Annotated in this window: 211 protein-coding genes and 1 pseudogene (1 of these 212 cut by a window edge); 81 read left to right on the top strand and 131 right to left on the bottom strand. The window is 49.2% G+C overall.

Annotated elements, in window-relative coordinates; genetic code table 11:
- Both BMW93_RS20185 and BMW93_RS20180 read right to left on the bottom strand, forming a co-directional pair.
- Window positions 1-508: the 5' portion of a LytTR family DNA-binding domain-containing protein gene (locus BMW93_RS20185; RefSeq protein ID WP_090380452.1), read on the bottom strand. The gene continues 218 nt to the left of window position 1, outside the view; only the first 508 of its 726 coding nucleotides appear in the window; the start codon lies at window positions 506-508; its stop codon lies beyond the left edge, outside the window.
- A complete protein-coding gene (locus BMW93_RS20180) occupies window positions 508-1,605 on the bottom strand; it encodes a sensor histidine kinase (protein WP_090380448.1) in 1,098 nt (365 codons plus the stop codon). The genes BMW93_RS20185 and BMW93_RS20180 overlap by 1 nt, the downstream gene beginning before the upstream one ends.
- Before the next feature lie 301 nt (window positions 1,606-1,906).
- Here BMW93_RS20180 and ahcY point away from each other — a divergent pair, with 301 nt between their 5' ends.
- Window positions 1,907-3,223 (top strand): adenosylhomocysteinase, encoded by a 1,317-nt coding sequence (gene ahcY, locus BMW93_RS20175; protein ID WP_090380446.1) that lies wholly within the window; start codon window positions 1,907-1,909, stop codon window positions 3,221-3,223.
- Between the two features lie 73 nt (window positions 3,224-3,296).
- On the opposite strand, the gene BMW93_RS20170 is transcribed toward ahcY, so the two are convergent.
- Window positions 3,297-4,172 (bottom strand): mechanosensitive ion channel family protein, encoded by an 876-nt coding sequence (locus BMW93_RS20170; protein WP_090380443.1) that lies wholly within the window; start codon window positions 4,170-4,172, stop codon window positions 3,297-3,299.
- A 149-nt stretch (window positions 4,173-4,321) separates the two neighbouring features.
- Entirely contained in the window at window positions 4,322-5,065 is a 744-nt protein-coding gene (locus BMW93_RS20165) for an SHOCT domain-containing protein (protein WP_090380440.1), read from the bottom strand.
- A 164-nt stretch (window positions 5,066-5,229) separates the two neighbouring features.
- Here BMW93_RS20165 and BMW93_RS20160 point away from each other — a divergent pair, with 164 nt between their 5' ends.
- The 3 genes from BMW93_RS20160 (at window position 5,230) to BMW93_RS20150 (ending at window position 8,333) form a co-directional block, all read left to right on the top strand.
- On the top strand, window positions 5,230-6,069 hold the full coding sequence (locus tag BMW93_RS20160) for a hypothetical protein (RefSeq protein WP_090380437.1): 840 nt from the start codon (window positions 5,230-5,232) through the stop codon (window positions 6,067-6,069).
- A 135-nt stretch (window positions 6,070-6,204) separates the two neighbouring features.
- A complete protein-coding gene (locus tag BMW93_RS20155) occupies window positions 6,205-7,083 on the top strand; it encodes a hypothetical protein (RefSeq protein WP_143061680.1) in 879 nt (292 codons plus the stop codon).
- A 386-nt stretch (window positions 7,084-7,469) separates the two neighbouring features.
- Window positions 7,470-8,333, top strand: a complete 864-nt coding sequence (locus tag BMW93_RS20150; protein ID WP_143061679.1) for a hypothetical protein — start codon at window positions 7,470-7,472, stop codon at window positions 8,331-8,333.
- A gap of 121 nt (window positions 8,334-8,454) precedes the next feature.
- On the opposite strand, the gene BMW93_RS20145 is transcribed toward BMW93_RS20150, so the two are convergent.
- On the bottom strand, window positions 8,455-9,540 hold the full coding sequence (locus tag BMW93_RS20145; RefSeq protein WP_090380429.1) for a M48 family metallopeptidase: 1,086 nt from the start codon (window positions 9,538-9,540) through the stop codon (window positions 8,455-8,457).
- Window positions 9,541-9,557: 17 nt separating this feature from the next.
- A complete protein-coding gene (locus tag BMW93_RS20140) occupies window positions 9,558-10,511 on the bottom strand; it encodes a YjgN family protein (RefSeq protein ID WP_090380426.1) in 954 nt (317 codons plus the stop codon).
- Window positions 10,512-10,670: 159 nt separating this feature from the next.
- Here BMW93_RS20140 and BMW93_RS20135 point away from each other — a divergent pair, with 159 nt between their 5' ends.
- Together BMW93_RS20135 and BMW93_RS20130 are read left to right on the top strand one after the other, a co-directional pair.
- Window positions 10,671-10,931 (top strand): filamentous hemagglutinin, encoded by a 261-nt coding sequence (locus BMW93_RS20135; protein WP_090380423.1) that lies wholly within the window; start codon window positions 10,671-10,673, stop codon window positions 10,929-10,931.
- Window positions 10,932-11,075: 144 nt separating this feature from the next.
- A complete protein-coding gene (locus tag BMW93_RS20130) occupies window positions 11,076-15,248 on the top strand; it encodes a carbohydrate-binding protein (protein ID WP_090380421.1) in 4,173 nt (1,390 codons plus the stop codon).
- A gap of 54 nt (window positions 15,249-15,302) precedes the next feature.
- Here the strand turns inward: BMW93_RS20130 and BMW93_RS20125 are convergent, their stop codons facing one another.
- A complete protein-coding gene (locus tag BMW93_RS20125; RefSeq protein ID WP_090380415.1) occupies window positions 15,303-16,322 on the bottom strand; it encodes a GlxA family transcriptional regulator in 1,020 nt (339 codons plus the stop codon).
- 220 nt (window positions 16,323-16,542) lie between these two features.
- Here BMW93_RS20125 and BMW93_RS20120 point away from each other — a divergent pair, with 220 nt between their 5' ends.
- Window positions 16,543-17,040 (top strand): DUF1579 domain-containing protein, encoded by a 498-nt coding sequence (locus tag BMW93_RS20120; protein ID WP_090380412.1) that lies wholly within the window; start codon window positions 16,543-16,545, stop codon window positions 17,038-17,040.
- Here the strand turns inward: BMW93_RS20120 and BMW93_RS20115 are convergent.
- Window positions 17,037-18,149, bottom strand: coding sequence for a YhcG family protein (locus BMW93_RS20115; RefSeq protein ID WP_090380409.1), 1,113 nt, complete (start codon window positions 18,147-18,149; stop codon window positions 17,037-17,039). The genes BMW93_RS20120 and BMW93_RS20115 overlap by 4 nt on opposite strands.
- Before the next feature lie 116 nt (window positions 18,150-18,265).
- Between BMW93_RS20115 and BMW93_RS20110 the strand changes: the two genes are divergently transcribed.
- Entirely contained in the window at window positions 18,266-19,444 is a 1,179-nt protein-coding gene (locus BMW93_RS20110; RefSeq protein ID WP_090380405.1) for a M23 family metallopeptidase, read from the top strand.
- A 60-nt stretch (window positions 19,445-19,504) separates the two neighbouring features.
- Here the strand turns inward: BMW93_RS20110 and BMW93_RS20105 are convergent, their stop codons facing one another.
- The 4 genes from BMW93_RS20105 to BMW93_RS20090 all read right to left on the bottom strand — a co-directional run bounded on the left by BMW93_RS20105 (window position 19,505) and on the right by BMW93_RS20090 (window position 22,627).
- A complete protein-coding gene (locus tag BMW93_RS20105; RefSeq protein WP_090380402.1) occupies window positions 19,505-20,587 on the bottom strand; it encodes a sterol desaturase family protein in 1,083 nt (360 codons plus the stop codon).
- 33 nt (window positions 20,588-20,620) lie between these two features.
- Window positions 20,621-20,743: a hypothetical protein gene (locus BMW93_RS36070; protein ID WP_255372352.1), complete on the bottom strand. Its 123-nt coding sequence runs from the start codon at window positions 20,741-20,743 to the stop codon at window positions 20,621-20,623.
- Between the two features lie 507 nt (window positions 20,744-21,250).
- Window positions 21,251-22,156 carry a hypothetical protein gene (locus BMW93_RS20095; RefSeq protein WP_090380396.1) on the bottom strand — a complete coding sequence of 302 codons (906 nt, stop codon included), beginning with the start codon at window positions 22,154-22,156 and terminating at the stop codon, window positions 21,251-21,253.
- 45 nt (window positions 22,157-22,201) lie between these two features.
- Window positions 22,202-22,627 carry a hypothetical protein gene (locus BMW93_RS20090; protein WP_090380393.1) on the bottom strand — a complete coding sequence of 142 codons (426 nt, stop codon included), beginning with the start codon at window positions 22,625-22,627 and terminating at the stop codon, window positions 22,202-22,204.
- Window positions 22,628-22,830: 203 nt separating this feature from the next.
- On the opposite strand from BMW93_RS20090, the gene BMW93_RS20085 reads away from it, so the two are divergent.
- Together BMW93_RS20085 and BMW93_RS20080 are read left to right on the top strand one after the other, a co-directional pair.
- The gene (locus BMW93_RS20085; RefSeq protein ID WP_090380390.1) at window positions 22,831-24,762 is read left to right on the top strand and encodes a sensor histidine kinase; all 1,932 of its coding nucleotides are present in this window, start codon (window positions 22,831-22,833) and stop codon (window positions 24,760-24,762) included.
- A gap of 50 nt (window positions 24,763-24,812) precedes the next feature.
- Complete coding sequence (locus tag BMW93_RS20080) at window positions 24,813-25,430, top strand: response regulator transcription factor (protein ID WP_090380388.1); 618 nt, start codon at window positions 24,813-24,815, stop codon at window positions 25,428-25,430.
- A 7-nt stretch (window positions 25,431-25,437) separates the two neighbouring features.
- On the opposite strand, the gene BMW93_RS20075 is transcribed toward BMW93_RS20080, so the two are convergent.
- From BMW93_RS20075 to BMW93_RS20035, 9 genes are all read right to left on the bottom strand, one after another.
- Entirely contained in the window at window positions 25,438-25,701 is a 264-nt protein-coding gene (locus BMW93_RS20075) for a Txe/YoeB family addiction module toxin (protein WP_090380386.1), read from the bottom strand.
- Window positions 25,692-25,901, bottom strand: coding sequence for a hypothetical protein (locus BMW93_RS20070; RefSeq protein WP_090380383.1), 210 nt, complete (start codon window positions 25,899-25,901; stop codon window positions 25,692-25,694). Before BMW93_RS20070 ends, BMW93_RS20075 begins: the two co-directional genes overlap by 10 nt.
- Window positions 25,902-26,000: 99 nt before the next feature.
- Complete coding sequence (locus BMW93_RS20065; RefSeq protein ID WP_090380380.1) at window positions 26,001-27,446, bottom strand: arylsulfatase; 1,446 nt, start codon at window positions 27,444-27,446, stop codon at window positions 26,001-26,003.
- A gap of 394 nt (window positions 27,447-27,840) precedes the next feature.
- Entirely contained in the window at window positions 27,841-28,161 is a 321-nt protein-coding gene (locus BMW93_RS20060; protein WP_229240609.1) for a HigA family addiction module antitoxin, read from the bottom strand.
- Window positions 28,145-28,426: a type II toxin-antitoxin system RelE/ParE family toxin gene (locus BMW93_RS20055; RefSeq protein ID WP_090380378.1), complete on the bottom strand. Its 282-nt coding sequence runs from the start codon at window positions 28,424-28,426 to the stop codon at window positions 28,145-28,147. The genes BMW93_RS20060 and BMW93_RS20055 overlap by 17 nt, the downstream gene beginning before the upstream one ends.
- Before the next feature lie 76 nt (window positions 28,427-28,502).
- On the bottom strand, window positions 28,503-29,942 hold the full coding sequence (locus BMW93_RS20050) for a sulfatase (protein ID WP_409013108.1): 1,440 nt from the start codon (window positions 29,940-29,942) through the stop codon (window positions 28,503-28,505).
- A 148-nt stretch (window positions 29,943-30,090) separates the two neighbouring features.
- Window positions 30,091-31,686 (bottom strand): RagB/SusD family nutrient uptake outer membrane protein, encoded by a 1,596-nt coding sequence (locus BMW93_RS20045; RefSeq protein WP_090380375.1) that lies wholly within the window; start codon window positions 31,684-31,686, stop codon window positions 30,091-30,093.
- 13 nt (window positions 31,687-31,699) lie between these two features.
- Window positions 31,700-34,795, bottom strand: a complete 3,096-nt coding sequence (locus BMW93_RS20040) for a TonB-dependent receptor (RefSeq protein ID WP_090380372.1) — start codon at window positions 34,793-34,795, stop codon at window positions 31,700-31,702.
- A 344-nt stretch (window positions 34,796-35,139) separates the two neighbouring features.
- Window positions 35,140-36,348 (bottom strand): sterol desaturase family protein, encoded by a 1,209-nt coding sequence (locus BMW93_RS20035; RefSeq protein ID WP_090380369.1) that lies wholly within the window; start codon window positions 36,346-36,348, stop codon window positions 35,140-35,142.
- A gap of 185 nt (window positions 36,349-36,533) precedes the next feature.
- On the opposite strand from BMW93_RS20035, the gene BMW93_RS20030 reads away from it, so the two are divergent.
- From BMW93_RS20030 to BMW93_RS19985, 10 genes are all read left to right on the top strand, one after another.
- Window positions 36,534-37,592 (top strand): LacI family DNA-binding transcriptional regulator, encoded by a 1,059-nt coding sequence (locus BMW93_RS20030; protein WP_090380366.1) that lies wholly within the window; start codon window positions 36,534-36,536, stop codon window positions 37,590-37,592.
- Window positions 37,593-38,107: 515 nt separating this feature from the next.
- Window positions 38,108-39,112 (top strand): Gfo/Idh/MocA family protein, encoded by a 1,005-nt coding sequence (locus BMW93_RS20025; protein WP_090380792.1) that lies wholly within the window; start codon window positions 38,108-38,110, stop codon window positions 39,110-39,112.
- A 32-nt stretch (window positions 39,113-39,144) separates the two neighbouring features.
- On the top strand, window positions 39,145-40,536 hold the full coding sequence (locus BMW93_RS20020) for a DegT/DnrJ/EryC1/StrS aminotransferase family protein (RefSeq protein ID WP_090380364.1): 1,392 nt from the start codon (window positions 39,145-39,147) through the stop codon (window positions 40,534-40,536).
- On the top strand, window positions 40,533-41,900 hold the full coding sequence (locus BMW93_RS20015; RefSeq protein WP_090380361.1) for a neutral/alkaline non-lysosomal ceramidase N-terminal domain-containing protein: 1,368 nt from the start codon (window positions 40,533-40,535) through the stop codon (window positions 41,898-41,900). The genes BMW93_RS20020 and BMW93_RS20015 overlap by 4 nt, the downstream gene beginning before the upstream one ends.
- 23 nt (window positions 41,901-41,923) lie before the next feature.
- The gene (locus BMW93_RS20010) at window positions 41,924-43,240 is read left to right on the top strand and encodes a hypothetical protein (protein WP_090380358.1); all 1,317 of its coding nucleotides are present in this window, start codon (window positions 41,924-41,926) and stop codon (window positions 43,238-43,240) included.
- A gap of 29 nt (window positions 43,241-43,269) precedes the next feature.
- A complete protein-coding gene (locus tag BMW93_RS20005; protein WP_090380354.1) occupies window positions 43,270-44,655 on the top strand; it encodes a Gfo/Idh/MocA family oxidoreductase in 1,386 nt (461 codons plus the stop codon).
- Window positions 44,656-44,819: 164 nt separating this feature from the next.
- Complete coding sequence (locus BMW93_RS20000; RefSeq protein ID WP_090380351.1) at window positions 44,820-46,142, top strand: sugar MFS transporter; 1,323 nt, start codon at window positions 44,820-44,822, stop codon at window positions 46,140-46,142.
- Window positions 46,143-46,437: 295 nt separating this feature from the next.
- Window positions 46,438-47,637, top strand: a complete 1,200-nt coding sequence (nagA, locus tag BMW93_RS19995) for an N-acetylglucosamine-6-phosphate deacetylase (RefSeq protein ID WP_090380348.1) — start codon at window positions 46,438-46,440, stop codon at window positions 47,635-47,637.
- A 1-nt stretch (window position 47,638) separates the two neighbouring features.
- Window positions 47,639-48,415 (top strand): glucosamine-6-phosphate deaminase, encoded by a 777-nt coding sequence (locus BMW93_RS19990; protein ID WP_090380345.1) that lies wholly within the window; start codon window positions 47,639-47,641, stop codon window positions 48,413-48,415.
- Window positions 48,416-48,460: 45 nt separating this feature from the next.
- On the top strand, window positions 48,461-49,846 hold the full coding sequence (locus tag BMW93_RS19985; protein ID WP_090380342.1) for a putative oxidoreductase C-terminal domain-containing protein: 1,386 nt from the start codon (window positions 48,461-48,463) through the stop codon (window positions 49,844-49,846).
- Between the two features lie 129 nt (window positions 49,847-49,975).
- Here BMW93_RS19985 and BMW93_RS19980 read toward each other — a convergent pair whose 3' ends face one another.
- Window positions 49,976-50,434 carry a hypothetical protein gene (locus BMW93_RS19980; protein WP_090380339.1) on the bottom strand — a complete coding sequence of 153 codons (459 nt, stop codon included), beginning with the start codon at window positions 50,432-50,434 and terminating at the stop codon, window positions 49,976-49,978.
- Between the two features lie 13 nt (window positions 50,435-50,447).
- Window positions 50,448-51,023 (bottom strand): 2'-5' RNA ligase family protein, encoded by a 576-nt coding sequence (locus tag BMW93_RS19975; protein ID WP_090380336.1) that lies wholly within the window; start codon window positions 51,021-51,023, stop codon window positions 50,448-50,450.
- A 231-nt stretch (window positions 51,024-51,254) separates the two neighbouring features.
- On the opposite strand from BMW93_RS19975, the gene BMW93_RS19970 reads away from it, so the two are divergent.
- Window positions 51,255-51,590 carry a HigA family addiction module antitoxin gene (locus BMW93_RS19970; protein WP_090380333.1) on the top strand — a complete coding sequence of 112 codons (336 nt, stop codon included), beginning with the start codon at window positions 51,255-51,257 and terminating at the stop codon, window positions 51,588-51,590.
- Window positions 51,591-51,602: 12 nt separating this feature from the next.
- Entirely contained in the window at window positions 51,603-51,755 is a 153-nt protein-coding gene (locus BMW93_RS35510; RefSeq protein ID WP_177194137.1) for a hypothetical protein, read from the top strand.
- Here the strand turns inward: BMW93_RS35510 and BMW93_RS19965 are convergent.
- Complete coding sequence (locus BMW93_RS19965) at window positions 51,742-52,005, bottom strand: hypothetical protein (protein WP_090380330.1); 264 nt, start codon at window positions 52,003-52,005, stop codon at window positions 51,742-51,744. The genes BMW93_RS35510 and BMW93_RS19965 overlap by 14 nt on opposite strands.
- Before the next feature lie 178 nt (window positions 52,006-52,183).
- On the opposite strand from BMW93_RS19965, the gene BMW93_RS19960 reads away from it, so the two are divergent.
- From BMW93_RS19960 to BMW93_RS19950, 3 genes are all read left to right on the top strand, one after another.
- Complete coding sequence (locus tag BMW93_RS19960) at window positions 52,184-52,606, top strand: helix-turn-helix domain-containing protein (protein WP_090380790.1); 423 nt, start codon at window positions 52,184-52,186, stop codon at window positions 52,604-52,606.
- A gap of 77 nt (window positions 52,607-52,683) precedes the next feature.
- Window positions 52,684-53,826 carry an AAA family ATPase gene (locus tag BMW93_RS19955; protein WP_090380327.1) on the top strand — a complete coding sequence of 381 codons (1,143 nt, stop codon included), beginning with the start codon at window positions 52,684-52,686 and terminating at the stop codon, window positions 53,824-53,826.
- The gene (locus tag BMW93_RS19950; RefSeq protein WP_090380324.1) at window positions 53,826-54,431 is read left to right on the top strand and encodes a DUF4276 family protein; all 606 of its coding nucleotides are present in this window, start codon (window positions 53,826-53,828) and stop codon (window positions 54,429-54,431) included. The genes BMW93_RS19955 and BMW93_RS19950 overlap by 1 nt, the downstream gene beginning before the upstream one ends.
- Before the next feature lie 190 nt (window positions 54,432-54,621).
- Here the strand turns inward: BMW93_RS19950 and BMW93_RS19945 are convergent.
- From BMW93_RS19945 to BMW93_RS19865, 17 genes and pseudogenes are all read right to left on the bottom strand, one after another.
- Window positions 54,622-55,687: pseudogene (locus BMW93_RS19945) on the bottom strand (IS481 family transposase); the annotation flags it as partial.
- A 157-nt stretch (window positions 55,688-55,844) separates the two neighbouring features.
- Window positions 55,845-56,951, bottom strand: coding sequence for a hypothetical protein (locus tag BMW93_RS19940; RefSeq protein ID WP_090380321.1), 1,107 nt, complete (start codon window positions 56,949-56,951; stop codon window positions 55,845-55,847).
- Between the two features lie 273 nt (window positions 56,952-57,224).
- Entirely contained in the window at window positions 57,225-57,272 is a 48-nt protein-coding gene (locus BMW93_RS35865; protein WP_229240625.1) for a hypothetical protein, read from the bottom strand.
- Window positions 57,273-57,975: 703 nt separating this feature from the next.
- Window positions 57,976-59,685 carry an FAD-dependent oxidoreductase gene (locus tag BMW93_RS19930; RefSeq protein WP_090380315.1) on the bottom strand — a complete coding sequence of 570 codons (1,710 nt, stop codon included), beginning with the start codon at window positions 59,683-59,685 and terminating at the stop codon, window positions 57,976-57,978.
- 209 nt (window positions 59,686-59,894) lie between these two features.
- Window positions 59,895-60,791, bottom strand: coding sequence for an anti-sigma factor domain-containing protein (locus BMW93_RS19925; RefSeq protein WP_090380312.1), 897 nt, complete (start codon window positions 60,789-60,791; stop codon window positions 59,895-59,897).
- Window positions 60,788-61,333, bottom strand: coding sequence for an RNA polymerase sigma factor (locus BMW93_RS19920; RefSeq protein ID WP_229240608.1), 546 nt, complete (start codon window positions 61,331-61,333; stop codon window positions 60,788-60,790). Before BMW93_RS19920 ends, BMW93_RS19925 begins: the two co-directional genes overlap by 4 nt.
- A gap of 241 nt (window positions 61,334-61,574) precedes the next feature.
- A complete protein-coding gene (gene gldF, locus BMW93_RS19915) occupies window positions 61,575-62,303 on the bottom strand; it encodes a gliding motility-associated ABC transporter permease subunit GldF (protein ID WP_090380309.1) in 729 nt (242 codons plus the stop codon).
- Between the two features lie 32 nt (window positions 62,304-62,335).
- On the bottom strand, window positions 62,336-62,851 hold the full coding sequence (locus tag BMW93_RS19910; protein WP_090380307.1) for a DUF4199 domain-containing protein: 516 nt from the start codon (window positions 62,849-62,851) through the stop codon (window positions 62,336-62,338).
- A 6-nt stretch (window positions 62,852-62,857) separates the two neighbouring features.
- A complete protein-coding gene (locus BMW93_RS19905) occupies window positions 62,858-63,421 on the bottom strand; it encodes a DUF4199 domain-containing protein (protein ID WP_090380304.1) in 564 nt (187 codons plus the stop codon).
- Complete coding sequence (locus BMW93_RS19900; RefSeq protein ID WP_090380301.1) at window positions 63,418-64,701, bottom strand: dihydroorotase family protein; 1,284 nt, start codon at window positions 64,699-64,701, stop codon at window positions 63,418-63,420. Before BMW93_RS19900 ends, BMW93_RS19905 begins: the two co-directional genes overlap by 4 nt.
- 81 nt (window positions 64,702-64,782) lie before the next feature.
- A complete protein-coding gene (gene gcvH / locus BMW93_RS19895; protein WP_090380784.1) occupies window positions 64,783-65,163 on the bottom strand; it encodes a glycine cleavage system protein GcvH in 381 nt (126 codons plus the stop codon).
- Window positions 65,164-65,240: 77 nt separating this feature from the next.
- A complete protein-coding gene (gene sprA, locus BMW93_RS19890) occupies window positions 65,241-72,479 on the bottom strand; it encodes a cell surface protein SprA (protein ID WP_090380298.1) in 7,239 nt (2,412 codons plus the stop codon).
- Window positions 72,480-72,578: 99 nt separating this feature from the next.
- Window positions 72,579-73,169, bottom strand: coding sequence for a Holliday junction branch migration protein RuvA (gene ruvA, locus BMW93_RS19885; RefSeq protein WP_090380295.1), 591 nt, complete (start codon window positions 73,167-73,169; stop codon window positions 72,579-72,581).
- A gap of 33 nt (window positions 73,170-73,202) precedes the next feature.
- Complete coding sequence (locus BMW93_RS19880; RefSeq protein WP_229240607.1) at window positions 73,203-74,774, bottom strand: lytic transglycosylase domain-containing protein; 1,572 nt, start codon at window positions 74,772-74,774, stop codon at window positions 73,203-73,205.
- Window positions 74,775-75,066: 292 nt separating this feature from the next.
- The gene (gene gatA / locus BMW93_RS19875; RefSeq protein ID WP_090380292.1) at window positions 75,067-76,515 is read right to left on the bottom strand and encodes an Asp-tRNA(Asn)/Glu-tRNA(Gln) amidotransferase subunit GatA; all 1,449 of its coding nucleotides are present in this window, start codon (window positions 76,513-76,515) and stop codon (window positions 75,067-75,069) included.
- A gap of 92 nt (window positions 76,516-76,607) precedes the next feature.
- Window positions 76,608-76,808, bottom strand: coding sequence for a twin-arginine translocase TatA/TatE family subunit (locus BMW93_RS19870; protein WP_015813903.1), 201 nt, complete (start codon window positions 76,806-76,808; stop codon window positions 76,608-76,610).
- A 70-nt stretch (window positions 76,809-76,878) separates the two neighbouring features.
- On the bottom strand, window positions 76,879-77,295 hold the full coding sequence (locus BMW93_RS19865) for a YkvA family protein (RefSeq protein ID WP_090380777.1): 417 nt from the start codon (window positions 77,293-77,295) through the stop codon (window positions 76,879-76,881).
- 220 nt (window positions 77,296-77,515) lie between these two features.
- Between BMW93_RS19865 and mdh the strand changes: the two genes are divergently transcribed.
- Window positions 77,516-78,442 carry a malate dehydrogenase gene (gene mdh / locus BMW93_RS19860; protein ID WP_090380289.1) on the top strand — a complete coding sequence of 309 codons (927 nt, stop codon included), beginning with the start codon at window positions 77,516-77,518 and terminating at the stop codon, window positions 78,440-78,442.
- A 57-nt stretch (window positions 78,443-78,499) separates the two neighbouring features.
- Here the strand turns inward: mdh and BMW93_RS19855 are convergent, their stop codons facing one another.
- On the bottom strand, window positions 78,500-79,876 hold the full coding sequence (locus tag BMW93_RS19855) for a hypothetical protein (protein WP_090380286.1): 1,377 nt from the start codon (window positions 79,874-79,876) through the stop codon (window positions 78,500-78,502).
- Window positions 79,877-80,059: 183 nt separating this feature from the next.
- Here BMW93_RS19855 and BMW93_RS19850 point away from each other — a divergent pair, with 183 nt between their 5' ends.
- The 8 genes from BMW93_RS19850 (at window position 80,060) to BMW93_RS19815 (ending at window position 94,300) form a co-directional block, all read left to right on the top strand.
- The gene (locus BMW93_RS19850) at window positions 80,060-82,861 is read left to right on the top strand and encodes a triple tyrosine motif-containing protein (RefSeq protein WP_229240603.1); all 2,802 of its coding nucleotides are present in this window, start codon (window positions 80,060-80,062) and stop codon (window positions 82,859-82,861) included.
- A 167-nt stretch (window positions 82,862-83,028) separates the two neighbouring features.
- Window positions 83,029-86,061: a TonB-dependent receptor gene (locus tag BMW93_RS19845; RefSeq protein ID WP_090380278.1), complete on the top strand. Its 3,033-nt coding sequence runs from the start codon at window positions 83,029-83,031 to the stop codon at window positions 86,059-86,061.
- A gap of 13 nt (window positions 86,062-86,074) precedes the next feature.
- A complete protein-coding gene (locus BMW93_RS19840) occupies window positions 86,075-87,568 on the top strand; it encodes a RagB/SusD family nutrient uptake outer membrane protein (RefSeq protein ID WP_090380275.1) in 1,494 nt (497 codons plus the stop codon).
- A gap of 20 nt (window positions 87,569-87,588) precedes the next feature.
- Entirely contained in the window at window positions 87,589-88,431 is an 843-nt protein-coding gene (locus BMW93_RS19835) for a LamG domain-containing protein (RefSeq protein WP_090380272.1), read from the top strand.
- Entirely contained in the window at window positions 88,431-90,101 is a 1,671-nt protein-coding gene (locus BMW93_RS19830) for a glucoamylase family protein (protein ID WP_090380269.1), read from the top strand. The genes BMW93_RS19835 and BMW93_RS19830 overlap by 1 nt, the downstream gene beginning before the upstream one ends.
- A 34-nt stretch (window positions 90,102-90,135) precedes the next feature.
- Window positions 90,136-91,515: a glucoamylase family protein gene (locus tag BMW93_RS19825; protein ID WP_090380266.1), complete on the top strand. Its 1,380-nt coding sequence runs from the start codon at window positions 90,136-90,138 to the stop codon at window positions 91,513-91,515.
- Window positions 91,516-91,648: 133 nt separating this feature from the next.
- Window positions 91,649-92,629 carry a kelch repeat-containing protein gene (locus BMW93_RS19820; protein ID WP_090380263.1) on the top strand — a complete coding sequence of 327 codons (981 nt, stop codon included), beginning with the start codon at window positions 91,649-91,651 and terminating at the stop codon, window positions 92,627-92,629.
- 27 nt (window positions 92,630-92,656) lie between these two features.
- Window positions 92,657-94,300 carry a M1 family metallopeptidase gene (locus BMW93_RS19815; RefSeq protein ID WP_090380260.1) on the top strand — a complete coding sequence of 548 codons (1,644 nt, stop codon included), beginning with the start codon at window positions 92,657-92,659 and terminating at the stop codon, window positions 94,298-94,300.
- On the opposite strand, the gene BMW93_RS19810 is transcribed toward BMW93_RS19815, so the two are convergent.
- Window positions 94,295-94,960: a thiamine diphosphokinase gene (locus BMW93_RS19810; RefSeq protein ID WP_090380257.1), complete on the bottom strand. Its 666-nt coding sequence runs from the start codon at window positions 94,958-94,960 to the stop codon at window positions 94,295-94,297. The two genes, BMW93_RS19815 and BMW93_RS19810, sit on opposite strands and share 6 nt — an antisense overlap.
- A 48-nt stretch (window positions 94,961-95,008) precedes the next feature.
- Between BMW93_RS19810 and BMW93_RS35505 the strand changes: the two genes are divergently transcribed.
- A complete protein-coding gene (locus BMW93_RS35505; RefSeq protein ID WP_177194136.1) occupies window positions 95,009-95,323 on the top strand; it encodes a hypothetical protein in 315 nt (104 codons plus the stop codon).
- Window positions 95,324-95,512: 189 nt separating this feature from the next.
- Here the strand turns inward: BMW93_RS35505 and mazG are convergent, their stop codons facing one another.
- The gene (gene mazG, locus BMW93_RS19800; RefSeq protein WP_090380251.1) at window positions 95,513-96,346 is read right to left on the bottom strand and encodes a nucleoside triphosphate pyrophosphohydrolase; all 834 of its coding nucleotides are present in this window, start codon (window positions 96,344-96,346) and stop codon (window positions 95,513-95,515) included.
- A 24-nt stretch (window positions 96,347-96,370) separates the two neighbouring features.
- Window positions 96,371-96,853 (bottom strand): PaaI family thioesterase, encoded by a 483-nt coding sequence (locus BMW93_RS19795; protein ID WP_090380249.1) that lies wholly within the window; start codon window positions 96,851-96,853, stop codon window positions 96,371-96,373.
- A 164-nt stretch (window positions 96,854-97,017) separates the two neighbouring features.
- Here BMW93_RS19795 and BMW93_RS19790 point away from each other — a divergent pair, with 164 nt between their 5' ends.
- Window positions 97,018-97,812 (top strand): phosphosulfolactate synthase, encoded by a 795-nt coding sequence (locus BMW93_RS19790; RefSeq protein ID WP_090152220.1) that lies wholly within the window; start codon window positions 97,018-97,020, stop codon window positions 97,810-97,812.
- A 41-nt stretch (window positions 97,813-97,853) separates the two neighbouring features.
- The gene (locus BMW93_RS19785) at window positions 97,854-98,510 is read left to right on the top strand and encodes a DedA family protein (protein ID WP_090380246.1); all 657 of its coding nucleotides are present in this window, start codon (window positions 97,854-97,856) and stop codon (window positions 98,508-98,510) included.
- A 171-nt stretch (window positions 98,511-98,681) separates the two neighbouring features.
- Here the strand turns inward: BMW93_RS19785 and guaB are convergent, their stop codons facing one another.
- The 6 genes from guaB to mutY all read right to left on the bottom strand — a co-directional run bounded on the left by guaB (window position 98,682) and on the right by mutY (window position 105,554).
- Window positions 98,682-100,154 (bottom strand): IMP dehydrogenase, encoded by a 1,473-nt coding sequence (gene guaB, locus BMW93_RS19780; RefSeq protein WP_090380243.1) that lies wholly within the window; start codon window positions 100,152-100,154, stop codon window positions 98,682-98,684.
- Window positions 100,155-100,230: 76 nt separating this feature from the next.
- Window positions 100,231-101,547 (bottom strand): transporter associated domain-containing protein, encoded by a 1,317-nt coding sequence (locus BMW93_RS19775; RefSeq protein WP_090380240.1) that lies wholly within the window; start codon window positions 101,545-101,547, stop codon window positions 100,231-100,233.
- A gap of 126 nt (window positions 101,548-101,673) precedes the next feature.
- Window positions 101,674-102,180 (bottom strand): single-stranded DNA-binding protein, encoded by a 507-nt coding sequence (locus BMW93_RS19770; protein WP_090380237.1) that lies wholly within the window; start codon window positions 102,178-102,180, stop codon window positions 101,674-101,676.
- A gap of 66 nt (window positions 102,181-102,246) precedes the next feature.
- Window positions 102,247-103,452, bottom strand: a complete 1,206-nt coding sequence (locus BMW93_RS19765; RefSeq protein ID WP_090380234.1) for a Gfo/Idh/MocA family protein — start codon at window positions 103,450-103,452, stop codon at window positions 102,247-102,249.
- 53 nt (window positions 103,453-103,505) lie between these two features.
- Window positions 103,506-104,363: a phytanoyl-CoA dioxygenase family protein gene (locus tag BMW93_RS19760; RefSeq protein ID WP_090380231.1), complete on the bottom strand. Its 858-nt coding sequence runs from the start codon at window positions 104,361-104,363 to the stop codon at window positions 103,506-103,508.
- 108 nt (window positions 104,364-104,471) lie between these two features.
- Entirely contained in the window at window positions 104,472-105,554 is a 1,083-nt protein-coding gene (gene mutY / locus BMW93_RS19755) for an A/G-specific adenine glycosylase (RefSeq protein WP_177194135.1), read from the bottom strand.
- A gap of 159 nt (window positions 105,555-105,713) precedes the next feature.
- Here mutY and BMW93_RS19750 point away from each other — a divergent pair, with 159 nt between their 5' ends.
- The 3 genes from BMW93_RS19750 to BMW93_RS19740 all read left to right on the top strand — a co-directional run bounded on the left by BMW93_RS19750 (window position 105,714) and on the right by BMW93_RS19740 (window position 108,731).
- A complete protein-coding gene (locus tag BMW93_RS19750; protein WP_015813879.1) occupies window positions 105,714-106,019 on the top strand; it encodes an HU family DNA-binding protein in 306 nt (101 codons plus the stop codon).
- Between the two features lie 30 nt (window positions 106,020-106,049).
- Complete coding sequence (locus BMW93_RS19745) at window positions 106,050-106,901, top strand: tetratricopeptide repeat protein (RefSeq protein ID WP_090380225.1); 852 nt, start codon at window positions 106,050-106,052, stop codon at window positions 106,899-106,901.
- Between the two features lie 267 nt (window positions 106,902-107,168).
- Entirely contained in the window at window positions 107,169-108,731 is a 1,563-nt protein-coding gene (locus BMW93_RS19740; RefSeq protein ID WP_177194134.1) for an Rne/Rng family ribonuclease, read from the top strand.
- 76 nt (window positions 108,732-108,807) lie between these two features.
- Here the strand turns inward: BMW93_RS19740 and BMW93_RS19735 are convergent, their stop codons facing one another.
- The 5 genes from BMW93_RS19735 to aat all read right to left on the bottom strand — a co-directional run bounded on the left by BMW93_RS19735 (window position 108,808) and on the right by aat (window position 113,767).
- The gene (locus BMW93_RS19735) at window positions 108,808-109,635 is read right to left on the bottom strand and encodes an enoyl-CoA hydratase/isomerase family protein (protein ID WP_090380217.1); all 828 of its coding nucleotides are present in this window, start codon (window positions 109,633-109,635) and stop codon (window positions 108,808-108,810) included.
- Between the two features lie 39 nt (window positions 109,636-109,674).
- A complete protein-coding gene (locus tag BMW93_RS19730; protein WP_090380214.1) occupies window positions 109,675-110,757 on the bottom strand; it encodes a M20 family metallo-hydrolase in 1,083 nt (360 codons plus the stop codon).
- Window positions 110,751-112,001 carry a glutamate-5-semialdehyde dehydrogenase gene (locus tag BMW93_RS19725; protein WP_090380211.1) on the bottom strand — a complete coding sequence of 417 codons (1,251 nt, stop codon included), beginning with the start codon at window positions 111,999-112,001 and terminating at the stop codon, window positions 110,751-110,753. Before BMW93_RS19725 ends, BMW93_RS19730 begins: the two co-directional genes overlap by 7 nt.
- Complete coding sequence (gene proB / locus BMW93_RS19720) at window positions 112,001-113,032, bottom strand: glutamate 5-kinase (protein ID WP_090380774.1); 1,032 nt, start codon at window positions 113,030-113,032, stop codon at window positions 112,001-112,003. The genes BMW93_RS19725 and proB overlap by 1 nt, the downstream gene beginning before the upstream one ends.
- Window positions 113,033-113,158: 126 nt before the next feature.
- Window positions 113,159-113,767, bottom strand: coding sequence for a leucyl/phenylalanyl-tRNA--protein transferase (gene aat / locus BMW93_RS19715; RefSeq protein ID WP_090380207.1), 609 nt, complete (start codon window positions 113,765-113,767; stop codon window positions 113,159-113,161).
- Window positions 113,768-114,152: 385 nt separating this feature from the next.
- Here aat and BMW93_RS19710 point away from each other — a divergent pair, with 385 nt between their 5' ends.
- From BMW93_RS19710 to hemH, 10 genes are all read left to right on the top strand, one after another.
- Entirely contained in the window at window positions 114,153-114,884 is a 732-nt protein-coding gene (locus BMW93_RS19710) for a GNAT family N-acetyltransferase (protein ID WP_090380204.1), read from the top strand.
- Window positions 114,885-115,051: 167 nt separating this feature from the next.
- On the top strand, window positions 115,052-115,348 hold the full coding sequence (locus BMW93_RS19705) for a type II toxin-antitoxin system HigB family toxin (RefSeq protein ID WP_090380201.1): 297 nt from the start codon (window positions 115,052-115,054) through the stop codon (window positions 115,346-115,348).
- A 13-nt stretch (window positions 115,349-115,361) separates the two neighbouring features.
- Window positions 115,362-115,766, top strand: coding sequence for a type II toxin-antitoxin system HigA family antitoxin (locus BMW93_RS19700; protein WP_090380198.1), 405 nt, complete (start codon window positions 115,362-115,364; stop codon window positions 115,764-115,766).
- 53 nt (window positions 115,767-115,819) lie between these two features.
- A complete protein-coding gene (locus BMW93_RS19695) occupies window positions 115,820-117,022 on the top strand; it encodes an argininosuccinate synthase (RefSeq protein WP_090380195.1) in 1,203 nt (400 codons plus the stop codon).
- An 8-nt stretch (window positions 117,023-117,030) separates the two neighbouring features.
- Window positions 117,031-117,264 (top strand): DUF2281 domain-containing protein, encoded by a 234-nt coding sequence (locus BMW93_RS19690; protein WP_090380192.1) that lies wholly within the window; start codon window positions 117,031-117,033, stop codon window positions 117,262-117,264.
- Window positions 117,261-117,668 carry a type II toxin-antitoxin system VapC family toxin gene (locus tag BMW93_RS19685; RefSeq protein ID WP_090380189.1) on the top strand — a complete coding sequence of 136 codons (408 nt, stop codon included), beginning with the start codon at window positions 117,261-117,263 and terminating at the stop codon, window positions 117,666-117,668. Before BMW93_RS19690 ends, BMW93_RS19685 begins: the two co-directional genes overlap by 4 nt.
- Complete coding sequence (gene argC / locus BMW93_RS19680) at window positions 117,661-118,644, top strand: N-acetyl-gamma-glutamyl-phosphate reductase (protein WP_090380186.1); 984 nt, start codon at window positions 117,661-117,663, stop codon at window positions 118,642-118,644. The genes BMW93_RS19685 and argC overlap by 8 nt, the downstream gene beginning before the upstream one ends.
- A 32-nt stretch (window positions 118,645-118,676) precedes the next feature.
- A complete protein-coding gene (locus tag BMW93_RS19675) occupies window positions 118,677-119,813 on the top strand; it encodes an aspartate aminotransferase family protein (protein ID WP_090380183.1) in 1,137 nt (378 codons plus the stop codon).
- A 70-nt stretch (window positions 119,814-119,883) separates the two neighbouring features.
- Window positions 119,884-120,831: an N-acetylornithine carbamoyltransferase gene (locus BMW93_RS19670; RefSeq protein ID WP_090380180.1), complete on the top strand. Its 948-nt coding sequence runs from the start codon at window positions 119,884-119,886 to the stop codon at window positions 120,829-120,831.
- Window positions 120,832-120,909: 78 nt separating this feature from the next.
- Window positions 120,910-121,983: a ferrochelatase gene (gene hemH / locus BMW93_RS19665; protein ID WP_090380177.1), complete on the top strand. Its 1,074-nt coding sequence runs from the start codon at window positions 120,910-120,912 to the stop codon at window positions 121,981-121,983.
- A 39-nt stretch (window positions 121,984-122,022) separates the two neighbouring features.
- Here hemH and BMW93_RS19660 read toward each other — a convergent pair whose 3' ends face one another.
- The 4 genes from BMW93_RS19660 to BMW93_RS19645 form a co-directional block, all read right to left on the bottom strand.
- Window positions 122,023-123,171: a cysteine desulfurase family protein gene (locus BMW93_RS19660; RefSeq protein ID WP_090380174.1), complete on the bottom strand. Its 1,149-nt coding sequence runs from the start codon at window positions 123,169-123,171 to the stop codon at window positions 122,023-122,025.
- 77 nt (window positions 123,172-123,248) lie between these two features.
- Window positions 123,249-124,652: a phosphoglucosamine mutase gene (glmM, locus tag BMW93_RS19655; protein WP_090380171.1), complete on the bottom strand. Its 1,404-nt coding sequence runs from the start codon at window positions 124,650-124,652 to the stop codon at window positions 123,249-123,251.
- Between the two features lie 181 nt (window positions 124,653-124,833).
- Window positions 124,834-125,574, bottom strand: a complete 741-nt coding sequence (locus BMW93_RS19650; protein WP_090380168.1) for a peptidase — start codon at window positions 125,572-125,574, stop codon at window positions 124,834-124,836.
- Between the two features lie 48 nt (window positions 125,575-125,622).
- The gene (locus tag BMW93_RS19645) at window positions 125,623-126,627 is read right to left on the bottom strand and encodes an alpha-E domain-containing protein (protein ID WP_090380161.1); all 1,005 of its coding nucleotides are present in this window, start codon (window positions 126,625-126,627) and stop codon (window positions 125,623-125,625) included.
- A 219-nt stretch (window positions 126,628-126,846) separates the two neighbouring features.
- Here BMW93_RS19645 and BMW93_RS19640 point away from each other — a divergent pair, with 219 nt between their 5' ends.
- On the top strand, window positions 126,847-128,412 hold the full coding sequence (locus BMW93_RS19640) for a helicase HerA-like domain-containing protein (RefSeq protein WP_090380159.1): 1,566 nt from the start codon (window positions 126,847-126,849) through the stop codon (window positions 128,410-128,412).
- Window positions 128,413-128,573: 161 nt separating this feature from the next.
- On the opposite strand, the gene BMW93_RS19635 is transcribed toward BMW93_RS19640, so the two are convergent.
- From BMW93_RS19635 to BMW93_RS19620, 4 genes are all read right to left on the bottom strand, one after another.
- Window positions 128,574-129,131, bottom strand: coding sequence for an acyl-CoA thioesterase (locus BMW93_RS19635; protein WP_090380771.1), 558 nt, complete (start codon window positions 129,129-129,131; stop codon window positions 128,574-128,576).
- Window positions 129,132-129,139: 8 nt separating this feature from the next.
- The gene (locus BMW93_RS19630) at window positions 129,140-130,225 is read right to left on the bottom strand and encodes a Gfo/Idh/MocA family protein (RefSeq protein WP_090380156.1); all 1,086 of its coding nucleotides are present in this window, start codon (window positions 130,223-130,225) and stop codon (window positions 129,140-129,142) included.
- A 13-nt stretch (window positions 130,226-130,238) separates the two neighbouring features.
- Window positions 130,239-131,621 carry a neutral/alkaline non-lysosomal ceramidase N-terminal domain-containing protein gene (locus BMW93_RS19625; protein WP_090380153.1) on the bottom strand — a complete coding sequence of 461 codons (1,383 nt, stop codon included), beginning with the start codon at window positions 131,619-131,621 and terminating at the stop codon, window positions 130,239-130,241.
- A 129-nt stretch (window positions 131,622-131,750) separates the two neighbouring features.
- On the bottom strand, window positions 131,751-132,284 hold the full coding sequence (locus BMW93_RS19620; protein WP_090380150.1) for a YceI family protein: 534 nt from the start codon (window positions 132,282-132,284) through the stop codon (window positions 131,751-131,753).
- A 184-nt stretch (window positions 132,285-132,468) separates the two neighbouring features.
- Here BMW93_RS19620 and BMW93_RS19615 point away from each other — a divergent pair, with 184 nt between their 5' ends.
- A complete protein-coding gene (locus BMW93_RS19615; protein WP_090380147.1) occupies window positions 132,469-133,269 on the top strand; it encodes a transglutaminase family protein in 801 nt (266 codons plus the stop codon).
- A gap of 36 nt (window positions 133,270-133,305) precedes the next feature.
- Here the strand turns inward: BMW93_RS19615 and kbl are convergent, their stop codons facing one another.
- A complete protein-coding gene (gene kbl / locus BMW93_RS19610) occupies window positions 133,306-134,493 on the bottom strand; it encodes a glycine C-acetyltransferase (RefSeq protein ID WP_090380144.1) in 1,188 nt (395 codons plus the stop codon).
- A 237-nt stretch (window positions 134,494-134,730) separates the two neighbouring features.
- Window positions 134,731-135,684 carry an NAD-dependent epimerase/dehydratase family protein gene (locus tag BMW93_RS19605; RefSeq protein ID WP_090380141.1) on the bottom strand — a complete coding sequence of 318 codons (954 nt, stop codon included), beginning with the start codon at window positions 135,682-135,684 and terminating at the stop codon, window positions 134,731-134,733.
- 172 nt (window positions 135,685-135,856) lie between these two features.
- Here BMW93_RS19605 and BMW93_RS19600 point away from each other — a divergent pair, with 172 nt between their 5' ends.
- Window positions 135,857-136,318 (top strand): Lrp/AsnC family transcriptional regulator, encoded by a 462-nt coding sequence (locus tag BMW93_RS19600; RefSeq protein ID WP_019941792.1) that lies wholly within the window; start codon window positions 135,857-135,859, stop codon window positions 136,316-136,318.
- Here the strand turns inward: BMW93_RS19600 and BMW93_RS19595 are convergent.
- The 5 genes from BMW93_RS19595 to BMW93_RS19575 are packed head-to-tail and all read right to left on the bottom strand — an operon-like array spanning window position 136,315 to window position 144,561.
- Complete coding sequence (locus BMW93_RS19595; protein ID WP_090380768.1) at window positions 136,315-138,717, bottom strand: hypothetical protein; 2,403 nt, start codon at window positions 138,715-138,717, stop codon at window positions 136,315-136,317. The two genes, BMW93_RS19600 and BMW93_RS19595, sit on opposite strands and share 4 nt — an antisense overlap.
- Window positions 138,718-138,743: 26 nt before the next feature.
- Window positions 138,744-139,928, bottom strand: coding sequence for a DUF4249 domain-containing protein (locus tag BMW93_RS19590; RefSeq protein ID WP_229240598.1), 1,185 nt, complete (start codon window positions 139,926-139,928; stop codon window positions 138,744-138,746).
- Window positions 139,928-141,058 (bottom strand): DUF4249 domain-containing protein, encoded by a 1,131-nt coding sequence (locus BMW93_RS19585; RefSeq protein WP_090380137.1) that lies wholly within the window; start codon window positions 141,056-141,058, stop codon window positions 139,928-139,930. The genes BMW93_RS19590 and BMW93_RS19585 overlap by 1 nt, the downstream gene beginning before the upstream one ends.
- A gap of 6 nt (window positions 141,059-141,064) precedes the next feature.
- Window positions 141,065-143,836, bottom strand: coding sequence for a TonB-dependent receptor (locus BMW93_RS19580; protein ID WP_090380134.1), 2,772 nt, complete (start codon window positions 143,834-143,836; stop codon window positions 141,065-141,067).
- Window positions 143,833-144,561 carry a hypothetical protein gene (locus tag BMW93_RS19575; RefSeq protein WP_090380131.1) on the bottom strand — a complete coding sequence of 243 codons (729 nt, stop codon included), beginning with the start codon at window positions 144,559-144,561 and terminating at the stop codon, window positions 143,833-143,835. The genes BMW93_RS19580 and BMW93_RS19575 overlap by 4 nt, the downstream gene beginning before the upstream one ends.
- 240 nt (window positions 144,562-144,801) lie before the next feature.
- Here BMW93_RS19575 and BMW93_RS19570 point away from each other — a divergent pair, with 240 nt between their 5' ends.
- Together BMW93_RS19570 and BMW93_RS19565 are read left to right on the top strand one after the other, a co-directional pair.
- Window positions 144,802-145,863: an NAD-dependent epimerase/dehydratase family protein gene (locus tag BMW93_RS19570; RefSeq protein ID WP_090380128.1), complete on the top strand. Its 1,062-nt coding sequence runs from the start codon at window positions 144,802-144,804 to the stop codon at window positions 145,861-145,863.
- A 272-nt stretch (window positions 145,864-146,135) separates the two neighbouring features.
- A complete protein-coding gene (locus BMW93_RS19565) occupies window positions 146,136-146,981 on the top strand; it encodes a hydroxymethylglutaryl-CoA lyase (protein WP_090380126.1) in 846 nt (281 codons plus the stop codon).
- A 55-nt stretch (window positions 146,982-147,036) separates the two neighbouring features.
- Here BMW93_RS19565 and BMW93_RS19560 read toward each other — a convergent pair whose 3' ends face one another.
- Window positions 147,037-148,164: a hypothetical protein gene (locus BMW93_RS19560; protein ID WP_090380123.1), complete on the bottom strand. Its 1,128-nt coding sequence runs from the start codon at window positions 148,162-148,164 to the stop codon at window positions 147,037-147,039.
- Window positions 148,165-148,267: 103 nt separating this feature from the next.
- On the opposite strand from BMW93_RS19560, the gene BMW93_RS19555 reads away from it, so the two are divergent.
- Both BMW93_RS19555 and BMW93_RS19550 read left to right on the top strand, forming a co-directional pair.
- Window positions 148,268-148,873 carry a thymidine kinase gene (locus BMW93_RS19555; protein ID WP_090380120.1) on the top strand — a complete coding sequence of 202 codons (606 nt, stop codon included), beginning with the start codon at window positions 148,268-148,270 and terminating at the stop codon, window positions 148,871-148,873.
- Window positions 148,870-149,511, top strand: a complete 642-nt coding sequence (locus tag BMW93_RS19550; RefSeq protein WP_090380117.1) for a GDSL-type esterase/lipase family protein — start codon at window positions 148,870-148,872, stop codon at window positions 149,509-149,511. The genes BMW93_RS19555 and BMW93_RS19550 overlap by 4 nt, the downstream gene beginning before the upstream one ends.
- A 65-nt stretch (window positions 149,512-149,576) precedes the next feature.
- On the opposite strand, the gene BMW93_RS19545 is transcribed toward BMW93_RS19550, so the two are convergent.
- The gene (locus BMW93_RS19545; protein ID WP_090380113.1) at window positions 149,577-150,671 is read right to left on the bottom strand and encodes a chorismate mutase; all 1,095 of its coding nucleotides are present in this window, start codon (window positions 150,669-150,671) and stop codon (window positions 149,577-149,579) included.
- 188 nt (window positions 150,672-150,859) lie between these two features.
- Between BMW93_RS19545 and BMW93_RS19540 the strand changes: the two genes are divergently transcribed.
- On the top strand, window positions 150,860-152,062 hold the full coding sequence (locus tag BMW93_RS19540; protein ID WP_090380109.1) for a proline dehydrogenase family protein: 1,203 nt from the start codon (window positions 150,860-150,862) through the stop codon (window positions 152,060-152,062).
- A gap of 51 nt (window positions 152,063-152,113) precedes the next feature.
- On the top strand, window positions 152,114-152,887 hold the full coding sequence (locus BMW93_RS19535; RefSeq protein WP_090380106.1) for a lipoprotein signal peptidase: 774 nt from the start codon (window positions 152,114-152,116) through the stop codon (window positions 152,885-152,887).
- 31 nt (window positions 152,888-152,918) lie between these two features.
- On the opposite strand, the gene BMW93_RS19530 is transcribed toward BMW93_RS19535, so the two are convergent.
- The 10 genes from BMW93_RS19530 to BMW93_RS19485 form a co-directional block, all read right to left on the bottom strand.
- A complete protein-coding gene (locus BMW93_RS19530; RefSeq protein WP_090380103.1) occupies window positions 152,919-154,520 on the bottom strand; it encodes a hypothetical protein in 1,602 nt (533 codons plus the stop codon).
- 279 nt (window positions 154,521-154,799) lie between these two features.
- The gene (locus BMW93_RS19525) at window positions 154,800-155,444 is read right to left on the bottom strand and encodes an OmpH family outer membrane protein (protein WP_090380100.1); all 645 of its coding nucleotides are present in this window, start codon (window positions 155,442-155,444) and stop codon (window positions 154,800-154,802) included.
- Between the two features lie 11 nt (window positions 155,445-155,455).
- On the bottom strand, window positions 155,456-156,109 hold the full coding sequence (locus BMW93_RS19520; RefSeq protein ID WP_090380097.1) for an OmpH family outer membrane protein: 654 nt from the start codon (window positions 156,107-156,109) through the stop codon (window positions 155,456-155,458).
- A 54-nt stretch (window positions 156,110-156,163) separates the two neighbouring features.
- Entirely contained in the window at window positions 156,164-158,761 is a 2,598-nt protein-coding gene (bamA, locus tag BMW93_RS19515) for an outer membrane protein assembly factor BamA (protein ID WP_090380094.1), read from the bottom strand.
- Between the two features lie 6 nt (window positions 158,762-158,767).
- Entirely contained in the window at window positions 158,768-159,520 is a 753-nt protein-coding gene (locus BMW93_RS19510) for an isoprenyl transferase (protein WP_090380091.1), read from the bottom strand.
- A gap of 317 nt (window positions 159,521-159,837) precedes the next feature.
- The gene (locus tag BMW93_RS19505) at window positions 159,838-160,620 is read right to left on the bottom strand and encodes a LytTR family DNA-binding domain-containing protein (RefSeq protein ID WP_090380089.1); all 783 of its coding nucleotides are present in this window, start codon (window positions 160,618-160,620) and stop codon (window positions 159,838-159,840) included.
- Window positions 160,604-162,052: a histidine kinase gene (locus tag BMW93_RS19500; protein WP_090380086.1), complete on the bottom strand. Its 1,449-nt coding sequence runs from the start codon at window positions 162,050-162,052 to the stop codon at window positions 160,604-160,606. Before BMW93_RS19500 ends, BMW93_RS19505 begins: the two co-directional genes overlap by 17 nt.
- Before the next feature lie 25 nt (window positions 162,053-162,077).
- Window positions 162,078-162,734 (bottom strand): hypothetical protein, encoded by a 657-nt coding sequence (locus BMW93_RS19495; RefSeq protein WP_090380083.1) that lies wholly within the window; start codon window positions 162,732-162,734, stop codon window positions 162,078-162,080.
- Window positions 162,735-162,771: 37 nt separating this feature from the next.
- Window positions 162,772-164,931: a TonB-dependent receptor gene (locus BMW93_RS19490; RefSeq protein WP_090380080.1), complete on the bottom strand. Its 2,160-nt coding sequence runs from the start codon at window positions 164,929-164,931 to the stop codon at window positions 162,772-162,774.
- A gap of 130 nt (window positions 164,932-165,061) precedes the next feature.
- Entirely contained in the window at window positions 165,062-165,697 is a 636-nt protein-coding gene (locus BMW93_RS19485; protein ID WP_090380077.1) for a DUF1080 domain-containing protein, read from the bottom strand.
- A gap of 95 nt (window positions 165,698-165,792) precedes the next feature.
- Here BMW93_RS19485 and BMW93_RS19480 point away from each other — a divergent pair, with 95 nt between their 5' ends.
- Entirely contained in the window at window positions 165,793-166,308 is a 516-nt protein-coding gene (locus tag BMW93_RS19480; RefSeq protein ID WP_090380762.1) for a fasciclin domain-containing protein, read from the top strand.
- A gap of 73 nt (window positions 166,309-166,381) precedes the next feature.
- Here the strand turns inward: BMW93_RS19480 and BMW93_RS19475 are convergent, their stop codons facing one another.
- Complete coding sequence (locus BMW93_RS19475) at window positions 166,382-166,801, bottom strand: nucleoside-diphosphate kinase (protein ID WP_090380073.1); 420 nt, start codon at window positions 166,799-166,801, stop codon at window positions 166,382-166,384.
- Between the two features lie 204 nt (window positions 166,802-167,005).
- On the opposite strand from BMW93_RS19475, the gene BMW93_RS19470 reads away from it, so the two are divergent.
- The 4 genes from BMW93_RS19470 (at window position 167,006) to BMW93_RS19455 (ending at window position 170,637) form a co-directional block, all read left to right on the top strand.
- Complete coding sequence (locus BMW93_RS19470; protein ID WP_090380071.1) at window positions 167,006-168,040, top strand: bifunctional oligoribonuclease/PAP phosphatase NrnA; 1,035 nt, start codon at window positions 167,006-167,008, stop codon at window positions 168,038-168,040.
- Between the two features lie 47 nt (window positions 168,041-168,087).
- Complete coding sequence (locus tag BMW93_RS19465) at window positions 168,088-168,999, top strand: FKBP-type peptidyl-prolyl cis-trans isomerase (RefSeq protein ID WP_090380068.1); 912 nt, start codon at window positions 168,088-168,090, stop codon at window positions 168,997-168,999.
- Window positions 169,000-169,139: 140 nt separating this feature from the next.
- The gene (gene rdgB / locus BMW93_RS19460; RefSeq protein WP_090380065.1) at window positions 169,140-169,715 is read left to right on the top strand and encodes an RdgB/HAM1 family non-canonical purine NTP pyrophosphatase; all 576 of its coding nucleotides are present in this window, start codon (window positions 169,140-169,142) and stop codon (window positions 169,713-169,715) included.
- A 28-nt stretch (window positions 169,716-169,743) separates the two neighbouring features.
- Window positions 169,744-170,637, top strand: a complete 894-nt coding sequence (locus tag BMW93_RS19455; RefSeq protein WP_090380064.1) for a polyphosphate kinase 2 family protein — start codon at window positions 169,744-169,746, stop codon at window positions 170,635-170,637.
- A 63-nt stretch (window positions 170,638-170,700) separates the two neighbouring features.
- Here BMW93_RS19455 and BMW93_RS19450 read toward each other — a convergent pair whose 3' ends face one another.
- The 5 genes from BMW93_RS19450 to eno all read right to left on the bottom strand — a co-directional run bounded on the left by BMW93_RS19450 (window position 170,701) and on the right by eno (window position 175,869).
- Window positions 170,701-171,654: a hypothetical protein gene (locus tag BMW93_RS19450; RefSeq protein ID WP_090380062.1), complete on the bottom strand. Its 954-nt coding sequence runs from the start codon at window positions 171,652-171,654 to the stop codon at window positions 170,701-170,703.
- Window positions 171,655-171,981: 327 nt separating this feature from the next.
- The gene (locus BMW93_RS19445; RefSeq protein WP_090380059.1) at window positions 171,982-172,557 is read right to left on the bottom strand and encodes a hypothetical protein; all 576 of its coding nucleotides are present in this window, start codon (window positions 172,555-172,557) and stop codon (window positions 171,982-171,984) included.
- Window positions 172,558-172,633: 76 nt separating this feature from the next.
- Window positions 172,634-174,166, bottom strand: coding sequence for a 2,3-bisphosphoglycerate-independent phosphoglycerate mutase (gene gpmI / locus BMW93_RS19440; protein WP_090380056.1), 1,533 nt, complete (start codon window positions 174,164-174,166; stop codon window positions 172,634-172,636).
- A 39-nt stretch (window positions 174,167-174,205) separates the two neighbouring features.
- Window positions 174,206-174,538: a septum formation initiator family protein gene (locus BMW93_RS19435; RefSeq protein ID WP_090380053.1), complete on the bottom strand. Its 333-nt coding sequence runs from the start codon at window positions 174,536-174,538 to the stop codon at window positions 174,206-174,208.
- Window positions 174,539-174,597: 59 nt separating this feature from the next.
- Window positions 174,598-175,869 carry a phosphopyruvate hydratase gene (gene eno, locus BMW93_RS19430; protein WP_090380050.1) on the bottom strand — a complete coding sequence of 424 codons (1,272 nt, stop codon included), beginning with the start codon at window positions 175,867-175,869 and terminating at the stop codon, window positions 174,598-174,600.
- A gap of 128 nt (window positions 175,870-175,997) precedes the next feature.
- Between eno and BMW93_RS19425 the strand changes: the two genes are divergently transcribed.
- A complete protein-coding gene (locus tag BMW93_RS19425) occupies window positions 175,998-176,699 on the top strand; it encodes a rhodanese-like domain-containing protein (RefSeq protein WP_177194133.1) in 702 nt (233 codons plus the stop codon).
- A gap of 65 nt (window positions 176,700-176,764) precedes the next feature.
- Here BMW93_RS19425 and carA read toward each other — a convergent pair whose 3' ends face one another.
- The 34 genes from carA to rpsL form a co-directional block, all read right to left on the bottom strand.
- A complete protein-coding gene (gene carA / locus BMW93_RS19420) occupies window positions 176,765-177,874 on the bottom strand; it encodes a glutamine-hydrolyzing carbamoyl-phosphate synthase small subunit (protein ID WP_090380044.1) in 1,110 nt (369 codons plus the stop codon).
- A 150-nt stretch (window positions 177,875-178,024) separates the two neighbouring features.
- Entirely contained in the window at window positions 178,025-178,576 is a 552-nt protein-coding gene (rplQ, locus tag BMW93_RS19415; RefSeq protein WP_090380042.1) for a 50S ribosomal protein L17, read from the bottom strand.
- Between the two features lie 72 nt (window positions 178,577-178,648).
- Window positions 178,649-179,638, bottom strand: coding sequence for a DNA-directed RNA polymerase subunit alpha (locus BMW93_RS19410; protein WP_019941751.1), 990 nt, complete (start codon window positions 179,636-179,638; stop codon window positions 178,649-178,651).
- 134 nt (window positions 179,639-179,772) lie between these two features.
- A complete protein-coding gene (rpsD, locus tag BMW93_RS19405) occupies window positions 179,773-180,378 on the bottom strand; it encodes a 30S ribosomal protein S4 (RefSeq protein WP_090380039.1) in 606 nt (201 codons plus the stop codon).
- An 86-nt stretch (window positions 180,379-180,464) separates the two neighbouring features.
- Entirely contained in the window at window positions 180,465-180,860 is a 396-nt protein-coding gene (gene rpsK, locus BMW93_RS19400; RefSeq protein WP_015813813.1) for a 30S ribosomal protein S11, read from the bottom strand.
- 42 nt (window positions 180,861-180,902) lie between these two features.
- On the bottom strand, window positions 180,903-181,280 hold the full coding sequence (rpsM, locus tag BMW93_RS19395) for a 30S ribosomal protein S13 (RefSeq protein ID WP_090152054.1): 378 nt from the start codon (window positions 181,278-181,280) through the stop codon (window positions 180,903-180,905).
- Window positions 181,281-181,285: 5 nt separating this feature from the next.
- Window positions 181,286-181,402 carry a type B 50S ribosomal protein L36 gene (gene ykgO / locus BMW93_RS19390; protein ID WP_015813811.1) on the bottom strand — a complete coding sequence of 39 codons (117 nt, stop codon included), beginning with the start codon at window positions 181,400-181,402 and terminating at the stop codon, window positions 181,286-181,288.
- Window positions 181,403-181,441: 39 nt separating this feature from the next.
- Window positions 181,442-181,660 carry a translation initiation factor IF-1 gene (gene infA / locus BMW93_RS19385; RefSeq protein ID WP_015813810.1) on the bottom strand — a complete coding sequence of 73 codons (219 nt, stop codon included), beginning with the start codon at window positions 181,658-181,660 and terminating at the stop codon, window positions 181,442-181,444.
- A gap of 12 nt (window positions 181,661-181,672) precedes the next feature.
- Window positions 181,673-182,470 (bottom strand): type I methionyl aminopeptidase, encoded by a 798-nt coding sequence (gene map, locus BMW93_RS19380; protein ID WP_090380037.1) that lies wholly within the window; start codon window positions 182,468-182,470, stop codon window positions 181,673-181,675.
- Between the two features lies 1 nt (window position 182,471).
- Window positions 182,472-183,785, bottom strand: coding sequence for a preprotein translocase subunit SecY (secY, locus tag BMW93_RS19375; protein ID WP_090380035.1), 1,314 nt, complete (start codon window positions 183,783-183,785; stop codon window positions 182,472-182,474).
- Window positions 183,786-183,845: 60 nt separating this feature from the next.
- The gene (gene rplO, locus BMW93_RS19370; protein ID WP_090380032.1) at window positions 183,846-184,292 is read right to left on the bottom strand and encodes a 50S ribosomal protein L15; all 447 of its coding nucleotides are present in this window, start codon (window positions 184,290-184,292) and stop codon (window positions 183,846-183,848) included.
- Window positions 184,293-184,304: 12 nt separating this feature from the next.
- Window positions 184,305-184,484 (bottom strand): 50S ribosomal protein L30, encoded by a 180-nt coding sequence (gene rpmD, locus BMW93_RS19365; RefSeq protein ID WP_015813806.1) that lies wholly within the window; start codon window positions 184,482-184,484, stop codon window positions 184,305-184,307.
- Between the two features lie 33 nt (window positions 184,485-184,517).
- Window positions 184,518-185,033: a 30S ribosomal protein S5 gene (rpsE, locus tag BMW93_RS19360; protein WP_015813805.1), complete on the bottom strand. Its 516-nt coding sequence runs from the start codon at window positions 185,031-185,033 to the stop codon at window positions 184,518-184,520.
- A 14-nt stretch (window positions 185,034-185,047) separates the two neighbouring features.
- A complete protein-coding gene (gene rplR / locus BMW93_RS19355) occupies window positions 185,048-185,401 on the bottom strand; it encodes a 50S ribosomal protein L18 (protein WP_090380029.1) in 354 nt (117 codons plus the stop codon).
- A 47-nt stretch (window positions 185,402-185,448) separates the two neighbouring features.
- On the bottom strand, window positions 185,449-186,006 hold the full coding sequence (rplF, locus tag BMW93_RS19350) for a 50S ribosomal protein L6 (protein WP_090380026.1): 558 nt from the start codon (window positions 186,004-186,006) through the stop codon (window positions 185,449-185,451).
- Between the two features lie 21 nt (window positions 186,007-186,027).
- Window positions 186,028-186,426 (bottom strand): 30S ribosomal protein S8, encoded by a 399-nt coding sequence (gene rpsH, locus BMW93_RS19345; RefSeq protein ID WP_026350532.1) that lies wholly within the window; start codon window positions 186,424-186,426, stop codon window positions 186,028-186,030.
- A 77-nt stretch (window positions 186,427-186,503) separates the two neighbouring features.
- Entirely contained in the window at window positions 186,504-186,773 is a 270-nt protein-coding gene (rpsN, locus tag BMW93_RS19340) for a 30S ribosomal protein S14 (protein ID WP_015813801.1), read from the bottom strand.
- A gap of 29 nt (window positions 186,774-186,802) precedes the next feature.
- Complete coding sequence (gene rplE, locus BMW93_RS19335) at window positions 186,803-187,357, bottom strand: 50S ribosomal protein L5 (RefSeq protein WP_090380023.1); 555 nt, start codon at window positions 187,355-187,357, stop codon at window positions 186,803-186,805.
- 74 nt (window positions 187,358-187,431) lie between these two features.
- Complete coding sequence (gene rplX / locus BMW93_RS19330) at window positions 187,432-187,773, bottom strand: 50S ribosomal protein L24 (RefSeq protein WP_090380020.1); 342 nt, start codon at window positions 187,771-187,773, stop codon at window positions 187,432-187,434.
- Window positions 187,774-187,820: 47 nt separating this feature from the next.
- Window positions 187,821-188,189 carry a 50S ribosomal protein L14 gene (gene rplN / locus BMW93_RS19325; RefSeq protein WP_015813798.1) on the bottom strand — a complete coding sequence of 123 codons (369 nt, stop codon included), beginning with the start codon at window positions 188,187-188,189 and terminating at the stop codon, window positions 187,821-187,823.
- Window positions 188,190-188,191: 2 nt separating this feature from the next.
- Window positions 188,192-188,455 (bottom strand): 30S ribosomal protein S17, encoded by a 264-nt coding sequence (gene rpsQ, locus BMW93_RS19320; protein ID WP_090380017.1) that lies wholly within the window; start codon window positions 188,453-188,455, stop codon window positions 188,192-188,194.
- Between the two features lie 14 nt (window positions 188,456-188,469).
- A complete protein-coding gene (gene rpmC / locus BMW93_RS19315) occupies window positions 188,470-188,664 on the bottom strand; it encodes a 50S ribosomal protein L29 (protein WP_019941741.1) in 195 nt (64 codons plus the stop codon).
- A gap of 38 nt (window positions 188,665-188,702) precedes the next feature.
- The gene (gene rplP, locus BMW93_RS19310) at window positions 188,703-189,131 is read right to left on the bottom strand and encodes a 50S ribosomal protein L16 (RefSeq protein ID WP_090380014.1); all 429 of its coding nucleotides are present in this window, start codon (window positions 189,129-189,131) and stop codon (window positions 188,703-188,705) included.
- A 44-nt stretch (window positions 189,132-189,175) separates the two neighbouring features.
- Window positions 189,176-190,003, bottom strand: a complete 828-nt coding sequence (gene rpsC / locus BMW93_RS19305) for a 30S ribosomal protein S3 (RefSeq protein ID WP_090380012.1) — start codon at window positions 190,001-190,003, stop codon at window positions 189,176-189,178.
- Between the two features lie 19 nt (window positions 190,004-190,022).
- On the bottom strand, window positions 190,023-190,397 hold the full coding sequence (gene rplV, locus BMW93_RS19300; protein WP_090380009.1) for a 50S ribosomal protein L22: 375 nt from the start codon (window positions 190,395-190,397) through the stop codon (window positions 190,023-190,025).
- Between the two features lie 50 nt (window positions 190,398-190,447).
- A complete protein-coding gene (gene rpsS, locus BMW93_RS19295) occupies window positions 190,448-190,726 on the bottom strand; it encodes a 30S ribosomal protein S19 (RefSeq protein WP_015813792.1) in 279 nt (92 codons plus the stop codon).
- A gap of 7 nt (window positions 190,727-190,733) precedes the next feature.
- A complete protein-coding gene (rplB, locus tag BMW93_RS19290; protein WP_019941737.1) occupies window positions 190,734-191,561 on the bottom strand; it encodes a 50S ribosomal protein L2 in 828 nt (275 codons plus the stop codon).
- 37 nt (window positions 191,562-191,598) lie between these two features.
- Window positions 191,599-191,886 (bottom strand): 50S ribosomal protein L23, encoded by a 288-nt coding sequence (rplW, locus tag BMW93_RS19285; protein WP_015813790.1) that lies wholly within the window; start codon window positions 191,884-191,886, stop codon window positions 191,599-191,601.
- A 2-nt stretch (window positions 191,887-191,888) separates the two neighbouring features.
- Window positions 191,889-192,518: a 50S ribosomal protein L4 gene (rplD, locus tag BMW93_RS19280; RefSeq protein WP_090380007.1), complete on the bottom strand. Its 630-nt coding sequence runs from the start codon at window positions 192,516-192,518 to the stop codon at window positions 191,889-191,891.
- A gap of 4 nt (window positions 192,519-192,522) precedes the next feature.
- Window positions 192,523-193,143, bottom strand: coding sequence for a 50S ribosomal protein L3 (gene rplC / locus BMW93_RS19275; RefSeq protein ID WP_090380004.1), 621 nt, complete (start codon window positions 193,141-193,143; stop codon window positions 192,523-192,525).
- Between the two features lie 283 nt (window positions 193,144-193,426).
- Window positions 193,427-193,732 carry a 30S ribosomal protein S10 gene (rpsJ, locus tag BMW93_RS19270; RefSeq protein WP_015813787.1) on the bottom strand — a complete coding sequence of 102 codons (306 nt, stop codon included), beginning with the start codon at window positions 193,730-193,732 and terminating at the stop codon, window positions 193,427-193,429.
- Between the two features lie 134 nt (window positions 193,733-193,866).
- The gene (gene fusA / locus BMW93_RS19265; protein WP_090380002.1) at window positions 193,867-195,987 is read right to left on the bottom strand and encodes an elongation factor G; all 2,121 of its coding nucleotides are present in this window, start codon (window positions 195,985-195,987) and stop codon (window positions 193,867-193,869) included.
- A 225-nt stretch (window positions 195,988-196,212) separates the two neighbouring features.
- Window positions 196,213-196,680: a 30S ribosomal protein S7 gene (gene rpsG / locus BMW93_RS19260; RefSeq protein WP_019941733.1), complete on the bottom strand. Its 468-nt coding sequence runs from the start codon at window positions 196,678-196,680 to the stop codon at window positions 196,213-196,215.
- 120 nt (window positions 196,681-196,800) lie between these two features.
- Window positions 196,801-197,214 carry a 30S ribosomal protein S12 gene (rpsL, locus tag BMW93_RS19255; protein WP_026350530.1) on the bottom strand — a complete coding sequence of 138 codons (414 nt, stop codon included), beginning with the start codon at window positions 197,212-197,214 and terminating at the stop codon, window positions 196,801-196,803.
- Window positions 197,215-197,690: 476 nt separating this feature from the next.
- Between rpsL and BMW93_RS19250 the strand changes: the two genes are divergently transcribed.
- The 8 genes from BMW93_RS19250 to BMW93_RS19215 all read left to right on the top strand — a co-directional run bounded on the left by BMW93_RS19250 (window position 197,691) and on the right by BMW93_RS19215 (window position 207,755).
- A complete protein-coding gene (locus BMW93_RS19250; protein ID WP_090379999.1) occupies window positions 197,691-199,637 on the top strand; it encodes an OmpA family protein in 1,947 nt (648 codons plus the stop codon).
- A gap of 109 nt (window positions 199,638-199,746) precedes the next feature.
- Entirely contained in the window at window positions 199,747-200,937 is a 1,191-nt protein-coding gene (locus tag BMW93_RS19245) for a deoxyribodipyrimidine photo-lyase (protein WP_090379997.1), read from the top strand.
- 147 nt (window positions 200,938-201,084) lie between these two features.
- Window positions 201,085-201,666, top strand: a complete 582-nt coding sequence (locus tag BMW93_RS19240) for a LemA family protein (RefSeq protein ID WP_090379993.1) — start codon at window positions 201,085-201,087, stop codon at window positions 201,664-201,666.
- 69 nt (window positions 201,667-201,735) lie between these two features.
- Window positions 201,736-202,179, top strand: coding sequence for a TPM domain-containing protein (locus BMW93_RS19235; protein ID WP_090379990.1), 444 nt, complete (start codon window positions 201,736-201,738; stop codon window positions 202,177-202,179).
- Window positions 202,180-202,183: 4 nt separating this feature from the next.
- Entirely contained in the window at window positions 202,184-202,969 is a 786-nt protein-coding gene (locus BMW93_RS19230; RefSeq protein WP_090380759.1) for a YgcG family protein, read from the top strand.
- A 149-nt stretch (window positions 202,970-203,118) separates the two neighbouring features.
- Entirely contained in the window at window positions 203,119-204,027 is a 909-nt protein-coding gene (locus BMW93_RS19225; RefSeq protein WP_090379988.1) for a hypothetical protein, read from the top strand.
- A gap of 157 nt (window positions 204,028-204,184) precedes the next feature.
- Window positions 204,185-205,678, top strand: a complete 1,494-nt coding sequence (locus BMW93_RS19220) for a peptide MFS transporter (protein ID WP_090379985.1) — start codon at window positions 204,185-204,187, stop codon at window positions 205,676-205,678.
- Between the two features lie 37 nt (window positions 205,679-205,715).
- Window positions 205,716-207,755, top strand: coding sequence for a M13 family metallopeptidase (locus tag BMW93_RS19215; protein ID WP_090379982.1), 2,040 nt, complete (start codon window positions 205,716-205,718; stop codon window positions 207,753-207,755).
- A 49-nt stretch (window positions 207,756-207,804) separates the two neighbouring features.
- Here the strand turns inward: BMW93_RS19215 and BMW93_RS19210 are convergent, their stop codons facing one another.
- The 4 genes from BMW93_RS19210 to BMW93_RS19195 are packed head-to-tail and all read right to left on the bottom strand — an operon-like array spanning window position 207,805 to window position 213,768.
- Window positions 207,805-208,965: a DNA-binding transcriptional regulator gene (locus BMW93_RS19210; RefSeq protein WP_090379979.1), complete on the bottom strand. Its 1,161-nt coding sequence runs from the start codon at window positions 208,963-208,965 to the stop codon at window positions 207,805-207,807.
- 12 nt (window positions 208,966-208,977) lie between these two features.
- Complete coding sequence (locus BMW93_RS19205; protein ID WP_090379976.1) at window positions 208,978-210,234, bottom strand: MFS transporter; 1,257 nt, start codon at window positions 210,232-210,234, stop codon at window positions 208,978-208,980.
- A gap of 50 nt (window positions 210,235-210,284) precedes the next feature.
- The gene (locus tag BMW93_RS19200; protein ID WP_090379974.1) at window positions 210,285-211,115 is read right to left on the bottom strand and encodes an ROK family protein; all 831 of its coding nucleotides are present in this window, start codon (window positions 211,113-211,115) and stop codon (window positions 210,285-210,287) included.
- Window positions 211,116-211,161: 46 nt separating this feature from the next.
- A complete protein-coding gene (locus BMW93_RS19195) occupies window positions 211,162-213,768 on the bottom strand; it encodes a family 20 glycosylhydrolase (protein WP_090379971.1) in 2,607 nt (868 codons plus the stop codon).
- A gap of 156 nt (window positions 213,769-213,924) precedes the next feature.
- Between BMW93_RS19195 and BMW93_RS19190 the strand changes: the two genes are divergently transcribed.
- Genes BMW93_RS19190 through BMW93_RS19180 form a run of 3 tightly spaced genes read left to right on the top strand, consistent with a single transcriptional unit; the run spans window position 213,925 to window position 218,297 of the window.
- Entirely contained in the window at window positions 213,925-215,040 is a 1,116-nt protein-coding gene (locus tag BMW93_RS19190) for an acyltransferase family protein (protein WP_090379968.1), read from the top strand.
- 3 nt (window positions 215,041-215,043) lie between these two features.
- Window positions 215,044-217,455, top strand: coding sequence for a glycoside hydrolase family 20 zincin-like fold domain-containing protein (locus BMW93_RS19185; RefSeq protein ID WP_090379966.1), 2,412 nt, complete (start codon window positions 215,044-215,046; stop codon window positions 217,453-217,455).
- A 14-nt stretch (window positions 217,456-217,469) separates the two neighbouring features.
- Window positions 217,470-218,297 carry an HpcH/HpaI aldolase/citrate lyase family protein gene (locus BMW93_RS19180; protein WP_090379963.1) on the top strand — a complete coding sequence of 276 codons (828 nt, stop codon included), beginning with the start codon at window positions 217,470-217,472 and terminating at the stop codon, window positions 218,295-218,297.
- 5 nt (window positions 218,298-218,302) lie between these two features.
- Here BMW93_RS19180 and BMW93_RS19175 read toward each other — a convergent pair whose 3' ends face one another.
- Both BMW93_RS19175 and BMW93_RS19170 read right to left on the bottom strand, forming a co-directional pair.
- Window positions 218,303-219,277 carry a nucleoside hydrolase gene (locus tag BMW93_RS19175; protein ID WP_090380757.1) on the bottom strand — a complete coding sequence of 325 codons (975 nt, stop codon included), beginning with the start codon at window positions 219,275-219,277 and terminating at the stop codon, window positions 218,303-218,305.
- Between the two features lie 103 nt (window positions 219,278-219,380).
- Window positions 219,381-224,771, bottom strand: coding sequence for a S8 family serine peptidase (locus BMW93_RS19170; protein ID WP_090379960.1), 5,391 nt, complete (start codon window positions 224,769-224,771; stop codon window positions 219,381-219,383).
- 256 nt (window positions 224,772-225,027) lie between these two features.
- Between BMW93_RS19170 and BMW93_RS19165 the strand changes: the two genes are divergently transcribed.
- A complete protein-coding gene (locus BMW93_RS19165; RefSeq protein ID WP_090379957.1) occupies window positions 225,028-225,801 on the top strand; it encodes a shikimate dehydrogenase in 774 nt (257 codons plus the stop codon).
- Here BMW93_RS19165 and ribD read toward each other — a convergent pair.
- On the bottom strand, window positions 225,798-226,862 hold the full coding sequence (ribD, locus tag BMW93_RS19160) for a bifunctional diaminohydroxyphosphoribosylaminopyrimidine deaminase/5-amino-6-(5-phosphoribosylamino)uracil reductase RibD (protein ID WP_090379952.1): 1,065 nt from the start codon (window positions 226,860-226,862) through the stop codon (window positions 225,798-225,800). The genes BMW93_RS19165 and ribD overlap by 4 nt on opposite strands.
- Before the next feature lie 90 nt (window positions 226,863-226,952).
- Here ribD and prmC point away from each other — a divergent pair, with 90 nt between their 5' ends.
- Together prmC and BMW93_RS19150 are read left to right on the top strand one after the other, a co-directional pair.
- The gene (gene prmC / locus BMW93_RS19155; RefSeq protein ID WP_090379949.1) at window positions 226,953-227,813 is read left to right on the top strand and encodes a peptide chain release factor N(5)-glutamine methyltransferase; all 861 of its coding nucleotides are present in this window, start codon (window positions 226,953-226,955) and stop codon (window positions 227,811-227,813) included.
- A gap of 21 nt (window positions 227,814-227,834) precedes the next feature.
- Complete coding sequence (locus tag BMW93_RS19150; RefSeq protein WP_090379947.1) at window positions 227,835-228,788, top strand: MoxR family ATPase; 954 nt, start codon at window positions 227,835-227,837, stop codon at window positions 228,786-228,788.
- Between the two features lies 1 nt (window position 228,789).
- Here the strand turns inward: BMW93_RS19150 and yidD are convergent, their stop codons facing one another.
- Window positions 228,790-228,999, bottom strand: coding sequence for a membrane protein insertion efficiency factor YidD (gene yidD, locus BMW93_RS19145; protein WP_090379944.1), 210 nt, complete (start codon window positions 228,997-228,999; stop codon window positions 228,790-228,792).
- A 50-nt stretch (window positions 229,000-229,049) separates the two neighbouring features.
- On the opposite strand from yidD, the gene lgt reads away from it, so the two are divergent.
- Window positions 229,050-229,883, top strand: coding sequence for a prolipoprotein diacylglyceryl transferase (gene lgt, locus BMW93_RS19140; RefSeq protein WP_090379941.1), 834 nt, complete (start codon window positions 229,050-229,052; stop codon window positions 229,881-229,883).
- An 84-nt stretch (window positions 229,884-229,967) separates the two neighbouring features.
- Entirely contained in the window at window positions 229,968-230,582 is a 615-nt protein-coding gene (locus tag BMW93_RS19135) for a hypothetical protein (protein WP_090379938.1), read from the top strand.
- Window positions 230,583-230,686: the final 104 nt, after the last annotated feature.

Raw genomic sequence — 230,686 nt, 5'->3', positions numbered from 1 at the left:
CCACTTTGATATAATCCCGCAAGCTCTCGATCCAGTAAATGTCGTTGACGTTCACCTTCACCATTTTACGGTCTACTTTTAAATACAGAAAAACATCCTGGCTGGCCGGCGCAACCTTTTGCGCCACTGATACGGATTGATTGGTAATGTTCAAACCCGTAAAAACCTTGTCCATCGCCCGCAGGAAACGTTCGAAAGGAATTGGTTTCAACAGGTAATCTACCGCATTGAGGTCGAAACCTTCGACGGCGTAGTCCTGGTAAGCGGTGGTAAAAACTACTTTCGGTGGATTTTTAAGGCTTCGGAGCAGGTCGGTACCTTTGAGGCCGGGCATTTTCACGTCGAGGAACATCAGGTCGATCTTTTGCTGCTGCAATACCTGAAATGCCTGGATCGCGTCCTGGCAGCGCGCGGCGACCTCTATTTCCGCAAAATTGGCAAGATAGTTGTCCAGTACTTCGATCGCGTGGGGCTCATCGTCCACCAGAATGGCTTTCAGCTTCATCATCAGATTTCCAAACGTTTATCAAGGTCAATTTCCAGGATCACGGCAAAAACATCTTCCTCGTCCATGATTTTGAGGTTATGGGCCGAAGGATAGAGAATTTCGAGCCGCTTGCGCACATTCGCGAGGCCTATGCTCACGTGATGCGGGCGATCGTCGGGCACGGCGGTTTCGGGTTTACTGTTCGAGATTTTGAATTTCAATGCATTGTTCTTCACCCGCAAATCCATGTTGATCCACGCCTGCCCGATCTGCTCGCTCGCGCCGTGCTTGAACGCATTCTCCACGAGTGGCAATATCAGCAGTGGCGCAATGCGATATTGAGGCAATAAGCCGTTGATACTGAAATTAATATCCAGCCGCTCCTCGTACCGTATTTTTTCAAGTTCAATATAACTTTTGAGAATACTAATATCCCGTTCCAGCTGCACAATCTCCGTATTGGCCTCATAAAGCATGTACCGCAATATCTCCGCGAGGCCCATCACCACACCCGGCGACTGCGGGGATTGTTTCAGCGTCAATGCATACAGGTTATTCAGGGTATTGAACAAAAAATGCGGGTGCAGCTGGCCTTTCAGGAAATTGAGCTCCGCCTCCATCGCCGCCTGCCGCCTGTCGAACCACATTTTGAAAAACTTCACCGACAATGCGATCCAGACGAAAATATTGGTCTGCTCGAATGCGCTGATCAGGTAGGTCGGCTTTGCGAGCTGCTGTTTGAATGTCCCTTCCAGCTTACGCCAGACGAACGTCGGGTCGTTCTTTTTAACCGCATTATAAATAATCGGGTCGGCTACGAGTATTTCCATCAATCGGAATGCCAGCGTGGAACCGATCACGATCAGCAGAAATAACACTATGAACTGCACATATTTCTTGCGATCGAAAAACCGCGGGATGATCACGTAGGCGATCAGATAGAAATAACCGATGTGGATCGGCATAAACAGCGCCACGATGCCGATCGTGAGCCAATAGCCCGGCATGCCTGCGCCGTAAATGATCGTCAGGATCGTCAGAACCGCGAGCCAGAACAGAACGTGCAGGAAAATTCTTTGGTGTTTAACGTTATTCAGGACCGGGAAAACAGGGCGCATAGGAACAAAGATAACGATTTCGGAGGCCAATACCGGCTTTGAAAAGCATTGTCGACCGACGTCATACTATTGTCGACGAACGGCACTTGTCCGGGCAATCATTTGAAGTACAGACAAAATATCTTCGCTAACCGGTGAATCACAGGGGCCTCACCTCATAATGCAGCGATATCCAGCCTTTGAAAGATAAAATATCCAAATTTAATCCTCAAATCAGAATTTGTATCTGCAAATATTCCCTACGGTGGTTTTTCTACTTAGTTTTGTTGTAAAATCAAGATATTAACTAAACTGTAAAATAATGGCAACGTCAACCGAAACGTACATTCCGTACAAGGTAAAAGACATCTCGCTGGCCGAATGGGGCCGTAAAGAAATCACATTGGCAGAAGCTGAAATGCCTGGTTTGATGGCGATCCGTGCCGAATACGGTCCGTCACAGCCTTTGGCAGGTGCGCGTGTTGCGGGTTGCTTGCACATGACGATCCAGACTGCGGTTCTGATCGAAACCCTTACAGCTTTGGGTGCAGAAGTTACCTGGTCTTCGTGTAACATCTTCTCTACCCAGGACCACGCAGCAGCGGCTATCGCGGCAGCGGGTATCCCCGTTTACGCATGGAAAGGAATGAACGAAGAGGAATTCAACTGGTGTATCGAGCAGACTTTGTTCTTCGGCGAAGAGCGTAAGCCCCTCAACATGATCCTCGACGACGGCGGTGACCTTACCAACATGGTATTCGACGACTATCCTGAGCTGATCGACGGTATCAAAGGTCTTTCGGAAGAAACTACAACCGGTGTTCACCGCTTGTACGAGCGCTACAAAAACGGAACGCTCCACCTGCCTTCCATCAATGTAAACGACTCAGTTACAAAGTCTAAATTCGACAACAAATACGGCTGCCGCGAGTCACTGGTTGACTCTATCCGCCGCGCAACCGACCTGATGCTGGCTGGTAAAGTAGCGGTAGTAGCTGGTTACGGTGATGTAGGTAAAGGTTCTGCGGAATCACTCCGTGGCGCAGGCTGCCGCGTGCTCGTTACGGAAATCGACCCGATCTGCGCATTGCAGGCTGCTATGGATGGTTTCGAAGTGGTAACGATGGACGAAGCTGCCGACCGTGCGAACATTTTCGTTACTGCAACTGGTAACTACAAAATTATCACCGACCGTCACTTCCTTAAAATGCGTGATAAGGCGGTAGTTTGTAACATCGGCCACTTCGACAACGAAATCGACATGGCTTGGTTGAACACCACTTACGGCCACACCAAATCGCAAATCAAACCACAGGTTGATATCTATTCTGTTGAAGGAAAAGACATCATCGTGCTGGCAGAAGGCCGTCTGGTGAACCTTGGCTGCGCGATGGGCCACCCGTCGTTTGTAATGTCATGCTCATTCTCGAACCAGACTCTGGCTCAGATCGAACTTTGGACTAACACGGCTGCTTACGAGAAGAAAGTATACGTTCTTCCAAAAGCACTCGATGAGAAAGTAGCTGCGTTGCACCTCGCACACGTAGGTGCGAACCTCGACAAACTGTCGGACGAGCAAGCTGCTTACATCGGCGTATCCGTAGAAGGTCCTTTCAAAGCGGAGACTTACCGTTATTAATAACAGGATTGATATTGAAAGACCCCGCTTCACATTTCGTGGCGGGGTCTTTTTTATGCTGCTATATTCAGGATTATGCTTCTGATTTTCCCGGTGCTGGCGGTGTAAGGTCTACTGGCCTTGCGGGCGTCGGGAAAGAAATATTGTTTTCATCAAAAACCCGCTTCACGACCTTCATAGCGGCGCTCTTTGCCGGCCCGGGGCCAGTTTTGTCCTGCCTGATCCAGAAAAGTATTTCAAAATCGATGCTTTTCTCGGTGAACCGGGTGAAGTTGAACTCGATCACTTTCAACGGGTCGATAAAATCCAGTTTCCTTATGACGTTCAACGCGAGGCCTTCCACCAATGCGAGGTCGTCTTTGTAGCCAATGCTACCTTCCATGCGTACACGCCGCTCGCCTGAATGCGTGAAATTCACAATCGGCTTCTGGAAAATATCCTTACTTGGCAATTCCACCTGCTGCCCTTCAAAATTATCCAGCTTCACCGACCGCAGCCCGATCGACAGCACCTTGCCCGTGTAGCCGTTCGTTTCGATGATGTCACCCACCTGAATCGGCCGCTGAATGGCGATGAATGCACCGGAAATGAAGTTGGTCGTGAGATCCTGGAATGCAAAACCGAGCGCCAGGGCGAGCACGCCCGCGCCTGCGAGCAGCGACGTAACCGTTTTATCCAGTCCCAGAACACCCAATGCGAAGAAGAAGCCGGTGGTGATGATCGAAAGGCGGGTAATGGTCGAAATCAGCCCCACCAGCGCCACATTTTGCGACGCATGACCCAATATGCGCTCGATAAACTTCCCTCCGAGCCTCGACAATATCCTGAAAACTACCAGGATAACGATGGCGATAAGCAGGTTTGGCAAGAGTCGGTAAGCTTCCACCGACCAGCGGTCGACCTTAATGGCGATGGGATCTACTATTTTGGAAATTTGTGCGAATATCATATTTCAATTAAATCTGCGCGGTATCGGACTGTTAAAACCGGCGCACTTTAAACAGGCTGCAACCTTAAAATGTTGTGTGGAGCACAAAAATAATGAGCGGGGCCCGGATTCGATCCCGGCCCCGCCCGCTTTTTACTTTTTGCAAGATATCAGAGACGGTCAAGCAGCTCCTTTTTCTTTGCCCTAAACTCTTCCTCGGAGATCTGCCCTTTTTCAAAAAGGATGTTCAGTTTCTCAATGGTACCCATAATAATATCCTGCGGACTTTTGTCTTCCGATCTCAGGTCGGCATTCGATGTGACGTCGTAAGCAATCTCCGGCGTCGGCTGCCGCGGCGAATCCGGGTCGGATACGATCTGCAATGCCGACAAATCCACTTGTCCTTCCTGACTGGTAAACCGGTAGGAACTTGTGGAACCCTGCTGCTGCGAGACGCCCGTGATATGGTAATGCTTCGTGTCGTAGATCGTGCGTTTACCGCCGTCCTCGATCACGAGCCGGCGTACCGGCGCGAAATAAGCGTACCGGAAGTTATTCTGAGAACCGCTGGACGTAGGATTTCCAAAAATAGTCGGCCAGGAACCAGATGTTTCCCTGCGCTCCGGCTCTTCGCTATCCTCGAACAATACGCTGGTACTCACCAGTCCGGCAAGCTCATTGCAAAGCTGGTCCACCCTCGTTTTCAACGCGCTGTTGAACATATCGCCCACCATCGTCATACCCCCTTTCATCCACTGCCCTGCCCCACCAAGCTCCCGCACGTTGAATTGCGCCATGGTGCCATTGCCCCTGACGATCGCTTTCAAAAGCGCTTCGACGGTTTCGGATTGTAAACTATATCGGTCAGCAATTGCATTCACTTTTTGCTGCCCGTCTGTGCTTAATGCTTTCATGATTTTGATTTTTAAACAACAGCCACAAAAACAATGCCATAGCGCCTGAAATACCGCAGACTTATCGATCCCGGCCGCTCACGCATCGGATTCCCGGCGACTTCTACATTGCGCCTATGTTTGACCTGACACTAGTCAAATTGTTCAATTAATCACAAAACGTTATGAAACAACTTACCGTAACAGGAACCCTGCTGAAAGGGCTGGTACTGGCTTCGCTGCTGACCGGATGCCAGAATGACGACGTTGTAACACAAAATTCGCAGTCCGGTGTTATGACCAATGACCGAAATGCCAAGACTATCTTCACGCCGCAGCTTATAAAAGAAGGCGCGAACGAACTGGAATATTTCGGAGATTATGATTTGAATAGGGGAAAGTTAAAGAAGCTGACCAATCTCCCCGACGGCACTTACACGGAATACCAATACAACGGCCAAACGATAGTAGCACAACGAAGAAAAATCTCGACAAATGCGCTTGTCTATCAGGTAACCTATCAGCTGGACGCGTCGGGCCGATGTGTCGAAAGCCTGAGTACCGAAACCAATAAACCATTGAAATACGAGTATGGTCAACTCGGCAGGCTGGTAAAGGTTTATAATAAGAATAATTCCAACGAGCGAATGGAATTCCAGTATGCACAGAATAATGCGCCATTATTAAATCAAATAAATTTCTTTGACCAGGCAAATACCCCAACAAAGGAAATTACTTACAACTATTCTGTTCAGGCCGGCGGCCAGCTGGAAAATAAATACCCGACGAATCCGGATGCACTGGGCACTACAAGTAAATACCTGCCCCTGTTCGGAGTTTTTCATTCAAACCTACCGACACTGGAAGGGATAAAATCGCTCCCCTGGAACGGCGCACCATTTCCGGGAAATGCTTTGACATATAGCGTCAATTCCGGCGGATATGTCAAAACAATTATTGCGATCTCCACAATGACCAATTCGACGATTTTTACAAGCCGCACTTACACCACGTCGAAATTATAACCCCGGTTTAATAGCCTCTCTAAAACCGAAGGCTTATTCAGCCAGTCCGCACACCCATCGGATTACTGGGATAATAAACACTACCTCTATGTTTGAACCGATAATTTTCAATCACACATTTAATCATTAATGATTATGAAAAGACTTCACATCGCAGGGAAATTGTTGAAATGTCTATTGTTGGCAGGATTGCTGACGGGATGTCAAAATGAAGATGTTCTGGCACCGGCCGACACAGTGGCGAACGTTTCAAACGATCAAAATGCCAAAATTACGGCGGAGATCAGGCTTGTAAAAGAAGGTGAAAAAATAATTCAATATCATAAGTCCGGTCGATTTGCAGGCTATGTGTCAAAAGTAAGTGAAGAGTACTATTACACCACTTATTCTTACGTCGATGGTGCTGTGCCAGGTGCTTACTCGATTACAAGTAAGCAATATGCAAAAGGAAACGACGCGCTAGTTAAAGAAGTGAATTATGTCATAAATGAAGATGGAGTATGTACTAAAAGGCATGATCTAACAAGCAACAAGATCTCCAACTTCACTTATAAAAACAGAACCCGGTTAGAGAAAATCACCTTGCAGGGGAGCTCAGAAAAAGCCGAATTTATTTACATTGTTGCGTCGGACACGGGTAAAGATCGTCTTTATAAAATTATTCACTCCAATAATAACGGAGCTTACAAGGAAATAGAATTTTTCTATAATATGGGTGTCGGAACCCAAACCAAGCCCGATAAGTATGCCCTAAACAACGAGCATACCTGTCTGGATAAATATCTTCCAATTTTTGGAGCATTTAGTGATGTTATAGTTCAACGTGCTCAAATCACTCCGCTACCATACACAAATCAATCCAAGCCATACTACGAATACTTTTATCTCCTGAACAATGATGGCTATCCCATATCACTTGATAGGCGGATGTATCCAATAGGAAAGGGATTCAATGCCGGCAAACAAACCAGTGTGAGTCTTTTCAAGTTTTCAACCCAGTGGGCGGGAATATAGGAAACTTATTCCAAAAATAGTCCGTCATCTTGGCGGACTATTTTCTGGCATTAATTGTATACCACACTCGACTACGATTTGAAACACTATTCTACTTGGCGACACTTATAGTACTAGTAACAAATAAGAGAATAGTTTATTTAAAAGTTAGAATCCAAGACAGTCAAAGACTAACAAGAGCTGTAATTAAAATATTCAATAAATATAAAAGCAGGCAATCAGATTGATTGCCTGCTTTTATATTATATCTCTTGCAACTAATACAAAAAACAACAATACAATCATCAACAAAAGCCGTTAATTAAATATTTTTTAAATGAAATCATTTCTTAGATACATTTAAATCGAGCGTTTTATTATAATCATCATTTAAACATCTAAGCATTATGGAGCATTCAAAAATTTCCGGAAAACTATTAAGAAGTATGCTATTGGCAGGACTGCTGAGCGCTTGCCAAAACGATGAATCAATTGCACCATCACAATCCTCATCCGTCGAATTAACTGACCAAAATGCGAAACTCATCGCCAATCCTAATCTGGTAAAAGATGGAGATAAGACGTTGGAATATGTCAACTGGGGCAGATATGCAGGTAAACTTTCCAAAGTGTCCGATACCAAGTATTTTACAGAATACTCTTATAATGACAATAACGGCTCCACCGATTTATGGATTACCAGCAGGCGTTACGATAAAGCCAGCAACGCTTTAATAAACGAGCACAAATTCCAGATCTCGAATGGAAAATGCATCGCAAGCGATGACGTGACCAACCAGATCAATTATTCATACATATACAACGCCGCAAATCGGCTGACCGAAATAAAGGCAATACCGCAGAACGCGCCGGTCTACAAAATTGTGTTTGATCATGCCTATTACAGTGCCACGAAAGAATACCGGCTGCGAACAATCACCTTTCACGAAAGCACAGGCCTAGTGAGCGAAATAACAATTGGCTATACCCTGCCGGGCGGCGCACTGATCACGGATAAATACCCGTTGAATCCAGATATCGGGTTGGATAGATATCTACATATCTATGGGAATTTCAGCAACTATCTGGCTCAACAAATATCGGTAGCGCAGCTCAATGCTTCAAATCAGCCGATAACATTTACCAAACTCACTTATTCGACCAATTCCGATGGCTACGTAACGACGAGAGTTACCGAATATCATCCACTCGGGTTTGGCAACAATAATGGTGTAAAAACTACTATTGATTTGCTCAAATATTCGAATTAAATAACAATAAAAATAGGTGACCGTAGATGTCACCTATTTTTATCCCAAGTATCCCGAATTAATTTTTCTAAAATGGCCAACGACTTGATTCGGACCGGGCCGTTCCTCAAATGTCCCGGTTTTATTTCAGGGCTTGTTCAATCGCCTCCCACTTTCGTTCCAAACCGATATCCTCCTTCACAGGCTTTTGGTTCTCCGCCATTTTCTCCGCTTCCTGCAACCGATCCTCCGTCAGTGGATGGGTACTCAGCAGTTTCAAACTCCCAATATCCCCATGTTCGTTTTTAAGCATGGTAAACAAATCCACAAAACCCTTCAAATTCAGCCCGTCGGCCTGAAAAATGGCCATGGCTTTGCTATCCGCTTCGGTTTCGAGCTCGCGGGAGTAAGTGAGGTTGGCGAGCATGTTGGAGTTGTCGGCCAGGACGGTTACAATGCCGTTGATGTCGTTCAGGAGCAGGGAGAGGAATAAATAGCCTCCCAGACTTCGGAAAATGTTACGCAACGAGTGGCGGTAATGCACGTGAGAGACTTCGTGCGCCAGTAACGCGGCAAGTTCTTCCTTGGTTTTCATCTTACGGAGGATACCGTCGAATACCACAATGCGACCGCCCGGTAACGCAAATGCATTTGCGTCCGCATTCTTTACGACCGTCACGCGGATCGGATAATGGGTTTTGAAGTTGATGGACTTTACAAAATCGTTTGTAGCTGCCGTGAGGTGCTCGTCGACATCGTAAGCCTGGATCATGTTATCGTACATCGTGTCGCCCATTTGCACTTCGGTGCTCACGGGGAAACGCGCGGCGACCGCGCCGGCCAGCCAGGGAAGGCCATACCAGTAGCCCAGGCCCATCAATATCACGACGGCGAATGCCACGGCTGTGATGGTGGCATTATTCAACTTGAAAATATTCGTGATCCGCTTTTTGAAGAACACTTTTTCCGGATAGCGTTTTTTGAGCGTTTCGGGCAGGCTTTCTTCCTTGCATTCGATAGTTTGCTGCGGGAATTCTCCGTACCTGAAAATGAACAACGTACTGAAATTGTCGTCCGTCACGATGCCGGGCAATGCCCATCGCACCGAGGTGAGCTCGCCCGAGGGATCACGGTAATGAATGAGCCAATGATCGGGCATGAGGGTGAGGGTCGCGTCGTGCGCGATGGACAGTCGGCCGTCGTGGTAACGGACACTAAAATTGTACATGAAGCCAGCGGGGTCGGTTAAACAAGCCCAATATCGATCATATCCGCAAGATCTTCACCGGTTGCGTCGGTATAATCAGCTTCGGTTTGAACGATCGCGTTGACATCCAGCGGTCCGTCGATATGGATATTGTCAAATACGAATTGCATTGTGCGCACGATCGCCCAGGGAGTCCCTAAACCAAGGCTCAGTACGATGATCAGCAAATTGATCACAATCAATTTGAAGTACGCGCCCGCAGTGGCTGTCGAACGGAAGTTCAGCCGTGTTTCGCCCTGGTACATGCGGATATTGTTGACATAATAGGCAAAAAGGTCTTTTGCCCACCAGAAAGAGTAAATTCCCAAAGTGATCAGCGTCAGAAAATAGCCTTTTACATTCAGCCAGAAAAAAGCCCCGCCCTCGCCTTCGTACGAGAATGTAATATTTCCGAAACGCAGGTTCTTGAAAATATACTTCCGGATTTCAATGACCAGCCATGCACCGTAAATGCCGAAAGTAACGAGCGTAATGATAGCCCCGACGATAAACATATTCAGAAACTCCTTCCTGTCGCCCCGGTACCCGAAATGGATTCCCCGCCACGACGACCGAGACGTTCTGTAACGAAGTGCGCCGTGAATGGCAATAGGTATCAACAGCAGGAACCCTATGTAAAAGACAGCGACGCCGATCATCGTAATGGTGGCGTTTTTGGTGAAAATTGCACCGAGCAGAATGCAATAAAGCCCCAGGAAAATACCTATCGCTTTGATAAAACCGATAAACATTTCCTTACCAGTCCCATGAAATGTAAAACGGCTTCCTTCGAATTCGGATTCCTCATACATGTATTTCAACAACGCGGCCCTTGCCCAGGGATAGTAGAGCCCGAAAGTCACAATGGTCAGAAGAATATTGACAATGTAGATACCGAAGAGTTTGGCCCCTTCCCCATGAAAGGTAAGCTGGCGGGTTTCGTGCTGTTCCATTTAGTTAGATTTGAATTTGAAGAAGTCCAAATATAAAAATTTCAATTTGCTAATAAATTAAGTAACCATTACCAGGCACAAAAAATCAAGAGTTAATTATTCTCCGGCATAGTTATTTTAGTCATCTACACATTCATTTCATCAAAACAACCGGAAACCATGGATATCTATCAATTAGCCAACGAATACCTGGACACTACCGACGGTGGCGGCGATCCCAGCGATCCGCGCGAAACGCCGCCGTTCGATCCACGCCCCGAAGTACCGTCGCCGGACATGCCCGAGGAAACCCCGCCGTTCGAAAGGGAACCCGAGACACCGCCCGTAGATCCGGAGCCTGAACTTCCGCCGGTTGAACCGATCGTACCGGAAGTAGAGCCGCTGCCGGGCGAGGAGCCTGGTATTCCCGCATTTAGGTAACCGAACTTTACAAAATGTACTATTTTGAAGTTTTTCATTACTAAGCAACTATATTTTCTAATTCTGTCACAAAAACTACTACAAAATTTGTAGTCGAAATTAAATTCGCCGTATCTTCACTAAATTTCTTTGTAGACCCGACGAATGGCTAAAATTTTTACCCTCTGTTTTTTACTTGTCTCCTTCTCTATTCAGGCTCAGTCATATAAGCCGCTTCCCGGAAAGATCGAAGCAGAAGATTATACTACAATGAACGTCGTTGGTACCGAAAACACTTCGGATGCGGACGGCGGTCTTAATGTGGGCTGGATTCAGGATGGCAGCTGGATGGATTATGCCGTTCAGGCACCGTCGGCGGGCTACTACACGTTCAGGTTTCGTATTGCGAACGGGTACAGCCCCGAAGCCACTCTGGTCTTACAGTCGGCAAGCGGCGTTACGCTGGGCAGGGTAGTTCTTCCTCAAACGGGTGGAATGCAGGGATGGCAGACGGTTTCGTTCGTCGCTCTACTTCCGCAAGGCAATCAGACAATCCGCGTTTTCGCCGAAAAAGGAGGTTGGAACTTCAACTGGTTCGAGGTAACCGGATCACGCACGCTTGCCGCCGGAAAAGTGGAAGCAGAAAGCTTCGATGCCATGCATGAAGTGCGCCTCGAAAATACAAGCGACGAAGGCGGCGGCCAGAATGTGGGTTACATCGACGATAACGACTGGATGGACTACAACCTGAGCCTCGCAAATGCGCGGGATTATGAAATCCAGTTCCGGGTGGCGAATGCTTACGGGAACGGCATTATCGAAATCCAGAATGCAGCCGGGGCCGTGCTCGGGCAAGTGAACATACCCCAAACGGGCGGTTGGCAAAACTGGGTGACGGTCAGCACTACCGTCCCTCTGCCCGCGGGCAGCCAGGTGATACGCCTGTTTGCGCGAAGCGGCGCCTTCAACTTCAACTGGTTTTCGTTTGTGTCAGCGGGCGCCCGCATTACGGGTACGATCCTGCCTGCGAAAGTCGAAGCGGAAAATTTTGACGATTCATACAGCGTACAACTCCAAAATACGGAAGATACCGACGGCGGCCAGAATGTGGAATGGATCCAGGACAACAGTTGGATGGATTATGACGTACACGTTCCGGTCGCGGGCGTTTTCACATTCAACTACCGAATTGCCAACGGGTACAGTCCGGAGGCGACCCTGGCCCTCAAAAACAGCGACGGTGCAGAACTGGGCAGCATTCTGTTGCCGCAAACAGGTGGTATGCAGGGCTGGAAGACCGTGAGCATGCTCGCTTCCCTCCCGGCCGGTAACCAGCGTTTAAGGGTTTTTGCCACGAAAGGCGGCTGGAATTTTAACTGGTTTGAGGCCAAAGAATCCCGTGCATTGACGAGCAGAATAGAGGCCGAAACTTTCGATGTGGCGTCGGATGTACGCACGGAGGTTACAGGCGATGTGGACGGGGATATCAATGTGAATTACATCGATGATAACGACTGGATGGATTACAATGTGAATGTACCAACGGCTGGTACTTACACGATCAACTTCCGTGTTGCCAACCAATGGGGTAACGGGAATATCCAGTTCAAAAATACAAATGGTACGGTGCTCGGAAGCGTGGATGTACCGCAAACCGGCGGCTGGCAGAACTACACCACCGTTCGCACCACTGTTCAGCTGGAAGCGGGAAGCCAGGTATTCCGCATTTTCGCCAATCGCGGTGCATTCAATTTAAACTGGTTCGAAGTAATCCCCGGCTCCGTTCAGGGACAATCGGTGATCACTTTTGAATCCATTTCGGACAAGAACCTGACCGATGGCTCATTCAACCTGACCGCCAGCAGTACGAATCCGGAAACGCCCGTTCAATTTACTTCTTCCAATCCTTCTATCGTTTCGGTTTCGAATGCGACCGGTATCTGGAAAGCATCCATTCATTCAGCCGGACAAGTGACCATCACCGCTTCACAGGCCGGCAATAACAATTATCTGACGGCCGAAAACATCGCCCGGACATTTACGGTTTCGGATAACTCGAACCCCAACAACCCGGCGCTCGGCACCAAAATCCCGATCGACCCGAAACGCTGGTACCAGCTTACCAATGCAGCCAGCGGCCTCGACGCGCTGTTCGACGGCAACACGCAGGAAAACGTGAATACCGGTTGGGGAAAGGTGATCAACAACTACGAAGCCTATTATCCGTTGAAAGAAGGTGAGCAAATTACGCTCAATGGTATAAAATTCTTTGACTTTACGGGCACCGCGCAGGATTTCCCGCTGACGCTTTCGGTGATTACCGATCAATGGGAGCGCATACCGGTCGCCACTTTTACGGGCGAGATCTACAACGGCTGGGTAGGCCCCTACCCCGACCGACAGCTGTCCGGCGACGCGCAGTTCAGGCTCGACCAGCCAATGAGCAATATCCGGTACCTGGTAATGACGATGTCCAACACATTACCGACCGAAATCGAGTTTTATGGAAGTTACACACCGGGCAACGAAACCGTCAAACCGGCGCGTGCCCAGCATATCAAACTCAACGATATGCTGGGTGTAAATGGTTATGAATGGTATTTCCAGGACGGCGCGCATACGGAATCGCTCGTGGAATCGAAAGTGCAGGCAGCCAAGAGCTTCACCGGCCTGCGGCATTATATGGATTGGGAAAAGCTGGAATCGACGGAAGGCGTTTATTCCTACAACCCGACATTGAGCGGCAGCTGGAATTATGATTTGATCTACGAGCGCTGTAAACAGGAGGGCATCGAAGTACTGGCTTGCCTGAAAACCCAGCCCAACTGGATGATGCAAACTTATCCGGAAGACCAGCGTGATCCTGAAAATGTGCCGGTACGTTACGGAAAGAACTTCACCGAGCCGATTTCATACATCGAGCAAGCCAAAGTGGCATTCCAATATGCGGCGCGTTACGGGAGTAATGTCAATGTCGATCCGACGCTTTTGAGCGTTTCCACCACGCCAAGATGGACAAACGACCCGGTTAATACTGTAAAAATCGGTTTGAACCTGATCAAATACATGGAATGCGATAACGAGCGCGATAAATGGTGGAAAGGCCGTAAAGGTTATCAGACCGCCCGGGAATATGCTGCAAACATGTCGGCATTTTACGATGGCCACAAAAACACGATGGGTGCCGGTGTCGGTGTCAAAAATGCAGATCCGAATATGAAAGTGGTGATCGCCGGGTTGGTTACCGGCCCCGATTTCGTGAAAGGAATGGTGGATTGGTGCAAAGAATTCCGTGGATACAATGCCGATGGCTCCGTGAACCTCTGCTGGGATATCGTGAACTTCCATTTATATACGGACGATGCGTCATCGAACCAGAGCGGGACATCTACACGCGGTGCCGCACCGGAGGTTACCAATGCCAATGTGCTGCTCGACAATTTTGTAAAAGTCGCGCGCGAATTATCGAACGATCAGCCTGTGTGGCTCACCGAAGCTGGCTACGACCTGAGCCCGGAGAGCCCGTTAAAAGCGATTTCGATCGGCAATAAGTCCGTACAACAAACCCAGGCCGATTGGATTCTGCGTACGTCGCTCTTTTCTGCACGTCACGGGGTCGAGAAGGTGTTCTTTTACCAGATGTACGACAATGGCGGCTGGGGTATGTTCTCAACCTCCGGTTTCGTAAATGACGACCAAACCCGCAGGCCGTCCGCGGATTACTTCCTGCAAACACAAAAACTGTTCGGCCAATATGAATATAAGGAAACGCTTCACAACGACCCGATCGTAGACCGTTATGAACTGAACGGCCAATCGCTCTTCATTCTGACGGTACCCGATGAGGTTGGCAGAACCGCTGAATACACCGTAAACCTCAACCAGTCGGGCATTGCGCGGATTTATACGCCGACTGCCGGCGCGGATAATATGGCTATGACGGAGTTACCGATCGTGGATGGCAAAGTAACCGTTACAGCGGGGGAAACGCCGATTTTCGTCCTCGCTGCCGAAGGCCAGAATGCAAGACAGGCAGCTATGGAAATGGCGGCACCAGCAGTTAAGGAAGAATTCTCGCTCCACGCCGAGGCCAATGTATATCCCAATCCTGCTTCCGATTTCGTCAGCATCGATCTTGCGAATGACAAAACCGGACAAATAGAAATCCGCATTTTTGACGCCAAATCGGGAACGCTTTATAAGAATATGCGGGTAAATAAAACCGCTAACCGTTTCTCGCATCAGCTGAATATTATGCAGCTTCCCGCAAGCGTGTACATCGTCGAAATCAAACAAGGCAATGAGCGTGCATTCCGTAAGATTGCCAAGGTCAACTAATAGAACTTGATCATTGCAAAAAGCCCGGACTTTTGAGATCCGGGCTTTTTGCTTCTAGTCGAGGTAGGAGGCGCCGCTCATGCGCCGGTTCCATCGTCCGCCGGTTTCCAGTCGGGCGATATTGAATTTGTCGCGATATTCTTTCGGCGTTACGCCGGTACTTTTCTTAAACAGTTGCCGGAAGGATTTCAAATCGTTGTAACCCGAATTCAGCATTACTTCGAGCACACTCTGGTCTGTTTGTGCCAGCAATTTCTTGGCGGCTTCAATGCGCGTCCGCTGCAAATATTCGATCGGCGTCACGCCGATCGCCTGCTTAAACCGCCTTACCACATTTCTCCGGCTCGCCGGTATGTCCTGAATGAGTACTTCAATGGTACTGCCTTCCTGATATTCCTTTTCGATCTTCTGCTGTGCCATATTCACCAGCCCGTCGCCATGATTTTGCGGCGGCGCGAAAGTACCGAAATAGGTCTGCTGCTCGCGGTCCATATCGATCGCGAACATTTTGGCTGTCCGCAGCGTAAGGTCCTTTCCGCAAAACCGCTGGATCAGGTACAGCATGAGATGGAAGCTGCTGGTAGCGCCGCCACTTGTGAAAATGCCCTTATCTTCTGTGACCACGGCATCGCTTTTCATGATAATATCCGGAAAATTCGAAGCCAGCGCCTCGGCCGCGTCGATGTGCGTCGTGGCGTGCTTGCCATTCAGCAGGCCCGCGGCTGCTAGCAGGAACGCGCCCGTGCAGAAGCTGGCCAGTTCGGCGCCGTTTTTGTATTGCTCCCAAAGCCAGGGAATACAACATTGGTTGCTCATAGTCGAAAGCTGAACGTCCCCCGCACCGAACGCCGGTACGAGTATGAGGTCCTGCTTGGTAAACTCATGAATCGATTGCATCGGGTAAGCGCCGTAAAACTTCCCTGGCTCGGCGTCCGGCGAGAATAATGTAATATTAAAGAAATGGGGCTGGTTGGCACGCTCGTAGAAGCTGTTCACGGACTCGAAGACGTCGAGGATCGCCGCTACGCTCAATAATCGGTGCCGATGGGTAATTAATAATCCTAATTGTAACATGTTGTTGATGTGTTTAAACTTTGACATTCAGATCAAAGCGGGCACCAATATAGAAATTTTGTCTCAAATACCCCTCCCGATTGGCGTTTTAAGCAATTGCTTCGCATCTCATTTTTGTTAAATTTTGGATTTCTATATTAATATTTTATTACCACTAAAACATTTATCCAAAAGAAGCCTGATTACTTATACATTCGCCATCATCTAGATCTGAATCCTTATGAGCAAAAGTAAATTTGAAATATCGCTGGAATCCGGGGCACATCATCAACTCCAAGCCTTAACCGGCAGCTGGCAAGGCACCACCAAAACCTGGTTCGAGCCCAATGTCCTCGCCGATGAATCCGACATGACCGGCACGATCAAATCCATCCTCGGCGGCAGCTTCCTGATGCACGAATACCAGGGTAGCATCGACGGCAAACCATTTCAGGGCATTGCCATTTACGGTTTCGATATCCCTAACAGCAACGCGCAGGCATTCTGGATAGACAGCTTTCACATGGGTACCGGCATGATGCTCTCCAACGGCACCCCTACCGAAAACGGATTTTCGGTTTTAGGTCAATACAGTGTACCCGAATACCCCGCGCCCTGGAACTGGCGTACCACCGCTGAGTTGACCGATCCGGACACTTTGGTCATCACTGCCTACAACATCTCTCCGGAAGGCCAGGAAGACAAAGCGACCGAAACGGTTTACAAAAGGATTAGCTAAGGCCGCATTTGCGCCAGCTCGTTTTGGATGAAGGTTTGCAACTGTTCCTTGCTTGGAAGATTGACGACATACTTACTTACAAACAGCTGCATATCGCTATCCGCAACCGCGTATTCCACCAGCGCCCGGTTCTGGTCCGTCACCAGCAGTAAGCCCACTGGCGGATTATCGTCCCGGGCCATTATTTCTTTCTTGTAGTAATTGATGTAGGTTTTAAGCTGACCAATGTGCTCATGCCTCACTTCATTGGTTTTCAGCTCGATCAACACATGGCATTTGAGAATCCGATGGTAAAACACGAGATCGACGAAAAAGTACTCGTCTCCCATAGTGATCCGCTTCTGCTTCGCCTCGAAGCAGAAGCCATGACCTAACTCAATCAGAAAAGCTTCCAGGTTATCGACCAGCGCCTGTTCCAGTTCGTTTTCGTAAACTACATCTTTGGCTTTCAAACCAAGGAATTCAAAGGTAAAAGGGGATTTGATAATGTCGGCAATACTCGGACGTTGCGCATGCTCCTCCACGCTCCGGGCCAGTGCGTCGGGGTCAATACTCATTCCGGAGCGTTCGTAGTAGAGGGTGTTAATTTGTCGTTTGAGTTCTGAGACGCTCCAATTACCCATTACGCACTGCCGCTCATAGAAGGCCCTTTTTTCGGGTTCTTTTAGCGGAAGTAATAAGGCGAGATGTGAAAATGAGAGCCGGGAAAGCAATACTTCTGCGTCGATCGAAAGCTTGCTGTTTGGGTCGTTTACAACCGCATTAACCTTATCCAGCTTTGCGGGAAGGTCATTCAACCTAATCGAAGGCATACTTTTGAATTGGGCAGAGAGCGTCTGCCCAATTTGGGGATAGGTAAAATAGAATTGCCTGAACAGTTTCAGGCTTCGTACACTTAGCCCGGCCGTGTCCAGGGCTTTGGCCAATTCTTCAACCAGCCGCTGCCCATACCGCGCCCGGTCTTCACCATTCTGTTCAAATTCCACAATGTGAAAGCCGATCAGCCAATTGCGGATAGTCATGTAGCGATTAATGGCTTTCGAAGCACTTTGTTGAAGGGTGGAGTTGGTGTCCTGAATGGCCGATACCAAAGCGTTAAAATTTGTCATGATTGATGAAGTTTTGATGAGAAAGCCAAAAGATCTGATGCTCTTTGTTACTTCGCCAAATCCAATGCTCCAATGGCACGACTTTGTTACCATCCGGCAAATCAAGTCATCAGCAAATGAAAATATTGAACAAAATACGGCTATTGACCGTGCTTGCGGCGGTAATCGCTGCCTGTAAGCCGGTACCCGTCTCGCATTGGTTCCCTGTGACGCCGCAGGAACACTACGAACGCGAGTTGCTGAAAGCTAAAATGGAAAAGACCGTCGCAGGCAGTGCCTGGTTCCGGATGAGCGCAGAGGTACTTTCGGATTCACTTTTTACGATAGTACCTTATCAGGAGCGCGTTTTTCTGGGAGATTCGCTGCCCGCACAGGCTTTCAGGCTCACAGTGCCGGAAGGCCGCAGGCTGGTGATCACGCCCAATCGGACGGACGCGGATTCGGCCGCATTACTCTTTATGGAGCTTTACAAAATCAGGTGGAACGGAAAACCGCAACGTTTGAAATACCTCGAAACCAACGGCGAGAACATTACTTATTCGAGTGGCGAACAGGACACATTGCTGTTGAAACTGCAAACGGGCCTGTCACAAAAACTCGCCGTTACAGTATCGCTCTCGACCGAGCCAACGCTCGGATTCCCCGTAGCCGGCCACAATATGTCAAGCGTAATCAGCGTCTGGCGCGCGGAACGCGATGCGGGCGCTCGCTCGCACGAGGGGATAGACATCCGTGCAAGGCGCGGGACGCCGGCTATCGCAGCGCGGAGCGGCTTTGTGTCTCAGGTGGGAATGAATAATCTGGGTGGCAAAGTGGTTTTCCTATCGGTGCCGGACAGCCCCTATTCGCTGTATTATGCGCATCTGGACAGTCAGCTTGTTTCGACGGGCCAGCTCGTTACGGTGGGTGATACGCTTGGCCTGATAGGCAACACGGGCAATGCTATCACAACTTCCCCACATTTGCATTTCGGGATTTATGCAAGAGGTAGCGGCGCGGTAAATCCGCTGCCGTTCATCGAGGACCGGCGGGAGAAAGTCCCCAGGTTGCCGGAGGTTTCCAAGTGGCTTGGTGATACGGTAATAATCAAAAAGAAGACGATTTTATATAACAACCCACAACTTGATCAGAGCGCCGCTATACGGCCACTGCCGATGAATACGGTTATTCGCATTGTGGGTGAAATGGGCAAAGGATACCGGGTACAATTGCCCGATGGCTCGAAAGGGTACATTCCAACACTCCCGATCGAGCGGTATCAGCGTAAATCAATAGGTCTCAGCAAAGCCGATTAACATGTATGTTTTTGAGGTAAAAAGATGACCATCGGTCGGGCCAATGGTCGTCTCGGAATTTTAAGCGACTGCGACAGTAGTGTTTGTAGTGTCAGCTTTAAGCGAAATGGGTTCTGGTACATCCGCTACCGCATCGCCTACAACCGGACCGTTGTGAGATAGCTCGCTACCTTCTTTTTTGGATTTAAAAATGGGCCACATAAACTGCGCATACCATTCTTCCTCCTGGTAATGCTTGATGCCGTAGCTCGACGGATATTTACGGGTAATGATGCCGGTCCCGAAAATGATGTCCCAGAGGAAAAACATATTGCCAAAGTTGCCTTTGTAATACCCTATCCCATCGTCGGTCGTATCGGCGTGGTGTGCATGGTGTGTGGCGGGGGTGGAAATCAGCCTTTCCAATACCCAGCCGATGGGTTTCAGCCATTTGATTTCATAAAAAGGCTTATCCCAGGGAATGCTCGAATGCGCGCCGGTAGTGATGAACGATTTGATCACCTTCACAAATAAGGCCGCATAACCCAGCCCCAGATAAGTCAGCGCGACCGTCAGGTAAGTTTGAGAGAAAAACAGCGAGTAAATCACATTCTGCCTGCTGGCCATCGCCATGCCCATATACGTGGCGGAATGGTGTGTCCGGTGAAAGCGCCAAAGCCAGGGTACCTGGTGATGCAGACGGTGATACCAGTATTGCGTAAGGTCGTCGGCCACGGCGATGATCAGGAATGCCCACCAGAATGGCACCCATCCGAATGCATCCTTCGCGTCGGGGAGCACCAATGGCAAAAATTTCAGTCCAAAATAGGCAACGAACGGTCGGATAATCAGCTTGGGAACCACAAAGCAGACGATGTCCAGGATTCGCTCGTTTTTCGTCCATTTGTTTTCATACAAACCCGCCGCGAATTCGATCACGCCCAACACGAGCACGATCACCGGTAATCCCCAGCTGCTCAGATTCTTGAAAACCGCCTCGACGAACGCAGGCGCCTTGAAAGGAAACTCGTTGCTTCCTTCCCACGGCCGGTAGCCGAAAACCTGGAAACTGGCAAACATCAAAACAATGGGCGCAATGTACAGCACCACGCTGAGGAGGCCATCTCGGGTGATCTTCCGGGCCAGTGCATTATCCAATTTCATGCGTGATTTGATTTTTTATGGTGAAATGAGCGATCAGATAAATAGTTTCCACGCCAGCCAAATGCCTCCGGCGATCAGTACAAAAGGGATTAATGTGAGCAGAATGCCGACGGCGATCTTCCTCGCGAGCAGCACCACGTCTGAGAATGTGAACATATTGTAGCTTGTATAGTAGTACCGGTTTACTATAAACGCAGTAGTTAATATGGGTACGGAAATACCCCGGGACAGCACAGCCGGCAACTGAAATCGCCAACCACCGAAAATTTCAGATGATCAGCCATGACTGTCAGGCGGGATATTTCCGAGAAATGTCAGAGATGATTCGCCGTTTCAACAACAGCTACGGGAATAGATCCGTGAAAAACAAAGCGTGAAGGTATGCCCTACCACTTCCCTCCATGGGGCCTTACAAAGTAAATTAACCGCGCTCATATTCAAGTGCCTGGATTATTACTCAGCTCAGGGTGGTTCAGGAGCTTTGTTTTTTAATAGTATACTTATTTGATAGACAAAGTAAGTTTAATGTTTTTAAAAATGCAATAGCTAACCTCAATTTTCTTGAAAATAAAAAATCCGTGACGACAGTAACGCGCTGTCGGCCACGGATCAGACAGAAAAGGAGCCAGCGGCCCCTTTCTGTACATCCTTATATAAACCAATTTATTTCAACTCGGCGAGCCATTGCTGCGCGAATGCGCGGGCAGTATTGGTGGGCGTCGCGCCCATGCGGTAACAGAACTTCCACACATCGCTTTTAGCCTCATAAGCCCCATTTACAAATTTCTTACGACCATTCACCTCTTTCGTCTGCGCCGCGAAATCCACGCCTTTGCTCTGGTTGAGGAAGTCGGTGAGGCGGGCCGTGAGTACCTTTTTCGGGTCTTTCAGTTTCTCGTATTCATCGGCATTGCTCTTCGCATTCCGGGTCAGCGTCTCCTCCGACTGCCTGATCTCGTCGTTCGCCAGGTATTCGGCATATTGCTTTTTGAATTCTTCCATATTGGTTTTCAAAAGCGGTTTGATCTTTTTGAAGAATGCCGCATTGCGCTTGCCGTCGTCGATCTGCTTCTTGAAATCAGCCCGCTGTTCTGCCGGAATGCTGCTGAGCATACTTTCCATGCCTACAAATGTCTCGGCGGATTGGATCTGAATGTCCACAACCGGCTCCATATCTTTCGCCTGCAATCCCTGCACGCCTTTCAGGCGGCCCGCCCGGATTTCCGCTTTGCGTTGCTCGCTCACGGTCGTTTCCAGTTTCGGATACTTTTTTGCGATTGACTCGGTATAACGTTTCTGGAAGTCTTCGGAATTGAAATAGGTCTTCACAAAAGCACCTGCTTTTTTAATTGCGGTCGCCTGGGTTTCCGGCGCCAGCGAGCGGCACGCAGATTTTACGGAGCTCCCGAAGTAAGGCACATTTACCGAAGGAGCTTGTAAACCATTCCAAAGGCGGTTCTGAATATCTTTCTGGCTGATTCCATATTCTTCAAACTCGTCGCTGAAAGTAAAATTCAGGAATGCAATGCAAAACGCATAGAGGAAAAAGGGGACTATTTTAGTTTTCATGGCTGTAATTGTAATCAAGGGTAATGGCTAATGTTAGGAGAGCGGTTATTGCTTCGTGGCGGTCATTTCCAGCTCTGCACCCTCGTATATCACGAAAATATTGAGTTTACCGTCCTTCACATTGCCTACTTTATCAGTGCCTTCGTAAAGATCGATGCCTGTGCTACCGGCGTTTTTCAGGGTAAGTGTACCTACCTCTTCATCGGGTTGGCGGTCGCCGTCGAGTGTCAGTTTCATTTTGGCACTAACCACTTCTGAGGAGAATTTGTCGAGCTGAACGATAACTACTGCTTTGGCCAATTCAAGCGGGTACTCTTCCCCGTCCTGCGTCATACGCGTCACTTTATAGCTTCCTTCCACTTTCGAGCTTAGTTCCGGGGATACGTCCTTGTCCTTTTCTTCACAAGCGAACATCAATGTAGAGAGCAACAACAGAGCAAAAATGTTTTTCAAAAATGTAATCTTTTTCATGGCTGTACTGGATTTGAAATGAATAATGGATGAGATAATTTTTTGCCTTTCGACATGACAAAGGTAGCTTGTCCAGGTAGCCGGGATCAATCCTATAAAAGCATGATTTTTAGAAAATCATATGTTTATAGGATATTATTAAAAGGTTTTATTTCAGACTTTTGCCACTGTAATTTTCCAATCCATTCTACTCTCCGGATCCGATGAAGTTATATTTAAGAGCACTTTTACTGACCTTTTTTTACACTGCGGCTTTTGCACAAAACCCAGATCCCGCAGCCATTCAGAAGCGCATTCAGGCCAGTAAGCAAGACACGAACCGCGTTCTCGCTTACATCGAGTATGGACAATATCTCGAAAACCACAACCTCGACAGCGCTGCCAAATATTATCTCAAAGCAGATGCGTTGAGCGAGCAGCTGAACTACGACATCGGCCGGTTCAAGTTCCGTTCCAATTACACTTACATCCTCAACTTGCAGGGGAAATTTGAGGATGGACTGAAACTGAACCGCGAAAGCCTTGAAATTGCCAAACGGATGAACCACCAGGTCAACATCGGCAAGAGCCTGAACAACATCGCGGCCAGTTACACGTACATGGGTAATTTCACGGAGGCGATCAAGTATTACCAACAGTCGGCAAGCCAGTTCGACAAGCTGGGGATGAAGGAGTTTTTGCCCCGGCTTTACATCAGTATCGGGACGGCGTTCGAGCATGCCAATCTTTTCAACAAGTCGGTGGTTTACAAGCAAAAGGCTTTGCAACTCGCCCGCCCGATGAAAGACAGCCTTCAACTGGCAGACATTCTGACCAACATCGCAGGCAATTATTTTAACCTGAAAAAGTACCCGGAAAGCCTCGCCCATTTCAAGGAAGGGTTGCTGGTGGCTGAGAAGATCCATTCGGAAGTCTTCATTACACAAGCCTATGCAGGCCTCTGCCGCACCAATCGCTTGTTGAAAAACCTCGATGAGGCATGGATATACGGCCAGAAAGGGCTCGACCTGGCCAGAAAAAACAACAATGTATTTCTCGAACTCGACTGCCTGAGAGCATTGATGTTCCTGGCGGAAGATGCAAAAAAAGTGGACTTATCGGCCAAATACACCAAAGAAGCGCTCGACATAGCCGAAGCCAACAATATGACCGACCATTTGGTGGAGCTTTATGAAGATTACGCGACCGACCTGGCCCGCCAGAACAACTACAAAGCCGCCTATGATTACCTGATGAAATATTCGATCCTGAACGACTCCATTCAGGGGATCGATATTCAAAAACAATTACAGGAACTCGATACCAAATACCTGACGGCACAAAAAGAAAACAAGATCGTAACACTCGAAAAAGAGAAACAGACGCGTACCACGTTGATTTACGGTCTCATTGCCGGGCTCGTCGGGTTGCTGATCATTGCCGTGCTGGTTTACCGCAACATCGCATTCCGGAGGCGCGTGGCCGAGCAGGAAGTGCTGCAATTGCAGCAGGAAAAACAACTGGTAGCCACCAATTCCATTTTGAAAGGACAAGAAGAAGAACGCACCCGCGTGGCCCGCGACCTGCACGACGGTCTGGGAGGACTATTATCAGGCATCAAACTAACTCTGAACTCAGTGAAAGGAAATGTAATCCTGCCCGAAGAAAGCGCCATGACGTTTACCAGGGCCCTAACCCAATTGGATGGCGCGATCAGCGAAATGCGTCGCGTGGCCCACAGCATGATGCCCGAATCGCTTGTGCGGTTCGGATTAATCGACGCGCTAAGCGACTTTTGCGAAGGCATCAGCGCTTCCGGCCGGTTGAAAGTACACATGCAGGCATTCGGTTTCGACGACAAACGGCTCGATTCGCAGGTAGAAGTCGTACTTTACCGCATTATCCAGGAACTGCTCAACAACGTGCTCAAATATGCCGACGCCAGCGAAGCGCAGGTACAGCTTACCTGGGTCGAAAACAATGTGAGCGTCACGGTCGAAGACAATGGCAAAGGATTCGACGTCAAAAACCTCGAACAAAACAAAGGGGCCGGCCTCCGCAACGTCCAGGCCCGCGTTGACTACCTGAACGGCACACTCGATATCCAGTCGAAACCAGGCGATGGTACCTCGGTACTTGTCGAAGTGATGCTTTAATCATTGATACCAATGCCGGATATGGCTTTAACCTTTATAAAAAAGAAATTATGAGTGTCAGAATTCTCATCGTAGACGATCACCCGCTGGTACTGGAAGGATTGAAATCGCTGCTCGCCGACGTGGAAGAAGTGAAGGTTGTGGGAACGGCCACCAACGCCATCGATGCAATCGCATTCCTGAAAAGTAACGAAGTCGACATCGCATTTCTCGACATCAACCTCCCCGACATCAGCGGTATCGACCTTTGTAAAAAGGTAAAAGACCAGTTCCCGGAGGTTAAAACACTCGCGTTGAGCACATTCAACGAGCGCGCCTACGTATCACGCATGATCCAGAACGGGGCTTCGGGGTATCTGATCAAAAGCTCGGGCAAGGAAGATATCCTCGAAGCCATTACCCAGGTGCAAGCCGGCGGCTATTTCATGAATGTCCAGTTTGATCAGGTAACCCCCGCGACCGCGCCTAAAACGGTCCCATTTCTCACAAGGCGGGAAAAAGAAGTGCTGGTACTCATTGCCGAAGGGCTTACCAATCCCCAGATCGCCGAGCAGCTGTTCATTAGCGTCACCACCGTAAACAGCCACCGCCAGAATCTTTTGATCAAATTTGAAGTATCGAATACAGCTTCGCTGATCAAGCTGGCTGCGGGGTTGGGGTTGATTTAGAAAAATGCTATTTTGAATAATGGAAGCGACATTGAACGACGATAATCCTACCCTCCTTGATTTCATATACCAGTCGATGTTCGTCGTTGATACGTCGCGACCAAAAACCCGATAGCTGATGTTTCAGCGGTTCCTGCTTGCCAATTCCTGAAAAAGGTGATTGCGTAATAGATTCCAACAGGACACGAATCTTTCGTAGAATGACTTCATTCCCTGTTTGCTTCCAATAGTCGAGTTGAGATAATGCCTTGGGGGTGAACTCTATTTCCATATATCGTCGAGGCCAATTTTTCGGGTATTATTGTCCCGGGCCTCTTTGATAGAGTCTAAGAGTTCAGTTTTATTAGAAGAATTGCTGAGTAGATATTCGGTAGCATCCTGCTCCGTCCGGAAATTAATCCCGACTGATTTCAGAAAAGCTTTTACAGTTGCAATCTGATCGTTATCACCTTCGATGATCAATGTTGCCATATCGCATTCAATTGAAAATCAAATATAGTACTTTAAATTCAATCAAAACCGGTATAACAATGCCTGACCATCACTCCTTGCTCAGGCATTGTCATAAACTCAATTCGTCGCCAAACTCCCAAATGGAAAAATAGCGGATGAAACGTGTGCCCGGTTCATGATCTGGCCTAGTTCTTTGGCCTTTTCGGGGAATTGCGGGGTGAGATTGCTCTTTTCCTGCGGGTCTTTGGATAGATCGTAGAGTTCTACCAATGCGTCGGGATTACCCGCTGCTTTCAGACGGACGGCCTTCCAGTTGCCTTGGCGCACAGCCTGCCTTCCACCTTGTTCGTGAAATTCCCAATAGAGGTAATCGTGCTTTTTCTGCGTCGGTTTGCCTTTTAACGCTTCTGTAAATGAAATACCGTCGATATTGCGGGGTGACGAAGCATTCGCCAGCTCCGCGAACGTGGGTAATATATCCCAGAATGCGCCGATATAGTCGCTTTTCGAACCGGGCTTGATCACAGCCGGCCAGCGTGCAGCGAAGGGTTCGCGGATACCGCCTTCGTACAAATCACGCTTTACACCCCGGAAACCTGCATTGCTGTTGAAGAAATTCGGATCGGCACCACCTTCGATGTGCGGGCCATTGTCGCTCGTGAATATGATCAGTGTGTTTTTATCGAGGCCTTTTTCCTTCAATTTGTTCACTACCTGTCCTACATACAAATCCAGGCGTGCTACCATCGCAGCGAATGTCGCGTGCGGGAATTCCTGCGATGCATAACCGCCATCCGTAGCGCCAGGGCCGTAATCAGCTCCTTTGTAAGGCTTTTCCTCAAATTTACCTTTATAATATCTGACAAGACTGTCGTCCGGCACCACCAGTTCGGCGTGGGGAAGAATGTATGGTAAAAACAAAAAGAAAGGCTGCTTGCCATCCTGCGCATCGACAAAGCTGAGCGCCTTCTTCTGGATCAGATCGGGAGCGTATTCTTTATTATGGATCAACCCCTTGTTTCCTTCCAGCAATATTTTCTTACTGTTGTCCCAAATATGCTCCGGGTAATAACGGTGCGCGAGGCTTTGGCAGTTGTAACCATAAAAACGGTCGAAACCCTGCTTGTTAGGATCACCTTCGGAGGCCACGGGCCCCAGCCCCCATTTCCCGAATGCCGCCGTAACGTACCCCGACTTTTTGAGCACTTCCGCAATCGTAACAACCGAGTCGGCAATAGGCTGCTGGCCTTCGGGCTCGACGCTTTTGTTCCCGCGGATATACGTATGCCCCGTATGCTGGCCCGTCAGCAGCGACGACCGCGAAGGCGCACACACGGAAGTACCTGCATAGAACTGGTTAAAAATCATCCCTTCCTTTGCGAGACGATCAATATTAGGCGTCTTAATAAGCTTTTGTCCATTAAAACCTACATCGCCGTAACCGAGGTCGTCGGCCAGGATAAAAACGATATTCGGACGTGCCGGTTTGGGCGTTTGGGCTTGTGGTTGATGACAGAAGAACGATGTGGCAAGAAGGGAAACCAGAAAACAATACTTTTTCATTGTGGAGTAGATTAATACACTTCAGAAAGACATTGCAACCCTTGGATTACTTGAATTTAACGCATTGGCCGCCTTTAAAATTGGGAGAAAGTGCCTGTTTCGGCAATGGTAATGCCAGATTTGTAAAATCCGGAAACCGGGGAAGTAAAAAGCAAATTGCGATGTATCTTTGTTCCCGATACCCTACGACAGCCCGGACGACTGGCATGAATTGACAACCACCGAAAATTCCGGCAAGTCGCGCCTGGACTGTCTCTTAGGGTATCGGAAATCAGATACGTTCTGAATATCGCGAATCGAAGGATCGATATAATCTACTTGTTTGATAGACAAAGTAAGGATAAATCGATTAAAGAAACAAGTGCGGGAGGAATTCTTGTAAAAAATTATTTGACTAAATACTCACGGCCGAGGTAATCGGATGAATGCCCTGAACCCGGCCGCTCGTTCTCACTTTCCAGATATCATATTTCTTCTGCATGTCGAGCCAGAACTCCGCGCTGACGCCAAAACCGCTTTCCAGTCTGACAGCCATTTCGGCAGAAACCGCAGCCGCTTCATTGACAACCTCGGAAAGCTGCTTCCGGCTCACATTCAGTTCCTTGGCAGCCCTTGTAACCGAAATATTCATTTCCTTTAATATATCCTCACGCAGCACGGCACCGGGATGCACAGGTTTCATTTCACTTTCCATATCGTTAATGATAGTCGACATAATCGATGTTATACGCATTACCCCCTTCAAATCTGAATAACACGCGGTAATTCGCGGTAACCCAAACCGACCAAACACCTTCCAACCGACCCGACAAAGCATGCAACCTGTACCCTGGGATCGCCCTGATCGGTTCCAGGCTTTTGGCTGTATTCAGCGCCGAGAGTATACGCCTTAGCTTGTCGATCTGTTCAGATGGCAATTTCGATGCATCATCCTTTTCCCAAAGAAGCCTGAGCCCTTTGTGGCTAAAAGTCTTTATCATAAAGATAGCGTGTCACCCCGAGGGTTACAAATATTTTCAGCAGTAATACATTGGTTACTGCTGAAAAGGCTATCTTCTATTTTTTAACGGTACGCCCAATCTCCCGAACGTTCTTTCCCGTCTTCTGCTGCAAATCATCGCCCATATCTTCGCGTGCTGCCTCAGCGATTTTTTCGAGTTCTGCTACGATTTCCGGGTTTTGTTCCAGCACGTCGTATCGCTCCGACGGATCGCGGGCGAGGTTGTATAATGCTTTCGGGAACTGATGATCCTCCGGTGCAGGGCCGGGCTGTCCGTTTTTGCCCGGTAACGAGCCTTCGTAGGTGCGGCCGGGGTGGGCGAAAATGAGCTTCCAGTCACCTTTACGCACGGCTTCGAGGCTGTTTTTGCGGTAGTAATAGAGGAAACTTTCGCGCGGTGTCTGGCTTTCGTCGCCTTTGAGCAATGCGCTGAAATCGAGACCGTCGATTTTTTCCTTAGGCAGTTTAGCACCGGTCAGTTTGGCGATGGTTGGTAGGACATCAAGGTTCGACAGAAGCTTGTTGGAAACCCTTCCCGCCGGAATTACACCCGGCCAGCGCATAATGCAAGGTTCGCGTTGCCCACCTTCGAATGAAGTCCCTTTACCTTCGCGGAAACCGCCTGCTGATCCTGCATGGTCGCCGTAGTTGAGCCACGGACCATTGTCACTGGTGAAAATCACAAGGGTATTGTTGTCCAACCCCTGCGCTTTGAGCTCTTTCATGATTTCCCCTACCGACCAGTCGAGTTCCATCATCACGTCACCGAAAATACCTCGCTGGCTTTTGCCACGGAACTTCGCAGACGCAGCCAAAGGCACGTGCGGCAGCGGGTGCGGTACGTACAGGAAGAACGGCTTGTTTTTATTTCTTTTGATAAATGAAATAGCCTTTTCGGTAATTACCGGTGTCAGTTCGCTGGCGTCTTCGAGGTTTTTGATCTCTTTCACCTGCTTGTTACCATCGATCCAGTGCAGCGGCGGATATTTGGCGCGTTCCTGCCATGGATGCAAGGGCCACATATCGTGCGAGTAAGGTACGCCGTAATATTCATCGAAGCCCTGCTGCAATGGCAGAAACTCCTGATCGCTGCCCAAATGCCATTTACCAAAGATACCGGTTGCGTAACCCTGCGCTTTCACGAGTTCGGCAATGGTTTCTTCTTTTGGATTAAGACCAACACCAGCATTTGGCCCGAATGCCCCTGAAATGCCCAGTCGGTTGGGATAGCAACCTGTGAGCAATGCGGCACGCGAAGCGCTGCACACGGCCTGTGCGGCCATGAAGTTGGTGAAACGCGTGCCTTCCATGGCCATTTTGTCGAGGTTAGGCGTTTTATAGCCCAATGCGCCATTTACGGAAAGATCGCCGTAGCCGAGGTCGTCGATGAAAAAGAGGACGATGTTGGGTGTTTTTGCGGCTGGTTTTTCGATTTTGAATGCCATCAGCAGGCAAAGGCCTGCGGATACCAGCAGCAGAGAGAGTACTCGAAACATATTTTAAGGTGGTTTTAGGTAACTGGTGCCAAAGATCCTGCTTGGTGCTTACTATTCGCATGCCTCTGGCCGGAGTTGCCTCCGCCAGCCGGAGGCTGGATAATAGCAGGCACCAAGCCGGAGCTTGGCACCATTCGCTCAAAAGTAATTACCAGTTCGGATTTTGTTGCAGGTTCGGGTTCAAATCGCGCTCTTTCTGCGGCATCGGCCATAGGTAATGCCTGCCCGGATCGAAAACGCGGTCCGAAGAAGCTGCCTGTACCGTAACAAGCTTGCCCGTAGCGTCCGGATAAGTAATACCGAATACCGGTCCATTCATCACTTGCTCCCCGATTTTCCAGCGGCGGATATCGAAGATACGCTGACCTTCAAATGCCAGCTCCACGGTCCGCTCGCGCCGTACGATCTCGCGCAATGCAGCCTGCGAGGTAGCGGTTACCGATGGTTGTTTCACGTCCGTACGACCATTTCTCACCTGGTTAATCGCCGCCAGCACAGTCGCGTCGGTTTGCCCCAGCTCGATTTTTGCCTCGGCGTAAGTCAGCAATACTTCGGCGTAGCGCAGCAGGATAATATTGATGCCGCTGTTGGTCGGGTTAGCGAAATCTTCGGTATTGATATATTTTTTAATATTAAAACCAGTCGTAGAGGCAATGTAAGTACTTCCGATGGCATCCGCTGTCGTGCTTGTCGGGCGGGGCTGGAAGGTAATGCCGCTCGGCAATGCGTCGCCTTCGAGGAATACCGAGAATTTCAGACGTGGATCACGGTTGGCGTAAGGTTTGGCCGGATCGTAACCGCTCGAAGGATCGGTGATTTTCTTGCCTTCCAGCGTTTCGTAGGTATCTACCAATGCTTTGGTAGGAACATAAGTACTTTGCGCATTTTTCTGGCTGTACGGCGCGAGTAAGTTGAAAACGTTGTTTTGAGCAACATCTTTTAAATACTGCTTATCCAGAAGTACTTCCTTATTATTCTCCGCGGCGTAGCTGTACAGCTTTTCATACGAATCGTACAAACCATACACGCCCAGCTTGATCACCTGATCGGCAGCGTCAGCAGCTTTCTGGTAACGTCCCGCATACAGGTCCGCACGTGCGAGCAGGCCCAGGGCCGCACCTTTTGTAAAACGGCCCTTATCTGCGGCTCCGTAAGTCGTCGGCAGTAATGCGGCAGCTTCGGTTAGCTCCTTCTCCACAAAATTCCAGATTTCCTCGACCGGCGTGTTTTTCAATGTCCGGCCCTCTTCAATGCTGATCGAGGACGTTACCAGCGGCACCGGACCGAATAATCCGGCCAGTTTCAGGTATTGATATGCCCGCAATGCCTTCGCCTCTCCTTTCAGCTGGTTAATCAACGCCGTGTTGGTACTCGGCACTTTGTCGACGTTTTCCAGAAAATAGTTGACGCCGCGAATGCCGCGATACGACCGTTTCCATTCTTCATAAATCACAGAACTGGTAGCGTCATAACTGCCTGCCTCGATGTACGCGGCCACGTTGAAGCTCTGGTTGGTATGTGCCAGATCCGTAATACCGTCCCAGGTTACGGCCGTGGTACTATCCAGATCGGTATATAGTGAATTAACGGCCAGTTTGGCATCGTTTTCGGTTTTCCAGAACAGATCTTCGGAAAGACGGTCGTTGGGAACGGTTTCGAGCAGGCCCGAGTCGCAGGAGACAAGGCTGAGCGCCAGTGCGGCAATTCCTGCGTAAATGGTATGTCTAAATGTGTTTGTTTTCATAAAATCAATGCGGTCAGAATGAGAGGTTCAACCCGAATGTGTACAAGGCTGTCTGCGGGAAATACACGGCGCGACCAGATGGTACTTCGGGGTCGAGGTTCCATTCATTCAGTTTCGAGAATGTAAGCAGATTGGTAGCCGATGTGTAAACGCGAATGCGGCTCACATGCAGTTTGCTCACGATTTCGGCCGGGATGTTGTAGGCCAGCTGCACGTTTTTCAGTCGCAAGTAGGAGCCGTCGATTACCAGCCGGTCGGAAGTGGCCACGTTGCGGAGGTCGAATTTGGTCGGGCGCGGGAAGCGTGCACCGGGGTTTTCCGGTGTCCAGTAATTGTTGGTGTAAATCTCGTGAGTGAACCCTTCCTGGTTACCCATTTCAGCCAAAGCACCTGCAAGACGCGCATCCACTTTCGCCGCTCCCTGGAAGAGAATGCTCAGGTCGAAACCTTTGTACGAAAAGTCTCCATTCACGCCGAATGTATATTTCGGAAACGAGTTACCGATTACGGTCATATCGTCGGCATTGATCTTGCCATCACCATTGCGGTCCACATACTTCACATCTCCGGGCTTGGTATTGGCGGCGTAAGTAGCTTTGTACTCCGTAATTTCCTGCTGGGTCTGGAACAAACCGTCGGTCTGGTAACCCCACAGCGTGTTGATCGGCAGCCCTTTGGCGATAATGTAGCGCGGATCGATGTCAGAACCGGTAATGTATGGACCGGTACCTTTCAGGTCGGTCACTTTATTTTCATTGATACTCAAATTCGCGCCGAGCGTGTAGCGGAAACCGGAACTGCTCGCTGCACCCCGGTAACTCGCACTAAACTCCCAGCCTTTGTTTTCCACCGATCCTGCATTCTGCGGTGGCGCTTTCAAACCAATAGTAGCCGGAATATCGAGGTTCAAAAGGATGTCGTCGGTGAGCTTGCGGTAGTAATCGGCGGTGAATGTGAGCCGTTTGTTCAGGAATGCCGCGTCGATACCAATGTCAAGCTGCGTCGTCGATTCCCAGCCGAGGCCGGTGTTCGCCAGGGTCGTAGGACGATAACCTTGCACCGGTGTGCCGCCGAAGCTGTAACCGAGCGCCGTCAATGCGGAATAGTAGCTGTACAGGTCTACCGACTGGTTTCCGGTAATACCCCACGAGCCGCGGAGTTTCAGATCGTTAACAGCCTTCTCCAATCCCTGCCAGAAGTTTTCCTTCGAAATACGCCATCCTGCCGAGAATGAAGGAAAGAAGCTGTATTGTTTGGCACCCGTGAATTTGGAAGAACCATCATAGCGCCCATTCGCTTCAAACAGATACTTCTCTTTATAATCATAATTCACCCGGCCGAAATACGATCGCAAGCCATACTCGGCATCCTTACCGGTGTTGCTTTTAGTACCGTCGTTCGCGCCCTGGCCAATCGAGCCGATGTCATTATTATAGAACCGCTCGCGGTAAGCAGAAAGGAAAGTCTGCGTGTTACCGATCTGTGAGTACCCCGCCAATACTTTTAAACCATGATCGCCGAAGCTTTTCTCGTAAGTAAGCAAGTTGTTGATCGTGTATTCGCGCAGCGTGTTACGCACTTCGGTGAGCGAATTGATGGCCACCGTTTTGGTGATGTTAGTATTCTTGTCGGTGTTGGTGTAAGCGTTCGTATAGTTTTTCTGGTTGGTAAACGTCCCGCGACCCGCAATTTGCGTCGAGAATGTCAAGCCCTCCGCAATGTCGAACTCCGCTTTCAGATAACCGGCCAGGTAATCCGTCACTTGCGCCGACTGACCGCCTATTTCGTTGAACATCAACGGGTTGTTACCCTGCGTACTCAACCCATAAGAACCATCCGCATATTTGGGAACCGCCCATAATGTGCCGTGAAAGAAGTTATTCAATGGCTGTGGATTATCGCCGGTATTGTTCACAGTCGGGTTCAATGCCCGGGCGTAGCGGTAGTTAATATCGCCGCTCACGCGAATGCGTTTCGAAACATTGTAGTCCGTATTCAATCGGAATTCCCCGATTTTATTGGAATAACCTGCAATCACACCCTGCTGATCCTGGAAACGGGCGCTCAACCGGGTGCGGATTACGTCGGTGCCGCCTGCTACCGAAATCGTATGGTTCTGCTGGGGCGCCGAGCGAAGCATTGTTTCGAACCAGGTATTGGGCATCGGATACTTCTCGCGGTCGGTCGCATTCACATATGCCTGAATGGATTCCTCCGTAAAACGTGCCGGAACCGCCAGGCCCGCATTCGTGTACGCAGCCACCTGCTCGCGCATGTAAGCCTCTATACCCATCATTTTGGGCACATTATTGGATTTCTGAATGGCATAATAACCGTGGTAATCAACTTGTACCTTGCCGCCTTTCGCACGTTTGGTGGTGACGAGAACGACCCCGTTCGTCGCGCGCGAACCGTAAATGGCGGTTGAAGATGCATCTTTCAAAACCGAAATGGATTCGATGTCGTCCGGGTTAATGTCGCTCAGGCGCTGCTCGATACCATCCACAATCACCAACGCGTCGTTCTTGCCCAGGTCATAACCGCTTGTGCTGCTGCCGTTGATATTAAATGTCGTAATACCCCGCACGCGGATGTTGGTATTCGATTTACCCGGCGACCCGCCCTGGTCGAGCACGGTTACACCCGGCATAAGCCCTTGCATTGACTGCTGGATATTCGATACGGGCCGTTTGGTAATCGCTTCCCCACTGATCTGCGACACGGAGTTGGTCATCGCATTGCGCTTCTGCGTACCATAACCGACCACCACGACTTCCTCCAACTGCTTCGTATCGGCAGCGAGTTTGATGTCGATCGTCGTGCGGCCCTTCACGGCCACTTCCTGGGTAACGTACCCGATTCCGGAGAAAACAAGGGTACCGTCGGACGGTGCGTTGATTTCGAACTTACCGTCGGCGTCGGTCGAGGTACCGGTAAGCGTGTTTTTAACGACAATATTGACGCCCGGCAACGAACCATTGTCGGTTACGGACGTGACGGTGCCCTTCACGGTGACGTTCTGGGCGAAGGCGCTGAGGCCGAAGAGCAGCAAAGCCACGAGTAGCCGGCCTCTGCTCAGGAGAGAGTTTCTGGATAGATTTTGGAACATAGTAATTAGTAAAAATGGGGCTGGGTTCAGACAATCGGGTGCATGTACAGCCGCGTTCAATGGTTGCTGCCATTGAAATCGTAAAAGAAGAACGTGTCAAAAGAGGTCGCGACCAGTTAGCGGCGACAACAGCAGATAGAAAAGATTGGGGAAAGATTCATGGTGCAGTTCGGGTTGGTGGTTGTCAGTAGGCAATCAATAAACTATAAATCTATTAAATAGATAGGCAAAGTAAAATACAGAATTTTCAACAAGCAACCTGAGTTTACTTATTCTTAACAAATAAGCTAAATTTTAAGATTTACTAATATTATTCATTTAAAAAATCCAATATAAGTTCATTTCTACCTGCCGTAGATCGTCTGCAGATACTGTTTTTGCAGGGTCGAAAAGTAGAGCACGCCCCCGATAAGCGCCGCCCAGATCAGGAACAGCAGCGTCGGATGCGGGAAATAGTGATAGGCTGTGATGAAGATCAATGCCCCACGGGCGAATTCGAGATAGAATACCCAACGGCGTTGTTCGAGGATAGCACCGCAGTTGATGAGCGTTACGAAGATAACCAGTGCGACCATTACTTGCAGAAATGTTTCTTCGTGATGCTCAAAAAGCAGCAGAAAAAACAGCGTGATCACGGTAATGGTAAATTGTACCAGCACATACCGCCTGAATTTCTGCGATCGGACGCGGACTTTATTCTTGGACAAAAAGCGCTTTTCGACTATACGCCGGACCGTGGGGTCAAAGTTTTCGGGGCTGCCGAAAATGACTTTCAGCTTGGCGATGATGCCCTTTTGCTGCTGCGCCGAATACCATATCTCGACCAGGAAATGGAAATGCTGCCAGAGGAAACTGTAACTGTCGAGTTGCTTGGTAAGACCGAAAACCGGCTGCTCCTTTTCCTCGGCGAATGTGCCGAAAAGCTTGTCCCAGATGATGAACATATCCCCGAAATTCTTGTCGAGGTAGGCCTCATTGCTCGCATGGTGCACGCGGTGGTGCGAGGGCGTCACCAATATATATTCGAGGATGCCGAGCTTGCCGATCACCTGCGTGTGCGTGAAAAACGGATAGAGTCCGTGCACGATGAGCATGGTCGTGATCATCGGCGCCGGGAAGCCGATCAGCGGCAGTACCGACCAGAAGGCGGTACGTACCACCGCCTGAAAAATCGTAATGCGCGTTCCCGCCGTGTAATTGAATTCTTCACTGGTATGGTGCACCACATGGAACCCCCAGAACAGATTGATCTTATGGCCCATCCGGTGATACCAGTACCACACGAAATCGGTCGCCAGTATGAGCGCGATCCACACCAGCAGGCTCGGACGTATCTCGAACAGTCCGTAATTTTTTTGGAGATAATCGTAAAAAAAGAAGAACGACCCGGCTGTGAACATGTCGATCAACCGTTCCAGAACACCCACATTCATATTGGCAATGGAGCTGTTGAAATTGAACAATTGCCGCCCAAGACGCTTCGAAATCCAATACTCAATCCCGATCAGCGAAAGGAACAATGGAACGGCCAATGCCATATAGTTCAGCGCCATAACCGATTCTTTTACTATATTTAATTAATAGATTATATATACAAAGATTGAATGCGCGATTGTATTTGCCAAAATTTTGGAGGAAAACCATTAAATAAAATCTAAAACCCTTTTATTCGTGGTTTTACAACGCAGGTACATCAGCTTGCGGGACCGACCACTGATACCAAACCTCCCTTTTCCGGATGGAAAAAGAAAATACCTACTACGGCGTGAAAGAGATCGCCCGCCGCGCCAACGTCTCCATCGCGACAGTCGACCGGGTGCTGCATAACCGCTCGGGCGTTTCGGAAAAGACCAAGAAGAAGATCAACGACATTATCAAGGAGCTGGATTACCAGCCGAATATCCTCGCGAGTCGGCTTGCGTCGAAGAAAATCATCTCGCTGGCCGTGCTTATCCCCCGCGTTTCGGAGGAAACCGATTTCTGGGAAGCGCCCATGAAAGGCATTACCCGCGCCGATGCGGAAATCAAAAAATACGGCGTGCAGGTTACCACCTTTTATTTCGACCTGAACGATCCCGCGACATTCAACGAGCAGGCTGCGGCCATTCTCGACGGCCATTTCAAAGGCGTATTGCTGGCCCCCTCGTTCATCGAGGAATCCCGGAAATTCGTCCGCGCCTGCCGGGAGAAAAAAGTACCGTTCGTGTTTATCGACTCCGACGTACCCGATGAGGACAACCTTTGCTACATCGGCCCGCATTTGTTCCAGAGCGGTTATGTAGGTGCCAAACTGTCGACCTACCGACTGAAAGAAAAGCACAAAGTGGCTGTCGTGAACATTTCCAAAGAGACCGACAGTTATAATTATCTGCAAATCGAGGAAGGCTACCGCTCCTATTTTAAAGACCACAACCTGCCAATCGAGATCATCCGGATCGATATCAAAGACACCGACAGCCTGTCCGTCACCCGCGACCTCACACGTGCATTACACGAGCACGATGATATTGAAGCCATTTTCGTCACCAACTCCCGCGTTTTCTCCGTCGCAGCATTCCTCGAAAAGAGTAAGCGCTCCGACATTTCGCTGATTGGTTATGACTATTTAAAAGAAAACATTGCCTACCTGAACAAGGAGCTCATCGACTTCCTGATCTGCCACAAACCCGAAGACCAGGGTTACCGCGGGCTGATGGCGCTCTACCAGACGCTCGTCCTCGGCACCTCTGTGGAAAAGACGCATTTCATGCCGATCGATATTGTCACGAAGGAGAACCAGGCATTTTATCAAAACTAATGCAAAAATGGCGCGAAGGCGACATGGCCCGCTATTCGCAGGCCTCCGGCCGGTCGGTTCTGCAAAGGCGACATCACATTAGAGACCGGCCAGAGGCCTGCGAATAGTAAGTGCAAATTCAGAGATTTGCACCATCACGTTTACTATTTTTGTTGTTACATCCCTGCGGGTTTTACGAGTAAGGCGGGTTTCAGGATTACTACAACATCACATCGCTACGCGATTTCGCTCCAATATGCATTCCGCCAAAATGTCGTCAGGCATGTAACATTGGTAGAAACACGCACGCATTGCCGTTTTCAAAATGCCGTCAGGCATGCAATAACAATGAAAACACCTCATACCGCCATTCACGCACATTACCATATTTACTCCCACATATCCATAACATCACAAAATTTCCTGTAAACAATATCCCGCATTACTTGTAAATTAAAATATGTGTGTATATTTACGGGTACGTACCCGAAATCAAAATCGGGCTGGCTATTCCTGAACTCTTTTCCCCTTGTTTTATGCATTCGCTGAGCAGACGAAAGTTTATTTTCCAATCGGCAGCCGCCGGTGTTGGTCTGGGTTTAATGAATCATTTGCCCGCATTCGCAACGCCTGCGGATGGCAAAAGAGTGGGGATTATCGGGCTGGACACTTCGCATGCCATTGCATTCACCAAAGCATTAAATGCCGAGCAACCTGACCCGGTTTATGACGGGTACAAAGTCGTGGCGGCCTATCCTTACGGCAGCAAGGACATCGAATCGAGCACCAAGCGCATTCCGGGTTATATCGAGGAAGTGAAGAAACTGAATGTCGAGATCGTCGGTTCGATCAAGGATTTGCTAGGCAAAACGGATGTGATATTGCTCGAAACCAACGACGGCCGCTTGCATTTGGAACAGGCGCTGGAAGTTTTCAAGGCGGGCAAACGCATGTTTATCGACAAACCGGTTGCTGCGTCGCTTTCCGATACATTGAAGATTTACGAAGCTTCTAAAAAATACAACATCCCGATCTTCACGGCCTCGTCGCTCCGCTACATCAAAGGCATTGAAGGGATAGACAAGAAAAAGGTGCTCGGCGCGGATACGTATAGCCCTGCCGTTCTCGAAAAAACACACCCTGATTTCTATTGGTACGGCATTCACGGCGTCGAAACGCTGTACACCGTCATGGGTACCGGTTGCAAAAGCGTAACCCGCGTGAATACCCCGAATACCGACATTGTGGTCGGCATCTGGGGCGACGGGCGCACGGGCACATTCCGCGGCACACGTACGGGTAAGCACGATTACGGCGGAACTGTTTTCACCGAGGATGGCAACAAAGTTTTAGGCCCTTATGGTGGTTATGAGCCGCTTTTAGTCGATATTATCAAGTATTTCAAAACCGGTGAAGTGCCGGTGACACCCGAAGAGACGATCGAAATTTTCGCTTTCATGGAAGCAGCCGATGAAAGCAAGCGCCAGGGCGGCAAGAGCGTGACGCTGGAAAGCGTGCTCAGCAAGGCGGGCAAAAAATAGGTTCCTGATTCCAACCCAAAACCGATTGTTCCATGAAAGCATTCAGTTCCAAATTGTCGCGAAGAACGTTTCTCAAACAGAATTCAATGGCAGGGCTGGGTGTGGCCCTCGCTTCCTCATCGGTAGCAGCGCTGCCGGTGATCGGCACGAAGGCAGCGCAGGTGCCGGCAATACTGGGCGGCGCTCCGGCCTGGGCAGCGGACAAATGGCCGATCTGGCCGCAATGGAACCCGGCAACGGATGAAAAACAGGTGCTGGAAGTGTTACGGAGCGGAATCTGGTCGCGGGCGGAAGTGGTGACGCAGTTTGAAAAGGAATGGGCGGCTGCTTTGGGCGCGAAAAGGTGCCTGGCGGTTGTAAATGGTACCAATGCACTGGTAACAGCCATTCATCAGTTCGGGATCGGGGCTGGTGATGAGGTGCTGGTGCCGCCTTATACATTCATTGCGTCGGTTTCTTCTATTCTTTCCAATGGCGCGATGCCCGTTTTTGTCGACATCGATGCGGAGACTTTCCAGATCGATCCGGCCAAAATCGAGGCGAAAATTACACCGCGGACCAAGGCGATTCTGGCGGTGCATATTCTGGGGTTACCCGTGGATATGGACCCGATTATGGTCCTTGCGAAAAAGCATAAGTTACTCGTGATCGAGGATGCTTGCCAGGCGCATTTGGCGGAATACGACAAAAAGAAAGTCGGTACAATCGGAGACGCGGGTTGTTTCAGTTTTCAGAATTCCAAAAACCTGCCCATTGGCGAAGGCGGGGCTATTGTGAGCAACAACGACCATTTTATCGACCTTTGTTTCTCCTACACCAATTTCGGCAACCCTTATGGCAGCGCGGTGGGCGCGGTAAGCACCGGGGCTGTGATGCAGGGCACCAAACTACGGTTTTCGGAATACCAGGCGGCCATTGGCATTGCGCAACTGAAACGCCTCGACGCCCAGACAACGACACGCAACGAAAATGCCGCGTACCTGAAATCGCAGATCAAGGACATTCCGGGCATTGTTCCTTACAAATTATACGACAAAGTCACGCGCGGCGCCTTCCATTTGTTCCCTTTCCGCTATCAAAAGGATGGATTTAAAGGTTTGCCAAGAGAGGCATTTTTAAAAGCATTGAAAGCGGAAGGCGTCCCCTGTTCGAGCGGGTATGCCACTTTGAATACACAACCCTATTTAAAAGACACCTTCGAATCGGAGAACTACAAGCGGATGTATTCGAAGGAAATGCTGGACATTAACCGCTACAATGAAGCGAACAAATGCCCGGTGAACGATAAGGTTTGCAACGAAGAAGCCGTTTGGTTTACCCAAAACATGCTCCTCGGCACGAAGGACGATATGAAGTCCATTGCTTCGGCGATCGAGAAAATCCACCACAACGTCGATAAGATCAAAACTTTGGGACAGAAATGAGGATAGCTTTTGCATGGTCTTTGTTGCTTTTGTCCTTCCTCCCCGCACATGCGCAGGCCTGGAAAGCGGGCGTGGCCAAAGTGGCAATTACCCCGGCCGAATCGATGTGGATGGCCGGTTTTGCATCACGCACGCATGCGTCCGAGGGCAAGCTGCATGAGCTCTGGGCAAAAGCATTGGCGATTCAGGATGCGAATGGCAAACAGGCGGTGCTGATTACGACGGATTTGTTGGGCTTTCCCAAAGCAATGTCGGACGATATTCGTGCCAAAATCAATACGCGCTACAAGCTGTCGAAAGCGCAAATTATCGTTAATAGCTCGCACACGCATTCAGGGCCGATACTTGGGGCAGCGTTGTCGGATATTTATCCTTTGAATGAAGGGGAACAAAAAAAGATCGACCAATATTCTACTAAGCTCATTGAACAAATTGTGACGCTGACCGGCGATGCATTGAAGGCATTGCAGCCCGCAACGATCGAAGCGAAAAACGGCGTGACGCGCTTTCAGGTAAACCGCCGGAATAATGATGCGGCGACATTGGAAAGATTAACGGAAATCACCGGCCCCGGCGACCCGGCGGTTCCAGTGCTGAAAGTGTCCGATGCAAAAGGTAAAATCATGGCCATTGCATTTGGTTATGCCTGCCACCCTACTGTTCTGGACGGTCTTCGATGGTCGGGGGATTATCCCGGCTGGGCGCAGATCGAGCTTGAAAAGCTGTATCCGGGCGCTACCGCGTTGTTTTTTCAGGGTGCGGGAGCCGATCAGAACCCATTGCCCCGGCACACGGTCCCGCTGGCCATTCAATATGGAAAAACACTTGCAGCGGCTGTGGAGCGTGTTTTAAGCGAAGAAATGAAGCCATTGGAACCACAACTTTCAACGGCATATAGTGAAATTAACCTTTCCCTAACCACCGCCCCTACCCGCCAGCAACTTAGCACAATGGCCGAAAAAGCAACCGGTTTCCAACAGAAATGGGCCAAGCGGATGATCGCGCAGATCGACGAGGGCAAGCCTTTTCAAACTTCCTACCCATTTCCATTGCAGGTGTGGAAGCTCGGCGACCAGGCGATTATGACTTTGGGCGGCGAGTTGGTCGTGGATTATGCGATTAATCTCAAAAAAATATTCGGCCAGGACACATTTGTAATGGGGTATTCCAATGATGTGATGACTTATATACCAAGCACGACCATTCTCCGCGAGGGCGGCTATGAAGGCGAGGTTGCGGCGATCGTGTACGGGCTGCCTGCAACCTGGGCGTCCGATGTCGAAATAGAAATTTTGAATGCGATGGTACAACTCGCCAAACAGGCAGGGGTTGTCAAGCCGGAATCGCGGGTTATCAAGAATTAGCATTAGTCAACAGCAGCATTACCGTGAACAGTATCGATTATTCCATTGCTTTTGAAGCATTAACCGATCCGCAACCCTTGATTGCCAGGCATTATTATTCGGGCTTTTCGCGTGCGCATGACACCTACAACGCGCTCTCGGCCGCGAGCGACGGGAAGATTTACTATCTCCTGTCGTCGGACAACCACGAGATCGGCGGGCAGATGTTTGTTTACGATCCGGCAACCGACAGCACCAAACACCTCGGCGACCTGACCGACATTTGTGGTGAAACGCATTTAAAAGCCATTCCGCAAGGCAAAAGCCACGTCCGTTTTTATGAAAGAAACGGAAAGCTCTATTTCTCAACGCACGTAGGCTATTACCAGCTCATCGACGGCATGGACCGCCTTCCCGAGCAGGCACCGGAAGGTTACGCATTGTACCCAGGCGGGCATTTTCTTTCTTATGACCTGCAAACGGGCGCATTCGAGGACCTTGCATTGGTACCCAACGGCGAAGGCATGGTATCGATGACCATGGACCGCGAACGGGGACATTTGTACGGCATTAGCTGGCCTTACGGCAACTTTATTCATTACGATACGGAGCAAAAAACCCTTAAAAACCTCGGTCGCATTTCGCACAAAGGGGAAGCAGGCACGCCGGGTTCGGATTTCCGGTCGCTTTGCCGCTCGCTGTTTGTGGATGCGGAGTTAGGCGATGTCTATTTCTCGGTGGCCGACGGTGATATTTTTACTTACAACCCTGAAACCCAAATCCTGCACAAACTCGAAAACGTAGACCTGCGCCTGGATTATTTCGGCAAATACGACCCGACGCGGCCTGGCAGCATGTGCTACAACTGGCGGAAAATCTTCTGGCACCCAAAAGAGCAGGTGGCTTATGGCGTGCACGGCAATTCGGGTTACCTTTTCAGGTTTGATCCGCGAGCCGAGAAAATCGAGCTTATCGAGCGCATTACTTCGGAGCCTTCCCGGAAAAGCGGCATGTTCGATCAGTTCAGTTATGGTTATCTTGGCTTTCAACTCGGGCCGGATGGCGAAACGATCTATTACCTGACCGGCGGACCGATTTATGAGAATGGCAAGCGTGTGAAAGGAGCCGACACCATCGCCAAAGGCGCGGCGAAAGGACTGGAAAACCTGCATTTGATTACCTACCATTTACCTACCGATACTTATAAAGACCACGGGGCGATTTTTTACGAAGACGGTGAGCGCCCGACTTACGTCAATTCCATCGCAGTAGGCGCCGACGGAGCTGTTTACACCCTCGCCCGCTTCGAGCATGAAGGAAAAACGATCCAGGACCTCGTCAAGATTCCGAACCCATTTTAATACTAAACCAGACATTAACTTTTTTCTTCATGGAAACTTCAAATCAAAATAACCAACCTGGCAACGACCATAGCGGTAACGACCGTCGTGACTTTCTCAAAAAATCACTGGCCGGAAGCGCATTGCTGACTTTGGGAGGCGTATTGCCCGGTTTTAGTCCGAAAAGTTATGCCAAAATCATCGGCGCGAACGAAAAGGTTCGTGTAGGTATGATGGGCGTAAACAGCCGCGGGCTGGCGCTGGCGACGAACTATGCATTGCAACCGAATTGCGAAGTAATATCTATTTCGGATGTCGATACCCGTGCCGCCGAGAAATGCATCGGCATCGTGACCGACACCCAAAAATCAAAACCCGCCAACATCCCTGACTTCCGCAAGGCGCTCGAAAACAAGGATCTGGATGCGCTGGTCGTAGCCGCGCCCGATCACTGGCATGCCCCGGCGGCCATTCTGGCTTCCAAAGCTGGTAAGCACGTGTACCTCGAAAAACCATGCAGCCACAACCCGCACGAAGGCGAATTACTGGTGGCGGTGGCCAAAAAATATAAGAATGTAATCCAGATGGGCAACCAGCGCCGTTCCTGGCCGAATGTGGCTGCCGGTATCAAGGAAGTGCATGACGGAGCCATTGGTCGGCCTTACTTTGCGAAGGGCTGGTATACCAATAACCGTGCTTCCATCGGCATCGGCAAAGAAACGGCTGTGCCCTCCTGGCTCGATTATGAATTGTGGCAGGGCCCCGCACCGCGCCGTGCATTCAAGGATAACCTCGTGCATTACAACTGGCACTGGTTCTGGAACTGGGGTACCGGCGAGGCGCTCAACAACGGCACCCACATGCTCGACCTCATGCGCTGGGGCCTGCAAGTCGATTTCCCGACCCGCGTAACTTCCTCAGGCGGCCGTTTCCGCTACAAAGACGATTGGGAAACGCCCGATACGCAGGTCATCAACCTCGAATTTGCGAACAATACCGCCATGACCTGGGAAGGCCGTAGCTGCAATGGCCGGACGATCGAAGGCAGCAGCGTGGGAGTTGTTTTCTATGGTGAAAAAGGCTCGCTACAAATCGGTGAAGGCAATAACTATAAGATTTACGACCTCGATAACAAGCTGGTAAAGGAGATAAAGAACGACCTCGTTATCGATCCACGTAATAAAATGAACCCGTCGCAGAGCCTCGATGCATTTCACATCCAGAATTTCTTTGATGGTATCATGAAAGGCGCGCCCCTGGCGGCTGAGATCGTGGGCGGGCACCAGAGTACGTTGCTGGCGCAGCTGGGAAATATTGCCATCCGGTCTGGTGAGACGCTGAATATCGATCCGACGAACGGGCATATTAAAGGGAGTAAAGCGGCGGAGAAGTTTTGGAAACGCGAGTATCAGAAGGGCTGGGAACCTACGGTTTAGTAGCGTCGGCTTTACCGCCGTGCCTACGGCCCTTACCGTCGGATAAAGCCGACGGTAATAGATTGGGTTAATTAGAAATCCAGTCCCGTCTGATTTATCTGACGGAAGGAAATCTCCACGAAGTCGGGATTTCTCAAATATTTCATTTGAAAAACAATTTTTTAATGAAAAGCGAAGCCATTGCCATCAAAGTACAAGACCTGACGAAGCGGGAAACGATGATCTCGATCTTCCTGATCGGGCTGATGTTCTTTATTTTCGGTTTTGTGTCGTGGGTCAATTCCATTTTGATCCCCTATTTCAAAATCGCCTGTGAACTCACCAGCTTTCAGGCTTACCTCGTCGCGTTTGCATTTTACATTGCCTACTTCGTGATGTCGGTGCCTTCGTCGTACCTGCTCAAAGCCGTCGGTTTTAAAAAGGGGATGATGATCGGGTTCTGGGCGATGGCTTTGGGGGCGTTCATTTTCGTGCCGGCGGCTTTGTCGCGTACCTATGAGATATTCCTAGCCGGCCTTTTCACGATCGGCATCGGGCTTGCCATTCTGCAAACGGCTGCTAATCCATACATTACCATCCTCGGCGCTAAGGAACGCGCTGCCCAGCGGATCAGTATTATGGGTATTTGTAACAAAGCTGCCGGGATCCTGTCCCCAATTGTATTTGCTGCGGTGATCCTGAAACCTACCGACACGGACCTTTTCGCTCAGCTAAGCTCCATGACGGACGTGGAACGCAGCGCAGCCCTGGACGAACTGATCAGGCGGGTAATTAACCCGTACATTGGCCTTGGAATCTTTTTGTTCACATTGGGCATCCTCGTTTTCAAATCGCCGCTCCCCGAAATCGACACGGAGCATGAAAGCCAGGAAATAGCCTCTGCCAATGCAGGTAAGAAAAGCATTTTCGACTTTCCGCACCTCATCCTGGGCGCGCTGGCGATATTCCTGCACGTAGGCACGCAGGTGATCGCGATCGATACCATTATTGGTTATGCCAATTCGATGGGCATTGATTTGCTCGAAGCGAAAGTATTCCCCTCCTACACGCTCTTCTGCACCATTTGCGGGTATCTGATCGGGATTACGGTTATTCCAAAATTCATCAGTCAGGTAAATGCGCTACGGATCTGCACGCTGCTTGGGACGATTTTCACCTTGCTTATCATCTTCACGCATGGGCAAGTGACCTTCCTGGGGCATACTACTGATATTTCCATCTGGTTCGTCGTGCTGCTCGGATTGGCCAACTCGCTCGTATGGGCAGGCATCTGGCCGCTTGCGCTCGATGATCTGGGGCGTTTTACCAAGCTAGGAGCGTCGGTGATGATCATGGGGCTTTGCGGCAATGCGATTATGCCCCTTTTCTATGGACATTTCGCGGATGTGGTGAGTGTGCGGGAGGCGTATTGGGTGTTGTTGCCTTGTTATTTGTATTTGGTTTTCTATGCGGTGAAAGGGCACAAACTGCGGAAATGGGGATTTTGAAAAATGCGTAATCATTAATCAATTATTACGGTGCGCTGCACCTATCTACCCATCATCGATCATCAAACGTCTACAAATATTACGGTGCTCTGCACCTGAGCGTTAAGGTGCAGGGCACCGTAATATTTGTAGACCGTAATATTTGTAGACCGTGATATTTGTAGTTCATAATATTTGTGAACCGTAATATTTGTGAACCGTAGTATTTGCGAACCGTAATATTTGCGAACGTAATATTTGCGAACCGTAATGTTTTTGGGTGGCACGGGGCCACAATTTCAACAATTCAAAACGAATGCGATTAAAAATAATAAACGGAACCATCATCACCCCGTACCGCTACATTCGGAACGGGACTGTGCTGGTTGAAGATGGAATCATCATCGGAATTGAAACGCGGGATGTGGATTTTCCGGGGGCGGAGGTGATTGATGCGGGTGGACATTATGTAGCTCCCGGCTTTATCGACCTGCATATTCATGGTGGTGGCGGGCATGATTTCATGGATGGAAGCGTGGAGGCGTTTCTTAAAATCGCAGAGACGCATGCGCAATATGGTACCACGGCATTGGTTCCTACTACATTGACGGCTGAAAAAGAGGATTTACTCGAAACGCTGGATTTCTATGAAAAGGCGAATGCGACCAACTTCAACGGCGCGCAGTTTCTGGGGATGCATTTGGAAGGGCCCTATTTCGCATTAAGCCAGCGCGGCGCGCAGGACCCGCGTTATATCCGCAATCCCGATCCCGCAGAGTATGAGGAAGTGTTGGCATATTCCAACTCCATTACCCGTTGGAGCGCTGCGCCGGAGCTGCCGGGGGCTATTGATTTTGGGAAAAGATTAAAACAAAAAGGCATTCTGGCAGCGGTGGCGCATACGGATGCGATTTATGAAGAAGTGCTGGAAGCCTACGAAAATGGCTACACACTCGCGACGCATTTGTACTCGGCCATGTCGGGCGTGACGCGCAGGAATGCGTTCCGGTACGCGGGAACGATTGAGAGCGCCTTTTTGCTCGATATGGATGTCGAGATCATCGCCGATGGCGTGCATTTACCCGCGCCGCTTTTGAAACTCATTTATAAAATCAAAGGCCCGGATCGTATTGCATTGATTACGGATGCCATGCGCGCTGCGGGAATGCCGGATGGCGAAAGTACACTCGGTTCGCTTAAAAACGGATTGAAAGTGATCGTCGAGGATGGCGTGGCCAAGTTGCCCGACCGCACTTCGTTTGCCGGAAGCGTTTCCACAGCCGACCGGCTGGTGCGTACGATGGTCAATATGGCCGATGTGTCGCTGCTCGATGCGGTGCGGATGGCGAGCGCCACGCCTGCCCGCATTATGGGCGTACACGATCGCAAGGGCACATTAGTAGCGGGCAAAGATGCCGATATCGTCATTTTCGACGCCGACATTTGCGTTCAGAGGACCATAATTAAAGGAAAAACAGTTTACCATAACGCTATACAAAATTTAACTACCACATAAAATGAAAGTTGACCAGCTTGAAATAAAGATCTTCGAAACCCGGCAGGAAATGGGCGAAAACGCGGCCAAAGCCGTTGCCGACAAGATCCGGGAGGTTCAGGATACCAAGGAATTTGTGAATATCATTTTCGCTTCCGCTCCTTCACAGAATGAATTTCTGGCCGCATTGAAAGACGAAGCGGGCATTCAATGGGAGAAGATCAATGCATTTCATATGGATGAATACATCGGCATCGCCGCCGATGCGCCGCAGAATTTCGGGTATTTCCTGAAAGTACGGTTGTTCGATCATGTGCCTGTGCGTTCTGTTTCGTACCTCGACGGTAACGCTACCGATCCGCAGGAAGAATGCGACCACTATGCGAAACTGCTCCGCGAGAACCCGATCGATATCGTTTGTCTGGGTATTGGCGAGAATGGACATTTGGCATTCAACGACCCGCATGTGGCGTTTTTCGATGATCCATTGGAAGTGAAAGTGGTGGAACTCGACGACGCCTGCCGCCAGCAGCAGGTGAACGACGAATGCTTCGATACTTTCGGCGAAGTACCGCAAACCGCATTGACCCTCACCATTCCAACTTTGATGAAGGCCAAAAACGCATTCTGCATTGTCCCGGGCGAGAAAAAGGCGCAGGCGATTTACCATACCGTAGCCGAGGACATTCAGGAGGCATTCCCGTCGACAATCCTGCGCACGCACCCGAATGCGATCCTTTTCATCGACAAGGCAAGTTCAGGGAAACTCAAAGAAATTTCGTCATACTCGCAGGCATAGTTCCGCACCGGAGCTATCTTGCATGTATTACCTCAACCCATTCAAATGAGAAAAGAACTCTTGACAATCGCGTTATTGAGCGCAATGGTATTCAATCAGGGATGTAATTCGAAAAAGGAGGAAGCAAAGAATGAGGAGAAGAAACCGCTGAGCCTGATCGTGGTGGAGCCCGGCCACTTCCATGCGGCGCTGGTCCAGAAATCCATGTACGCCGACGTTGATTCCGTCGTGCACGTGTACGCGTCCGAAGGCCCGGATGTGAAGGCTTACCTCGACAAGGTGGAGAAATATAACACCCGCCCAGAGGACCCGACGCATTGGAAAGAAGAGGTTTACACCGGCACCGATTTCTTTGAAAAAATGATTTCGGAGAAAAAAGGCAATGTAGTGGTGCTGGCGGGTAACAACCAGAAGAAAACCGATTTTATCAAAAAATCAGTAGACGCAGGTCTTAACGTCCTCGCCGACAAACCGATGGCCATCGACGCGGCTGGTTTTGACAAACTGAAAGAAGCATTCACGAGCGCCGACAAGAATAAGGTGCTCCTGTACGACATCATGACCGAGCGTTATGAGATCACCAACACCCTGCAACGCGAACTCGCATTGTTGCCCGACATTTTCGGCGAGTTGCAAAAAGGCACACCCGGTAACCCTGCGGTGTCCAAAGAAAGCGTTCACCACTTTTTTAAATACATTTCCGGCGAGGCGCTGGTACGCCCTACCTGGTTTTTTGATGTAAACCAGCAAGGCGAAGGGATGGTAGACGTCACGACCCACCTCGTGGACCTCGTGCAATGGAGCTGCTTCCCGAATGTGTCTTTGGATTATCAAAAGGACATTCAACTCCTCTCGACCAAGCGTACCGCCACCCAGCTCACGCCGTCACAATTCAAACTCGTTACTAAAAGCGAAACCTATCCTGATTTCCTCAAAAAGGACGTGAAGGACTCGTTGCTGAATGTGTATTCCAATGGCGAGCTGAACTACACCCTGAAAGGCGTGCACGCGAAAGTATCCGTGATCTGGAACTTCCAGGCCCCCGAAGGCACCGGCGACACGCATTACTCGATCATGAAAGGCTCAAAAGCCAACCTGATCGTCCGCCAGGGCAAAGACCAGAAATATAAACCGGTTCTTTACATCGAAACCACCGATAAAAGCAAAGCTTACGAAGACGCCGTTACGGCCGCATTCAAAGGTGTTCAGGACAAATTCCCGGGCATCGAGCTGAAAAAGATCGCTGCGGGTTGGGAAGTTGTGATTGATGCCAAATACGATACAGGGCACGAGTCGCACTTCGCGCAGGTAGCTAACAAGTATATGGAGTATCTCAAAGCAGGCAAATTGCCTGAATGGGAGGTGCCGAATATGATTGCGAAGTATTGGCTGACGACGTCGGCGTTGAAGCAGGCGAAGGGTGGGAAGTAAGTGATGGCAAAAAACTAGTCTTTAGCCGTCGTCTTAAGACGACGGTAATAGATTTCTTCGGGACGAGCGGTTTGTGGCTGCTCGTCTCTTTTTGTTTATCTAAATAAATAGCAATCGCACTGCTTTCGGCTAACAATTTTCTTCTTCGGAAATTTTTGCCAAAGCCGCATCAATGTCGTCCTTCCTGGCGCCTCGCGTCAAATCCAACATGACAACCGTTTCGATCTCAAAATCATCATCATGCGCCGCGACGATCGAAAACCAGATTCCCTCGGTGAAATCACGGTGAAAAGTCGTCATAATATCGTGCTTCGGTAAATACAGCGGTTCAATATCTACCTGCCGAAAGGCAATCTCCTCGTCAATCAGGTCATGCACCCATTCACATTGGTTGCCGATTGTCGCGACCCAGCACACATCTTTCGCAATGATTTTACTGATTACCTCATCCAGATATCGCCGCTCGCGATCGTCGCTGACCAATACACAAAGCCAGTTGGCATATGGAAGGTGGTCCGACCAGTTGGTTGCAGTATCGTATTCGACTAGCGTTACCTTTCGGCCGTGGAGAAAGTAGTCTGGTTGCATTATTATAGGTTAGCTAAGACTTGAGGTTCGTTCCGATCATGGGAAGCTCAGCAATGACATCGAACTGCTTTCTATCGCCGTTGAATTTTCGAATGGCGAGGGAATTGCACCAAAATTGGGCGTTGAAATCTTTAAAAAGCGAGTATGCTATATCGATCCAATGCGGTTGCAGCCGCCTGCCGATAGTCATGTGCGGTGTTTCGAACATGTCGGTCCAGCCTTCGGTGTGGATACTTAGAATCTCGGGACTGAATGTCTGCCGGAATTGAATGCACCGGTCAATAACCGAGCTCGACGATTCGCTGGTCAGATGCACGTAAAATGCTCCACTCCCCGAGAAGTGATGAAAGCCCTGAAATTCCAGTTCGAATGGTTCCAGACTTCTAGCCGCCCTTGTACATTCTTCCAGCAATGCCGGATAATACTTGTCCAAGGCATAAAACTCAAAGAGCGTAATGTGCGCTTCTGAATTGACGCTATTGTAGAAACCGCCAATGGCTTTCTTCAAAGCCAGCTTCATTCCTCTCACTTCCGCGATGATGTCCGCGGGCGGACGTATGGCGATGATGTAGCGGATCGGCTGGCTCATTTGTGAAAAACACTTATTTCTCGTGAAAAGTAATTATTTATTGACTGTTTTCGTGAAAAGTGATTATTTCGATTACACCCAGTTTAAACTTGGGTGCGTCCCGCTATGTGGATTCGGTGAGAAATAAGAGTTATTAAGACGATATTACTGCCGTTCGCATGTTCGTTCCTGCCGGCTAATCATTCTTCGAGTAAATACACTTTCCCCAACATTTCTTATTGCTAAACGAACATGAAACGAGGAATGCGGCCGTCCTCCCCAGGCGCAATTTTGAAAGAAATTATCGACGGTCTGAAAGATGACTTGGGACATAAGTTGACGCTTACAATGGTCGCGGAAGGACTTGGCATTACCCGTAAGGCACTATCAAATATCCTACATGAGCGAAGGCCAGTCGACGCCGAAATGTGCATACGATTGTCGGAGGCGTTTGGAATGAGTGCCGAATTCTGGCGTGACGTCCAAATTAACTACGATCTTTGGCAAGCGAAAAGAAATATAGACCGGAAAGCAATAAAGCGATTCTGGCCGCTGGAAAATGAAATGATAAATGAAGGCAAAGCTTGACGTTTAGGCAGTATGAAGACAGTTAAAGAGCAATTGGAATTTAGAGACAAGCTCCTCCCCGGCCTAGACAAGGCCTATGAGAAGCTCATCGAATTCAAGAAGCAAAAAAACAGCGTACTCGTAGTAATGCGAGACGGCAAAATCACGCATATCAAGCCCGAATAGAGCCCTCCCCTCGCCCAATCCGCTCCACCTCTGCAAAAAACGCAATTAACTCCTTAAACGAAAAGTAAGTATCACAAAGCTCCGGCGCGTGGCCTTGTTCTTTGAGGGAGATGATGTAGCCGGTGAAAATCGTCCAGAGTTCGTTGGACCAGCTTTCGGCGCTGCTGCTGCTCAGGAGCTTGCCTACTTCCCGGCCATAGGCCAGCAAGGTCGGGTCCGAGGGGGCGAGTGCGTGTGTTTCTGTGTTCATGGGGTCGGTTTTGGAAGTGTGGGACAAAACTTGCCTTTACGTTTTCAGTAAAGCACGCATTCCCGCCAATTGTATTCAATACAGCGGCCCGGTAACTTACGCCGAAATACCTGTAAATTACCCGAAAACTTCCCGCCGGATTTATATAAATTGCCATTTCAACGAAATCGCTTTCTGTATGACACATACTACCTCCAACCCGAAGATCCACGAAGGCCGCAACGTCAAGCGCTTTCGAGAAATGCTCGGCATCAAACAGGATTTCCTTGCCTTCGAACTCGGTAGCGATTGGAACCAGCAAAGAATCTCATTACTCGAACAGAGAGAAAAAATCGATTCCGACATCCTGGAACAAGTATCAGCTATACTCAAAATACCCGTGGAAGCGCTCCGAAATTTCGACGAGGAAAAGGCGGTGAATGTTATTTCGAATACGTTCAATGACAGTTCTATGCTCAATGCCGTTAATAACAATCCGACTTTTCATCCTATTGATAAACTTTTGCAGCTTCATGAGGAGAAGATTGCGCTTTATGAGCGGATGTTGAAGGAGAAGGATGAGATGATGGGGAGGTTGGAGAGGTTGATTGTAAGAAATTAGCTCTAAGAATTATCGACCTTCTACCAATATGCAAATTCCATTATAAATGGTATTGACAATCGTCTGACTAGTACAACATGATTATCTCAAGAATTAAATTAAAAAACTGGAAGAACTTCAAAGAAGTCGATGTACCTCTTCGAGACAGAGTATTTGTAGCAGGGCCAAATGCTTCCGGGAAGTCAAATCTTTTAGATGTGTTCCGCTTTCTTAGAGACATAGCCAAGCCAGGTGGTGGATTACAAAAGGCTGTGACGGATAGAGGGGGTATTTCAAAAATAAGAAGCCTATCTGCACGTGCATTTCCAGATGTAACCATTGAAGTCCATTTTTCAGAAGATGATCATGAAAAAACCTTGTGGAAATACTCGATTGGAATTAAGCAGGAGACACGCGGGCACAGGCTTCCATACTTGACACATGAAAAAGTTTGGCATGGCGACAAGCTAATTTTAGATAGGCCCGATAAAAATGATAAAAATGATCAGGAGAGGCTTACACAAACTCACCTTGAGCAAATCAATGCAAACAAGGAATTCCGTGAGATAAATAGGCATTTTGAAAATGTGGTGTATTTGCATTTGCTACCACAGCTATTAAAGCATCCGCAATCATTTACCGGACCTGATTTACCTGGCGATCCATTTGGCAAAGGATTTCTTGAAAGAATATCCAAAGTAAATGAAAAGACCAGAAGGGCGTGGCTCAAAAAAATTGAATTTGCACTCAAAGTTGCCGTTCCACAGTTTAGGGAATTTAACTATACAGAAGAAAATGGCCGGCCGCACCTGGAAGCTATTTATGAACATTGGCGTCCAAAGGCGGGAAAGCAACGTGAGGATCAATTCTCAGATGGAACTCTTAGGCTAATTGGACTACTCTGGTCCTTGCAGGACGGAGACGGGCTATTATTGTTGGAAGAACCCGAGTTATCCTTGAATGGAGCGATCGTTTCAAAAATTCCGTCTCTAATTTACAAACTTCAAAAACCCAAGAAACGACAAATTATACTAACATCGCACAGCTCAGATCTTCTAAACGACAGGGGTATATCACTCGATGAAATCCTCGTTCTTGAACCGACACCAGAGGGCACGCTGGTTAAAACCGCATCCTCAATTCCGGAGATAAAGATGATGCTCGACGGAGGCATTACGCCAGGAGACTCTATTTTACCCAGGACCAAACCCAAGAACATTAACCAATTATCGTTGTTTTAATGGCAATACCTGTTAACCTAGTATTTGAGGATGAATTGAGCGAATATGTTCTTACGCAACTTCTAAGCCGCTTTGGATCCAAATTCTATTCCTGTGTATCATACAATGGTCATGGATTCGGTTATATAAAATCCAAAATAAATGGATTCAATGAAGCTTGTAAAGCCATCCCCTTCATTGTTCTGACTGATTTAGACAATACTCCGTGCCCGCCAGAATTAATCGAACACTGGTTTGAACGCCCGTTGCATCCAAATATGATTTTCAGGATTGCCGTTAGAGAAGTCGAAGCATGGTTACTGGCGGATATCGAAGGGTACGCAAAATTCTTGGGAATTTCGGAAGCCAACTTCCCTAATAATCCCGAGCAAGAAATCGATCCCAAAAGGACTCTTATTGCGCTTACCAGACGCTCCCGCAAACGCAACATCAAAGAAGACATTATCCCAATTAACGGCAATGCTGCCATTGGACCAAATTACAATGGTAGACTTATGGAATTCGTTTTCGAGTTCTGGGACATTGACCGGGCGATGGGAAGAAGTGAAAGTCTGCGAAGAGCATTCATGAAGCTACACTCATTTCAAATGACAATTTTGGATTAATTTGTAATAGCCAACACTAGATCTGACAGTGAGTTTTTTAGGAATTGCTCAAAAAATGAATTTGAGAAGGGGTCGGGAGATTCTCAGCCCCTTTTTCATTTCCGTCGGCCTGGGTATTCCTGGCGGGTTGCTCTCCAGCAGAGCCCGATTCCGCTTTCTCAGGCAATTTGAAATTATCACTTTTATCAAAAAGCTCATTGACATTTTTGCTCTTTGCAATCGTCTTGCTGTCCAAAAAAGTCTGCAAAGGTGTTTTGCCGTAGCAGTACCTTCCGCTGTGGGTCCTCTCTGAATTGTAATAATGGATCCACTTGTCGATATCGTCCTGCAACGCTACCAAGTTCTCATAGATTTTCTTCCGGAAGGCAATGGCGTAAAATTCCTCGGCACCGGCCGCCCGGCTGCATCGTCCGGTGGAACCGCTCGCAAATACCATCGGTCTGCGGACTTTTTGCTTTCGTTCTGGTATGATCGATGTCCTCGATATTGAGGTAAAGTTGATATTCGTGTTGCTATTTTGCGCCGCAATACCGCCGGGCGGCCCCGTCAGTCCCCCGGTCAGTAAGTATACGTAGAAGATCAATTTCTTGCTCCTGATAAAATGGGATCACTTTATCGTTGAGCATATCTGCGGCAACCAGAGCATTTTTACGATCATAGACCTTTGCAAACGCCACACGGCTATATGTGTCGATGAATGTTTGCTGGTAGATCTTGCCAACGCCTTTTATATATCCAACATAGTAAGTGTCCTGGGCGCCAAGATAACCTGGGTGGTGCGTTTCAATTTCACCTTTGCTTTGCTCTTCCTCCTTTTTTCGTTCAAGGGCCGCAACCTGCACATCGGTAAGGATCAATCCCTCCTGAGCAACCTTGGCATCCAGTGCTTTCAACCGCTTTTGAAACGTTTCCAGGTCATGTCTGACCCAAACACAGCGAATGGTTGATGGCGCGACAAAGATCCCGCGTTTTCTCAACTCGTTAGATGCCCGCTGCTGCCCAAAAGCAGGTGATTCAATTGCGTAAGCCACCACCACATCCTCAATCTGCTTTTCAATGCGGTTTTTTAAAAGCGGCTTGCTCCTGCTAATCTCCTTCAAGGCCAGCTCGCCGCCTTCATCGTAGAGCTTTTGAAAGCGATAGAAACTGTCGCGCGAGTAGCCCATCACTTTGCAGGCATCCGACACATTCCCCAACTTCTCGGCTAACTTTAACAAGCCAAGTTTCGGTTGAATTAACTTCTGCGTTGTTGTCATACTTAACTGATTTTAAGGTTAGTAAAGTTACTAACTGTCAGATTAAGTCTCAACTAATACAATTAATTCATACTTTTATTCACCCGTTGAAGCAGGTAGCTTAATAATTTGCAACGAGTCTATCTTACGTATGGAAATCGAAGGGTTGCGTAGTTAGTTAAAACGGTAAGTCATCGTATTCTTCTCTGAATTTAACTAAATCCTCCCAAAAGCCGCCGGCAATACCTAATGGGATTCCGGTTTGTAAGCTTCTTTCAATTTCGATTTTAGTATCCTCACTAAGTTTATCTACCAAATTCGAATATAACGATACAATTCTAGGGCGTCCATCATGCAACAAGATCAGTGTAGTTATTAACTGCTTGAATTCCGCCACCGTCCTTTCCGATTTTACATAGTACGAAGCAGTTGAGAGGGAATCGAATTCATGATAGTATTCACTTTTATCTAGCCAAGAGCTTATATTGTAATTAATATAATTAAGTACATACAAAACTACTGTTTCACGGTCTCTATCGGACAGCAATCTTAAATCGCTATACCATAATCTATACAATACCAGAATGTCGACAGATTCTCCAATATGAACTTTTTCAACCAGGCCCTTGACCTGCTCTAAGATAAATTCTGTTGTGAGAAAAGGTTTGAGCTGATATATCAACGATCGAGTATTATCAGCTAGTGTTCTCTGAATCGCCTTCCTTCCGGGTCTATACTCTTTTAAAAGATAGTATAACTTATGCTTTTCACGCTGGCTAAGTCTCATTAATAATTCGCGAAATAACTCTGCTGATGTTTCGTCCCTTTCTAACTTGCCTATAATGTCACTTGCAGAAAATCCAAACTTGTCAATTAAGTAATTTCTGATCTCATTAGAAATAATAACAATCAAGCTCACCGATACCTTAGCCGTTTCAATATCGAATTTTTCATTTTCGCGAAGTTCTCTTCCAGGGTGAATTAAATTCCTATAACCTCGCAATACTGACAGTAAATCTTTTGATCGGGACGAAATTATCCTTTCTGATTGAGCGATTTCTATCAATTCATAAAGTTGTTTTTTTAAATAATTTTCGTTACCTCCAATGACTGGAACATTATGATTCAAAATATCTATTAAGATTGCTTCAACAATGCTTCCTGCAAGGATGAGAACGGACTTAGTTGCGCCATTTGCTAAGCAAACTTCCATCTCTTTATAGTCGCGTAGCAATATATCCCGTAATTTATTATCTCCAATATAGTCGAAAGTCAATGAGTTCATTATACAACAGTTATATAGTTACTAAACTTGTCAAGCAATCCCATCCTAAAATCATAGATTATGATTTATAGATCTCTTTGTAACATCAAAAATGACGTTTAATAAGTCATATTTATATGATTTAAGAGAACATCTGCAAAGTAAACTCATTCACTTAGTACCCCTTCCACTCCAACTCAACCCCCTCCCCTCTCACAAACTCCTGAAATCCCTCCAACAACCCCTTATCCTCCCTAACACCGCGCTGAAGCACCTTCTTCTCAGAAACATACTTCACCAACAACCCACAGCCTCCCCAATACTCCACTCTACCGGATGCAACCTATAACACCCATTCGTAATATGCGTAGGACCAATTACTCCTAATCGCCGAGAAATTGATCACAATCCATTCTCACGGTGCGCTGCACCTCACAATGTCGACTGTCTAATACGTTTCTACAAATCTTGCAGTGCTCTGCACCTTTTCCGAAATAGGTGCAGAGCACCGTAATATTTGTAGAAAATGCGTTCACAAAGATTTTCCGAAGATGCAGCGCACCGTAAGAATTCAGGCAAACATATTTTCCAAAATCAATAAATAATTAATACATCACCCCTGCCACCCCAACTCAGTCCCCTCCCCCTCAAAAACTCCTGAAATCCCTCCAACAACCCAACATCCTCCCTAACACCCCGCGGAAGCACCTTCTTCTCAGTTGCATACTTCACCAACAACCCCACCACCTCCCAATACTCCACTCCACCGGATGCAACCGATAACACCCATTGGTAATATGCGTAATACCAATTACTCCTAATCTCCGAGAAATTCATCACAATCCATTCTCACGGTGCGCTGCACCTCAGCTGTTGATTTTCTAATCCGTTTCTACAAATCTCGCGGCGCTCTGCGCCTTTTCCGAGATAGGTGCAGAGCACCGTAATACTTGTAGAAAATGCGTTCACAAAGATTTTCCAAAAGGTGCAGCGCACCGTAAGAATTCACGCAAACGCATTTTTCAGAAATCAATCAATTAATACATCACCCCTTCCACTCCAACTCAATCCCCTCCCCGCGCACAAACCCCTGAAACCCCGCCAACAACCCCACATCCTCCCTAACACCCCGCGGAAGCACCTTCTTCTCAGTTGCAAACTTCACCAACAACCCCACAGCCTCCCCAATGCTCCATTCCACCGGATGCAACCGATAACACCCATTCGTAATATGCGTTGTCCCAATATTCTTGTTAGCAGGAAGAATATTCTCCATCCGCACAGGCAGCAGCGCGCCCAGGGGGATCTGAAACGGCAATGACCCAAAATCAATGTAATTATCCCCACCGGTACTCGGATGCAAATCAATATGGTAGTAGCCAATGCCGACGCTGTCTTCAAACTTAGCAGCTTTCACGCCAGCAGATTGCCCGGTGATGCTCGCGCGCTGGTCGGCGCCTACGTGTTCTTCTTTGATGGTGAAAAGGGCTTTGATGCGGCGGGATTCGCGGACGTAGGGGTATTTGGCGAGGCCGTCTTCGGTGCCCATTACGTCTTTGCGGAGGCGGATGCCGGGCCAGCCTTTGCCGCCGTCGGGGCGCGGGGCTTCGGTTTGGAGCCAGTAAAGGAGCGAGAGGCTGAGTTGCTTGCCGCGCTCGAAATGCTTGTCGAAATCCTTTTCGCTGGGGCTGATGAGGTTGCCGAGGGTGTAGTCGTTTTGCGGCCAGTTTACGATGGTAATGTCGCCGGCGTAGGTGCCGGGCGCGAAGTTGGCCTTGTTGATAATCCGGCGGTAAAGCCAGAGGTTCAGTTTGTCGCCCGTCGGGATACCCTCCGGGTGGAAGCCGAGCTGTTTCGGTTCCAGGGTTTTGGGGTTGGAATAAGAGAGGTCGAGCAGCCTGCCCGACCATGGTTTGGCCATTTTGGGCACGTAGTTCTTCCAGAAATCATATTCGCGTGGCTTTTCGATCACGTGGTTTTCGCCCGGGCGGTAGTCGATCGCGTAGCAGACAGTGAATGCCTGCACGTTTTCGGGGTCGGCCTTTTCGGGTGCGTGGAATTCGCCGGTTTGGGCCTTGGATTCGGCGCCGGTGACGTATTCGGTGCCGGTCATGGGCAGCAGGTCGCCGAGCTCGGTGGCGTCCGCAAAATAGGGCGCGGTGAGGGTTACCCGGGTTTTGTTACGGCGATTGAGCGCGTTGAGCGATTGTACTTTGTTGCCTTTCACGTCTGCGGAAACGATTTTATGTTCCAAAAGCAATGTCAGCTTGCCGGAGCTGAGGTAGGGATTGAGCAGGTCGGTGAGCACGGCTACGGCTACGCGTGGTTCGTGGCAGAGCTTGGATACCGATCCGTCACCGGGGTTGAGGTTTTTGCGGCTTTTGGCCTCGGCGGTGAGCGGGTAGTTTTTCTGGTAATACTCGCGCACGGCCGTTCGGAAGTGCCGGTAAGCCTTCGTGGCGCCGTGCGTTTCGATCCACTGATGCTCGTCGGGCGGGACGCCTTGCTGGGAAATCTGCCCGCCGATCCAGTCGGTTTCTTCGGTAAGGATTACCGACAGGCCATTACGCAATGCAGCCAATGCTGCCGCGCAACCGCCGAGGCCGCCACCGGCGATGACGAGGTCGGCGGTTAATATTTCCTTCGACCTCTTTTCATGCGACAAAGGTCCGGACTGTTCAGCCGGACCTTTGTCGATGTTATTAATCAGTGCACCGCCAAGTGCGATGCTTTTTAAAAAACTGCTACGCTTCATATAATTGGTTTCTTGTGAGATGTCATGCTGAGCGTACCGGGCCGCCGGGCGGTCGAAGTGCTTGCACGATGGCACTTACATCTCCCGGTGTTGTCACACTGAGCGCAGTCGAAGTGCTTGCACGATGGCACTCACATCTCTCGGTACGGACTGCCTTCGACTTCGCTCAGGCTGACATATCGCAGGCTGACTTTTTCCTTCTATTTTCTCTAACTCACTTTCCCCATCACATACATTTCCTCCATCGTCGGGGTTGGGTTGCCGCCTTCTTTTTCCAATGTAATGGCGAATGCGACGGAACCGGCTTTGGTATTCTTCATTTTAAGGACTTTCCCGGTAAATGCGTTGTCGATCATGCCAATGTCGACAGGCTTGCCATCCACAATGCTCCAAAGCTGGTATTGCTTGCCCTGAGGCGCTGCGGGCAGGTTTTGCACGTCGATCAGTACTTCGTTAGTCTGCGTGTTCCAGAATGCCGATACCGAGCTTTCAGGTGATTTATCCAAACCGGCCAGATGAATGTGCTTATACGTCGGGCTGCGGAATAGGTTGGCTAGCGCCTGGTTGTATTCGACCTCTTTGTCGAGACGAGCCATATCCAGTTTCATTCTGTTCGTTTCGGCTGCCAACTCTTCTTGATTGGCTTTCATATCGGACATCCTGATAGAGGACCATCCGGCGAAAAGTGCCAGCAAAACGGCGGCGGCTACGGCGAGCTTCGACCAGAAAGGCGTTACTTCCTTCGTTTCCACGCGCTCGAATGCATTCTCGATCACACGGGTATCGGTGTCAACCGGCTGCGCTACTGCCGTTCCTTCGACCAGCGGGACTATCTTTTCATCGGTGGTTTCATCGGACGTTGTATCTTCCTCCGCAGCAGCATCGAAGTTCATCTGCGCAAAAATCGACTCTTTCAACGAAGGCGGGGGCGTTGCCTGGTGTTTCAGCGCATATTCTTCCAACGCGCTTTCGGTACGCAACAACTCTTCCTTGATTTCAGGGTAAATATGCGACATACACTCCACCTCCTGTTTCTCCTGGGGAGTAACAGTGCCCAATACATATTCCTCCAATATACCGGACTCTATATAGGCTTGGATATTCATACTGCAAAGTATTGTTTTAACTCTTGTAATGCGGTCCGGATCCGCGATTTTACGGTGCCCAACGGTATGCTCAGCTCTTCTGATATCTCTTCATGCGTATAACCCTGGAAATAGGCCATATCGATGAGTATCTTTCGTTCGGGCCGCAGCATGTCTACTATGGCCTTCATATCCGAACTGACTGTTTGTGAATCTTCGTACGTATCTTTCTCATTAAGGGCCACTGTGTCCTCAATATCATTCATGGCCGGTTTGCGCCCCTCCGCTCTGACTGCGTCTATCGCACCGTTTCGTGCGATATTCATAATCCATGTAAACAATCTTCCTTTCGCGGGATCATACGAAGCAATATTCTTCCAGATCTTCAGAAAGCATTCCTGCAACACATCTGCGGCTTTCTCCTCGTCCTTCAACGTTTTTGAAATGATATTAAACAAAGCTCCTGAGTAATGGTCGTACAGGAATTCAAAGGCGCTTCGCTCGTTTCTTTTCAGAGCTGACACCAATTCCTCTTCCGAGTATTTTACCTTGCTGGTCGCCAAGAGTCGCTTAATAGTTAATTGTAAATTACTTACTGGCAATCTAATAAAATTTCCTGTACCGCTGGACGGGCTGTAACAAATTATCGCCTGGTTTCCGTACAAGAAGGAAATCACCAGAGAGGGGGGAATTACTTGCATTCCGGGTCGTCTGTCTGAGTTTGTCATCGTAGTGTGCTTTTGAGCATATACGAACAGCACACAAAATTGGATCGACGGAACAATACTTAAACAAATGCCCGGATCACTTTCTGAGGCTTTCTACGCGCCAGAGTGTCAGGAAGATAAAGAAGGCAATCAGGCTAAACAGGTAGATCACGTTACGGGAATCGACAAGCCCTTTGCCCAATGCCTGGTATTGAACGTCCAGGGCTATACCTGAAATCAGGTTAGCCGCCAAACCGTCACCAAACATGCCCGAAACGGCCCCAAAACCGACATACCAGATGAATGCGAGGAATACACCGAGAACGAATGCGACGATCTGGTTATCATTCAGGGAAGATGCCCAGATGCCCATCGCGACCACCACACCGCTGAATAGCAACAACCCAAGATAGGATCCAAAAACAGCCGCCGAGTCGACATCGCCGACCGGGTTGCCGAGTTTGTAAACACTATAATAGTAGATGAGGGTCGGCAGTAATGTAAGCACCACCAACACCCAGTTTGCAAAGAATTTGCCGAGTACCAGATCGATATTGCGGATAGGCTTAGTCAGGAGCAATTCGAGCGTACCATTACGTGATTCTTCGGCCAGCGAGCGCATGGTAATCGCGGGGATCAGGAAGATCAGCACATAGGGTGCAAGGCCGAAGAACGAGCCGAGGTCGGCGTAGCCGTAATCCAGTATATTCGAATCCGGGAAAACCCATACGATCAGGCCGATAGCCGTCAGGAAGACCGCCATGACGATATAGGCGATCAATGAGTTGAAAAAACTGGCTACCTCTTTTCGGAAGATTGCTAACACTATTCGGGGATTAAATGCTTTTCAGGAAATGCTTATTCAAAAACCGGCTTTTCTTTGCGCATAATGGCCGCGATGATCAGCGAGAATATGAAGCCCATGATCAGGTATCCCAAAATCACCGTCACGAACATAATACCCGGCGACATGAATTTCTGGGACATTTCGATCGCCTGCTCGATCTGGGCGTCGTCCATCCCTTTTTGTTCCAGCTCTTCGCGCATCTGGTCGAGGCTTTGCGTGAGCATATTCGAGTCGATAAACTGAATATAGAAAATCGTAAATGCCGAACTCAGCAAACCCAGTACCGCGGAAGTAAGGGAGCCGAGCCCAAGCCCTTCGCCGTAGCTGATAAAACCTCCATTCTTCTCGCGAAAATCCTTCATGGCCAAGACGATCGCAACGATCATAAAAACGTACGACAACGAGGCCAGTATCTTGTTCGTTCCAAGCCCGGCAAGGTTCAGGATCGTCGAATACACCATCGTTACAACGGCAACCACGAGCCCATATTTCAGGGCAACACGAGCGGTAGAGGTTTTTTCTTCCATGAAGGTTTAAGATTTGTTGTTTTGAAGAATACTGTAATCCTGTTTTCTCAAAATCAGTGAAATCACCAGGATCGGGATGATCGCCATGACGGTTTTTTTTCCTACTTCATCCATGATGATTTCCGAGGTAGCCATATCTCCCACACCATTATACATCTTCTGAAACTCGGCCTCCCCGATATTTTTGACGAGCTCGGCTTTCCCTTGCAGCATCAGATCCTTCATCTGGGCAATGTATTCGGTAAAAACAGAAGGATCGATGTAAGTTACAAAAAAATAGATCAGCCAGCCGGCGATCAGTGCACCAACGGTATTTACAACGTAACCGATGGTTAATGCTTCCCACAAATGCAAAAAGCCATTCCCGACTTTCTTGCGATAATACCAGCAGGCACCCGCAATGAGGATAATGTGGATACCGATATCAAGCACCTTGTTATTCCCCAGCGGCACAATACCCATCGCATACAAGCCCAGGAAGAACGCGAAGACAAGGACGCCCAACCCCAGCCCGAAGAGCAAAGAGTACTTTAAAATAGGTTTATTAAAATATGCTACAATCGAATTCATTTGAACCACTCCTGTTTACCATTATTGATCACCCCTCTTACCTTCCCTCTCAGCGTCTGGCCCAGGAACGGTGTATTCTTGGATTTGGAATAACTTCTGCCAAATACCCATTCAGCATTCGGCTCGAAGAATGTAAGATTGGCGGCAGCACCTTTTGCTACGCCCACCTCTGGCAAGCGCAGAATGCGGCGTGGCTGCGCGGTCAGTTTTTCCACTATATCGTCTACCACCAGGCCGCTATGCATTACTGCTAATGCAAATGCAGTTTCCAAAGCGGCAATACCAAAATCGGCATGGTCGAATTCGAGGTTTTTACTCTCCTCGTCATGCGGGTTATGGTCTGAAACAATCGCGTCGATGGTACCGTCTGCCAAACCCTGGCGCAGCGCCGCATTATCCTCCGGTGAGCGGAATGGCGGGTTTACTTTCAGGTTCGTATCAAAACCAATCAGGTCTTTATCTTCAAATGCCAGCTGATGCGCCGCAATATCCGCTGAAACCGGCAGGCCTTTCGCTTTCGCTTCGCGAATCAGCTCGACGCCCCGAACGGTCGACAGCAACGAAACGTGCAGCACCGGCGCGGAAGTGTCGTAAGTATTTTTCTCCAATGCGTATTCGAGCAGTTTCAGGTCGCGGATCAGCATCATTTCCTCTGCCAATGCCGGCATTCCTTTCATCCCCACGAGCGTGCTCGTTACGCCCTCGTGCATTTGCCCGTACAGCGTGAGCTCGCGATCTTCCGGGCGGTTGATGAGCAATGCATTCAACGGACGCAGGTATAGAATGGTTTTTAAAAGTAAATCCGCATTCTGCACCGGATTTTCACCGTCTGTAAATGCGATAGCACCTGCCTGGTGCAGATCCATCATTTCGGTAAAGTCTACACCGTCGGCTTTCTTCGTTACCGCCGCGGCCGGATGCAATGTTACCAATCCACCGAGACCACTGTGACGGATGTAATTGAGCGTATCCTTGGTATCGACTACCGGTTGGGTATTGGGCAGCAATACGATTTCCGTAAACCCTCCATGCGCGGCGGCTTCGCGAACGGAATGCAAATCTTCTTTGTGCTCAAAACCAGGATCGCGCCCCTGCACGCGCATATCGACCCAGCCTGCGGAAACCGACAAGCCAGTACCGTCTATCGCCTGCGCATTGCCTGCGTCGAGGTTATCCCCAATTTCTTTAATCTTCCCATCCTCGATCAGAATATCTTTCACCTGACCGTGGAAGGGCGATTTCTTATCAATTACCCGAACCGAGCTAACTAACAATTTCATATTTATTTCAAACTATACGCCGGAATGCGACAAGGCACCGGTTTCAAAAAAAAAGCTCCGAATGGAGCTTCAAACCTAATATCAGGCACCTATAAATTTCTGGTAATCTTCGGCCGACAACAGTCCGTCTTCATCGCCGGGGTTAGCCAGGCTGATTTTCACCATCCATCCGCGGCCATAAGGATCGGAGTTTACGAGTTCGGGCTCGGCGTCGAGTTCTTCATTTACTTCAAGCACCGTACCTGCAACCGGGATAAAAAGGTCGGATACGGTTTTCACAGCTTCTACCGAACCAAAAACATCCCCTTTGCCGAGCGCTTCGCCTACCGTGTTAATGTCCACATACACAATGTCACCTAATTCATTCTGGGCATGTTCTGTAATGCCTATAATTGCCGTATCTCCTTCAATACGAATCCATTCGTGATCTTCTGTGTATTTCAGTTCTGATGGAAAATTCATGATAAAATCAGGTAAGTAGGTGAACATCTTTGGAGCGCAAATTACATGATGTAAGCTGTATTTTCCAAATCAAAATGTTATTCAGCCAAATTGAATTTGAGCTGAACTCCACCGGCTGTACTTGCACGGTAGAACGAGTTGGAAACCAGCGGGTCGTTGAATGTGCGATCGAAATAGAATTGCACACTCAAACGGTTGTTGACCATGTAATTGACCGTCGGACGCAGCTGGAAGTTGATATTTCCGGCGATAGGGATATTTTCCCCGTCGAACTTCCGCTGGATCGAGCGGGTGTCGCGGAACGTCATCGCCAGCTGCATCGTCATATCGTTTTTCAGCTTCTTCTTCACGCCATTAATCTTGAACGGCAGCGGTACGTTGTTTTTGGTAAAACCAATGTTGACCGTAATGTCCTGGTTGAACAGCTCGGCCAACTGCGAGTTCGAGAGGTTTAATGCAATGGTGCGGTCGCGGTTGTATTCCACGCGCGCGGTAATGCGGCTCTGCGTACGCATCTCCACCCCTACAAGCGGCTGGAATTTTTCTGAAAGCGTAATGGTGCTCATCGCAAACACCGGAATGTACTGCCCAAGGTCATTCAGCCTCGACGACAATGGATAGCCGGTCACAGCCAGGTTTACATACAGCGCCTCATAGTCGAGTGACGACGTGAAGTTACCCACGCTGTAATTGGACATATACTTATGCCGCAACGTGAACGAGCTAAACAACCGCTTGAACGCCGGGAGCGAAGAAAGGCCATTGTAACTCAGATCCCAGTTCGGCATCGGGAATTTCAGGAACGGATTGGTACGAACTGTTTTGGGGTCCTTGCCGGTATAGGCCGCGAAGAACGCCGAAATCAGTACGTCCTGTGATGTCTCATTGTACTCGCCGCCACTCTTGTTCTCCGCATTCAGCCGGTCTCTCAGAATACCGCGATAAGCACGGAACTTGTCGAATACCGGCGAGGAATTATCTCTCCGCATTTTGGCAAACGCAGTCCGGAATGACATGAACGACATACTGAACTGGCCATTCCGCAACGGGCTTTGTGAAACAAAATTTCCTGATGAATCGGGGCGGTAGAATTCCTGGTAAGCATCCTGCCGCGTCAGACGCGCCTCGATGATGAGCCTGAAATCCTTGAACGGCTCCAATGTGGTGTTGGCCGAGAAGTTCTTGGCAATGGTTTGCTGGAACGGCATATTCTGTTGCTGGCTTCTGGTGATCCAGCCCTTTTCAGCGGCTTTTACCTGGAAGTTCCGGTCCTGCTGGCCCAGTACGAAGCCCAGTCCGGGCGCATTGGCATTATCGAGCCCGAAATACTTGGGTGCCCTCAGATAACCCGGTAATGCCGTTGTTTCCAAAACCGAGTAGCTGACATTGATACCACGAACGGTCATCAGCGCTCTGGTAAGGCTCTTCACAATGTCGGTCGTGCGCATATCGATATCCTCTATATCTCCCGGGCTACGTGCGAAGTTCTTTCTCGCAGCCGACGGCGTGTTCGCGAATTTGAGGTAGCGGAGTTTGTTATAAAGCAATACAAAATCCACCTTTCCGGTAATGCCCCGCTCGCGGCTGTTGCGGATAATATCCCCGAATGGCAAGCCCGTAGTATCCTTCAAATTCAAGGCATTGGCCTGGTAGTTATAACCCACGGAATGCTTGTAGTCTGCCGACATCCAGTCGAGAACAGGGATTTTGTCAAGCGGCAGGCGGTATGTCAGGTCAATTTTTTGGTCGAAATTCTTGATACGGCCCAGCTTTTTGAAATTGCTCCAAAGCGAATCCTTCTTCGCGCCGGTGTTAATGTCCCCTTCCGGCTCGTCGATGATCGAGTTCGCGGTGGCCGCGTAGGTTAGCGTCATGTTGCGCGTCAGGTTCCAGCCGAAATCGTAGTAGCGGTTGAACCAGAAATATTTTTCAAACAATGGCTGCATGCCGTCAGTCGTCAGGTCGGCATTACGCAACTGGGTTTTCAGGAAGCGACGGTCTACATCGGTACGCAGCGAAACCATGTTCGGCAGCAAGGTCACATTGAATTCCTTGATAAACTCCGCCCAGCGACCAGTTGCTTTCCACTTTTTGAATGGCTCGATAGCTTTCGGCTGGCTGGCATACATATAAGAAATGCCGGCCCGGTACGCGCGTTGGTTGTATTCTTGCGTCAGGATATTCCTGCGCTTATCGTCACTGAATGCGTAGCTGAACGAAAAGTTCTCAAAATCGAAGAAGTGGTTTTTCGCTCCCGGCTTGGTCTTTACCTTTCGGACGTTCGAGAAGTTGAACCCTCGCTTCACGGCATTCTCTTCCACCATTCGCCGGTAACCGTCACGCTCCTCGTCCGTTCGAAGGTTATCGAGCGAGGTACTCAATGGCGTATCCGGGTCGAGCGGGTCGAAATGCGGTTTCACATTCCGGCGGTCGTAGCTTACAAACAACGGTATCTGGAAGCCCCAGTTTGCTGGGAGCAGTTTGTCCAATGCAATATTGGAAGAGAAACCATATTCGGACGTAAAGTTACGCGTGCGTTCACCAATGCGCTGCTGCACGGTTCCGAACCCGAATGTCTCGATCCGGCCGGATGCGGTCAATGTCGCGAAATCAGCCAGTTTTGCATTCAGCTGCGCGATGGCCGCCATACCGCCGGTATCATCGAAACCTTCGACGTGCATTTCATCCACCCACAAACAAAACGACTTCGCACGCTCATCCGCCGATTTCGGGTTCCTCATACCAATCATCATCACCTTCACGGCGCTCAAATCCGGGTTACCGACGACGGTGAGCTTATACCGCCTGTCGGAGCTCAGAACGGTAAAAGGCACGCTCAGGTTTTTATCGATCTGGCGGTTGCGTTGTGCTTTGGCATCGATCAGGTCGGCCAAAGCGATGTTGATTTCGTTACCTTCCGGCCAGATTTCCTCCGGCTTTTTAGGTCCCGGACCTGTTGCCCTCAATGCCGAAAGATCGATCTCGTAATAGTTTTGAGTAAGGTCGGTACCGATACGCATGAATGTACCCACCATGTTGTCCTCGTTTTGCTCGTTCTGCATGTGCACGTACATGCGCAGGCGCTTGCGGAAAAGCAGGTCAAGGTTCACATTTTTGAAAACCGCACGGGAATCACCGTCGCGAAGATCGGTCACACAGAGGCTCATCGACTGCTCGTTCAGCAACAATGGCGGACGCTGCGTATTGTCCTGGTCACGGATCCAGCCCGGAGGAATATCATATTTGTATTTATCGTTGTTGGCCTGGCTGTTTTCTTCAATACTTACAGTTCCAACAGTAAATTTCGCATCGTAAGGTTCAGGAACTTCCTGCAAGCCAGGTGCATCGAGGTTGTAGGTATATTTCCGGTATTGCTGACCTACCATTTGCAACTGCGCGAAACGCAGTACGACCGGCTGCTGGAAATCTGTCAGGTACATGCGCATGAAACGGATCGATTTGAAGCCATTCATGCTACCCACCATTCCGGAAAACTCCTTGATCGGCACGCGGAACAGGTACCAGGTCTGCTGGTCGGCGGTATTCACCGTTTTATCCACGATATAACCGTTACCAACCGCAAGTTGCCCCGGTTTCAAGTCGATTTCGTATTCGTAATAGGCTTCGTTGTCGTTGATCGTGTTATCCACGTTCATATCCTCACCGTCGGGAATATTGGTCGAAGCCGGCGTTACGTCCACCGAACGCCCCTGGCTTTCGGGAGAGTTATTCTCCATTCCTACATAGTTTTTGTAACGTTCCAGTACTTTCAGGCCGGCGCTGTCAAGGTCGGCTCCAAGAAAGAATTTGAAATCATCGCCGGACGGGTCGGCCAGGATTTTCGCGCGGGCTTCGGCCGTAAGATTAGCAGGCAGGCGATCGATGAAGGTTTTGAAGAAAGCACGCTCCTCCTCGTTGGTCAGACCGTCCAGACCTACATCCTGTTTCTGGCGAGCGCCATCCTCGTTGCTGAATGCATTTATCAGGTATTGTGATTTGGTAGCATAACCCCAAGCGGTTGAATCCACATTCACACCTACTTGCTTAGGCACAAGCGGCAAACCGTTTTCAAAGTTGTAGCGCTCGTCAGGGATTACATCTTCAGAAATATCTCCGAGGTTGAATACCAGTTTTCCACCAGTAGTATTTGGCTTAGGTTCCGGATAACCATCCTGGATTTTTCCGTTAACAGGATCGTTAATAAACGGATCCAACATCCAGAACTCGATACTTTCGATGTTGGCATTATCAAAATCGTTATCCGAAGTGATCGCACGACTCAATGCCCCGAAGTTATTTCTCGGAGTTTTCATGCGGCCATCCGGATTGAGGTCGGTGTTGTAGTTGTACATTCCGCGCTCGCTTGGATAATAGGCGATATCCAGCACCTGCTGCGGATAAGTGACCAAACCGGCAATGGCGCGGTTCGGGAAAATCTCGTTAGGCAGGTAAAGCCGCTCGTAAAAATTCTTGCGGTCGTCGTCGGTGATATTAGCAGGTGGCTGATATCCTCCGCCCAGGCCTTGCGACCCGCCAAAAATGTTATCGACGGTATATGCCGATATCTTGGCTCGCTTATAGCCATAGTTCAGGTTTTTACCATCAAATCCATCTCTGAACTTGCTCGGCACTGCTGCCAGACGCCACTTCTGCGGCTGACGCGCCAGATCATAAACCGTCCGTGCAGCTTCGAAGTCGTCTACCAACGAGCGGTTGTTAACGTCCTTCGAAACGCCGGGAAGCAATTTGGCAAATTCCCCTTTGAACTGGATCGACGACATTTCCTTGGTCTGGATAAGTGGCAAAGCATCCAGCCATTTGGTCAGGAACGGCGCGTCCTTGCGGAAGTTTACGTCAAACCCGAGCATGGTATTGTTCACAGGCTCGTTTCCGATGGACACCCTCGAAAGGAAACCCGCGGTACGCTCCTTATATTTCATAGCAGTCAGACCGACGCTGAGGTTTCGATTGACGACATAATCGAGGCGTGTTCCGACCAAAGTGCGTATCTGGTTCTGGAACATATCCGGGCGTTCGTATTCGATCACGATTTCACGACCGGATGCCAGCACACTGGCGTTCAAAATCCGTACACGACCGATTTGCGCCTCCACAATATAATCCGAGCCCGGAGAAAGCGGTACGCCGCCGGAGGTCACGGTTACGGAGGTTTCCAGCACGCCAAATGGCAACTGTACCTCAGCCCCACCGCTCGATTGGTAGGAACCTTTAATGAAAAACTTGTTACGTTCCGAAACCTGCTGCGCGTCGATCATCGTCGTGCGGTAGAGCTCGTTGAACACATATTTGTTGCGGTAAACGTCCTCGCCCGGCCCGAATTTCCTGGAAAGGTTACTACCAAATGGTTCCAGCACCGGGAAGATAATGCGGCCCGTTTTGCTATCCATCGTTATACCGTCGACAAAGTCGAAGTTACCGTCGGGTTGGAGGTCGTTGACGGGATTCAAACGGTCGAGGCCGGAGAGGCGGATCAGAGGAATGTTGGCAATGCTACTTTCCTGCAAGTTCGGGTTATCGATACCGGTCTGGTCATCTTTGTAAATAACTCTTAACTGAAACCCTTGCTTGTCGATCTGGCTGGTACCGAGCGAATAGATGTTTTTCATCATTAAATCCCACATCGGCAGCTTGGTATTGTTCCGGATAGTCGACGATTTCAGCAATTTCAGCGCGATTACCTCATTGTCCTGTCTGGCCTGGTAATCCTCGGTAAGCTCCCCTACCTTAAATGCGCGGCCGTTCAACGTATATTCGTAAGAAACCGCAAGGACTTCGTCGTTGCGGAGCGCATTGGTTAGGGAGATGTAACCGAGCTGCGGATGGAATGTATAATCGCGGTCGAGGATCAGACGTTTCGCACCGCGCAGCAATTCATAATCGATTGTTTTTTCGAGACCGAGGCCCGTAATGGCGGTATTGGTATTGTCTACCTGCCTGAAACCCGGACTGTCGCTTAGCTTTTTGTAAAGACCGTTAGCGTCGTTGCTCGCGGGCGACGTGGAGCGCACGGGCTGCAAGTTGGGGTTACCGGCGCGGTATGGCGCAGGTTCACCCAAATCAGCAAAACCGACAATGTTCCGAAGCGATTCGGTAGTGGTTGTACGGTTGGTCACATACACCTCAAGACGCGTTACGGTCACTCCGGAAGTGATAGTCGGCGTGTTTTGCAGCGAGCTCTCGTAAATGTTCCGGAAATATTGGGAAAGGAAGAAGTTACGGTTCTCGTCGTAAGTATCGGCCCGTAATTCAAAGTCGCGACTTTGTGCGCCACCGCGCAGCGTGATACGCTCTTTACTGGATTTCTGCTGCGAAGCCACAAAAGTGGCGCTCAGACGTCCGAATTGAAAATCGGTTTTCAAACCAAACAAATTCTGAACACCCGGAATAAGCTGGCTGTTAATCGCCCAGTTGATATTACCCGCTTCGATCTTACGAATAAAGCTCTCCTCGGGGTTTTTATAGTTCAACTTGATCGCATTCTCGAAGTTGAAGTTCGCCTTGGTATCGAAATTGGTCTGGAACCCAAGCATATCGCCGAGCTTGGCATCAAAATTGATATTGATCTGCTCGTTGAAAATGAACTGGGTATTCTTGCGCTGACGGATCGGGATGGCCGGGTTATCGAGGAACTGGTGCATCAGCCCGAGGTCCAGCGATACGAAACCGGTGGGCTTGAAATTCACAAAATCATCTCCGAGCAGTTTGGTCAATCCAGGCGGAAGGTCGAGCTTAGGCAGCAGCCCGCGCGCACCCATGGCGCTGTTCCCGTCCTGCCTGCTCGCATACTCGCGCAGGAGGCTTTTGAATGCCCGGTCCTCCTGGATCTTGTCATAGGTTTCGAGGTCCATCCGCTCGGGGAAGCGGTAATTTAGCGTACTGCCGGGCGATCCCGCGCCTGACGGACCCGCTCCCGGCGTAGCGACGCCCGGCGTGCCGAGGCCCGGCGTACCGACGCCCGGCGTCTGAATTTTCTCGGTCACTGCAATTTTCCCTGCACTGTCGAGCGTAATGTTGGTGGAGATGTTGCTCGGCTCGCGCAGGTAGAATGGCGAACGCGGCCGCGGCTCAGTGATACGGTTGGAATAATAATCCTTCCATCGCATGATCAGCTGAGAGCCCGACCTGTCGATGTTTTTCCGGGTGGTATCATCTTTAAGCGTGTCTGCAAGGATGGCCCATTCCTGTGCCTGCTCCGAATATGGTTCGCCCTTGCCGCCGGAAACGTTCACAAGTAACACCGCTCCGGCCGAAATGCTTAATACCTTAAAAAGAAAAGAGTAAATCGTTGATGACAAGGTAATATACTTATTTAGAGAAGGTTGTATTTACAAACAAATCCATCAACACGATTTTACAGTTGTAAAATTTTTCACCAAATATCATTGCAGTTCCGGTTAACGTAACGCTAGTTTGATAAGATTTTCAACACTGATAGACTGCCCCTCACGCTTAATGATGGCATCCAGACTTTTCTCCGCCGTTGGTTTGGGAATACCCAAAGTAACGAGCGCAGCCAACGCTTCACTCCGTAGAGCGCCTGACGACGTTTCAGCAGATTTGGTACCTGTTGAAACGAGCTCTTCCTTTCGAATTTTGTCTCTTAGTTCGAGGATTACGCGTTGAGCGGTCTTGGACCCAATGCCTTTGATCGACTGGATCAGACGCAGGTCTTCATCAATGATTCCTTGCCGAATTTCCGAAGAGGAAAGAGAGGAAAGCATCACGAGCGCTGTCGACGGCCCGATTCCTGAAATGCTTGTCAGATCCAGGAAAAGCTTTTTCTCATCATTCCCCCAAAAACCGTAAAGGACGTGGGCATCTTCCCGTATATTGAGAAACGTTACCAGCTTGCACCGGGCACCGATGTCGGGGAGCGAAGTGTAGGTCTGTAATGAGATCCTGACCTCGTAACCTACTCCGTTAACATCGATGATAGCGTACGCTGGGTCTTTATAAGTTACAATCCCGTTAACGTAGGCAATCATAAAAATAGTATGTGTATGTTGAAGCGTTAATTTCTAGGTAGAAATGATCAGTTTTTGACCAGGCTTGATCGAGTTGCCCCTGATTTTGTTGCGTTTTTTCAACTGACCGATTTCCAGACCGTATCGCTGCGAAATAATCCATAATGTATCTCCTTTTTGTACGGTATGATAACGTTTCCGGGTATGACGCTGCTGCTTGGCAACTTGCTCTTCGTCCTGCTGCTGCGGCCTCGCTTTGGCTGCGATACGGATGGCCGGTACAGTTTCCTTCACCTCTTTGTAGATCACCAGACGCTGCCCCTTGCGGATATTATTGCGACGGATGCGGTTCCATTTACGAAGCGACACGACCGATACCCCGTATTTCCGCGCGATGCCGGCTACATTATCGCCGCGACGGACAGTATACGATACGCGTTTGGTACGGCTGCGCTGAATTGTTTCTTCCTCACCGTCGTCTTCATAATCTTCGTTGTCCGAGACATTCTGCACGTTCGATGCGAGCACATAAGGAAATGAGCCGTTGCCGCTGAGCGAATCTGTTTTGGTGCTGTCTGCCTTGGCGATCATTACGCCGGTAGCAAGATATTTCCTGGTGCACGAATCCATGATTGATGAGCGGTTGCTCATCAGGTAGGTGAATCTTACGCTTGGTACTTTCAATACAAAATCACGGGTTTGGTCCGGCAGGACTTTCTTCGTGATTTGCGGGTTCAGCTTTTTGAGTACTTCGAAATCGATACTTGCATTGTCGCAAAAAGTTGCGAGATCGATGTAGCCGTTAATGTGAATCGTATCGTTCGGAATCTGGAACTCGGTATTTTCCGGGAAAATGCCGTGATCGTAGCCGTAGTTCATCATGTAGTTCATGGCCACATACTGCGGTACGTACGAGCGGGTCTCGCGGGGAAGGACATTGTAAATCGTCCAGAAGGTGGTCCCGCGTGAGCGGCGCATGGCGCGCTTCACATTGCCCGGTCCTGTATTATATGAGGCCAATGCAAGCTCCCAGTCGCCGAAGATATTGTAAAGCTGTTTGAGATAGAGACACGCCGCTTCGGTTGCTTTTGCCGGCTCGAAGCGTTCATCGATGTATTTATCCTGGTAAAGACCGAATTCCCGTCCGGTTGCCGGCATAAACTGCCACAAGCCGCCAGCCCTTGCGTGGGAAATCACGGTCGGGTTCAGTCCCGACTCGATCATGGAAAGGTATTTCAGTTCGGTAGGCAACCCGTGTTTCGCCAATGCCTTCTCGAAAAGTGGGAAATAGAGCGGCATGCGCTCCATCATTGTCCGGGTAAAAGTCGCCTTTTTGTAAATGAAGTATTCTACAAATTCGTGCGAAGACTTATGGTAAGTAAGCGGAATCGACTTTTCAAGCTTTGCGAACCGTTCTTTCAAAAGTTCCTCGGGAACCGCAGGGTTCTGCCCGATCTCTTCGACTTCCGGGAGCGACGGCATCAAATCATTTTCTTCCTGAGCAATAGTCTCAACCGTATCCTGCCCGGACATCAAACGCTCCTGTGGAATCATCGCCCCTGCAGGCGCATTCCAAAACCCTGCACACATGGCTCCGAGCCACAATACTCTTTTCGAAATCCTCATTAATAAATGTTTTTTGAAGGTTAATCAATTCACGGTTTTCAATGGCTTGTACCTGTTGATGATCTGCTTACAGATAGAAGAATCCTTTTGGGTTTTGAATTGGCCAGATGAATCAGAATAATCTCTAATACATTTTAATTATTCACGCAACATTCTCATTCAGAATAACGTAACATAGTCGCCTGTTATTCTGGCACGATAATTTTCTTTGAACCTTTGGTTATAAATACAGCTTTCGTCTTCCAATGCGCGCAAAAAAAGGGACTATATCCCCTTGAATGCGTTGGTCACGCTAGTTGTATGCTACGGCCCCTTCCTTGTTCAATTCGGTAAGATAATTGGCAAATGCCAGCATTTTCTCCTCCCCGAAATAAGGGCCCATTATCTGAATTCCGATTGGCATTCCCTGGTCGTCCAGCCCGTTCGGAATGGATACCGCGGGATTACCCACGACATTCGCCTGCACAGTGAAAATGTCCGCAAGATACATTTGTAACGGATCTTCCGTCTTTTCACCAATCGTAAAAGCTGTGGTAGGTGTTACCGGGGAAATCAGGAAATCGAACTGTTCGAAAAACCGGCCCGTTTCCTCCCGCACCAATCTTCTAACGCGTTGCGCCTTGGTATAGTATGCGTCGTAATAATTTGCACTTAATACGAAAGTACCCAATAGTATTCTTCTCCTTACCTCGTCGCCAAAACCTTCTGTACGGGTCTTTTTGTACATGCTTTCCAGATCCACGGATTCGGGGCTGCGGTAACCGTACCGCACACCGTCGAAACGCGACAGGTTCGAGCTCGCTTCGGCTGTGGTCAGGATATAATATGTAGGTAAAAGCGAATCTAGCAGCGGCATATCGATGCCTACCACTTCGTGCCCTTCCGCGCGCAGGCGATCGAGCACTTCGGATGTCTGCCGGCGGATTTCCGGTGCAATGGCTTCGTTCTCTACCGCGCTCCGGATATACCCGATTTTAGCTTTGCCTTTCCATTCCAGATTCGCGGTGTAAGCAGGGACCGGACGTTCCGAAACCGTGCTATCGAAATCATCGGCGCCAGACATTATTTCCAGCAGCAATGCGGAATCAGCCACACTCTTGGTAATAGGCCCAATGCAGTCGAAAGACGACGCGTAGGCAATGAGCCCGTAACGCGACACACGCCCGTACGAAGGTTTCACACCGATCACCCCACAGAACGCCGCCGGCTGGCGCACCGAACCTCCGGTATCACTTCCCAACGAAGCATGGCAAAGCCCGGCCTGAACGGCAACAGCCGAACCACCCGATGACCCTCCCGGAACTTTGGAGTTATTAATGGCATTCAGCACCGGCCCGAATGAAGAATTTTCATTCGAAGAACCCATCGCAAACTCGTCGCAGTTTTGCCTCCCGATGATGATCGCGTCTTCATCGAGGAGCCGCTGCACGGCGGTTGCAGTATAGGGTGCTGTATAATTCTGAAGAATCTGGCTTCCGGCCTGCAAGCCGTGGCCGGTGAGCGAAAGCACATCTTTAAGGCCGATCACCATGCCTGCCAGCTTTCCGGCAGTACCATTGGCGATCTTCGCATCCACGGCCAGGGCGGCCTTTTTTGCTTCCTCTGTATAAACTTCAACGAAAGCATTGAGATGCTTGTTAGCCTCTATTTTTTCCAAATAGTGGTCAACCAACTTGACGCACGTCAAACCTTCTTCACGTAGATCTCTCTGAATTTCGGCCAGCGTCAGATACTCTTTCAAGGTAATTTTTTTGTGGGGTTGTAAATAAAGAATCAGAGCCGTTAAGTGCTAGCTTAATGGCTCTGGATCAAACCTTCGATAAGATGGAAGCGTTATTTGGGGTCTTCCATGCTTTTTTCAATATTTTCCTTAACGTCTTTAGTAGCGTTCTTGAACTCATTGATACCTTGCCCCAAACCGCGCATAAGTTCTGGGATTTTCTTTGCTCCGAAGAAAAGCAACACGAACAGAGCAACTAAGAAGATCTCCTGTCCGCCCAACCCCATAATTCCTAAAACGGTTATTGATTCCATATCTGTTTCTTTTATTAATGTTTACAAAAATAACTATTCTTTTTTATAACAACCAGACCTGCGACCACTTTTATCCGATATTAATTGTCTTGGTAGCCTTCTCCCAATCGGCAAATTTGCGGATATCGTCGCCCAGCGTCTTGATCAGCCATACCACCAGCGCCACGTCGTCGGTAATGCCGATAACGGGCAGGAAGTCAGGAATAAGGTCTATCGGAGATACGAAATAAATGAGCACAGCGACGATCGACACCAGACTTTTCCAGGGAAGCTGCTTATATTCGCCGGAGGCATAAGCTTTCACCATGCGGAGCAGCAGCTGCACGCTCGACTGGAATTCGGAGAGGTTGCCTTTAAAGCCCACCGTCTGGAGCTTCCCCAGCACCTCTTTGCCGAGCTCGAACAAGCGGGTAGAATTTCTGGCGTAACGTCCTGCTTTCCCTTTGGCATTCTTAAAAAATATCGACTGTAAAATCCGCGAAATCATTGACTCGTCATTCATGGTACAAAGCAGGAAAAAGTGGTTTATAAAGCCATTATAACTATCAACTTACGGAAAAAATTGCGTTCCGGATGGCGGCCGGGCTTCCAGCCGCGGAGTTTGCGGCAAAAAATCAAATTCCGCTTGGTTTAAACAAATTATGTATCATACTTTTAGGAAAAAATATAAAAAGCATCAATTTCTATACAATTAACCATATTTCCCTATGAAGATTACTGTTGTAGGTGCGGGTGCGGTAGGCGCAACCACAGCCGATAATATCATTCGTCGTGAGCTGGCAGAAGAAGTGGTGTTGCTGGATATCAAAGAGGGTGTCAGCGAAGGTAAGTCACTGGATATGTACCAGACAGCCGCCTTACTGGGATTCAACACCAAACCCATCGGCTCGACCAATGATTACGAGAAAACCAAAGGCTCGGATGTGGTTGTGATCACCTCGGGGCTGCCTCGTAAGCCCGGTATGACCCGCGAAGAGCTGATCGGCATCAATGCAGGAATTGTAAAGGGAGTGACTGAGAACCTTCTCAAATATTCGCCGAAAGCGATCGTGATCGTGGTGTCCAATCCGATGGACACAATGACTTACCTGGCCTTGAAAGAATCGGGTATTCCCAAAAAACGCCTGATCGGTATGGGCGGCGCATTGGATAGCGCGCGTTTCAAAACCTATCTCGCCCTTGCGCTTGACGCTTCACCACTCGATATTCACGGGATGGTGATCGGTGGCCACGGCGATACGACGATGATCCCGCTCACGAGACTTGCTACGTACAATGGTATCCCGGTAAGCCGCTTTCTCTCGGCCGACAAGCTCGAAAAAGTGGCCGCCGATACGATGGTAGGCGGCGCTACGCTCACGAAGCTGATCGGAACATCTGCCTGGTACGCTCCCGGAGCTGCTACGACGTTACTGGTGGAAAGCATTGTACGCAACCAGAAGCGCATTGTGCCTTGCAGCGTTTACCTCAATGGCGAGTACGGCCAGAAAGACATTTGTATGGGCGTACCGGTAGTTTTGGGCCGGGGAGGTTGGGAAAAAATCATCAACCTACGCCTGAGCGACGCTGAAAAAGCTGCGTTTGAAAAGTCAGCAGAGGCCGTTCGGTCAATGAATGCCGCTTTGAACTTGTAAGCGGGACATAAATCGTTAAAATACAGGCCGGTCCGGATTTCCGGGCCGGCCTGTATTTTAAATCGAAATCTGATATTGCAATGTCCAGCTCCCTTTACGACCATCTTTCTCCAACTCATTAGCCACCGGAGCCGATTTGTAAACAGGCCGGTTCTCATAATTGAGCGACAGCTTGCCATTATGCCCTTTGATCAGCCAGTTAACCCCCGCATTATAAATGTTGGCCGCATCCTGCAAACGGTCGTAATCGCCGCGTTGTAATGAAGCATAGGGCATTAATGTACCCTGGCTACCCAGCAAACCATCTTTCAGCTTGTACCCGGCCTGCGCGTAGATCACATTACCGGTCCCGAACATCGGGTATGCGTTCCCGTGCGTGCCGCTTACGCCTGCGATGGGCTGCGTAATGCCGGTGGCCGGGTTCATAATGCCATTGTAGCGGAGATAACCCTTACCGTAATCCGTTCCGAAATAACCCAGGTAGGCCGACAATGCAGTTCCTTTCTCCGCATTCAAAGGCATATCCAGGTACGCCGCCACCGACCAGAGCGTCATATTACTATAAAGCGTGTCGACCGCTTCCTTTCGCCAGGTCGCGTTCTTTTGAGAGGTAATACCGGCTTCGATGTTCAAAACTTTGCGTTTGCCAAGGTACGTGCCGGTCATGTAGCCCGGGGTTGTGTTGTCTTCGGTATCGAAAATATTGTAAATGAATAACCCCTGAAATTGTTTACTGTTTTTTCGCTGCGCGAAAACGGAATTCTGGTTGAGCGCCGCCGGTGCGGAGCCGCTGGTTTCGACCGGAAATGGATCGGCTACACCCACACGGTAATTAAGCTTACCGATTTGTCCACGGCTGTAAACCGTCAGTTTTCTGGAAAACTGGTCGGTCTGGTCCACCGTGGCTTGCGCGAAAACGGGCACGTCCATGGTCATAATGGTACCAATGCTGGGCTGTGAAAACCGGGAGAAACCGCTTACGATCGTCAGACCGCCACCGAAACGGATGAAACTGTTGCCCCTGCGCTGCACTTCATATTCGCCCACGGCATCATGAAAAAATGCGGCGACTTTGCGCTGACTGGGCGTACCCGCGGTATTGTAAGCAGGAAATGCGCTCACCTTGTTGAAATTATTCATCCCGAACTGGGTATAAAAGAATATCCGGTCGGTGAGCTGACCAAAAAGCTGCATCCGGGTGCGGCGAAGGCCAATATCGAATGTACTGGTCTTTGGGTCGCTCAAAACGGTCGTGCCGGGGTTATTGTCGTTCAGCCTCAGCCATACCTGATTCGTAAATGTGAATTTTACATAATGTGAACCGGATTCGTTAAGATTGTAACGAATATCGTTTCGCTTGTTGTCGTCCTGGGACATGACGGGCTCCGCCGCGGCCAATGCGCCGAGGAGCGTGAGTGAAAGGATTTTTTTCATTAAGAGTACTATTGAGTTACATGCACTAATATCGCCGCAGACCCTTCTGAAAGAGCTAAAAACGACATTAATAGTTAATTGAAAATGATATTGAACACGGCCGTAAAACGACTCATAAAAAGTCATTTCCCAAGCCGGGCCTTCAAATATAAGGCGGGTTGTGCTACTGCCATACTCTTTTTAGTGACAATCTTCCGCGCCGTTCTGGCCCAGGAAACGCCGCCGCTGATCAACTATCCGGCCACGATTTATAAGGCCCACAACCAGAACTGGGACATTTGCCAGAGTGCCGACGGGCTGATCTATTCCGCCAATTCCGATGGTCTGCTGGAACACGACGGGTCGTCGTGGAAGCTGTATCCACTGCCCGACGGGCAGATTGTAAGAACCGTACTTTACGACGAACAATCACCGCAACCAACCGGTGGAAAAGTACTGAACCGCGCCGTACGACCCGAGCAGCGCATTTATGCAGGCGGCTTTTCGGAGTTCGGGTATTGGAAGAAAGAAGCGGACGGCCAATTGAAATATTATTCGCTGAGTAAAAAAACAGGCTTCGCGAGCCTTCGCACGGAAGAGATCTGGCATATTCTCAAAACCCCGGAATACATTTACTTCCAGTCGTTCTCGCAGATTTACCGGTTCGACGGCAAGACCCTCAAAGAAATTACAGGCCCCGGCAACATCATGTTCATGCGGTTTGTCCAAAACCGGGTACTTGTGCAATCCATCGGAAAGGGCATTTACGAACTGAAAGGGGAAAAATTTGAACCGTTGCCAGGTACGGAAAGTCTCTCGCCCACGATCGTTTCCTCGATATTACCTTTTTCAAATGGCGGGATTTTGATTTCTACTACCAAACACGGTTTGTTTATCTGGCGAAACGGCACGCTTAGTCCCTGGGACATTGCTATTTCCGGGGAGTTAAAAAGAAATATTATCAACCGGGCCATCGTGACGACCCGTGACAGCAGCCTTGTTTTCGGGACAATCCAGAATGGCGTTTATGTGGTTTCCAAAAATGGCACGTTAAGGTACCAGTTCAACAAGGAAACCGGTTTGCAGAACAATACGGTACTTGCTTTGGAAGAAGATTCGCAGCAACAGCTCTGGATCGGCCTCGACCAGGGCATCGATATGGTCAAAATGTCGTCGCCCATTATTGCCTACCAGACCAGTGACAACCCGCTGGGGTCTACTTATGCTGCGGCGATCTGGCATGGAAAACTTTATGTGGGCTCCAATAAGGGTGTTTTTGTCAAAAAATGGCTTTCGCCGGAACCCTTCCGACCGGTATGGGGGCTCGAAGGGCAGACCTGGGCGTTGAAAGTGGTCGACGACCAGCTATTGTGCGGCCATAATGACGCTACCTACCGCATCGAAGAAAATGGCGTGACCAAAATCTCGAATATCAATGGTGGCTGGGTGTTCCTGCCTGTACGGAACGGGCGCGATACGCTGCTCCTGCAAGGCGCGTATGTAGGCCTGCACGTGTATAAAAAGGACGCCAAAGGCACCTGGGCGTACGCATACCCAGTCAAAAACGCGGTACCGATCCCGATCAAGCACATCGCACGCGATAATGCAGGGATATTCTGGCTCGGGCACGCTTACAAGGGCCTGTTTCAAACAAAACTCACTCCTGCCCTCGACTCCGCATTGCTTTGGAAAGAATTTAAAGCACCACGTGACCTGCCGGGCGAATTTTCGGTGGAGGTGGTACAATGGCTCAGCGGGCAGGTGCGGATACGCTCGGGCAATGCATTTTTCCAACCCAGCCCTTCCGGAAAGCTTGTCCCAAGCAGCGATTTTCCCAAAGAAGATGAAAATTACAAGGTCAGGACGGGCCTGCATGGTGATTGGTTTAAGGTATTCATGAACCGTGTGGCATTCCATCAGCCGGGTAAAGAGACGCGAAACCTGCCGCTGACACTCGTGCGCAATGCCGAAACCGTGGTGCCGCTTTCGGAGGATTACTATTTCTTCTGTCTCGACAATGGGTATGCGTTGTACAATCGCAAATCGCCCGACGAACATAACGAGGCTGCCGGCCCGCCGGTGGTACGGAAAGTAGCCAACCTTCGCAACCTGAACGAAACTTTCGCCATTTCGGACAGTCCGTCGCTTCCGGCCGAGGTACGCTCACTCCGCATAGCATTTGCATTGCCGGTGTATGGCCAGAATGTGCAATATAGGTACCGCCTCAAAGGTCTGACCGATCAATGGTCGGAATGGACTGACCAGAGCTTTGTGGAATTCACAAACCTGGAATCGACCGACTATATTTTTGAAATAAGGAGCAGCCTGAACGACACCATCGGCACCTATCATTTCAGCGTGAAGCCCTATTGGCGCGAGACATTGTTTGCCAAGATACTTTTCGCCGTGCTGATTGCATTGGCGCTGGCTGCATTAATTCTCTACCAGGAAAAACGGCTCGCTCGCCATCGCCGTAAGCTGATCGAAGAGCAGGAAGAAAAACTGCGTCAGCAACGCCTTACCAGCGAACGGAAGATCATGCAGATCCAGAATGAGAAACTGCAAAGCGAAATACAGAGCAAGAGTCAGCAGCTGAGCAATGTGGCGATCAACGTGGTGAAGAAAAACGAGATACTGGAAGAGATCCGTGACGAGCTGAAACAAGTAAAAGCGGAAATGGGGCAACAACTCCCCAACATCCATTACCAGAAACTCCTGCACAGTATCGAACGGAACGTGGCCGGCAAAGACGACTGGGTTTTATTCGAACAAAACTTTGACGAAGTGCACGAACAGTTCTTTAAACGCCTCCGCCAGATTTATCCTACAATTTCACCTTCGGAACTACGGCTGGCGGCATGCCTTCGCATGAATCTTTCGACCAAAGAAATGGCCCCGGTTCTGGGGATTTCCGTGCGCGGTGTGGAAATCAAGCGCTACCGGCTTCGCAAAAAGCTCGGATTGGACAATGATGCCAATCTGGCCCAATTTATGATGGACATTTGATGCGATTGCATTAATCCGTTACCCAACCCCGTTTTATTCAAGCAAACCTTGCATTATTCTCATTGATGTAGTGGTGATGTAGTGCTTTTTTTGATTCCCTCCCCGCTTGGAACTTAATTTTGAAGTCAATAAATTCTTATAATAATTCAATCACCAATTTGAAACTGATGAAAACTATTGTACGATTACTGTACATGCTCGTTTTTCTGGCGCTGGGAAGTTTCTCCTATGCACAGGAAATTAATGTGACTGGGAAAGTCACGTCGAGTGCAGATAATTCGGCGCTACCGGGCGCCAGTGTGCTCATCAAAGGCACTACAACCGGTGTTCCTACCGATGCCGAGGGTAACTTCACTATAAAAGTCCCGTCTCCACAATCCGTCCTGGTGTTCTCGATGATCGGGATGACTACCCAGGAAATTACAGTGGGTAATCAGACTACCCTGAACATCGCATTGCTGGAAGATGCCAAAGCGCTGACCGAAGTATTGGTAGTAGGTTACGGTTCTCAGAAAAAATTGGATGTCACAGGTGCTATCACGCAGATCAAAGGTGCGGAGATTTCCAAGCAGCCTTCCATGAACGCCGTCAGCGGCTTACAGGGCAAGGTTGCCGGTGTTCAGATCAACAACTCGGGTAAGCCGGGCGAGGCGCCGCAGATCCGCATTCGCGGTGTCGGTACCGCCTATGGAAGCGCCAACCCATTGTACGTTGTAGACGGAGTTTGGTTCGACGATATCAGCTTTCTTAACTCGGGCGATATCGAAAGCATGAACATCCTGAAAGACGCATCCAGTCAATCCATTTATGGTGTGCGTGCGGCCAACGGGGTCGTTTTGATCACTACCAAAAAAGGAAAATCAGGAGCGCCGATTATCGATTACAATGGTTTTGCAGGTTATCAGAAAGTGACTAACCAGATCAAAATGGCGAATGCGAATGAATATGCCACGATGATCAACGAGCTGAGCCGCATTAACGGCAAATCGGATGTCCTCGATCCTGCTCAATTCGGAGAGGGAACCGACTGGTACCACCAGATTTTGCGCAATGCATTTGTGACCAACCACCAGCTTTCGATCAGCGGAGGCGGTGAAAAATCGACTTACAATTTCTCGCTCGGTTACCTGGATCAGAATGGTATTGTTGAAAAGAACAATTTCAAACGCTACACAGCCCGGTTGCAGAACGACTTCCAGGTATTGAAAAACTTGAAAGTGGGTTACTCGGCAACCGGTTCTTTCAGTAAATCGAAAGATGAAGCGGGCGGCATTTTCCGTCAACTATATGCGGCCGGCCCCGTGGTACCGGTATATTATGCCGACGGTACTTACGGTGATCCTACCGATTACAACCTGGGTGACGGTAACAACTTCAACCCGCAGGTGACGGTTGATTTCTACAACCAGAATACCAAAAAGACGCTTCTGACCGGTAATGCATACGCAGAATTGTCACTGTTCAAAGGTTTAACATTCCGTACCAGCCTCGGCGGCCGTTACGGACAGGACGAAACCCGCACTTATGTACCGCAATATGTGGCGACATTCAAACAACGCAACACCACCAGCTTCCTGGAATTCGTTCGCCCCCAAACACGCTACTGGATCTTTGAAAATACATTGACCTACACCAAAGAATTCGGCCAGCACAGCATTACGGCATTGTTGGGACAGTCCGCTCAGCGCGACCAATCCTACAAACTGACCGCCAATGCATTGAATGTACCGTATTCCAGCGAAGGCGATCTTTACCTGGCATTGGGTAGCGCGGATGGCCGTAACGTGAAAGACGAGGGCGATCTGGGAACATATGCTTCCTACTTCGGCCGCGTGAACTACTCTTTCGGCGAGCGCTACATGCTGAATGCTTCACTTCGTGCGGATGGTTCTTCCAAATTCTTCCAGGGCGGCAATGCATGGGGTTATTTCCCTTCGGTGGGTGCGGGCTGGGTGATCAGCAACGAGAACTTCATGAAAGGCCAGACGATTTTCGATAACCTGAAACTCCGCGGTAGCTGGGGTAAAATCGGTAATGCTTCCGTTCCTTCCAATCTTTCGACGCTCACAGTCGCCACCGGCGGCGGTCTGGCGGCGATATTCGGCGGCCAGCTCAATACCGGTGCCAGCATCAACTCCATTATCCCTCCTACCACTTACTGGGAGCGTGGTGTGGGTACCGACGCGGGTATCGAGGCTTCCTTCCTGAAATCGCGTTTGACGGTGGAATTGGATTATTATATCAAGAAAACCGAGCGTGCGATTTTCGACATTCCGGTGTTGACTTCTATCGGTACGAGCTCGGGCCGCATTGTGGGTAACCAGGCCAATTTCCAGAACAAAGGCTTCGAATTTGCATTGAACTGGCGTGACGATATCAACGACGGCCTTTCTTACAGCATCGGTTTCAATGGTGCGGTGAATAACAACAAAGTACTTTCGGTATCGTCCGGTGCCAATCCTATTTACGATGGCGGCGTAGGCCTTACCAGCGGCGCACTCGCCACACGCACCCGCGTAGGCGACCCGATCGGTTCTTTCTACGGCTACGTGGTGGACGGTATTTTCCAGAATGAGGAAGAAATCAAGAATTCTGCCCAGCCCAATGCCAAACCGGGTGATTTCAAATACCGCGACATCAGCGGAACGAACGGCGTGCCCGACGGAAACATTTCCGGTCTCGACCGTCAGGTAATCGGTAACCCCAACCCGAAATTCACCTACGGTATCAACACCAGCTGGACGTATAAAAACGTCGACCTGATGCTCGACTTCCAGGGGGTAGCCAAAGTGGATATCTACAATGCCAACATGGGCTGGCGTTATGGTAACGAGAACTTCACCAAAGACTTCTACGACAACAGATGGCATGGGGAAGGTACTTCGAACACCTACCCTTCCGCGAACATCGGTGGCGGCCAGAATTACCTGCCGAATACTTTCTTCGTACAAAGCGGCAGCTATTTCCGGGTTAGAAATGCGCAAATCGGCTACACATTCCCGCAAGGATTAAGCGAAAGGCTGAAACTCCGCAAACTCCGCCTGTATGCGAATGCACAGAACCCTTTGAATTTCTTCAAATACAAAGGGCTGTCGCCAGAGGTAAGGGCCAATGAAAACAAACCGACACAGGCCGGTATCGACGCCAATGTGTACCCGCTTTCAGCGACCTACAACTTTGGTATTAATGTCACTTTCTAAGATCACAAGCGATATGAAAAATATAAATTTTAAAACCAATTTGAAGCAGAAAGGGCTATACCTGGGGCTTGCAGCGCTCCTGATCGTCCCTTCCTCTTGCAGCGACAGCTTCCTCGATGTTGATCCGCAGGGAAAACAACCCGGTGCCGTTTTCTGGGAAAGTGAAGCAGACGCAACCAAGGCCGTGAATGCCATGTATGCCAACCTCCGCAGCTGGAACAATACCGCATTCGCGGCGATCGCAGTGGAAAGTGTAGGTTCCGATGATGCGGAAAAAGGTAGTACAGCTTCTGATGCGACATTCTTTAACCTGTATGACACGTTCACGGTAGGTTCCACCGATGGACAGCTCGGCGGCTTCTGGGAAGGACAATATCAGAATATCAACTACGCCAACCAGGTAATCGACAATATTCCGGCGATCAGCATGGATGAGAATCTGAAAGCGAGATACCTTGCCGAAGCGAAATTTGTGCGTGCGTATTCGTATTTCAGGCTCGTGCGGGCATTCGGCGATGTGCCTTTGCGCCTCAGCGTGCCCAAAGATGCTACCGAATACAACCTGACGCGCACGCCGAAAGCGGACGTTTACGCGGCCATCGAAAAAGACCTGACCGAAGCCGCGGGCGTATTGCCGCAAAACTATGGCGCCGCCGACCTCGGCCGCATTACCAAAGGTGCCGCGCAGTCGCTGCATGCCAAAGTTTCGATGTACGAGGGTAAATGGCAGCAGGTTTTCGACCTGACGACGCAGGTGATCAATTCGGGCCAGTATTCATTGGTTGCAGATTACGAAGCATTGTTCCGCATTCAGAACGAGAACTCGAAAGAATCGGTTTTCGAACTTCAAAACGAACTCATTCCTTCGAATAAAGACGCGTCAAACTCACAGTACTCGCAGGTACAGGGCGTGCGTGGTGTGACCGGCGGCGGCTGGGGTTTCAATGTCCCTACCGAGTCGCTTTCGAAAGCATTTGAAGCAGGCGACCCGCGCCGCGACGCGACGATCATCTTCCGCGGCGAAACGACGCCTTCCGGCGATGCCATTGCGGCTACCGGCGATAATCCGATGTACAACCAGAAATCGTACGTGCCATTCAAACTTTACGTCACCGGTTTCAATGAAGGTTCACAGCAAAATGTGCGGGTGATCCGGTATGCCGAGGTATTGCTGATGAATGCGGAAGCCGCCAACGAAATCGGCAACTCCACCCAGGCGCTCGCTTCGCTTGAACTGGTGCGCGCCCGTGCGAGAGGTGCCAGCAAAACGATCCTGCCGAAAGTGACCACTACCGACAAAACCGCATTGCGCACAGCGATCTGGAATGAGCGCCACTATGAACTAGCGATGGAATTCGACCGCTATTTCGATGTGATCCGCCAGGGACGCGGTACTGAAATCTTCGGGCCCAAAGGATGGAAAGCCGGAAAGAACGAAGTATGGCCGGTACCTCAGACCGAAATCGACCTTAGCGCAGGCGTGTTGACCCAGAACCCCGGTTATTAATCCCAAACCACGATTTATCGATGAAAACATTTAAGAATATACTGACCGTGGCATTGTGTGCGACAACTATGCTCGGGGTTACCTCCTGCTACGAAAAGTTCGATCCCGAAAGTTACGCGCCGAGCGTGACGATCGGGGGCTTTACGAGCTCCGACGAAATCGCAAAAACCAATCTGGTAGCGCATTTCCCGTTTGACGGTAATTACAGCGATGTTGTTTCCAACACCGCAGGTACCAGTACTGGTACCACCTTCGCCAATGGGCTGAAAGGCCAGGCTATGAAAGGCGCGAAAGACGGTTACGTACTTTTCGACCCGACAGCGGCCATTCTCGGCTTGAAAAGCTTTACAATGACCTACTGGGTAAATAGCGCTTCGACCAAATCGCAGGGAGGCATTATCGGGCTGGTGGGTTTGTCCCAAACAGACGGTTTCTGGGGAAATATCGAGACTTTCTTTGAGAACGGCGGTACCGACACCGACGGAATCTTCAAGGCGCATATCCAGAATGACAAGAAGGATACGTGGGTTACCAAGGAAGGTATCGTGAACCTTTACAACTCCTGGACGCATATCGCATTATCGTACGACGCCACTTCATCAACTTTCAATATATATGTGAACGGTTCCAAAACGGCTACCAGTACGGTAGCCAGCTTTGGCGACCTGAAATGGCAGAAACCAGGCAAAATGGTATTCGGTACCGTGCAATTCCAGACCAAGCCGAGCCTTACCTCGGGTGCCGAGGCCCAAAGCTGGGCGAGCTATCTCACCGGCCTGCTCGACGAAGTGCGGATTTACAACGTCGCTTTGAAAGATGCCGAAGTAGATGCGCTGGTTAAACTGGAATCAAGAGGGAAATAATGCCTTTTAAACACTTCCTTCTTTTTTTGACCATTACCTGGCTCGGGGTTTCCTGTAAATCGGAAAAGGAAGACCCCGGGCCAACCACTCCCGGAATACCGTCCTCGTTCGGGTTCAATAGCCTGAAAGTAAACGGGGCCTATTCCGGGTTCAAGTACAATGATGTAAACCTGAAACCTCAAATCAGGTTTACATTTTCAGCCCCGCTCAACAATGCTACGGTCGCAAACGGGGTTACTTTCAAATCCGTATCCGGAGAAAGTGTCGCATTTACCTCTGCGCTGGAAGGCGGCGACAGTTCGGTCGTGATCACTCCCTCCGCTGATTTAAAATACCTCACAAGCTATTCGGTCACTGCGACAAAGGCATTGAAATCCAAAGCCGGTGGAATGCTGCTGAATGAGGTTAAGGTCGAAATAATCACCGCGCTGGATTCTACCGACAAATTTCCGGTTATCAGCGACGATGCTTTGCTGACTCTCGTACAGCAGCAAACGTTCAAATACTTCTGGGACTTCGCGCATCCCGTGAGCGGGCTCGCACGTGAGCGCAACACATCGGGTGATGTGGTAACTTCGGGTGGAAGCGGTTTTGGCATTATGACGATCCCGGTGGCCATCGAGCGGAAGTTCATCACCCGGGCACAAGGTTTGGAAAGAATGCAAAAGATCGTGGACTTCCTGAAAAAGGCGCAGACATTCCACGGTGCTTTTCCGCATTGGCTCAATGGTGCTACCGGCGTAGTAGTACCATTCAGTACCAAAGACAATGGCGCTGATCTCGTGGAGACGTCTTTCCTTATCCAGGGACTACTTACTACCCGTCAGTATTTTAATGCAAATAATGCAGCTGAAACTGCTTTGTGGACCGATATCAATGCGATCTGGGAAGCAGTGGAATGGGACTGGTTTCGGAAAGGCAACGAAAATGTGCTGTACTGGCATTGGAGCCCGGATTACGGCTGGGACATGAATCACCAGATCCGGGGCTGGAACGAATGCCTGATCACCTATGCCCTGGCAGCATCTTCGCCTACGCATGGCATTGACAAAGCGGTGTACGACAATGGCTGGGCTGGTAACGCTACGTTCGCGAACGGGAAAGACTATTACGGGATCACATTACCGCTCGGCGAGCCACTAGGTGGGCCACTGTTCTTCTCGCATTATTCGTTTTTAGGTTTAAACCCAACCGGCCTTACCGACCGTTTTACCAATTATTTTACCCAAAACAAGGCCCATACCCTCATCAACTATAACTATTGCAAGGCCAACCCGCAGCAGTATTACGGTTACAGCGACCAATGCTGGGGCCTTACCGCCAGCGACATCCCGAATGGATACAATGCAAACTCGCCAGGCAACGATAAAGGAGTAATCACGCCCACAGCCGCGCTGTCCGCATTCCCGTACACGCCTGTCGAGTCGATGAAAGCATTGAAATTCTTTTATTACAAACTGGGCGACAAGCTCTGGGGAGAATACGGTTTCCGCGACGCATTCTCGCTCGATCAGCTATGGTTCGCTGATTCCTACCTGGCCATCGATCAGGCGCCGATCGTGGTGATGATCGAAAACCATCGTACCGCATTACCATGGAAACTCTTTATGAGTAATCCGGAGGTCAAAACCGGCCTCAAAAAGCTCGGATTCACCAGCCCGGCGCTTTAACAATATTCATCCCGCCATTAAACATTACCCGACAATGAAACGATACTTCCAACTACTACTATGCCTCACACTGCTTGCGGGTCCGCAAGTGGATGGCTGGGCGCAGAAAAAGAAATCAACCGCCGCCAAACCAGCGGCATTCAACCCGACCGAGCGCCCCAAAAACCTTTCGGATACCGCATTACTGGAACTCGTTCAGAAGCAGACATTCCGGTACTTCTGGGAATTCGGCCATCCGGTAAGCGGCCTCGCCCGCGAGCGAAGCAATATCGCGTTCGATTATGGCGACGAAGTGTGTACCATCGGCGGTACCGGCTTTGGTGTGATGGCAATGGTCGTTGCTGCGGAACGGCAATGGCAACCACGCGATTCCGTGGCTTCGAGATTATTAAAAATGGTCAAATTCCTCTCGAAAGCGGATCATTACCACGGCATTTTCCCCCACTGGCTCAACGGCGCGACGGGCAAGATCGTCCCGTTCGGCCGGAAAGACGATGGCGGCGACCTGGTGGAATCTTCCTTCCTTTTCCAGGGACTACTGGCCGTCAGACAATACTTCGACCGTAATACCGACCTCGAAAGGGAGCTCCGCAGCCGCATTACCTGGATCTGGAACGAGGCGGAATGGGATTGGTACACCCGAGGCAACCCCAACCAGCTCTACTGGCATTGGAGCCCCAACAACGGCTGGGCAATGAACTTCGAGCTGCGAGGATACAATGAGACATTGATCACCTACATTATGGGTGCAGCTTCGCCGCGCTACCCGATCACCCGCCAGGTTTACGACAAATGCTGGGCGCAAAGCGACCATTTCCGCAACGGAAAAGAGTATTACGGCGTGAAACTCCCACTCGGTTTCGAATATGGCGGACCTTTATTTTTTACGCATTATTCATTCCTCGGACTCGATCCGCGCAATCTGAAAGACCAGTATGCAAATTACTGGGAGCAGAATGTGAACCATTCGCTGATCAACTACAAATATTGTGTCGCCAATCCGGGCAAGTTTAAAGGGTATGGTGAAAACAATTGGGGCCTGACCGCGAGCGATACGTACAACGGCTACAATGCGCATTCCCCGACGAACGATTTCGGTACGATTACCCCAACCGCCGCATTATCGTCGTTCCCATATACGCCGGAGCAGTCGATGAAGGCATTGCGCCATTTTTACGATGATCTGGGCGATCAAATCTGGTCGGAATACGGCTTTACCGACGCATTCAACGAGTCGCAGAACTGGTATGCCAAATCGCACCTGGCCATCGACCAGGGACCGATTATCGTGATGATCGAAAACTACCTGACGGGCTTGCTTTGGAAGTTGTTCATGCAAGACCCGGAGGTTCAGGCAGGCTTGAAAAAACTCGGATTCGAGAGCCCCGCATTGGGCGTATCCAGCAGAAATTAACCGCTTTTTAGCTAAAATTCACAGAAAGACCGGCCGCAAGCCGGTCTTTCTGTTTTATAGAATATAATTGTACCTTGATATCGTTTTTGAAAGGTAAATGCTGCGTATCCAGCCATTCTAAACGTAAATCGCTATGAAACCACTCTATCATAAACTCGCATTACTGATCGCGCTGAATGCATTCGCGTTGCAGGGATCGGCGCAGATATGGACGGTCTCCGAGCCGGAGAATCTGCCCGAGAAACGTCATGAAAATGCAATGGCTACGGCCAACGGAAAGTTGTATTTGCTGGGCGGACGCGGCATCAAGCCGGTAGATGAATACGACTTCAAAAAGGATTCCTGGAAAAACCTCGCGCCGTCACCGCTTGAAATCAGCCATTTCCAGGCAGTGAGTTATAAGAATGAGATTTACGTACTGGGCGCATTCACCGGCGGTTATCCGCATGAGGTCCCCATTCCGGACATTTACATTTTCAATCCTGTCAAAAACGAGTGGCGCAAAGGAGCAACCATTCCCGAAAGCCGGAGGCGCGGCGCGGCAGGTGCATTTACATTAAATGACAAGATTTACCTCGTCTGTGGCATTCAGGACGGCCATTGGGATGGCCAGGTGACCTGGTTCGACGAATTCGACCCGGCAACCGGCACCTGGAAAACGCTCGCCGATGCTCCCCGCCCACGCGACCACGTGCAAGTGGCGGTCCTGGATAACAAACTGTACGTAGCAGGCGGACGTCTGTCGACCGCGCGCATCAACCAGGTTTTGAATACCGTTATCAAGGAGGTGGATGTGTATGATTTCAAAACCGGCAAATGGACGACGCTGGACGCTTCCAACAACCTTCCTACCCTTCGCGCTGGCAATACCGCGGTCGTTTTCAATAATAAGATACTTATAATAGGAGGTGAAAGCGACGCGCATCAGGAGGCACATAGTGAAGTGGAGGCATTCGACCCGCAAACTCAGAAGTGGGAGAAGCTGCCATCGCTGCACCAGGGTCGCCATGGAACACAGGCTGTTTCGCTTAACAAGAAAGTCTACATTGCAGCGGGCTCAGCCAATCGTGGCGGTGGCCCGGAACTGAACGACATGGAAATACTCGATAAATAATACACTTCATTCCTAACCTTGACTCCAATGCTCAGAAAATTCGCCGGTATCGGTTTACTATTTGTTTCACTCACTTCTTTTGCACAGCAGAAAACTTTCACCCACGCCGACACACTGCGAGGCGCCATCACACCTGAACGCGAATGGTGGGACCTGAACTATTATCACCTCAGCGTGAAGCCCAACGCGAATGACAGCACGCTTACCGGCAGCACGGTGATCACGTATAAGGTGCTCAAACCCTACCAGACCATGCAGGTGGATTTGCAGGAGCCATTGCAGATTACCAAAGTAATCCAGAATGGTGAAGTGCTTACCTACCGGCGGGATGGCAACGCATTTTTCATCACATTAAAAAAACAGCAGGAAACCGGCAAAACGGAATCCATTGAAGTTTTCTACGCAGGAAAACCCCGACTGGCCAAACGCCCGCCATGGGACGGAGGCGTACAATGGGTGCCCGACGGGAAGGGAAATACCATTATTTCCACATCCTGCCAGGGACTCGGTGCCAGCGTTTGGTGGCCTTGCAAAGACCATATGTACGACGAACCCGACAGCATGCTCATCAGTATGACCGTCCCGAAAAATGTAATGGATGTATCGAACGGCAACCTGCGATCGGTGGTCGAGAACGGCGACAATTCACATACATTCAATTGGTTTGTTAAAAACCCGATCAATAATTATGGTGTAAATATGAATGTGGCCAACTACGTAAGCTGGAAAGAGACATTCAAAGGCGAGAAAGGCGATTTGCAACTTAGCTATTATGTATTGCCGCAAAACCTCGAAAAGGCGAAAGAGCAATTCAAACAAGCCCCTAAAATGCTGAAAGCGTTCGAACACTGGTTTGGACCGTATCCTTTTTATGAAGACGGTTACAAGCTGGTGGAAGTACCTTACCTCGGAATGGAGCACCAAAGCTCGGTTACCTATGGAAATGATTACAAAATGGGTTACCGTGGCAAGGACCTTTCCAATACCGGCTGGGGGTTGAAATGGGACTTCATCATCATCCACGAGAGCGGACATGAGTGGTTTGCCAATAACATTACTTACAAGGACGTAGCCGATATGTGGGTGCATGAGAGCTTTACCAACTATTCTGAAAATCTTTACACGGAATATTATTATGGTAAAAAAGCCGGTGAGGATTACGTAATCGGTACACGTGAACTTATTGCGAACGACATCCCCATTGTAGGTATTTACGGGGTCAATCAGGAGGGATCGAAGGACATGTATTACAAAGGCGGAAACATGCTCCATACCATTCGCCAGGTCGTGAACGACGATGAAAAATGGCGCCAGATCCTTCGCGGGCTGAACAAAACCTTCTACCATCAGACCGTCGATGGCTCGCAGATCGAAAACTACATCAGCGAGCACGCGGGCAGGAACCTTTCAAAGGTTTTTGATCAATACCTCCGGGATGTAAGGATACCTGTTTTCGAATATGCATTCACTGGCAAAGGTTTGCAGTACCGGTGGATCAACACCGTTGAAAACTTCGATATGCCTGTTAAAGTGAAGCTGGCAAGCGGGAAGGAGGAATTTCTCTACCCGACAAACGACTGGAAAACACTGAAAGTAAAAGGCGAAAAGTCGCTGTCGGTCGACCGGAACTTCTATGTAGAAGCCAAAGAATCCAAACAGGCTTCGCTATAAATCCCAGCATTCCATTATCAGAAGGTCGCCCTTCTGTGCAGAAACCCTGACCATGCCATCAGCCTCGGCCGAATTACTGCTGCCGGTTCTGTGGCCCATCGTCAGGGTTTCTTTATGAAGATTGTATTTTAATCCACTCGTTTCGATGCCTTCGACGGTGCCTACCGGTATGAGTGAAATCGGCGTCCCTTCGGTGTACCATTTTTCGAAAGTGCCGGTAAGTGGGAATATTTTGGAGTAGTCATCCAGCAGTACCAGTTTGATTTTGTCCTTATAGCGGACCAGATCAGTGATGTTGGTAATAGCATGATCTGCCCGACGCCCGGTAGCCCAAACGATATTAGCCGCCGGAAAACCTCTTTCTATCAAAAACTCGATGGCTTTGTTCAGATCCGTCTTCTCCTGATCCGGCGTATTGACGATCTCCAACGGATGCTGCCGCTCGCGGATCATTTCAAAATCGTGCACGACATCAAAATCGCCCAGCCAGGCATCCACTTTAATACCCAGGTCCAGCACACGATAAATGGCATGATCCAGCACGACAATGTAAGGGCTCCATTCCAGCAACTGCCCCAACAATTCCGGAGAGCAGGCTTCCCCATTAGCAATAATCAAAGCAGGCTCCTGCTTCTCCCGAACGATGTGGTGTGACGACATTAATTACAATTTATCCTTAACGAGGGTAACGAGCTCCGAGAGAACGGTATGGACTTGCAGGAACTGCTCGTTGACTTCCTCGAAGCGCCGATCGATTTGTTCAAAGCGCCGATCGACTTGTTCAAAACGCTGATCGATTTGTTCAAAGCGCTGATCGATTTGTTCAAAGCGCTGATCGACTTGTTCAAAGCGCTGATCGACTTGTTCAAAGCGCTGATCGATACGATCGAATCGCTCGTCGTGTTCTGTCAGCTTTGTTTCAACCCGATCTACCCGTTCTTCCAAGCCCTCAAATCGCCGATCCATTTCTCCAAACCCTTCCCGCATTTCAGCGAAGCCGCGATCTACACGCGTTGTCAGTGATGCTAACCCTTCTGCTACCATTTCAATTTGCTTTCCGTGCTCGTTGGTAATGTTTTCCAGCTGTGCCAGTCTTTCTTCTACGTACATAAAATTCTCGTTAGTATGTGAAATAATAAACCCGACACCATAGCGGTGCCACGCCTACTTAGACGTCTATTTATTAATAGTAACGAGAAACGTGAGTCAATTTTAAACCCCGAGCGCCTTCGCCCGGTTCCAGTAAATATCCATTTCTTCCAGCGTCATATCTGCCAGCGATTTACCATCCGTCTTCGAGGCTTCTTCCAGGTACTGAAAACGACTTATAAACTTCTTATTAGTCCTTTCGAGCGCTGTTTCCGGGTTAATATCGACAAATCTTGAATAATTTACCAGCGAAAACAGCAGGTCACCAAATTCACCTTCGGCTTCCTTTTGATCAATGACATCTGCCGATTCTATGTTGAAGTTCTCCTTGAACTCGTGCAGCTCCTCCTCTACCTTGGCCCATACCTGCAGCTTTTCATCCCAGTCAAACCCAACGCCTCGGGCCTTCTCCTGTATGCGCATGGCCTTCACAAGCGCGGGCAGTGATGCGGGTACACCCGAGAGCACCGATTTATTGCCTTCTTTCAATTTCAGCTTTTCCCAATTCTGCTTGACAGCCTCTTCAGTATCGGCTACGAAATCGCCGTAAATATGTGGATGGCGGGCGACGAGCTTGTCGCAGATTCCGTGCAGCACATCCTTAATGTCAAAATTATAGGCCTTACCTTCCGTCTTTTCCGAACCGATTTTGGCATAAAACACAATATGCAGCAAAACGTCGCCCAGTTCCTTCTGGATTTCAGGCAGGTCGTTATTCAATATCGCATCGGAAAGTTCGTAGGTTTCTTCGATCGTCAGGTGGCGCAGACTGTCCATTGTCTGCTTTCTGTCCCACGGGCATTGCTCCCGGAGCTCGTCCATGATCGTCAACAAACGGTCGAAGGCCATCAGTTGTTGCTGACGGCTTTCGGGCAGATCACTGAATTGTTTTTCCATACCACAAAGATACGGCGAAACCCGTTACTGCCCTGGTACCAGCGGTAATTTAAAGGCTGTCTGGATGAGATTGCTCGTGCATTTGGCGACGATCCGGCCGTGGGCATTCACCAGTCGGCCTTCTACATGGACAATGTTTTTTCCCGCGCGGATCACTGCCGATTTGGCTACCAGTACATCTCCCACCACCGCCGTATTGAGAAAATCGCAATTCAGGTTGACGGACGTGAAGCCGAACTCCCGCCCCAGCGCGTAAACCATCGTCCCGACAATATCATCGAGAATGGTAGCCGCAATACCGCCATGCAATGTGCCCATCGGGTTGCACATGTCTTCCCGCACCTGGTATTCAACCTCCATGGCACCTTCTTCAATGGAAAGCAATACGCCGTTGAGCCATTTGGCGACGGGTGAAAAATGCTGATCCATCGGCTTGCCGACAAGCTGTCTGAGAAAAGAAAGCCGCTTGTTTTCAGTTTGCGGGTCAATCTGCGCGTGTGTGCTCATGGTGTGGGAATGATTAAATTAGTTATGAATGCGATTTTTAAAAATAGTAATTATCGTAGAAAAATTGATGGCTACGAGTCAATGCTATGGATTTTATTGTTACGTATCGAAGGTTATTACTACCTTTGCCGGAGTTTTTGCCAGAGATAAATGCTTACTCATATATGAATTTTACGTTATCGCAGGTTCCCGAGCGTTCCCAGAAACCCAGAACAAAAGGACTTACCATGGTGATGGACAAAGGGCTGAGTGTCAGGGAAACAGAAGATATGCTCTCCATCGCATCACCTTATATAGATATCGTAAAACTGGGATGGGCCACTTCCTTCGTAAGCCCGAATCTGGACGAGAAGCTGGCGATTTATAAAAATGCCAATATTCCGGTGTATTTCGGAGGGACGTTGTTCGAAGCATTTGTTGTAAGGAATCAGTTCGATGATTACCGCAAGCTCCTCGATAAATATCAGTTGACGCACGCAGAGGTTTCCGACGGTTCTATTGAAATGCCGCAGGATGTTAAATGCGAATATATCCGCAAGCTTGCACAGCAGGTTACCGTTCTCTCAGAGGTAGGTTCGAAGGATGAAAACAAGATCATTCCTCCTTACAAATGGATCCAGCTCATCAAATCGGAGTTGCAGGCCGGAGCCTGGAAGGTAATCGGTGAAGCCCGCGAATCGGGTAATGTGGGGTTGTTCCGTGCAAGCGGTGAGGTACGCCAGGGACTTGTGGAAGAAATCCTTACGGAAATTGCATTTGAAGACATGATATGGGAAGCTCCCCAGAAATCACAGCAGGTATGGTTTGTGAAACTGCTCGGAGCTAATGTCAACCTGGGCAACATCGCGCCCAGTGAACTGATCCCGCTCGAAACGATCCGCCTCGGGCTTCGCGGGGATACTTTCAACCACTTCCTGAATACCAAAACCAAGCAGAAGTGGAAAATCGATTCCAAATAGGTCAACCCTCATAAAACAGATTGTCAACTTAACGTATAGCTATGGAATTTTTAACCCAATTCATTGATTTCTTCCTCCACCTCGACAAGCATTTGTTTAACATCGTGGAAGAATACGGTACACTCACTTATGTCATTCTGTTTTTAATCGTCTTCACCGAAACCGGCCTGGTGATCATGCCGCTGCTTCCCGGGGACTCGCTCCTTTTTGCCGCCGGCGCCATTGCCGCTAACGAAACCACCGGTCTGAATGTGTGGCTGATCATCATTATCCTCATTATTGCCGCATTGCTGGGTGATAACGTCAACTATTTCATGGGAAAAACCTTCGGCGGACAGATCAAGAAGCGCGAAAAGATATTGTTCCTGAAAAGAGAATACCTCGAAAAAACCGAAGCATTCTATGAAAAACACGGCGGTAGCACGGTAATCATGGCACGTTTCATCCCGATCGTACGCACGGTAGCGCCTTTCGTGGCAGGTGCGGGCAGCATGAACTATTCAAGATACATCGTTTTCTGTGTCGTAGGTGCATTGCTTTGGGTTCCTACCCTTACATTGCTGGGTTACTTCTTCGGAAATATGGATATTGTTAAAAAGAACTTCGAACTGGTTATCTTCGGCATCATCGGAATCTCCGTTCTCCCAATGATTTTCTCTTATCTGAAAAGCAGGTTTGCAAAGCCTAGCGCGGCGTAATTTTAGACCGCCGACGGCCGCTGCCGATTAGTTAATTGAGTTTATTAACACATTTAAATACCAAGCAAAAAGCGTCGCAGGGCAACCCTACGACGCTTTTTGTTATATCAGCACCGCGCATCGGCGGTCAATGGTCGGCGGTCAAAAAGACTACCGACCATCCAATCGAACCTACGATCTCGAATAATTCGGAGCCTCTTTTTGTATCATAATATCGTGCGGGTGGCTTTCTTTCACACCTGCCGAAGTGATTTTCACAAACTGTGCATTCTGCAACGAATCGATGTCGCCGGCACCGCAATAGCCCATGCCCGCTTTCAAACCACCTACCATCTGGTAAATGATTTCGGAAACCTTACCTTTGAACGGTACGCGGCCTACGATACCTTCGGGAACGAGTTTCTTCACATCGTCCTCGGCATCCTGGAAGTAACGGTCTTTCGAGCCATCTTCCATGGCTTCTACCGATCCCATTCCGCGGTAAGCTTTGAACTTCCGACCTTCATAGATTACAACTTCACCCGGCGCTTCGTCGCTACCTGCGAGCATAGAACCGATCATGATCGTGCTTGCGCCACCGGCTAACGCCTTCGTCATATCTCCCGAGAAGCGGATACCGCCATCGGCAATTACCGGAACGCCAGTGCCTTTCAGGCCTTCTGCTGCCCACATTACCGCAGTAAGCTGTGGGACGCCGATACCGGCAATGATACGGGTTGTACAAATGCTACCAGGCCCCACACCCACTTTCACCGCGTCCGCACCGGCCTCGGCCAATGCTTTTGCAGCTTCGCCGGTTGCTACGTTACCAGCGATCACGTCCAATTTCGGGAACGCCGCTTTAATAGATTTCAATGCATCGATTACACCTCTGGAATGCCCGTGGGCCGTATCGAGGCTTACCACGTCCACACCGGCTTTTACCAACGCTTCAACGCGTTTCAGCACGTCGGGCGTAACGCCGATGGCAGCGCCTACACGCAGGCGGCCGTATTCGTCCTTACATGCATTCGGGTGTGATTTGCGTTTCAGAATGTCTTTGTAGGTAATGAGGCCCGTCAGACGGTATTCTGAATCTACGATTGGCAGTTTTTCGATTTTGTACTCTTGAAGGATTTTCTCCGCATCGTCCAGTGAAAGACCTTCCGAAGCCGTAATGAGCTTTTCCTTCGTCATGATTTCCGTTACCGGCTTGTTCATTTCGCGTTCGAAACGAAGGTCGCGGTTCGTAAGGATACCTACCAGCTTGTGGTCTTTGTCGATAACGGGGATACCTCCGATCTTGAACTCCCGCATAATCTGGTGCGCGTCGCCAAGGGTCGAAGTGTCAAGCAGCGTGATCGGATCGAGGATCATGCCGCTTTCAGAACGTTTTACCTTTCTCACCTGCTCAGCTTGCGCTTCCAGGGACATGTTTTTATGGATTATTCCAATACCACCTTCCTGAGCCATAGCAATGGCCAGTTCAAATTCCGTCACCGTATCCATAGCAGCTGACACAATAGGAATGTTCAACTCGATGTTACGGGTAAGCTTGGTTTTTGTTGATGTGTTACGAGGCAGGACTTCTGAATAACCGGGGATTAACAGAACGTCGTCGTAGGTGAGTGCCTCGAAGAGGACTTTGGATGGGTCTGTGTTCATAGCAAATAAACTATTGTTATTTGCCGGGCAAAATTAAGAATAAGTTCTGAGTAAATAAAATCGAATTGTATTTTTTTTATGACACCAGTACCCGCACTTTTTTAATACGCTTCTTGTCGGCCGACTGCACTTTGAAGGTTACTTCTCGGTGCGTAGCGATTTCTCCAGTCCGTGGAAGTCGTGAAAACAGTTCCAGCAGCAGTCCCGCCAGCGACTCGCTATTGCCCCTAACCTCGTCAAAATAATCGGTTTCGAGGTTCAGAATGCGGCAGAGGTCGTTGATCAACACCCTTCCTTCGAAAACATAGGTGTGCTCGTCGACCTGCGTATAATTTACCTCCTCTTCTTCGTCATATTCATCATTAATATCCCCGAAAATTTCTTCAATAATATCTTCCAAAGTGATCAACCCGCTCGTTCCTCCGTATTCATCGACAACGATCGCCATATGCACGCGGCGGTTCTGGAAATCTTTCATCAAATCGTCGAGGCGCTTGCTTTCGGGAATAAAATAGACGGGGCGCAAGAGTTTCTGCCAGTTGAAATGCTCGTCGAGGTGAATATGCGGCAATAAATCTTTCACATTCAAAATACCCTCTATATGATCCAGATCGTCGCGATAAACCGGCACCCGCGAGTAGCCCGATTTATTAATTCGGTCCATCAACTCGTGAAAATCCAGCTCAATATCAAATGCGGTGACCTGCACCCTTGCCTGCATGGCTTTCCTCGCATTGGTTTGCCGAAAATTGGCCAACCCCCGGAGCAAATCGGTTTCTTCTTCACTCTCCGCCTTGGCTTCCAGCATTTCGGTTGTGATTTCGGCACCATGGGGAGTGAGCACGCCAAATGAATACCCGAGCTTCATGATCGGCTGGGTCAGCGGCTTGCATATTTTGATCAAAACCTGTGTAAGACCGGAAATTTTTGGAATAAACTCCTGCGCTTTGCGCGCGCTATTGTAGCGCACCATCGCGTCGAGCCATATCCAGATTACGAGGAACGCGAGTACCGCCCAGCGCACCGTTTCCACGCTTCCGGCTTGCATATGCAGCCACGCAAGGCGCGCCGCCAGCAACAATGCAAATAGCGTGAGCCCACGCTGGACAAGCGAAAGCGCAAGCTGCTGAATGCGTGTGGGTAAGTGATTATCTCCTTCCGCCTTACGCTCCCAGGGGTTTTCCATCGCGCCGGATGCCGCATAAGCTGCCCGGATTCCCGATAAAAACAGGGAAATACTCAGCAAAAAAATAACAAGGATGAAGTCGTAAGGAGCCAGGAAGTCAATGGGTATGATAACCCCTGCCAGAGTGGTTTGCGTACTTTTCCGGGGGAAATGAATCCCCGTACGCGTTCGGGCAAGCGGGTCGTCACTGTCTTCGGTTTCTTTCACGAAATGTCAGAGAATGTTCAAAATAGCTATTCAGTCAGATAAATGTAGCGAATCCCGCTTGAAAACTGCATCAATTCTGGAATAAATACATTTTAAGCAGGATTCGTCCATATCTCACCGAATGCCTCAGAACGGTAGATCGTCGTCGTCGTTGCCGGCCGCCATCGATGGCGGGATGGGGTCCGACGGTCGCGGCGCATTGTTACCGCGCGGCGCATTGCCCGACTGCTGGTAACCACCTTGCTGACCGCCCTGGTTGTAATCTCCGCCTTGCCCGCCTCCCGACGGACCGCCGCCCGACGGACCGCCCAGCAGCGTCATGCTATTCGCGCGGATCGTTACACCGGTACGCTGCTGACCTTCCTTGTCCGTCCAGGTATCGGTGCGGATACGGCCTTCGATATACACCTGATTACCTTTTTTCAGATACTTTTCGGCCACTTTCGCCAGGCCTTCCCAAAGTTCGATACGGTGCCATTCGGTATTATCTACGCGCTCGCCATTTTTGTTCGTGTAAGATTCGGTAGTCGCGATATTGAACTTCGCTACCGCCGATCCGCTTTCGAGGTACCTGACCTCCGGGTCGCTGCCCAGATTACCGATCAGAATTACTTTATTAACGCTTCCTGCCATGATTTTTTAACGTGGTTAATGTTTGTTGCAACCTTAAATATAGGCAAATTCCGCGAGAAATGCCTGTTAAATATCCTGCTCGGTGATCTTGCCGGTCGTCTTGTCTTTCAGGATCAGTTTGTTGCGACCATCGTGTGTTACTTCCTGCTTGATCAAGTAATGTGTATCATTGTACGAAACATAGTTGGAAGGTTTTTCAACGCCCTCGCGTCCGCGCCACACGGGAAGCTCCACTTTTTCCCAAAGCTTCGTTTTCGCCGATTTATAAGCCGCATCGATCACCGCATTCACAATATAGCCGTCGTAAAAAGTTTCCGCAGGCGCATTCCCCTTTTCCACGGAATTGAACATATCCGTGAACATATGGTTGTAACCCAGGTCATTCACCTCATCACCGACCGGAAATAGCCAGCCGGTATTGCTTTCAGCCTTTTCAGCTACATATTCTTCGCCGGCGCCGTCGGGATTTTGCCCTGTTGTAAACATTTCAAAACCCGTTCTCAGAAAGTTATTGATCCAGATTGTTCCCTCGGTACCCATTACCTCGTCACGCAAATCCATCCCGCCGCGGAACGTCCAGCTCACCTCGAACTGCCCGATAGCACCGTTTTCATATTTAACCAATGCAATCGCATGGTCTTCGGCATCGATCGGCTTCACCTGGGTGTCAGCCCAACACATTACCTCGACGGGCTTGATATCCTTACCAATAAAATTCCGAGAGATTTCAATGCAATGGCATCCCAAATCCAGGATGCAACCGCCGCCGGCCTGCTCGATGTCCCAGAACCACTCGCTATGCGGGCCAGGATGCGCCTCGCGCGATTTGGCCCAGATAATGCGGCCTAATGAACCATTTTTGACACTTTCGAGCGATTTTAAAAACTTTGGGGTATAGCAAAGGTCTTCCAGATACCCCGCAAAAATGCCTGCTTCTTCCACGACTTTCAGCATGCGCAATGCCTCCGCGCCATTCCGGCCCAGCGGTTTGGTAGACACGACGGCCTTCTTATGCTTGGCACAAAGCAATACCGCTTCCTCGTGAACATTATTGGGCAATGCAATGCAAACCATATTCACATCGGGATGCGCGATTACCTCTTCCATATCCGACGACCAGAAATCACATCCATAATCGTCGGCGAATTTCTTGGCGCTTTCTTCCCGTCGCGCATAAATGGCTACTACTCGGTCGCGGCCGCGTTGCCCATGGATAGATTCCGCATAAAAGCGGCCGATAAAGCCGGAGCCCAGCATTGCAATTTTCTGCATATCAGTAATCAATTTTAATATTTTGGAAACGAGTCATGCATTGTCAGGTGTAGTCAAGACGTCTTCACCTCATTCTCCCAGCCGGTCGATTTTAGCGCCGGGTCATTTTCCTTTTTGAGAAAATCCGCATTTTCAAATGATGCTGCATTCCATTCAAGCAATGCGTGGTCGGGCACAATGGAAACCGGTACCCGCCAGGAAGTGGTGGTCTCGGCGTAGGCGATGTTGGATTGGGAGTTATAGCAGGAAATCAGCGACCAGCGCGGGTGTTCCGACAAGTTCGCCTCCGAACGGTGCATGAGGTTGCTATGGAAAAACAATGCATCACCCGGCTCCAATTCGCAATAAACCAGCTCCATCGTTTTCAATGCGTGGTTCACCATCTCCATGTCCGCGCCTACCTGCTCGCCCGCAAAGCCGTGGTTGACCCGGCCCATCTTGTGCGAACCTTTGATCACCTGCAAACAGCCGTTTTCCTTGTTCGCAGGCGTCAATGCGATCATCACGCTCATCAGCTGGTCAGGGTAAATGAACTGATTTTTATACCAATACCCATAATCCTGGTGCCATTCCCACGCGCCGCCTACCTTGGGCTCTTTTTGCATGAGTTTGGTGTGAAAATGACAGACCTGGCTCTCCTCCTGCAAAAGCTGCCAAACGGAATTGACCATTCTTTCACTTCGGATCAAATACCCGAATACATCGTCGCCCGGCGTGAACCACAGCGACAGCTTGGTTTTCTTCCCGGTCTGGTCGTTCAGGTCCATCGCATTCTTCTGCATCACCGAATTTTCGATCGCGGTATCGTATAGTTTTCCAACCTCCTCGGTAGAAAACAGGCTTTTCACCACAATATAGCCGTCGCGATTATAGTCGGCGATCTGGCTGGCATTCAAACTGAAACTTCCCATGACTGGCGCTCGGTTAAGTGTTTAGTACAAAAATATATTACTTAAAACACAATTCCGCTTTCACGCATCACTACTACAAGCAGGTTTCAGGCAGTAATGATCAGGCGGTCAGAGGTAATTTTCCTCCCGCAAAACCGTGTCGATCAGAATCGGCTTCGGAAGCCCTTCTACTTCCTCATGATTGTAAAAAGCCATTCCGTGGGGCAAATCTATCCTTTCGGATTCGGGAATTTCGAGCCACCAGAACCGCACTTGCAGGCGCTGGTGTGTGAGGATGTGGGAATAGAGTTTGGGGATTTCGGTCAGACGGCCTTTTTTCAACAGGTTTTGAAAAACCAGGTCAGGTATGGTCAGAGAGTCGGGAGTTGTGGAAGGTGTTTGGGATTCTATGAGGTGGAAATCGTACAGACCTTTCCAGATGTCGCGGGCACGGCGCTCGTACATGGCAAGCCTATCGCCCTGTTTAATGATGAAATAGTTTAAAAACCGATGCTTGACGGTCAGCTTCTTGATTTTGACAGGCAACTGCCCCTGCATCTGGTGCGCATAGGCGAAGCAACGATCCTTAAAAATACAAACCGTACAATTCGGCGACGATGGCACGCATTGCAATGCCCCGAACTCGATCATAGCCTGGTTGTAAGTGGCTGGATCTTCTTTTGAAATCACCTCTTTACCCACTGCCCAAAACTCCTTTTTCCCTTCATTACTAAGCATATCCGACTGAATACCGAATATGCGCGCCATTACACGGTACACATTACCATCGATCGCCGGCACCGCCTCGTCGAAAGCGAAGGAAGCAATGGCTGCGGCTGTGTATTGGCCGAGCCCTTTTAGTTTCAAAAGCTTTTCAGATGTTTCGGGAAATTTCCCTTGGTAATCGTTCACCACCTGCCGGGCAGTAAAATGCATGTTCCGCGCCCGGGAGTAATAGCCCAGTCCCTGCCATAGCCGTAGTACCTCGCGCTCGTCGGCCGCAGCCAGGTCGAAGACTGTCGGATATTGCTCCGTAAAACGCTCATAATAAGGTAACCCCTGGGCTACACGCGTTTGTTGCAGAATCACCTCCGACAGCCAAATTTTATATGGATCTTTGGTTTCCCGCCAGGGTAAAGGGCGATGGTTTTCGAGATACCAGGATTTCAGTCTTCTGTTAAAATCAATCACCTCCAAATCGCCCGGTATCATATTATTTTCACTTATGTGCACTGTTTTTTAATGAATTATATAAAAAAGGGGAAGATCATCCTTTTAAGTTTTATTAAAATTACCGTACCTTTGTGTTCCCAAAATTTACAGCAGTAAGTAAATTAATGAAATAATATCCACTTAAAGTAAACAATCAAAGTGACTAAGGCAGACGTAATCGCACAGATTTCCGAGAAAACAGGCGTAGACAAGGGCGACGTTCAGCAAACGCTAGAATCGTTTTTTACCGTGGTAAAGGACTCACTTTCTGATGGTGAGAACCTTTATGTTAGAGGTTTCGGTAGTTTCATCAACAAAAAACGTGCGCGCAAAGTGGCCCGCAATATTTCAAAGGGAACTTCCATGATTATTGACGAGCACTTTGTACCAAGCTTCAAGCCTGCAAAAGTTTTTGTTGAGCAGGTAAAAGAAAGTGACAAACTGAAAGCAGTCGCTGAAAAGTAATTTACCTGAAAAGGTTGGGTTATAAGAATTATGAAAAAGTCCATTTTACTGTCTTGCGTGCTTGCGGTAGCACTGGTAGGAACGCTGTTCAGCCTTCCCAAGGTGGTCGTAAACAACAAGGGCAAAGAGGTGGACAAGGAAAAGGGCCAGTCGGCTGCCACGGCAAGTGCTTCGGCACCAGTTGCTGCTGAGTCTTCTTCCAAATCGCATGATGGAGCCGCTTTATCCCCTGATCAGCAGAAAGTTATAGATCAGCTCAGAAGCGGCTTCAATCAAGCGGGTGACAAGGACAAGGTTGCTGCGGGCATCAAGCTTTCGGATGAATTTGCCAAGCTGCAAAAATTTGACAGCGCTGCATTCTACGCCGAAAAAGTTGCCCTGCTCTCCCCTGCCATCGAAAACATTATGCGTGCGGGAGACCGTTATTATGAGGCGTACGGTTTCGCGGTGGACGAGCAGAAAGCAAAAAACCTGGGTTCCAAAACCCGCGAATATTACCAAAAAGCAATTGACCAGAATCCAGGACTGTTGACTGCCAAAGCCAACATGGCGATGACATACGTGAACACTGAGAACCCGATGCAGGGTATTCTCATGTTGCGCGAAGTGATCGACGCGGACCCTACCAACGAATTGGGATTATTCAATTTGGGGATCCTGTCCATGAGATCTAACCAATATTCAAAAGCTGCTGACAGGTTCAGACAGATTTTAACCAACAATCCTGCGAATACGAAAGCTAAGTTCTATCTTGGTCTTTCACTGGTGGAATTGGGTGACAAGGAACAAGCAAGCAAAGTTCTGTCGGAGGTTAAAAAAGAAGAGAAAGACCCGGTGATCCAACAAGCCATCGGCGAGTTGGAAGGCCGTCTGAAAAACTGATCATCAGATCATTAAGGAAATACATTACTTATTTTATAAAACGACATAATCATGCCTTGCGGAAAAAAGAGAAAAAGACATAAGATCTCCACTCACAAGAGAAAGAAAAGACTTAGAAAAAACAGACATAAGAAGAAATAATTGGCTATGACCGGGTTTTAGTATTAAGATCCGGTCATCGTTATTCCCCACGTTTGTATCCCGCTAACAGTCTGATATGCGGGGAGTTAAGTATCAACATTATCGAGCCATTCAGTTGGTTGAACATTGAGTAACGAATTACTAATCAATTCTACTCAAAAGGGAGAGCGTATAGCCCTTTTGCAGGATAAACGTCTTTTAGAATATCACGTAGAAACACCGGACCAGAGCTTTACCGTAGGCGACATTTACCTCGGTACCGTTCGAAAACTGGTGGCAGGGCTCAATGCTGCCTTTGTAGACGTTGGTTTTGAGAAAGATGCATTCTTGCATTACCTCGATCTGGGGCCTAATATCAACTCGCTGAACAAGCTCACCAAGGACGTTATCTCCAAGCGTACGCATACGGGCAACTTGAAGAATTTCAAGATGGAGCCGGAAATCGAAAAGCTTGGAAAAATCGATAAAGTCCTTTCCAAAAACCAGCCAATCCTGGTTCAGATCGTCAAGGAGCCTATTTCTACAAAAGGTCCGAGACTTTCATGCGACATTTCGATCGCAGGACGATATATTGTACTTGTCCCATTTTCGAATTCAGTCAACCTATCCAAAAAGATCACCGACAAGCAGGAGAGAAACCGCTTGCAGCGGCTGATGTCGTCTATTAAACCTCAGAATTTCGGGGTGATCATCCGCACGGTGGCTACCGGCAAGGATGTGGACGAGCTCAACAAGGATTTGCAGGACTGTCTGGACAAATGGGAAAACGGTATCAAAGCGCTCCGCGATGCCAAGCCACGCGACCGCGTGATAGGCGAAATGAACCGCGCGTCTTCCATCATCCGCGACATGCTCAACGAGTCCTTCGACAGCATTACGGTTGATTCCAAGGAAGTGTACGATGATATCAAAGCTTATATTCACAACATTGCGCCGGAAAAGGAGAACATCCTGAAATTGCATAATGGAAAGAATAAGCTCTTCGAACAATTCGGCCTGGAAAAACAGATCAAATCACTGTTCGGACGCTCGGTAAGCCTTCCCAACGGCGGTTACCTGATCATCGAGCATACGGAAGCATTGCACGTGATCGACGTTAACAGCGGTAACAAATCCAATTCGGAAGAAGACCAGGAAGCGACGGCATTGAGCGTGAACCTCGAAGCGGCGAAAGAAATTGCCCGTCAGTTGCGCCTGCGCGATATGGGCGGAATCATCGTCGTGGATTTCATCGATATGAAAAAGGCGGAGAACAAGCGCACGCTGTTCGACGTCATGCGCGATGAAATGAAGGGCGACCGGTCGAAATACACCGTTCTTCCGCTTTCAAAATTCGGTTTGCTGCAAATCACGCGTCAGCGCGTGAGGCCGGAAATGAACATTGTTACCCGCGAAACCTGCCCTACCTGCGGCGGTACGGGCACAATTCAGGCGAGCATTCTCGTATCCGACGTGATCGCCAACAACCTCGATTACATCCTCACCAAGCAGAACGAGCGCGGCATTACCATTTCGCTCCACCCGTTCCTGCATTCGTACTTCACCAAAGGATTGATTTCCGAACAGATGAAATGGTTCTTCCATTACAAAACCTGGGTGAAACTGATCAAAGACTCGTCGCTAGGCGTGGTGGATTTCAAATTCCATAACCGATATGGGGAGGAGATTGAGATTGTGCCAACGAACTAGTTCGTCAGGTTTGGTCATTTGTCGTCAGGTACAGTTATTCGTAGGCAGGTTGTAGCCAGGCCTTGTTATCAGGCTGTTATTTCCCTTTCCAGATTGGTTCCCGCTTTTCTTTGAACGCCACTGTGCCTTCTTTGGCATCTTTGGTTTGTAGCAGCTTATCCAGCTCGCTTTTTAGGAATGCATGTTGCTCGCTCTGAGGCAAGTTTTGTATTTTTTGCAAACATCGCATTCCTGATTGTATAGCCAGTGGAGCGCTATTACAGATCTCGGTGGCTAGCGCATTTACCTCTATCTCAATCTGTTCTTTTTCCACTACTCGGGTTACCAGTCCCATTTCCAGTGCCTCCGCGCCCGAATAGGCCTTTCCGGTTATCGATATTTCGAGAATCTTTCGCTGCGGCAAAATGGGCAATAGCGACGCCATTACCTGCATGGGCCAAATGCCCCGCTTAACCTCTGGTAGACTGAACGTAGCCTCCGGAACACTGAACACAAATGTGCAGCCGCATATCATCAGAAAACCACCGGCGAGTACCGGCCCTTCGACCTGGGCAATGCAGGGTTTCAGCAGTTCATCAAATGCATCCCCAAGCCTCGCTTCCTCACGTATAATAGGCAATGTTGGATTCACGGCATTGGCCGAAGCGTCATGAAAAGCATTCAAATCTGCCCCAGCGCAAAAAACCGGACCTTCCGCCTTTAAAACTACACAGCGAATATGGGTCTCGTAATGCGCATACGCGAGCGCGAAGATGATTTCTTCCGCCATCGTAGGCGTGAATGCATTTCGCTTTTCGGGCCGGGCTAATGTAAGGGTAAAAACATGTCCGGCCTTTGCAGTTTTGATATGCAAAAACCGGACATGATCGAAAGTCTGGATATCCTCTTCGGTGTAGAATCGCATGCCAAAACACGGTTAGTTCGCTTTGGCAAGTATAGTAAATTATCGGCTTACCACGCCCTCAACCATTTTAATATACTGTGCGATACCTTCTTCGATCTCGTGCAGGTAAATAAACTCATCCGCACTATGAGAGCGTGCGGAGTGGCCCGGGCCCATTTTCAACGACGGGCAATCGAGCAATGCCTGGTCGGAAGTGGTAGGCGAACCGTAAGCATTACGGCCGAGTTTCAATCCTTCAACTACAATCGGATGATCCATCGGAATGCTCGATGGCCGCAGGCGGATCGAGCGCGGTGTTACTTCGGATTGAATATTTGCCTTAATTTCCGCGATTACTTCTTCCAAAGTATATTGTTCCGTCACGCGGACGTCGATCGTGAATGTGCACGCGTCGGGTACGACGTTATGCTGCGTCCCCGCATTGATGATCGTTACAGACATTTTGATCGGGCCGAGCGTCGGGGAAACTTTGGGAAACTTGTATTCGGTGATCCACTGAATGTCCTTCAAAGCTTTGTAAATCGCATTGTCCCCTTCCTCGCGCGCTGCATGGCCCGAAATACCTTTTGCCGTACAATCCAGTACCAGCAAACCTTTTTCAGCCACGGCCAAATGCATTTCAGTAGGCTCGCCTACAATGGCAAATGCGATCTCCGGAAGCTCCGGCGCCACGATTTCAAGCCCCTCTTTTCCAGAAATCTCTTCCTCGGCCGTTGTGGCAATCGCGATATTGTAAGCCAGATCTTCCCTGTTATAGAAATAGCAGAAAGTAGCGATCAGCGACACCAGGCATCCACCGGCGTCATTACTTCCCAGACCGTAAAGCTTTCCATCCTGCTCGATGGCTTTGAATGGATCGAGCGTCCAGGATTTGTTAGGCTTTACAGTATCGTGGTGCGAATTGAGCAACATCGTAGGCTTCGCAGCATCGAAATGCTTGTTATAAGCCCAGAGATTGTTCTTTTTAGTATGAAAAGGGATGTTCTTTTTTGAGAAAAAATCCGCAATAATTTTAGCTGTTTGTTCCTCTTCCTTGCTGAATGAGGGTGTCTCGATGAGATTTTTTAACAGCTCGATGGCCTCCTTGGAGAGCGTTTGTATGTTTTCCAAAGTGTTTACCATCTTACTTGTCCATCACCTTTAACAATCCATTTCTCGGTTACCAGCTTTTCCAATGCAAATGGTCCCCTGGCGTGCAGTTTTTGTGTCGAAATACCGATTTCCGCGCCTAATGCAAAAACGCCGCCGTCGGTGAAGCGGGTAGAAGCATTGGCATAAACCGAAGCGGCGTCCACCTCTTTCAGGAAGGTTTCAATCGCTTCCTCGTTGGTGGAGACAATCGCTTCCGAATGCCTGGAAGAATAGTTTTCGATCTGTTTTAAGGCATCTTCCAACCCATCAACGACCTTTACAGAGCATTTGAAGTCCAGGAATTCTTTTCCAAAATCGTCTTCGCCGGCTCTTTGCAGGAAAGGATATTCGGCTCCTTTAAGAATGTCATAAGATTCTTCATCGGCAAAAACCTCGACATTCCATTTGACAAAGTCTTCTTTCAATTTCGGTAAAAACTCGCCTGCAACAGAACGATCAACCAGAACAGTATCCAGCGCATTACAAGCGGAAGGTTTTGAAACCTTCGCATTCACGACAATCTGAGCACCTTTATCAAGGTCGCCGGTCTTTTCAATATAAGTATGGCAAACACCCGCGCCGGTTTCAATCGTAGGAACCAGTGAATTCTGGCGAACAAATTTGATCAATCCTTCCGAACCGCGTGGAATGATGATATCCACGTACTGAATGGCCGTCAACAGCTCACCCACGAACTCGCGGCCCGTTGGCAGCAACGTGACAGCCGCCGCAGGCACGCCGAACTCCGCCAGTGATTCATGTATAAGGCTTACCAGGTAATTATTGGAATGCTGGGCTTCCTTACCGCCTTTGAGCACGCAAGCATTCGCGGAGCGCAGGCATAATGAAGCCACGTCGATCGTTACATTCGGACGGGATTCGTAAATCACGCCTACCACACCCAGCGGCACGGCTATTTTCTTCAAAGAAAGCCCCTGCTGAATGGTTTTCTCGACAAAAACTTCTCCCGTTGGGTCCGGGAGCTCGGCTACCTCAATCAGACTTTGCGCCAGTTCATTGATCCGCTTCTGGTTCAGGAGCAGCCGGTCCTTTTTCGGGTCGGCATCATCCATCAAATCCAGATCTTTCCGGTTTTCGGCGATGATGTTTTCGGCGTTGGCCAACACTCTGGCCGAGAGGTTGATCAGCAGATCAGCCCTTTGCCTGTCTGTCAGCCGGCGAACGGCAGCTGATGCCTCCCGCGCTTCCTTTAATTGAGGTACTATCGATTCCATTATAACAAAACTATATCATTGGCATGTGCCACTTCAAAATTCACTGTTTTCAGATTCGTGCGGATCGCCGAGGAAGTCTCGCGCGCCCGTGCGACTGCTATCATTTCGTCTTCCAACGAGTATATTTCAATGATCTCGCCTGCTTCAAATTCGCCCGTTACTTCGGTGACGCCTACCGCAAGCAAACTCTTACGCTTCAATAATGCTTTGGACGCGCCTTCGTCGACACGCAATGTACCGGATACCAGGCCACCGCTTCCCAACCAGCGGTTGCGGGCTGAAAGTGTACTTTTTCCGGGTGTTATCAATGTCCCTGCTTCGCCTTTCAATGCATTCAGCAGTTCATTGGGTTGATTCATTCCAAAGATTACCACGCGGATCGCCATTCTGGATGCCAGCTTTGCGAAAGTCAGCTTGGAAGCCATTCCGCCGAGACCGAGGAAAGATTTATCCGTTCTGACAAACTTAAAAACCTCGTTCACATTGGATACGTTCCGCAGGATTTTGCCTTCCTCGTCGAGCAAGCCGCCTACGGAAGTGCAGAACATCAGCGATTCGGCCCCGAAACCGACAGCCAGCAAGGTAGCCAGCTCGTCGTTATCCGAAAATTTCAGCTCGCGGTCGCTTACCACGTCGTTTTCGTTTACGATGGGGATAATGTCGTTATCCCAAAGTTCTTCAAACGTTTCTTTGAGTTGCAGAAATTTATTGCGGTTCGCGAAATGCTGGCGTTCGCAAAGGCTTTGGGCGATGTAAATCTTATTGGGGGCAAAATAGGAAGCATAAAGGCCCACCAACAGCGGGTTCCCGACGGACGCCGCAGCCTTTCGCTGAGTCATCGTACCCTTATAATCATTAATATAAGCCTTACCAGCACCCACCGCACCCGACGAAACAATGATAATGCGATATCGCGGATGGATTTCCGAAACCTGCCGGGCTATTTCCGAAATGATCCTGACATCAGGTTCACCCGAAGCGAGCGTAATGGAGGCCGTCCCGAACTTTATGACGAGAATAGGTTTTGACACTTTGGTATTCAAATAAGCGGCACATTCATGCGGATTTGCTGTGCCTGGTAATCAATCTGGGGCCAAAAATACTTCTTTTCGGACGAAATCGGATGCCTTATCGGCTTGCGGGACGCATTTGACGCATTATAATTCGCTTAAAACCGCCCCGTCGAACCGCCTTCTGAGTTTTAATGCCCTATGAAGCTGATCCAGATATTCGTCCCGCGGAATTTCAATGGCGCCGTAACGCAGCACATTATCATTCATAAACTGCGTGTCCAGCAATGCGAAACGGTTTAGTTTCAACAGCTGTATCAAGTAGTGAAATGCGACTTTCGACGCATTACTCTCGATCGTAAACATCGATTCACCAAAAAATACCCCATTAATAGAAACGCCATATAGCCCGCCTACCAAACGGTCTTCGCGCCATGCCTCCACGCTGTGCGCGTAACCGATCTCATGCAATGCGGTATAGGAAGCAATAATCTCCTCCGAAATCCACGTTCCAGGCTCGCTCACACGCGGGAGCGCACACCCTCGCATGACGCCCTCGAAATCGGTATCGATCCGGATCTCGAAATGCTTTTTATTCAGCACGGGCCGGAGCGATTTGGATGGTCGGTAAGTATCGATGGGGATAACGGCCCGCGGATTGGGCGAGTACCAGTAAATCGTACCATCCGCCTCGGCCATCGGGAATATGCCATTGATATAACCGTTGAGAAGGTCGTCGGTACTGATTGCAGACATGAAAGCCACTAATTTAAGGGAATAAATATTGTTGATCGAAGTGAGAATAGTACAAAAACGTGTACGCTGGCAAGTTCGCTTTTCTGAAACTTTACCGTTCAAAACGAACCATAAAAATATATCTTCTGTTTCTTTGCTGTAAGATTTTTTTTTTGAAAATTTGCAGCCTCTTAGACGCATAAGCAAGTCAATGAATCACAACGGCATACATACAGTTCTGCATACTACGCCTTTCCGATTCAGGTCCCCAAGGACCGCATAATCTCTTTTTACCTACGTGGTAAATATCTAATCCCCGCAATTTTCTTACAATTTCTAGACGTCCCATCGTTTTTCTCTGGGTTAGTTAATTATTGTCTTGAACATCTTGTCAGCATAGTCATCAATGAAAAATACCGAAGTAGTGGGCAGTAAGTTTATCGTACAGACTGCCAATGAAAATCATCTTCATTACGCCGAACAAATCTGCGCGGAAATGGAGGAGAGCGCCAAAAAGCGCGGTACCGGTATAGCCAAACGTTCCCCAGTGTATATTATGGAGAAAATGGTGGAAGGAAAAGCCATTATTGCCACCACCGACACTGGCGAATGGGTAGGGTTTTGTTACATCGAAACCTGGGAGCATGGAAAATTCGTGGCGAATTCAGGGTTGATCGTACATCCCGATTTCCGCAACAGCGGCATGGCGAAAGCGATTAAAATGAAAGCTTTCGAACTGTCGCGTCAAAAATATCCCGATGCCAAAATTATCGGTATCACTACGAGCCTTCCGGTGATGAAAATCAACTCGGATTTGGGCTACGAGCCTGTAACGTTCAGCGAACTTCCCGCCGACGACGCATTCTGGAAAGGGTGCGCGAGCTGCGTGAATTACGATGTACTCACCCGGACCAACAGAAAACACTGCCTTTGCACAGGCATGATGTATGATCCGGAAGATAAAAAACCTGCCGCAACGCCTACTAACGGAAGCGAAACGGCGACCGAAAGCCATACCTGGGATTTCCTGAAGGAATCGAGCCTGTACGAGCGCTGGATGCGCATTAAGCAACGCATTTTGCTGCGAAGGGAAGAACGCGCCAAAAAGAAAAACGCCGGGGCCGTGCTGGTACATTAATGTGCCGCACATTTGATAGATTTTAGTATCTCATTTTTAATACCCCGCCCGGCAGCCATAAGGACTGAGGCGGGGTATTTTTTGTAAATGACAATAAGCAGGCGATCAGCAGCTTTTCCCGGTTTGGGAACGCGATTACGGCAAACTTGCGTACTTTTGCGGTCGGTATGAGGATATTCACACGGGGCACACTACGAACATTCTGGGATCAGTATCCGGATGCAAGGCCGGCATTAGAATTCTGGCATGACGCTGTTGAGAAGAATAGTTTTCAGAATCCCAACGAAGTCATCCGGTTCTTCAAGAATGCGGATACTGTTGGAAATGGCAGGATTGTGTTTAATATCACTCATAGAAAATACAGGCTGATCGCCAAATTCGAGTACGAGAGACAACTGGTTTTTGTAAGATTTATCGGAAGCCATAAGGAATACGACAAGATAAAAGACATTAAGAATATCTAGCAGATCACAGATAATGAAAGCATTAGCAATCAATATAGATGAGATCACCATCAAGCCGATAACCAACCAGGCCGATTTTGAAGAAGCCGGGAAAGTGATTGAGGCGTTGATGGACGCCGATTTGCTAGAAGACGAAGCAGAGCGAAAAAAAGCGCTCGATATCATGGAAGCCATCACCGTACTGGCGATTGATTATGAGAAAAAGCATTATCCTATGCCGAAACCTGACCCCATCGAGGCGATTAAGGAGCGGATGGAACAGTTGCATTTGACCAGGAAAGACGTGGCTCCTTATTTCGGCGGGGAGAACCGGGTTTCAGAGGTTTTGAATAAAAAGAGGAACCTGACGATCAAGATGATCAGGGAGATCAGTAAAAACCTGGGTATACCGGCGGAAACCCTTCTCGCAGCAAGTTGAAATACAGTTTAGGTAATAACAGTTTTAGAATCAGTATCCATACCATACAAATAATGTCACAGCCCAAAGTAGTATTAGCGTTTTCAGGGGGACTTGATACCTCCTTTTGTGTAAAATATTTAGCCGAAGACAAAGGTTACGAAGTGTACTCGGTTTTGGTTGACACCGGTGGTTTTTCGGACGAAGAGCTGAAAACGATCGAAGCGAATGCCTATGCTTTGGGCGTGAAGCAACATGCCACGATTTCCAAAACCAAAGAATATTACAACGACTGTATCAAATACCTGATCTTCGGTAACATTCTCAAAAACAATACTTACCCGCTTTCCGTAAGCGCGGAGCGCATTTTCCAGGCCGTTGCGGTAGCGGAATATGCCAAAGAAATCGGTGCGAGCGCGATCGCGCACGGAAGCACAGGTGCCGGTAACGACCAGGTACGTTTCGATATGGCGTTCCGCATCATTGTTCCGGAAGCAGAAATCATCACGCCGATCCGCGACCTGAAACTTTCCCGCGAAGCAGAGATTGAATACCTGACCGCGAAAGGTGTTTCCCGCGACTGGACCAAGGCTGCGTACAGCATCAACAAAGGCCTTTGGGGAACATCGGTAGGCGGTAAAGAGACATTGACTTCCGACCAATACCTGCCCGAATCGGCCTGGCCTACGCAAATCACCAAAACAGAACCGGAGCGCATTACGCTTGAATTTGTAAATGGCGAGTTGAAAGGCGTTGCTGGCGAAACTTTTGAAAACCCGGTAACCGCTATTCAAAAGCTGGCCGAGATCGCGCAGCCATTCGGGATCGGTCGGGATATTCACGTGGGAGATACGATTATCGGTATCAAAGGCCGTGTAGGTTTTGAAGCTGCGGCTCCGCTGATCATCATCAAAGCACACCATCAGCTTGAAAAGCATGTTTTGACAGAACAACAATTGTACTGGAAAGAACAACTTTCGAACTGGTATGGCAGCTTGCTACACAAAGGTCAGTTTGTAGAGCCGGTAATGCGTAATATCGAAACGTTCCTCGCAGACACGCAGTCGCACGTGACGGGTAAAGCACACGTATACCTGGCGCCACACCGCTTCCACATAGAAGGTATCGAGTCGCCATTTGATTTGATGTCATCGAAATTCGGCAGCTACGGTGAAATGAACAATGCCTGGACCGGTGACGACGTGAGAGGCTTCTCGAAAGTAGCTTCGAACCAGGTGATGATTTATGGAAAAGTAAGTGACTCGGTTAATGAATAATTGAATATATGACTAAAATAGAACTCCAGAGCCAAATACAACGGAAGGTCCAGGGATTACCTGCTGACGTTCTTCAGGAACTTTATGACTATCTGGAGTCTATTTTGGAAAAAAGGAAACAGCAATCTGCACAAAAAGACGGATTGCAAGAATGGTGGAATGGCATTGCCGATTTTTCTGATGATTTTTTAACTCAACGTATCCAGCCTCCCCTCGATAAATCTGAAAATTTATTCGAATGAAATATCTGTTGGATACTAATATCGTGGCCTATATCATTAAGAAGAGGCCTCTGGAAGTCTTACACAAGTTGCAATCCCTCGACTGGACAGAAATAGCTATTTCTTCCATTGTAGTGGCGGAACTATGGTACGGTGTTGAAAAAAGTCAATTAAAAGAGCAAAACAAAACTGCGTTGGAGGCTTTTTTGAGACCGTTTACAGTACTGGATTTTGACACGCAGGCAGCTGAGGCATATGCTTCTATCCGTGCGGATCTGGAGAGTAAAGGGAAAATCATAGGAGCTAACGATCTGTTGATTTCGGCACATGCGCTTAGCCATGGTCTTATTCTGGTTACCAACAATACCAAAGAGTTTGATAGAGTTGGTGGACTGCAAATTGAAAACTGGATTACAAATGAGTAACATTAATATTGGCATCATAGGCGCCGCCGGTTACACCGGCGGCGAGCTGATCAGAATACTGGTGAACCACCCGAATGTAAGCATCGCTTTCGCGCATAGCAAAAGCCAGGCGGGTAAGCCGGTTTATTCGACGCACACTGATCTTCTTGGAGATACGGAGTTAGTATTTTCCGGAGACGACATTCAGCCGCTGCTGGATCAGGCAGGTCTGAATGCGATTTTTCTTTGTTCCGGCCATGGCGAGTCGAAGAAGTTCCTCGATGAATACCAATTGCCGGAAACGGTGAAAGTGATCGACCTCAGCACGGATTTCCGGGATGAGTCGGATGGATTTGTATACGGCTTGCCTGAATTGCAGCGCGAGCAGATTAAGGTTGCTACTAAAATCGCTAACCCTGGCTGCTTTGCGACAAGTATCGAGCTCGCTGTCCTACCACTGGCAAATGCAGGTTTGATCCAGGACGACGTTCACGTGAGCGCGGTAACTGGTAGTACGGGGGCAGGACAGGCGCTGAGTGCTACCACCCATTTCACATGGCGTAACAACAACATGTCGATTTACAAGGCATTCTCGCACCAGCATTTGACTGAAATCAAAATGACTTTCGGCAAGTTGCAGGCCGGTTTCGATAAGGCCGTGAACTTCGTGCCGTACCGCGGCGATTACACGCGCGGCATTATCGCGAATGTGTACACCCGTTTCGAAGGAACGTTGGAGGAAGCAAAAGCCCTTTACAAAGCCTTTTACGCTTCGCACCCGTTCACACACGTGAGCGACACGCCGATTGATTTGAAGCAGATTGTGAATACCAACAAATGCTTCGTGCATTTGGAAGTACACGACGGCCAGCTACTGATCACCAGTATTATCGATAACCTGACCAAAGGCGCGTCGGGCCAGGCGGTGCAGAATATGAACCTGCTATTCGGGTTACCAGAGGATGCGGGGCTGCGGTTGAAAGCGCCGGCGTTTTAAATCACTTTTAGAATCTTAAATAAGATCAGATAATGTCACACCTATTTGACGTCTACCCGATTTACGATATAGAACCCGTAAAAGCCGAAGGCAGCTACCTCTGGGACCAGCATGGTACCAGGTACCTTGATCTCTACGGTGGCCACGCGGTGATTTCGGTCGGCCATTGCCATCCTTATTATGTGGATAAGCTGACGAAGCAATTGAACGCGATCAGTTTTTATTCCAATTCTGTCAAAATCTCCATTCAGGAAGAACTGGCGGAGAAACTGGGCGAGCTTTCGGGCTATCCCGACTACAAGCTGTTCCTATGCAATTCCGGCGCGGAAGCGAATGAGAATGCATTAAAACTGGCTTCTTTCCACAATGGCAGAACGAAGGTGATTTCCTTCACGAAGTCATTCCACGGCCGGACGGCCGGCGCAGTGGCTGCTACCGATAATCCATCCATTGTTGCGCCTGTGAACTATAAGGAGCACGTTACTTTCCTGCCGTTCAATGATGCGGCTGCGGCCGAAGAAGGCATTACCGACGAAGTTTGCGCGGTGATCGTAGAAGGTATCCAGGGCGTCGGCGGTATCAATGTGTGTACCGATGAGTTTTTGCAAACATTAAGACGTAAATGCGACGAAACCGGCGCGATCCTGATCCTCGACAGCGTACAATGCGGCTACGGACGGACAGGTAAGTTCTTCTCACATCAGTTCAGCGGCATTGCGCCCGATATTATGTCGATGGCGAAAGGAATGGGCAACGGTTTCCCGATCGGCGGGATACTGATTTCTCCGAAATTCAAGTCTAGCTACGGTTTGCTGGGAACGACTTTCGGCGGAAACCACCTGGCTTGCGCGGCAGGCGTGGCGGTGCTGGACATTATGAAGGAAGAAAACCTGATCGCGAATGCGGCTGAGATTGGCGACTACCTGTTCGAGGGCATTAAGGCGATTGGCGGTTATAAAGAATTGAGAGGCCGTGGACTGATGATCGGTATCGAGTACGATTTCCCCGTAAAAGACCTGCGTAACAAACTTTTGTTTGAGCACAAAATGTTCACGGGCGTTGCGGGCGCGAACACGATCCGCTTGCTGCCTTCGCTCGCATTAGGCAAAACAGAGGCCGATCTCTTCCTCGAAGCATTGAAAAAAGAAGTATCTGTCGCGGCTGTTTGATTTTTTTGAACTAATACCATCCTTGTCCTAGTTGAGAATAGGAACACCTATCTCCGAAATTTTAACCTGAATGAAACACTTTCTTTCCATTAAAGACGTCACCGACCTCCCCCAGCTCATCAGCAGCGGTATCGCAGCCAAAAAGGATCCGTTTGCAGATCAGGCGCTGGGGAAAAACAAAACCATAGGCCTGTTGTTTTTCAATTCGAGTTTAAGGACGAGGATCAGCACACAGAAAGCTGCCCAGAACCTCGGCTTGAATGTGATTACGATGAATGTCGGCCAGGATGGTTGGGGACTGGAAATGGAAGAAGGTGTGATCATGAACGGCGATAAGGCCGAGCACGTCAAGGAAGCGGCCGCTGTGATTGGCAGCTATTGCGATATCATCGGTATCCGCTCGTTCGCAGGTTTGCAGGACCGTGATAAGGATTATTCGGAAATCGTATTCCAGCAGTTCAAAAAATACGCGCAGGTACCGATCGTGAACCTCGAATCAGCGACGCGGCACCCGCTGCAATCACTCGCAGATTGCATTACCATCGAAGAATTCAAGCTCAAAAAGCGCCCGAAAGTAGTGCTTACCTGGCTTCCGCATTTCAAGGCGTTGCCCCAGGCGGTAGCAAATTCATTCTGCGAATGGATGAATCCGATGGACGTGGAACTCGTGATCACGCATCCCGAAGGTTACGACCTTTCACCTGATTTTGTGGGCAAAGGCCAGGTGATTTACGACCAGGACAAGGCACTCGAAGGCGCGGATTTCGTGTATGGCAAAAACTGGTCGTCGTTCAATGAATATGGCAAGGTTTTGAATACCGATCCGTCATGGATGATCACCGAAGCTAAAATGGCATTGACCGACAATGGCAAATTCATGCATTGCCTGCCCGTGCGCCGCAATATGAAAGTGGCCGACGAAGTACTCGACGGCCCGCGGTCACTGGTGATCGAACAGGCTGCCAACCGCGAATGGTCGGCGCAGGCGGCATTGAAAGAGGTCTTGTTAGGATTGTAATTGCTATTTTTGCAAGATTGAAATACAAAAGAGGCAGTCGCACGGCGGCTGGCCTCTCCTCATGAAACTGTTAATGAAATGAGTACAACCACATTGGCTCAACCCTTCGATACTACAACGCTGAATGAAGTCCGTAAAACGGGCGTATTGATCGTGAACCTTGGCACGCCGGATAGCCCTTCGGTACCGGACGTACGCAAATACCTGCGCCAGTTCCTGATGGACGAGCGCGTGATCGATATTCCGTATGTTAACCGCTGGTTTCTGATCAACCTGATCATCGCGCCATTCCGCGCACCCAAATCTGCGAAAGTTTACAAACAGCTTTGGCGACCGGACGGCTCTCCGCTGAAAACCTATGGCTACTCGGTGAAGGAGAAACTGCAAAAGGTTTTGGGTGAAGATTACATTGTCGAACTGGCAATGCGTTACCAGAACCCAAGCATTGAAAAAGCATTGATCTCGCTTCGCAAGGAATGCCTGACGGAAATCATCGTCGTGCCATTCTTCCCGCAATATGCTTCCGCTTCGACGGGCTCGGTGTACAAGGAAGTAATGCGGGTCGTGAAAGACTGGGAAGTTCTTCCGGAAATCCGTTTTGTCAACCGCTTCCTCGAACACCCGAAATTTATCAAGGGTTTTGTGGATTTGGGTAAAAAATACATGGCGCAGCACGATTACGACCATTTCGTGTTCAGCTACCACGGCCTGCCCGAGCGGCAGATCACCAAAGGCGATGTGACCGGCGGTTTTTGCCAGTTCGGAAGCTGCTGCGACAAGCTCGATCACCGCAACCAGCATTGCTACCGTGCCCAATGCTTTGAAACGACGCGATTATTAGTAAAAGGAATGGGCATTCCGGAAGGCAAGTATACCACCTGCTTCCAGTCGAGATTGGGCAAAAATCCGTGGATCAAGCCTTATACCGACGAGGTAATCCCTGAATTGACCAAAAAAGGCGTCAAAAGCGCACTGGCATTCTCGCCGGCATTCGTAGCCGACTGTTTGGAAACGACGATCGAGGTAGGAGAAGAATATAAAGAGTTGTTCGAGAAAGAGGGCGGCCAGCATTGGCAGCTCGTCGAAAGCCTCAACGACAGCGATATCTGGGTGGAATGCCTCGAAGATATCATTAAAAACCCGGCCGCCTGATTCAGGGGCCGGGTTTTGGCTTTTTAGAGAATACCTCTTTTATAAAATAATGCTTTCTTTCTTGTAAAGTCCGATCAGCGTCTCGGCTGCGTAATCGATCTCGGCTTCCGTGTTATACTTTCCAAACGAGAAACGTACGTTAGCACGGTTTTCATCGATTCTGAGCTCATTTAAAACGTGCGAACCAATATCGGTACCACTCGAACACGCGCTACCGCCAGAAACGGCAATTCCGGCAATGTCGAGGTTGAACAATAGCATGTCGCTAATGTCCGACGGTGGCAGGCTTACATTGAGAACCGTGTAAAGGCTTTTGCCCAAATCCGCCGAGTTACCATTGAAAGCGACGCCTTCGATACTTTCGCTCAACTTGCCGATCATACGGCTTTTCAGGCTTTCAATATGCGTGCGATGCGCATCCATATCCCGGTAGGCGATTTCCAATGCTTTCGCAAGACCTACGATCCCATAAATATTCTCCGTGCCGCCGCGCATGTTGCGCTCCTGCGCGCCCCCGTGTACGAAAGGATTGATTTTAATACCCGGACGAACGTACAGAAATCCGATACCTTTCGGACCGTTGAACTTATGCGCCGCACCGACGATGAAATTCGTTTTCAGCTTTTGCAGATCATGGCGGTAATGGCCCATGGTCTGCACGGTATCGCTATGAAAAATGGCATCGTACTTTTCGCAAATGTCGCCGGCCGCTTCCAGGTCGAGCAGGTTCCCGATTTCGTTATTACCGTGCATTAAAGAAACCAGTGAGCGCGGTTTGGAGGCCAGCAATGCTTCCAGATGTTCCAGATCTACCTCTCCTTTTGCATTCAAATTCACAAAACTCAGCTCGATCACGCCCAGCTTTTTGAGGTGTTCCAGTGTATGCAGTACCGCGTGGTGCTCGATACGCGAAGTAATGGCGTGTTTCAGGCCGAATGTCTCGATGCTGGAACGGATAGCCGTATTATCGGCCTCGGTACCGCCCGAGGTGAAAAATATCTCGGCAGGAGCCGCATTCAAAGTGGCCGCAATGCTTTTCCGGGCGCGTTCGATGGATGAACGCACGGCACGACCGTAGGAATGGATGGAAGATGGGTTACCGAATTGCTCGGTCATCAGCGGCAGCATGGCTTCCAGAACCTCGGGGTCCAGCTGCGTCGTAGCCGCATTGTCCAGATAGACTTTCATTGGGATATAAAATTAGAAAGATCACTCATTGTCAGTTCAGACAACAAGTGACCCAAATTAGCTTAGCAACAGCTTTATTATTTCTTCGGTTCCGAAATAATTTCCTTGATATCGGAAATGATCTTATTGGCAAGGCTGGTGGCAGTCGTCTGCGTTTCCGATTCCGAGTATATGCGGATGATCGGTTCGGTGTTAGACCTCCGCAAATGCACCCATTCGCGGTCGAACTCGATGCGGACGCCGTCGACCGTGTTCACAGGCTGTTTGGAATAGCGCGTCTGGATACGGTCGAGGATATTATCGACGTTGATCTCCGGCGTGAGCTCGATCTTATTTTTGGAAATATAGTAATTCGGGTAAGACCTTCTCAAAACCGACGCTTTCTTGCCCGATTTCGCCAAATGCGTGAGAAACAATGCAATACCTACCAGCGCGTCGCGTCCGTAGTGGCTTTCAGGGTAAATCACCCCTCCGTTGCCTTCCCCGCCGATTACCGCATTACTGGCTTTCATGGCATTCACTACATTCACCTCACCTACCGCCGAAGCCAGGTATTGGCCGCCGGCTTTGATTGTAACATCACGCAATGCGGCTGTCGATGAAAGGTTCGAAACCGTATTGCCCGGAGTGTGTTTCAAAACATAATCCGCAACGGCAACGAGGGTGTATTCTTCCCCAAACGGCGTACCGTCCTCGCACATGAGCGCGAGCCTGTCCACATCGGGGTCCACGACGATACCCAGATTATAGGAACCATTGTTCAGTTCCTTGCTGATATCGTGCAAATGCTCCGGAAGCGGCTCGGGGTTGTGCGCGAAGTTTCCGGTTGGCTCACAGTTCATTTTTTTAATGCTTTTCGCATCGACACCCAAAGCTTCGAGCAAAAGCGGTACGGCAATGCCGCCGGTCGAGTTGACCGCATCGACTACTATCCGGAAATTCGCATTTTTGATGGCTTCCACATCAACCAACGCCAGTGAAAGCACGTGATCGATATGTTTTTGCAGGTAAGTGTTGTCCGTTGAATAGCTGCCCAATTTTTTTACATCGGGAAAAAGGAAATCTTCCTCGTCGGCAATGCGAAGTACCTCGGCGCCTTCGGCTTCCGAGATGAATTCCCCTTCGTTGTTGAGCAGTTTAAGGGCGTTCCACTGGATCGGGTTGTGGCTTGCTGTCAGGATAATCCCTCCCGCCGCGCCTTCCGCTTTCACCGCTATCTCGACAGTTGGAGTAGTGGAAAGGCCAAGGTCGAGCACATTCAGCCCAACACCTTGCAAAGTACCGGCTACGAGGCGGCTTACCATTTCACCGGAAAGCCTGGCATCCCTGCCGATCACCACCTTAAGATTCTGTGGATTTGTACGCCTCACCCATGTCCCGTATGCAGCAGCAAACTTAACAACATCAATCGGAGTCAGCGCCTCACCCGATTTTCCACCCACTATTCCCCTGATTCCTGAGATAGATTTAATTAACGTCACGATCTAGAATTCCTCTTTATGTTTGGTTGCAAAAATACTAAATTCCCTCTCCGCAATTAGATTTTTCTACAAACAAAAAACAATAATTGAGTTTCTGGACTCCTAATTTACGCCTGTTTACAACATTGTTGATTTACCGGAGAACCAGCCATAATATACGTTTTCAGGCCAAAACAAGCTGTTATGCCTTTGTAGTTTCTCCCATTTTGCCGAATACCGGGTCCATCCATTCCAACGACAATTTCTGTACGGAATTGCTCAGGAGCGCGCTCCACTGTTTTCCCACGTAATCGAGGTCGTCTTTCTCAAAACGGTGCTCAATCAGCTGGAAAGAGTCCTTTTCATACATTACGACATCAATCGGGTAATCCACGTCGTTCGAGCTAACCCTTGTAGAATCGAACGACAGAAACCCGATCTTCAACGCATCCTGCATCGACGAATCGAATTTAAGGCTCCGATACAGCAGCGGCTTTCCGTAACCCGAGTTACCGATGATAATAAACGGCGAACCGTCGCCCACCTCCACCCAATTGCCTTCGGGATATAAAAGAAACAGCTTATGCTCGGAATCGTGTTCGAGCTGCCCGCCTACGATCGCAAACAGGTTAAACACCAGCCCCGCATTGTTCAGCGCGTAACGGTCCTCGTCGGCGACCCGCCTGACCTGCTGCCCCAATGCATTTACGGCCTTGTAAAGCTTGTCGAATGAAGTGTCCCGCTCTTCCAGGACTTCTTTGAAATAGGTAATGGCCTTATCCCGCACCGACCTCAGGCCCGAGGTCATTATAAAAATAGAATGCTTATCAGACTGGTAAACAGACACTTTCTTATTCGTCGAAACCTCCGTTCCGGATGTAAGGCGCGTATCGGCAATGGCCACCAGGCCCGATGCGACTTTGATACCCAGGCAATATGTCATGTCTTAGCGGCTCATAATGATAGAGTCGCTAAGATAGGAAAGTTTTGATCAGTTCATCCACTGGGTTTTGAAATGCCCCTGGCTCTGGCTTTGCGATTGCGCGGTCTCCAATCCGAAGTACATATCGAAGATCTTGTTATCCACCTCATTGTTCTTGATTTGGAACTTATCGAGGTATTCATGCAGTCCCATTTTGAAAACGTCCTCCACATCGGTGAATTCCAGCTCACTCCGGATTTTGCTCAATGCGCGCTCGGCCGGGTTGGTGTAACCGCGCTCGGGAATGGAGCCCGCAATGGCGTACAGCGACAGTTCCGCCTGGCGCACGCAATACGCGATCGAGCGCGGGAAAAGCTTGTCGAGGATGAGAAACGCCACAATATTCATCGGCGTTAATGCACGGTGCGTCTGACGGTACATATTATAGGCACTTACCGATTTCAGTACCGCGGTCCAAAGCATCAAATCCAACGTAGAACCGGAAGTGCCCGAATCCTGTAACAATGTAAAATACTTCACATCCAGGAAGCGCGAGCATTTGTCGGCCCGCTCGATGTGCCGCCCGAGCCGCCCGAAATGCCAGGCCTCGTTGCGTGTGATCGACGAGTCGACTACCCCGTGGAAAAGCTGGCAGTTTTTGCGGATATCCGTGAAATACGACTGCATATGGTCCATATTCCGGAAATCGTCGGGCGAGGTTCCCTTAATGGCCAGGTAAAACGTGTTGATACTCTCCCACATTTCCTTCGAGATCGTCTCCCGGATCGTGCGCGCATTCTCGCGGGCCTCATACAGGCAGCTGATGATCGAGTTCGGATTGCGCTTGTCGAACGTCATGAAATGGATGACGTCCTCCTTGGTTGGCTTATCGTAATATTTGTAGAACAAAAAATGGTCAGCCGTGGCGATCAGAAGCGGCTCCCATTGTTCGTCCACATCTGGTGGAAGGTCCAGAGCCAGGTTAAAATTAACTCCCACGAAACGGGCGTAATTCTCGACCCGCTCCATATATCGGTTCATCCAGTAAATTGAATTCGCAACTCGGCTCAACATAAAGGGTAAGTATGTCTCTAAAATTGTAAATCAGAATAATCACTAAGCGATCAAACCAAAATACCTAATAATATTTTGCAAATACAAGCATATGCAAAAAGTTATATTATTTCCTCACAAATTATTATTCTACAAAATTCGCCTCCCCGCCTTGGAATCTTCCCGAAACCTTCAAAATTTGTAACTTAACCTTTCATCAAACCATAACCCGTATTTCCTGTGTCAAAGAAAGAACAATTTATTGCAGCAATTCAGAAATCTTATCAAACTGACAAACCTGTAATTCATTTGGGGTCGGCCATTCTCGACGGCGAAATCATCGGCGAGGCCCGCGTAAACCTTCCCTTGCGCATGATGAACCGCCACGGGCTCGTAGCCGGAGCAACGGGATCCGGTAAGACGCGTACATTGCAGGTATTCGCCGAGCAGCTTTCGGCAGCTGGCGTACCGGTTTTCATGTCCGACATCAAGGGCGACCTTTCGGGTATCGCGCAGCCGGGCAAAACCAATGCAGCCCTCGAAGAACGTGCGCAAATACTAGGCACCGTTTTCGAACCAAAAGGATTTCCCGTGGAGCTATATTCGTTGAGCGGTAACAAAGGTGCGCAAATGCGTGCCACTGTGCTGGAATTTGGCCCTATTCTTCTTTCCAAAATCTTCGAACTGAACGAAACCCAGGCGGGCGTACTCGCTATCCTGTTCAAATATGCCGACGACAAGGACCTGCCGATGGTGGACCTGAACGACTTGAAAAAAGTCCTCAACTACCTCGCCGAAGGCCCTGGCGCCGCGGAGATCAAAGCCGATTATGGTACTATTTCGGCGTCCACAGCGGGAACAATCCTTCGCAAGATCGTCGCATTGGAGCAGCAGGGCGTGGGTAGCATTTTCGGGGAACGCTCCTTTGATATTGAAGACCTTATCAACAAGGTCGATGGCCAGGGTATAATCAGCCTCCTGAACGTTTCCGACGTGCAGGACCGCCCCGCATTGTTCTCGACATTCATGTTGAGCCTACTGGCTGAACTATATCAAAAACTGCCCGAAGCGGGAGATCTGGACAAACCTAAACTGGTTTTCTTCCTGGACGAGGCACATTTGCTGTTCAAAGACGCGCCAAAGGCATTCCTCGAACAGATCGAGCAGGTGGTCCGTCTGATCCGCTCCAAAGGCGTGGGCATTTTCTTCTGTACCCAAATGGCGCAGGACGTGCCGGTATCGGTACTCGGCCAGCTCGGTAACCGCGTACAGCACGTGCTCCGCGCTTTTACGCCGCAGGATGCCGAAGGATTGAAACAGACAGTCAAAACCTATCCGAAATCGGATTTCTACGCGATCGACCAGGTGCTGACGACCCTCGGTATAGGTCAGGCATTGATTACGGTTTTGAATGAAAAAGGTATTCCTACCGAAGTTGCGGCTACGCACCTGATGCCACCCGCTTCCATTATGGGACCTATGGTACAGGCTGATTACGACAAGCATGTGCAGCAATCGGATCTTTATACCAAATACAAAGACCCCGTCGACCCGGAAAGTGCCTACGAAATCCTGACGAAACGGATGGACGAGCAAGCTCGCAAGGAAACCGAAGCAAAAGAGGCAGAAGTGCAGGCGAAAGTCGAGGCCAAAAAGGAGAAAGAGCAATCGAGTATGATCTCCGATGCATTGAACTCACCGCTCGCCAAACAGATTGGGCGCGAAGTGGTACGGGGCGTTTTTGGGATGTTGTTTGGGAAGAAAACGACCTCGCGGAAAAGTGGCGGAGGGTTGTTCGGGTTTTAGGAGTGTTCGGGTTATAGGCGTAGTCAGGGAATTGGGGTGTCTGGATTATAAGCGTGGTCAGGGAATTAGGGTGTTTGGATTATAAACGTGGTCAGAGAATTGGAATGTTCGGCGTGGTCTGTGACTACGTCGGAGTGAGTGCCGGTCTCTGACCGGCACCCTCAAACATCCGTATCATAACCGATCACACAGCGCTGGTTGGCCAACTTATCGAGGTTATCCGGCACATCGAGGCGCGTTTTGGCATTGTCGAATGCATCGCGGTATTTCTCTTTTAGCTCCCGCCGTTTGATCGCCTCCAGAAAACGGCGGGCATCTTCTTCATTTTCCAGTACCAACTCAGGAACAACGGTCGGTTTGTTGTTGTCATCTTTCGCAACCATCGTCACGTAAGAAGTATTAGTATGCCGTATAGAGCGGTTTCTCACATTTTCGGCCACCACCCGGATGCCCACGACCAGCGAAGTTCTTCCCACATAATTCACCGAAGCGTGCAGCGACACCAGGTCGCCCACCTCCACCGGTTCGAGGAAATCCACCGCGTCCACGGACACCGTCACGCAATACGTGCCCGCATGTCGCGACGCGCACGCATAGGCAACCTTGTCGATGAGTGAGAGCAATATGCCTCCGTGGATTTTCCCGCCGAAATTGGCGTAGGACGGGATCATCAATTCGGTGAGGGTAGTCTGAGAAAAACCGACCGGCCTGGGTTCCATATGCATTGTTATTTTTTCAAAAAGATAGTTTTACCGGTTTTGGCGGCTTCCTTGGCCGTTTCCAGTATCTCTACGACGGTCACATTCACCGGCAACCCGTACAGGTCGTTCTGGTCGAGTTTCAAGCGGCCTTGCACCACATCGGCCAGTACCGAAAATGGGTCTGTGTAAGGCGCGGGGCGAGGATCGAGTTTAAGCGTTTCCTCCGGTGCCTTTTCCTGGAAGCGCTGGCGAACCACAGTCGGGTTGACGGCGATGGCGTAACCTTTGTTACCATATACTTCCATATCCTTTCTTGCAAACGACCAGTTCCACGACCCCTGAATAATGCATTGTGCCTTGGGATACTGTAAGATAATGGAAGCCTCGTCATCCACATTCTTGTAAATATCCGGCTTGTTCTGATGCGTTACTGCAGTTACCGAAATGGGCCGCTCGCCTTTCATGAGCCAGGTCATGAGATTGGCCCCATAACAGCCAAAATCAACCAATGCACCTGCACCGTTTTTCACCGGATCGGTCAGAATAGCGAAAAACTCCTTGCTCACCCCGATTTCTTTCGGCCCCTGGTGACCGTCATTCACCATCACTTTGCGAATATCACCGAGCTTGCCATCCTGGATCAGCTGGTTCACATGCTGGTTGCTCGCATACCACGAAGTTTCGTAGTTGGTCAAAACCTGGATATTGTTCTGCGTCGCGAGCTTCTGGATTTCCTTCGCATCGGCAAAGGTCGTAGCCAGCGGCTTTTCTACCATCACATTGACCTTCCGCGGCGCACATGCGCGCACGACTACCACGTGCTCGTTGATCGCCCCGAATGCCGAGACCGCTTCCGGTTTCGTTTCGTCAAGCATTTTGCCGAGGTCTGAATAGAAAAGCTTAGGGTCGAGTTTGTAGCGCTCGGTAAACTGTTTAACCAGTTCGGGGTTCGTTTCCCAGATACCTACCAGTTGAATATCCGTTTTGTCTTTCCTGTTAAATACCCAGCCGACGTGACCGTGACTAAGCCCTGCGACAGCGACGCGAACGGGTTTCTGGGCAATAGAAGAAAGGCTTAGCAATGCAAAAAAGAAGAATGCGAGTGTTCTCATCATTAGTTACGGTTTAGGACAATTTATCAATAATATCTTTAATCACTTCTTGCAAATAGGCACCATTGTAGGGGCCGTACCAGCTCATCGTTTTAGTCTCATACAAATCGCGGTTGAAATATTTGTCGTGGGTAATATAGCCGATATAGCCGCCATTGAAGCTGGTCACCATCAGATTCAGGCCTTTGGACTTGGCGTAAGCATCCAGCGGGCCGGTCAGCTCGCCGGAGAAATCGCAGGGCATGCCTACCATCAGGATATTGCCGATGCGCAATGCCTTCACATACACAGGATATTCGCCAAATGCTTTTTTGAATGCCCACGGGCGCAGCACAATGCTCATCGTAAGGCGCGGGGTTGGTTCGCGGAGCGGCAGGGGCAGAGTTATTGCTTCTACCAATGCACTCTTCGACTCTTCTTTCACAGTATTAGGCGACAGTAGTGCATTCTGCACACCAAATGCCTGGTTTTTCACTTCATCAAAATCATCCGTCCCCTTTTCGATCGGTCCCATGCTGCCTACCGCGCCTGCCATGTACATCGCGAAATCGTAGCGGCCTTTTTCCAGCGAGTCCACGAGCGCGCCCGGGTAGTCGCGGGAGAGCACGATGTTTTTGGAATTCAAAACCGTGGAATGTGCCGCAAAAGAACTCAGAATGGCCTTCTGCCCGCTTTTGGTCACGAATGCCGCCGAACGGATCTCGGGGTCCACGCCTCCCTCTTCCCCGACCAGCCGGTTGCGGATATCGAGCGAATCGAGCGACTCCATGTAGGTCAGCTGCACGGGTTCTACCTTCTTTTGTGCGTCAGTAATGGCTTTGTGAAATGCACTGGCAAGGCTCTCGACAATGGCCGGATCATACTTACCCGAAAAGAAAAGCGACGAAATACCGGTTCCCCAACCACCCACACTGTTATGGCTATGCGTAGCGCCGAAATAAATCTGCTCGAACGGAATATCGCCCGGCCTCAATTTTTCTTTTAATGACTTAATGACCGTCGGCGGGATGATCAGCAGGTCGGCAGCGATGATCGCGGCTTTGGTATGCCCATTGTCGATCACCATCGCACGCACGTAAACGGAGTCGTGCACGGCCGTGTACGGGCGCCCGCGGCGGTTGCCATAGCCCGCAGTGGGCGTAGGCGACGCCGGTGTGATATTGACCTTCGCCCAACCGGCCCGCAGTGTGCCGGAAGTACCTCTGGTGTCACCTGGGTCGGTAGCGGCCGAACCATTTACGGCTTTCACTCCGCCGATCAGCATTTTCCATTCTTTATAATAGGCCATCTCCTGGTACGGCGTATCGTCCATGGTCGTGATCATGGTAGCAATGGCGAGTACGAGCAACAGGAGGAATATCCCGATGATTTTCAAAAAAATGCGCAGCACCTTCATGGATTGCGAGTTTAGGTTTGAGGAAAAGACGGCAACCCGCGTTTTCTATTGATACCAAAAATACCCGGCAAACCTCGTTTCAGGTTTATGCCGGGTATTAAATGTTGATGAAAATAGCTAAATGCCTGATCAGGCCTGTTTTACGAGCTGAATATTGGCGATCAGCTTCACGTCCTCACCAATTACTAAGCCGCCCGAATCAGTCAGCTGCATGTAATTGAGGCCAAATTCCTGCCGGCTCAAACGGCCTTCCACTTCGAAACCAATGCGCAAGTTTCCTTCGCCATCCTTTTCTGCACCTCCGTATTCGGCATCGAGCTCAATGGGCTTGGTGATGCCTTTCAGCGTGAGCAAGCCCGAAAGCTTGTAATTATCGCCTTTGACTTTATGAAAATAGTTGGATTGAAAAGTAATATGCGGAAATTGCTCGGCATCGAAGAAATCCGCCGACTTCAAATGGGCGTCGCGCATTTCCACATTGGTATCGATACTGCTCACATCGAGCGAGAAGTGAATTTCTGCATTTTCAAAGTTGTTGAGATCCGAGGTCGCTCCACCTTCGAAGTTGTTGAAGGAGCCCGTGATCGTCGAAATGACCAGGTGTTTGATTTTGAACTGTACTTCTGAATGTGCCGGGTCTACGATCCATTTTGTAACTGCCATAGGTGTATTATTTAAATTTTCACGAAATGCTGTTCGCTCTAAAATTAACATTACTGATGTACAAACGTCGATTAAAACGATTTAATTCTGAACAAAGCGAAGGTTCACGATAAAATAAATGGCACGTAATTTTTAAGTAACTAAGCATCATTACATTGAACCAAAATACTAATCCGACTCATAAATGAAAATGAAGGGCAGAAGCATATTCACGTACGACGTATATGCCCCCACCACCGTAACCACCATGTTACGCCCCCGTCGCCAGGAAGGCCAATCGATCATTCAGGAAGGTTTTAACATAGAACCACCGGTTCCGTTTTCGGAGTACACCGACCTTTACGGCAACCCTTGCCAGCGCGCGATCCTACCCGTCGGCCGGGTTACCGTCACCACCGAAGTACAGGCGCAGGTTAACCCCACGAAACCGATCCCGGACCCGTCGCCTGCGTATATGCTTGTAGGGGATTTGCCTGACGAAGTCATGCATTACATCCTTCCAAGCCGTTATTGCCAGTCGGATTTGCACGAAATCAATATGTTAGCCATGGAAATTGTCGGCAACCTCGCGCCCGGGTATGAGCAGGTGGAAGCGATCCGGACGTGGATACATAACAATGTGCGTTACCAGTATGGATTTTCAAATCCCGCAACCACCGCATTGGACACCGCCCGCGCCCGCGTGGGCGTGTGCCGCGATTTCACGCACCTCGCGATCGCATTATGCCGGAACCTCTGCATTCCGACACGTATGACGGTGGGCTACCTTGATAAACTGAAAGAAATGGATTTGCACGCCTGGTTTGAAGTTTTCATCGGCGGCGAATGGTACACATTCGATGCGGTACAGGAAAAAACCGAGGGCTACCGCATAGAGATCGCCCATGGCCGCGACGCCGCAGATGTGGCGATGGTTACCCAATACGGCAATGCGATGCTGCAATCGCTGAAAGTCGAAGTCGAGTTGCTTGACCCGGAACAGTAGCGTGGTCAGGTGTTGTCAATACCTGACCACACCTGACTAAATAACGCCAAGATCCTTACCGACCTTCGTGAAAGCCGCGACTGCTTTTTCGAGGTCGTCCTGCTCGTGCCCGGCCGAAATCTGCACGCGGATGCGCGCCTTGCCATGCGGAACGACGGGGTAGAAAAAGCCGATTACGTAAATGCCCTCATCGAGCAATTTAGCGGCAAATTCCTGTGCGAGTTTTGCTTCGTAGAGCATTATGGGGACGATCGGGTGCTCGCCGGGAAGAATATCGAAGCCCGCTTCGGTCATCGCTTTGCGGAAATATTGGGTGTTCCGTTCCAGCTTATCACGCAATGCGGTGGATGAGGTGAGCAGGTCGAGCACCTTAATAGAAGCACCTACAATGGAGGGCGCTAGTGTATTGGAAAACAAATAGGGCCGCGAGCGCTGGCGGAGGATTTCTACGATCTCCTTTTTGGCAGCCGTGAATCCGCCAGAAGCGCCGCCTAATGCTTTGCCGTAAGTGCCGGTGATAATGTCGATACGGCCCATTACGTTGCGGTACTCGTGCGTACCGCGGCCGGTTTTACCCATGAAGCCGCTGGCGTGGCATTCATCGATCATGACCATCGCCTCGTATCGCTCGGCCAGGTCGCAAATCTTTTCGAGTTGTGCAATGGTACCATCCATGGAGAACACGCCATCGGTCACCACCAGAATGCGGCGACTACCTTTGGCATCTTCGAGCTGCTTTTGCAAATCGCCCATGTCGTTGTGCTTGTAGCGGAAACGTTTGGCTTTGCAAAGGCGGATACCGTCGATCAGCGAAGCGTGGTTCAGCTCGTCGGAAATAATGGCGTCCTGCTCGTTCAGCAACGGCTCGAAAACACCCCCATTCGCATCAAATGCCGCGGCGTAAAGAATGCAGTCCTCCGTACCCAGGAATTCGGCCGTTTTGCGTTCGAGTTCCTTGTGAATATCCTGCGTACCGCAAATAAAGCGAACCGACGACATCCCGAAACCGTGCGAATGAATGGCATCGATTCCGGCCTGGATCACATCGGGATGCGACGAAAGACCCAGGTAATTATTAGCACAAAAATTAAGCACATCCGCACCGTCGGTAGTAGCAATATGCGCCGATTGCGGCGTAGTAATCACGCGCTCTTTTTTATATAACCCAGCCGACCGGATCGCTTCCAGTTCGCCCGTGAGTTGTTCTTGGATGTTACCGTACATTAGGATGAATTTTGAATGAGTGAATGATTGAATGATTGAATTTTGAATGAGTGAATGAGTGAATGAGTGAATTTTGAATGAGTGAATGAGTGAATGGTGAACTGAATAGCTAGAATTGGGCTAAGGCCAGAATGGCGCGAATAAATATCGCTCCGATCAATCATTCGGCCATTTAATCATTAAAAACATTCACTCATTCACTCATTCACACATTCACTCATTCACACATTCACTCATTCACTCATTAACAACCTGATACTTCTTCCTTAACTCCGCGATCATCTCTTCCGTCATCTTATCGAGCGAGTAGCTTGGTCGCCAGCCCCAATCTTTCCGGGCCTGGGCATCGTCGATTTCCTGGGGCCAGGAATCGGCGATGGCCTGGCGGAAGTCTGGTTTATAAGTTATGTTGAAGTCGGGAATAATCTTTTGAATACTTTGCGCGATTTCCTGGGGAGAAAAGCTCATTCCGGCAAGGTTGTAGGAGGTCCGCACGGAGATTTTCTCGGCAGGAGCTTCCATCAGGCGGACAGTGGCGTCCATGGCATCGCTGATGTAGATCATCGGCAAAGTCGTTTCAGGTTTCAAAAAGCATTCAAATGCCTCACCTTTCACCGCTTTGTGATAAATATCGACGGCGTAATCGGTAGTACCGCCGCCCGGCATTGACTGGTAGCCGATGATGCCCGGATAACGTAACGAGCGGATATCTACGCCGTAGCGTTTGAAATAGTAATTAGACCAGTTCTCGCCCGCCGCCTTGCTAATGCCGTAAACCGTTGCCGGATCGAGGTATGACCATTGCTCGGCCAAAGTATCCACGCGGTCACCAAAAACGGCAATCGAACTTGGATAAAAAACTTTGCTTACCCCGTTCTCACGCGCTACTTCGAGCACGTTGAAATACGTTTGCATATTGATTTGCCACGTTCTGAGCGGGTCCTGCTCGCCTTTTGCCGAAAGGATCGCGGCGAGGTGATAGATTTGCGTGACGCCGTATTTTCGCACGATCGCTGCCATTTCACCGGCATTGGTCGCGTCGAGTTGTTCGAAGATTCCTGTGGAAAATTCGGGCATGCGGATGTCTGTCGCTACCACTTTCCCCATTCCGTAAATCTCCCTCAGATATTCTACCAGAACAGAACCGATCTGCCCGTTTGCTCCTATTACTAAAACGCAGTCCGTTTTCATAAAAAACAACTTTTGGGTAAAGCATAAATCACTTGCAATTTCCCATTTGCGAAAATTATTTTCAACAAACAGGCCATTTTCCAGGAAACATTACCACACTATTTGATTTTTGGAGCAAAATTTACTTTTTGAACCTCAATTAGAAAGTCATACCAGTAAATATTATTGCCCCATGGAACAGTTGGACAAAATCGATACCAAAATCCTCCGCATCCTGCAAAAAGATGCAAAAAAAACGACCAAGGAAATCGCGACGATGCTTAACCTGACGGTGTCGCCGGTGTACGAGCGGATCAGGAGATTGGAGAGCCTGGGCTATATCAAACAATATGTAGCCATTTTAGATAAAAAACTCATTAACAGGCACGTTACAACCATCTGCCAGGTATCGATGCGCTACCATAATGAGGCATTTATCGAGAAGTTCGAACAGGAGATCCAAAATCTCCACGAGGTGCAGGAATGCTACCACATGGCAGGACAGGTCGACTTTCTGTTAAAAATCAACGTCGCCAGCCTCGACGAGTACCACGATTTTGTAAAATACAAGTTGTCCAAGATCGACAACATAGGCGTGCTCAACAGCACCTTCGTGTTGAAGGAGATCAAGCACACCTCGGAGTTCTACATTTAAAGCGTTCGTTTCTTTACATCGAAAGACACGGTTTTACTGCCTGCCGCGCCATCCGGGGTAATGCCCTGGATCACGACCTGGTAGCGGCCGGTTTGGTCGGAAGTGTAAAACTCTACCGTCACTTTGCCGTCTTTGCCGGTGGTCACGTTCGGCGCCCAATGCAGCAGGTTCCGAAAATCGGCCACGCGGCTGTTGGCATTGTTGCTGTCGTATTTAGGCGCGTAAAATTCCCTTTGCGCCTGTACGCCTTCGTAAGGCATAACGAGCACTTTCGGGTCGAGCTCGAAGCCGCCCAGGTCGCCGCGGTAGGTCGAGAAGCTTACAATGCCCGTAAAAGTCATTGGGCCGAGGAAATAGCGTGAACTGATCAATTCTATTTTCTTCACTTTCAAAGGGTCCATTTCGATGATCTTGTCGGCGTCGAAAACCGGGATGCCATCCAGGAGCATCATCGGATCGGTCGTGTAATAGGTATTCGGGAGCAATTTGTCGATCATCCGCATATGGAACTCCTTTTGTCGGCGGCGCACGAGAATACCTTTGACATATTCCCTCAAAACCTCTTCCATGGTAGGAAAGCGGGTGAAATCGTCGAGAAAATACTTCTCGTCGGGCATCCCGAAGAATGGCAGGGAATCGGTGAGCACAGCTTTCTTTTCGGTATAAATCCGCGGCAGGAATGCGTTACCGGTCTGCATGTTGATAGACCGCGTCAGCAACTGGTTTTCCAGGGTTTTATCAAAGTAAAAAGAAGGAACGGGCGTCGTCGAAAATTGTTTGGAGAACGGCGAAGCCACCTCGAACCGATAGGTAGAGTCGGTGGCCAGGTTCGTTTGGAGCGTGATTTCTTTCGGACCTGTGAACTGGCGCACTTCAAATTTCACGCGGCCTTCTTTATCGCTCATATCCACATACAGGCGTGCGGGCACGTCGAGCGACGCCAGAAATGCCTCTTTGTTCACCGCCGGTTTCCCATCGGCTCGGTTCAGCACACGGGCGTTGATGAAATGTCCGTCGTATTCGGGCAAATGCTCAAAGCTCACCAACTGCCCGCCAAATACCTTGTCCCATTTCAGACGGCGCCAGCCGTGGGTCAGCATGAGGTTATCGAGCTGCCGGTCGGTGTCCTGGTTTACATTTTGGAAATAATAAGCGGGGTTTTCGACATCCCCTTTCAAATCGGCTGTGAGCCATAAATAGCTGTGGATATCGTGTTGTGGCTGGTATTGAATGGAGTCGTCGAGGTATACGGCCACCGACAAGTTGCTCCAAGCGGGCAACGATTGCCCTGCTGCCGCCGAAATGTTCATCGCCACTTTCTCCCGACCGATGAAGCTCTTGCCCACCTGCGCGTCGATCGTCAGTTGCTTTTCGGGACGTTTGAAATACAATCTTTCACAAACCGGTTTCAGCTTTTCATTGAAGACCGTGATCTGCGAAATACCTTCGCCAAGTTTGGCCCTTTCCAGCAAAAAAACAGCCTGGCTTTTGCCTAATCCCTTTTTACCAAATATCGCATTGGTTTGGCGCGTGTGCGCGATCAGGTACACATTCACGGGCTCCTCGCTTTCGAGTTTTGCCGTTACGGTCACTTTCACGAGCGCGGACGTCGAGTCTTTGACTTCCATCACATACCCCTGCGGTTCCACTTTGGGCAGCTCATATTCGAAGCGCTTGCCTTTGCTGTCGGTAATGGCCGCTTTGTAAACCCCGTTGTCTTCAGGTTTTAGTTTAAAATAGCCAATCCCATTCAGCTCAGGCTCGAATTCGCGGACGGTTTCGTTCTGCTGGTTCAGAATTGCACCTTTAAATTTGATTCCCTTACCATCGGCACCCACCGCGCGAAATGCGACTTTGCTTTCTATACCATTGACCAAATGGCCGCCTTCCGGGAAAAACTGTACATCGTAACGGGTTTCTTCCTTCGAGGCCTTGTCCGGATCGAAGCGCACAAACGGGTTCAGGATAGAAATGGAGGTTTCAAAATAGCTTTCAGCCGAGAAATTCTTCATCCAGTTGGTATAGCACCGCAGTTTGTATTTGCCGCTCACGAGCGTGGAGGGAACGAGCGTGGAGCCGTTGCCCCGTCCGTCCAACATCGCGAATTTGGTCTGTACCACGGCATTGTTCTCACTGTCGAGCACTTCCAGGTAGGCTACTTTACTCAAATCGAGAAAGCGGTGCGTGGCTCCGCTGAGGTTATAGGCTTTGAACCAGATCGTCTCCCCCACGAGGTAAAAGGGCCTGTCGACATGCACGTAAAGCTTTTCCTGCACGGCCCGCTCGGTATAAAGCCCGAACCGCTCCCGAACGGAGGCGAGCATCGCGTCGTCCTGCGCATACGAAGGGCTGTAAAATGCCAGCGCCAGCAAACCACAAATGAATGTCCTGAGTTTCATTGTATATTTTTCAAACAATAGAATTTTCATCGATCCCAAAATGCCGGTTTCGTGGTAGTCCCGCCCTGCGACCGGCAATCCGCACACGATTCCGAAGTTCCCAGATAGCCGCTCTTCGGTGGCCCCATTAAATAGTAAAGCAACACCGCGCCGCCATTGAATGCCTCATCGAATGTGAGGGTATCCGGCGCCATGCAACGCGGGTAGGCGCCTAATGTTTCCCGGATAAAAATCCGCTGCTTTTGTTCCTGCGCCGCACTGAAATAACCGAATACCAGTTCTTTCGCGTCGGCTTTGGCCTTGATATTGCCCGTTACCTGCGACGGCTGCGGGTCAAAAAGGCTACCCGTACCCTGGGTCGTTTTAGCGAGATCGGTCCAGTATTCGAACGCCTCACGCGTCAGTCCGTATTGCCTTACGAGAATGGAATAGCCGAAATACAGCTTATTGGTATTGATATCCACGACATTAACCGGTATATCACGGACAATATCCTGGCTGAGCTTGATCGTCGAGCCGAGCTTGATATCCCTCGAAGCCAGCGTCCGCCAGCATACATTGATATTATCGGTCCGCGAAACGATCTTTTTATTCTCGTAATCGCGCGTGAGGCTCGAATAATAGGCCATCCGGTACTCATAGGTCTCTTCGTAATTCCAGCGGTAGAAACGTGTCTGATTGCTCGGATCATGGGTATTCACGTAAATCATCATCGCATTCCTCCCCTCGTCCACGCGGTAGGTAATGCTGTCGATGGGCGGTGTTTTGCTCACCACCACCAACTCGGATTCATATTCCCGGCCATCGAAGCGCCTGATATTCAGTCTGTATTTGAGGTCGGGATTGAGTGTCGTCGGCGGGAGCTGGTACAAACCGCCGCCCATATCCTGAAACGCATAGCTTTCCCCGTTCTCCGCTTCGGCTGTGATGGTCGCACCCGATTCCCTGTCAAACTGCCGGCCTTCGTTCACGCCCTGCGTATGGCTCAAAATGATCTGGCTGGTATCTCCGCTTACATTCAGGAAGCCGTCCACCACGAGGTAAACCCCCGGGTTGGTCACCTCCGGCGGCGAGAATTCCTCAATGCAGCTGTTAATCGCCAAACCAGCGGCCACCAGCATTGCACAGGACGCCCATTTACCGGTTCCATAGCCCGTTTTCAGCTTTTTGATGAAATCTCTTCCTTTCACAGTCATTCCTTCTAAAATCATTACCAATACGAGGGTCTTTGCGTAGTACCACCTTGCAGGCGGCAATCGGCGCATGAATGGGCTGCTACGAGCACGGAGTCGGAACGTGGGCCCCAATAGGTGAGGAGCAACTTCGCAGTATTTAGCGCGCATTCGTCGGCATCCCGCGACGAGCAGCGGATCGGGATCGTGTCGGGTTCGGTGCAACGCGGGAATGTTCCGAGCCGTGGGGTAATCGTCAGTCTCCTGGTTTCTTCGGTGGCCGCGCTGAAATAGCCGAATGCCAGCAGGTGTGGGTTGGATGTGCTGCGGATGTTGCCTGTCACCTGTGAAGGCAGTACGTCGAACAGGCTTCCCGTTCCCTGCGTGGTTTTGGCCAGATCGGTCCAGTACTCGAATGCCTGGCGCGAGAGGCCGTACTGTCTCACCAGAATGCTGTATTTGATAAATAATTTATTGGTTGAAATGGGTACGCGGTTCAGCGGCAGGTCCTTGATCACATCGCTACTCAGTTTTACCGTACTACCCAGCAAAATACTCCCGGAATTCGTCTTCCGCCAGCATTTATTGATATTGTCCGGCCTGGTCACCACCGTATCGTTCCTGACCATCAGTGCGGAATAGTAGGCCGCTTCATACTCCCAGGTTTCCTCGAATTTCCAACGGTAAAACTGTGTCTTGTTCTGTGTATCGTGCGTGTTTATATAAAATACTCCCGCATTCAGCACCGGATCCACTTTAAAAGTCACGCTATCGATCGCAGGGGTGATGCTTACGCCCACGTATTCGGACAAATATTCCTGGTTGTCTTTTGTTTTGATCCGCAACCGGTACTTGCCTCCCCGGTTGTACTGCCGCGGGGCCAATGTATAAATGCCCGAACCTGTTTCTGCCAGCGAAATCGTCTCGCCGTTTTCTTCCTCCACAGTCAGCTGCGCACCGGTTTCAATGTTGGGGGATGCAGTTGCATTGACATTCTGTGTTCTCCTGAGCTCTATGCGGGTTGAATCCGTACCGTTTACGTTCAGGAAACCGTCTATTACCAGGTAATTCTCGTCCGAATTCACCTCAGGCGGCGAAAACGGCTCGACACAGCCGTCGATGATCAGCAGCAAAGCGAAAAAACCTATTTTTAAAAACCAATATCTCATAGCTGCTTAGAATCTGAAATTGTAGGTTACAGTCGGGATCGGCTGGCCGAAAATCGAAAGCTGGTAACCATTCACCCTTCCGGCGACGGTCTGGAAATAGACCGAAGTCGGGTTTTTTCTTCCCAGGACATTATAAACCGCAATCGTCCACGAGCTGTGTGCGAGCTTTTTGATCCGGTGATTACCCTCGATGTTCATTGCTAAATCCGTCCGGTAATAATCGGGAATGCGGAACTGATTGCGATCGGCATAATATACCCGCTGCGAACCGTCGATGATATACTTGCCGATCGGCGGCGTGTAGGGCCGGCCCGTGCTGTAAGTGAAGTTGAACGATACGCTGAAACGGTGCGAGAAACGGTAGTTGGAAATCAGTGTAAAATCGTGCGGCTTGTCGTAATTGCTCGGGTAGAAATTCCCGTCGTTAGGCGCGTCGGGCGAGTCGCGGTCGACCGCACGCAGGAGCGTCCGCGCATACGTGTAGCCCAGCCAGCCATTCAGCTTTCCGGTCATTTTCTTGATCATGAATTCCACGCCGTAAGCTTTGGCTTTGGTATTGATCACCGCCGCCTCGATATTGTGGTTCATAAAAAGCGAGTCGCCACCTTTGTAGTCGAGGAAATTGCGGATGTTTTTATAGTAACCTTCAAGCGAAACCTCGATTTTATTCCCCCGGAAATTCCGGTACAACCCGATCGAAAGCTGGTCGCCGATCTGCGGCTTGATATACGGATCGCTCAGTTTCCAAATGTCGGTCGGTGAAACCGTCATGGTGTTCGTCAGCAAGTGAATATACTGCCGCAAGGTATTATAGCTCGCTTTGAGCGAAAGGTTGTCGAAGATGCTATACCGCACCGACGCCCGGTATTCCGGCCCGCTGTACGTTTTGATCTTCGCACCCGATTTGTAATCCTTCACACCTTCCTGATAAATGTAGTCGATCGGAAAACCGGGTACATAAGTATTGATCGACTTTGGCCCGAGATACTGAAAGAACGACCACCGCAGACCTCCCGAGATCGACAAGCGCGGGCTTACCTCCCATTTGTCTTCCAGGTACAATGCGCTTTCCGTCGCCTGCTCGGCTTGCAATTCGTCAGGAACAATCAGCGATTCGGTACCGCGCGGTTTGAATGAGCCGGGATGCAGTTTGTAGTAAATCGTACTTCCGCCAAATTCCAGTGTATGCTTCGGATGCAGTACATAGCTGAAATCCGCTTTGAAATTGGATTGGTTAATATCGAATTTCAGGTCGAAAGAATTGAGCGGGAGGCCTTCTGCTTCCATCGAATACTGGTACTTGCTATGCGAGGCCGTAAGCACCCCGTAAAGGCGCGAATTGAAGGTATGTTTCCATTTAACAGAGCCGAGCTGATTCTGGTAGGAATACAAAGTGTCGCCATAGAGCCGGAACTTGTCGCTACTGGTGTAGCCTGTCACCGAGACGCTGTTCTTTTCATTGATTTCATAGTTCAAATGCAGGTTGACATCGTAGAAGTTGGCTGAGCTCCTGTTATAGTTCTCATTATCCAATGCCCTGATCACCCAGTTGGAGTAGGTCGAACGGCCACCGAGAATGAACGACGCCTTGTCTTTCACCAAAGGCCCTTCCAATGTAACCCGGCCGGTAACGAGTCCGATCCCGCCCGACGCCACGAATTTCTTCTTGTTCCCGTCGCGACTGCTGATATCGAGCACAGAGGCCAGCCTTCCGCCGAATTTGGAAGGAATTGTACTTTTGTAAAGCTCCACCTCCTTTAACACATCGGGATTAAATGCGGAGAAAAAGCCGAAAAGGTGCGATGGATTGTAAATCACCGCATCGTCGTATTGAATCAGGTTTTGGTCCACCGAACCCCCGCGAACGTTCAGACCGGTACTGTTTTCACCCACGGATTTGATACCGGGCAATGTGAGCACCGTCCTCAGAAGGTCCGTCTCGCCGAATACCGTTGGCACCTGTTTGAGGTTTTTGATGGTCAGTTTCACGGTACCCATTTGCGTACCTACCACGTTTTTGTCCATTCCGGCCTTCACCGATACTTCCTTCAATGCGATCACGCTTTCGCGCATTTCAATGTCGAGCTTGCCGTCGGAGTACAGTATGACCTGCCGTTGTGTTTCACGCATACCCGTGCTCTTAATGCGCACGATCTGCTTCCCGCGCGGGATAGTGAGCGCATATTGCCCGAGCGCATCGGTGGTAATACCAATGGAAGGCGAGTTGATAAACACCGCCGCGCCGATCACCGGCTCACCCGTCACAGCATTGCGGACATAACCGGTTATTGTGGAATTACCAGGCGCGATTCTGTGCTTTCGTATCCCGATTTCGTGGACTTTGCTTTCGGCTGTGGATAAAAGTTTTTCCTTAATATCGCTCTCGGGACCTGCGTAGGCGATGGAATCGTTTTCGCCGGCGCGTTCCGGGTTAAACAATCCGGGCGTGAGCTGGGTAATGATCTTCTGGCCTTGTGTAATGTAAATGCGTTTTTGCCCGTCGATGGCATATTCGAATTCGGAGCCCTTGAAAACCTGGTCGAGCACCTCCCGGAGCCCGAGGTTGTTCGCATTCAAATCCAGCGTAAGGCTATCGAAGCGCGTGGCGTCGTAGTAGAAATAGTAGCCCGTCTGCGCCTCCACCTGTTTCACAAACTGGTCGAACCGCGCCGAATCCAGCTTCATCGTGATCTTTTTTTCGGGCACATTCTGGCCGTAGGAAAAGTGGGCGGTAAATATGCAGCAGAAGATAAGGGTTAGTGGTAGAATTATTTTCATTTGGCTAGGTTATCGTAGGTTTCTACCATCTTCACAATGGCCATTTCACGGTTTTTACGAAACTTGATCTTATTCTCCCGCAGTACCTTGCGCAACTCCCGCTTGTGCTCCGGGAACAATTCCAACGTCGATTTCTTCGTGTGTACCGAATGATAACGGCCATCCTTGAACACATAGAAAAAGTTCTTTTCGGGATAATAGGCAATCACTCGCTTGTCGACGATCTTCTCCTGCCGCGACTTGGTCCTGCGCACGAGCGTACGCGATTTGCCGCTGTAAACAATGTCATAAAACCCGGTCCGCATTTGCGGGTTAATCTCTTTCCCCGATTCGAGGCGGGCGAAATGATGCTGGTCGATAATGAACGAATCCACCTTCACGGTTTGCAACAGCACGTGGTCCCCGTTGAAATGCCGGATCACCAGCTCGTCATGGAAAATATCGTAGAGCATCGGGATGCTATCGAACTGCTGGCCGTCGTAGAGCACCATCCCATTGAGCCACCTACGCTGCTCGTAAAACTGGTGTTCATCCATGCGCGCGTCGTACACGTAGTACTGGCGGCCATTGTAAAGATTCTGGGAAATGGATGTGGCTTCTTTATACAGCGACACCGGGTAAGCCGCAGCCTCCCTTGCCGAAGAGGTTTCGGCCAGTGTCCCCTGGGCAAACGTTTTCCCCGAAAACAGGGCACAAAGGAATAATGCAGTGGTAAAAATACGCATCTACGCAGTCAATTTTAAAGCAATACGTTTTAAGGCTAACGAAATCTTGCAAGTACCGGGGCTTGTACTTTATGAAGTGAACATAAGTTACATACTTCAAATGTAAATTAAATATTTTATTCGATTTATTAAATTTAATCACAAAAGAATGAAATGCTAATTATCTAATGCATAACTACCGGTTCCTTCGAATCGACTAACTTTGCCATTTATAGGTACTACACGTTTCACTTACCTGATATGAAAATCCTGATCACCGGTGGGGCCGGTTTTGTTGGCTCTTCGCTGGCCATAGCCTTGAAAACAAATTATCCTGACTACCAGGTTTACGCGCTCGACAACCTTAAAAGAAGAGGTTCGGAACTGAATATATCCCGTCTAAAAAAGGCAGGCGTGGAGTTCGTTCACGGAGATATCCGTAACAAAGAAGATTTCGACGCCATTCCGGCGGTCGATACGGTGATCGAAGCATCCGCAGAGCCGTCGGTACTGGCCGGTTTGGACGGTACGCCCGATTACCTGATCAATACCAACCTCGTTGGCACTGTCAATTGCCTCAATTATGCATTGAAACACAAAGCCGGGTTTATTTTTCTTTCCACCAGCCGCGTGTACCCGATCAAGACGATCGAGACCCTGAATTTCGTGGAAGAAGAAACCCGTTTCGCATTGTCCGATGAGCAACCGGTACCTGGCGTTTCGTCAAAGGGTATTGGCGAAGATTTCCCGCTCAACGGCGCCCGTTCACTTTACGGCACCACCAAGCTCGCTTCCGAGCTGATCATTCAGGAATACAATGAGTTCTACAACCTCAAAACGGTCATCAACCGTTGCGGCGTGATCACCGGTCCGTGGCAAATGGGCAAGGTAGACCAAGGCGTAATGGTACTCTGGATCGCGAAGCATTATTTCGAACAACAACTGGGTTACTTCGGTTACGGCGGCACCGGTAAGCAAATTCGCGACATGCTGCACGTGGCCGATCTTTATAATCTGATCGATTGGCAGCTGCATAATCTGGACAAGGTCAATGGCGAGATCCTGAATGCCGGCGGTGGCCTGCAAAGCAGCGCTTCATTGCAGGAACTGACAAAAATCTGCCAGGAAGTAACCGGCAAAACGATCCCGATCAAAGTCGTTCCCGAAAACCGGACAGCCGATATCCGTCTCTACGTGACTGATAACACGAAAGTCACCGCATTGACAGGCTGGGAACCGAAAATAGGCATCCGGCAGATCGTCGAAGAAATCACCGCCTGGCTGGCCGAAAACGAATCCGATCTCGCGCCGATTTTGAAATAAACATGGCGCGAAATGGCGCGAAGCTCTTGCTTCGTGCACCTTATTCGCAGGCCTCCGGCCGTTCTGAACGGCAAAATCGCCTACGCGGTATCGCCCGGCCGGAGGCCTGCAAATAGTAAGCACGAAGCAGGAGCTTCGCGCCATTCTGAAAAACTGACTGCAATCATGTAGCTTCCAAGAACTACCTGATCGCAGTCTTTGTTTTTTAGGTCCGTACCAGTCACATTCACTCATTCACTCATTCGGTCATTCAATCATTCAGTCATTGAACCATGAAATTCATCGAATGCCCCCGCGATGCCTGGCAAGGCTTTCACCCCTTCATCCCTTCGGAGATCAAGCTGGACTACCTGAATCAGCTCATCCGGGTTGGGTTTGATACGATTGATTTCGGCAGCTTTGTTTCGTCCAAAGCCATACCGCAAATGCAGGATACCGCCTGGATCGCAGAACGGCTCGACCTTTCGGGCAGCAATACCAACCTGCTGGCCATTGTCGCCAACGAGCGCGGCGCGGCCGATGCGTGCGCATTCGAGCAGATCGGTTACCTGGGTTACCCGTTCTCCATTTCGGAAACATTTCAAATGCGCAACACGCAGGCTACCATCGCGGAGTCGTTCGAACGAGTGAAACGCATTGCCGACTTGTGCGTGAAACATAAAAAGGAGCTGGTGATTTACATCTCAATGGGTTTTGGCAACCCTTACGGTGACACGTGGGCACCGGAGATTGTGATGGAGTGGGTGGAAAAGCTTTCAAAACTGGGCGTCAATACTTTTTCGCTGGCGGATACCGTCGGCGTGGCGAAGGTGCATGATATCGGCTGGCTCTTCACCGCACTGATCCCGCATTATCCCGAACTGGAATTCGGCGCGCATTTCCACACGCGGCCTGACGACTGGCGCATTAAAATACAGGCGGCTTACGATGCTGGTTGCCGTCGATTCGATGGCGCATTGCTCGGCTACGGCGGCTGCCCGATGGCGCAAGACGATCTGGTAGGTAATATGCCTACCGAGCGGCTAGTGGATTTTGCCAAAGAACAAAAAGAGTTGCTTTGCCTTGATGCTAGCGAGTTACAGAAGGCACGGACGATGTTCCAGCAGATCGTCGGATAAGCAAAATGCGCCGAAAATTTCTTCCCGGCGCATTGAATTCGCTATTTAAATGCTTTTAAGCAAACTTCCTTTTCACGATCGCGAGTAACGCGGTAACCGCTTCTCCGTTTACATCCCATGCATATTTGGACGCATAACGATGCCAGATCAGGTTTTCGGCTTCCTCGAAACTCTTCACGCGGTCGAGCTCGTAAATCGCTTTGTCGAAATGCTCGCTGTTACGGTCGAAAAGCTGGTTCACAAACATGAAACGTTGACCAAGTGGAATGCTGCCCGCGATGTTTTCGACCTTCAATGGCACGGTACCATAGGATTTATCATCCGTGGGCTTGGGAATTTCTACTTTGTAACGGTTATTCAACGAGTCTCTTTCCGCGCTTGGCCCTGCATTTGCTTTTGCGACGATCTCGCTGATCACCGCAGAAGCCGGCTCGGCGCGTGGTGCTACCGGACGGGCAGTACTAGGCTCCAACTGGCTGAATGCCGAATCGAAGAACGATTCATGCTTGTGCGTCTGCTGAGGCAGTGGCACCGGCACAGCGCTTTCGGCCTCCTGGATTTTCAGCTCGGCAAGGTTGATCGGGAATACCTCTGCAAATTGCATCAAATGCTGTTCGGTATCGTCGATCAGGTCGGCGTTGTCTTTGAATTCGTACAACCAGCTCACGGCCTGCGTCTGGTACACCGAATCGGAACCGCTGTCGGTCAGGCGGCCTAGCAATGCCTCCGCGACGCCGCGGTGGATGTGCGTATATTTGACGAGTTGCTCGGCCTTCGCGTGGGTAAATTCCGCATCGGAGACTGCCCTGATCTTTTCTTCGAAATAGGTAGCAGGTGCGAGGAGGAGTTTCAACGATTCTTTGACTGAATCGGACAGTAATGGTTCGAGGTCGGCACGTTTCACGGCTATGTGCTGCGAAGCCGTGTTCATGAATTCTTCCAGCGCACTTTTTACTTCTTCATTGGAAAAATCAAAGTAAGGGCTGCGGAAGGCTTCGGCATTGTTTTTCCATTCTTCGAACAGGCGGTTGAGAATACCCAGGTTGACCTGTCGTACGGGTGTCAGTTTTAATAATCCGGCACCGGTAACGACGTCCTGCGACCTGTACACTTCGTTCAAAACTGTTGTTGTGAACCGTGCTGAGTACTGGTTGAGTGCGATTGAATTCAGATTATCCGGCATAACGAATAAGCAATTTTGGTAACGTAGTGTTGGGAAAAATATGTTTGATTTGTAAATATAAAATAAAAATCGACCTTTCAAATGGTCGGTCGGGCACCAAAATATGTTTGTAGAACCATCCCACAGAAGAGAATTTCAAAATCCCCGCACCGGCTGGATCGAAGTGATTTGCGGATCCATGTTTTCCGGAAAAACCGAAGAACTGATCCGCTTACTCAACCGCGCCAGAATTGCCCGGCAAAAAATCCAGATTTTCAAACCTGCGCTTGATAAACGATACCACGAGGAGAACATTGTTTCCCACAATGACAATTCGATTCCCTCGATACCCGTACAATCGTCTCAACAAATATCGGACCTGGCGCAGAATTGCGAGGTCGTGGGCATCGATGAAGCCCAGTTTTTCGACGAGGGTATTGTGGACGTATGCAACCAGCTGGCCAATAACGGCAAGCGTGTGATCATCGCAGGCCTGGATATGGATTATATGGGTAAACCCTTCGGATGCATGCCGCAGCTAATGGCTATTGCGGAATATGTCACCAAAGTTCATGCGGTTTGCATGGTATGCGGGGAAGTAGCGTCACATTCTTACCGACTTTCGCCCTCGAACGAGCGGGTACTGCTGGGCGAAACGGATCTATATGAAGCCCGCTGCCGCCGGTGTTTCAATCTGGGCGAAAAAGCGTCTGAATTGTTTTCCAAATGAAAAAACAAAGGCTGCTGATCTTTTCGCTTGCTTTGAATGCGGTACTGATCGCGATCTTTTTAATATTCGGCTACATTTACCGCGACAAAATCGCCCAGCGCTTTGTGCAAATGCAAGGCAATCCGACGATCGTCATGTACGGCAATTCCATTACGGCCCAGGGGAAATGGGTGGAGTTGCTGGGCAGGATGGATGTGATGAACAACGGCCTGCCGGGATTGACGAGTTATCATTTTCTCAAACTTATCCAATCCCACGTCATCGACCTGCATCCCAAAGTTTGTTTCATTAAAGGTGGGATCAATGACATTACCGTAGGCGTAGCGCAGGAACGCATACAGGCCAATTTCAAAACAATGCTTGAAATGCTGATACAAAACGGCATCATGCCGGTAGTAACGCTGACCGTTTACCAGCAGAACGATCCTTCAAGCAAAAAGCAGGTCGATGCATTGAATGCGTTCCTGGTTTCTTTTTGTACCCAAAAGAACATTACCTATATTGATTTGAACCCGTACATTTCAGACTCGACCGGCCTGCGTGCCGAATATGCCGTCGACCAAACGCATTTGAATACCAAAGCTTACGAAATCTGGGCGAGGGAAATCCGCATGGTTTTGAAGGAAAAGAATATTTAAGGATGCATTAAAAACAGAAAAGCCGCCCATTACTGAGCGGCTTTCGTCATTATATGCTGTTCCGATTAAGCATTCACCTGGTTCATCACCTCGGTTTGCTTGCGGATCGATTCCATGTGAACGAGTTTGAACAATTCGTCCACCAGGTTTGGATACAGATTCAGGCTGCGTCCCCAACCAGCGCGGGTTTCCAATACTTCGCGGAAACGATCTACCTGGTAAGCGGCTACGTTGTTATCGCGTTTGTATTCTGCCAGTTTCTCCACCAGGGCCATGCGGTTTGCCAGTGTTTCGAGCAACTCGCGGTCTAGGTTATCGATTTTGCCACGGATAATTTCCAGTTGTGATGCGTAATCGCTGCCGTATGATTCTTTACGTACGTGCAGGTCGTGCAACATTTGTCCCAAAGCAGCTGGCGTAAGCTGTTGTGCAGCGTCAGACCATGCTTTGTCCGGATCGCGGTGCGATTCGATGATCAGACCATCGTAGTGAAGATCAAGCGCACGCTGAGCGATTTCGTACAGGTAAGCACGCTTTCCAGCCATGTGGCTAGGGTCACCGATCACCGGCAATTGTGGGAAAATCGTTTTCAGTTCGATCGCGATGTTCCACATTGGGGAGTTACGGAATTTGTGCTCCTGCGCGTTAGAGAAACCGCGGTGGATCGCACCGAGTTTTTTCACGCCAGCCTGGTTCAGACGTTCCAGGGCCCCTACCCACAGTTGAAGGTCAGGGTTTACAGGGTTTTTAACCAATACAGGTACATCAATTCCTTTCAGGGCATCAGCAAGTTCCTGTACGTTGAACGGGTTCACGGTGGTACGTGCACCGACCCAAAGGATATCAACGCCGTATTTCAATGCCAATTCGATATGCTGAGGCGTAGCAACTTCCACAGCCACAGGCAGGCCTGTTTGCTGTTTCACCGCTTGCAACCATGGCAAAGCTGCCTCTCCCATGCCTTCAAAGCTGCCTGGACGAGTTCTCGGTTTCCACACCCCTGCACGGATTACGTGCGCAAATCCTTCCTCTTTGATCTGGGTTGCGGTTTCTAACATTTGTTCCTCGGTCTCTGCGCTGCAAGGCCCGGCGATTACCAAAGGCTTACCTTCGGTATTGATCCAACTGCTAAGCGGTAGGATATCTAAAGAAGCATTCATACTCAAAAACTTGTCCTTAATAAAAAATTGATAATTGTAATATTTTGATCCGGTATTATGTGTATTTCTTCGATTGCCCGTACATTTGACCCCACAAAAGTCAATCAACTTCTTAATGCGTATTACTTTCTTCCTGTGGTTCGATAATGAATTGTTAAACAGTTACTCAGGAAAAACGTACATCAAAAATGGCATATCCGTCACCAAACGACCAAATACCTGTATTTTTTGAAGATACTTCCGTCGCCTTTGCATCGAAATCAGACGCTAAACTAAGGAAGACATACTGGTTATTCAGCCTTATGAATCAGGCTCGAGTCGTAAATTTAGGCACTTTTTTTATAAAGCTCGCGCTAAAACTCAACTTACCTATAAAAAATCTCATCCGGGTCACGATTTTTGAACAATTCTGTGGCGGTGAGACGATTAACGACTGCGATGCAACCATTGCCTCCCTGCGCCAGTCGGGCATTGGTACGATACTGGATTATTCCGTTGAAGGAGAAGATAAAGAGGCCAGTTTCGACGCCACCGCGGCCGAAATCCTGAAAACGATCGACAAGGCGACGAGCTCCGACACTATTCCTTTTTCTGTATTTAAAATCACCGGCGTAGCATCGTCCGACCTGCTCGAAAAGGTGCAGCGCAAAGATGAACTGTCCGAAGAAGAAAAAGCGGCCTTCGAGCGAGCGCGCCTGCGGGTGCAACGCCTGTGTACACACGCGTATGAGCATAATGTACGCATTTTCATCGACGCCGAGGAAAGCTGGATCCAGGGCGTGATCGACGACCTGGCTTATGAAATGATGCAGCAGTTTAACCGCGAGCGTGCTATTGTTTACAACACCTACCAACTCTACCGCCACGAAACGCTGGAAGCATTGAAAACCGCGTTCCTCACGGCCCGCCAGAAAGGCTATTACATTGGCGGAAAGCTGGTACGCGGCGCTTATATGGAAAAAGAAAGGCTACGTGCGCGTGAGCAGGAGTATTTCAACCCTATTCACACATCGAAAGAAGCTACCGATAACGACTATAACCACGCCATCGACTTTTGCCTCGACCGCATCGAGCACATTTCGATCTGCCTCGGAACCCATAATGAATACAGTTCCCAGTATTGCGCCCTCAAAATGCAGAAGCTTGGCATCGAGCGCGACGATGAACGTATCTGGTTCGCACAGCTGCTTGGCATGAGTGATAATATCTCCTTCAACCTGGCGAAGGCTGGCTACAATGTGGCCAAATATGTCCCTTACGGCCCTATCGACGCGGTATTGCCGTATCTGATCCGCCGCGCCGAAGAAAACACCTCCATTGCAGGTCAGAGCAGCCGCGAGTTTTTGCTAGTTAAAAGTGAATTGAAGAGAAGAGGAATCGGTTCTTTATAAGTAAGTTATTACTTTCGCATTCCCAAATTTGTCAATTGTATTAAAAACCGAATGAACCAATCCAGAAATCCAGCCCCTTATCTACTTTTCAGCGTACTCCTTATCGGGATTGATCAGGCTTCCAAACTTCTGGTTCATCAATACATGCAACCCGGCTTTTCAGGACAGATCGCGCTGATCGGGGATTGGTTGAAACTGCATTATGTACTGAACCCCGGCATGGCTTTCGGCATGCAGCTCGGGCATGAATACGGTAAACTGTTCCTTACATTATTCCGCCTCGTAGCGATGGTCGCGATCGGCGGCTATATGATCCACCTCGCACGAGTGGGCGCCTCCAAGGGGCTTCTATGGGCGTTGGCGATGATCCTCGCGGGAGCGGTTGGTAATGTGATCGACAGTACCTTCTACGGCGTGCTGCTCGGCAATGCGCCCTACGGCTCCCCTACCCCCTGGTTTCACGGACAGGTGATCGACATGATATTCGTCGATTTCTGGGAAGGCTTTATTCCTGACTGGGTACCGGTATGGGGTGGCCAATACTATTCGACTCCGATCTTTAATATCGCCGATTCGTGCATTTTCTTAGGCGTTTGCAGCATTCTGATATTCCAGGGAAGCTTTCACTCGCATGGGCCGGAAACGGAGGAAGACCGGGAGAATGGAGAAAGGGAGGAAGGAGAAAGGGAGCAAGAAAATTTGGATACGCCTGCAATACCACTTTCCACGGTAGAACCATACACCGATCCGGAGATACCGGAAGATAATCCCACAGCCACTTCAAATAAGCAGGAAGAGGATGAAAACAAAAAAGAGAGCATTTAATGCTCTCTTTTTTGTTGCTATGCATTAGCTCTTAGTTCTCGTCTTTGGTGTACGGAACAAAATCCTTGAATGTCTTCTTGATTGCCACGTCCGTTGCTTCTTTCTTGTTCTCCCAGTTGGCATCGAGCTCCAATGCTACGAGGCCGCTGAGGTTCATTAATGCCTTAAATTCGTCGAGCTTTCTGATGAAGTCGGGCTGGCGGCGGGCTGATTTCTGGCCCCACTCACGTGCGAACACGTCGCCCTTGTTTTGCAGCTCGTTTTTCTTTTGCATTACATAGTTAAACCGGTCGAGCAAGCCGTTCACTGACTTCCCAATCACTTCCGTCGCTTCGAGGGTTCCCACCGTTGCGACCGTCGTGCCGCCGATTGTAGTAATGTAGCCGCGGGTCTGCTGGTCTTTTGTGGCAATTACCGGTGCGAGGCCCGTTGTAGCGCCGAGCGATGCATTCAGCAATGACCTGCCGCGTTTTCCCTTCTTGGCACGGGTGTAAGCTTTTTTAAGCTCGGTTTCCTTTTCAGTCATCTGCTCAATCAAACCCCATGCATTCACGAGCGAGCCCCTGTACAGGTTATACACGTACGTGTCGCGCAAGCTCTCGTCAATGGTGTTTTTAATTACAAATCTCACTGTCCGCTCCTTCTTATTCTGCGCCTTATCCAGCACATAGAATATGATATTGAACGCCAGCGTATCGAACGGGTCCTTTACAAATTCATAACCGGGCTCCCAGATGAACTCATAGCTCGTGGCCGTGTTTTTGACCAATGCGTTTTGTGGAACGTTCTTATTTTCCGAAATAAAATTAAAGGTCGTGATATCTTCCTCTCCATTCGGGTCAGACAATGTAAAGCGGAGGTTTATGCGATTGTTTTCTGCGCTGCGGATCACAGAATTCTGAGGAATAATCGTGAAGTCCGGCGCGAGGTCCATTTGCGTCACATCCAGTTTCAGGCGTCCTTTCGTGCGGGCCTTCGAAGGCTGGTCTTCCACATAAAACTCCATGTATCTCGGCCCCTTTTTCAGGATACCAAATTGCTGGCTCGAAGGCTCCCAGGTAATCTCACCCGCTGCCGACAATTTCATCCCTTCGGGCATTTCTTCCAGAATAGGCACGAACACAATGGGGTCGCCATCCTGGTCACGCACGGCACCCATATCAATTTTGTAAACATTCTGCGTTTTGTACTGAACATAGAATGGTTGCAGTTCGTCGATCTGCGGAGGCCGGTTCACGTGGTTTACTTTGAAAACAATCTCGCGCGATGCAGTCTCACCTGAACTGTTTTGTGCTTCAAACACGACAGGAAATGATTTGGTCGTATTGATACGATCGGCGATATCAAACCCTGGCGTCCACACGAAATGGCCGGTAGAATCGAATTTCATATCCTTCACCAGTCCGCTCGCCACCGAATACCTCAGCGAATCGCTCTTCCCTCCCTTGGCCTGTAAATGAAAATTGATCTCTTTTCCTTCATAGAGGACGTTCCATTCCGGTTCCACCGGGAATACAAGTTGTAACGGGCCCGTTGAGGTATTGGTCTTCATATTATCCTGGCCCTGTACCCGCATTGCGACAAAAACGGGTATCAGAAGTATCAGTATTTTATGAATTTTTCTTGTTAGCATAACATCAAAAATATAATTAATTCCATGGGGTGAAAGAATACTCTGATCTTAACGCAAAACTAGTAAATCCTGTATAGAATGCCCTGTGATAAGTTGTAAAATTGAAATCCACAAAAGCTTCTGTCTGCGGAGGGAATCAGTTTGTACTTTTCAAATATAGCCTTCCAGACGGGTTTATAAATAAAGCAAGTCAGGCAACTTCCGGCGCCCAAAGCAAAAACCGGAGCGCAATCCTTTTAAAGACTGCGCTCCGGTTTTTAAAGTTCAATACTTGCCTTATTATTTTTTCTTTGGAGCCGTTGCCGGAGTGGTAGCAGGAGCTGTTGCAGGCTTAGCCGCTGGGGTAGTTGCTGCTGGTGCCGCTGCTTCTACTTTGTCAGGGTCAACGCCCAGTTTGCGAAGAATCAGGTTGGTTGCATTGTTTTCTTCCGATGCTGCGAACAAGATGATAGGTGTTGTTCCCGCACCCGCATCCATGTTCAGGATGTACAGGAAGCCGGCTTCTTTACCTACTTCCTGGATCGCGTTGTTTACCTTTGTCAAGATCGGTTCGAGCAATTGCTGCTGCTTGGTTTGCAGGGAAGTTTGTGCGTTGGTACGCATTTCTTCGATGCGGGTCGAAAGGTTCTGCAACTCTTTCTCTTTATCAGCGCGAATAACGTCGGTCATGTTCGCGCCGTTTTTCTGATACGCCTCATATTTCTCCTGAGCCTCTTTGTAAGTCTCCCCGATTGCTTTGTCCAACTGCGCTTTGGTAACTTCCAGCTGGTTTTGCATCACTTTTGCTTCCGGCAATTTGCCGATTATATAGTCGACATTCGTATAACCTATTTTAGTAGGCCCGCCTGCCGGGGTAGTCTGGGCTAAGAGAGGGGTGGTGATTATGGTCATCACGACCAGAATAGCCATCAATTTTTGTTTCATTGCGCTGTTACTTATTTAAGTTTACTGGTTGTACTTTTTTGTTTTGGTGAGTTCTTCGCAGGCGCAGCCGGTTGTTGCTGGGCCGGGTCTTCCGGTTTGGCAGTTCTGTCGACGGCTCCGGTCTTGTCATTTCCTCCTGCTTTGTTGGCTTTCGGGTCGATCCCCAGTTCCTCCATCACATAATCCGAATAATCGTGTTTCGGATTGGTGTAGAGCATGCCTACGTCACTGGATTTATCGAACATAAAATCGAGCCTGCGCTGGCTGCAAACCTTGGTTACTGCACGTTGTACCTTTTCAAGTACGGGCTTCATCAGCTCCTTTTTCTTCTGGAACATCAGCCCCTCCACACCGAATATCTTACTATTATACTCACCTGCTTCGAGCTCCTTCTCCTTAATTTCACCCTGCCTCTTCCGTTTCAGCTCGTCGGTCAGCAAAATCTCCTCTGCCATGTAAGCGCGCTGCATACGGTCGATCTCGGCAAACTTATCCCTGATTTCCTGCGCCCATTTGTCAGAGAATTTCTTCATCTCTGTCTGTGCAGCCTGATATTCGGGCATTTTACTGGTTATAAATTCCATGTCCGTATACCCTATCTTCTGGGCATATAGTGCTGAACTGCATAGAATTGACAAAACTAGTAAAATAAAAATCTTCTTCATGCCAAGCTGCTAATATAATTTGCAAACCTCTTAACGAATGCCCCTGTCAGATTATTATCTGATCTGCTGGCCGATTGTAAAGTGGAACTGTGGTCCGCTCCGGGTATTCTGTCCCTGAATTTTGTCGAAACCGTAACCCCAGTCGATACCCAGCAAACCGAACGCCGGCATGAAAATCCGCGCACCCACACCCGCAGACCGTTTCAGATCGAACGGGTTGAATTCACTGTAGCTACCCCAGTTGTTACCACCTTCCGCAAAACCGAGGATAAAGATCGTCGCTTGCGGGTTGAGCGAAACAGGGTAGCGAAGTTCCATTACATATTTGTTATAAACAATACCTCCGCCTGACGCTGGATAACCGTTAGCAGCCAATGGTCCAACTTTCTGATCCTGGTAACCACGAAGACCGATAATATCCTGATCTGCGAGCGAGAACGTACCCTGCCCCGCCAGACCGGAACCTCCCAGGATGAAGCGGCCGAACGGGCTGTACCCAACCTTGTTTCCGTACGCACCCAGGAAACCCATGTGTGCGCGGGTACTCAACACCAGCTTGCCGACGATGGTCGCATAATAGCTCGCATCGAACATCCATTTGTGGTATTCAACCCAACGGTAAGTATCGGTTTTGTCGGAGAATGCTTTCTTTCTGAACACCGAGTAAGGTGGTGTAAAAGTCGCGCTCAACGAGATATTGCTACCGCTTCTCGGGAATTGGAAATCACTCAATGTGTTCCGCGAGATCGTGGTGTTAAACGAAATGTTGTTTGAAACGCCCTTGCTGTAACCAATCCGGAAAATGTCGAGGCTGTCGAGACGGTAGCGCTGGTACGACAGCGAGTGCGTCATCACGAGGTTACGGTCCGGCTCTTTCAAGCGACGGCCAAGCGATAAGGTAATACCATTGTTGTAGTAACCTCCGCGGTAGCTGACCCTTCCGCCTCCTCCACTTGTGTTATAACCGTAATAAGAGCTCAAATCCGTCATGCGGTAAACCGTACGCTGGAACGACACACCGAAGTTAATCGGCTTCTTACCGCCCAACCACGGTTCGCTGAACGACAGCGAGTAGGTTTGGTATTGCTTACCGTTGGCCTGGAAGCGTAATGAAAGCTTCTGTCCGTCCCCGGAAGGCAATGGACGCCAGGTTTCGCGGTTCGGGATATTCTTGATGGAGAAGTTATTGAAAACCAATCCAAGCGTTCCCACGAAGCCAATGTAACCTCCCCAACCACCGGAAAGCTCGATCTGATCGGATGGCTTTTCTTCCACGGTGTACTCGATATCCACAGTGCCGTCGGCCTGATTAGGGATCGGGTTGATCTGGATTTTTTCAGGGTCGAAGTAACCCATTTGCGACAACTGGCGCTGGGTATTGATAATTTCCGTCTTGCTGAATTTCTGACCCGGCAATGTGAATAGCTCGCGCAATACTACGCGGTCGCTGGTTTTGGTGTTACCGTTCAGGAGAATGCGGTTGATCGTCGCCTGCTTACCTTCGAACATACGTAGTTCGACATCGATCGAGTCGCCATCAACAGCTCTTTCAGTAGGTTCGAGGTGGAAATAGAGGTAACCGTCGTCCATATAAATGGAGCTGACGTCACCGCCCGGAATACCATTGATCTTCTTGTCAAGCTCTTCCGGGTTGTAAACATCGCCTTTCTTCACGCCCAGGCGTTCGCTCAGGTATGCAGAAGGATACAGATAGTTACCCGACCAGGTAATGTTGCGGTAATAATATTTCTGACCTTCATCGATCTTCATGTCGATGCTGATCGTCTGGTCGCCATTCTTAATCGTATCGAACTCGATCACAGCATCGCGGTAACCGTTTTTGCGGTAGTATGCGATCAGCTTTTCCTTATCCTCGTCGTATTTCTTGGGAATGTATTTGGATGGGTTGAAGAGACGGCCAATGCGTCGCTGTTTGGTACCTTTCATTTTACGTTTCAACGTTTGATCGCTGATAGCCGTATTGCCTTCGATATTGATTTTCTGGATCTTAACCTTTTTACCTTTGGTAATGGCGAAGTTCAATGTAGCCTGGCCGCGGGTTGAATCGGGAATTTGAAGGACTTTTACTTTGGTATTGTAAAAACCTTTATCCTGATAGTATTTCTTGATAACCAGTTGGGTGTTCTTGATGATCGTCGGCGTGATTACACGACCTTTAATCAGCTTCACCTTATCATTCAGCGTTTCGCGCTCGCCTTTGCGAACACCCGAAAATGATACTTTGTAAAGCCTCGGACGCTCTTTAATGTGGATATTCAGCCAAACCTTCTCGCCTTCGATCTTGGTCGCCATGATTTCCACGTCGTCCAGCGTACCGAAATCCATCATTTTCTTAATGGACGAGGTCACCGCCGGCCCCGGAATGCGAATTTTGTCGCCCGGCTTTAAACCGGAAATGGAGATCATCGAGTTCGGGTCGAGGAACTGGGTTCCCGAAACAGTCACTTCTGCGATGGTGTATTCTTTCGGGTTGGCCGGATCGATGCCGAGATTGGTCGGAGCTGCGGTTGGCTTCGCACCTCCAATGCCTACACGCTGCGCTTGTACCGAAATGCAGCAGCACAAAAGAATTAATGCAGAAAGGCCTTTGAGATGTGCTAATGATGTATTCAAATTTTTCACTGGGTTCATATAATTCTACTTAGCACCATTCGCTTTAATTTGTTCACCCGTTTTGCCGAAGCGCCTTTCACGGTTCTGATACGAAAGTATCGCCTCGTACAAATGCTCCCGGCGGAAGTCGGGCCAGAAAAGATCCTCATAAAAATACAGTTCAGAATATGCCAGTTGCCAAAGCAGGAAGTTGCTGATCCTGTGGTCACCGCCTGTCCGCAGCATCAGGTCTACCTCGGGGCGGCTGCCCGTCGACAAATTACCTGCTACTACTTCCTCATTGATTTCTTCGGGTAGCAAAACACCGTTACGAACGTCGTCGGCAATTTTGCGTGCTGCCTGGGTAATGTCCCACTTGCCACTGTAACCCAATGCCAGGATGAGATTCAGGCCTGTATTGTTGCGTGTCGCCTCGATTGCTTTTCCGAGCTGGTTCTGGCAGCTCTTTGGAAGGCTTGCCGTATCCCCGATCGTATCGAGCTTCACATTGTTTTTCATCATGGTCGGCAGCTCATTACCAATCGATTGCACGAGCAGTTCCATCAGCGCTCTTACTTCAAATTCCGGGCGTGCCCAGTTTTCGGTTGAAAAAGCATACAACGTCAGACAAGAAACTCCGAGCTCCGCGCATCCTTCCGTCACTTCTCTAACCGCCTTGATCGCGTTACGATGACCAAACACACGCGCTGCTCCCTGGTTTTGGGCCCATCTTCCGTTACCGTCCATGATAACGGCGATGTGTTTTGGCAGATTGCCCGTATCAATGAGCTCCTTCATTACTCCTGACTCCTTTTAACCTTTTTTAACAAAACAAAAACAACATTTTCGAAGAGCCTGCCATCGGGAATGATTTTCGGCCGCTCCGGGTTATTTCAGGAATCACTTTGCCAGTAAACAAATACGCAGCAACCTGTCAATGTGTGCCGAAAATCTGCACAATTCATTCCTGCCTTCGCCCCTGACCTATCAGAAAGCCTTGATGGACAACGCATTAACCTCCAAAATAACAATGGAAATTTAAACGAGGGCGCAATTTAGGAATAAGAATCAGGTCTACAAAATGAATATTCCGGTACAGTCGGGGTGCAATTCGATTAATTATCAAGAAGATGACGGATCGCATCACCGTAAGTACTGCCGCTGGTGACCTGCGAAGCCTTGCGATCGCGCATCACAATCACATACTTGCCATTGAAGTGTTTCTGGATTTCCTTGATATGGTGGGAGTTGACAATACCTGCCCGGCTCACGCGCAGGTAATGCTTTGGAAGCTTCTCTTCGAGCGAAGTAAGCGTGTAGTTGAGCAGGTACTTCTGCCCGTCGAGCGTGTTCAGGAAAACGTATTTCTCCTCCGCCTCGAAATGCGTGATCTCCGTCATCGGGATCAGCAGGATACGGTCGCCGGATTTCACCGACAATGAAAATATCTCCCGCTTCGGCTTCATTTCTTCCAGCAGCCGCAGCAGGTTCTCGGAATACGGATTAAAATTCCCCGAATGGTCATTTGCCGCCTGGGTAATGTTCCTGATCTTTTCAATGGTTTTCATCAGCCGGTCGTTTTCTACCGGTTTCAGGAGGTAATCCACGGAGTTTTCTTCAAATGCGCGGATCGCATATTGGTCATAGGCCGTCGAAAATATGACCAATGGCATACTGGTAAGCTTCGAAAGCATTTCGAAACCATTCAGCAGCGGCATTTCAATATCGAGGAAAATAACGTCGGGACGATGTTTGTCGATCTCGACCAGCCCTTCCGCACCGTTTTTGGCTTCCGACACGATGTCGAAAGTGTCGGGATGCTTTTCGAGCAACCTTCTGAGGCGGCTCAATGCAAGCTGTTCGTCGTCGATCAGGATCGTTTTAAGCGGAAAATGCATGGTTGGATTGTTGATGTTGTTCAATTGCGGATTTCTGGATGGCAATATTAACCGATTTGTGCGGTTGGTTGAGCAGCTCCAAACGTGCGTTCTCGCCGTAAAGCAGTTTCAGCTTGTCCTGAATGCTGCGCATGCCGTAACCTGCACCCAGGGTATCGGAAAATGCCGGGCCGTTATCATGCACGCACAAATGCAGCCATCCGTCTTTCTCGTAAATCTTCACCACGATATTCCCCAGGTCAGCCATGCGCGAAATGCCATGCTTGATCGCATTCTCCACGATCGGCTGCAAAATGAATTTGGGTACCTGCAAATTTTTCAAAGACTCTTCCTCAACTTCGACTGTAAATCGCAGGCGGTCGCCAAACCGCACCTTCTCGACCTGCAAATAGGTCTCGACCATTTCCAGCTCATTTTCGATGGTATCGAAATAATCGCTCGTTTTTCGACCAGTTGTATAACGGAACAGCTTGGAAAGCAGCAGCGTCATCTCCTCGGCTTTGTCGGGATCTTCGTGCACGAGGCTGGCAATGCTGTTCAGCGAATTGTATAGAAAATGCGGGTTAATGCGGGCCTGTAATGCGTCCAGCTCGGCACGTGTTTTCAGTTTTTCAAGATTCAAAAGCTGGTACTCCTGGTCGGAGATCTTCCGGGAAATCTGCCGCCCCTCCCGGCTCAGAAAGTAAAACACGTTCGCGAGCGCAATGGGCACCCACGCATACCAGTACCAGGGCGCATTCTGCGAGGGCTCGCTCGGGTAACGCGCGAGGTACTGGCTTACCGTGTCGGCAGCAAAATATTGTAAAATAATAATGGTAATAACGCTGTCGAAAAGGAAAATGACGATCGACAAAAGAATATGCTTGACCCACAAACTTTTGATCACCATATCGAGCCACATCGTCATACCCTGCGTGATCAGGATTGTGCAAACGCCCACGATGACGTTCAATGTCACCAGGTATTTATAGAAACTGAGCCGGATCGGCTCGTCCGTAAATGTCAGCTCAGCCGTAAAATAGGCGATCGCATTGAAACCGTACAAAATCACCGCGCCGAGAATCGCCGCCACGAGCGTACCTACCCAGCTCTGCGTCTGGATAATGCCGATGAGGCTGAAATCCTGCCAGTTGAATGATTTTTCCTGTGAAGTAAAACTGAAATTAGCCCCCTCTACCTTTGCCCCGCTCAGATCCACATCGGACATACTGCTGAAACTCAGATCCGCATTGCGCAGATCGGCGTTCCGGAAGGTCGTCCGGTCGAGGGCCGAGAAACGAAGTTTTGCATTGCGCAGATTCGCCCCGTCGAAGTTAATATCCTTCAAACTCGAAAAGCTGAAATCTGCATATTCCAGATCCATGTTACTGAAATCCCTTCCGTCCAGCGATGAGGCTGTCATGCGCAACGGCTTCGTCTTGTTGTCGTCCATGCTACTTAAACCCTAAACGTTAATATCAGTTTGTCTGAGAAAGCATCCATTCGGTTTCCATTTTGCCCCAATCCGGGTGAATGCCCGATGCCGGTTTGAAAGCATTGAATTTCTGTTGCGCTTTTTCGAGCGTCGGCTTTGCTACCTTTTTCCCGCCGCCATATTCCTCCGGTGTAAAGAACAAGCTCGAACCTTCCAGGTAATAAATGCGAGGATTGTCGGCATTCAAAGCCTTCGCCGATTGCAGGAACCCCTGGAACTTCTCCCCGTCCGCCTGCCAGCGGTTCATAGGATCGGCTGCCAGGTGTATTTGGGATTGATATGCTTTCAAAACCTCGATTTCGTCGTTCGGCTTGCCGGCAATGCCCTCTGCATCTTTCAATAAGACATTTGCTTTATCCAGATACTGATCTTTTTCACTCAGGGTTGGCGCTACGAAACCGAGCAATACGTTCGCATAGGCCGCATAATACTTCGGCAGCCATTCTTTCGGCTCCGCAGCGGCAATGCGTTCGAAGCGGTTGGCGATATCCACCAGGCTCTTCGGGTCCGGTTTTTCACGGTCGATGCTGTTCAATGCTTTGATACCGTCGCCCATCGCCTGGGTATACTTTTCATTCTGCGCCCACGCAATGCCGGTTGCGAACACGAGCAGCACTGCGAATGTGAATAGCTTTTTCATTGTCTTGTTTATTTTAAAATGCTGAATATTAATTAGTTTAAAAATCATCTTTCTCCACTTTGGCCTTCTTCGAAAGCATGATCTGCATGCCTACAAAAAAGCTGCGGTAACTCTGCGGGCCCACGGCGAAGCGCGTCTGCCCGTCGGGCGTGTAGCGGTAGGTAAATACATTGCGGGTATTAAGGATATTATCGACCGTGGCGTAGAATATCACCAGGTTGCCTTTAATGCTCTGCAACTTGCTGGCCTGAATGCTCACATTATGCACGGCAGGCGTGCGGTCTTTCAGGAATTCTTCATTATTAGGATTGTAGTAAGGCCGGCCGCTGGTGAATGCGTAGGTCGCGCTGAGGTTGGTTTTGGCTTTTTCAAACCACTTTTTGGTGATGAGGCTGATATTATGGTTTGAAATGAATGTCGGCGTGGCCGATTGTGCAAATTGCTGGAAAAGGCGTTTGGAATCCACGAAACTGTAAGTAACCCAGTAATCGAGGTTTTTGATGGATTTCTGGTCGCGCCAGAAGAAATCGAAGCCCCGGGCGTAGCCGTCGCCGCCATTGGTAGTGGTGCCCCATGGGAAACGGTAGGGATCGGCGTCGTATGGCTGGCCGGTGAATTCACGGACGAGCTGCGCGTAGTTTTTGTAAAATGTCTCGACGCGAAATGTGCGCTGGTTTTTGATGATCTGGTAATTGAGGATCAAATGATCGGCGCGCTCGTATTTCAGGGATTTGTTTAAATATAAATACCTGTAATCCGGGTTCTGGTAAAACTGTCCCGCGGCAAGCGACACCTGGCTGTACCGGCCTGTTTTGTATGCGAATGACAACCTTGGGGCAACATTAGCACGGCTGATTACCGAAGAATACTCACTACGAACACCGATCCGTCCCGCCAATGCACGGGTAATGTAAATTTCCGACTCCACAAATGCGGCTGTGTAGCGGTCTTTGAGCCGGTACATCTTGCCATCGACGCCATTCCCGATATTGATCGCGTGCGCCTCGGCTCCGAAAAGAATGGTATTGTTCCCCGTGAGCAGGCGTGTAAGTACAATGCGCGCTTGCGTGCGCTCGTCGAAGCGGTCGAAGTTGACGCCGTCGTAAGTCATATTGTCCTTATTACGGCTATATGAAAGGCCGGAGTTGATCGTCCAGCGACCGTCGGCCCAGGAATCGGTGTAAGTACTGGTGGTGAATGCATTATTATTTTTCAAAACCAGCCGCGTTTTCCCCGAGTCTGAAAAAGGGTCGTTGCTGTTCATGCTCAGGTGGCTGTCGGAATACATGCCGTAAACTTTCAAAATCCCGTTTTTGGTCGGTTTCCAACGATAGGTCAATGAGGAACCTTTGAACTCCGGGGCGTGTAGCCATTCCACATTCTGCTTTACCAGCTTGAATAGCGGCCGCAGATTACCATAATACACGACCGCCGACACCGATTGATTTTTATTGGCATAATCATAATTCAAACCCGCATTCGCCAGGTTCAGACTAATGCCCAATCCATTATTACTGATCTTATCCGTCGTATTCAGCAGCAATACCGACGATAACGCCTGCCCATACTGCGCCGAATAGCCGCCGGTGCTGAATGAAGTGCCTTTAAACATAAATGGATTGAACCGCCCCCGCGACTGTACATCAGGCAACGAGCTGAAAAACGGGTTCTGCACGATCATCCCGTCAATCACGATCTTGGTTTCCTGGCCCGAGCCGCCGCGGACGAATAGCCCCTCTTGCTCCCCTACCCGCTGCGCGCCGGGCAAAAACTGCATTGCGCCGGTAATATCCGCCGCCGCGCCCGCCGTAGTTACTATATCCAGCGGTTTCAGCATAGCCATTCTCTTCTCGTCCGACGCCTCGAATGCACCCGCGGTGATCACGACGGTATTCAGTTCGTTGGCCAGTTCGTCGAGTTTAATGGACATTGCGGGCATGCTTTCTTTCAGACTAATCTTCTTCTCAAAAGCCTCAAAACCGACATAGCTGGCGACGATGGTAGCCGTATCGGATTCCGAAGTCTGGAATGCGAAAGCACCGTTCGCGTCGGTCGTTCCGCCGTCGTAGGTACCTTTCAGGAACACATTTGCGCCGGGCAATGCATTTCCTTTGTGGTCGGTCACTTTGCCCTGAATGGTTTTCTGGGCAAAAACGGCCGGTGAAACGAATAGCAACAGACAATAAAAAAGCTTCATGGCTAATAGATTATGTGTAACTGCTGACACAAATCTATTGGCCATGAAGCCGTTTCGTAAGTGATTTCCGACGAAGTGCCGGTTTCAGCGGGATGAATTCGCCCGCTGACGGAATGAAAAACTGCTGGTTTTAGAGCTCTTCCAGCAAGATGTCTTTCCAATGCACCTTGATACCCCCGCCGTCGTGGATCTGCAATGCGATCGACCCTACACCCGCGCCGATTTTAGCGTCGGTAAGGTCCACCATTTCGTGGCCGTTGAGCCAGGTTTGGGTACGGTCGCCTTCCGCGCGGATGCGCAGCGTGTTCCATTCGCCCATTTTCAGGAAGCCTTCTTTTTCGTCAGGGATCTGTACGAGCCAGTTGCGGCCGTACGATTCGTAAATGCCGCCGGTGTCGTGGTTTGGCGGCGCCACTTCCACTTGCCAGCCCGAAACTTTGGTACCTTCCACCGTCGAGCGGAAGAAAACACCGCTGTTGCCGTTCGCCTCTTGTCTGAATTTGAGGGTCAGGTCGAAGTTCTTGTAAAACTTGTCGGTAGTGAGGTAGCCGTATTTCTTGTCGGGGCCGCTCTCGCAGATGAGTTCCCCGCCTTCTACGTACCATTTTTCGGTACCGTGGACGGTCCAGCCTTTAAGGTCTTTCCCGTTGAATAATTTGACAGGCTTTTTCAACGGATCGGCAGACGGCCCTTTCAGCGCGAAAAACGCCGAATTAAGCATTAGAACAGCTGCTCCGGCGACGATCAATCGTCTCAATTTTAACATGGTGGTTATAGGATTAGGATTAAAAATTTATGGTTACAAATTCTATCAAACTACATTTTGCATTAGTTTTACAAAAATTAACCACTTGGAAAGCTATGAAAAAAAACCGTTTTGGGGGGCGTTGGGCAACATTTTTTTTGGCAGCAGGGCTATTTTCAACGATTTTGATTTCTTGTAAGGAAAAAGACGCCGATAAGGTAGGTCAAAGAACTGTAACGGATATTATCAATGAAAATCCGGAGTTCAGTATACTTAAAGAAATCATGCATCATGCGACATTCAGTGATGCGCTGAGAACGCAGGATGCAACTTTTTTTCTCCCGTCGAATGACGCTTTCAATAAGGCTAACATTGCCAGTGCTTCGATGATCACACGCATGTCAGTGGATTCAGTAAAATGGTTCTTGAACTCCCACGTCATCAAAAGCATTTACAATGTAGACAGCACCCTTCCAACCGACAGCATGAGAACAATCAGTGGTAAAAAGATCAAGTTTGTGAAACAGGAAGGCGTTGTGAATGTGAACAATGCTGAGATTACCAAGAAGAATGTTTCGGCGTCTAATGGACTCATTCAGATAGTCGATAGCGTGTATGTGAAGGTCAAATAGTGATATAAAGCATTTAAAAAGAAGAACCCCGAAGCTCTGGCTCCGGGGTTCTTCTTTTTATCAGCTAATGTTCTTAAAACTGCTCTACATGCGAGAAAAAGAAATTTCCTTCAATCTCCGCATTTTCGTCTGAATCCGATCCGTGGATCGCGTTCTTCTCCATCGATATCGCATACAATTTGCGGATAGTACCTTCCTCGGCATTCGCCGGGTTTGTCGCGCCGATGAGCTTACGAAAATCAGCTACCGCATTCTCCTTTTCGAGGATCATCGGGATGATCGCCCCGGATGACATATACTGGCAAAGATCATTGTAGAAGGGACGCTCTTTGTGCACGGCGTAGAATTCGCCCGCACGCTCGGAAGTAAGCTGCGTTTTTTTCAGGGCCACAATCCGGAATCCTGCTGCTTCGATCAACTTGATGATAGAACCCGCATGACCATCCTTCACAGCATCAGGCTTGATCATGGTAAATGTCTTATTCGTTGGCATACGTACTTGGCTTTATTGATACTGCCTGCAAGCTACTATATTTCATTTTAAAATACCGAACCTTTCGTTTGTAAACGGCCGCCTTATGTTAAATCACCGCCTGATTGCCAGCCTTTACCGCCCATCATGAAGCAAATCCCAACAGTTTTGTTAATTTTGTGGGCTCTAAGCAAACAGGAAATACCTCTTTTGAACTAAGTCACTGTGAATCAAATCATTGAAGAGCTTCGCTCTTTTTTATCCCAACCCCAAAAAATTGTTATCACAACGCACCGCGATCCGGATGCGGATGCATTGGGTTCGTCCCTGGGCTGGGCCAGTTATTTGCTCAAAAAAGGTCATGAAGTGACGGTGATCAGTCCTACCGACTATGCGGCGAACCTTCGCTGGCTCTCGGGCATGGAGCATGTGCTCGTGTACGAGAAGGCTTCGGAGCAGGGTAAATGCAAGAAAAAGATCGAGCAGGCGACCTTGATCTGCTGCCTCGACTTTTCCGCATTATCGCGGTTGAAAGATCTTGGCAAAGTGGTTCAGGATGCGGCGGCGCCTAAAATGATGATCGATCATCACCTCGAACCGGAACATTTCGCGAAATGGATGGTTTGGGATACCACCGCTGCTGCTACGGCGCAGCTGGTTTATGAGCTTGTGAAAGAAATGGAAGGCGGCCTGCCTGCCGACCAGATTTTCGATATTCCCATGGCCGAATGCCTTTACGCCGGCATTATGACCGACACCGGCTCGTTCCGCCACGGTAATGTGACGCCCGCCGTGCATTTGGCAGTGGCCGATTTAATGCGTACCGGCTTCGATTCGAGCCGCGTGCACCGGCTGATCTACGACAATGCACCGCTTTCGCGCCTGCAATTCCTGGGCTATGTACTTTCCCAGAAACTGGTGGTACTGCCCGAATACCGGACGGCGTATATGGTCCTGACAGAAGCTGAGTTGCAAAAATTCAACTCGGCGTCCGGAGAAACGGAAGGGATTGTGAACTATGGTTTGCAGGTTGAAAATGTAGTCATGTCAGCCATGTTCATCGAACGCAAAGGCGAGGTCAAGATCTCGTTCCGCTCGGTGGGTACATTCTCGGTGAGAGACCTTGCGAGCACGCATTTTAGCGGCGGCGGGCACAAGAATGCATCGGGAGGCCGGTCAGAACAATCAGTAAATGAAACAGTTGCAAGATTTTTAAGCATACTTCCTTCATACCAGGAAGAACTTTTAAGCGTTGACTAAACTTAAATTCTAACTTCACTAAAATATCTTCTAATTAACACGTCCCAATGAATTTAAAAACAATCGGTTATGCGATGGGCATAACTATTCTCGCAGCCGCTTGCAATCAACATCGTCAGCAGGTTACCGAAAGCGGCCTTAAATACACGCTTTTCGATCACGAAGACGATGCAAGAAAGGCTAAACTAGGGGATATCATGACATTCCACCTGGTGTTGAAGAATGGTACCGACTCTACGCTCCGCGATACATATAAAGAGAAAAATCCGGTAAAAATGGTATTGCAGGCACCACCTTACAAAGGCAGTTTCGAAGAAGGCCTTACGTTGCTCGCTACCGGTGACAGCGCCAAATTTTTAGTAAATGCAGATACTTTGTTCGCGAAAATCGGTCAGCCAATGCCTCCGATGATCAAAAAAGGTTCTGAGCTGACTTTTACCGTGAAGGTTGTGAGCGTACTGACTTCGGAAGAATTCCAGAAACAGCAAGCCGAAGCTGGTAAAAAACAGAAAGATATCGATGCGAAAACCATTGAAGACTATCTGGTTAAAAATAACCTGAAAGCGAAAGCCAGAAAAACGGCTTCAGGTCTTGTTTATGTGCCTCAAACAGAAGGAACAGGCGCAAGCCCTACCGCCGGCGACAATGTAAAAGTGCATTATACCGGCAAGTTCCTGGATGGCAAAGAATTCGACAGCTCTAAAAACCAGGGCAAGCCACTCGACCTGCAAGTAGGCGCCGGAATGGTGATCCAGGGCTGGGATGAAGGTATTACTTTGATGAAAAAAGGAGAAAAAGGTTTGCTGCTGATCCCTTCGGGACTTGCTTACGGACCTGAAACTTACGGACCAATCCCGGGCAACTCGGTATTGCAGTTTGAAATGGAACTGATCGACTTTACCAAAGGCGCTAAACCGGCAGCGGGCCCAGCGCTTCCGACTCCTGCTCCGGCGAAATAAGGCGACCGAAACCACATCTTTAATATAATGCCTACAAAGGCACGAATGTCCACGAACACGTTTCGTGACAATTCGTGCCTTTGTCGCATTTAACCCTACCCATTTTTTGCGTAAAATGCATTTCAATAATGCGACTATCTATGAAACTTTGCTTTGCAACAAACAATCAAAACAAACTAAGGGAAATACAAGCCTTGCTAGGGGACAGGTTCGAACTTGTTACCTTGTCGGACATCGGCTGTTTCGAAGAAATACCAGAACCTTTTGAAACAATTCAGGAGAATGCCAGGGCAAAATCCAGCTATGTACGTGAGAAATACGGTATCGACTGTTTTGCAGACGACAGCGGACTCGTCGTCGCTTCGCTGAATGGCGAACCGGGGGTACATTCCGCATACTATGCAGGCCCGCAACGCAGCCATGATGATAATATCGCCCTTTTGCTCGACAAACTCTCCGGTGAGACAGACCGCAGCGCCTACTTTCTGACCGTTATTTCACTGAGTCTGGGAAATGAATACTATGTATTTGAAGGCCGCGCCCACGGAACGATCATCGATGAGAAACGGGGTACCGGCGGCTTTGGTTATGACCCGGTATTTATCCCCGAGGGGCAAGACCGGACTTTTGCGGAAATGACGCTAGCCGAAAAATCACAGATAAGCCATCGCTCCATCGCTTTCGCTGCACTGGTCGATTTTCTCGATCATCATTGAGCTTTTATTCACATTAAATCGTACGGACATGTCGGACTTTAATTCGGATGATTATCGCTACGACGGTAGCAAGAAATTTGACATCAGTAAGGCTAAAACACGTTTCAAGGACATTTACGCAGACAAAGCCAAATACGAGGCTATGCAGGACGAATCAGCGAAGGAGCTCGATGAATTACAAAGCATGATGTATGCGCACAACCGCTACGGACTTCTTGTGATTTTCCAGGCTATGGACGCGGCGGGGAAGGACGGGACGATCAAGCATGTGCTTTCGGGCGTAAATCCCGTAGGTGTTAAAATCCATTCTTTCAAAAGGCCAACTGAAACTGAACTGGGACACGATTTTCTCTGGCGGACGAATCTGGTATTACCTCAGCGCGGCACGATTACGATTTTTAACCGCAGTTATTATGAAGAAGTATTAGTTGTAAAAGTGCAGCCCGAGATACTGACGCAATCGCAGCGCCTGCCCGCGGAACTGACCGAGGATTTGGACAAGCTCTGGAAACACCGCTATTCCGACATCCGGAATCTTGAAAAGTACCTTTCCCGAAATGGTATCCGGGTGATCAAGTTCTTCCTGAATGTCTCAAAGGAAGAACAAGCCGAGCGGCTGATCGAGCGCATTGAGGACCCTTCTAAAAACTGGAAGTTCGAAGAGCAGGATGTGAAAGTGCGTGACAAATGGAAGGAATATATGCAGGCTTACGAAGATTGCATTAATGAAACAGCCTCCAAAAAAGCGCCGTGGTATGTAATTCCGGCCGACGACAAGAAGAATCTCCGCCTTACCGTCGCGAAAATCGTCGCCGAAGAATTGAAAAAGATGAAAATGAGCTATCCGGAATCCGGCCCGCAACGGACCGAGGAGCTACGCCATTTCATCGATATCATCAATGCACAAACGCAACAGCCCTAAAAAAGGAAGGCCGCTGATCGTCGATCAGCGGCCTTATAGCTATGCATGGTGTGAAGTTATATCTTACTTTTTGATGGTGAAATTGCCGCCACCAATTTTATATCCTTCCGCATACAGCTCCACATTATATTTTCCAGGGCGGAACTTGTTCGCATTATCGTACAACATCTCCACTTTCTGGTTGTTGTTCTGGTAAGCGATCGACTCGCGGGTTGTAAATTTAGATGGTGCGCCATCGATTTCAAACTCACCCGAGCCAGTAGCATCGTCAGCTACAACCGCTCCGTCCGGATCCAGCACCCGCACATAAATATCTTTTGGTTCCTGCGAAGTCAACTCGTTTTCCGGAAGATTGAAAACCAGTTTCAGTTTATCAACACGGTTAGCTTTGTACTCTTCGCGTTCTTTGGTTTTACCTCTTGAGTTAACCGTCAGCACTTTCAGGTTCTGAGCTTTCAGGGCAGCAGCTTTACTTACTTTGGCGCTCAATTCTTTGTTAGCCGCAGTAAATGTTACTACTGAGTCGGTCAGTTCAGTCTGGCGTTGTACCAGTCTCTCACGTTCGCTGGTAAGCGTTCCCACGTGAGTGTGCAGGGAGTCGTTGCTTGCTACCAGCTGCTCATTTTCCGCTTTCAGCTGCGCGATCATCTCGTCTTTTTCTGTCAGGAATTTTTCGTATTCCTTGATTTTGCCGAGATATTTGTTGGTTTCAACTCTGCGGCTGCGGCTGAATGCTACCTTGTCAGCTTCGAGTTTCTCCTTCATCTTGGTCAGTTCCGTAACGTCACCACCCAATTTCTCAACTTCCGCAATTTTAGCATCCAATACGGTGGAAATAGAATCCAGTTTAGTTTTGGTTACAGCCAACTCTCTTGCCTTTTCGACTACCATTGACTCTTGCTGGGTCAACTCTTGTTTCTGAGTTGTGAACAAGTAGCCGAACATGGCTGTTGCAAGCCCAAGGACAACTACCATTGCCCAGGCGATGCTTTGCTTATTTTTCTGTTCTTGTTGCATTGATATTAAGTTTACTTGTGTGATTTAGTTTCTCATGGAGACAGGTTAAATTTAATCCGGGTCTACATGCTGTTCTGCCTTCACATCAAACAATTCTGTGCCGCTCAATGCCTGCGCCACGAAATGACCATATTATCTAAGAGCTAAATCCTGCTGAAATGCAAAAAAGAGCCTCATTATCATGAATTTGGCTCTTTTTTAAGAATATTTTAAGGATTCGAAAATTCCCGCAAACCGCTGGCTATCTCAAACTTGCAACTGGAAAATTGGGTAATGTTACCACAAAATATGGTGTGGAGGTACATAGAAAATAATGCAATCGCCCCGTTAAAGTCCTATTTGGCCCCGAATACTAAACTGCTTCTTCTCGACAAAGATCAGTTTCTGGTAACCGTTTACCTCATAGGCGTTTACTCCCAGAAGGTTATCGTGTCTCGACGTGTTAAGCACTATTTTCTTTTCCGAGTTATAGACCTTATTCGACGCGCGGAGCAATGCCTCCACACGCAATGGCTGTTTTAAAACTGAATCTGTGTCGATTTTCAGATAGACCACAGGCAGGTCATTGCCTGGTTTAAGACGATATTCATAATGCAGCGGGCCATTTTGCACCACTTCATAACTCTGCCGGTAGGAAGGTTTGTTAATGTCCGCCTGTACAAACAATTCGAGCTCCTTCTTCCAATCTACCTCGCGGGTCTTCGAAACTTCGCGTTTGCTTCCCAAAATCGCCGTTTTGTTAACTTCCGGCTTCTTTTCATTTAAATACACGATCTGGTTTTCGATAAAACCTTTCAAATCGTAATAAGCCTTGGGAGCGTCGTCACGGGTTTCTTCCTGATTGCAGGAGGTTAATGACATAACCAGAACGGCTGCGACGATAGTAAAGAAGCGGTAATGCATGGATTTCAGATGTGGCTAAAAAAACAGAGAGCCCATAGGACCCTCTGCTGTTAACATCAATCGATGTATGAAAGTTTTAGAGAATGCTTGTTCCCGTCATTTCTGCGGGTTTCGCGATCCCCATCAATTCCAGAATGGTCGGCGCGATGTCCGCTAGCTTTCCATTATTGATGGGTTTTTGATATTCATTATCTACCAGAATGCACGGCACCAGGTTCAATGAATGCGCCGTGTTCGGTGAACCGTCGTCGTTCGACATGTAATCCGAGTTACCGTGATCGGCGATAATGATCGATGAATAGCCGTGGTCCAGACCCGTAGTTACCACTGCCTGTACGCATTGGTCAACCGTTTCACAAGCTTTCACAGCCGCTTCGAAAACGCCGGTATGTCCTACCATGTCCGGGTTAGCAAAGTTGAGGCACACGAAATCCACTTCTTCTTTCACCAACTCAGGAACAATGGCGTCACGAATGTCGAATGCCGACATTTCAGGCTGCAAATCGTAAGTAGCTACCTTCGGTGAAGGGCAAAGCAAACGGCTTTCACCTTCAAAAGGCTTCTCACGACCTCCCGAGAAAAAGAATGTAACGTGCGGGTATTTCTCGGTTTCAGCAATGCGGATCTGCTTCTTACCAACCGATTCGAGCACTTCGCCGAGGGTATTGTTCAAATTGTCTTTGTCAAAAATTACATCCACGCCTTTGAAAGTATCATCATAGTTCGTCATGGTGATGTATTTCAAATTGAGCTTGTGCATATTCTGCTCGTGGAAATCCTGTTGCGTAAGCGCCTGCGTGATTTCGCGGCCGCGGTCCGTGCGGAAGTTGAAGCAAAGTACCACATCGCCGTCCTGAATCAATGCGAGCGGAGAGCCGTCTGCATTGGTAGCGATGATCGGCGTGATGAATTCGTCGGTAACGCCTTCCTCGTACGAAGCTTGTACGGCGTTCAAAACGTCACCAGCAGGCACGTGCTTGCCTTCGCCGTGTACGAGCGCATCGTAAGCTAGTTTTACGCGCTCCCAGCGCTTATCGCGGTCCATAGCATAGTAGCGACCTGTAATGCTGGCAATGCGTCCGGTGCTTTGCGCCATCGATTCGCTCAGCTCGGTGAGGAAGCCCAATCCGCTCTTGGGATCGGTATCGCGGCCATCGGTGAATGCGTGAACGAATACGTCGCTCAAACCACGATCCGCAGCGATCTGGCAAAGGCCTTTCAGGTGATCGATGTGCGAGTGCACGCCGCCGTCCGAAACCAGACCTATGAAGTGAACCCTTTTACCTTCGGCTTTCGCATAGTCGAGCGCCTGCGCGAGCGCGGGCTCTTGTGCGAGCGTGCCTTCGGATACCGCAAGGTTGATTTTTACCAGATCCTGGTAAACCACGCGACCTGCACCGAGGTTGGTATGCCCTACTTCGGAGTTGCCCATTTGTCCGTCCGGCAAACCTACTGCCAGGCCACTCGCTTCGAGTTTGCTATGCGGGTATTTTTGAAGAATGGAATCGTAGAACGGGGTATTTGCCGCTAAAACGGCAGAACGGTTTTCCTCGCCGGATTTGGCGATTCCCCAGCCGTCCATGATAATGAGGATGACTTTCTTGCTCAATGTATGCTGAATTAAGATGATATTTAAAAGAGTAACAACCTACTCTTCCTTTTTGCTTTCGACAGGCTGATTGTTTTCGTCCACAATCACATATACTTCTTCGTTGGGCCGGCGCATCATAAACTTCTCGCGCGCCCATTTTTCAAGCATTCTGGGATTTCCGAAAACCTCATTCCGCTCTTTTTTGACGTCTTTGATCTTCGTTTCAAGGATTGCTTTCTCCTTTTCGAGATCTTTCATTTTCATCCGGTTCGACATTACAACCCGGATGTTGTTATTGTCGAGGAACAATATCCATATCAGCCACACGACGAACGTGGCGATATAGAAGTTCTTTAATGTGTGCAGAGACCAGAATGAGTGGTTTTTCATATTGAAATACCCTTAAACAAGAACCGGAGCGCTGGGCTCCGGCTCTTATATGGTTTGAATTAGAATTTCAATCCTGGGAAGTATGCGCTTTCGCCCAGTTCTTCTTCGATGCGGAGAAGCTGGTTGTATTTCGCCATACGGTCAGAACGTGAAGCCGAACCGGTTTTGATCTGGCCTGTGTTCAATGCAACCGCAAGGTCAGCAATTGTCGAATCTTCTGTTTCACCTGAACGGTGCGACATAATGCTCTTATAGCTGTTGCGTTTTGCAAGGTTTACAGTATCGATAGTCTCAGTCAAAGAACCGATCTGGTTTACTTTCACCAATACCGCATTGGCGATTTGTGATTCGATACCTTGTTGCAGACGGTTTACGTTCGTTACGAACAAATCGTCGCCTACCAGCTGAGTTTTGTGGCCCACTGAGTCTGTCAGAGTTTTCCAACCTGCCCAGTCGTCTTCGTCCATACCGTCTTCGATTGAGATGATAGGGTATTTAGCCACCCACTGAGTCCAGTAGTCAGCCATTTCATCAGAGCTTAACTTACGGCCATCTGATTTTTTGAAGTGATACAGACCGTTTTCGTAGAATTCGGAAACAGCAGCATCCATAGCGATGAAAATGTCTTCGCCTGGTTTGTAACCTGCTTTTTCGATCGCCTGAAGAACAACCTCGATTGCTTCTTCGTTGGATTTGATATTTGGAGCAAAACCACCTTCGTCACCTACGTTGGTAGAGTAGCCTTTGCTTTTCAATACGGTTTTCAAAGTATGGAAAACCTCAACACCCATGCGCAACGACTGCGAGAATGTATCAGCTTTGGCAGGCATGATCATGAACTCCTGGAAGTCGATAGAGTTATCCGCGTGGCTACCTCCGTTCAGGATGTTCATCATTGGTACCGGCAACGTATTTGCGTTGGTACCACCAACGTAACGGTACAATGGAAGGTTTGCCTCCTGTGCAGCAGCTTTCGCAGCAGCAAGGGAAACACCAAGGATAGCATTAGCGCCCAATTTCGCTTTGTTAGGCGTGCCATCCAGTTCCAGCATGATTTTATCAATAAGGTTTTGCTCGAATACGGAGCAACCGATCAGTTCAGGGAAAATGATGTCGTTTACATTCTCAACCGCTTTCAAAACTCCTTTTCCAACGTAAACGCTTTTGTCGTCGTCGCGAAGCTCAACTGCCTCGTGCTTACCGGTAGAAGCTCCGGAAGGAACAGCAGCGCGGCCCAGATAACCATTCTCGGTACGAATATCAACTTCTATTGTAGGGTTTCCTCTTGAATCCAGAATTTGTCTTGCATGTACTGACTGAATCGTACTCATTTGCAGCTTGTGGTTTAATTAAATTTGGAATATGGTTAACGCTACAAAATAACGCAAAAAAAATGGTCATCCATAAACTCCGGCTCATTTTGGCTAAATTTACGATCTGGTCAACCACAACATTTACTATGAAATTAACCCACATTCTGACTACCGCATTATTTAGCTTACCCCTTACATTACAAGCTCAGACACAGCTCACTACGGAAGAATTCGAAAAACAGCTGGCCAAATCAGGAAACGCCCAGCTCCTGGACGTACGCACCCCCGACGAGTACGGCGAAGGCCATTTGGCAAAAGCCTCGAACGTCGATTACAAGAACCCCGATTTCAAAGAAAAAATAGCGAAGCTCGATAAGAACAAGCCTGTGTATGTGTATTGTCTATCGGGCGGAAGAAGCGCGGCTGCGGCCACTGCATTGCATGAAAGCGGTTTCAAAGAAGTTTATGATATGAAAGGTGGCTACCTGAAATGGAATACTTCCGGCAAAGCTGTCGAAGGCGCCAACAAGGCTGGCATAAAAGGCATGAGCTCCTCGGAATTTAACAAAATCATAAACTCCGAAAAGGTCGTCCTGATCGACATTCACGCCAAATGGTGCCCGCCATGTGTGAAAATGCTGCCGACCGTTGCGAAATTGCAAAAGGAATATGCGGGTAATGCTAAGATCGAAACGATCGCTTTTGATCCTAACAAGGCATTGGTAAAGGAACTGGGCGTGGATGAGATCCCCGCATTCCTGCTTTATAAAAATGGGAAACTGGTCACCCGGAAGAATGGCTTTATGGAAGAAAAGGAGTTCCGTGCATTACTAGACTCCCAACTCTAAACATTAACTCCAAACTCATAATAGCAAAAAAGTCCCTCTGCATTGTGCCGAGGGACTTTTTGCTATTATGCTTTGCTTGCTTCGAGCAGTTTGAGGAACTCGTCGAACAGGTAACGCGAATCGTGCGGACCTGGCGATGCTTCAGGGTGGTATTGCACCGAGAATGCCGGGTAATCCTTTCTGCGGATACCTTCAATGGTCTTATCGTTCAGGTTAATGTGCGTAACCTCGATGTCCGGGTGGCTTTCGATCTCGTCCGGCTTCACAGCGAAACCGTGGTTTTGCGAAGTAATCTCGCAAAGGCCAGTGATCAGGTTTTTTACCGGGTGGTTCAAACCACGGTGGCCATGGTGCATTTTGTAAGTATTGATTCCGCTCGAAAGCGCCAGTAACTGGTGACCGAGGCAGATACCGAAAAGCGGCTTAGCCGTTTCGACCATTTGCGTTACGCTTTCAACTGCATATGCCATTGCCGAAGGATCGCCGGGGCCATTCGATATAAAGAAGCCGTCGGGTTTCCATTGCAATACCTCTTCGTAAGATGTTTGTGCAGGGAAAACTTTGCAGTAGCAACCTCTCGAAGTCAGGTTAAGCAGAATGCTTTTCTTGATACCATAATCCATTACCGCAACGCGGAATTTCGCAGTAGCCTCGTCGCCCATGAAGTAAGGCTCCTCAGTTGTTACTTCCGAAGAAAGCTCCAGTCCATCCATAGAAGGGACTTTCTTCAATTCTTTCATCAGTTCCACTTCGTCGAGGATCTCGGAAGAGATAATGGCGTTCATCACACCCTTCTCACGCACGTGGCGTACAAGGTGGCGCGTATCCACATTGCTGATACCGACGATGTTAGCCCTTTCGAAATACTCTTGCAGCGAGAAATCAGCGGTGTCGCGTGAATAGATCTGTGAGAATGTGTTACAAACCATCCCGCGGATCTTAACCGAGCCAGATTCTTCTTCGTCTTCCAGCTGAACACCGTAGTTACCGATGTGCGAGTTGGTATTCACGATGATCTGACCGTAATAGGAAGGGTCTGTGTAGATTTCCTGGTAGCCGGTCATGCCCGTATTAAAGCAAATTTCGCCACCGGTGGTTCCACTTTTACCCAAAGCGAGTCCTTTGTATGCTGTTCCGTCTTCTAGCAACAACAGAGCTTCCTTTTTCTGATTCATATTATGGTTTAAATCTATTTCCCGGTCTATTTTGGGCCATTTCAGGCAACCGGCTCAATTTTGGTGCAAAAATACGACTTTTTACTCAAAAAAAAGGGTTAAACGAAACCGTTCAACCCTTTTCCTATATTTCAATTTCCGATTTCCAAACTATTCCTTTTCAGTTTCGCGTGGTGTTTCTTCTGTTTTCGGAGCTTCTTCCTCAGCCGGAGCCTCAGTTTCCGCTACGATCGGATGATCTTCCTTCTTAACAGGGGCAGCCTCAACAGCTCCCTCTTTCTTGCCACCTCTTCTGCTGCGACGAGTCTTAGCAGGTTTGTCAGCGTTAGCAAGCAACAGTGCATCGTTGAAATCAACCAGCTCGATCAGCGCAGTTTCAGCCGCGTCACCCAAACGGTTACCCAATTTGATGATACGTGTGTAACCACCCGGGCGAGATGCGATTTTGTCCGAAACGATTCCGAAAAGCTCTTTTGTCGATTCTTTATCGTTCAGGTAAGAGAATGCTATCCTTCTGTTGTGGGTAGTATCTTCTTTCGCACGAGTCAGCAGAGGCTCAACGAACTTGCGAAGTTCTTTTGCCTTAGCCAAGGTTGTTTCAATTCTTTTGTGAAGGATCAAAGAGGAAGCCATGTTTGAGAGCATCGCCTTGCGGTGTGATGCGGTTCTTCCTAAGTGATTGTCCTTTTTACCGTGTCTCATTGTTTTGTTGTTTAGTTGCTTCGAGCGGCGCGGTTAGCGCGCTACAGAATACATACTTATGATGGAATTTAATTAATCCTCGTCCAGACGGTACTTCGACACGTCCATTCCAAATGTGAGCTGCTTGTCGGCAACGAGTTGTTCCAGCTCGGTGAGTGATTTCTTACCGAAGTTCCGGAATTTCATCATATCCGAAATTTCAAGTCTTACCAGGTCACCAAGTGTTTTAACATCCGCAGATTTCAAACAGTTGTAAGCACGTACTGAAAGATCCAGTTCAGACAATGAAGTCTTCAACAGTTTTCTCATACGCAGCATTTCCTCATCAACCTGATTGTCTTCCTCAGCTTTCTGCTTCTCAAACGTCATCGTTTGGTCAGAGAACAGCATGAAGTGTTGAATCAGAATATTGGCAGCGCCTTTCAATGCATCCTCAGGGTGGATAGATCCATCTGTCTGGATGTCGATCAAAAGACGTTCGTAGTCGGTACGCTGTTCAACACGCGTGTTTTCAACGCTGTATTTCACATTTTTGATAGGCGTATAAATGGAGTCTACCGCGATGTAGCCGAACGGAAGCTCATTGGCCCGTGGCTCGTCTGCCGGTACGTAACCTCTACCTTTATCCAAGAGAAGTTCCATTTCGAACTCCTTTTGATCATCTATATGGCAAATGACCAGATCCGGATTCAGAACCTCAAATGCGCTTGTAAACTTGCCAATGTCGCCGGCAGTAATTACCGATACATTTTTAAGGTTTACAACGATCCTGCTCTCACTCAGGTCAGAAACTTTTTTAAAACGAACCATTTTCAGGTTCAGGATGATTTCCGTAACATCCTCAACTATACCTTCGATAGAAGAAAATTCGTGAAGCACGCCTGGGAACTTCACACTCGTGATGGCGTAACCTTCCAAAGACGAAAGGAGAATCCTACGCAACGCATTACCAATGGTTACGCCGTATCCTTTCTCTAAAGGCTTAAACTCAAACAACCCGTGAAAGTCGTCTGCTTTCTCCATGACGACCTTATCAGGCATTTGGAAAGCTAATATTGACATAGTCCTTGCTCCTTTTATAGTAGTAAATGATAGTTGATCACGCTACCTTACCTTTGCGATCGCAAAATTGCGCTGTTGCCAGCAAAAAAAGCACTACCCCGAAATTTCGGGGAGTGCATGTAATATGAAGATTATTATTTAGAATACAACTCAACGATCAGCTGTTCGTTGATGTTTTCTGGAATTGACTCGCGGTCGGGGAATGTAATGAACTTGCCAGACAATTGCTGAGCGTCCCATTCCAGCCAGTTGAAACCTTTTGCGCTGTGTCCTGCAAGGCTGTCAGTTACTGCTTCGAGAGATTTTGATTTCTCGCGAACTGTAACAATCTGTCCTGGACGCAATGAGTAAGAAGGGATGTTTACGATCTCACCATCAACGAGGATGTGCTTGTGCGACACCAGCTGACGAGCAGCACGGCGAGTTGGAGCAATACCCAAACGGTAAACTGTATTGTCAAGACGTGCTTCGCAGTATCTCAAAAGGTTTTCACCTGTAAGACCCGCTTTAACGGCAGCTTTCTCGAACAAGCTACGGAATTGTCTTTCAAGAATACCGTAGATGAATTTTACTTTTTGTTTCTCAGCCAATTGCAGAGCGTACTCCGACTTCTTTGACCGACGACCCTTTCCGTGCATTCCGGCAGGGTAATTTTTCTTTGCAAGCGCCTTGCTTGGACCCATGATGGGCTCTCCGTAACGTCTTGCGATTTTGGTTTTGGGACCTGTATAACGTGCCATTAAAACTATTTGTTTACTTAATTGATAAAAACCATTCTGTAACCCCAGTGTCCAAATTACGAATGGGTACCTTGCGGTACTAACTACTATACTCTACGACGTTTTGGAGGACGGCATCCGTTGTGCGGAAGCGGAGTGATGTCACGGATAGTGGTCACTTCGATACCTGCATTCTGAATGGTACGGATCGCAGACTCACGGCCTGATCCCGGTCCTTTTACGAAAACCTCAGCTTTACGCATTCCGAGGTCGAACGCAACTTGTGCAGCGCTCTGTGCAGCAGTTTGTGCTGCATATGGAGTGTTCTTCTTAGAACCACGGAATCCCATTTTACCTGCAGAACCCCAAGAAATAACTTGTCCGTTGCTGTTGGTAATTGAGATGATGATATTATTGAAAGAAGCCTTGATGTGAACCTGACCAACAGGCTCGACAACAACCACTCTCTTTTTTGCTTTATCTTTTCTTTTATTCTGTGCCATTGCTCTTGGAATAAGTTGTGGATCGCTCCACCGCTCACTTGATTATTTAGTAGCCTTTTTCTTGTTCGCGATAGTTTTGCGTTTACCCTTACGAGTACGTGAGTTGTTTTTCGTTCTCTGACCACGCAAAGGCAATCCTTTACGGTGACGGAGACCACGATAACAAGCGATATCCATAAGACGCTTAATGCTCAACTGAACTTCAGACTTAAGAGCGCCTTCTACTTTAAATTCCCCAGCAATAACCCCACGGATCGCACCAGACTCTTCGTCGGTCCAGTCGATCACTTTTTTGTTCAAATCAACACCTGCCTTTTCGAGGATTTTCTTAGCCGAGCTACGGCCGATCCCGAAAATATAAGTCAATGAGATTTCGCCTCTTTTGCGATCTGGAATGTCTACTCCTGCAATACGTGCCATAATTATTATCCTTGTCTTTGTTTATACCGTGGGTTCTTCTTGTTAATAACGTATACTTTACCCTTCCGGCGGATAACCTTGCAGTCCTCGCTGCGTTTCTTTACTGATGCTTTGACTTTCATCTGATTAAACTAAGTGTTAATTTAAGGTAATCGATCCCCTTACTTGTACCGATATGTAATCCGGGCTTTCGATAGGTCGTAAGGAGACATTTCCAGCTTTACTCTGTCACCCGGCAATATTTTGATATAGTGCATTCTCATTTTACCAGAGATATGCGCTATCACTTCATGCTTGTTCTCTAATACAACACGAAACATTGCGTTTGACAATGCTTCGAGAATTACTCCGTCTTGTTCGATTGATGCTTGTTTTGCCATTCGTAGCGTTTGTTACTGTACTTCAACCATTAGGCTGGTGTTGGCCGTCACTTTTTCAATGTAATCGAATGTTGTCAGAATTTCTGCCTTCCCCTTTCTCACTACCACGGTGTGTTCGAAATGCGCGGAATACTTTCTGTCGTTGGTCCGGATCGTCCAGCCGTCGCGCTCCTGCACTACTGCTTTCGCCCCCAGGTTGATCATCGGCTCGATGGCCAAAACCATACCTTCTCTCAATCGTATTCCTTTGCCTCGCTTCCCGTAGTTTGGTACTTCAGGAGCCTCGTGCAGATCCCTGCCTACTCCATGTCCTACCAACTCTCTCACCACTGTATAGCCACGGTCCTCAACATAACTCTGAACCGCGTGACCGATATCACCGATGCGAAGGCCATCCACCGCTTGCTCGATTCCCTTATACAGGGATTTCTTGGTTGCGGTCAGAAGGTTCATCACCTCCTTGGACACTTCTCCTACCGGATAAGTGTAGGCGCTGTCGCTGTGGTATCCATTCAGTTTAACACCGCAATCGATCGAAACGATGTCACCCTCTTTTAGCACGTAGCCCCCGGGGATCCCGTGGACTACAACTTCATTGACCGATATACAAAGAGAGGCTGGAAATTTGTTGAACCCCTTGAATGAAGGAATCCCACCGTTATCTCTGATATACTCCTCGGCAACTGCGTCTAACTTTCCAGTTGTAACACCCGGTTTTACCCAGGTGGCTACTTCCGCGTGCGCCTTGCCGAGCACTTGAGCACTAACCTTTATCAGGTTGATTTCCTCTTCTGTTTTAAGATAAATCATTTCAGATTGCTACGCTCTCGGTGCGTCCTTTTACACGTCCCGACTTCATCAAACCCTCATAGCGACGCATCAGCAAGTAGCTTTCAACCTGTTGCAAGGTATCAAGAACCACACCTACCATGATCAGCAATGATGTTCCTCCGAAGAAATGAGCAAAGTCTGTCGAGATCCCAAGCAGGCTCGCGAATGCAGGTAAAGTAGCTACTACTGCCAGCATCAATGCACCTGGGAAAGTGATACGGTCCAGAACGGAGCTGATATATTCAGACGTCTGCTGACCTGGTTTAACACCCGGGATAAACCCGCCTCCACGCTTCATATCATCAGCAATCTGCTGAGGGTTTACCGAAATAGCGGTATAGAAGAACGTAAATACAATAATCAATACAGCGAACAGGAGGTTGTATTGCCAGGTCGTGTAGTTAGCGAAAATCGTTGCTACGTTGCTGGCGAAATCACTTTTCTCAGCAAAATAAGACGCACCCAATGAAGGGATGAACATCAAAGCCTGAGCGAAAATGATAGGCATTACACCTGCCGCATTCAATTTCAATGGAAGATACTGGCGCTGCCCACCCATAACGCGATTACCCACCACCTGCTTAGCATATTGGATAGGAATACGACGAACGGCCTGGGTCAACATTACCGCACCCATGATTACAAAGTAGAGGGCAACGATTTCCAATACGAATACCAAGATACCGCCGCTACCTCTCGATACGAACTCTTTGTAGATCGCACCGGGGAAACGCGAGACGATACCGATCATGATCAGCATCGAAATACCATTACCGATACCTTTGTCCGTGATTCTTTCGCCGAGCCACATACAGAACATTGTACCTGCCGTCAATACGAATACCGACGAAATGGTGAACATGCTTCTGGAAACCAGAAGAGCCTCGTCAGGTACAGTAGTATTCAAATAAGCAGTACCTTGAACAAGTGTAACAACGATAGTCAGAACCCGGGTAATTTGGTTCAGCTTTTTACGGCCTGATTCCCCTTCCTTCTGCATCTTCTGGAAATATGGCAATGCCATAGTCAACAGCTGGATCGCAATGGAAGCGGAAATGTAAGGCATGATACCCAATGCAAAAATGGACGCTTTACTGAAAGCGCCACCTAAGAAAGTATCGAGCAAACCCAACAACCCTGCGGAGGATACATTCATTTGATCAGGTTCAACACCTGGCAAAGCAACGTAAGACCCCAACCGGAAGATCGTTATAAACAAAAGAGTGTTGAGAATACGTGTTCTCAACTCCTCAATCGCAAATATGTGTTTTATAGTCTCTAAAAATCGTTTCATCTTCTGGGCTTACAACGCTCTGTTCAAAGTAAACAAATTCTGTCGGGTATCGCAGCTAAATTACAATTTAACTGCTTTACCACCTGCCTTCTCGATCGACTCGATAGCCGAAGCAGAGAACCCATGAGCCTGAACTTCAACCGAAGAAGTGATTTCACCACGGTTAAGGATCTTAACCAGGTCGTTCTTCGCGCTGAGACCATTTTCACGAATCAGATCCAACGTTATTACCGCAGCTCCGGTTTTCTCAACCAATGCCTGGATAGCATCCAGGTTCAACGCTTTGTATTCAACGCGGTTGATGTTATTGAAACCGAATTTAGGCAAACGTCTTTGAAGAGGCATCTGACCACCTTCGAAGCCCAGCTTACGGCTGTAACCTGAACGCGACTGCGCTCCTTTGTGTCCACGTGCAGCAGTGCCTCCTTTACCGGAACCCTGACCACGTCCAACCCGCTTTCCAACCTTAACGGAACCAGCAGCCGGTTTTAATGAACTTAAATTCATACTATTCGTATATTAAATTTCTTCAACTTTAACCAAGTGGCTTACCTTGCGGATCATTCCTGCAATGGCATCGCTGTTTTCTTTCTCAACAGACCGGTTCAGTTTACCAAGACCCAACGCTTTGATCGTCAGTTTCTGTTTCTCAGGGCGGTCAATTGTGCTCTTAACTTGTGTAATACGTACTTTTGACATGATTACTCTCAGATTGAGGATAATCCCGAAGGATTATCCGTTGAATACTTTTTCCAATTTAACGCTGCGTTGGAAAGCAACCTGATGCGGAGCTCTCATTTTCAAAAGAGCGTCAATTGTAGCCTTGATTACGTTGTGCGGGTTCGAAGAACCTTTGGATTTTGCAAGTACGTCTTTGATACCTGCGCTTTCCAGCACCGCGCGCATCGGGCCACCTGCCAGTACCCCTGTACCAGGAGCAGCCGGCTTGATCAGAACGAAACCGCCGCTGAACTTACCTTCCATTTCGTGAGGAACGGTATGTTTAAGCATAGGAATTTGGATCAGGTTTTTCTTAGCATCGTCAATTCCTTTGGCGATCGCGTCAGTTACTTCATTGGCTTTACCCAATCCGTAACCTACAACTCCGTTTCCGTCCCCTACTACCACGATGGCAGAGAAGGAGAAACGACGACCACCTTTTACTACTTTTGCTACCCGGTTGATCGCTACAACGCGCTCTTTCAGGTCTGATTCGTTAACCTTTGAAGGTCTTGTATTTGTAGACATAGTCTTTGTTATACTTAGAATTTCAGGCCACCCTCACGAGCTCCGTCGGCCAATGCTTTTACCTTACCGTGGTACAAATATCCGTTACGGTCGAAAACCACTGCCTGGATACCTGCTTCCTGCGCTTTCTCAGCGATTTTTTTACCTACCTGGGCAGCTACTTCAACATTGGAGTTTTCTTTTCTGCCCCCCAGTTCTACCGACGATGCACTTGCAAGGGTAATCCCTTTGATATCATCGATAATCTGAGCATATATGCTTGTGTTGGAACGGAAGACCGAAAGTCTAGGGCGCTCCGCGCTTCCCTTCACCCGCTTACGGATGTGAAGTTTCAGGCGTTGTCTTCTATCTGCTTTTACGTTAGCCATCTTTAATCTTATCTTACTTGTTTATAACATTGACCGGTGGCTACGCACTATTTCTTAGAAGCAGACTTACCTGCCTTACGACGGACCACTTCACCAACAAAACGGATACCTTTTCCTTTGTAAGGTTCAACTTTGCGAAGGGATTTGATTTTCGCTGCTACTGCACCAATCAGTTCTTTGTCGATACCTTCCAGGATAACCTTGGGGTTCTGACCTTTTTCTGAGGTAGTAGCCACTTTGATCTCTTCCGGAATCGCCATGAAAATGTTGTGAGAGTAACCCAATTGAAGTTCGAGAACATTGTTCACCGCGCTCGCCTTGTAACCTACCCCGATAATTTCAAGCTCACGCTTGTAACCTGCATCTACACCGATCACCATGTTGTTGATCAGTGAACGATAAAGGCCGTGCAGCGCTTTGTGACGCTTCTGCTCAGTAGGGCGCGTAACTTTAAGTTCGGCTCCCTCTACTTCAACAGTGATATCACTGTCAACAGCCTGTGTAAGTGTGCCTTTCGGCCCTTTTACAGATACTACGTTATCTTCTGCAACCGATACGGATACTCCCGCGGGCAAAGTGATAACTTTATTTCCTATTCGTGACATTTCCTGAATAACTTTTAAATATTAATACACGAAACATAACACTTCACCACCCACATTCAGTGTCTTAGCTTCTTTATCTGTCATTACACCTTTCGATGTAGAGATGATCACTGTTCCTAAGCCGCCCAATACACGTGGCAGTGTTGATGAACCTGAATATTTACGTAGTCCAGGCTTACTAACCCTCTCCAATTTCACAATTGCAGATTGCTTTGTCACAGGATTGTATTTCAAAGCTATCTTGATAACTCCCTGAGGACCAACCTCGTCGAATTTATAGCTTTGAATGTACCCCTTGTCAAAAAGTACCTTTGTAATCTCTTTTTTTATGTTGGATGCAGGTATCTCAACAACCCGGTGCTTCGCTTTGATAGCGTTTCTGAGTCTCGTCAGATAGTCTGCTATGGGATCCGTTAACATGTTTATGCCAAGTTTAAACACCCCCTTTTGAACGGGAGTGCAAAGTTAAGTAATTGAAATCAGAATTGAAAGTATTCTTACCAACTTGATTTTGTAACTCCTGGAATTTTTCCATCTGACGCCATATCGCGGAAGAGTACCCGGGAAATTCCGAATTTACGCATATATCCGCGAGGTCTTCCGGTGATTTTGCACCGGTTGTGCAGGCGTACAGGAGAAGAGTTACGTGGTAACTTGTCAAGACCAACCCAGTCACCGGCAGCTTTCAACTTGCTACGTTTTTCAGCGTAACGCTCTACTAGCGCTTGTCTTTTTCTCTCCCGTGCTTTTACTGATTCTTTTGCCATTGTCGGTAAATAATCTTTGTAATATTATCTTATTTGTTCGCGTTGGTGAAAGGCATTCCCAATGCTTTCAGCAATTCGTAGCTCTCTTCGTCAGAGTTGGTAGAGGTCACGAATGTGATATCCATACCCGTGATTTTTGCCACTTTTTCGATGCTGATTTCAGGGAAAATGATCTGCTCTTTCACACCGAACGTATAATTTCCACGTCCATCGAATCCTTTGTCGCTGATACCTTTGAAGTCACGCACACGTGGCATCGCAATGCTGGTCAAGCGGTCAAGGAATTCGTACATCTTGTCACCACGGAGCGTTACTTTCGCTCCGATAGGCATGTTTTCACGCAACTTAAAGTTAGAAACAGCCTTTTTGGAGATAGTAGCTATTGCTTTCTGTCCTGTGATCAGGCTCAACTCTTCCACACCGGTGTCAACAAGTTTCTTGTCTGCCACCGCAGCTCCAATACCTTTGTTGATAACAATCTTTGTCAGGCGGGGAACCTGCATGCTTGACTTGTACTGGAATTTCCCCTTCAATTGCGAAACGATTTCGCTAACGTATTTCTCTTTTAATCTAGGCGTCGCCATGTTTGAAAGTGATTATGTGGATTGCCGACCCACGCGCTTGGTTATAAAAATCAACTGCTTTCGGCAAATCCGGATTACAATAAGTTTCCGGATTTCTTCGAAAAGCGTTGCAGTTTTCCTTTGTCGTTCGCTTTACGGCCGGTTCTTGAAGCTTCTCCTGTTTTAGGATCCACAACCATCAGGTTGCTGATGTGAATTGCGCCTTCGCGTTTTTCGATGCTACCCTGTGGGTTCTGCGCGTTTGGCTTAACGTGCTTTGTGATCAGGTTTACACCTTCCACAGTAGCTCTTTGTTTTTCTACAAGCACCTTGGTGATCACGCCTGTTTCGCCTTTTGCGTTACCTGAAATCACTTTCACGGTATCACCTTTGCGAACGTGCAATTTTGCCGGTGCTTTTTTATTTGTACTTTCCATTGAGGTATTCTCTTAACAGTTTAAAGAAATACTGATGTTTTGATTTCTTACAACACTTCTGGTGCCAGTGATACGATCTTCATGAATTGCTTCTCGCGCAACTCCCGGGCAACCGGTCCGAAAATACGTGAACCACGTGGCTCATCGTTGTTGTTCAATAAAACTGCCGCATTATCTTCAAACCGGATGTAAGTTCCATCCTTGCGACGTACCTCTTTTTTAGTACGTACAACCACGGCTTTGGAAACCGTTCCTTTTTTCATGTTGCTCGAAGACAGAGCGGATTTCACTGTCACGACGATCTTATCGCCCACCGAAGCGTAACGCTTTCCAGTTCCGCCCAATACCCGGATTACGAGTACTTCTTTCGCGCCACTGTTATCGGCTACTGACAGTCTTGATTCTTGTTGTACCATGATTACTTCGCTCTTTCAAGGATTTCTACTAATCTCCAACGCTTGTTTTTGCTAAGCGGACGAGTTTCCATTACACGGATAGTATCGCCGATACCAACCTGGTTTGTTTCGTCGTGAACCATCAGTTTGGTAGTTTTAGTCATAAACTTACCATACTTCGCGTGCTTCACTTTACGCACGACAGTGATCACACAGGATTTCTCCATTTTGTTGCTCACTACCTTACCAATTCTCTCTTTACGTAAATTTCTTTCTGTTGCCTCCATAATTTCTAAACTGTTTACTGTTGGTTAGATTTAGCCGACAGCTCGGTTAAGAGTCTTGCAATTTCCTTACGTGAGGCGCGAATACGCAGAGGATTCTCAATTGGAGAAATAGCATGCGCAAATTTCAACCGGAGTAAGCGCTCTCTCTCTTGGGCGATCTGCTCTTTCAGCTGATCCTGCGACAGATTCTTTATTTCTTTACTAGCCATTGCTTTTAATAATTAGTGTTCTTGATACGTTCGGACTACTATGATTCTTGATAATCCCGGCGTACGACGAACTTTGTCTTAATTGGCAACTTTTGTGCAGCCAAACGCAATGCTTCGTTTGCGGTATCCAGCGCAACACCAGTCGCTTCGAAAATGATAGTTCCAGGCTTAACAGGAGCTACCCAATATTCAGGTGCACCTTTACCTTTACCCATACGAACCTCTGCAGGTTTCTTGGTGATCGGTTTGTCAGGGAATACCCGGATCCAAACCTGACCTTCGCGTTTCATTGCACGTGTTACCGAGATACGGGCTGCTTCGATCTGACGAGCAGTCAACCAACCTGGTTCCAGCGCCTTTATTGCAAACGATCCAAAAGCGATCTCATGTCCGCGGGTCGCGAGACCGTTGTGCGAACCTTTGTTCTTTTGTTGTTTGCGAAATTTTGTCCTTTTCGGCTGTAACATGATTCTAATCTATTTGAACCGGTTTGATACCGGAAAGTATCTGATTACTTCTTCTTGTTCTTGTTGCGTTTGCGACGATCTGCATCACCGCCTCCTCCTTCGCCACGTGGGGCTCCGTCATTTCTGTCACGGCCTCCGCCTCTTCTGTCGCCACGTCCGCCACGGTCGTTACCACGCTCACCACCTTGTGCACTTCTTTCAGCTCTGTCTGATGCCGCAGTTGCTGCACTTGGAGTCAGGTCACGCTTTCCGTACAATTCACCTTTGAAGATCCATACTTTGATACCGATCTTACCGTAGATAGTTTGTGCTTCGGAGATAGCGTAATCGATGTCCGCTCTCAATGTATGCAAAGGAATACGTCCTTCTTTGTATTCTTCTGTACGGGCCATTTCAGCTCCACCCAGACGACCTGCCAAACGGATTTTGATTCCTTGTGTTCCTACGCGCATTGCAGAAGCGATTGATTGCTTCATCGCACGGCGGTAAGAAATACGAGCCTGCAATTGCTGAGCGATAGCCTCGCCTACCAGTTTCGCATCGATTTCAGGACGTTTGATTTCGTAGATGTTGATCTGAACATCTTTGCCTGTAATCTTTTTAAGCTCTTCTTTGATTTTATCAACTTCGCTACCACCTTTTCCGATCACGATACCCGGACGGGCAGTGTGGATCGTCAATGTGATGCGTTTCAATGTACGTTCAATAACTACTTTTGAAATCGATCCTTTCGGGATACGTGCTTTGATGTAGTTACGGATTTTTTCGTCTTCAACCAGTTTGTCAGAGAAGTCTTTTCCTCCGTACCAGCTAGATTCCCATCCTCTAACAATTCCTAGTCTCAGACCTATCGGATTAACCTTTTGTCCCATTCGAAATAGATCGTTTTACTTATGATTCGATTACTGCTTCATTTACTGACACCGATGCGTCGTCTACCACGATTGTGATGTGGTTGGAACGCTTACGGATTCTGTGCGCTCTTCCCTGAGGTGCAGGGCGCAAACGCTTCAACATGCGTCCACCGTCGATGAAAACGGTTTTAACGATCAGGTCAGCGTCTTCCAGTTTTGATCCCTCATTCTGTTGCTGCCAGTTGGCAACTGCAGAAAGAAGAACTTTGTGCAAAACCGGCGATGAAGCTCTCGGTTGGAATTTCAAAAGTGCCAACGCTTTGCTGACCTTCTGTCCGCGAATCATGTCGGCCACCAATCTCATCTTACGAGGAGAGGTAGGCACATCTTTTAATATAGCTCTTGCTTCCATGTTTCTTTTCAGATATCGGCTCGTCCGTTAGGACCAGCTACGTCGACAAATTATTTTCTTCCTTTATCTTTTTTAGCGGTGTGGCCACGGAAGTTACGGGTTGGAGAGAACTCGCCCAGTTTGTGTCCTACCATGTTTTCAGTTACATAAACAGGGATAAACTTGTTTCCGTTATGTACTGCGAATGTGTGCCCGATAAAATCAGGCGAAATCATTGAGCGCCGCGACCAGGTCTTGATGACAGATTTACGCGACGAGTTATTCATCGTTTCAACTTTGGCTTCGAGACGAAAGTCGATATATGGTCCTTTTTTTAATGAGCGTGCCATGTTCTACTTATTTTTTACGACGGCTGATAATCAATTTCTCAGAATGCTTGTTGCGGTTACGTGTCTTAAGACCCTTCGCGAACTGACCATTTCTAGAACGAGGCTGACCTCCTGACGAACGGCCTTCACCACCACCCATCGGGTGATCAACAGGGTTCATAGCAACACCACGTACGCGTGGACGACGTCCCAACCATCTTCTGCGACCCGCTTTTCCAAGCGAAACGTTCATGTGGCTAGCATTGGAAACAACTCCAACCGTTGCGATACAAGTAGCAAGTACCATACGCATTTCGCCTGATGGCATTTTCAATACTGCGTATTTACCGCCTTCTCTCGCTACCAGCTGCGCGTAAGCACCGGCGCTTCTTGCAAACTGACCACCTTTACCAGGAGTCAATTCGATATTGTGTACGATCGTACCGACAGGCATTGATCCCAAAGGAAGGGCATTCCCAACTTCAGGAGCTACTGAATTTCCGGACACGATAACTTGTCCAACTTTCAGACCGTTTGGTGCGATGATGTAACGTTTTTCTTCGTCCTCAAACTGGATCAGGGCGATACGCGCTGAGCGGTTTGGATCGTATTCGATCGTAAGGACAGTAGCGGGAGCGTCGAAACGATTTCTTTTGAAGTCGATAACGCGGTATTTTTTCTTGTGACCGCCACCAATATATCGCATGGTACGATGTCCCTGGCTGTTACGACCACCTGTTCTCTTGATGGGTTCCAGAAGACTCTTCTCAGGCTTCGACGCGGTGATCTCCTCGAACGTAGGAGCCGAGCGGAAACGCTGACCAGCACTTGTAGGTTTTAATTTTTTAACTGCCATTTGCTATTAACTCGTCTAATGATTTGAAATCGTTCAACTAGGCTTCACCGTAGATATCGATGGCTTCGCCTTCGGCTACTGTAATGATCGCCTTTTTGATAGTTGACGTTTTTCCAGTGACAAACTTACCTCCCGATGTGCGGGATTTGCTTTTACCAATGCTGCGCATGGTATGAACACTTTCTACGGTAACCCCGAACAGTTTCTCAACAGCCTTCTTGATCTCTACCTTGTTTGCAGTAAGGGAGACTTCGAAAGCGTATTTACCTTGACCACCCTGAGCCGTTACCTTTTCGGTTATAATCGGACGTTTCAGTACACTCATTGTTATTTGTTCAATTGGGTTTCCAAAATAGAAAGAGCAGATTCACTTATCAGAAGACGGTCTGCATTCATCAGGTCGTATGTATTAACCGAATCCACAGTTGTAACCTTCGCTTTCGGAATGTTACGGCTAGACAGGTATACATTGTTGTCGATCTCTGGGAGGATCAATAATGTCTTTGTATTCACAAGAGAAAGTGAATTCAATACATTCAGGAAAGATTTCGTTTTAGGAGCATCGAAAGTGAATGCTTCCAAAACCGAAACGGCGTTAGCTTGCGCCTTAACAGAAAGTGCCGAACGGCGAGCCAGGGCTTTTACTTTCTTGTTTACTTTGAAACCATAGTCGCGTGGACGTGGACCGAAAATGCGGCCACCACCTACGAACACCGGAGATTTAATGCTACCTGCACGAGCTCCGCCTGTTCCCTTTTGGCGTTTGATTTTACGAGTAGAGTGATTTACCTCTGCACGCTCTTTTGATTTGTGCGTTCCCTGACGTTGGTTAGCCAGGTAAAGCTTCACATCGAGATAGATAGCGTGCGTGCTTGGTTCAATGCCGAATACTTCCTCTGACACAGTTACCTTCTTGCCGGTATCTTCTCCTTTTATATTTAATACGGACAGTTCCATCGTACTACTTCTCAATGATTAGAAATGAATTCTTTGAACCCGGTACTGAGCCACTCACAACGAGAATGTTCTGCTCAGGTATCACTTTCAGAATACGCAAATTCTGAATCTTTACACGATTGTTACCCATGCGTCCACCCATACGAATGCCTTTGAATACGCGTGATGGGAATGAACAAGCACCAATCGAACCTGGGTGACGGGCTCTGTTGTGCTGACCGTGCGTCTGACCACCTACCCCGGCGAATCCGTGGCGTTTTACAACACCTTGGAAACCACGACCTTTGGCAGATCCTACAACGTCAACAAACTCGCCTTCTTCAAAGATGTCCTGAACGGACAGTGAAGTTCCAAGTTCATGTTCCACTTCGAATTCCTTGAACTCAACCAATTTTTGCTTGGGAGTCGTGTTGGCTTTCTTGAAGTGGCCAATCAGAGGCTGGGAGGTGTTCTTTTCTTTCTTCTCACCAAAACCTAACTGGATAGCTTTATAGCCATCCTTTTCTTCGGACCTAACTTGTGTAACAACACAAGGACCAGCTTGGATCACAGTACATGCCAGAGCCTGCCCGTCAGCATTGTACAAACTAGTCATTCCGATTTTTTTACCAATTAAACCAGACATGTTTGAAATTTAAATTTAGCAGGTAAAAACCCCTTATTCTTTAAAACGGACTGCAAAGGTAGAAAAAACGAATTTTATATCCTAACAGCCCTAAAATATTTCTCGCTGATAATCAGCAAAAAAGGTCAGATGAACGAACATCTGACCTCATTTTTTGAGAAGCTGACTGATTCCTGGGTTAACCATGTGCCTGTCAGGCTTTTCTGAGCTCAGATGTGGTTTCCGGAAGAACCCGGACCTTCATCCAATTTATGTAGTTGGCTTAATGAATAAGCCGGCATTACTATACTTTGATCTCTACATCAACGCCGCTTGGCAATTCGAGCTTCATCAGGGCGTCTACCGTTTTTGCACTCGTAGAGAAGATGTCCACCAAACGCTTGTAAGTACAAAGCTGGAACTGCTCTCTCGATTTCTTGTTAACGTGCGGCGAACGAAGAACAGTGAATTTCTCTGTCTTTGTCGGCAAAGGAATAGGACCGCTTACTACCGCGCCTGTTGCCTTTACTGCCTTAACGATTTTCTCAGCTGATTTGTCAACCAAGTTGTGGTCGAATGACCGAAGTTTGATACGGATCTTTTGATTCATTGTATTTGTTTGTTTCCGGTTCAGAAAATCTCGCCGGGTTGTTCCGGCAATTACACCTGCAAAAGAACCATTTACTTCACAGGCTATATCATAAAAATGCGTTGCAGAATTGCTTCTGCAACGCATTACTTGTATTAAGCTTTAACGAGACCTTTCGCTTTCTCGATAACACCGTCAGCGATGTTATTAGGTACGATTTCGTAGTACGCGAACGTCAGGGATGCAGTAGCACGTCCAGATGACATTGTACGAAGGTCAGTCACGTAACCGAACAATTCAGACAAAGGTACATCAGCCTTGATAACCTGCGCACCGTTACGGGTGTCCATACCGCGCATGATACCACGACGACGGTTCAAGTCACCTGTGATAGGTCCTGTGTACTCGTCCGGAGTCAGAACTTCCACGTGCATGATAGGCTCCATCAATTTCGATCCCGCGTGACGGGCCGATTCTTTGAAACCGATCTTCGCAGCCAATTCGAAAGAGAGTGAATCTGAATCGACATCGTGGAATGATCCATGGAACAAACGCACTTTCATCGAATCCAGAGGATATCCTGCAAGCGCACCATTGATCATCGCAGCTTCGAAACCTTTCTGAACAGGAGCGATGAATTCGCGAGGGATAGCACCACCCACAACTTCGTTCACAAACTGCAAACCTTGTTTCGGCTCTTGTCCCTCTTCGTTATCGTCGCGTGGTCCGATTTCGAAAACGATGTCGGCGAATTTACCACGACCACCCGTTTGTTTCTTGTAAACTTCGCGGTGTTCGTAGTTCTTGGTAAGGATCTCTTTGTAAGCAACCTGAGGAGCACCCTGATTTACTTCCACTTTGAACTCACGACGCATACGGTCGATGATGATTTCAAGGTGAAGCTCACCCATACCTTTGATGATCGTCTGACCAGTCTCTTCGTTAGATTCAACCTGAAGGGTCGGATCTTCTTCGATCAGTTTAGTGATCGCTTTTGAGAAGTTATCGCTATCAGCCGCTTTCTTAGGTTCGATCGCGTAACCGATTACCGGTTCCGGGAACACCATCGATTCGAGAACGATCGGTGATTTTTCCTCAGAAAGAGTATCTCCTGTCTTAATATCTTTGAAACCTACTACCGCACCAATATCACCTGCTTCAAGCTTGTCGATCTGATTTTGCTTGTTAGCGTGCATTTGGAAGATACGGGAGATACGCTCTTTGTTTCCTGAACGGTTGTTCAATACATATGAACCCGATTCAAGCACACCCGAGTAAGAACGGATGAAGCAAAGGCGACCTACGTAAGGGTCAGTTGCAATTTTGAATGCCAATGCACAGAAAGGATCTTTTTCAGACGGCTGACGGCTGATTTCGTTTCCAGTACGTGGATCTGTACCAACGATGCTTTCGCGGTCAAGAGGTGAAGGCAGGATAGCCATCACGTAATCCAGCATGGTTTGAACTCCTTTGTTTTTGAAAGAAGAACCGCAAACCATAGGAACGATCTTCATGCTGATAGTCGCAGCGCGCAATGCAGCAAGAATTTCATCTTCTGTGATCGAATTAGGATCTTCGAAGTATTTCTCCATCAAAGTCTCATCGAACTCAGCAACCGCTTCGAGCAATTTCTCTCTCCATTCAGTAGCTTCTTCCAGCATATCGTCAGGAATAGGCACCTCGGTGAAAGTCATACCTTTATCAGCTTCGTTCCACTCGATACCGCGGAAGTTAACGAGGTCAACCACACCACGGAAAGTATCTTCCGCACCGATAGGTAATTGAAGAGGTACAGCGTAGCTGCCCAGCATTTCTTTCACCTGAGTACAAACTTTCAGGAAGTCGGCACCCGAACGGTCCATTTTGTTTACGAAACCGATACGTGCTACATTATAGTTGTTAGCAAGGCGCCAGTTTGTTTCAGACTGAGGCTCAACACCATCTACTGCACTGAAAAGGAACACAAGACCATCCAATACACGAAGAGAACGGTTTACTTCTACTGTGAAGTCAACGTGTCCAGGGGTATCGATGATGTTGATGTGGTATTTTTCGTCGCGGTAGTTCCAGTTAACAGTCGTAGCAGCGGAAGTAATAGTGATACCACGCTCCTGCTCCTGCTCCATCCAGTCCATCGTAGCAGCACCATCGTGCACTTCTCCGATTTTGTGGCTAACCCCTGCGTAGTAAAGGATACGCTCCGTTGTCGTTGTTTTACCGGCATCAATGTGCGCAGCAATACCAATGTTTCTTGTTAATCTTAAATCACGTGCCATGACAGATGGTGATGTGTTTTTTTATATTCAAAGTGCAATTCAATGCGAAGCTGTTCGAACTTTCCTCTCAGCGTAAACTGCTGGTTTTGAAAATTCAGAGCGCAAAAGTATAAATTGTTGATTATAAAAACAATTAAGGAAAAGTTATTTTTCTCAAAACCATTAAAATAAAAATCGGGAACCCGGACAAACCGGGCTCCCGACCATTTATGTCTGCGCTTTCGCTTAGAAACGGAAGTGCGAGAACGCCTTGTTGGCATCTGCCATACGGTGCGTGTCGTCTTTCTTCTTCACAGCAGCACCTTCACCTTTCGCAGCAGCGATAATTTCGCCGGCCAGACGGTCAACCATTGTCTTCTCGCCACGCTTGCGGGAGTAGTTGATCAACCATTTCATGCCCAGTGACTGCTTGCGCTCAGGACGAACTTCGGTAGGAACCTGGAAAGTAGCACCACCCACGCGACGGCTCTTAACCTCCACGGAAGGAGTTACGTTGTTCAATGCTTTTTTCCATGTTTCCAGACCATTTTCGCTGGTTTTTTTCTCAACCAGTTCCAATGCGTCGTAGAAAATAGTGAAAGCAATGCTTTTCTTTCCTTCGTACATCAGGTTGTTAACGAATTTGGTAACCTGTACGTCCCTGAACTTCGGATCAGGAAGGATATATCTTTTCTTAGGTTTCGACTTTCTCATTTTGTCTTAATGTTTTTTAACGAGGTTTCGTTTTGCAACTTATTCACCCTGAGGTAATGTCAGGATTACTTCCCTTTTATAAGATTTGAATTACTTAATAAAAGCAGAGAGAGTTACTTTTTATTTTTTCTTACCTTTTACTGGTGCTGCCGGAGCTTGTCCTGGTTTCGGACGCTTAGCGCCATATTTAGAACGACGTTGCTTACGACCGTTAACACCTGCGGTATCCAATGCACCACGGATGATGTGGTAACGAACACCTGGCAAATCCTTCACACGACCACCGCGGATCAATACGATCGAGTGCTCTTGCAGGTTGTGGCCTTCACCTGGGATGTAGGCATTCACCTCCTTGTTGTTCGACAGACGAACACGGGCTACTTTACGAAGCGCCGAGTTTGGCTTCTTAGGCGTAGTTGTGTACACCCGGGTGCACACGCCCCTGCGCTGAGGGCATGAATCCAAAGCCGGAGACTTGGATTTCCATGTAATGGTCTCTCTACCTTTACGGACTAATTGTGAAATAGTAGGCATTTAACAATTTGATTTTGATTCGGTTACCTAACCGATCGTTTGTTATATAAACACTTTTCCCGAAAAATCGGACTGCAAAAGTAATAAACCATCCTTGATTTACAAACCGTTAACAACTTTTTTTATCCGTTTCCTACCATTCGTCATCAGGGGTTGTCAGGAAGTGGTCAGGAAATAGCCAGGACGTTGTCGGAGAATGATTAGTAAGTAACCGATGGGTTTTGAGCGAACAGCTGGTTTTGGCGAACAAATGCAGCAGAAATTCACGAAAAGCTCATTTTTCGAATAAAATTCTTCCTATATGGTATCCTGAATTTTATTTCCAATCGTTGTTTATTAGTATTGTTTTTCAGAAACCCAGAGTGCGCGTCGAATCGTTTGATTTTATACTTTACATTATGAAACTTATCCGGAGTTACTTTACTCTCATAGTTTGTTTTGCAATCTGTTTATACTTGTCCGGCTGCAACTCGGCGATGCAAGCTTATAAAGACGGTCAAAAGAAATTTGCAAACGGAGAATATGACCTCGCTATCAAAGGTTTCCAGAAAGCCGCCGAGGCTAATATCGAGCCGGTACAGACGAGCTACCTCATCGCAGAGTCCTACCGCCTCTCCAACCGCTTCAAGGAAGCCATTCCTTACTACAAAAAAGCACTCGACGGAGGCATCACCAATGCCGACGCCCGTTTTCAATATGCTTATGCATTGAAAACAACCGGGGATTATGCCGACGCCTCAGCCCAGTTTTCTGAATTTGCCAAGACGGAAAACGTTCCGCAGAACTTGAAGGACAGGGCATTGCGCGAAATCGAGATCATCCGCATTGCCGACCGTTTGAAAACAACCAAAATGGAAGTCGAGCTGAAAGACCTTCCATTGAATACCGCCGGTTCCGAGTTCGCACCAACCGTTTTGGGTAGTGAGCTGGTATTTTCCGCTTCAAAAAAGGACAAGATTTATACCAACAACGGCCAGCCGATGCTGGGACTTTACAAAATCAATATTGCGTCCGACCCGGGCAATACGCAGGGCAGTCCGGTCTTGTTCAGCCAGGAAGTTTTCGATGCGGAAGCCCACGACGCCTCGCCCGCATTCTCTCCCGATGGCAAGACGCTCGTTTTTGCCAGGAGTAATACGGGTAAGAAAAAAGACAAATCCCCGGATGTGGACCTTTATATGAGCCGTAATATCAATGGCCAATGGACGCCTCCCGCAGTACTTCCCATTAACGACTCGCTCGCATGGGACGGGTCGCCCGCATTCTCCCGCGACGGCAAAACGCTCTATTTCGCCTCCAACCGCGCAGGTGGCGTCGGTGGTATCGACATTTACCGCACGAATATGGATGCTTCGGGCCGGTTCAGCCGCCCGGTAAATATGGGTAAGGACATTAATACGGTCGGCGACGACATGTTCCCGTATGTTGCCGAAGGCGGAAAGCTCTACTTCTCTTCCGACGGCCATCCCGGTCTTGGCAAACTCGATCTGTTTTCTGCCACCAGAACACAGGGCGTGATCACGATAGAAAATATGGGGCTGCCCTTCAATAGTCCGCAAGACGACTTCGGATTGGTATTTTATAAAAACCTGAACAAGGGTTTCTTCGCCTCCAACCGCGACGGCGGCAAGGGTGACGACGACATTTACTACTTCACGGGGCCAGAAGAAGAGGATACGACAACCGTCGCCAGGCACAACGACCCGAACGACCCGCTCAATCCAAACAACCCGAACTACGTTAATGGCAAACGCAAAGTAGTCCGCTACTTCCTCGCCGGAAATGTGATCGCGAATGGCGAGACGCCTACTCCGATTGATTCTGCGGTGGTACATATCCTGCCGGATACATCCGATACCCAGATCGCCGAATTCCCGACCGCGAAAGATGGTAAGTTCGGCAGACAGCCGGTTGAAGAAGGCCAGTCGTACCAGTTGCTCGTTCAGCGCAAAGGCTACATCAGCAAGCGAGAGCCATTCTCGATGTCGGGCCGCAACATTCCACCGATCTTCCTGACCAAAGAATTGACGGATACTACTTTCAATGTGACCATCAAGCTTGACAAGCTGGAACTGAACAAAACCTTCGTTCTTGAAAATATCTATTACGATTTGAACAAATACAATATCCGTCCGGATGCGGCTACCGAACTGGATAAACTCGTTCAAATCCTGAAAGACAATCCAACGATGACCATCGAGCTCAGCTCACACACGGATGCGCGCGCAACCGACGCCTATAATATGACGCTCTCGCAAAACCGCGCCGAGTCGGCAGTTGCTTACCTGAACTCGAAAGGTATCGAAGCTGACAGAATGGAGGCCAAGGGTTATGGTGAAAGAGAACTCATCATTCCAAACGCCAAGACCGAAGAAGAGCACCAGCGCAACCGTCGCACGGAATTCACGATCCTGAGTTATTGATTTACTCAACCATAGGAAAGCCCGCTGTGAACCGATCGGTTTCGCAGCGGGCTTTTTCGTATACTTGCATTAACAATATATCCCAAAGAGTAATTATCAGTTAGTATAAATGGCCCGACGCATTATCTATTGGTTCAGGAATGATTTACGATTAAAGGACAACCAGGCGCTTTCCGCCGCCGTTAACTCTGCAGATGAAATCCTTCCCGTATACGTTTTTGATCCCCGTCAATTCGAAAAAACAAAGCTTGGTTTCCGCAGAACAGGCGCATTGCGCACACGCTTCCTGATCGAATCCATCACCGAATTGCGTGAAAATATCCGGCAAAAAGGAGGAGACCTGCTCATTCGTATTGGTACTCCGGAAACCATCGTTGCCAAGCTCGCCGAAGATTACAATGCCGACTATGTTTACACCAGCAAGGAAATAGCACCGCAGGAAACCCGCATTGAATCTTCCCTCAGTAAAAACCTCAAAACCGCGAACGTCGATATCAAGCTGTTCTGGATGGACACGATGATCAGTGCAACCGATCTGCCCTTCCCTGTATCCAAGCTACCTTCCGGTTTCTCCGACTTTGAACGCTTGTTGAGCAACGACCTTAAAATAAAGGACCAGTTCCCCACACCCGAGGCGATCACATTACCGACCGACTTCGAAGCCGGTGCCATTCCAGGCTTGCCGGAACTCGGGATCGATCCGAATGAAATACCCGCAGAAACTTCGGGCGCCTCACCAGGCGGAGAGCGGCACGCGCTGGCCGTTTTGAAGGATTATGTAGCGCAATACGTCAAAAAGGACATTGCCTATCCTTCCGCAGAACCACTTACCGACACCCGGCTTTCCGATTGGCTTTCGCTGGGCTGCATTTCGGCATCCTACATATATAGAAGTGTAAAAACCGCCCAATCGCATGCGGTAACGGAAGATGCCATTATCACTAACCTGCTAAAAAGGGAGTTCCTGCATTGGACATTGCTCAGGTTTGGCCCGAGGATGTTCAAGCCGAGTGGTGTGAAGCATCATTTCAACCGTCGCTGGAAGAATGATAATGCCGGGTTCCAGAAGTGGGCTGGAGGGGAAACAGATAACCGGGCAATAAATGACATTATCCGGAAGCTAACGAATGCCGGCTTCATTACCGCAGCGGAACGTGAGTTGGCAGCTACGTACCTGGTCGATGACCTGGACATCAACTGGACGTGGGGCGCTATGTACTTCGAAAGCCTGTTGCTCGACTATGAAGCGTCTGTTAACTGGGGTCGCTGGAACAACCTGGCCGGTGTCGGAGAAGATTAATTTACCGGATTTTTACTTCAAAACCCGCCATCCCGCGCTAGCAGGCCCATATTGCCTCAGGGAACCGGTTATGTAGTTTTTCTTAAAGATTTTGTTAGCTTTGGTCAACTTTGAACCACATTCAATAACTCTAAACTGAATATTAAAATGTCAAAAGGACTCATTGCAGTTATCGTCGTTGTTCTGATTCTCGGATTCGTTGGCTGCGGTAAATATAATGGCCTCGTACAGAAAGATGAGGTCGTAAAAGAATCATGGGCCGGAGTGGAAAGCCAGTACCAGCGCCGCGCCGACCTTATCCCCAACCTGGTAAACACCGTAAAAGGTGCCGCCGATTTTGAAAAAAGCACATTGACAGCTGTGATCGAAGCACGTAGCAAAGCCACGCAAACGACGATCAATGCAGATCAGCTTACCCCTGAAAATATTGCCAAGTTCCAGGCCGCGCAGGATCAGTTGAGTGGTTCGTTATCACGCTTGCTCGTTTCGGTTGAACAATATCCGCAGTTGAAAGCCAACCAGAACTTCCTCGAACTGCAAGCTCAGCTCGAAGGCACCGAAAACCGCATTACCGTGGAACGCGGCAAGTTTAACAATGTGGTGAAAGACTATAACCAGGAAGTGCGCACCTTCCCGACCAACCTCTTCGCCGGGGTGTTCGGATTCTCCCAGAAAGGCTACTTCACTGCCGCTCCGGGCTCCGAAAAAGCGCCTACCGTACAATTCTAAGTTTCAGCGCCGGGCCATTACAAAAAGCCCGGCGCAATAGTTTCCAATCATTCGTATCTATCCGGCTCCATGGCAACCGAACCCCTATTTTTCACCGACGAAGAGCAGCAATACATTATTGAGGCAATTCAGGAAGCAGAAAAACAGACTTCCGGGGAAGTGAAAGTGCATATCGAGAAGAGATGCCCTGCCCCCGACGTCATGGACCGCGCCAGGGAAGTATTCCTCTTTTTGCACCTGCACGAAACCGCGGAACGCAACGGGGTATTGTTTTACCTCGCTTACGAGGACCGGAAATTTGCAGTACTGGGCGATAAAGGAATCGATGAAAAGGTAACCGCCAGCTTTTGGGACAGTACCAAAGAGCTCCTGCGCAACCATTTCAAAGCCGGAGAGTTCAAGGAAGGGCTTCGTCATGGTATCATGGAAGCCGGTTTGCAACTCAAAAAACACTTCCCTTACCAGTCCGGCGACATCAATGAACTTCCGGATGATATTTCGTTCGGCCATTAATCCTATGAAGCAATTCCTCATTTACCTATTGCTTGTCGTCACGGCATTTGCCGGTGTGCAGGCGCAGGATATTCCGCCCAAGCCCAATCCGCCAAGGCTCGTCAACGACCTTGCCAACCAGCTCAACCAATCGGAAGAAGCACAACTGGAACAAAAGCTCGTCGCTTACAACGACTCCACTTCCTCACAGATCGTGGTAGCGATCGTTCCTACATTGGGCGACTACCCCATTGCCGACTACGCATTCAAGCTAGGTACCGAATGGGGCGTTGGTCAGAAGGGTAAAAACAATGGTATCATCTTGCTCTGGGCGCCGAAGGAGCGGAAAGTATTTATCGCAACCGGCTACGGCCTCGAAGGCGCGATACCCGATGCGATTGCCAAGCGCATTGTTTCGCAAGTGATCACGCCTCAGTTCAAGGCCGGGCAGTTTTACCAGGGCCTCAACGACGGCGTCGACATGATATTCAAATATGCTTCCGGCGAGTACAAAGCCGATCCGAAGCAGGACAGCGGCGAGGATGGCGGCTTCCCTCCCCTGCTGATTGTCGTGATCATATTCATCATCATCCTGATCTTCATATTCCGTAACCGGGGTGGAGGCGGAGGAGGCAACCGTGGCTATCGGGACCTCGGCATTCCACCGATATTCTTTCCCTACACCACGCATTCGGGCCGTGGCAGCAGTTCCGGCAACTGGGGCGGTGGATTCGGAGGCGGCGACGGAGGTGGATTCGGAGGTTTTGGAGGAGGTAGTTTCGGCGGGGGCGGCGCAGGAGGTGATTATTAGTATTTCAAACAGCAGATAGATAAAAGCGGGTAGAAGCATTAGTCTTCTGCCCGCTTTTGCTTTAAGGTCGGTTTGAACGACGTATACTAGTGGCATGCTTTTTTGTACATATTCCATAAACTATATCACCAAAACCTAAACAAATTTTTATGGAAAGGAAAAGCAATACCGGTCTGGTTGTGGGATTGATCCTGATGACCATTGTGGCCGCAGTGTTCGGATACCTTTATTTTAAGGAACACAACATCACACAAAAGCAGGAAACTGACCTCACAGCCCGGGTTCAGCAACTGGCAGCCTCTGAAATCAAGCTGGATTCTATCTCCAAACAGCTCGACGCACGCATTCTCGAAGTACAGGGATTGGGAGGCGATGTCGCCGAACTGCAAAAAGTGAAAGCCTCCCTCGAAAACGACCGCGCCACTTTACGCAAGGGTAATGCGAACATGGGCCGGAAAATCAAGGAATATGAGGATTTTCTCACCAAAAAGGACACCGAGATCGCCCAGCTTCGGGAAGAAAACCAGCAGTTGATAAGCCAGAACGAAGGCCTTACGCAGGAAAAGACCGAGTTGCAGACCAGCCGCCAGGCAGTACGCGACTCATTAAGCGGCGTCGTTGCCCAGAATACCGAGCTTGAATCGAAAGTAACCATGGCCGCCGCCTTGCGCGCACGTAACGTGAAGGTGTACGCGGTATCGTCCAAAGGTAAGGTACGCGAGGGCGAGAATGTTAAGTCCAAAAGAGTAGACAAGGTACGCGTGGACTTCATTCTCGAAAAGAACCCGCTGACCATTGCTGACAGCAAAACCATTTATCTGCGCATCATCGACCCTTCCGGCGCGACCATTTCGGATACCAAAACCGGCTCCGGCGTTTTTCAGTACAACGGACAGGAACAAGGCTACACGATCAGCAAGGATGTGGCGTATTCCAACAACAATCAGGACGTAAGTATCCTGTACGACCGCGACGCATCATTCACGTCGGGCAAGTACACGATCGAGCTTTACTCCGAAGGATTTTCGATCGGTGAAGGATCATTCTCCGTTAAATAAGCCGGTCATAATACCTTTATTCAGAGCGGTAGCAGTCATTACAAACTGCTACCGCTTTTATTTTGGTGAGTGATTGATATTTTCCCATAATTCCTATCTTGCACGATAAAAACGTTTGTTTACAACCCCAAAAACCAAATAAAACACTTCTCTTTCTATGTCTTCACAGATTTCCCAAAAACACCCCAAAGGGCTGTATGTCTTGTTCTTTGCCGAAATGTGGGAACGTTTCAGCTATTATGGCATGCGGGCCATTCTTCTGCTTTTTCTACTGGATAATATCAAAGGCGGGATGGGAATGAGTGCAGCCGAAGGCACGGCCATTTACGGGCTCTATACCGCTTCCGTTTACTTGCTCACATTGCCCGGCGGCTGGTTGGCAGACAATATCCTGGGCCAGAAAAAAGCGATATGGTACGGAGGTATCGTCATTATGCTGGGGCACATTATCCTGGCAATACCGGCTGGCTCGGCCATATTTTTTCTTGGACTCAGTACGGTAGCCATCGGTACCGGACTTTTGAAGCCGAATATCAGCTCCATTGTCGGCGAGCTATATCCCGAAGGCGGTGCCCGGCGTGATGCGGCGTTCTCTATCTTTTATATGGGTATCAACCTCGGATCGTTCCTTGGGATTGCCATTGTGGGCTATCTGGGGGAAAAGGTCAACTGGCATATGGGCTTTGGCGCGGCGGCCGTCGGCATGTTATTGGGCTTGATCGTTTTCCGGTTCGGCAGCGCTACTTACCTGAAAGGGCTTGGTGATGTGCCGTCCGCGAGGGATACCAGCGAAGAAGCCCCTGTGCCGGTATCGGGCAACAGCAAAATGCTCGGTTACGGATTGATCGCATTGCTGGTCGTGTTCCTGATCGTGTTGCAAACCTCAGGTACTATCAATATGACAACCGCGCAAGGCCTTGCACAGGGTGCCGGCGTCATCATCGTTTCCATTTCTGCCGCCTACTTCCTGTTCATCCTCATCGCAGGCGGGCTTACGCGCGTGGAAAAATACCGCGTCGGCGTACTGATCATCCTGTTCCTAGCTATTGCATTGTTCTGGGCGGGTTATGAGCAGGCAGGCACCTCCTTGCAAATCTTCGCTGAACGCCATACCCAGCGCATGATCGGTGGATGGGAAGTACCGTCCAGCTGGTTCCAGAACTTCCAGCCTACTTTTGTATTGATTTTCGCACCGGTGCTCGCGAGCCTTTGGATATCGCTTTCTTCCAAAAACCGTAACCCTTCTATTCCCGTCAAATTTGCGATGGGTTTGATATTGCTCGGTCTGAGCTTCTTTGTGATGGTTGCAGCTTCGAATATCGCGGTGAAAGGGGAACTCGCTTCTCCGTTTTTCCTCACATTTACCTACTTCCTGCACACGATCGGCGAGCTTTGCGTGAGCCCTGTCGGGTTGAGTTCTTATACCAAATTGGCGCCTAAACGTTATGTGAGCCAGTTGATGGGTATCTGGTTCGTGGGCGCGTCGCTCGGTAACCTCATTGCCGGGCTCTTCGCGGGAGGTTTCGATGAATCGAATATTATGCAAATGCCGGCGCTGTTCAATCAGGTAGCCATTATTACTACTATTTTCGGCCTCGTTCTGCTTGCATTCTGGAAGCCGATCAAAGGCTGGATGGGTGGCATTCACTAAGTCTTTTTATATACTTCAAAAACAAATACATCAAAAAATGAAATCAGCCGCATTCCGTGCTGCCGCTTTGGCCCTTGTAGTGAGCCTGGCAGGATGTAAAAAAGAAAAGGAAGAAACCGACACCACCAAAGTGCCTGGCTTCGAATTGAGCTCGCTCGACTCGACGGCCCAGGCCTGCAACGACTTCGATGCCTACGCCAATGGTGGTTGGAAAAAGAAAAACCCGATCCCCGGTACCGAAAGCCGCTGGGGCGCATTCGGTATCCTGGATAAGGAGAACAAGGAGGTTCGTCTGAAAGGCATTATCGAAGAAATCACCAAAGTTCAGGACCGCAAGAAAGGTACCGAAGAGCAGCAGATCGCCGATTACTACCAGTCGTTCCTCGATACGGCGACCGTCGAGAAGCGTGCATTGGAACCGCTGAAGCCTTACCTCGACAAAATCAATGCGGTAGCTTCGCTGAAAGACCTCGCGGCAATAGCTGGCGAAATGCAGAAAGTAGGCGTGGAAACCGTGACCGGCTTCGGTGTGGAGGGTGATTTGAGAAACAGCAAAGTCAATATCCTCTACCAGGGCCAGGACGGCCTCAGCCTCGGCGAGCGGAGCTACTACGACCGAACCGATTCCAGCACCGTGAAGGTGCGCGGCGAGTTTGTGAAGCACGTCGACAAGATGTTCTCAATGGCCGGCTTCCCGGAAGCTAATCCCGGCCAGACCGTCCTTGATTTCGAGACCAAAGTCGCAAAGCTGCAACTAACCAATGTGGAGCTGCGCGATCCCGTGAAGACCTACAACAAAATGGCCTTCGCCGATTTCGAAAAGCTGATCCCCGATTTCGACCAGAAGGCATTTGCAGATAAACAGGATGTCAAAACCGACACTTTAATTGTTCAGAACAAACCTTATTTGCAAAACCTGAACAAACTTTTGAAAGCCACGCCGATCGCTACATTAAAATTGTATTCCAAATGGCAGTTGCTCTCAAACTTCGCAGGCTTTTTGCCCAAAAAATACGACCAGGAAGATTTCCGCTTCTTCGCTACCGTAATGCGTGGTACCAAGCAGCAGAAAGGCCGTGTGGAACGCGCGATCCGCTCGACCGATGGTTTGCTGGGTATGCCGCTGGGTAAGCTGTTCGTAAAGAAATATTTCCCGGAAGAAGACAAGAAGAAGGTTTCCGAAATGATCGAGAACGTGCGCACGGTGTACGGCGAGCGTATCGACAAACTGACGTGGATGAGCGACTCTACCAAGGCAAAAGCGCATAAGAAGCTGAAAGCATTTACCTACAAAATCGGCTATCCCGACAAATGGAAGGATTATTCGTCGATCGAAATCGCGCCGGATAAGCTATTTGAAAACGTCATCGCAGCTTCGCTTTTCCAGCACAAAGAGCAGGTCGAGAAAATCGGCAAGGAAGTTGACAAAAAAGAATGGCTCATGACACCGCAGACCGTGAACGCCTATTACAATCCACTGAACAACGAGGTGGTATTCCCGGCCGGTATCCTGCAACCGCCATTCTACAACCGCAATGCCGACGATGCGATCAATTACGGAGGCATAATCGCTGTGATCGGTCACGAGTTCACCCACGGTTTCGACGACCAGGGCTCGCAATTTGACGATGAAGGCAACCTCAAAAACTGGTGGACGACTTCCGACCGTGCCAATTTCGACAAGCTGACCAAACGCTACATCGACTATTTCAGCGGTATCGAAGCATTGCCAGGTTTCAAGATCAACGGTGCATTGACCATCGGCGAGAACGTAGCCGACCTCGGCGGCTTGACACTAGCCTACTATGCTTTGGAAAAATCATTCAACGGAAAAGAGCCCGTACCGATCGACGGATTTACCTGGAAACAGCGCTTCTTCCTCGGCTGGGCTCAGGTATGGCATATGAACACCACCGACGAGGCATTGCGCAACCAGGTGCAAACCGACCCGCATTCACCCGCCCGCGATCGGATCAACGGCCCATTGCCGCATTTGAAGGAGTTCCAGGCGGCCTGGACGTGCCCCGCCGGCAGCAAGATGATATTGCCGGACTCGTCGAGGATTGTGATCTGGTAATTTGTCAGCCTGAGGCTGACAACCAAATCACATTTGATGCGACCTTATCTCATTTACCTGCCAGATATTTGTTCCGATAAGCGCTCGGACTACACCCCTTAGCCTGCCTGAATTGGCGGGCTATATTTTTGCTATCCCCCAGCCCCATATCCAGCGCAATTTCGAATACCGACATATCCGTATCGAGCAGTTTCTGTGTGAATTTCTCTATCCGCAGGTTGAAAATGTATTTGTAAATGGGGTAGCCGGTTATTTCCAGGAAACGCTTTTCCAATGCCCGGCGCGAGAGTGGGACCTGCTTTACTACTTCATCCACATGCAGGTTCTTGTCGATATTCTGGTGGATGTATTTCAATGAAGAGGCAATATGGTCGTCATTCGTGGCATATATATCCGTTGAATGCCGTGTGATAACCTGTGTAGGCCGGACGATCACGTCATAATATTCATTAGTACCGTGCTTGATCATGTGATCGAGCAACTTCGCGGCATCGTAACCACCCTTTTCCACATCCAATGCAATGCTCGAAAGTGGCGGATCGGAGAGGTCGCAGAGCATTTCATCATTATCCACACCCAAAACTGCCACCTCCTCGGGTATGCGTATGCCTACGTGCCTGCACGCCTCCGTAATGTGCTGGCCCTGGTTATCGTCGCACGTCATGAGGCCAATCGGCTTGGGCAGCGATTTCAGCCAGCGGCTCAGTGAGCTGGGCTTATAAAACCAGAGCTCCGTCGACCGCGCCTTTTTATGTTCGAAATAATGCACTTTGTGGCCCTTCTTGCGCAAATGCTCTTCAAAACCTTCCGCGCGCTCACGCGACCATACGATGTCATTGAAACCGTAGAATGCGAAGTTGGTGAAACCTTTTTTGAGAAAGTAATCGGCACCCATTTGCCCGGCTTCACGGTAGGCACCGGTAATGTTCGGGATTTCGGTAAAACGCTCCTTGAAGTCCTGCGCAATCACCGGGATGCCTGCGCGCAGGATTTTATCGATTTCCTTATTATACAATTGCCCGACAATACCGTCGGCGCCCCATTCCTCTGCCCATTTCAAAATCCCGTCGATCCCGATTGTTTCGCGGTGAAAAAGCGGCATCCGGCAGAATATCCACGGCCCGAATTCTTTGGAATACGCATTGATCCCCTTCATCAGGCTTTTGCTGTATTCTTCGGCAAAATCGAGGAGGAGAATGATTTTGTACATATAAATGCCCTTTCAACCGAGCTTGAAAAGCTCTTTCACACTCGATACCGTCTCATTATTGACCAGCGGTCTGGCCCATATCCCGATACTTAAAATATATCCCAGCGGAATAAGCAGAAAAAGCATGGCGAAACGAAGGCCCACCAGTTCCCCCAGCCCGCCGACGATCAACGGAACCACCGCACCACCCGCAATGCCCGCACAAAGAATGCCGGAAAATGTCCCGTGATGCCTCGGTACCGAGTTTAAAGCCAGTGAAAATATCACCGAATACATCACCGAAGCGAAAAAACCGGCCATTGGGAAACCTACCAAAGCCATTTCTTTTGAACCGAACAATGCGACCAGCAAAGACACAATGCCGCCGCAGGTGAAGAAAATCAGCACTTTGCGGCTATCGAAGATTTTAAGCAATATCAATCCCAGGAAACAACCGACCGTGAGCAAACCCCAGAAATAGGATATGACCGAAGCGCCGGTCGTGGCCGGATCTACCTCGTGGTAGGTTTGCAGGAATTGCGAAATCCAGTTGGCAATGCCCTGCTCGGTACCTACATAGGCGAATATGCCCAGGAAGAACAACCATACCAGCTTGTTCGCCGCCAGCTCGCCGAATGATTTACCCACATCGATCCGCTCGTCTTCCAGCAACTCCACTTTCGGGAATTTCACGACTGCGATTACCGCCACCATCGCCAGCGCGATCACCGCGAAAACCCAGTACAACGAAACCCATTTCAGGTTTTCAGGCACGAGTCCATTTAATATATCAATCAAAAAACCGGAATTCCCGGAATGCACATTTAAAACCAGATAACTATAAAGTAACGGACTCAGAAACGAAGCCGCGCCAAAGAACAGTTGTGCCAGCACCGAATAGAATGCAAATTTCTCTTCCCCGCCCGAAACCCTCAATAGCGGATTAATGACGACCTGCAAAATGGCCATCCCGATACCGATCAGGAATAACGAAGTCAATGCTATCGCGAAACCCGGTATCAACGCAAAGAGTAATGCCCCACCAAATGCTAATAGAAATGCACCGATCAGCATTGTTTTTTCACCAAACTTTTCCACCATTAACCCCGCCGGAATCGACATGACGCCATAAGCGACGAAAAATGCAAACGGCAGAAAACCCGCCAGACCGATGCTGAGATCGAAACTTTTGACGATGTCGGGGATGATCGGACCGAGGATATTGGTCAGGAAAGAAATGACGAAAAAGATCAGGAAGATCAGTACTACGATGAAAATGTTCCTCTGCATGGGAAGGGCCCGTGGTTATGTAACCTAATTTAAGTTAAATCTGCATTACTTCAATCGTCGAGCAATGCCGCAGCGCCCAGTAATGCAATATTTTCGTTTTCGGATAGCAGCAATGTCAGCTTTTTCAAAGACTCGGGATAAGCGAAATCCTGAATGCTTTCCAGCATACTATCCTGAAAAAACCGGTTGGCCTTGGCAATGGAACCGCCCATTACGATGGCTTCGGGATCGTAGGTATACATAATGGCCTTGATCACCGAGCCCAAATGCGCCCCGAACTCTTCCCAGACCTCGATCGCTTTCTTACTCCCTTTCAAGGCCGCCTCGTGCGCCGCGAATGCGTCGATACCAAGCGAATCCTCGAAAAAACGGCTGCATACATAGTTTTCCAAAATCGAATCCTTATATGGCAGCATTCCGATCTCCCCTGCCCCGCAATTCTTGCCGGCGTATAAATGGTTATCGATGATAATGCCCGAGCCCAGGCCGGTCCCGATCGCCATCCCGATCACCGACCGGAACTTCCGCGCCAACCCGAAACGGTGCTCACCGAGTATGAAGCAGTTCACATCATTATTCACCGAAACCGGTAAGTTGAACTCCTTCTCCACAATATCGCGCAATGCGACCTCTTCCCAAGACGGGATATTCATCACATTATAGACAATACCCTTGCTCACATCCACGACCGAAGGCACACCTATGCCGATGCCTTTCACGGGATAGGCCGTCAGCGGACGGATCACATCCATCAGCTGGTCGAGCGTGGCCGACAGCGAATGTTTGTTGGCCAGTAATGTCTGAGTTTGCCGGGTAATATGGCCACCCGATTCGATACCGGCACGAATGTTCGTGCCGCCGATATCTACACCAATGTTCATCGACGGTGAGGAGTTGAGCGTAAGCTGCGTGAAACGATCAGTTCGGTCAACGGGCTGTGACTACGCTGCTACGGCTCGATCTCCCGGCAAGATCGAAGCTTTTCAGCGTAACAGTACCCGAAACTTTCACAGGGTTTTCGTAAAGCTGCGAGGTTTCGGTAGGCTCGGAACCGTCGGTCGTGTAGCGGATCGCCAGTCCCGGCAGCTCCACATTCGCTTTCAGCATTCCGTTTTCTATGATCGCGCCCGGTTGAGGCAGGCGGTAATGATAGCCCCCGTTGATATACTTTAGTCTCGGCAGGTGCTTTTGGGCTATCGAGTTGGCAAAAATATTCCAGCCTTCGGCCATCATCGCTTTTCTGGCGGCATCATCGGCCACATTTTCCCACTTCCGCTCGGCCGCCCAGGCACTTTCCGAGAAGCCCAGGAGTTTTGGTAAAATCGAATATTCCATCATATCGCGCCCTTTGATCGTCTCGCTCCAAAGCTGCGCCTCGATGCCGTAAACGTTCTTGCGTGCTTCGGGTTTCATCAACTGCTTTCCTGCGAATTCTTCCTTCATCGGCTTGCCCATGGAAGTTTCCTCTGTGGTGCGGAACATATTGAATGGCGCAAATGCCCAGTTATCGCGTGTGTCCACAAACCCGCCCCAGTACAGGCCCGGCTCTTTGGGATCGTTGTTGTACGACATGTCGAAATAGAAGTTGGTCACATTACAAAGTACCACCGGATAACCCGCATTAGCCAGTCGGTTACCTAAATCGACGTCGTACACATTGTTCCAGACATAAGGATACACCTGGTGCCCTACGAACTCCGGGTTCGCGAGGTAGGCGCCGGTTTCCGTTTTGTTCAATGCTACCTCTTCCCAGCCGTGCACTTTCAGGTTGCGTTTTTCGAGCATAGGCAGGAGTTTTCTGAAAAAATAGGATTGCAAATAACGCGGCCCTTTCACCTCGGGATGCTCCGCCAGCAGCTTGGCAGCCATCGGCGATTTCGTCCAGACACCATCCGCCACCTCGTCACCGCCGGTGTGGAAGGTATCCATTTTCAAACCCGCCTGCTCGTATAGTTTCGCGATTTCATCTACCACCTTCACAAAGAAGTTGTAAGTCGATTCCCGGGCCGGGCTCACGACATTGTTCTTATAACCCTGCGCCGAAATGTATACCGACTTGTCGTCCGGATCGATCAACCGGTATTCATTCGCCTCTTTTTCCTTCCCTTCCTTCATCAACCGCTCATACCGCGCCTCCATCGACTTGATCGCCGCCAGCGCATGGCCGGGGAAGTTCAGTTCCGGGATAATTTTAATGTGCCGCTCGTGGGCGTATTTGAGTATTTCAATGAAATCCGCCTTGGTATAGTAGCCGCTTCCGTGCTTGCCTTTCTCATTCGCGACCGGCCCCGAGCCGTAACCCGGGTGCAACGCGTTCGCATTCATGCCCGACGTATGCTGGCGTTGCGCGCCTACCTGCGTAAGTTCCGGTAAACCGTCGATCTCGATCCGCCAGCCTTCGTCCTCGGTGGTATAAAGCAACAGGTGATTCACCTTATAGCCCGAAAGCAAATCGATAATGCGCTTCACCGATTCCTTGGTCTGGAAATTACGCGCTACGTCCAAATGCAAACTGCGGAACTGGAAGCGCGGCGCGTCCTGCACCTGCACGAATGCGAAACCGACCGAAGCGACCGGCTTCTGGTAAGCGTCCGTCGGGGCGAGTTGCAAAAGGCTCTGAACGCCATAGAACACACCCGCAGCATCGCTACCCTCAATTGTAATGCCCGTTTGAGCGATATTCAGGTTATATGCTTCGCTAGAAACACCATTCACGGCCACCTTACCGGTTTTCAAAACGATCGCTGCTTCTTCCGACGAAGGCTTATTAGGCAATCCGGCCTGAATCGGCAGATCAGTCCCGGTTAATGTCTTTAATTTACTGATCAGATATTTCGCCTCATTTTCGAGCCCTTCCTGATAGTATACATTCGTTTTACCCGTCAGCGTAAACGTACCTGCTCCCGGAACGAGTTTCACAGGGCTCGGGATAATTTTCAAAAGCTGCTCTTCACCCAGTTTGGTAAATGCGGTATTGGCCTTGTACCGCGTTTCGGCCGTCGGTACCTCTTTCAGATCCATCTTGCCGCGCAGGATTTGCTCCTTGGTTGTGAATGGTTCGATCGTGTAATCCGCCACCTGAACAATTTCCTTTTCCTTGCCTTCATTGTCATAAAACACGAAATACAAGCCCAGCGGAGCATCCGTTTCCTTCACCACGCCCTCGGTACCGGTGTAGGTAATGGTCATCGAATCCCTTGGGCGCATGATAAAATCCTTCGCGGGCACCATCTGGTACCAATCGCCATTGATATGTTCCACTACCGCCGGCTCCGGCGTTTTGTTCGACTGAATCGGCCGTGGCGACATATTCCAGAAAAGCTTCCAGTTAGAACCATCCAACGTAAAATCGCTTCCGTTGCGGATCGTAAACTGCGCTTTAAACGTCCCCTGAGGTTCGGTAAAATTGCTGACGAGCTTCCAGGAAACCGCAATTTTCTCGGCCTGTTCCTTGGATACGTTGCCTGATCTTTTGCAGCCTGCAATCAGCAGCACACCAAACAGGATCAGCGAAAGCGGGAATAGTTTCTTCATAGGGTCAAGAAAGGCTGGGATTGATTTTTCGGTGTTCAGAATACAACTTCCTAATTACTGACAATTGCGCAAAATATACTAGTGCAGGGTGCAAAAAGCGGCGCGAATAGCCCTTTCGAAAACCATTTCAGTACATAACCCTATAAACCGGCTACTATGGAAAACCCTTCGGGCTCTTCGTCTAGATTACTTTCGCTGGATGCCATGCGTGGTTTTACCATTGCGGCGATGATCATGGTCAACTTCCCGGGGCATGAGGATTTTGTATTTCCGACCCTCCGGCACACGAAATGGAACGGGTTGACTTTTACGGACCTGATCGCGCCTACCTTCCTTTTTATCGTCGGCGTATCGATTACATTGGCCTATTCCAAAAAACGGGGCGCGCCCAAAGGAGCATTGTACCGCAAGATCGCCGTCCGGTCGCTGAAAATATTTGCCGTCGGCATGTTCCTTAATATGCTGCCCGACTTCAACTTCTCAGACCTGCGCTATACCGGCACGCTCCACCGCATAGCGATCGTGTTCCTCGTATGCGCAATCCTCTTTTTGAATACCAACTGGAAACAGCAACTCGGCATCGCCATCACTATCCTCGTTCTCTACTGGCTCGCTTTGACCACCATCCCGACGCCGGGCGTCGCCACGCCGGGCATCGGCAAAGTAATGCTCGAACCGGGCGCAAACCTCGCTGCGTGGGTAGATCAGCAATACCTGCCCGGCAAAATGTGGCAGGGCAACTGGGACCCGGAGGGCATTCTCAGCACATTCCCGTCCATTGCGACAACCATTACCGGCATGCTCGCGGGCAGATTGATGCTGCTCCCGCTTTCCCCGAACGAGAAAAGCAATTCCCTGCTCACCGCCGGGTTTGCTACGGCCGCATCAGGCTACTTCTGGCACCTGATTTTCCCTGTCAACGAAAACCTCTGGACGAGTTCTTTCGTGCTTGTAACTTCCGGCTTTGCCTCCATGCTGTTCGGCGCATTGTATTTTCTGATCGACATTCGCGGTCGTACAAAAGGCATTGCTCCGGGTGTCATTTTCGGGGCTAATGCGATTGCCGCGTACGTTCTGGCCGATATTCTTGCATTGCTGTTTTACCTAATGCCGATCGGAAGCGGCACTTTGAATCACCTTGCTGTGACCGCATTGTCGCAAACAGGCATGGACCCGCGTCTTGCCAGCATGCTTTACGCCCTCTTTTTTGTGTGTATCAATTTCATCCCGGCTTACCTGCTCTACAAAAAACGTATTTTCATCAAGCTCTGACCCATGCGCTACCGAACACGGCTCATTATCCTGCTATTCTTAACCTGTCATACCGGCCTCGTCTTTCCGCAGTCCATGGATTTATCCAAAAGCCAGATTTTCAGTCCAAGCGGTAAGGCTACATTACTCAGGAACATTGAAGTATTACAAAATGAGGTAGAAAAACGGACGGGCATTAAACTGCCCGTTGCGAAAAAGCTTCCGAAAAGCGGTAATGTGATCGTGATCGCTCTGGAGAGCGAACTGGCCAAGTTACCTGAGCCATACAAAAGCGCCGTTACAGCATTATCCGAAACGAAAAGCGAGGGTTTTAAACTGATTGCCGGGCCTTCGAATACCATTGTGATCGCAGGAAAAGACGCGCGAGGGATATTATACGGCATCGGGCGGTTGCTGCGGAAGGCGGAAATGACCCAGGGTAAGTTGCAGGTTAGCGACCGGCTATCGATCAGTACCAGCCCACGGTACCCGATGCGCGGGCATCAGCTGGGTTACCGACCCAAAACGAACGCTTACGATGCATTTACCGTCGCCGGTTTCGACCAATATATTCGTGAGTTGGCATTGTTCGGGGCAAATACCATTGAAATACTTCCTCCACGCACGGACGACGACGCTACCAGTCGCCATATGAAGATACCCGCCGCGCAAATGATCGTCGAGCAATCCCGCATTTGCCAATCGTACGGTCTCGACGTGTCGATCTGGTATCCGAATATGGATAAAAACTACGTCCACCCCGACTCCATTGCGAAAGAGCTCGCGGAACGCGACCAGGTATTTGCGAGCCTACCCCGTCTCGACGGCGTGTTTGTACCGGCAGGCGACCCGGGCGAGTTGGAGCCCGATGTGCTTTTCGCATGGCTGGAAAAAGAGGCGGTTGTTTTGCAGAAGTACCATCCCAAAGCCAAAATCTGGGTCTCGCCCCAGGTGTTCCGACCTACGCAGAAATGGTTTGACGCTTTTTTCAGCCATGCCAATAAAGAATACCCCTGGTTCGGCGGAGTGGTTTTCGGGCCGTGGGTGAAAATTCCGGTGAAGAAAATCCGGGAGATGCTCAAACCTTCCATTCCTATCCGGCATTATCCCGACATTACCCATAACTACGCCGCACAATACCCCGTACCGCACTGGGATCTTGCGTGGGCGATGACGCTCGGGCGCGAGAGCATTAACCCGCGACCATTTGATGAAAAGGCCATCCACAATGCATTGGACCAATATGGTATCGGAAGCGTGAGTTATTCGGAGGGTACCAACGACGACGTCAACAAGTTTGTATGGAGCGACCAGGATTGGGACCCGGAAATGCCGGTCATCGAGACTTTGCGTGATTATTCCCGGTTATTCTTCGGCCCCGAATACAAGGAAACCGCCGCGCAAGCTATTATCGATCTTGAAAAAAACTGGCGCGGCGAGGTGATCGGTAACGACGGTATCGACATTACCCTCCGCCAATGGCAGTCGATGGAAAAGAATGCGCCTTTGAAATTACTTCAAAATCCAAGGTTCCAGATGGGGCTGATCCGCGCCTATTTCGACGCATACACCCGCCAGCGGCTCATTTATGAAACGGAACTTGAACAGCAGGCGCGACGTGCGCTGGCTGCCGGGCAGTCGGGCGTTGTGAAAGCCATGCGAAATGCAGAAGATATTCTGGAAAAGGCCTGGAAGGAGCGCATTCTCCCCGATTACCAGCAAAAATGCAACGACCTGGCCGATTCGCTTTATAAAAGCATCGGTGCGCAACTCACCATCAAAAAGCACGGTGCGATGTCGGGCCGGGGTAATTTTATGGACCTGATCAATATGCCGCTGAACGACGCGCCCTATTTGCTGGACCAATTCAAAAGGATTGAAAAACTGGCTAGCGAGGCGGAAATGCTGCGGGAAATCGACCAGCTCCTGCATCGCACCGATCCGGGTCCGGGTGGGTTTTACGACCATTTCGGCGATCCGGAAAGCTGGTACCGGGTGGTGCCTAACCTGTCGTGGGAAGAAGATCCGGGCAGTTTGCAATCGCCCCGGATCGGTTTCGGCGTGGGTTTGGTGGGGGAAGAATGGGTAGACGAAATTCAGGCGACCGGTTTCAAAGGCCAGGTAACCCCGCGTGCGTGGATGAAGCAGGCTAAAACGCTTTACGACCAGCCATTGCGGATTCGTTACGACAATCTGGACCCGGAAGCCACTTACCGTATCCGCATTTCGTACACCGGGCGCTTCCGCTCACGCATGCGCATGACCACTGACGACGGCCAGACCATCCACGATTTTATCCAGACCGGCGAACAGCCTACATTTGAATTCAATGTTCCCAAAGCTGCTACTTCCGATGGCACGGTCATTTTTGAATGGACGTGCGGCGAAGGCGAGCGCGGCTCGCAGGTGACAGAAATATGGTTGATGAAACAATAACCTAAGACTTCGCAATGGAATCCACATTACTTGAAAAACTGAAAAACGGCGGCAATGTATACGGTACCTGCATTACCTCTACCGGCCCGATGTGGCCCGCGGCTGTAAAGAAAACCGGCGTCGATTTTGTGTTCATCGATACCGAGCATATACCGCTGGGCAGAACGGAAATGGCTACATTATGCCAGCAATTCCGGCATTTGGGCATTACGCCCATCGTCCGCATTCCCTGCCCCGATCCTTACCTCGCCTGCCAGGCCATCGATGCCGGTGCAAAAGGTATTGTAGCGCCTTACCTCGAATCGGCGACGCAGATTACGGAACTGGTGGGCGCTACCAAATACCGGCCGCTAAAAGGCGAGGTTTTGCAGAACTACCTCAGCGGGACAGTGCCGATGCCGGAAAATATTCGGGATTATGTAGCGCAATACAATGCAGGAAATATCTGCATTGCCAATATTGAAAGCGTACCTGCGATGAACAACCTGGATGCATTGCTGTCGGTACCTGGCCTGGATGCCGTTTTCATCGGCCCGCATGATCTGTCGGTAAGCCTTGGGTTGCCCGAGCAATACGACCATCCCGATTTCGAAAAAGCCGTTTCCTACATCATTCGCACAACCCGCTCGAAAGGCCTTGCCATCGGCATTCATTTTTCACTCGAACCCGAAAGGCAGATTCAATGGATGAAGGAAGGGGCTAATATTGTCGTGCACAGTTTTGACGTAGCGCTTTTTGTGCAGAAACTGAATGCAGATCTCGCTGTAATCAAAAAGGCGGCCGGCGATCCGGCGGCTGGCGATTTGCCAACTGCCCTGGCTGATATTTCAATGGTAGTTTAATACCCCTATTTCCCCTGCCACATCATCAGTCCTTCGATCAGCGCGGTGAGTTGTTCGAAGGGCATGGCGGGCGTAAGGTATGCATGCGGGCCCATAGGGTCGTCCAGCCAGCTGTTAGTTCCGCCTTCGATCGTGATCTTCCCGCGTTTTACGCCAAAATAGGGCTGAACGCCACGAACCGCGACCAATACGGCCGTCTGGTCCCAGCTCATCCGGCCATCCACATCGCCTTTGGCGAGCGGCATTGCCATTGCAAAAACTTCTTTCACCGGGCTTTTCAGGCTTTCGTTGGCGATTACGCGTTTGCCGGTTTTAATTTCCTTGCCAATTTCCAGGCCGCTGAAAAGGATTTCGGTAGGCCATTCGGTAAAAACCTTCGCAGATGCTACCGAATCCACCAGCACATTATACTCCCGTCCTTTCGGGAAATGGCCGGCCATCGATACGAGTTGTTTCACCTTTTTACGGACAAGACTACTACCCGACAGCTGTGAATTAGCATCCGGCCCGGAGTCGAGCAGGTCTGCGAGGTTTGTCAGAAAACCGACCGTCACAATGGTAACGCTCTGGTCGGGTTGCCTGGCGAGAATTTTGCGATACGTTTCGACCGCATTCGGCGCATCGGAGGTTTTGGCGATTTTATGCGGGTATTTTTCTACCAGCATTTCGGGCCATTTCTGCGTGGCGCCGAAACTTGCCCCTTTCCCTTTCGGCGCACCGGTGGGTAATTCGGGACGGCCGAAATAAGTGTTAAGGATTTCAATCGTGGGTACTACCAGTTCATTTTTGTTGGAAGAAATCACGGCCAATGGCTTCACTTCTCCTTTATCCGCCAATGCGTGCATTACCGCCATGGCCCCTACGTCGTCGTAATCCGGGCCGATATCGGTGTCGAGGATCAGCGAATTGACCGATCTTCCGGTTTGGGCATAGGAATTCGAGAGGGTAAAGAGGCAAAGGATCAATAGAACTTTGTTCATGACATTCATTATTCAAAAAATGCGGTCTGTTGTAAAGCTATTCGCTTTTTCCTCCCGATATGCTGCGTAGGGGGGGATTTTTTCAGCGATAACAAAGGTTACATCAGTTTTTCAACACCTGGAATGCCTGTTTTGTTTCTCCATTCACCACTTCGAGTACATATATTCCCTCATTAAACTCACGCCCTGAGAGGTCGATCTTGCGTTTCTGCGTCGGGTTCAATGCTTCGCCATCGAGCTGTTTCAATACCCGTCCGTGCAAGTCATACACATTCACGGATACCGTATTGCTGGCCGGAACCTCGTCGCCCAGGTAGAATACCCCTTTCGATGGATTCGGATAAACCGACCATTCGGATTGCGCTTCGAATGCGACCGTACGTACGCGGGAGTATTGATAAGTGCTGTCGATATCCACCATTTTTAACCGGTAATACAAATTCCCCCATTTGCCCGGCAGCTGATCGGTATACGCGTATTTGAGGCCGCTTTTCAAATTACCTTCCCCAAAAACCTGCGCCAGCCTCACAAATTTCCCCTCGCGATATGCCTCGTCGCCGGAAGCTACTTCGATATCAAAGTGATCGAAGTTTTCCTCGGAAGCGGTTTCCCATTCGAGGATAACGTCCTTGGATTGTACGTCGCCCTCCTTTTTACGTGCATTAAAGCTCACCAGTTCAACCGGTAATGCCCCCGGATTTCCGACAAACGCCTTGGCTATCCAGAATTCAGAGAATGATTTCAATTTCATTTCAATATAATATCCTTTGTCGTAAGGAACGACGGCCACCTCTCCGGCCGGGTGAAAGGACCATGTACCTTCGGTACTGTTGCTCAATGAACCATCCTCCTTCGAAGTATTCGCCGTATTGCGGTATTTCGAAATGCCCAGTTCGAACGGATTCACGGGCTTACCGCATGTTCCGCAACCCGACGCGTTGATCAGCGCTTCACTCTCTGTTTCGAGGAAATAAAACCGGACGGTCGCCAGATTCGCAAGTTCGCTGTTGGCAGGTTTTACGGTAAAATTCCGGTCGAGGTAATAATGCCCGTTACCGTTTTTGACTCCCGACGTGTTCAGGTAGGTCTGTACCTCGGTGTTACCCATATTCTGGCCGTTGGGATTGATCGCCGCCATCAGTTTTCCGTTACTGGTAAAATTCACCCAGCCCGAACCGGACACCTGCTGGGTAACCACGCCGCCCGCATTATCGAGAATCGGTGAAACTTTGTCGAAAATGTGAATGTCGTCGAGGGCAATGCCTTCGCGGTGCGTAAAGCCGTCGGAAATCAATACAAAACGTAATTTAAGGTTAGTAAACCCGGTAGGCAACGGGATACTCGCCACGTGCCACCGCAGGTAATCCTGCATTGCCCAGGCGCCATTGCCCGAATAGGTCTTGTTGTACCAGTTGGTACCTTGTCCCACGGCACCCAGTCGGGTCCACGGCCCGCCATTTCCGGAGTATTCGATGTACACGTAATCACACGGTGTAGGCTCGCACACTTCAAGATCGATCGCCGCGCTGTAACTCAGCGTGGGTGCGCTGAGGCTGCTTACATTGAAGCAGGGCGAATACAGGTACGATTCTTCCTTGTCGTTATGTCCCCCAGCCAGATTGGTCTTCCACACCTTCGTCCCGCTGGCCGCCTTGTTCAGCGCACCGGAAGTCGGTGTCCCCCACTTCCACGAGCTGTTCGTTCCTTTGGCGCTCCAGAAGCCGTCGCCGTTCTCAAAATTTTCAAGATAAGGGAACGAGCTCAGCACCGGAGCATTGAAAACTTTCACCGACAGTGTGTCATTATCCCTGAAACTGTCCGTTGCCAGTTCCGACCACGCTTTCAGATTCAATCCGCCAACTGCCGAAAGATCGGCCTTGGGCCCGAAAGTGAAATCGATGGTCGTCCGCTTGGCGAGCGACGGAATGGTATCTCGAAGGACGGTACCGTTTGGCAACAACAATGCCACGGGCAGGTCGGTAATATCGCGTGCCGAGCTGTTGCGGATGCGGATAGCGATCGTTTCCGCATTGCCCAATCCGCAGCTTTCGGTAGGCGGCGCAAGCAACGTCAGCATTTGAATATCATCCGTAACCGACACAAGGCGGATGTCGTCGAAAGAATATCCTGCGCCGTTGCTATAATCGGACGTGAGCATTTTGCCCCATTGTCCCCAGCGGACCTGGAAGCTCGATGAGAAGTTTTTCCCGTTAGCGGAAAGCAAGGCGCTCATTTCGAGCGGAACGGTTGTTTTGTACCCCTCGGTTGTGAGGTTTTGGTTGGCAAAAAGGTCGTAGATCTCGATCCACGCATCGGTATCCTTTCCTCTTATCCACACCTTGTTGGCATTGTTCGCTTTTTGTCCGTGGTTTTTATACGAAAATATCAGGCGCACGTCATTCGAATTGATGTCGTACCCTGCCAGGTTGAAAGTCCCGGTCAGATAACTCGTATTACCCGGCGCATAAGCGCGGCTCGCATCGAGCGTCAGTGCCCTCTGGCCGGACGCAGCAAAACCTGTGTTGACGAAAGTCCTGATCCGTCCGAAATCGGTATCAGCGCTGAAATCGTAGCGTCCATCGCCCGTAAGCCCCATTTGCGCGACTGTTACGTCCTGCGCAGGGAGGTTTTCCATGTTATCATTAAATGGCAATGCCAGCTGATCGTTGGGCAATTGCCTGAAAAGCCTGCTGAGTGTATCGTTCGCTGTAACGGCATCCGCATTACTGTGGATAAAAACTTTGATGTTGTAATCGCCCGGGTTGCCCAGGCTGGCCCCCACCTCGAATGTATGGTCATAGGTCTTTCCTTTTTCGATAAAAGGCGTGATCGTTTCGATCGGTACGGCTACGCCATTGAGCGTATACCCTACATCCAGCGATCCGTTGAAGTCCACGTCATCGAGGTTCTTAATCCTCATTTTAACAAAAACTGTCCCGGCCAGCTCGGTAGTAGTATTCTTCCTGCCCGATGACGCGGGCGTTACAATGGATTCTACTTTGAGGTCATTATTCGAAATGCTGCCTGCGCATGTTCCGGTATCCGGTTTCCGCGAAATGGCGAGCGCCCTGCGCCCGGCAGTCCCGTTCATCCGGGCTCGCACGGAAACGTAGTAAATTGAATCTTTCAGCAACCCGCCCAATGCATAGGTAGTACCAGCGGTTGTGGCCACGGGTACCATCTCATTTCCTTTGAGCATCATTACTTCGTAGTCCGTAGCACCTGTCACAGCCGTCCAGTCAAGGGAAATATAGCCTTCGCATTGCAGGGCCGATAGTGTTAAAGTCGGGACGCCCATTACCATAAACGGCTCCGAGATGCTCTGGGTGCCTGTGCTGTTCTGGATCACCCGTACGCGCACCTTGTCCGAGCGCAACCCCACGGGTATTGCCCATGCAAGCTGGCTGGTTCCTGCCGCGACATTTGTCGAAATATTGGTCCAAACTCCCCCGTTGTTGCCGCTGTATTGTACGGTAAAAGTGCTGCCGCTGTTCCCGAAAGCATCCCATGAAATGTAAATCGGGTCACCGTCTTTCTGGCGTTCGCCGCCCACCGGATTGGTAATCGTGATGGAATTGGGAATAATATCGTAAACCACGAAATATTCCTGCGACGGCAACTGGCCTACCGTGGTACCTTTGACGGAAATGGTGTAGTTCCCCGCGGCGGGGCTGTTGATCACCACCTGTTCCATATTATTACGGTTGTCGACGCCCGTGCCCGCAATATTATTGACGTTTGCAGCCGAGGGATCGAGTAACCGAGGCAGGATCACACCCGAGGCAGGATTAGTCACCTGCAGGTCGAGATTGTGGACCAGGTTCTGCGACGCCAGCGTGCTGCCTGCGGGATCATTCCAATAGAGCATCACCTTCACCTGCGCCGTATTGGCCGGGATATTCACGGAAAAATTATTGGTGCCCTGGTGCGCGACCTGCCCTACCGAGTAGCTCTGCGATTCGAGCATTTTCACCGACCGGAGCAGGTTCAGCCAGCCATATCCGAAACGGTAATCGGGACCTTCGTTACCTTTATCGACCGCACCGTTCACCAACAATGCCTTCATCAAGCCATTCTTAGGGTTCTGGTTGCCGTTCAACTGACGGTACCGCTCGTAAAGCATCGCAAGTCCTCCCGACACGGCGGGTGCGGCCATACTCGTCCCGGTTCCACCCCCATACAGGTTGGCCGGAATCGTGGACATGATAGCACTTCCCTGTGCCGTAATTTCCGGCTTCAACCGGCCGTCCTTTACCGGCCCCCGGCTGGAATTCGCCACAATTACCCCGACTTCGCCGGTTGCACCGACGGTAATTACGTTCTTGGCCGTCTGATAACCGCCCAAAACAGTTCCAAAACCTAATGCAAATGGCGCACAGGTGGTAGATCCGCTATTACCGGCGGCGAAAACATGTTGCAGGTAAGGCATTTCGAATGCCTGCTGATCCAGAATATAGGAATACAGGTCATACGCTCCGTTCGTTTCGCAGGTAATCACATCCGATCCGTAGGAATTGTTGGTGACTACCATGCCAAAATCCTGCACATACTGCGGCGAATACGCCAAAATCGACGAATAGCTCTGGGACACCACGGTCGCCTTGGGCGCGTAACCCGCGTAGCGCTCGTCCATAATGCCCGCACCCGCCATCGTACCCATCACGTGCAAGCCATGCGATCCCCCTTCGATGGGCGCCCTGTTGATGATCCGGGAATTGAAATCGATGTGCCGCAATGGGTTCGATTCGTCGCCGATCCCTACTACCACGCCCGCCCCGGACAAATTCCTGCTGCCCGGCAGGGCCGATTTCAGGACATTGGCGCGGCCGTTTACAGTACTCTTATTGTTCAACTGGCGGTCGGGCTGCGGCACTGCCTGCACATATTGCACAAACGGCTGGCCTGCAAGCTTTTTGAGCTCCTTCGCCGGCACTCTCACGGTCAGTATCTGGTAATTTTTGTATTGATCCGAAACGACTTGGTATTGCTGCGCCTTCAATGCAGCCTGTATCTCTTCGTAGGTGAAAGACTTGGGATAGCTGATCCACAGATCGACAGTGGTGGGGCCGGTAAATGCATGAGGCGGGATATTGCCGTTGGCGAGGCCGGGCTGCATTTTTTGGTCGGCGCTGAGCTCCACGATAGCCCTTCCTTTCGTACGGGCCAGTGCGCCGGGATTGCTGCCTGCGGCTATGGTGGCGGTATACGCGTAATTGGGAATGTATTCAAGCAATTCGATGCCCTCTTTCCGCAGTTCGCGTCGCTCATCCTCCGTAGGAATGTCGTCGAACTGGATCACTACGAAAGATTTTTGCCCTGCGGTAGACAGTCTGAATGCCGCATTCGCACGGCCGTTTGAAGACGAAACGTTTCGCTCCGGTGTGAACGAACCGCTTTGGAGAAGGATTTGATAATCCTGCCGTTTCTGGCCCCAGGCGTTGCTAATCAGCAAGCTTGCAAGCCATAGTGTGTAGTAAAGATTTTTCCACTTCATAATTTTAGGTACAGATAAAGGATAGGTAATTCTACTTCAATTAACCTAATTATGCAAAATAATTCGAGTATTGTTTAATATAAATTGGCATACCATATAAACTAGTTGAAGTACAGCAAGATGATGCCGTCACAGGGTGCGAACCTTGAATCGTATACGTGAATTTACCAGGCCCTAATTCTGCACGAATTTGTAATTAGCTGGTGGCTGGTATAACTTAGCAGCCTTAATTTTACCGTGCGTCGCACGCATCCTTATGAACTTATACGGCCTGATCGGATACCCGCTTACCCACTCTTTTTCAAAGCGCTATTTCACCGACAAATTCATCAGAGAGAAGATCAAAGAGAGCAGCTACGAGCTTTTTGAGTTGAAATCGCTGGAAGAATTGCCCGAATTGCTGAAAAAGAAGCACGACCTCCGCGGACTGAATGTGACGATTCCTTACAAAAAGGATGTGATCGCCTACCTCGACGACCTCGACGATGCCTCCGCCGAGCGCATTGGCGCGGTGAATACGATCAAAATCTACGCCGACGGCAGCACGAAAGGCTTCAATACGGATTACTATGGCTTCCAGCAATCGCTCGTGGAATGGCTCGATAAGCGCGGGGAAGCCTGTGCGAGTTTCAAAGCGCTCATACTGGGCAACGGTGGCGCGGCAAAGGCCGTCCAGGTCGCTTTGAAGGATTTGGGAATGGAGTACCAGATCGTTTCACGCCAGCATAGCGACGATTGCGTATCCTACGAAGGCCTTACACAGGAAGTAATCGAAAGCCACCGGTTGATCATCAATACAACTCCGCTGGGAACCTTCCCTAATACCGAAGAATGTCCCATGATTCCCTACCAATGGATTACAAGGGGGCATTACCTGTACGATCTCGTGTACAATCCGGCTGAGACATTATTCATGAAAAAGGGCAGCGAACAAGGTGCCGCCGTCATGAATGGTTTGAAAATGCTGGAATTACAGGCTGAAAAAGCCTGGGAAATCTGGAATACCGAGGAAAACCTCTGGAGCATTTAAACCCGCTTGTAGAAAGTCCACAAATCATCCCCGATGGGTTCCGAGCCCTTGAACACGCCGCGCGGAGTGGGTGCGGGAACACCGTTTCCGATGGTCAGCCTACCCTGGCACCGCCGGATCTCGTCCCATAAGCCGCTTTCAAAAAACGCATTGATCACCGCCGCGCCTCCTTCGACCAACACCGACTGTATTTTACGCCGGTGCAGCGCTTCCAATAGCTGGGCTATCAGATCACGATCTTCATCGATTTTCAGGTAGGCCGTCGAAGGTAATGCATAACGTTCGGGTTCAGCTGGGATTCCGGTTTCCCGATCGTAGTTAACCACGATCGTGCTCTGCGAATGGTCCAGTAAATGCAGGTGTTCGGGCAATTGCAAATGTTTATCGGTAACAATCCGCACCGGGTTTGTCCCGGTCCAGTGGCGAACATTCAGCCGCGGATTGTCCATCAATGCGGTTTTAAAACCCACCATAATAGCGTCCTCCTCCGTACGCCACTGGTGCACGCGCATACCCGACAGTGCGCCACTGATCTGCACGGGATTGCCGGTTTCGTAGCCCAGGAATCCATCGGCGGTTTCGGCCCATTTGAGGATTACGTAAGGTCGTTGGAGGGTCATAGCCGTAAAAAAGCGCTTATTCAGTTCCAGTCCGCGCGCTTCGAGCACATTACGTTCCACTTCGATACCCACCTCCTGCATCCGGCGAATACCCCGACCCGAAACCAGTGGATTGGGGTCGTTATTACAAATGACTACTTTTTTCAGTCGGCGGCTCACGAGCAGGTCGGCGCAGGGAGGCGTTTTGCCGGTATGCGAGCAAGGTTCGAGCGTCACGTAGGCAGTGGCTTGTGGCAGTAAATGCGAATTACCTTTCGCGTCCGTATCCTCGATCGCGCGTACTTCCGCGTGCGGGCCTCCGTAGGCACGATGCCAGCCTTCGCCGATAATCCGGCCTTCATGGACGATCACACAGCCCACCATCGGGTTCGGGCTCACCGCCCCGCGGCCGTATTCGGCGAGCTGCAAGGCCCGTTCCATCCATTGATTGTGCGTCTCCATGTGGCAAAAATACAAATGCCCTTTTAAACTCAACTTTCGGGAGTTCCTATAATTTGCTAACTTTCCGACATTGGATCAAAATCAGTGAAAATGACTTCTGCACGCCAGCTTTATTTATATATAGTTAAAAACATCACAGTTTATCCGGAAAAAGAGGCTCAGGCAATCTCGTACATGCTGTTGGAGCATTATATGCGCCTCCGCAATATCGATGTGCTGGTGGATCGCCCGATACCCGAAAACACGGCTCAGCCGGACTGGGATAGCATTATCAAACGTCTGAACAACAACGAGCCCGTTCAGCACATCATCGGCTCCACGGAGTTCTGCGGCCTCGAATTCCGCGTTTCCTCGGCAGTGCTTATCCCTCGTCCGGAAACCGAAGAGCTCGTGCAAATGGTGACGCGCGACTATGCGGAGCCCGATAAAAACATCTCCATTCTCGACATTGGGACCGGCAGCGGCTGTATCGCCATCGTGCTCGCGCGCTTTCTTCCGCATGTAAGCGTACATGCGTGGGACGTTTCCGACGAAGCCCTGGAAGTAGCGAAAGAAAATGCCCGCCAGCTCATCGCCGACGTCACTTTCGCGAAACAGGATATGCTCAATGTAACATTCCCCCTGCCCGGCAATATCGTTCAGTTCGACTGCCTGGTGAGCAACCCGCCTTATGTGACCTATTCCGAGGCCGAAAGCATGCGTCCGAATGTGCTCCGTTTCGAGCCGCACGAGGCGCTGTTCGTGGAAGACAATGATCCGCTGCTTTTTTATAAAGCTATCGCCGATTTCGGGGTGCACCATTTGAAACAGCAGGGCAAATGCTACGTCGAGATCAACGAGCATTTCGGCGCCGAAACCAAAAAGGTTTTTGAAGAAAGGAATTATAAAAAGGTTGAAATCCTTCGTGATATCAATGGTAAGGACCGCTTCGTGAGAGCTATCTGGGCCTGATCCATTTCTAAATTTATTTTCATGTACATCGAAAAAATCAGGGAGGTCCTGGACGAAATGGGCAAGGTGGTCGTGGGGCAGGACAAGCTGCTGAACCGACTGCTGATAGGCCTTTTCACCGGCGGCCATATCCTGCTCGAAGGCGTTCCCGGACTAGCCAAAACTTTGACCATCAATGTGATGGCCAAAGTCCTCCACCTGGATTTCAAACGCATCCAGTTCACGCCCGACCTGCTCCCCGCGGATTTGATCGGGACGATGATCTATAAACCCAAAATCGGCGATTACGAGGTCAAAAGAGGCCCTATTTTCTCCAACCTCATCCTGGCCGACGAGGTAAACCGCTCCCCTGCCAAGGTACAATCTGCGTTGCTGGAAGCGATGCAGGAAAAACAGGTGACGATCGGCGACGAGACTTTCCTCCTCGACCGCCCATTTGTAGTACTCGCTACGCAAAACCCGGTTGAGCAAGAGGGTACCTACCCGCTTCCCGAGGCGCAGATCGACCGGTTTATGATGAAAGTCTACGTCGATTACCTCGACAAGATGAAGGAGCTGGAAGTAATGCGCCGGATGTCGGATATTAATTATGAATACAAAATCCGGCCTATCCTGAACAAAGAGGAAATTTTCGCGATCCGCGATGAGGTTAACAAGGTTAATATCTCCGATACCCTCGAACGCTACATTATCGAACTGGTATTCGCCACCCGCCGTCCGCTCGATTACGGACTTCGCGACGAGGCACGTTACATTCAGTTCGGGGCTTCGCCGAGGGCAACTATTTACCTCAATCGTGCCGCAAAAGCATTGGCATACCTCGAAGGACGTGACTACGTACTGCCTGAGGACATTAAAGAGCTCGCACCCGACATCATGAACCACCGTATCCTGCTGAACTACGAGGCCGAAGCCGACGGCGTACGCACGATGACCATCATCGATTCCATTCTCCGGAAAGTCGCCATTGGATAATTCACGGTACCGGATCGTGGCCGTGCCCGCCCCAGGGATGACAGCGCGCAATGCGTTTCAGCCCCATCCAGCCACCCTTGAAAGGGCCGTGTTTCTGCACGGCTTCGATCATATATTGCGAACAGGTGGGCGTATAGCGGCACGAATTCGGCAAATACGGGGAAAGCGCCGCCTGATAAAACCGTACGAGGCCTATGAGTAAAAATTTCATTTCGCGTCTTGTCTCATATTAGTATATTTGACCATTAACACCACAAAAGCATGCTTTCATATATCATGTGGGACGCAAGTCCCGAAATCTTCACCATTCCGGAGATCGCCGGTTTTGGTCCCTTCCCTGTCCGTTGGTATGGTCTACTTTTCGCAGCCGGCTTCCTGATCGGCCAGCAAATTATGATCTATATTTTCAAGAAAGAAGGAAAGACGCTGGAAGATATCGACTCGCTCACACTTTATATGGTGCTCTCGATCGTCATCGGCGCCCGTGTAGGCCACTTTCTTTTCTATGAACCCGAAGTACTGTTTAAAAATCCCCTTGAAGTGATATTACCTCCCTACGCCGGGCTTGCAAGCCATGGTGCGGTGATCGGGACGGTGACCGGGCTCTGGCTGTATGCACGCTCGCGCAGGGGTACTGGCCAGACGTTCTTCTGGGTAACCGACCGACTGACCATCACTTTTGCATTGGGCGGCTCATTTATCCGCTTTGGTAACCTGATGAATTCCGAGATCGTCGGAAGACCGTCCGATCTGCCCTGGGCATTCATTTTCAAGCAAAATACCGAGTTCCTGCAAATCCCGCGTCACCCGGCGCAGCTTTACGAATCCATTACGTGCTTCATCCTCACATTCGTCCTGTTCGGGATCTGGAACAAGTACAAGGCCGCCACGCCACGAGGGCTTATGGTCGGTGTGTTCCTCGTATGGGTGTTCACGCTGCGTTTCCTGTATGAATTCCTGAAAGAAAACCAGGAAGCGTTCGAAGCCAATTATGCGCTGAATATGGGGCAGATATTGAGTATCCCTGCGGTATTGCTCGGCCTGTACTTCATTATCCGCTCCCGGCGAAACCCGATGGAGGTAGCCGCCAGCTGATTCCCCCCTGCGTGAGCAGGCGTGCATCAGTGCGGCGTTTTCATTACATTGTAATTAGTTTGAAACAACTCTAACCATTGTCAGATGAAAACATCCTTTATAGCCGCATTTCTTTCGTGTGCCCTGCTCATAACCGGTTGCGGCAGTAGCAAGGAAGAAAAAGAAGCCGAAGAAAAAGCCGCCGCCGACAGCCCGGCCGACGCTCTTCAGGCCATTGCCGATAAAGCCAAGGAAATGGGCGACCGCGAGGCAGTCGACCCGGTGGATTTCCGCAAGCTGAAAGACCTTTTGCCCGAAAGCATCGCCGGTATGAGCCGCACGGAAGCGACGGGCGAGAAAACCGGAGCAATGGGCTTTACCGTTTCGACGGCACAGGCGAAATATAAAGGAGGCTCCGACGAATCGCTGAATATTGAAATTGTGGACACGGGTGGTATTGCCGGCGTGTCGACCATGGCCCTCGCTGCCTGGTCCATTGCCGAAATAGACAAGGAGACCACCAACGGCTACGAAAAAACGACAAAAATCGAGGGTTACAAGGCCTTTGAGAAATATAATAACGAAAGCAAATCCGGCGAAATTAATGTACTCGTCGCCGACCGTTATGTGGTGAACGTCGAAGGCGATAACCTGAGCGTCGATCAATTGAAGGAAGCCCTGAAAGCGATCGACCTGGGTAAGCTGGGTGATATGAAGTAGGCCATAACGAAAAAGAGCCCGTCTCAAATCATTTTTGGGACGGGCTTCTGTTTTAAATGGTTTACAAACGTGTTTTCCGATTGGTATAAGATTTTAGCGGCATG

This window comes from Dyadobacter sp. SG02 (assembly GCF_900109045.1).
GTDB lineage: Bacteria > Bacteroidota > Bacteroidia > Cytophagales > Spirosomataceae > Dyadobacter.
This window is presented reverse-complemented; position numbering and strand designations above follow the sequence as displayed.

Coding starts and splice junctions, on each gene's coding strand:
- BMW93_RS20025 (WP_090380792.1), top strand. CDS start 38,108: ATGCATTCGCTGAGCAGACGAAAGTTTATTTTCCAATCGGCAGCCGCC.
- BMW93_RS20145 (WP_090380429.1), bottom strand. CDS start 9,540: ATGTACAATTTTAGTGTCCGTTACCACGACGGCCGACTGTCCATCGCG.
- BMW93_RS20165 (WP_090380440.1), bottom strand. CDS start 5,065: ATGAAAGCATTAAGCACAGACGGGCAGCAAAAAGTGAATGCAATTGCT.
- BMW93_RS19580 (WP_090380134.1), bottom strand. CDS start 143,836: ATGAAAATAATTCTACCACTAACCCTTATCTTCTGCTGCATATTTACC.
- BMW93_RS19500 (WP_090380086.1), bottom strand. CDS start 162,052: ATGGACGACAACAAGACGAAGCCGTTGCGCATGACAGCCTCATCGCTG.
- rdgB (WP_090380065.1), top strand. CDS start 169,140: ATGAAACTTTGCTTTGCAACAAACAATCAAAACAAACTAAGGGAAATA.
- BMW93_RS19180 (WP_090379963.1), top strand. CDS start 217,470: ATGGAATCCACATTACTTGAAAAACTGAAAAACGGCGGCAATGTATAC.
- BMW93_RS19835 (WP_090380272.1), top strand. CDS start 87,589: ATGAAAACATTTAAGAATATACTGACCGTGGCATTGTGTGCGACAACT.
- BMW93_RS20005 (WP_090380354.1), top strand. CDS start 43,270: ATGGAAACTTCAAATCAAAATAACCAACCTGGCAACGACCATAGCGGT.
- BMW93_RS19645 (WP_090380161.1), bottom strand. CDS start 126,627: ATGTTGAGCCGAGTTGCGAATTCAATTTACTGGATGAACCGATATATG.
- BMW93_RS19230 (WP_090380759.1), top strand. CDS start 202,184: ATGAAGCAATTCCTCATTTACCTATTGCTTGTCGTCACGGCATTTGCC.
- rpsL (WP_026350530.1), bottom strand. CDS start 197,214: ATGCCTACTATTTCACAATTAGTCCGTAAAGGTAGAGAGACCATTACA.
- BMW93_RS19475 (WP_090380073.1), bottom strand. CDS start 166,801: ATGCCAACGAATAAGACATTTACCATGATCAAGCCTGATGCTGTGAAG.
- BMW93_RS19200 (WP_090379974.1), bottom strand. CDS start 211,115: ATGAACATTGGTGTAGATATCGGCGGCACGAACATTCGTGCCGGTATC.
- BMW93_RS19910 (WP_090380307.1), bottom strand. CDS start 62,851: ATGGAAGAAAAAACCTCTACCGCTCGTGTTGCCCTGAAATATGGGCTC.
- BMW93_RS19555 (WP_090380120.1), top strand. CDS start 148,268: ATGTTTGTAGAACCATCCCACAGAAGAGAATTTCAAAATCCCCGCACC.
- BMW93_RS19520 (WP_090380097.1), bottom strand. CDS start 156,109: ATGAAGAAGATTTTTATTTTACTAGTTTTGTCAATTCTATGCAGTTCA.
- BMW93_RS35510 (WP_177194137.1), top strand. CDS start 51,603: ATGAAGACAGTTAAAGAGCAATTGGAATTTAGAGACAAGCTCCTCCCC.
- BMW93_RS19165 (WP_090379957.1), top strand. CDS start 225,028: ATGAACTTATACGGCCTGATCGGATACCCGCTTACCCACTCTTTTTCA.
- BMW93_RS19950 (WP_090380324.1), top strand. CDS start 53,826: ATGGCAATACCTGTTAACCTAGTATTTGAGGATGAATTGAGCGAATAT.
- argC (WP_090380186.1), top strand. CDS start 117,661: ATGAGTAACATTAATATTGGCATCATAGGCGCCGCCGGTTACACCGGC.
- BMW93_RS19990 (WP_090380345.1), top strand. CDS start 47,639: ATGAAAGTTGACCAGCTTGAAATAAAGATCTTCGAAACCCGGCAGGAA.
- ruvA (WP_090380295.1), bottom strand. CDS start 73,169: ATGATTGCCTACGTTAACGGGATTGTAACTTATAAAGACCCAGCGTAC.
- BMW93_RS20020 (WP_090380364.1), top strand. CDS start 39,145: ATGAAAGCATTCAGTTCCAAATTGTCGCGAAGAACGTTTCTCAAACAG.
- BMW93_RS19980 (WP_090380339.1), bottom strand. CDS start 50,434: ATGCAACCAGACTACTTTCTCCACGGCCGAAAGGTAACGCTAGTCGAA.
- BMW93_RS20150 (WP_143061679.1), top strand. CDS start 7,470: ATGGAGCATTCAAAAATTTCCGGAAAACTATTAAGAAGTATGCTATTG.
- BMW93_RS20105 (WP_090380402.1), bottom strand. CDS start 20,587: ATGAAATTGGATAATGCACTGGCCCGGAAGATCACCCGAGATGGCCTC.
- BMW93_RS19615 (WP_090380147.1), top strand. CDS start 132,469: ATGAAAATGAAGGGCAGAAGCATATTCACGTACGACGTATATGCCCCC.
- BMW93_RS19960 (WP_090380790.1), top strand. CDS start 52,184: ATGACACATACTACCTCCAACCCGAAGATCCACGAAGGCCGCAACGTC.
- BMW93_RS20075 (WP_090380386.1), bottom strand. CDS start 25,701: ATGGAAATAGAGTTCACCCCCAAGGCATTATCTCAACTCGACTATTGG.
- rplO (WP_090380032.1), bottom strand. CDS start 184,292: ATGAATTTAAGTTCATTAAAACCGGCTGCTGGTTCCGTTAAGGTTGGA.
- BMW93_RS19570 (WP_090380128.1), top strand. CDS start 144,802: ATGAAAATCCTGATCACCGGTGGGGCCGGTTTTGTTGGCTCTTCGCTG.
- map (WP_090380037.1), bottom strand. CDS start 182,470: ATGATTTATCTTAAAACAGAAGAGGAAATCAACCTGATAAAGGTTAGT.
- BMW93_RS19675 (WP_090380183.1), top strand. CDS start 118,677: ATGTCACACCTATTTGACGTCTACCCGATTTACGATATAGAACCCGTA.
- BMW93_RS20085 (WP_090380390.1), top strand. CDS start 22,831: ATGAAGTTATATTTAAGAGCACTTTTACTGACCTTTTTTTACACTGCG.
- rpsC (WP_090380012.1), bottom strand. CDS start 190,003: ATGGGACAAAAGGTTAATCCGATAGGTCTGAGACTAGGAATTGTTAGA.
- BMW93_RS19435 (WP_090380053.1), bottom strand. CDS start 174,538: ATGAAAAACCACTCATTCTGGTCTCTGCACACATTAAAGAACTTCTAT.
- rplV (WP_090380009.1), bottom strand. CDS start 190,397: ATGGAAGCAAGAGCTATATTAAAAGATGTGCCTACCTCTCCTCGTAAG.
- BMW93_RS20040 (WP_090380372.1), bottom strand. CDS start 34,795: ATGTTCCAAAATCTATCCAGAAACTCTCTCCTGAGCAGAGGCCGGCTA.
- rplW (WP_015813790.1), bottom strand. CDS start 191,886: ATGAGTGTACTGAAACGTCCGATTATAACCGAAAAGGTAACGGCTCAG.
- rpsN (WP_015813801.1), bottom strand. CDS start 186,773: ATGGCAAAAGAATCAGTAAAAGCACGGGAGAGAAAAAGACAAGCGCTA.
- BMW93_RS19445 (WP_090380059.1), bottom strand. CDS start 172,557: ATGCATTACCGCTTCTTTACTATCGTCGCAGCCGTTCTGGTTATGTCA.
- BMW93_RS19150 (WP_090379947.1), top strand. CDS start 227,835: ATGTACATCGAAAAAATCAGGGAGGTCCTGGACGAAATGGGCAAGGTG.
- BMW93_RS19510 (WP_090380091.1), bottom strand. CDS start 159,520: ATGAAGGAGCTCATTGATACGGGCAATCTGCCAAAACACATCGCCGTT.
- BMW93_RS19970 (WP_090380333.1), top strand. CDS start 51,255: ATGAAACGAGGAATGCGGCCGTCCTCCCCAGGCGCAATTTTGAAAGAA.
- rpsJ (WP_015813787.1), bottom strand. CDS start 193,732: ATGAATCAAAAGATCCGTATCAAACTTCGGTCATTCGACCACAACTTG.
- BMW93_RS20080 (WP_090380388.1), top strand. CDS start 24,813: ATGAGTGTCAGAATTCTCATCGTAGACGATCACCCGCTGGTACTGGAA.
- rplD (WP_090380007.1), bottom strand. CDS start 192,518: ATGGAACTGTCCGTATTAAATATAAAAGGAGAAGATACCGGCAAGAAG.
- BMW93_RS20090 (WP_090380393.1), bottom strand. CDS start 22,627: ATGAAAAAGATTACATTTTTGAAAAACATTTTTGCTCTGTTGTTGCTC.
- BMW93_RS19450 (WP_090380062.1), bottom strand. CDS start 171,654: ATGCAACAAGAACAGAAAAATAAGCAAAGCATCGCCTGGGCAATGGTA.
- rpsK (WP_015813813.1), bottom strand. CDS start 180,860: ATGGCACAGAATAAAAGAAAAGATAAAGCAAAAAAGAGAGTGGTTGTT.
- rplX (WP_090380020.1), bottom strand. CDS start 187,773: ATGGAAAGTACAAATAAAAAAGCACCGGCAAAATTGCACGTTCGCAAA.
- BMW93_RS20125 (WP_090380415.1), bottom strand. CDS start 16,322: ATGTTACAATTAGGATTATTAATTACCCATCGGCACCGATTATTGAGC.
- BMW93_RS20060 (WP_229240609.1), bottom strand. CDS start 28,161: ATGTCGACTATCATTAACGATATGGAAAGTGAAATGAAACCTGTGCAT.
- BMW93_RS19480 (WP_090380762.1), top strand. CDS start 165,793: ATGAAAAAAAACCGTTTTGGGGGGCGTTGGGCAACATTTTTTTTGGCA.
- BMW93_RS20155 (WP_143061680.1), top strand. CDS start 6,205: ATGAAAAGACTTCACATCGCAGGGAAATTGTTGAAATGTCTATTGTTG.
- yidD (WP_090379944.1), bottom strand. CDS start 228,999: ATGAAATTTTTACTCATAGGCCTCGTACGGTTTTATCAGGCGGCGCTT.
- BMW93_RS20065 (WP_090380380.1), bottom strand. CDS start 27,446: ATGAAAAAGTATTGTTTTCTGGTTTCCCTTCTTGCCACATCGTTCTTC.
- BMW93_RS19495 (WP_090380083.1), bottom strand. CDS start 162,734: ATGAAAAAGCTATTCACATTCGCAGTGCTGCTCGTGTTCGCAACCGGC.
- BMW93_RS19585 (WP_090380137.1), bottom strand. CDS start 141,058: ATGAGATATTGGTTTTTAAAAATAGGTTTTTTCGCTTTGCTGCTGATC.
- BMW93_RS20095 (WP_090380396.1), bottom strand. CDS start 22,156: ATGAAAACTAAAATAGTCCCCTTTTTCCTCTATGCGTTTTGCATTGCA.
- ahcY (WP_090380446.1), top strand. CDS start 1,907: ATGGCAACGTCAACCGAAACGTACATTCCGTACAAGGTAAAAGACATC.
- BMW93_RS19630 (WP_090380156.1), bottom strand. CDS start 130,225: ATGAGAACACTCGCATTCTTCTTTTTTGCATTGCTAAGCCTTTCTTCT.
- BMW93_RS19410 (WP_019941751.1), bottom strand. CDS start 179,638: ATGTCAATATTAGCTTTCCAAATGCCTGATAAGGTCGTCATGGAGAAA.
- prmC (WP_090379949.1), top strand. CDS start 226,953: ATGACTTCTGCACGCCAGCTTTATTTATATATAGTTAAAAACATCACA.
- BMW93_RS19880 (WP_229240607.1), bottom strand. CDS start 74,774: ATGAGGATTTCGAAAAGAGTATTGTGGCTCGGAGCCATGTGTGCAGGG.
- BMW93_RS19240 (WP_090379993.1), top strand. CDS start 201,085: ATGTCAAAAGGACTCATTGCAGTTATCGTCGTTGTTCTGATTCTCGGA.
- BMW93_RS19700 (WP_090380198.1), top strand. CDS start 115,362: ATGAAAGCATTAGCAATCAATATAGATGAGATCACCATCAAGCCGATA.
- BMW93_RS19855 (WP_090380286.1), bottom strand. CDS start 79,876: ATGAAAAAAATCCTTTCACTCACGCTCCTCGGCGCATTGGCCGCGGCG.
- BMW93_RS19845 (WP_090380278.1), top strand. CDS start 83,029: ATGAAAACTATTGTACGATTACTGTACATGCTCGTTTTTCTGGCGCTG.
- BMW93_RS19540 (WP_090380109.1), top strand. CDS start 150,860: ATGGCATATCCGTCACCAAACGACCAAATACCTGTATTTTTTGAAGAT.
- BMW93_RS19565 (WP_090380126.1), top strand. CDS start 146,136: ATGAAATTCATCGAATGCCCCCGCGATGCCTGGCAAGGCTTTCACCCC.
- carA (WP_090380044.1), bottom strand. CDS start 177,874: ATGAATCAGAAAAAGGAAGCTCTGTTGTTGCTAGAAGACGGAACAGCA.
- BMW93_RS19600 (WP_019941792.1), top strand. CDS start 135,857: ATGGAACAGTTGGACAAAATCGATACCAAAATCCTCCGCATCCTGCAA.
- BMW93_RS20015 (WP_090380361.1), top strand. CDS start 40,533: ATGAGGATAGCTTTTGCATGGTCTTTGTTGCTTTTGTCCTTCCTCCCC.
- BMW93_RS19820 (WP_090380263.1), top strand. CDS start 91,649: ATGAAACCACTCTATCATAAACTCGCATTACTGATCGCGCTGAATGCA.
- bamA (WP_090380094.1), bottom strand. CDS start 158,761: ATGAACCCAGTGAAAAATTTGAATACATCATTAGCACATCTCAAAGGC.
- BMW93_RS19215 (WP_090379982.1), top strand. CDS start 205,716: ATGAAATCAGCCGCATTCCGTGCTGCCGCTTTGGCCCTTGTAGTGAGC.
- BMW93_RS19425 (WP_177194133.1), top strand. CDS start 175,998: ATGAAATTAACCCACATTCTGACTACCGCATTATTTAGCTTACCCCTT.
- rpsM (WP_090152054.1), bottom strand. CDS start 181,280: ATGGCACGTATTGCAGGAGTAGACATTCCAGATCGCAAAAGAGGCGAA.
- BMW93_RS19525 (WP_090380100.1), bottom strand. CDS start 155,444: ATGAAACAAAAATTGATGGCTATTCTGGTCGTGATGACCATAATCACC.
- BMW93_RS19210 (WP_090379979.1), bottom strand. CDS start 208,965: ATGTACAAAATCATTCTCCTCCTCGATTTTGCCGAAGAATACAGCAAA.
- BMW93_RS20070 (WP_090380383.1), bottom strand. CDS start 25,901: ATGGCAACATTGATCATCGAAGGTGATAACGATCAGATTGCAACTGTA.
- guaB (WP_090380243.1), bottom strand. CDS start 100,154: ATGAACACAGACCCATCCAAAGTCCTCTTCGAGGCACTCACCTACGAC.
- BMW93_RS19975 (WP_090380336.1), bottom strand. CDS start 51,023: ATGAGCCAGCCGATCCGCTACATCATCGCCATACGTCCGCCCGCGGAC.
- rpsE (WP_015813805.1), bottom strand. CDS start 185,033: ATGTCTACAAATACAAGACCTTCAAAGGTTAACGAATCAGACCTGAAA.
- mutY (WP_177194135.1), bottom strand. CDS start 105,554: ATGATACCGGGCGATTTGGAGGTGATTGATTTTAACAGAAGACTGAAA.
- BMW93_RS19625 (WP_090380153.1), bottom strand. CDS start 131,621: ATGAAGGTGCTGCGCATTTTTTTGAAAATCATCGGGATATTCCTCCTG.
- BMW93_RS19765 (WP_090380234.1), bottom strand. CDS start 103,452: ATGCAGAAAATTGCAATGCTGGGCTCCGGCTTTATCGGCCGCTTTTAT.
- BMW93_RS19985 (WP_090380342.1), top strand. CDS start 48,461: ATGAGAAAAGAACTCTTGACAATCGCGTTATTGAGCGCAATGGTATTC.
- BMW93_RS19940 (WP_090380321.1), bottom strand. CDS start 56,951: ATGAACTCATTGACTTTCGACTATATTGGAGATAATAAATTACGGGAT.
- rplE (WP_090380023.1), bottom strand. CDS start 187,357: ATGGCGACGCCTAGATTAAAAGAGAAATACGTTAGCGAAATCGTTTCG.
- BMW93_RS19650 (WP_090380168.1), bottom strand. CDS start 125,574: ATGACATATTGCCTGGGTATCAAAGTCGCATCGGGCCTGGTGGCCATT.
- BMW93_RS19535 (WP_090380106.1), top strand. CDS start 152,114: ATGAACCAATCCAGAAATCCAGCCCCTTATCTACTTTTCAGCGTACTC.
- ribD (WP_090379952.1), bottom strand. CDS start 226,862: ATGGAGACGCACAATCAATGGATGGAACGGGCCTTGCAGCTCGCCGAA.
- rpsH (WP_026350532.1), bottom strand. CDS start 186,426: ATGTTAACGGATCCCATAGCAGACTATCTGACGAGACTCAGAAACGCT.
- infA (WP_015813810.1), bottom strand. CDS start 181,660: ATGGCAAAACAAGCATCAATCGAACAAGACGGAGTAATTCTCGAAGCA.
- aat (WP_090380207.1), bottom strand. CDS start 113,767: ATGTCTGCAATCAGTACCGACGACCTTCTCAACGGTTATATCAATGGC.
- BMW93_RS19865 (WP_090380777.1), bottom strand. CDS start 77,295: ATGATTTCGCGGATTTTACAGTCGATATTTTTTAAGAATGCCAAAGGG.
- BMW93_RS20045 (WP_090380375.1), bottom strand. CDS start 31,686: ATGAAAACAAACACATTTAGACATACCATTTACGCAGGAATTGCCGCA.
- BMW93_RS19730 (WP_090380214.1), bottom strand. CDS start 110,757: ATGGTAAACACTTTGGAAAACATACAAACGCTCTCCAAGGAGGCCATC.
- BMW93_RS19870 (WP_015813903.1), bottom strand. CDS start 76,808: ATGGAATCAATAACCGTTTTAGGAATTATGGGGTTGGGCGGACAGGAG.
- BMW93_RS19170 (WP_090379960.1), bottom strand. CDS start 224,771: ATGAAGTGGAAAAATCTTTACTACACACTATGGCTTGCAAGCTTGCTG.
- BMW93_RS20160 (WP_090380437.1), top strand. CDS start 5,230: ATGAAACAACTTACCGTAACAGGAACCCTGCTGAAAGGGCTGGTACTG.
- BMW93_RS20000 (WP_090380351.1), top strand. CDS start 44,820: ATGAAAAGCGAAGCCATTGCCATCAAAGTACAAGACCTGACGAAGCGG.
- BMW93_RS19695 (WP_090380195.1), top strand. CDS start 115,820: ATGTCACAGCCCAAAGTAGTATTAGCGTTTTCAGGGGGACTTGATACC.
- BMW93_RS19560 (WP_090380123.1), bottom strand. CDS start 148,164: ATGCCGGATAATCTGAATTCAATCGCACTCAACCAGTACTCAGCACGG.
- BMW93_RS19790 (WP_090152220.1), top strand. CDS start 97,018: ATGAATTTTACGTTATCGCAGGTTCCCGAGCGTTCCCAGAAACCCAGA.
- BMW93_RS19690 (WP_090380192.1), top strand. CDS start 117,031: ATGACTAAAATAGAACTCCAGAGCCAAATACAACGGAAGGTCCAGGGA.
- BMW93_RS19670 (WP_090380180.1), top strand. CDS start 119,884: ATGAAACACTTTCTTTCCATTAAAGACGTCACCGACCTCCCCCAGCTC.
- BMW93_RS19195 (WP_090379971.1), bottom strand. CDS start 213,768: ATGAAGAAACTATTCCCGCTTTCGCTGATCCTGTTTGGTGTGCTGCTG.
- rplN (WP_015813798.1), bottom strand. CDS start 188,189: ATGGTACAACAAGAATCAAGACTGTCAGTAGCCGATAACAGTGGCGCG.
- ykgO (WP_015813811.1), bottom strand. CDS start 181,402: ATGAAAGTCAAAGCATCAGTAAAGAAACGCAGCGAGGACTGCAAGGTT.
- BMW93_RS19485 (WP_090380077.1), bottom strand. CDS start 165,697: ATGTTAAAATTGAGACGATTGATCGTCGCCGGAGCAGCTGTTCTAATG.
- BMW93_RS20050 (WP_409013108.1), bottom strand. CDS start 29,942: ATGTTTCGAGTACTCTCTCTGCTGCTGGTATCCGCAGGCCTTTGCCTG.
- BMW93_RS19205 (WP_090379976.1), bottom strand. CDS start 210,234: ATGCAGAGGAACATTTTCATCGTAGTACTGATCTTCCTGATCTTTTTC.
- BMW93_RS19190 (WP_090379968.1), top strand. CDS start 213,925: ATGGAAAACCCTTCGGGCTCTTCGTCTAGATTACTTTCGCTGGATGCC.
- rpmC (WP_019941741.1), bottom strand. CDS start 188,664: ATGGCTAGTAAAGAAATAAAGAATCTGTCGCAGGATCAGCTGAAAGAG.
- BMW93_RS19955 (WP_090380327.1), top strand. CDS start 52,684: ATGATTATCTCAAGAATTAAATTAAAAAACTGGAAGAACTTCAAAGAA.
- BMW93_RS19760 (WP_090380231.1), bottom strand. CDS start 104,363: ATGGGAAGTTTCAGTTTGAATGCCAGCCAGATCGCCGACTATAATCGC.
- BMW93_RS19660 (WP_090380174.1), bottom strand. CDS start 123,171: ATGAAAGTCTATCTGGACAATGCGGCTACGACGCAGCTGGACCCCGAG.
- BMW93_RS19635 (WP_090380771.1), bottom strand. CDS start 129,131: ATGGAACCCAGGCCGGTCGGTTTTTCTCAGACTACCCTCACCGAATTG.
- rpmD (WP_015813806.1), bottom strand. CDS start 184,484: ATGTCAAAAGTACGTATTACACAAGTTAAGAGCACAATTGACCGCCCT.
- BMW93_RS19605 (WP_090380141.1), bottom strand. CDS start 135,684: ATGAAAACGGACTGCGTTTTAGTAATAGGAGCAAACGGGCAGATCGGT.
- BMW93_RS19465 (WP_090380068.1), top strand. CDS start 168,088: ATGAATTTAAAAACAATCGGTTATGCGATGGGCATAACTATTCTCGCA.
- BMW93_RS20180 (WP_090380448.1), bottom strand. CDS start 1,605: ATGCGCCCTGTTTTCCCGGTCCTGAATAACGTTAAACACCAAAGAATT.
- BMW93_RS19735 (WP_090380217.1), bottom strand. CDS start 109,635: ATGCGATTCTACACCGAAGAGGATATCCAGACTTTCGATCATGTCCGG.
- rplR (WP_090380029.1), bottom strand. CDS start 185,401: ATGGCTAACGTAAAAGCAGATAGAAGACAACGCCTGAAACTTCACATC.
- BMW93_RS19840 (WP_090380275.1), top strand. CDS start 86,075: ATGAAAAATATAAATTTTAAAACCAATTTGAAGCAGAAAGGGCTATAC.
- mazG (WP_090380251.1), bottom strand. CDS start 96,346: ATGGAAAAACAATTCAGTGATCTGCCCGAAAGCCGTCAGCAACAACTG.
- BMW93_RS19235 (WP_090379990.1), top strand. CDS start 201,736: ATGGCAACCGAACCCCTATTTTTCACCGACGAAGAGCAGCAATACATT.
- rplQ (WP_090380042.1), bottom strand. CDS start 178,576: ATGAGACACGGTAAAAAGGACAATCACTTAGGAAGAACCGCATCACAC.
- BMW93_RS20135 (WP_090380423.1), top strand. CDS start 10,671: ATGGATATCTATCAATTAGCCAACGAATACCTGGACACTACCGACGGT.
- BMW93_RS19175 (WP_090380757.1), bottom strand. CDS start 219,277: ATGAACAAAGTTCTATTGATCCTTTGCCTCTTTACCCTCTCGAATTCC.
- BMW93_RS19745 (WP_090380225.1), top strand. CDS start 106,050: ATGAAAAAGTCCATTTTACTGTCTTGCGTGCTTGCGGTAGCACTGGTA.
- BMW93_RS19810 (WP_090380257.1), bottom strand. CDS start 94,960: ATGTCGTCACACCACATCGTTCGGGAGAAGCAGGAGCCTGCTTTGATT.
- BMW93_RS19575 (WP_090380131.1), bottom strand. CDS start 144,561: ATGCGTATTTTTACCACTGCATTATTCCTTTGTGCCCTGTTTTCGGGG.
- BMW93_RS19900 (WP_090380301.1), bottom strand. CDS start 64,701: ATGAAATTGTTAGTTAGCTCGGTTCGGGTAATTGATAAGAAATCGCCC.
- BMW93_RS19545 (WP_090380113.1), bottom strand. CDS start 150,671: ATGAATGCTTCTTTAGATATCCTACCGCTTAGCAGTTGGATCAATACC.
- BMW93_RS19705 (WP_090380201.1), top strand. CDS start 115,052: ATGAGGATATTCACACGGGGCACACTACGAACATTCTGGGATCAGTAT.
- rpsG (WP_019941733.1), bottom strand. CDS start 196,680: ATGAGAAAGTCGAAACCTAAGAAAAGATATATCCTTCCTGATCCGAAG.
- nagA (WP_090380348.1), top strand. CDS start 46,438: ATGCGATTAAAAATAATAAACGGAACCATCATCACCCCGTACCGCTAC.
- rpsS (WP_015813792.1), bottom strand. CDS start 190,726: ATGGCACGCTCATTAAAAAAAGGACCATATATCGACTTTCGTCTCGAA.
- BMW93_RS19905 (WP_090380304.1), bottom strand. CDS start 63,421: ATGAATTCGATTGTAGCATATTTTAATAAACCTATTTTAAAGTACTCT.
- lgt (WP_090379941.1), top strand. CDS start 229,050: ATGCTTTCATATATCATGTGGGACGCAAGTCCCGAAATCTTCACCATT.
- BMW93_RS19685 (WP_090380189.1), top strand. CDS start 117,261: ATGAAATATCTGTTGGATACTAATATCGTGGCCTATATCATTAAGAAG.
- BMW93_RS19135 (WP_090379938.1), top strand. CDS start 229,968: ATGAAAACATCCTTTATAGCCGCATTTCTTTCGTGTGCCCTGCTCATA.
- BMW93_RS19825 (WP_090380266.1), top strand. CDS start 90,136: ATGAAACGATACTTCCAACTACTACTATGCCTCACACTGCTTGCGGGT.
- BMW93_RS20055 (WP_090380378.1), bottom strand. CDS start 28,426: ATGATAAAGACTTTTAGCCACAAAGGGCTCAGGCTTCTTTGGGAAAAG.
- rplB (WP_019941737.1), bottom strand. CDS start 191,561: ATGGCAGTTAAAAAATTAAAACCTACAAGTGCTGGTCAGCGTTTCCGC.
- mdh (WP_090380289.1), top strand. CDS start 77,516: ATGAAGATTACTGTTGTAGGTGCGGGTGCGGTAGGCGCAACCACAGCC.
- BMW93_RS19220 (WP_090379985.1), top strand. CDS start 204,185: ATGTCTTCACAGATTTCCCAAAAACACCCCAAAGGGCTGTATGTCTTG.
- eno (WP_090380050.1), bottom strand. CDS start 175,869: ATGAGTACGATTCAGTCAGTACATGCAAGACAAATTCTGGATTCAAGA.
- BMW93_RS19455 (WP_090380064.1), top strand. CDS start 169,744: ATGTCGGACTTTAATTCGGATGATTATCGCTACGACGGTAGCAAGAAA.
- BMW93_RS20115 (WP_090380409.1), bottom strand. CDS start 18,149: ATGACAAATTTTAACGCTTTGGTATCGGCCATTCAGGACACCAACTCC.
- rpsD (WP_090380039.1), bottom strand. CDS start 180,378: ATGGCACGTTATACAGGTCCCAAAACCAAAATCGCAAGACGTTACGGA.
- BMW93_RS19590 (WP_229240598.1), bottom strand. CDS start 139,928: ATGATTTTAGAAGGAATGACTGTGAAAGGAAGAGATTTCATCAAAAAG.
- BMW93_RS19505 (WP_090380089.1), bottom strand. CDS start 160,620: ATGCATTTTCCGCTTAAAACGATCCTGATCGACGACGAACAGCTTGCA.
- BMW93_RS19925 (WP_090380312.1), bottom strand. CDS start 60,791: ATGAATATCCAAGCCTATATAGAGTCCGGTATATTGGAGGAATATGTA.
- BMW93_RS20030 (WP_090380366.1), top strand. CDS start 36,534: ATGGAAAAAGAAAATACCTACTACGGCGTGAAAGAGATCGCCCGCCGC.
- secY (WP_090380035.1), bottom strand. CDS start 183,785: ATGAAACGATTTTTAGAGACTATAAAACACATATTTGCGATTGAGGAG.
- rplF (WP_090380026.1), bottom strand. CDS start 186,006: ATGTCACGAATAGGAAATAAAGTTATCACTTTGCCCGCGGGAGTATCC.
- BMW93_RS19815 (WP_090380260.1), top strand. CDS start 92,657: ATGCTCAGAAAATTCGCCGGTATCGGTTTACTATTTGTTTCACTCACT.
- BMW93_RS19965 (WP_090380330.1), bottom strand. CDS start 52,005: ATGAACACAGAAACACACGCACTCGCCCCCTCGGACCCGACCTTGCTG.
- BMW93_RS19185 (WP_090379966.1), top strand. CDS start 215,044: ATGCGCTACCGAACACGGCTCATTATCCTGCTATTCTTAACCTGTCAT.
- rpsQ (WP_090380017.1), bottom strand. CDS start 188,455: ATGGAGGCAACAGAAAGAAATTTACGTAAAGAGAGAATTGGTAAGGTA.
- BMW93_RS19225 (WP_090379988.1), top strand. CDS start 203,119: ATGGAAAGGAAAAGCAATACCGGTCTGGTTGTGGGATTGATCCTGATG.
- BMW93_RS20120 (WP_090380412.1), top strand. CDS start 16,543: ATGAGCAAAAGTAAATTTGAAATATCGCTGGAATCCGGGGCACATCAT.
- BMW93_RS19620 (WP_090380150.1), bottom strand. CDS start 132,284: ATGGCAGTTACAAAATGGATCGTAGACCCGGCACATTCAGAAGTACAG.
- hemH (WP_090380177.1), top strand. CDS start 120,910: ATGAGTACAACCACATTGGCTCAACCCTTCGATACTACAACGCTGAAT.
- BMW93_RS19595 (WP_090380768.1), bottom strand. CDS start 138,717: ATGAAACTCAGGACATTCATTTGTGGTTTGCTGGCGCTGGCATTTTAC.
- BMW93_RS19795 (WP_090380249.1), bottom strand. CDS start 96,853: ATGAGCACACACGCGCAGATTGACCCGCAAACTGAAAACAAGCGGCTT.
- BMW93_RS19250 (WP_090379999.1), top strand. CDS start 197,691: ATGCAAGCTTATAAAGACGGTCAAAAGAAATTTGCAAACGGAGAATAT.
- kbl (WP_090380144.1), bottom strand. CDS start 134,493: ATGTACGGTAACATCCAAGAACAACTCACGGGCGAACTGGAAGCGATC.
- BMW93_RS19245 (WP_090379997.1), top strand. CDS start 199,747: ATGGCCCGACGCATTATCTATTGGTTCAGGAATGATTTACGATTAAAG.
- gcvH (WP_090380784.1), bottom strand. CDS start 65,163: ATGAATTTTCCATCAGAACTGAAATACACAGAAGATCACGAATGGATT.
- BMW93_RS20170 (WP_090380443.1), bottom strand. CDS start 4,172: ATGATATTCGCACAAATTTCCAAAATAGTAGATCCCATCGCCATTAAG.
- rplC (WP_090380004.1), bottom strand. CDS start 193,143: ATGTCTGGTTTAATTGGTAAAAAAATCGGAATGACTAGTTTGTACAAT.
- BMW93_RS35505 (WP_177194136.1), top strand. CDS start 95,009: ATGGACTTGCAGGAACTGCTCGTTGACTTCCTCGAAGCGCCGATCGAT.
- BMW93_RS19710 (WP_090380204.1), top strand. CDS start 114,153: ATGAAAAATACCGAAGTAGTGGGCAGTAAGTTTATCGTACAGACTGCC.
- BMW93_RS20140 (WP_090380426.1), bottom strand. CDS start 10,511: ATGGAACAGCACGAAACCCGCCAGCTTACCTTTCATGGGGAAGGGGCC.
- BMW93_RS19550 (WP_090380117.1), top strand. CDS start 148,870: ATGAAAAAACAAAGGCTGCTGATCTTTTCGCTTGCTTTGAATGCGGTA.
- BMW93_RS19770 (WP_090380237.1), bottom strand. CDS start 102,180: ATGGCAGGAAGCGTTAATAAAGTAATTCTGATCGGTAATCTGGGCAGC.
- BMW93_RS19830 (WP_090380269.1), top strand. CDS start 88,431: ATGCCTTTTAAACACTTCCTTCTTTTTTTGACCATTACCTGGCTCGGG.
- BMW93_RS19530 (WP_090380103.1), bottom strand. CDS start 154,520: ATGCTAACAAGAAAAATTCATAAAATACTGATACTTCTGATACCCGTT.
- BMW93_RS19490 (WP_090380080.1), bottom strand. CDS start 164,931: ATGAAGCTTTTTTATTGTCTGTTGCTATTCGTTTCACCGGCCGTTTTT.
- BMW93_RS20110 (WP_090380405.1), top strand. CDS start 18,266: ATGAAAATATTGAACAAAATACGGCTATTGACCGTGCTTGCGGCGGTA.
- BMW93_RS19785 (WP_090380246.1), top strand. CDS start 97,854: ATGGAATTTTTAACCCAATTCATTGATTTCTTCCTCCACCTCGACAAG.
- BMW93_RS36070 (WP_255372352.1), bottom strand. CDS start 20,743: ATGTTCACATTCTCAGACGTGGTGCTGCTCGCGAGGAAGATCGCCGTC.
- BMW93_RS20130 (WP_090380421.1), top strand. CDS start 11,076: ATGGCTAAAATTTTTACCCTCTGTTTTTTACTTGTCTCCTTCTCTATT.
- BMW93_RS19725 (WP_090380211.1), bottom strand. CDS start 112,001: ATGGAATCGATAGTACCTCAATTAAAGGAAGCGCGGGAGGCATCAGCT.
- BMW93_RS20035 (WP_090380369.1), bottom strand. CDS start 36,348: ATGGCGCTGAACTATATGGCATTGGCCGTTCCATTGTTCCTTTCGCTG.
- BMW93_RS19930 (WP_090380315.1), bottom strand. CDS start 59,685: ATGAAGCGTAGCAGTTTTTTAAAAAGCATCGCACTTGGCGGTGCACTG.
- rplP (WP_090380014.1), bottom strand. CDS start 189,131: ATGTTACAGCCGAAAAGGACAAAATTTCGCAAACAACAAAAGAACAAA.
- fusA (WP_090380002.1), bottom strand. CDS start 195,987: ATGGCACGTGATTTAAGATTAACAAGAAACATTGGTATTGCTGCGCAC.